At 69.3% G+C, this 195,634-nt stretch carries 196 protein-coding genes, 1 tRNA gene and 2 pseudogenes; 82 read left to right on the plus strand and 117 right to left on the minus strand.

The window, feature by feature from the left end; all coding sequences use genetic code 11:
• On the minus strand, window positions 1-300 hold a 300-nt coding region (locus BI335_RS19095; protein ID WP_144009076.1), incomplete at its 3' end, for an IS110 family transposase.
• A gap of 335 nt (window positions 301-635) precedes the next feature.
• Here BI335_RS19095 and BI335_RS19100 point away from each other — a divergent pair.
• Entirely contained in the window at window positions 636-1,274 is a 639-nt protein-coding gene (locus BI335_RS19100; RefSeq protein ID WP_172421964.1) for a maleylpyruvate isomerase family mycothiol-dependent enzyme, read from the plus strand.
• A 71-nt stretch (window positions 1,275-1,345) separates the two neighbouring features.
• Here the strand turns inward: BI335_RS19100 and tsf are convergent, their stop codons facing one another.
• A complete protein-coding gene (gene tsf, locus BI335_RS19105) occupies window positions 1,346-2,158 on the minus strand; it encodes a translation elongation factor Ts (protein WP_094432894.1) in 813 nt (270 codons plus the stop codon).
• 48 nt (window positions 2,159-2,206) lie between these two features.
• Window positions 2,207-3,181: a 30S ribosomal protein S2 gene (gene rpsB / locus BI335_RS19110; protein WP_094360763.1), complete on the minus strand. Its 975-nt coding sequence runs from the start codon at window positions 3,179-3,181 to the stop codon at window positions 2,207-2,209.
• Window positions 3,182-3,511: 330 nt separating this feature from the next.
• On the opposite strand from rpsB, the gene BI335_RS19115 reads away from it, so the two are divergent.
• Entirely contained in the window at window positions 3,512-4,531 is a 1,020-nt protein-coding gene (locus BI335_RS19115; RefSeq protein WP_229119707.1) for a M23 family metallopeptidase, read from the plus strand.
• Here BI335_RS19115 and BI335_RS19120 read toward each other — a convergent pair whose 3' ends face one another.
• Window positions 4,532-5,488, minus strand: a complete 957-nt coding sequence (locus BI335_RS19120; protein ID WP_229119697.1) for a tyrosine recombinase XerC — start codon at window positions 5,486-5,488, stop codon at window positions 4,532-4,534.
• A 129-nt stretch (window positions 5,489-5,617) separates the two neighbouring features.
• Between BI335_RS19120 and BI335_RS19125 the strand changes: the two genes are divergently transcribed.
• From BI335_RS19125 to def, 3 genes are read left to right on the plus strand one after another with little or no spacing between them, the layout of a single operon-like run.
• Complete coding sequence (locus tag BI335_RS19125; RefSeq protein ID WP_094403774.1) at window positions 5,618-5,887, plus strand: antitoxin of toxin-antitoxin stability system; 270 nt, start codon at window positions 5,618-5,620, stop codon at window positions 5,885-5,887.
• Window positions 5,887-6,162, plus strand: a complete 276-nt coding sequence (locus BI335_RS22530; RefSeq protein WP_411266765.1) for a type II toxin-antitoxin system RelE/ParE family toxin — start codon at window positions 5,887-5,889, stop codon at window positions 6,160-6,162. The genes BI335_RS19125 and BI335_RS22530 overlap by 1 nt, the downstream gene beginning before the upstream one ends.
• Before the next feature lie 59 nt (window positions 6,163-6,221).
• Window positions 6,222-6,815 carry a peptide deformylase gene (gene def / locus BI335_RS19135; RefSeq protein WP_094360769.1) on the plus strand — a complete coding sequence of 198 codons (594 nt, stop codon included), beginning with the start codon at window positions 6,222-6,224 and terminating at the stop codon, window positions 6,813-6,815.
• 48 nt (window positions 6,816-6,863) lie between these two features.
• On the opposite strand, the gene BI335_RS19140 is transcribed toward def, so the two are convergent.
• The 5 genes from BI335_RS19140 to BI335_RS19160 form a co-directional block, all read right to left on the minus strand.
• Window positions 6,864-9,272, minus strand: a complete 2,409-nt coding sequence (locus BI335_RS19140) for an ABC transporter permease (RefSeq protein WP_094432902.1) — start codon at window positions 9,270-9,272, stop codon at window positions 6,864-6,866.
• Complete coding sequence (locus BI335_RS19145) at window positions 9,272-9,979, minus strand: ABC transporter ATP-binding protein (RefSeq protein ID WP_172421967.1); 708 nt, start codon at window positions 9,977-9,979, stop codon at window positions 9,272-9,274. Before BI335_RS19145 ends, BI335_RS19140 begins: the two co-directional genes overlap by 1 nt.
• 123 nt (window positions 9,980-10,102) lie before the next feature.
• Window positions 10,103-10,783 carry a response regulator transcription factor gene (locus tag BI335_RS19150; RefSeq protein ID WP_094432904.1) on the minus strand — a complete coding sequence of 227 codons (681 nt, stop codon included), beginning with the start codon at window positions 10,781-10,783 and terminating at the stop codon, window positions 10,103-10,105.
• Window positions 10,776-12,014: a sensor histidine kinase gene (locus BI335_RS19155; RefSeq protein WP_094360775.1), complete on the minus strand. Its 1,239-nt coding sequence runs from the start codon at window positions 12,012-12,014 to the stop codon at window positions 10,776-10,778. The genes BI335_RS19150 and BI335_RS19155 overlap by 8 nt, the downstream gene beginning before the upstream one ends.
• A 346-nt stretch (window positions 12,015-12,360) precedes the next feature.
• Complete coding sequence (locus BI335_RS19160) at window positions 12,361-13,209, minus strand: oxidoreductase (RefSeq protein ID WP_094432906.1); 849 nt, start codon at window positions 13,207-13,209, stop codon at window positions 12,361-12,363.
• Between the two features lie 113 nt (window positions 13,210-13,322).
• On the opposite strand from BI335_RS19160, the gene BI335_RS19165 reads away from it, so the two are divergent.
• On the plus strand, window positions 13,323-13,994 hold the full coding sequence (locus BI335_RS19165; RefSeq protein ID WP_094432908.1) for a TetR/AcrR family transcriptional regulator: 672 nt from the start codon (window positions 13,323-13,325) through the stop codon (window positions 13,992-13,994).
• 171 nt (window positions 13,995-14,165) lie between these two features.
• Window positions 14,166-14,243, plus strand: a pseudogene (locus tag BI335_RS22210) (hypothetical protein); the annotation flags it as partial.
• 127 nt (window positions 14,244-14,370) lie between these two features.
• Here BI335_RS22210 and BI335_RS19175 read toward each other — a convergent pair.
• The 6 genes from BI335_RS19175 to BI335_RS19200 are packed head-to-tail and all read right to left on the minus strand — an operon-like array spanning window position 14,371 to window position 17,592.
• Entirely contained in the window at window positions 14,371-14,661 is a 291-nt protein-coding gene (locus BI335_RS19175) for a type II toxin-antitoxin system RelE/ParE family toxin (RefSeq protein ID WP_094432912.1), read from the minus strand.
• A complete protein-coding gene (locus BI335_RS19180) occupies window positions 14,658-14,891 on the minus strand; it encodes a type II toxin-antitoxin system ParD family antitoxin (protein WP_094403785.1) in 234 nt (77 codons plus the stop codon). Before BI335_RS19180 ends, BI335_RS19175 begins: the two co-directional genes overlap by 4 nt.
• Window positions 14,892-14,930: 39 nt before the next feature.
• Window positions 14,931-15,737, minus strand: a complete 807-nt coding sequence (locus BI335_RS19185) for a TrmH family RNA methyltransferase (protein ID WP_229119113.1) — start codon at window positions 15,735-15,737, stop codon at window positions 14,931-14,933.
• Between the two features lie 12 nt (window positions 15,738-15,749).
• Window positions 15,750-16,529, minus strand: coding sequence for a sulfite exporter TauE/SafE family protein (locus BI335_RS19190; protein WP_094360791.1), 780 nt, complete (start codon window positions 16,527-16,529; stop codon window positions 15,750-15,752).
• The gene (locus BI335_RS19195; protein WP_133625773.1) at window positions 16,526-16,798 is read right to left on the minus strand and encodes a hypothetical protein; all 273 of its coding nucleotides are present in this window, start codon (window positions 16,796-16,798) and stop codon (window positions 16,526-16,528) included. Before BI335_RS19195 ends, BI335_RS19190 begins: the two co-directional genes overlap by 4 nt.
• An 11-nt stretch (window positions 16,799-16,809) precedes the next feature.
• The gene (locus tag BI335_RS19200; protein ID WP_094405331.1) at window positions 16,810-17,592 is read right to left on the minus strand and encodes an ABC transporter ATP-binding protein; all 783 of its coding nucleotides are present in this window, start codon (window positions 17,590-17,592) and stop codon (window positions 16,810-16,812) included.
• A gap of 41 nt (window positions 17,593-17,633) precedes the next feature.
• Between BI335_RS19200 and BI335_RS19205 the strand changes: the two genes are divergently transcribed.
• Window positions 17,634-18,344: a hypothetical protein gene (locus BI335_RS19205; protein WP_094360798.1), complete on the plus strand. Its 711-nt coding sequence runs from the start codon at window positions 17,634-17,636 to the stop codon at window positions 18,342-18,344.
• Window positions 18,345-18,368: 24 nt separating this feature from the next.
• Here the strand turns inward: BI335_RS19205 and BI335_RS19210 are convergent, their stop codons facing one another.
• Complete coding sequence (locus BI335_RS19210; RefSeq protein ID WP_094432918.1) at window positions 18,369-18,701, minus strand: ArsR/SmtB family transcription factor; 333 nt, start codon at window positions 18,699-18,701, stop codon at window positions 18,369-18,371.
• Window positions 18,702-18,767: 66 nt separating this feature from the next.
• On the opposite strand from BI335_RS19210, the gene BI335_RS19215 reads away from it, so the two are divergent.
• Together BI335_RS19215 and BI335_RS19220 are read left to right on the plus strand one after the other, a co-directional pair.
• Window positions 18,768-19,931: an MFS transporter gene (locus BI335_RS19215; RefSeq protein WP_094432920.1), complete on the plus strand. Its 1,164-nt coding sequence runs from the start codon at window positions 18,768-18,770 to the stop codon at window positions 19,929-19,931.
• 63 nt (window positions 19,932-19,994) lie between these two features.
• Window positions 19,995-20,186 (plus strand): helix-turn-helix domain-containing protein, encoded by a 192-nt coding sequence (locus BI335_RS19220; protein WP_267489594.1) that lies wholly within the window; start codon window positions 19,995-19,997, stop codon window positions 20,184-20,186.
• Window positions 20,187-20,189: 3 nt separating this feature from the next.
• Here the strand turns inward: BI335_RS19220 and fabI are convergent, their stop codons facing one another.
• Window positions 20,190-20,963 carry an enoyl-ACP reductase FabI gene (gene fabI / locus BI335_RS19225; RefSeq protein WP_094432925.1) on the minus strand — a complete coding sequence of 258 codons (774 nt, stop codon included), beginning with the start codon at window positions 20,961-20,963 and terminating at the stop codon, window positions 20,190-20,192.
• Window positions 20,964-20,998: 35 nt separating this feature from the next.
• Complete coding sequence (gene fabG / locus BI335_RS19230) at window positions 20,999-21,751, minus strand: 3-oxoacyl-[acyl-carrier-protein] reductase (protein WP_094360810.1); 753 nt, start codon at window positions 21,749-21,751, stop codon at window positions 20,999-21,001.
• 62 nt (window positions 21,752-21,813) lie between these two features.
• Here fabG and BI335_RS19235 point away from each other — a divergent pair, with 62 nt between their 5' ends.
• Window positions 21,814-22,191, plus strand: a complete 378-nt coding sequence (locus BI335_RS19235; protein ID WP_094432927.1) for a DUF3099 domain-containing protein — start codon at window positions 21,814-21,816, stop codon at window positions 22,189-22,191.
• A 47-nt stretch (window positions 22,192-22,238) separates the two neighbouring features.
• On the opposite strand, the gene BI335_RS19240 is transcribed toward BI335_RS19235, so the two are convergent.
• Entirely contained in the window at window positions 22,239-23,564 is a 1,326-nt protein-coding gene (locus tag BI335_RS19240) for an ATP-binding protein (RefSeq protein WP_094360814.1), read from the minus strand.
• A gap of 81 nt (window positions 23,565-23,645) precedes the next feature.
• Between BI335_RS19240 and BI335_RS19245 the strand changes: the two genes are divergently transcribed.
• A complete protein-coding gene (locus BI335_RS19245; RefSeq protein WP_094432930.1) occupies window positions 23,646-23,960 on the plus strand; it encodes an antibiotic biosynthesis monooxygenase family protein in 315 nt (104 codons plus the stop codon).
• Here the strand turns inward: BI335_RS19245 and moaA are convergent.
• Window positions 23,947-24,963, minus strand: a complete 1,017-nt coding sequence (gene moaA / locus BI335_RS19250) for a GTP 3',8-cyclase MoaA (RefSeq protein ID WP_094360818.1) — start codon at window positions 24,961-24,963, stop codon at window positions 23,947-23,949. The genes BI335_RS19245 and moaA overlap by 14 nt on opposite strands.
• A 142-nt stretch (window positions 24,964-25,105) precedes the next feature.
• On the opposite strand from moaA, the gene BI335_RS22215 reads away from it, so the two are divergent.
• Genes BI335_RS22215 through BI335_RS19270 form a run of 4 tightly spaced genes read left to right on the plus strand, consistent with a single transcriptional unit; the run spans window position 25,106 to window position 27,827 of the window.
• Complete coding sequence (locus BI335_RS22215; protein WP_094360820.1) at window positions 25,106-25,366, plus strand: DUF6457 domain-containing protein; 261 nt, start codon at window positions 25,106-25,108, stop codon at window positions 25,364-25,366.
• Window positions 25,367-25,399: 33 nt separating this feature from the next.
• The gene (locus BI335_RS19260; RefSeq protein ID WP_094432933.1) at window positions 25,400-26,227 is read left to right on the plus strand and encodes an SURF1 family cytochrome oxidase biogenesis protein; all 828 of its coding nucleotides are present in this window, start codon (window positions 25,400-25,402) and stop codon (window positions 26,225-26,227) included.
• A 23-nt stretch (window positions 26,228-26,250) separates the two neighbouring features.
• Complete coding sequence (locus BI335_RS19265) at window positions 26,251-27,012, plus strand: SDR family oxidoreductase (RefSeq protein WP_094403794.1); 762 nt, start codon at window positions 26,251-26,253, stop codon at window positions 27,010-27,012.
• 2 nt (window positions 27,013-27,014) lie between these two features.
• Window positions 27,015-27,827, plus strand: coding sequence for a putative RNA methyltransferase (locus BI335_RS19270; RefSeq protein ID WP_094432936.1), 813 nt, complete (start codon window positions 27,015-27,017; stop codon window positions 27,825-27,827).
• A gap of 484 nt (window positions 27,828-28,311) precedes the next feature.
• On the opposite strand, the gene BI335_RS19275 is transcribed toward BI335_RS19270, so the two are convergent.
• The 6 genes from BI335_RS19275 to BI335_RS19300 all read right to left on the minus strand — a co-directional run bounded on the left by BI335_RS19275 (window position 28,312) and on the right by BI335_RS19300 (window position 36,006).
• On the minus strand, window positions 28,312-29,475 hold the full coding sequence (locus BI335_RS19275; protein WP_094403796.1) for an MBL fold metallo-hydrolase: 1,164 nt from the start codon (window positions 29,473-29,475) through the stop codon (window positions 28,312-28,314).
• Window positions 29,476-29,636: 161 nt separating this feature from the next.
• Window positions 29,637-31,475 (minus strand): ABC transporter ATP-binding protein, encoded by a 1,839-nt coding sequence (locus tag BI335_RS19280; protein WP_229119698.1) that lies wholly within the window; start codon window positions 31,473-31,475, stop codon window positions 29,637-29,639.
• Between the two features lie 20 nt (window positions 31,476-31,495).
• Window positions 31,496-31,966, minus strand: coding sequence for a helix-turn-helix domain-containing protein (locus tag BI335_RS22220; protein ID WP_229117798.1), 471 nt, complete (start codon window positions 31,964-31,966; stop codon window positions 31,496-31,498).
• Window positions 31,967-32,048: 82 nt separating this feature from the next.
• Window positions 32,049-33,326, minus strand: a complete 1,278-nt coding sequence (locus BI335_RS19290) for a GNAT family N-acetyltransferase (protein WP_094360832.1) — start codon at window positions 33,324-33,326, stop codon at window positions 32,049-32,051.
• A gap of 52 nt (window positions 33,327-33,378) precedes the next feature.
• Window positions 33,379-34,971, minus strand: a complete 1,593-nt coding sequence (locus BI335_RS19295; protein WP_094360834.1) for an ABC-F family ATP-binding cassette domain-containing protein — start codon at window positions 34,969-34,971, stop codon at window positions 33,379-33,381.
• Window positions 34,972-35,037: 66 nt separating this feature from the next.
• Window positions 35,038-36,006, minus strand: a complete 969-nt coding sequence (locus tag BI335_RS19300; protein ID WP_094432941.1) for a helix-turn-helix transcriptional regulator — start codon at window positions 36,004-36,006, stop codon at window positions 35,038-35,040.
• An 88-nt stretch (window positions 36,007-36,094) separates the two neighbouring features.
• On the opposite strand from BI335_RS19300, the gene BI335_RS19305 reads away from it, so the two are divergent.
• Complete coding sequence (locus BI335_RS19305) at window positions 36,095-36,649, plus strand: DinB family protein (protein WP_094432944.1); 555 nt, start codon at window positions 36,095-36,097, stop codon at window positions 36,647-36,649.
• A gap of 27 nt (window positions 36,650-36,676) precedes the next feature.
• A complete protein-coding gene (locus BI335_RS19310) occupies window positions 36,677-37,270 on the plus strand; it encodes a mycothiol transferase (protein WP_094433145.1) in 594 nt (197 codons plus the stop codon).
• Here BI335_RS19310 and BI335_RS19315 read toward each other — a convergent pair.
• Window positions 37,215-38,003, minus strand: a complete 789-nt coding sequence (locus BI335_RS19315; protein WP_094433147.1) for an IclR family transcriptional regulator — start codon at window positions 38,001-38,003, stop codon at window positions 37,215-37,217. The two genes, BI335_RS19310 and BI335_RS19315, sit on opposite strands and share 56 nt — an antisense overlap.
• A 356-nt stretch (window positions 38,004-38,359) precedes the next feature.
• Here BI335_RS19315 and hutH point away from each other — a divergent pair, with 356 nt between their 5' ends.
• The 3 genes from hutH to hutI are packed head-to-tail and all read left to right on the plus strand — an operon-like array spanning window position 38,360 to window position 42,843.
• A complete protein-coding gene (hutH, locus tag BI335_RS19320; RefSeq protein WP_094432946.1) occupies window positions 38,360-39,916 on the plus strand; it encodes a histidine ammonia-lyase in 1,557 nt (518 codons plus the stop codon).
• A 39-nt stretch (window positions 39,917-39,955) separates the two neighbouring features.
• Window positions 39,956-41,641, plus strand: coding sequence for a urocanate hydratase (gene hutU / locus BI335_RS19325; RefSeq protein ID WP_094432948.1), 1,686 nt, complete (start codon window positions 39,956-39,958; stop codon window positions 41,639-41,641).
• Window positions 41,641-42,843 carry an imidazolonepropionase gene (gene hutI, locus BI335_RS19330; protein ID WP_094432950.1) on the plus strand — a complete coding sequence of 401 codons (1,203 nt, stop codon included), beginning with the start codon at window positions 41,641-41,643 and terminating at the stop codon, window positions 42,841-42,843. The genes hutU and hutI overlap by 1 nt, the downstream gene beginning before the upstream one ends.
• Here the strand turns inward: hutI and BI335_RS19335 are convergent.
• Window positions 42,840-43,457 (minus strand): LysE/ArgO family amino acid transporter, encoded by a 618-nt coding sequence (locus BI335_RS19335; RefSeq protein WP_094432953.1) that lies wholly within the window; start codon window positions 43,455-43,457, stop codon window positions 42,840-42,842. The genes hutI and BI335_RS19335 overlap by 4 nt on opposite strands.
• A gap of 71 nt (window positions 43,458-43,528) precedes the next feature.
• Between BI335_RS19335 and BI335_RS19340 the strand changes: the two genes are divergently transcribed.
• The 3 genes from BI335_RS19340 (at window position 43,529) to BI335_RS19350 (ending at window position 45,090) form a co-directional block, all read left to right on the plus strand.
• Window positions 43,529-44,383, plus strand: a complete 855-nt coding sequence (locus BI335_RS19340) for a LysR family transcriptional regulator ArgP (RefSeq protein ID WP_094432954.1) — start codon at window positions 43,529-43,531, stop codon at window positions 44,381-44,383.
• 87 nt (window positions 44,384-44,470) lie between these two features.
• Window positions 44,471-44,656: a hypothetical protein gene (locus tag BI335_RS19345; RefSeq protein ID WP_094432956.1), complete on the plus strand. Its 186-nt coding sequence runs from the start codon at window positions 44,471-44,473 to the stop codon at window positions 44,654-44,656.
• The gene (locus BI335_RS19350; protein WP_094432958.1) at window positions 44,656-45,090 is read left to right on the plus strand and encodes a QcrA and Rieske domain-containing protein; all 435 of its coding nucleotides are present in this window, start codon (window positions 44,656-44,658) and stop codon (window positions 45,088-45,090) included. The genes BI335_RS19345 and BI335_RS19350 overlap by 1 nt, the downstream gene beginning before the upstream one ends.
• Here BI335_RS19350 and BI335_RS19355 read toward each other — a convergent pair.
• The 8 genes from BI335_RS19355 to BI335_RS19390 all read right to left on the minus strand — a co-directional run bounded on the left by BI335_RS19355 (window position 45,080) and on the right by BI335_RS19390 (window position 53,483).
• Window positions 45,080-46,504 carry an MFS transporter gene (locus BI335_RS19355; protein WP_094432960.1) on the minus strand — a complete coding sequence of 475 codons (1,425 nt, stop codon included), beginning with the start codon at window positions 46,502-46,504 and terminating at the stop codon, window positions 45,080-45,082. The two genes, BI335_RS19350 and BI335_RS19355, sit on opposite strands and share 11 nt — an antisense overlap.
• Before the next feature lie 438 nt (window positions 46,505-46,942).
• Complete coding sequence (locus BI335_RS19360; protein WP_094433149.1) at window positions 46,943-47,368, minus strand: metal-sulfur cluster assembly factor; 426 nt, start codon at window positions 47,366-47,368, stop codon at window positions 46,943-46,945.
• A 20-nt stretch (window positions 47,369-47,388) separates the two neighbouring features.
• Entirely contained in the window at window positions 47,389-47,853 is a 465-nt protein-coding gene (gene sufU, locus BI335_RS19365; protein ID WP_094432963.1) for a Fe-S cluster assembly sulfur transfer protein SufU, read from the minus strand.
• Between the two features lie 4 nt (window positions 47,854-47,857).
• A complete protein-coding gene (locus BI335_RS19370) occupies window positions 47,858-49,126 on the minus strand; it encodes a SufS family cysteine desulfurase (RefSeq protein ID WP_094433152.1) in 1,269 nt (422 codons plus the stop codon).
• An 85-nt stretch (window positions 49,127-49,211) separates the two neighbouring features.
• Entirely contained in the window at window positions 49,212-49,973 is a 762-nt protein-coding gene (gene sufC / locus BI335_RS19375) for a Fe-S cluster assembly ATPase SufC (RefSeq protein WP_094403808.1), read from the minus strand.
• Between the two features lies 1 nt (window position 49,974).
• Window positions 49,975-51,195 (minus strand): Fe-S cluster assembly protein SufD, encoded by a 1,221-nt coding sequence (gene sufD / locus BI335_RS19380; protein ID WP_229117801.1) that lies wholly within the window; start codon window positions 51,193-51,195, stop codon window positions 49,975-49,977.
• A gap of 94 nt (window positions 51,196-51,289) precedes the next feature.
• Complete coding sequence (gene sufB, locus BI335_RS19385) at window positions 51,290-52,705, minus strand: Fe-S cluster assembly protein SufB (RefSeq protein ID WP_094432965.1); 1,416 nt, start codon at window positions 52,703-52,705, stop codon at window positions 51,290-51,292.
• Between the two features lies 1 nt (window position 52,706).
• Window positions 52,707-53,483, minus strand: a complete 777-nt coding sequence (locus BI335_RS19390; RefSeq protein WP_324252385.1) for a helix-turn-helix transcriptional regulator — start codon at window positions 53,481-53,483, stop codon at window positions 52,707-52,709.
• A 211-nt stretch (window positions 53,484-53,694) separates the two neighbouring features.
• Between BI335_RS19390 and BI335_RS19395 the strand changes: the two genes are divergently transcribed.
• Genes BI335_RS19395 through BI335_RS19415 form a run of 5 tightly spaced genes read left to right on the plus strand, consistent with a single transcriptional unit; the run spans window position 53,695 to window position 58,900 of the window.
• Window positions 53,695-55,020 carry an ABC transporter substrate-binding protein gene (locus BI335_RS19395; protein ID WP_208109136.1) on the plus strand — a complete coding sequence of 442 codons (1,326 nt, stop codon included), beginning with the start codon at window positions 53,695-53,697 and terminating at the stop codon, window positions 55,018-55,020.
• 28 nt (window positions 55,021-55,048) lie between these two features.
• The gene (locus tag BI335_RS19400) at window positions 55,049-56,020 is read left to right on the plus strand and encodes a carbohydrate ABC transporter permease (RefSeq protein ID WP_208109137.1); all 972 of its coding nucleotides are present in this window, start codon (window positions 55,049-55,051) and stop codon (window positions 56,018-56,020) included.
• A complete protein-coding gene (locus tag BI335_RS19405; protein ID WP_208109138.1) occupies window positions 56,017-56,877 on the plus strand; it encodes a carbohydrate ABC transporter permease in 861 nt (286 codons plus the stop codon). Before BI335_RS19400 ends, BI335_RS19405 begins: the two co-directional genes overlap by 4 nt.
• Before the next feature lie 4 nt (window positions 56,878-56,881).
• The gene (gene dgoD / locus BI335_RS19410; protein WP_094432967.1) at window positions 56,882-58,027 is read left to right on the plus strand and encodes a galactonate dehydratase; all 1,146 of its coding nucleotides are present in this window, start codon (window positions 56,882-56,884) and stop codon (window positions 58,025-58,027) included.
• Between the two features lie 30 nt (window positions 58,028-58,057).
• Window positions 58,058-58,900 carry an alpha/beta fold hydrolase gene (locus tag BI335_RS19415; protein WP_166646703.1) on the plus strand — a complete coding sequence of 281 codons (843 nt, stop codon included), beginning with the start codon at window positions 58,058-58,060 and terminating at the stop codon, window positions 58,898-58,900.
• Window positions 58,901-58,941: 41 nt separating this feature from the next.
• Here the strand turns inward: BI335_RS19415 and BI335_RS19420 are convergent, their stop codons facing one another.
• Both BI335_RS19420 and BI335_RS19425 read right to left on the minus strand, forming a co-directional pair.
• Window positions 58,942-59,925 (minus strand): hypothetical protein, encoded by a 984-nt coding sequence (locus tag BI335_RS19420; RefSeq protein WP_094432971.1) that lies wholly within the window; start codon window positions 59,923-59,925, stop codon window positions 58,942-58,944.
• Window position 59,926: 1 nt separating this feature from the next.
• The gene (locus tag BI335_RS19425) at window positions 59,927-60,487 is read right to left on the minus strand and encodes an RNA polymerase sigma factor (RefSeq protein ID WP_166646704.1); all 561 of its coding nucleotides are present in this window, start codon (window positions 60,485-60,487) and stop codon (window positions 59,927-59,929) included.
• 130 nt (window positions 60,488-60,617) lie between these two features.
• Between BI335_RS19425 and BI335_RS19430 the strand changes: the two genes are divergently transcribed.
• From BI335_RS19430 to BI335_RS19440, 3 genes are read left to right on the plus strand one after another with little or no spacing between them, the layout of a single operon-like run.
• On the plus strand, window positions 60,618-61,331 hold the full coding sequence (locus BI335_RS19430) for an ABC transporter ATP-binding protein (RefSeq protein WP_229119700.1): 714 nt from the start codon (window positions 60,618-60,620) through the stop codon (window positions 61,329-61,331).
• Window positions 61,328-62,092: an ABC transporter permease gene (locus BI335_RS19435; protein WP_094360886.1), complete on the plus strand. Its 765-nt coding sequence runs from the start codon at window positions 61,328-61,330 to the stop codon at window positions 62,090-62,092. The genes BI335_RS19430 and BI335_RS19435 overlap by 4 nt, the downstream gene beginning before the upstream one ends.
• On the plus strand, window positions 62,080-62,973 hold the full coding sequence (locus BI335_RS19440; protein ID WP_094432978.1) for a COX15/CtaA family protein: 894 nt from the start codon (window positions 62,080-62,082) through the stop codon (window positions 62,971-62,973). Before BI335_RS19435 ends, BI335_RS19440 begins: the two co-directional genes overlap by 13 nt.
• A 13-nt stretch (window positions 62,974-62,986) precedes the next feature.
• Here BI335_RS19440 and BI335_RS19445 read toward each other — a convergent pair whose 3' ends face one another.
• From BI335_RS19445 to BI335_RS19460, 4 genes are all read right to left on the minus strand, one after another.
• Window positions 62,987-64,171: an MFS transporter gene (locus BI335_RS19445; protein ID WP_094432981.1), complete on the minus strand. Its 1,185-nt coding sequence runs from the start codon at window positions 64,169-64,171 to the stop codon at window positions 62,987-62,989.
• A complete protein-coding gene (locus BI335_RS19450) occupies window positions 64,171-65,547 on the minus strand; it encodes a hypothetical protein (protein ID WP_094432983.1) in 1,377 nt (458 codons plus the stop codon). Before BI335_RS19450 ends, BI335_RS19445 begins: the two co-directional genes overlap by 1 nt.
• A complete protein-coding gene (locus BI335_RS19455) occupies window positions 65,544-66,239 on the minus strand; it encodes a hypothetical protein (RefSeq protein ID WP_133625779.1) in 696 nt (231 codons plus the stop codon). The genes BI335_RS19450 and BI335_RS19455 overlap by 4 nt, the downstream gene beginning before the upstream one ends.
• 754 nt (window positions 66,240-66,993) lie before the next feature.
• The gene (locus BI335_RS19460) at window positions 66,994-67,953 is read right to left on the minus strand and encodes a heme o synthase (RefSeq protein ID WP_324252386.1); all 960 of its coding nucleotides are present in this window, start codon (window positions 67,951-67,953) and stop codon (window positions 66,994-66,996) included.
• Window positions 67,954-68,238: 285 nt separating this feature from the next.
• On the opposite strand from BI335_RS19460, the gene tkt reads away from it, so the two are divergent.
• From tkt to pgl, 5 genes are read left to right on the plus strand one after another with little or no spacing between them, the layout of a single operon-like run.
• Window positions 68,239-70,446 (plus strand): transketolase, encoded by a 2,208-nt coding sequence (gene tkt / locus BI335_RS19465; RefSeq protein ID WP_229119701.1) that lies wholly within the window; start codon window positions 68,239-68,241, stop codon window positions 70,444-70,446.
• 33 nt (window positions 70,447-70,479) lie between these two features.
• Entirely contained in the window at window positions 70,480-71,589 is a 1,110-nt protein-coding gene (gene tal, locus BI335_RS19470) for a transaldolase (RefSeq protein ID WP_094432987.1), read from the plus strand.
• 48 nt (window positions 71,590-71,637) lie between these two features.
• Window positions 71,638-73,209, plus strand: coding sequence for a glucose-6-phosphate dehydrogenase (gene zwf / locus BI335_RS19475; protein WP_094432989.1), 1,572 nt, complete (start codon window positions 71,638-71,640; stop codon window positions 73,207-73,209).
• 13 nt (window positions 73,210-73,222) lie between these two features.
• Window positions 73,223-74,452, plus strand: a complete 1,230-nt coding sequence (locus tag BI335_RS19480) for a glucose-6-phosphate dehydrogenase assembly protein OpcA (protein WP_094432992.1) — start codon at window positions 73,223-73,225, stop codon at window positions 74,450-74,452.
• A complete protein-coding gene (gene pgl, locus BI335_RS19485; RefSeq protein ID WP_094432994.1) occupies window positions 74,449-75,156 on the plus strand; it encodes a 6-phosphogluconolactonase in 708 nt (235 codons plus the stop codon). Before BI335_RS19480 ends, pgl begins: the two co-directional genes overlap by 4 nt.
• 422 nt (window positions 75,157-75,578) lie before the next feature.
• Here the strand turns inward: pgl and BI335_RS19490 are convergent, their stop codons facing one another.
• The 5 genes from BI335_RS19490 to gap all read right to left on the minus strand — a co-directional run bounded on the left by BI335_RS19490 (window position 75,579) and on the right by gap (window position 79,402).
• Complete coding sequence (locus BI335_RS19490) at window positions 75,579-75,935, minus strand: RNA polymerase-binding protein RbpA (RefSeq protein ID WP_094360908.1); 357 nt, start codon at window positions 75,933-75,935, stop codon at window positions 75,579-75,581.
• Between the two features lie 82 nt (window positions 75,936-76,017).
• The gene (gene secG, locus BI335_RS19495) at window positions 76,018-76,263 is read right to left on the minus strand and encodes a preprotein translocase subunit SecG (protein ID WP_094361187.1); all 246 of its coding nucleotides are present in this window, start codon (window positions 76,261-76,263) and stop codon (window positions 76,018-76,020) included.
• Between the two features lie 121 nt (window positions 76,264-76,384).
• On the minus strand, window positions 76,385-77,179 hold the full coding sequence (tpiA, locus tag BI335_RS19500) for a triose-phosphate isomerase (RefSeq protein ID WP_094403818.1): 795 nt from the start codon (window positions 77,177-77,179) through the stop codon (window positions 76,385-76,387).
• On the minus strand, window positions 77,176-78,384 hold the full coding sequence (locus BI335_RS19505) for a phosphoglycerate kinase (protein ID WP_094403819.1): 1,209 nt from the start codon (window positions 78,382-78,384) through the stop codon (window positions 77,176-77,178). The genes tpiA and BI335_RS19505 overlap by 4 nt, the downstream gene beginning before the upstream one ends.
• A 10-nt stretch (window positions 78,385-78,394) precedes the next feature.
• Complete coding sequence (gene gap, locus BI335_RS19510; RefSeq protein ID WP_094360914.1) at window positions 78,395-79,402, minus strand: type I glyceraldehyde-3-phosphate dehydrogenase; 1,008 nt, start codon at window positions 79,400-79,402, stop codon at window positions 78,395-78,397.
• 158 nt (window positions 79,403-79,560) lie between these two features.
• Between gap and BI335_RS19515 the strand changes: the two genes are divergently transcribed.
• On the plus strand, window positions 79,561-80,262 hold the full coding sequence (locus BI335_RS19515) for a ThuA domain-containing protein (protein WP_094432996.1): 702 nt from the start codon (window positions 79,561-79,563) through the stop codon (window positions 80,260-80,262).
• Here the strand turns inward: BI335_RS19515 and whiA are convergent.
• The 4 genes from whiA to uvrC all read right to left on the minus strand — a co-directional run bounded on the left by whiA (window position 80,237) and on the right by uvrC (window position 85,293).
• A complete protein-coding gene (gene whiA, locus BI335_RS19520; protein WP_094360918.1) occupies window positions 80,237-81,217 on the minus strand; it encodes a DNA-binding protein WhiA in 981 nt (326 codons plus the stop codon). The two genes, BI335_RS19515 and whiA, sit on opposite strands and share 26 nt — an antisense overlap.
• 172 nt (window positions 81,218-81,389) lie before the next feature.
• Window positions 81,390-82,358 (minus strand): gluconeogenesis factor YvcK family protein, encoded by a 969-nt coding sequence (locus BI335_RS19525; protein ID WP_094360920.1) that lies wholly within the window; start codon window positions 82,356-82,358, stop codon window positions 81,390-81,392.
• Window positions 82,355-83,227 carry an RNase adapter RapZ gene (gene rapZ, locus BI335_RS19530; protein WP_094361191.1) on the minus strand — a complete coding sequence of 291 codons (873 nt, stop codon included), beginning with the start codon at window positions 83,225-83,227 and terminating at the stop codon, window positions 82,355-82,357. Before rapZ ends, BI335_RS19525 begins: the two co-directional genes overlap by 4 nt.
• A gap of 65 nt (window positions 83,228-83,292) precedes the next feature.
• Window positions 83,293-85,293 carry an excinuclease ABC subunit UvrC gene (uvrC, locus tag BI335_RS19535; RefSeq protein WP_094361189.1) on the minus strand — a complete coding sequence of 667 codons (2,001 nt, stop codon included), beginning with the start codon at window positions 85,291-85,293 and terminating at the stop codon, window positions 83,293-83,295.
• 174 nt (window positions 85,294-85,467) lie between these two features.
• Between uvrC and BI335_RS19540 the strand changes: the two genes are divergently transcribed.
• From BI335_RS19540 to BI335_RS19560, 5 genes are all read left to right on the plus strand, one after another.
• On the plus strand, window positions 85,468-86,445 hold the full coding sequence (locus tag BI335_RS19540) for a hypothetical protein (protein ID WP_094432998.1): 978 nt from the start codon (window positions 85,468-85,470) through the stop codon (window positions 86,443-86,445).
• Window positions 86,442-86,900 carry a QcrA and Rieske domain-containing protein gene (locus BI335_RS19545; protein WP_094433000.1) on the plus strand — a complete coding sequence of 153 codons (459 nt, stop codon included), beginning with the start codon at window positions 86,442-86,444 and terminating at the stop codon, window positions 86,898-86,900. Before BI335_RS19540 ends, BI335_RS19545 begins: the two co-directional genes overlap by 4 nt.
• 4 nt (window positions 86,901-86,904) lie before the next feature.
• Entirely contained in the window at window positions 86,905-87,951 is a 1,047-nt protein-coding gene (locus BI335_RS19550) for a diacylglycerol/lipid kinase family protein (RefSeq protein WP_172421969.1), read from the plus strand.
• Complete coding sequence (locus BI335_RS19555) at window positions 87,944-88,927, plus strand: phosphatase domain-containing protein (RefSeq protein WP_094360927.1); 984 nt, start codon at window positions 87,944-87,946, stop codon at window positions 88,925-88,927. Before BI335_RS19550 ends, BI335_RS19555 begins: the two co-directional genes overlap by 8 nt.
• A gap of 69 nt (window positions 88,928-88,996) precedes the next feature.
• Window positions 88,997-89,773 carry a TspO/MBR family protein gene (locus BI335_RS19560; RefSeq protein ID WP_094433004.1) on the plus strand — a complete coding sequence of 259 codons (777 nt, stop codon included), beginning with the start codon at window positions 88,997-88,999 and terminating at the stop codon, window positions 89,771-89,773.
• On the opposite strand, the gene BI335_RS19565 is transcribed toward BI335_RS19560, so the two are convergent.
• Entirely contained in the window at window positions 89,765-90,520 is a 756-nt protein-coding gene (locus tag BI335_RS19565) for a CDP-alcohol phosphatidyltransferase family protein (protein ID WP_094433157.1), read from the minus strand. The two genes, BI335_RS19560 and BI335_RS19565, sit on opposite strands and share 9 nt — an antisense overlap.
• A 161-nt stretch (window positions 90,521-90,681) precedes the next feature.
• Window positions 90,682-93,867, minus strand: a complete 3,186-nt coding sequence (gene uvrA, locus BI335_RS19570) for an excinuclease ABC subunit UvrA (RefSeq protein ID WP_172421971.1) — start codon at window positions 93,865-93,867, stop codon at window positions 90,682-90,684.
• A gap of 198 nt (window positions 93,868-94,065) precedes the next feature.
• Here uvrA and BI335_RS19575 point away from each other — a divergent pair, with 198 nt between their 5' ends.
• Both BI335_RS19575 and BI335_RS19580 read left to right on the plus strand, forming a co-directional pair.
• Window positions 94,066-95,010: a hypothetical protein gene (locus BI335_RS19575; protein ID WP_094360935.1), complete on the plus strand. Its 945-nt coding sequence runs from the start codon at window positions 94,066-94,068 to the stop codon at window positions 95,008-95,010.
• A 16-nt stretch (window positions 95,011-95,026) separates the two neighbouring features.
• The gene (locus tag BI335_RS19580; protein ID WP_094360937.1) at window positions 95,027-95,695 is read left to right on the plus strand and encodes an MBL fold metallo-hydrolase; all 669 of its coding nucleotides are present in this window, start codon (window positions 95,027-95,029) and stop codon (window positions 95,693-95,695) included.
• A 467-nt stretch (window positions 95,696-96,162) separates the two neighbouring features.
• Here BI335_RS19580 and BI335_RS19585 read toward each other — a convergent pair whose 3' ends face one another.
• Genes BI335_RS19585 through BI335_RS19595 form a run of 3 tightly spaced genes read right to left on the minus strand, consistent with a single transcriptional unit; the run spans window position 96,163 to window position 97,799 of the window.
• Window positions 96,163-96,576 carry a VOC family protein gene (locus BI335_RS19585; RefSeq protein WP_094433009.1) on the minus strand — a complete coding sequence of 138 codons (414 nt, stop codon included), beginning with the start codon at window positions 96,574-96,576 and terminating at the stop codon, window positions 96,163-96,165.
• 33 nt (window positions 96,577-96,609) lie between these two features.
• Window positions 96,610-97,395, minus strand: a complete 786-nt coding sequence (locus BI335_RS19590; protein ID WP_094433011.1) for a MerR family transcriptional regulator — start codon at window positions 97,393-97,395, stop codon at window positions 96,610-96,612.
• A 53-nt stretch (window positions 97,396-97,448) separates the two neighbouring features.
• On the minus strand, window positions 97,449-97,799 hold the full coding sequence (locus BI335_RS19595) for a nuclear transport factor 2 family protein (RefSeq protein ID WP_094433014.1): 351 nt from the start codon (window positions 97,797-97,799) through the stop codon (window positions 97,449-97,451).
• 125 nt (window positions 97,800-97,924) lie between these two features.
• Here BI335_RS19595 and BI335_RS19600 point away from each other — a divergent pair, with 125 nt between their 5' ends.
• The gene (locus BI335_RS19600; RefSeq protein WP_229119702.1) at window positions 97,925-98,695 is read left to right on the plus strand and encodes a helix-turn-helix domain-containing protein; all 771 of its coding nucleotides are present in this window, start codon (window positions 97,925-97,927) and stop codon (window positions 98,693-98,695) included.
• On the opposite strand, the gene BI335_RS19605 is transcribed toward BI335_RS19600, so the two are convergent.
• A complete protein-coding gene (locus tag BI335_RS19605) occupies window positions 98,692-99,669 on the minus strand; it encodes a TerC family protein (protein ID WP_094433016.1) in 978 nt (325 codons plus the stop codon). The two genes, BI335_RS19600 and BI335_RS19605, sit on opposite strands and share 4 nt — an antisense overlap.
• A gap of 231 nt (window positions 99,670-99,900) precedes the next feature.
• Here BI335_RS19605 and BI335_RS19610 point away from each other — a divergent pair, with 231 nt between their 5' ends.
• Window positions 99,901-100,635, plus strand: coding sequence for a DUF72 domain-containing protein (locus BI335_RS19610; RefSeq protein WP_208109139.1), 735 nt, complete (start codon window positions 99,901-99,903; stop codon window positions 100,633-100,635).
• A 14-nt stretch (window positions 100,636-100,649) separates the two neighbouring features.
• Here BI335_RS19610 and uvrB read toward each other — a convergent pair whose 3' ends face one another.
• From uvrB to BI335_RS19640, 6 genes are all read right to left on the minus strand, one after another.
• Complete coding sequence (uvrB, locus tag BI335_RS19615; protein WP_094433020.1) at window positions 100,650-102,746, minus strand: excinuclease ABC subunit UvrB; 2,097 nt, start codon at window positions 102,744-102,746, stop codon at window positions 100,650-100,652.
• 53 nt (window positions 102,747-102,799) lie between these two features.
• Window positions 102,800-103,762, minus strand: coding sequence for a hypothetical protein (locus BI335_RS22225; RefSeq protein WP_094433022.1), 963 nt, complete (start codon window positions 103,760-103,762; stop codon window positions 102,800-102,802).
• A complete protein-coding gene (locus BI335_RS19625) occupies window positions 103,759-105,018 on the minus strand; it encodes a zinc-ribbon domain-containing protein (protein WP_094405364.1) in 1,260 nt (419 codons plus the stop codon). The genes BI335_RS22225 and BI335_RS19625 overlap by 4 nt, the downstream gene beginning before the upstream one ends.
• Before the next feature lie 129 nt (window positions 105,019-105,147).
• A complete protein-coding gene (gene coaE, locus BI335_RS19630; RefSeq protein ID WP_094360961.1) occupies window positions 105,148-105,756 on the minus strand; it encodes a dephospho-CoA kinase in 609 nt (202 codons plus the stop codon).
• A 14-nt stretch (window positions 105,757-105,770) separates the two neighbouring features.
• Window positions 105,771-106,193: a PaaI family thioesterase gene (locus tag BI335_RS19635; RefSeq protein WP_094433024.1), complete on the minus strand. Its 423-nt coding sequence runs from the start codon at window positions 106,191-106,193 to the stop codon at window positions 105,771-105,773.
• The gene (locus BI335_RS19640; protein WP_094433026.1) at window positions 106,190-107,326 is read right to left on the minus strand and encodes an MFS transporter; all 1,137 of its coding nucleotides are present in this window, start codon (window positions 107,324-107,326) and stop codon (window positions 106,190-106,192) included. Before BI335_RS19640 ends, BI335_RS19635 begins: the two co-directional genes overlap by 4 nt.
• Before the next feature lie 68 nt (window positions 107,327-107,394).
• On the opposite strand from BI335_RS19640, the gene BI335_RS21660 reads away from it, so the two are divergent.
• Entirely contained in the window at window positions 107,395-107,556 is a 162-nt protein-coding gene (locus BI335_RS21660; protein WP_166646706.1) for a hypothetical protein, read from the plus strand.
• Between the two features lie 82 nt (window positions 107,557-107,638).
• Window positions 107,639-108,151: a winged helix-turn-helix transcriptional regulator gene (locus tag BI335_RS19645; protein WP_094405367.1), complete on the plus strand. Its 513-nt coding sequence runs from the start codon at window positions 107,639-107,641 to the stop codon at window positions 108,149-108,151.
• Window positions 108,152-108,254: 103 nt separating this feature from the next.
• Here the strand turns inward: BI335_RS19645 and rpsA are convergent, their stop codons facing one another.
• Window positions 108,255-109,739: a 30S ribosomal protein S1 gene (rpsA, locus tag BI335_RS19650; RefSeq protein ID WP_094360969.1), complete on the minus strand. Its 1,485-nt coding sequence runs from the start codon at window positions 109,737-109,739 to the stop codon at window positions 108,255-108,257.
• Between the two features lie 197 nt (window positions 109,740-109,936).
• On the opposite strand from rpsA, the gene BI335_RS19655 reads away from it, so the two are divergent.
• Window positions 109,937-110,503: a mismatch-specific DNA-glycosylase gene (locus BI335_RS19655; protein ID WP_094433028.1), complete on the plus strand. Its 567-nt coding sequence runs from the start codon at window positions 109,937-109,939 to the stop codon at window positions 110,501-110,503.
• A gap of 8 nt (window positions 110,504-110,511) precedes the next feature.
• Here the strand turns inward: BI335_RS19655 and BI335_RS19660 are convergent, their stop codons facing one another.
• Both BI335_RS19660 and BI335_RS21240 read right to left on the minus strand, forming a co-directional pair.
• A complete protein-coding gene (locus BI335_RS19660; protein ID WP_094433030.1) occupies window positions 110,512-112,455 on the minus strand; it encodes an acyl-CoA dehydrogenase family protein in 1,944 nt (647 codons plus the stop codon).
• Window positions 112,452-113,072: a TetR/AcrR family transcriptional regulator gene (locus BI335_RS21240; protein ID WP_166646707.1), complete on the minus strand. Its 621-nt coding sequence runs from the start codon at window positions 113,070-113,072 to the stop codon at window positions 112,452-112,454. The genes BI335_RS19660 and BI335_RS21240 overlap by 4 nt, the downstream gene beginning before the upstream one ends.
• Window positions 113,073-113,166: 94 nt before the next feature.
• On the opposite strand from BI335_RS21240, the gene BI335_RS19670 reads away from it, so the two are divergent.
• From BI335_RS19670 to BI335_RS19710, 10 genes are all read left to right on the plus strand, one after another.
• Window positions 113,167-114,453, plus strand: coding sequence for an acetyl-CoA C-acetyltransferase (locus BI335_RS19670; RefSeq protein ID WP_094433033.1), 1,287 nt, complete (start codon window positions 113,167-113,169; stop codon window positions 114,451-114,453).
• Between the two features lie 11 nt (window positions 114,454-114,464).
• Complete coding sequence (locus BI335_RS19675) at window positions 114,465-115,853, plus strand: 3-oxoacyl-ACP reductase (protein ID WP_094433035.1); 1,389 nt, start codon at window positions 114,465-114,467, stop codon at window positions 115,851-115,853.
• On the plus strand, window positions 115,850-116,746 hold the full coding sequence (locus BI335_RS19680; RefSeq protein ID WP_094433038.1) for a MaoC/PaaZ C-terminal domain-containing protein: 897 nt from the start codon (window positions 115,850-115,852) through the stop codon (window positions 116,744-116,746). The genes BI335_RS19675 and BI335_RS19680 overlap by 4 nt, the downstream gene beginning before the upstream one ends.
• Before the next feature lie 9 nt (window positions 116,747-116,755).
• Window positions 116,756-117,799 (plus strand): L-glyceraldehyde 3-phosphate reductase, encoded by a 1,044-nt coding sequence (mgrA, locus tag BI335_RS19685; RefSeq protein ID WP_094433040.1) that lies wholly within the window; start codon window positions 116,756-116,758, stop codon window positions 117,797-117,799.
• A gap of 246 nt (window positions 117,800-118,045) precedes the next feature.
• Window positions 118,046-119,374 carry a hypothetical protein gene (locus BI335_RS19690; RefSeq protein ID WP_094433042.1) on the plus strand — a complete coding sequence of 443 codons (1,329 nt, stop codon included), beginning with the start codon at window positions 118,046-118,048 and terminating at the stop codon, window positions 119,372-119,374.
• A gap of 74 nt (window positions 119,375-119,448) precedes the next feature.
• The gene (locus BI335_RS21245) at window positions 119,449-119,664 is read left to right on the plus strand and encodes a hypothetical protein (RefSeq protein ID WP_144009149.1); all 216 of its coding nucleotides are present in this window, start codon (window positions 119,449-119,451) and stop codon (window positions 119,662-119,664) included.
• A 174-nt stretch (window positions 119,665-119,838) separates the two neighbouring features.
• Window positions 119,839-120,549 carry a hypothetical protein gene (locus BI335_RS19695; protein ID WP_094433044.1) on the plus strand — a complete coding sequence of 237 codons (711 nt, stop codon included), beginning with the start codon at window positions 119,839-119,841 and terminating at the stop codon, window positions 120,547-120,549.
• Window positions 120,549-121,250, plus strand: a complete 702-nt coding sequence (locus BI335_RS19700; protein ID WP_094433045.1) for a hypothetical protein — start codon at window positions 120,549-120,551, stop codon at window positions 121,248-121,250. Before BI335_RS19695 ends, BI335_RS19700 begins: the two co-directional genes overlap by 1 nt.
• Before the next feature lie 39 nt (window positions 121,251-121,289).
• The gene (locus BI335_RS21250; RefSeq protein ID WP_133625797.1) at window positions 121,290-121,865 is read left to right on the plus strand and encodes a hypothetical protein; all 576 of its coding nucleotides are present in this window, start codon (window positions 121,290-121,292) and stop codon (window positions 121,863-121,865) included.
• Between the two features lie 26 nt (window positions 121,866-121,891).
• On the plus strand, window positions 121,892-122,464 hold the full coding sequence (locus BI335_RS19710) for a hypothetical protein (RefSeq protein ID WP_094433049.1): 573 nt from the start codon (window positions 121,892-121,894) through the stop codon (window positions 122,462-122,464).
• Here the strand turns inward: BI335_RS19710 and BI335_RS19715 are convergent.
• Genes BI335_RS19715 through BI335_RS19755 form a run of 10 tightly spaced genes read right to left on the minus strand, consistent with a single transcriptional unit; the run spans window position 122,461 to window position 135,007 of the window.
• Entirely contained in the window at window positions 122,461-124,206 is a 1,746-nt protein-coding gene (locus BI335_RS19715) for a pyruvate dehydrogenase (RefSeq protein WP_094433051.1), read from the minus strand. The two genes, BI335_RS19710 and BI335_RS19715, sit on opposite strands and share 4 nt — an antisense overlap.
• 33 nt (window positions 124,207-124,239) lie before the next feature.
• Complete coding sequence (locus BI335_RS19720; protein WP_172421975.1) at window positions 124,240-124,809, minus strand: TIGR03086 family metal-binding protein; 570 nt, start codon at window positions 124,807-124,809, stop codon at window positions 124,240-124,242.
• 10 nt (window positions 124,810-124,819) lie between these two features.
• A complete protein-coding gene (locus BI335_RS21255; RefSeq protein ID WP_133625799.1) occupies window positions 124,820-126,367 on the minus strand; it encodes a hypothetical protein in 1,548 nt (515 codons plus the stop codon).
• 54 nt (window positions 126,368-126,421) lie between these two features.
• The gene (locus tag BI335_RS19725) at window positions 126,422-127,156 is read right to left on the minus strand and encodes an AAA family ATPase (RefSeq protein WP_094433161.1); all 735 of its coding nucleotides are present in this window, start codon (window positions 127,154-127,156) and stop codon (window positions 126,422-126,424) included.
• A 19-nt stretch (window positions 127,157-127,175) separates the two neighbouring features.
• Window positions 127,176-129,929, minus strand: coding sequence for a DNA polymerase I (polA, locus tag BI335_RS19730; RefSeq protein ID WP_094433055.1), 2,754 nt, complete (start codon window positions 129,927-129,929; stop codon window positions 127,176-127,178).
• A gap of 34 nt (window positions 129,930-129,963) precedes the next feature.
• Window positions 129,964-130,719 carry an IclR family transcriptional regulator gene (locus tag BI335_RS19735; RefSeq protein ID WP_094360999.1) on the minus strand — a complete coding sequence of 252 codons (756 nt, stop codon included), beginning with the start codon at window positions 130,717-130,719 and terminating at the stop codon, window positions 129,964-129,966.
• Window positions 130,719-131,774, minus strand: a complete 1,056-nt coding sequence (locus BI335_RS19740; RefSeq protein ID WP_229119703.1) for a D-2-hydroxyacid dehydrogenase — start codon at window positions 131,772-131,774, stop codon at window positions 130,719-130,721. Before BI335_RS19740 ends, BI335_RS19735 begins: the two co-directional genes overlap by 1 nt.
• The gene (locus BI335_RS19745; RefSeq protein WP_094433057.1) at window positions 131,771-132,793 is read right to left on the minus strand and encodes a zinc-binding dehydrogenase; all 1,023 of its coding nucleotides are present in this window, start codon (window positions 132,791-132,793) and stop codon (window positions 131,771-131,773) included. The genes BI335_RS19740 and BI335_RS19745 overlap by 4 nt, the downstream gene beginning before the upstream one ends.
• Window positions 132,794-132,830: 37 nt before the next feature.
• The gene (locus BI335_RS19750) at window positions 132,831-133,595 is read right to left on the minus strand and encodes a glucose 1-dehydrogenase (RefSeq protein WP_094433059.1); all 765 of its coding nucleotides are present in this window, start codon (window positions 133,593-133,595) and stop codon (window positions 132,831-132,833) included.
• 26 nt (window positions 133,596-133,621) lie between these two features.
• Entirely contained in the window at window positions 133,622-135,007 is a 1,386-nt protein-coding gene (locus BI335_RS19755) for an MFS transporter (RefSeq protein ID WP_094433061.1), read from the minus strand.
• Window positions 135,008-135,130: 123 nt separating this feature from the next.
• Here BI335_RS19755 and BI335_RS19760 point away from each other — a divergent pair, with 123 nt between their 5' ends.
• The 3 genes from BI335_RS19760 to BI335_RS19770 are packed head-to-tail and all read left to right on the plus strand — an operon-like array spanning window position 135,131 to window position 137,195.
• Window positions 135,131-136,036 carry an NAD(P)-dependent oxidoreductase gene (locus tag BI335_RS19760; RefSeq protein ID WP_094433064.1) on the plus strand — a complete coding sequence of 302 codons (906 nt, stop codon included), beginning with the start codon at window positions 135,131-135,133 and terminating at the stop codon, window positions 136,034-136,036.
• 9 nt (window positions 136,037-136,045) lie between these two features.
• Entirely contained in the window at window positions 136,046-136,459 is a 414-nt protein-coding gene (locus BI335_RS19765; protein ID WP_229119704.1) for a PaaI family thioesterase, read from the plus strand.
• A gap of 4 nt (window positions 136,460-136,463) precedes the next feature.
• Window positions 136,464-137,195 (plus strand): glutamine amidotransferase, encoded by a 732-nt coding sequence (locus BI335_RS19770; RefSeq protein ID WP_094433067.1) that lies wholly within the window; start codon window positions 136,464-136,466, stop codon window positions 137,193-137,195.
• A gap of 117 nt (window positions 137,196-137,312) precedes the next feature.
• On the opposite strand, the gene BI335_RS19775 is transcribed toward BI335_RS19770, so the two are convergent.
• Both BI335_RS19775 and BI335_RS19785 read right to left on the minus strand, forming a co-directional pair.
• The gene (locus BI335_RS19775; protein ID WP_094433070.1) at window positions 137,313-138,677 is read right to left on the minus strand and encodes a trypsin-like peptidase domain-containing protein; all 1,365 of its coding nucleotides are present in this window, start codon (window positions 138,675-138,677) and stop codon (window positions 137,313-137,315) included.
• Window positions 138,678-139,509: 832 nt separating this feature from the next.
• A complete protein-coding gene (locus BI335_RS19785; RefSeq protein WP_094433074.1) occupies window positions 139,510-139,794 on the minus strand; it encodes a ribbon-helix-helix domain-containing protein in 285 nt (94 codons plus the stop codon).
• Window positions 139,795-139,812: 18 nt separating this feature from the next.
• Between BI335_RS19785 and BI335_RS19790 the strand changes: the two genes are divergently transcribed.
• The 3 genes from BI335_RS19790 to BI335_RS19800 all read left to right on the plus strand — a co-directional run bounded on the left by BI335_RS19790 (window position 139,813) and on the right by BI335_RS19800 (window position 141,285).
• The gene (locus tag BI335_RS19790; RefSeq protein WP_126988901.1) at window positions 139,813-140,226 is read left to right on the plus strand and encodes a hypothetical protein; all 414 of its coding nucleotides are present in this window, start codon (window positions 139,813-139,815) and stop codon (window positions 140,224-140,226) included.
• Window positions 140,227-140,314: 88 nt separating this feature from the next.
• Window positions 140,315-140,539: a hypothetical protein gene (locus BI335_RS19795; RefSeq protein WP_144009152.1), complete on the plus strand. Its 225-nt coding sequence runs from the start codon at window positions 140,315-140,317 to the stop codon at window positions 140,537-140,539.
• A gap of 191 nt (window positions 140,540-140,730) precedes the next feature.
• On the plus strand, window positions 140,731-141,285 hold the full coding sequence (locus tag BI335_RS19800) for a rhodanese-like domain-containing protein (RefSeq protein ID WP_229119705.1): 555 nt from the start codon (window positions 140,731-140,733) through the stop codon (window positions 141,283-141,285).
• Between the two features lie 188 nt (window positions 141,286-141,473).
• Here the strand turns inward: BI335_RS19800 and BI335_RS19805 are convergent, their stop codons facing one another.
• Together BI335_RS19805 and BI335_RS19810 are read right to left on the minus strand one after the other, a co-directional pair.
• A complete protein-coding gene (locus BI335_RS19805; protein WP_094433168.1) occupies window positions 141,474-141,881 on the minus strand; it encodes a DUF302 domain-containing protein in 408 nt (135 codons plus the stop codon).
• A gap of 55 nt (window positions 141,882-141,936) precedes the next feature.
• Window positions 141,937-142,194, minus strand: coding sequence for a metal-sensitive transcriptional regulator (locus BI335_RS19810; RefSeq protein WP_094433082.1), 258 nt, complete (start codon window positions 142,192-142,194; stop codon window positions 141,937-141,939).
• 161 nt (window positions 142,195-142,355) lie between these two features.
• Here BI335_RS19810 and BI335_RS19815 point away from each other — a divergent pair, with 161 nt between their 5' ends.
• The 7 genes from BI335_RS19815 to BI335_RS21665 are packed head-to-tail and all read left to right on the plus strand — an operon-like array spanning window position 142,356 to window position 147,495.
• Window positions 142,356-142,652: a rhodanese-like domain-containing protein gene (locus tag BI335_RS19815; protein WP_094433084.1), complete on the plus strand. Its 297-nt coding sequence runs from the start codon at window positions 142,356-142,358 to the stop codon at window positions 142,650-142,652.
• A gap of 25 nt (window positions 142,653-142,677) precedes the next feature.
• Window positions 142,678-143,547, plus strand: a complete 870-nt coding sequence (locus BI335_RS19820; protein ID WP_094433087.1) for a sulfite exporter TauE/SafE family protein — start codon at window positions 142,678-142,680, stop codon at window positions 143,545-143,547.
• Complete coding sequence (locus BI335_RS19825; protein WP_094433089.1) at window positions 143,544-143,936, plus strand: thioredoxin family protein; 393 nt, start codon at window positions 143,544-143,546, stop codon at window positions 143,934-143,936. The genes BI335_RS19820 and BI335_RS19825 overlap by 4 nt, the downstream gene beginning before the upstream one ends.
• Complete coding sequence (locus tag BI335_RS19830) at window positions 143,933-145,210, plus strand: MFS transporter (protein ID WP_229119706.1); 1,278 nt, start codon at window positions 143,933-143,935, stop codon at window positions 145,208-145,210. Before BI335_RS19825 ends, BI335_RS19830 begins: the two co-directional genes overlap by 4 nt.
• A gap of 53 nt (window positions 145,211-145,263) precedes the next feature.
• Window positions 145,264-146,706, plus strand: a complete 1,443-nt coding sequence (locus BI335_RS19835) for an MBL fold metallo-hydrolase (protein WP_094433091.1) — start codon at window positions 145,264-145,266, stop codon at window positions 146,704-146,706.
• Complete coding sequence (locus tag BI335_RS19840; protein ID WP_094433093.1) at window positions 146,703-147,299, plus strand: rhodanese-like domain-containing protein; 597 nt, start codon at window positions 146,703-146,705, stop codon at window positions 147,297-147,299. Before BI335_RS19835 ends, BI335_RS19840 begins: the two co-directional genes overlap by 4 nt.
• 31 nt (window positions 147,300-147,330) lie before the next feature.
• Window positions 147,331-147,495: a hypothetical protein gene (locus BI335_RS21665; protein ID WP_094433096.1), complete on the plus strand. Its 165-nt coding sequence runs from the start codon at window positions 147,331-147,333 to the stop codon at window positions 147,493-147,495.
• Window positions 147,496-147,764: 269 nt separating this feature from the next.
• Here BI335_RS21665 and BI335_RS19850 read toward each other — a convergent pair whose 3' ends face one another.
• From BI335_RS19850 to BI335_RS19860, 3 genes are all read right to left on the minus strand, one after another.
• Window positions 147,765-148,007, minus strand: a complete 243-nt coding sequence (locus tag BI335_RS19850) for a helix-turn-helix domain-containing protein (RefSeq protein WP_094433098.1) — start codon at window positions 148,005-148,007, stop codon at window positions 147,765-147,767.
• Window positions 148,008-148,172: 165 nt separating this feature from the next.
• Entirely contained in the window at window positions 148,173-148,883 is a 711-nt protein-coding gene (locus tag BI335_RS19855) for a DUF3800 domain-containing protein (RefSeq protein WP_094433100.1), read from the minus strand.
• A gap of 307 nt (window positions 148,884-149,190) precedes the next feature.
• On the minus strand, window positions 149,191-149,961 hold the full coding sequence (locus BI335_RS19860; protein ID WP_324252843.1) for a toll/interleukin-1 receptor domain-containing protein: 771 nt from the start codon (window positions 149,959-149,961) through the stop codon (window positions 149,191-149,193).
• Between the two features lie 150 nt (window positions 149,962-150,111).
• Between BI335_RS19860 and BI335_RS19865 the strand changes: the two genes are divergently transcribed.
• Window positions 150,112-150,486: a hypothetical protein gene (locus tag BI335_RS19865; protein ID WP_094433102.1), complete on the plus strand. Its 375-nt coding sequence runs from the start codon at window positions 150,112-150,114 to the stop codon at window positions 150,484-150,486.
• A gap of 90 nt (window positions 150,487-150,576) precedes the next feature.
• Entirely contained in the window at window positions 150,577-151,506 is a 930-nt protein-coding gene (locus BI335_RS19870; protein ID WP_094433104.1) for a hypothetical protein, read from the plus strand.
• Window positions 151,507-151,560: 54 nt separating this feature from the next.
• Here BI335_RS19870 and BI335_RS19875 read toward each other — a convergent pair whose 3' ends face one another.
• Window positions 151,561-151,800: a type II toxin-antitoxin system HicB family antitoxin gene (locus BI335_RS19875; RefSeq protein ID WP_094433106.1), complete on the minus strand. Its 240-nt coding sequence runs from the start codon at window positions 151,798-151,800 to the stop codon at window positions 151,561-151,563.
• A complete protein-coding gene (locus BI335_RS19880; protein ID WP_164736315.1) occupies window positions 151,793-152,401 on the minus strand; it encodes a ParA family protein in 609 nt (202 codons plus the stop codon). The genes BI335_RS19875 and BI335_RS19880 overlap by 8 nt, the downstream gene beginning before the upstream one ends.
• A gap of 499 nt (window positions 152,402-152,900) precedes the next feature.
• Here BI335_RS19880 and BI335_RS19885 point away from each other — a divergent pair, with 499 nt between their 5' ends.
• Entirely contained in the window at window positions 152,901-153,887 is a 987-nt protein-coding gene (locus BI335_RS19885; protein WP_144009153.1) for a replication initiation protein, read from the plus strand.
• Here the strand turns inward: BI335_RS19885 and BI335_RS19890 are convergent.
• The 7 genes from BI335_RS19890 to BI335_RS19920 all read right to left on the minus strand — a co-directional run bounded on the left by BI335_RS19890 (window position 153,785) and on the right by BI335_RS19920 (window position 161,805).
• Window positions 153,785-154,666, minus strand: coding sequence for a DMT family transporter (locus BI335_RS19890; protein WP_094433112.1), 882 nt, complete (start codon window positions 154,664-154,666; stop codon window positions 153,785-153,787). The genes BI335_RS19885 and BI335_RS19890 overlap by 103 nt on opposite strands.
• 692 nt (window positions 154,667-155,358) lie before the next feature.
• On the minus strand, window positions 155,359-156,066 hold the full coding sequence (locus tag BI335_RS19895; protein WP_094433114.1) for an ABC transporter ATP-binding protein: 708 nt from the start codon (window positions 156,064-156,066) through the stop codon (window positions 155,359-155,361).
• Window positions 156,059-156,994 carry an ABC transporter ATP-binding protein gene (locus BI335_RS19900; protein ID WP_166646708.1) on the minus strand — a complete coding sequence of 312 codons (936 nt, stop codon included), beginning with the start codon at window positions 156,992-156,994 and terminating at the stop codon, window positions 156,059-156,061. Before BI335_RS19900 ends, BI335_RS19895 begins: the two co-directional genes overlap by 8 nt.
• Window positions 156,991-158,712, minus strand: a complete 1,722-nt coding sequence (locus tag BI335_RS19905; RefSeq protein WP_094425955.1) for a branched-chain amino acid ABC transporter permease — start codon at window positions 158,710-158,712, stop codon at window positions 156,991-156,993. Before BI335_RS19905 ends, BI335_RS19900 begins: the two co-directional genes overlap by 4 nt.
• On the minus strand, window positions 158,709-159,650 hold the full coding sequence (locus tag BI335_RS19910) for a branched-chain amino acid ABC transporter permease (protein WP_094361021.1): 942 nt from the start codon (window positions 159,648-159,650) through the stop codon (window positions 158,709-158,711). Before BI335_RS19910 ends, BI335_RS19905 begins: the two co-directional genes overlap by 4 nt.
• A 135-nt stretch (window positions 159,651-159,785) precedes the next feature.
• The gene (locus BI335_RS19915) at window positions 159,786-161,003 is read right to left on the minus strand and encodes a branched-chain amino acid ABC transporter substrate-binding protein (protein WP_208109141.1); all 1,218 of its coding nucleotides are present in this window, start codon (window positions 161,001-161,003) and stop codon (window positions 159,786-159,788) included.
• A gap of 232 nt (window positions 161,004-161,235) precedes the next feature.
• On the minus strand, window positions 161,236-161,805 hold the full coding sequence (locus BI335_RS19920; protein WP_229117837.1) for an ANTAR domain-containing response regulator: 570 nt from the start codon (window positions 161,803-161,805) through the stop codon (window positions 161,236-161,238).
• Between the two features lie 182 nt (window positions 161,806-161,987).
• Here BI335_RS19920 and BI335_RS19925 point away from each other — a divergent pair.
• A tRNA-Leu gene (locus BI335_RS19925) sits at window positions 161,988-162,072 on the plus strand.
• A gap of 57 nt (window positions 162,073-162,129) precedes the next feature.
• Here the strand turns inward: BI335_RS19925 and pyk are convergent.
• The 22 genes from pyk to mraZ form a co-directional block, all read right to left on the minus strand.
• Entirely contained in the window at window positions 162,130-163,581 is a 1,452-nt protein-coding gene (gene pyk, locus BI335_RS19930) for a pyruvate kinase (RefSeq protein ID WP_094433116.1), read from the minus strand.
• 57 nt (window positions 163,582-163,638) lie between these two features.
• Window positions 163,639-164,568 (minus strand): RluA family pseudouridine synthase, encoded by a 930-nt coding sequence (locus BI335_RS19935; RefSeq protein ID WP_094433118.1) that lies wholly within the window; start codon window positions 164,566-164,568, stop codon window positions 163,639-163,641.
• A complete protein-coding gene (lspA, locus tag BI335_RS19940; RefSeq protein ID WP_094433120.1) occupies window positions 164,565-165,185 on the minus strand; it encodes a signal peptidase II in 621 nt (206 codons plus the stop codon). The genes BI335_RS19935 and lspA overlap by 4 nt, the downstream gene beginning before the upstream one ends.
• Window positions 165,182-165,922 carry a TraR/DksA family transcriptional regulator gene (locus BI335_RS22425; protein ID WP_094405390.1) on the minus strand — a complete coding sequence of 247 codons (741 nt, stop codon included), beginning with the start codon at window positions 165,920-165,922 and terminating at the stop codon, window positions 165,182-165,184. The genes lspA and BI335_RS22425 overlap by 4 nt, the downstream gene beginning before the upstream one ends.
• A gap of 108 nt (window positions 165,923-166,030) precedes the next feature.
• Window positions 166,031-167,116 carry a DivIVA domain-containing protein gene (locus tag BI335_RS19950; protein WP_094433122.1) on the minus strand — a complete coding sequence of 362 codons (1,086 nt, stop codon included), beginning with the start codon at window positions 167,114-167,116 and terminating at the stop codon, window positions 166,031-166,033.
• Between the two features lie 213 nt (window positions 167,117-167,329).
• Window positions 167,330-167,623: a YggT family protein gene (locus BI335_RS19955; protein ID WP_094361035.1), complete on the minus strand. Its 294-nt coding sequence runs from the start codon at window positions 167,621-167,623 to the stop codon at window positions 167,330-167,332.
• A gap of 30 nt (window positions 167,624-167,653) precedes the next feature.
• Complete coding sequence (locus tag BI335_RS19960; protein ID WP_094361037.1) at window positions 167,654-168,175, minus strand: cell division protein SepF; 522 nt, start codon at window positions 168,173-168,175, stop codon at window positions 167,654-167,656.
• A 259-nt stretch (window positions 168,176-168,434) separates the two neighbouring features.
• The gene (locus tag BI335_RS19965; protein ID WP_094405391.1) at window positions 168,435-169,205 is read right to left on the minus strand and encodes a polyphenol oxidase family protein; all 771 of its coding nucleotides are present in this window, start codon (window positions 169,203-169,205) and stop codon (window positions 168,435-168,437) included.
• A 4-nt stretch (window positions 169,206-169,209) separates the two neighbouring features.
• Window positions 169,210-170,568: a cell division protein FtsZ gene (ftsZ, locus tag BI335_RS19970; RefSeq protein ID WP_094425950.1), complete on the minus strand. Its 1,359-nt coding sequence runs from the start codon at window positions 170,566-170,568 to the stop codon at window positions 169,210-169,212.
• Window positions 170,569-170,740: 172 nt separating this feature from the next.
• Window positions 170,741-172,057, minus strand: a complete 1,317-nt coding sequence (locus tag BI335_RS19975; protein ID WP_094433124.1) for a cation:proton antiporter — start codon at window positions 172,055-172,057, stop codon at window positions 170,741-170,743.
• Between the two features lie 64 nt (window positions 172,058-172,121).
• Entirely contained in the window at window positions 172,122-172,841 is a 720-nt protein-coding gene (locus BI335_RS19980; RefSeq protein WP_094433126.1) for a cell division protein FtsQ/DivIB, read from the minus strand.
• A complete protein-coding gene (gene murC, locus BI335_RS19985; RefSeq protein ID WP_094405393.1) occupies window positions 172,825-174,246 on the minus strand; it encodes a UDP-N-acetylmuramate--L-alanine ligase in 1,422 nt (473 codons plus the stop codon). Before murC ends, BI335_RS19980 begins: the two co-directional genes overlap by 17 nt.
• Before the next feature lie 12 nt (window positions 174,247-174,258).
• Entirely contained in the window at window positions 174,259-175,359 is a 1,101-nt protein-coding gene (gene murG / locus BI335_RS19990) for an undecaprenyldiphospho-muramoylpentapeptide beta-N-acetylglucosaminyltransferase (RefSeq protein WP_094361049.1), read from the minus strand.
• A 45-nt stretch (window positions 175,360-175,404) separates the two neighbouring features.
• A complete protein-coding gene (gene ftsW, locus BI335_RS19995; RefSeq protein WP_229117810.1) occupies window positions 175,405-176,736 on the minus strand; it encodes a putative lipid II flippase FtsW in 1,332 nt (443 codons plus the stop codon).
• Window positions 176,737-176,747: 11 nt separating this feature from the next.
• On the minus strand, window positions 176,748-178,271 hold the full coding sequence (gene murD, locus BI335_RS20000; protein WP_094433129.1) for a UDP-N-acetylmuramoyl-L-alanine--D-glutamate ligase: 1,524 nt from the start codon (window positions 178,269-178,271) through the stop codon (window positions 176,748-176,750).
• Entirely contained in the window at window positions 178,253-179,323 is a 1,071-nt protein-coding gene (gene mraY / locus BI335_RS20005) for a phospho-N-acetylmuramoyl-pentapeptide-transferase (protein ID WP_094361053.1), read from the minus strand. Before mraY ends, murD begins: the two co-directional genes overlap by 19 nt.
• The gene (locus tag BI335_RS20010; protein ID WP_094433132.1) at window positions 179,320-180,858 is read right to left on the minus strand and encodes a UDP-N-acetylmuramoyl-tripeptide--D-alanyl-D-alanine ligase; all 1,539 of its coding nucleotides are present in this window, start codon (window positions 180,856-180,858) and stop codon (window positions 179,320-179,322) included. The genes mraY and BI335_RS20010 overlap by 4 nt, the downstream gene beginning before the upstream one ends.
• Window positions 180,858-182,528, minus strand: a complete 1,671-nt coding sequence (locus BI335_RS20015; protein WP_094433134.1) for a UDP-N-acetylmuramoyl-L-alanyl-D-glutamate--2,6-diaminopimelate ligase — start codon at window positions 182,526-182,528, stop codon at window positions 180,858-180,860. The genes BI335_RS20010 and BI335_RS20015 overlap by 1 nt, the downstream gene beginning before the upstream one ends.
• A gap of 45 nt (window positions 182,529-182,573) precedes the next feature.
• On the minus strand, window positions 182,574-184,547 hold the full coding sequence (locus BI335_RS20020; protein WP_094433136.1) for a peptidoglycan D,D-transpeptidase FtsI family protein: 1,974 nt from the start codon (window positions 184,545-184,547) through the stop codon (window positions 182,574-182,576).
• Window positions 184,548-185,222: a hypothetical protein gene (locus BI335_RS20025; RefSeq protein ID WP_094403467.1), complete on the minus strand. Its 675-nt coding sequence runs from the start codon at window positions 185,220-185,222 to the stop codon at window positions 184,548-184,550.
• On the minus strand, window positions 185,219-186,184 hold the full coding sequence (gene rsmH, locus BI335_RS20030; RefSeq protein ID WP_094433138.1) for a 16S rRNA (cytosine(1402)-N(4))-methyltransferase RsmH: 966 nt from the start codon (window positions 186,182-186,184) through the stop codon (window positions 185,219-185,221). The genes BI335_RS20025 and rsmH overlap by 4 nt, the downstream gene beginning before the upstream one ends.
• A gap of 209 nt (window positions 186,185-186,393) precedes the next feature.
• Window positions 186,394-186,828: a division/cell wall cluster transcriptional repressor MraZ gene (gene mraZ / locus BI335_RS20035; protein ID WP_094361063.1), complete on the minus strand. Its 435-nt coding sequence runs from the start codon at window positions 186,826-186,828 to the stop codon at window positions 186,394-186,396.
• A gap of 362 nt (window positions 186,829-187,190) precedes the next feature.
• Between mraZ and BI335_RS20040 the strand changes: the two genes are divergently transcribed.
• From BI335_RS20040 to BI335_RS20055, 4 genes are all read left to right on the plus strand, one after another.
• The gene (locus tag BI335_RS20040) at window positions 187,191-187,556 is read left to right on the plus strand and encodes a VOC family protein (RefSeq protein WP_094425987.1); all 366 of its coding nucleotides are present in this window, start codon (window positions 187,191-187,193) and stop codon (window positions 187,554-187,556) included.
• A 206-nt stretch (window positions 187,557-187,762) separates the two neighbouring features.
• Complete coding sequence (locus tag BI335_RS20045) at window positions 187,763-188,761, plus strand: AAA family ATPase (RefSeq protein ID WP_094361209.1); 999 nt, start codon at window positions 187,763-187,765, stop codon at window positions 188,759-188,761.
• Window positions 188,762-188,780: 19 nt separating this feature from the next.
• Window positions 188,781-190,049, plus strand: coding sequence for a DUF58 domain-containing protein (locus BI335_RS20050; protein ID WP_166646709.1), 1,269 nt, complete (start codon window positions 188,781-188,783; stop codon window positions 190,047-190,049).
• Window positions 190,049-192,307 (plus strand): transglutaminase family protein, encoded by a 2,259-nt coding sequence (locus BI335_RS20055; RefSeq protein WP_094425936.1) that lies wholly within the window; start codon window positions 190,049-190,051, stop codon window positions 192,305-192,307. The genes BI335_RS20050 and BI335_RS20055 overlap by 1 nt, the downstream gene beginning before the upstream one ends.
• Window positions 192,308-192,455: 148 nt before the next feature.
• Here BI335_RS20055 and BI335_RS20060 read toward each other — a convergent pair whose 3' ends face one another.
• From BI335_RS20060 to BI335_RS20070, 3 genes are all read right to left on the minus strand, one after another.
• Window positions 192,456-192,839: a DUF3040 domain-containing protein gene (locus BI335_RS20060; RefSeq protein ID WP_094361069.1), complete on the minus strand. Its 384-nt coding sequence runs from the start codon at window positions 192,837-192,839 to the stop codon at window positions 192,456-192,458.
• A gap of 107 nt (window positions 192,840-192,946) precedes the next feature.
• On the minus strand, window positions 192,947-194,149 hold the full coding sequence (gene dinB, locus BI335_RS20065; protein ID WP_094433141.1) for a DNA polymerase IV: 1,203 nt from the start codon (window positions 194,147-194,149) through the stop codon (window positions 192,947-192,949).
• Between the two features lie 19 nt (window positions 194,150-194,168).
• On the minus strand, window positions 194,169-194,906 hold the full coding sequence (locus tag BI335_RS20070; RefSeq protein ID WP_094361073.1) for a methyltransferase domain-containing protein: 738 nt from the start codon (window positions 194,904-194,906) through the stop codon (window positions 194,169-194,171).
• Window positions 194,907-195,021: 115 nt separating this feature from the next.
• Here BI335_RS20070 and BI335_RS20075 point away from each other — a divergent pair.
• Window positions 195,022-195,634, plus strand: a pseudogene (locus BI335_RS20075) (hypothetical protein); the annotation flags it as partial.

A 195,634-nucleotide genomic window follows, 5' to 3' on the forward strand; every position in this document is an offset into this window, starting at 1 on the left:
CCGGGTGGTCTTATCGGGCCGGTTGACCTCGATCACCTCGATCCCGGCCGCCAGCAGATGCACCGTCAACCCGGCCCCATACGAACCGGTCGACTCGACCCCGATCGCGGTGATCGGTCCGTGGCCGACGACCCAGTCCACCAACGCGGCATAACCCGCGCGGGAGACCGGGAACTCCCGATCAGCCAACAACACCCCGGTCTCGGTGAGCACGACCGCGTGATGGGTGCGTTGATGAGTATCGACCCCGGCCACCACCGGGGTCGGGTCTTGAGGCGTGGCATGGTTGGTGGTCATCATGGGTGATGTCTCCCTCTACAACTGGATCGAGGGATGACCTCCCAGGCCGGGCGGACACCACAGTGATGAGACACCGATCAAGGTCCTATCAAGTCACACCCGCCCGGTCTGGCCATCCAAACCGAAAGAGGGGCCCGGCGGGCCGGCCGTCGACAAGTCGCGTTCAAGGCACCCAACCAACAGCGCCAGTGTCGAGATCGGTCAAACGAACAACCCAGACCCCAAAGACATCATCCCCAAGGCCACCGGACCCCCACCACCATCCTCACTGTGTCGAGATGAGCGCACGGGACCCCGTGCAACGATGGGCGTGACGACCGATCGGAGGATGCGCGGTGGACGATGATGCACTCTTCGAGCTCGCCACCCGGAACCGGCTGCTTGCCGCGGACCTGTTCGACGGGCTGTCCGCGGACCAGTGGGCGACTCCCAGCCTGTGCGCGGGCTGGACGGTCCGCGAGGTGGCGGCCCACCTGGTACCACCGGTGGACGGCATGTCGGTGTGGTCACTGCTCGGCACGGTGGTCCGCTATCGCGGCGACCTGAACCGGATGGTCGATGAGACGACGCGCGAGGAGGCTCGGCGGCCGACCTCCGAACTGGTCCAGAACCTGCGCGACCGCGCCGGCGTACGCCTGAAGCCGCCGGTCACCGGGGCGGCGGGCCCGGCGACGGACACCGTCATCCATCTGCGGGACGCCGCCCGCCCGCTGGGCCTGGCGGCCACCCCGCCCGACGCCGACTGGCAGGCCACGCTTGATTTCCTGGTCTCGAGGCCGGCGCGCCGAGGCTTCCTGCCCAAGGACCGGCTGGTCGGGCTGCGCCTGGTCACCGACGATGGCGCCTGGAGCAGCGGCATGGGCACCCCGATCAGCGGCAGTCCGGAGGCACTGGCGATGGCCATCTCTGGCCGCACTGTCTACCTCACCGAACTCACCGGCCCCGGCGTCGCCATCCTCCGGAATCGCCTGTAGACACAGCAAAGGGGCGCCGCGGGTACCAGACCCACGACGCCCCTCGGCGTACGAACCAGAAACTCAGCCGATCAGGCGCCGGCCTCGAAGCGGACGAAGCGCTTCACGGTGACACCGGCGGCGTCGAGTTGCTGACCGACCGACTTCTTCTCGTCGGTGATCGACGGCTGGTCGACCAGGGTGACGTCCTTGAAGAACGCGTTCACCCGGCCCTCGACGATCTTCGGCAGCGCCTGCTCCGGCTTGCCCTCCTCGCGGGACTTGGCCTCGGCGATGCGGCGCTCGTTGTCCACCACATCGGCCGGTACCTCGTCGCGGCTGACCCACTGCGGACGCATCGAGGCGATCTGCAGGGCGACGCCGTGCAGCAGCTCGGGGTTGTCACCCTCGGCCTCGACGAGTACGCCGACCTGCGGCGGCAGGTCGGAGGCCCGGCGGTGCAGGTAGGTGGTGGTGGTGCCGTCGAAGTAGGCGGCCTCCTTGAGCTCCAGCTTCTCGCCGATCTTGATGGCGAGCTCGCCGATGGCCTCGGCCACGGTCTTGCCGGAGTCCAGCTTGACCTCGTTGGCGGCCTCGACACCGTTGGCCTTGGCGGCCTCGACGGCCTTGGCGACCTGGTCGGCCAGCGCGACGAACTCGTCGTTCTTGGCGACGAAGTCGGTCTCGGCGGCGAGCTGGATCAGGGCATTGCCGGAGCTCGCGACCAGGCCGTTGGAGGCCTCGCGGCCGGCCCGCTTGGCGGCCTTGGCCTGACCGGAGACGCGCAGCACCTCGACGGCCTTGTCGTAGTCGCCGTCGGCCTCGGTGAGGGCCTTCTTGGCGTCCATCATGCCCGCGCCGGTGGCGTCGCGGAGCTTCTTCACATCAGCAGCGGTGATCGCCATGTGATTCCTTTTCTTGTTGCGAAAGGTCGGTATCGAAAGGTGGTCGGGTCACTTGGACTCGTCGGCGACCGGCGCCTCGGCGGCGGCCTCGGAGCCCGGGACCTGCGGCTCGGCCGGGGCGGCGACGTCGACGCTCTCGTCGACGACCGGGCCCTTGTTCATCCCGGAGGCCTGCTCCTCGTCCACCAGCGCCTGGGCGTCCGGGTCGTTGAGGGCCGGGGTCGCGCCGGAGGCGTCGGCGGCCTGCTTGCCGTCGGTGCCGTCGCCGGCGAGCAGCTCGCGCTCCCACTCGGCCATCGGCTCGGCCTCGGACTCGGTGCCGGTGTTGCCACCGGAGCGGCTCATCAGGCCGTCGGCGACGGCGTCGGCGACGACGCGGGTGAGCAGCGCGACGGAGCGGATCGCGTCGTCGTTGCCCGGGATGGCGTAGTCGACCTCGTCGGGGTCGCAGTTGGTGTCCAGGATGCCGACGATCGGGATCCGCAGCTTGCGCGCCTCGTCGACCGCGAGGTGCTCCTTCTTGGTGTCGACGATCCAGACGGCCTGCGGGGTCTTGCCCATCTCGCGGATGCCGCCGAGGTCCTTCTCCAGCTTGTCCTTCTCACGCTTGAGCATGAGGAGTTCCTTCTTGGTCAGCCCGGAACCGGCGACCTTGTCGAAGTCCATGCCCTCCAGCTCCTTGAGCCGGCCGATGCGCTTGGAGATGGTCTGGAAGTTGGTGAGCATGCCGCCCAGCCAACGCTGGTTGACGAAGGGCATGCCGACGCGGGTGGCCTGCTCGGCGATGGCCTCCTGGGCCTGCTTCTTGGTGCCGACGAACAGGATCTGCCCGCCCTTGGCGATGATGTCCTTGATGAACGCGTACGCCTGGTCGATGTAGGTCAGCGACTGCTGCAGGTCGATGATGTAGATGCCGTTGCGCTCGGTGAAGATGAAGCGCTTCATCTTGGGGTTCCAACGACGGGTCTGGTGCCCGAAGTGGACGCCGCTCTCGAGCAGCTGGCGTGCGGTGACGACGGCCATGGCCGTTCCTCCTTGGTGGCGTGCCCGCTGGGGCGTACGCCTGTCGGTTGTTCGGTGCCGGCTCTCGGCACCGCCTGACGCAGTCGCGGTATCGGGCACCACCGTCTGGTGGACCAACGCCCGAGCGCACCCGTGTGGGCATGACTGCATGCGAAGTCAACCCGGATGGCCGGGTTGCGGGTGCCAGTGTATGCCGCGGAGAGCAGTGGTACCAACTCGGTCGGAGCCGGGTTGTCCACAGGCCCGGCGGGTCCGAAGCGTTGTCCACAGGTGGGGCCTTCGGGGTGCCCGATCTGCGCGGTTGATCCCCATCATGCCCGCGTGAGATCGATGCTGTGGCGCACCGCGGGGGTGCTGCTGGTCGCGCTGGTCCTGCTGTCTGGTTCGGTACGCCCGGGCCGGGCGGCCGGGCCGGCGCCACCGGCGGTGCCGTCTGGGCGGAGTCCGTTGGCCGACGCGCCCGCGCCGAGCCGGGATTTCCAGCCGCCCGCGCGGCGCTGGCAGGCCGGGCACCGTGGGGTCGATCTGCCCGGGCGATCGGGTGAGCCGGTGCTGGCGGCCGCGGCCGGGCGGGTCAGCTATGTCGGGGTGTTGGCCGGGCGCGGGGTGGTCGTGGTCGACCACGGCTCGGTGCGCACCACCTATGAACCGGTGACCGCCCGGGTGCGGGTCGGTGATCGGGTGGCGGCGGGCCAGGTGATCGGGGAGCTGGTGGCCGGCCATCCGGGATGTTCGGCCGACACCTGTCTGCACTGGGGACTGAAGGCGGGTGAGGACTATCTGGATCCGATGCTGATGATCCCCACGCCCGATCCGGGGACCACCGGTGAGGCACGGGTACGCCTGCTCGGTGCGGATGCGGTCGCCGAGGCGGAGCGCCGGGCGGCGGAGCGGGGGCGAGCCCAGGCCGCACTGGCTGCCTCGGCCGGTGACGGTGGCCCGGCTCCCCCACCCGGAGCCAGGGGTCTGGTGCCTCCGGTCACCGGCCCGCGCACGTCCGCCTTCGGGATGCGGTTGCACCCGATCCTGCGGGTGTGGAAGCTGCACGACGGCCTCGACTTCGGCACCGGTTGTGGGGCGCCACTGCGTGCGGTGGCCGACGGGGTGGTCTCCGAGGCCTACTTCAACACCGGCTACGGCAACCGGTTGCTGATCGACCACCAGGTCGACGGGCGGCGGATGCGGACGGCGTACAACCATGCGATCCGCTACACCGTCTCCCCCGGCGATCAGGTCCGCGCCGGCCAGGTGATCGGGCTGAGCGGATCGACCGGATATTCGACCGGTTGCCATCTGCACCTGATGCTCTGGGTCGACGGCCAGCTCACCGATCCGGCGAAGTGGCTGTGATCAGGCCCGCGGGTGCGCCTGCCGGAACGCCTGGCGCAGCCGGTCGTTGGTCACATGGGTATAGAGCTGCGTGGTCGCCAGCGAGGCATGCCCGAGCATCTCCTGCACGCTGCGCAGGTCGGCGCCACCCTCCAGCAGATGGGTGGCCATCGCGTGTCGCAGGCCGTGCGGGCCCAGATCGGGCGCACCCTCGGTGGCCAGCAGGGCCCGGTGCACGATCCGGCGAACCACTCGCTGATCGATCCGGCCGCCGCGCTCCCCCAGGAACACCGCATTGCCCGACCGGTCGCCGACCAGCTCACCGCGGACCGCGAGCCAGGCATCGAGCGCCCGCCAGGCCGGGCCGCCCATCGGGACGGTGCGCTGCTTGTTGCCCTTGCCCAGCACCCGCAGCAGCCGCCGATCGGTGTCCAGGTCGGCCAGGTCCAACCCGCACAGCTCGGCCACCCGGATGCCGGTGGCGTAGAGCACCTCGAGCAGCGCCACATCGCGCACCCCGACCGGCCCGGGCTCCTCGGCCGCGCGGGCCACCGCACCGCGCAGCATCTCGTCGGCCTCACCGCGGCCCAGGGTGGGCGGCAGTCGACTCGGCAGTTTCGGTGATTTCAGGGTGGCGGCCGGATCGGTGGCGATCCGGCCGGTGCGATGGCACCAGGCGAAGAAGACCCGGGCCGCGGCGGCCCGGCGCTGCAGGGTGGTCCGTTCGGCACCGCGGCTCTGCTGATTGGCCAGCCAGCTGCGCAGATCGCGTCGGTCCACCCCACCGAGATCGTCGTGCCCGAGCTTCTGCAGATGGGTGAACAACCCGGTCAGATCACCGCGATAGGCGCGCACGGTGTGCTCCGACAGGTGCCGCTCGGCGGCCAGGTGCCGCTCATAGTCGGCCAGTACCCGGGCGTACGCCTCGGAGAGCTCGTCGCCCTCGGGGGGCGGCTGCGCACCCTGTTCCTCGGTCACCGCCCCAGTGTGCGCGGTCGCCGGCGCAGGTTTCCGCACCGACATGCATCAGCCTAGGGCGGCCGAACCTGAGGTAATGACGATGTCTATACTTAGTACTTACTTGGTCATACGGAATGGGGACGGCCGATGGCGAAAGAAGCGGTGTTCACGATAAAGCTCGAGAAGGAGCTTCGTGAGGAGTTCATGGCTGAGGCCGAGGCTGCCCACCGCCCGGCTTCACAGATCGCTCGGGAGTTGATGCGAGAGTTCGTGCGCCGCCAGCGCGAGGAGCGAGAGTACGAGTCGTTCTTGGCGCAGAAGGTGCAGCGCGCACGTGACTCGCTGCGCGCTGGGGACGGCATCTCCAACGACGACGTGGAGGCCGAGTTCGCCCGCCGGCGGGCCGAAACCTTGTGATGGTCAACTGGTCTCCGCAAGCCCATGACGATCGCGCTGCCATCTGGGATCACGTTGTCGCCGAGGACCCACGTGCGGCGAATCGGCTCGACCAACTGTTCAGCCAAGCGGCGGCCGACCTCGCGGAGTTCCCAGCACTTGGACGCCCCGGACTCATCCCCGGGACCCGAGAGCTCTTTCCTGCGACCCACTATCGCCTGGTCTACGAGACGCGTGGGGGCCAGATAGTGATTCTGGCGCTCGTGCACACCGCGCGGCGCTGGCCGACACCGTGATGGCTCCGCGCCGGAGCCACCGATACGATGCGCAGGCAGACGACAGGAGGACACACCCGATGCCAGCGACCCCGCTCGACGAGCTCACCACCGGCGGCACCGTACGCCCGATCACCCGATGGGACACCCCGGTGATGCACGCCCGGACGCGCCCGGTGACCGAGTTCGACGACGAGCTGAAGCAGCTGGTCCGCGACATGTTCGCCACCATGGAGGCCGCCTCCGGCGTCGGACTGGCCGCCACCCAGGTCGGGGTCGATCTGGCCCTGTTCGTCTACGACTGCCCCGACGAGAACGAGGACCGGCACGTCGGCGTCTTCTGCAACCCGGTGGTCACCCTGCCCGAGGGCCGGGAGCGTCGACTGGAGAGCGTCGAGGAGGGCTGCCTGTCGCTGCCCGGGGCGTACCAACCGCTCGCCCGCCCCGACCGCTCGAGCTGCACCGGCCAGGACGTCGACGGCACCGACTACACCCTGGTCGGCACCGGCGTGCTCGCCCGCTGCCTGCAGCACGAGACCGACCACCTCAACGGCATCGTCTTCGGCGACCGGCTCTCCGCCCGGTCCCGCAAGAAGCTGTACGCCCAGCACAACGACCTGGCCGCGCGCTACCTCGACGACTGGCCGGTGAGCCCCAAGCAGCCCGCCTCCTGAGGAGACGGGCTGCCCGGGTCGATTGTTCAGGCGTACGCCTGAATCGCCTTATTCGACGGCCATCGCGGCGGCCGGGGCGACCTTCGCGGCCCGGCGGGCCGGGAGCACCGACGCCAGCCAGGCGGCGACCAGCGCGACCGCGACCATCAGCAGCAGCCGCAGCCAGGGCACGGCCACCTGCACCGGCAGCTGACCGCCGATCAGGGCGTACGAGGCCGCGATGCCGTAGCCGATGCCCAGCGCGGCGCCGAGCACGACCGCGACCAGTCCGAGGCTGAGTGCCTCCAGCCCGAGCATCCCGCGCAGTTGCCCACGGGTCAGGCCGAGGGCCCGCAGCAGGGCCGATTCCCGGGTCCGTTCCAGCACCGACAGGCCGAGGGTGTTGCCGACCCCGACCAGGGCGATGATCACGGCCACCCCGAGCAGTGCGGTGACGATCTGCAGGGCCAGGTCGACGATCTGGGTCATCATCGCCCGGATGCTGGCGATGCCCATCACCTCGACACCGGGCCCGGCGACCTCGGCGATCTGCCGCTCCAGCGCTTCCCCGTCGGTACCGGGGTCGAATCCGACCCAGGCCTGGCTGGCCGCCGGCATCCCCAACCGGTCCCCGGTGGCGTCACTGACCAGCAGCGCGTCGGCCTCCGGGGACAGCACGACGCTCAGCTCGACCTGCCGGCCGGGTTCGCCGAGGCGCACCTTCTCCCCGGCCCGCCAACCGGACTTCTCCCCCGCGACCAGGGTCGTATCGGTGATCGATTCGACCAGCTGCGGGCGGTTCACCACCGAGCGGGCCTCGGCCGGTACGGCGACGACACCCCGGTTCTGGGCCTGCCCGTTCGCACCGGTGATCGGCTGTGCGGCGGTGCGCATCGTGACCACCCCGCGCACCCCGTCGACCCGGCGTACCGCGTCGAGCTGCTGGGCGGTGAACGGCTCGGCCGAGTTCAGCTGGGCATCCACCGGGAACTGCCGGTCGATGGCGATCTGGGTGGAGCGCTGGGCGGTCGCCGCACCGGTCACCATCATCGCGATCAGCGCGACGCCGACGAGCAGCGCCGAGGCGGTGGCCGCGGCCCGGGCCGGGTTGCGGCGGGCGTTCGCGACCGCCATCGTCCCGGTCGGCCCGGCGACCCGCAGGAGCGGACCGAGCGCCCCGACCAGTGCGGGCACCAGCATCCGGGCGAGCAGCAGGACGCCGACGAAGTTGAGGACGCCGCCGGCGATCCCGACACCCACCGAGTGCGAGGTCGCACCGACGACCAGTCCGGCCGCACCGGCAAGGAACAGCAGCACCCCGAGCACGGCGGCGACGACGCCGGAGCGACGGCCCTCGGTGACCCCGATCGGACGCAGCGCGGCCAGCGGCGCGACCCGGGTGGCGGCCCGCGCCGGCCGGATCGCGGAGAGCACCGTGATCAGCACACCCAGCACGATCGGGACCAGCAGCGCCCACCACGCCAGGGCGACACCGGTGAGCGACATCATGCCCTCGGCCAGGCGTACCCCGATCGTGGTCAGCCCGATGCCGATCAGCACCCCGACGACCGAGGCGACCACGCCCAGACCGGCGGCCTCGCCGAGCACCCGGCGGAACACCTGTTGCCGGGTCGCGCCGACGCAGCGCAACAACCCGAGCTCGCGGGTGCGCTGCACGACCAGGATCGAGAAGGTGTTGGCGATCACCAGGGCGGCGACGAACATCGACACCGCGCCGAAGGCGAGCAGGAAGGTGGCCAGCGCTTCGGTGCCCTTGGAGTAGCTGGCGACGCGGGCGGCGATCTCCTGCTCCCCGGTACGCACGGTGAGCTTGCTGCCGGCGACACCCGGCAGCTCGGCGATCCGGGTGCGCAGCTCCTCCGGATCGGTCCCGCTGATGTAGACGTCGTCGTACCCGGTCATGCCGCGGAGCTCGAAGAGCAACGGGTCGGCGGCGAACAGCAGCGAATCGTGCTGCCCGGAGACCACGTTCGCACCGGGTGAGAGCACACCGCTGACCTGCAGGGTCCGCGGGCCCTCCTCGGTCTGCACGACGAGCTTGCCATCGGCCTGGGTCTTGAACTCGGCCGCGGCCTGCTGGTCGATCAGCACCTCCTCCGGACCGCCGGGCAGCCGACCGGAGGTGAGCCGGGTCTGCTCGTCGAGCGCGGGCAGTGTCTGGGCCTGCACCGCCGAGGGGTACGCCCCGTTGCCGGCGAGCAGCGTGGTCTTCACGACCGGGCGTACGCCGGTGACACCGGGCACCCGCTGGATCGCGCGCACCTGGTCGGCGGAGACCAGCACCGGTTCGGCGCCGGAGGTGCCGCCGACGACGACCGCCGAACCCTCGACCGGGCTGGCTGCGGCGTCGGCCACGGACTTGTTGGCCGAGGCGGTGAACAGCAAGGTGGTGGCGACGAAGGCCACCCCGAGCGCGATCGCCAACCCGGTGGAGAGCAGTTGCCGGACCCGGCGCATCAGCGCACCCCGCTCTCGTCCGCGACGACCCGGCCGTCGCTGAGGCGCAGGATCCGGTCGCAGTAACCGGCCGCCCTCGGGTCGTGGGTGACCATCACCACCGACTGGCCCAGCCGGTCCACCGACTCGCGCAGGAAGCCGAGCAGTTCGGTGGAGCTGCGCGAATCGAGCGCACCGGTCGGTTCGTCGGCGAAGATCACCTTCGGCTTGGTGACCAGGGCGCGGGCGACGGCGACCCGCTGCTGCTGGCCGCCGGAGAGTTCGCCGGGGCGATGGCTCAACCGGTTGGCGATGCCGAGCACACCGACGATCTCGTCGAACCAGGCCTGGTCGGGCCGGCGCCCGGCGAGCTGCAGCGGCAGCAGCACGTTCTCGCGAGCGTTCAGGGTGGGCAGCAGGTTGAAGGCCTGGAAGATGAAGCCGACCCGGTCGCGGCGCAGCTCGGTGAGCTTCTTGTCCGACAGCCCGGTGATCTCGGTGGTACCGATCCAGGCCCGGCCGGCGGTGGCGGAGTCCAATCCGGCGGCGCAGTGCATCAGCGTCGACTTGCCGGAACCCGAGGGACCCATGATCGCGGTGAACTCGCCGTTGGCGATGTCGATGGTGACCCGGTCCAGTGCGGTGACCGCGGCCTCTCCCTCGCCGTAGCGGCGGGTCAGCCCCTCGGTGCGTACGGCGGCTGCGGTGGGCGGGGCGATCACAGACATCGGTCTCCTCAACGGGGCGTGGCTGGGCCGGGGTGCGGCCCGATTTCCCTGCCAACGTTAGGTTTCCGGCGTACGCCACACATCGCCCGTGCGGCGGAAAACCGTCTCCACCCCAGGGTGGAGTCAACCCCGAGGGACCACCAGTCCGGCGTCATAGGCGGCGATCACCAGATGCACCCGGTCCCGCACGCCGAGCTTGGCGAGCAGATTGCCGATATGGGTCTTGATGGTGGCCTCGGCGACGAACAGCTTCTCGGCGATCTCGGTGTTGCTGAAACCCTGACCGACCGCGATCAGCACCTCGCGCTCGCGTGCGGTCAGTGGTGCCGGCCGGTCCTCGGCCCGGTGCCGTTCCTCCGACCCGGACGGCAACCCCGGCAGCACCCGCTCGATCAGCCGTCTGGTCGGCGCCGGTGCGACCACCGCGTCCCCGGCATGGACCGCGCGGATCGCGGCCAGCAGATCGTGCGGGCCGGCGTCCTTGAGCAGGAAACCGGATGCCCCGGCACGCAGGGCGGCATAGACGTATTCGTCCAGATCGAAGGTGGTCAGCACCAGCACCCGGATGTCGGGGTTGGCGGCCACGATCCGTTCGGTGGCGGCGATTCCGTCCATCCGGGGCATCCGGATGTCCATCAGCACCACATCCGGTGGCGGGGTGGCGCGGCAGGCGGCCACCGCCTCGACACCGTCGCCGACCTCGCCGAGCACCTCCATATCGGGCTGGGCGTCCAGCACCAGTCGGAACCCGGCCCGGACCATCTGCTGGTCATCGGCCAGCAACAACCGGATCTGATCAGCCATCGTCTCGTCCCACCTTTCTGCGCGGCAGCTCGATCCGCGCCCACACCCGGTAACCACCCTCCGGCCGGTTGCCGGTTTCCAGCTCACCGTCGAAGGCCGCGACCCGTTCCCGCATGCCTACCAGACCGTTGCCGCCGATGGCCGGTTTCTCTGCCTGGGTGGGCGTACTGCCGGTTCCGTCGTCCAGGATCTCCACCTCCAGCGCGTTCTTCAGATGGCTGAGGCGCACCTCGGCGCGGGCCGGGCCGGCATGGCGCAGCACATTGGTGAGTGCCTCCTGGACGATCCGGTACGCCGCCAGCTCGGCCGCCTCGTCGCGCTGATCCGCGGCCGGCGGTTCACCGGTGATGGTGAGTTCGACCGGAAGGCCGGCGGTGCGGACGGAGGCGATCAGGTCGGGCAGTTCGTCCAGCCGGGCCCCGGGTTCCAGTTCCGCACGGCCGGGTTCGCGGAGTACGCCGACCAGCCGCCGGGTGTCGTTGAGTGCGGTTCGGGCGGTGTCGCCGATCACGGTGAGCGCGCGTTCGGCGGCGGCCAGCCGGGTCTGCGGATCGGCATCGGAGGTGACCAGGTAGTGGGCACCGTCGGTCTGCACCACGACCACCGAGAGCGAGTGCGCGACGAGGTCGTGCATCTCGCGAGCGATCCGGCTGCGTTCCTCGCTGGCGGCGAGCCGGATTCCCTGCTCCCGTTCACGTTCCAGCGCCTCGGTGCGTTCCCGCAGCGCCTGGTGGGACCGGATCTGTGCGCGCGCCAGCAACCCGGCGAACCAGCCCACCAGGGCGAGTGCGGCGGCGCTGCCGAAGATGACCGCCCGCACGATCCAGGCCTCGGCACCGGGGATCCCGCGGGACCAGTCCACGGCCGCCGCGACCGCACCGAGCAGGGCGACCGCGAGCCACACCCGTGCCCACCGGAGCGTTGACCGGGCGGCGACCGAGTGCAGCACGATCGGTACGACCGCGTTGCCGAACTGGGGTTCGTTGCTGATGATCAGCTGGATGACGTGCGGCACGACCGCCAGCCCGGCGGCCAGGTCCGGCCGGATGCGGCGGAACACGATCGGCAGCGCGAACAGCAACCCCCACAGCGCATACCAGATCCCGGGGGTCGGGCCGCGGTCGATCGCGATCGCCGAGACCAGGAAGACGGGCGCGGCCAGCAGCGCCCACCCGAGGTCCACGACCCACCGATGGCGCACGCCCCAGTCATGGATGGCACTGATCGACACCCCGCAACCCTAGGGGCTCGCTCGGCGCCGTTCATCAGTCCAGGGGTGGATTTCCCCACGTTCATCGAGTAGCCGCCATGCGCAGCGAAGCGGAGCAATGGCAGCGCTCCCCACGCTCATCGAGTAGCCGCCATGCGCAGCGATGCGGAGCAATGGCAGCGCTTGCCACGTTCATCGAGTAGCCGCCATGCGCAGCGAAGCGGAGCAATGGCAGCGCTCCCCACGTTCATCGAGTAGCCGCCATGCGCAGCGAAGCGGGAGCAATGGCGGCGCTCCCCACGTTCATCGATTAGCCGCCATGCGCAGCGAAGCGGAGCAATGGCGGCGTGTCGAGATGAACTCCCCGTCAGCCCGCAACCCCGGTGACCCGCTTGATCAAGGCGTCGAAGACCCGATCCGGCAGGAACCGGGCCAGGGTGATCATCGGCTTCGCACCGCGGCCGACCGCATACCGGGTCCGCGGCCGACGAGCGGTCGCCGCCTTCACCACCGCGGCCGCGACGACCTCTGCCTCCGAGCCGAACCGGTACCCCGGCTGGGAGGTGGCGTCCAGATTCCTGGCGGTCGCCTCGGCCGCTGCGGCGTACGGGCCACCGCCGGAGAACTCGCGCACCTTCGCCGCCGCGATCGTGCCCCACTCGGAGCGGATCGAACCGGGTTCGATGACCACTACGTCGATGCCGAACCGGTCGAGCTCGAGCCGCAGCGCGTCACTGAGGCCCTCCACCGCGTACTTGCTGGCGTGATACCAGGAGCCGAGCGGGGTGGCGAAGTGGCCGCCCATCGAACTGACGTTGATGATCGTCCCACTGCGCTGCGATCGCATCGCCGGCAGCACCAGTTGGATCAGCCGGGCCAGGCCGAGCACGTTGACATCGAGCTGGGCCTGCGCCTCGGTCAGCGGGACATCCTCGAGCGCACCGTAGGAGCCGTAACCGGCGTTGTTGACGAGCACGTCGATCCGGCCCTGTTCGGCGAGCACCGTGTCGATGGCGGCGCTCGAGGAGGCCTCGTCGGTCACGTCGAGGGCGATCGTGCGCACCCCGGCCCGGTTCAGCCCGGCCATCCGCTCGGTCCGCCGGGCCGCGGCGTACACGATGAAACCGGCCTGCTGCAGTTGCAGTGCCGCGATCTCGCCGATGCCGGAGGAGGCACCGGTGACGAGGGCGACCTTGGCGGTTGTGCTGGTGTCCATCTGCTGGGGTCCTCTGCTGTCGGGAACGGCCCGTCAGGTAACGAACCGATGGTTCCTAATTTAGAAGACCGCAGGTCTGTTTTCAAGAGACCGGGGGTCTGTAGACTGCCGGCATGACCACCTTCCAGCGCGCCCGCAGCGACGAGCAGCGGGGGATCCGGCGCCGGGCGATCCTCGAGACCGCCGCCTCGATGCTGGCCGAGATGCCGGTCTCCGAGGTCAGCCTGAACGAGCTGAGCCGCCGGGTCGGCCTGGCGAAATCCAATGTGCTGCGCTATTTCGAGTCCCGCGAGGCGGTCCTGCTGGAACTGCAGCTGAGCCTCGCCCGCGACTTCTTCGCCGAGACCGCCGAGCAGTTGTCGACCGCCGTCGACGCCGACGCCCCCGCCCCGGACCGGGTCGCCGGCATCGCCGCGGCGCTGGCTGCTGCCTTCGCCGCCCAGCCGATGCTGTGCGAGCTGATCAGCTCCCAGGCCGCGGTGCTGGAGCACAACGTGTCCACCGAGACCATCACCAGCTACAAGCTGGCCGGTTACCCGCTGCTGGTCGAGCTGGGCGCAGCGGTCCAGGCACTGCTGCCCGAGCTCAGTGACCAGGCTGTCGGTGAGGCGATCCGGACGATCCTGCTGCTGGTCGGCGCGCTGTGGACGCATTCCCATCCACCGCAGGCGGTCCAGGACGCCTACGCCGCCGACCCGCGGTTGACCTTCCTGCCCGAAGGTTTCACCGGGTCGCTGGAGCGGTCGATCCGGATCGTGCTGCGGGGACTGCTCGCCGGGGCCTGATCGCCGGGGGGCCAGGTTCGATGGTGCCGTCAACGATCACCGGCAGCAGTTCCTCGATGTACGCCCGCACCGGCGCCAGTCCCCCGACCAGTCGGACACCGATGCGCATGGCGTGCCGAACTTCACCCGCCATCACTTCCTCGGCGAAGGGTCGAAGCATTTCTTCGTGGATTGGGAATCCGGGTCGACGGCACCGTCGCGCTGCTGCGCGCCGATGCCGGCCGCGACCCCTATGACAAGACGCTTCGCGAGCTGATCGGCGAGCTGTCCACCGCGAGCCAGGAGTTCAGCGAGTTGGGCAGCATCGGACGCCGACATCCAACTGCCGCCGAGGGCCGATTCCCGCGGCACGAGGGAATGATCCTGCGACTGCCATTCACAGGTGCCGATTCGGGTCAATTCGCTGATGGAGAATGCGAATCACGTCGATCCACTGAGGACTCTCGACGTAGAAGATCTGATGGCTGCCGATCGCGTACCGTCGATAACCCGCCCGAATCTCGTCGCATGCGCGCCCCCGTCTCGGATCTTCTGCAGAACGCTCAATGGCCGCCCTGATCTCCGTCACGTAGGTCTCCGCCTGGTCGAGGCCCCAGCGCTCCTGCGTGTAGTCCCAGATTGAGGACAGGTCTCGCTGGGCAGCCGGCGTGAGCCGGTAGCGGCTCACGACTTCTTCGCAGCGATGAACGCGTCGAAGTCGAACTCCTCCGGCTCGCCACTGTCCTCACCAGCGACAAGGGCAGCGCGAAGCGCGGACATCTGAGCCTCCTGGTCCTCCAGCAGCCGCAGACCCGCGCGCACGACCTCACTGGCCGATCGATAACGGCCCGTTGCGACCTCGCGCGCGAGGAACTCCGTGAAGTGATCATCCAAGCTGATCGACGTGTTGGCACCCATGGAGCCATGTTACCAACTCTTGGTACTTACTTCTTCGCGTCACCGCGTCACATAGAACGCCACCGCGGAACTCGCGGCGACGTTCAGCGAGTCGACGCCGCCGGCCATCGGGATCCGCACCCGGGCATCCAGCTGGCGGTCCGTACCCGGGGTCATCCCGTGGCCCTCGGTACCGAACACCAGCGCCAACCGTTGGTGGTCCTGGGCAACCAACTCGTCGAGGGTGATCGCACCATCCCCCAGCGTCATCCCGGCGACCACGAAACCGGCGTCCTTGAGCAGCCCGATCCCCCGCGGCCAGGGATCGATCCGCGCCCACGGCACCTGGAAGACCGTGCCCATCGACACCTTGATCGACCGCCGGTACAGCGGATCGGCACACCGCGGCGTCACCAGCACCGCATCGACCCCGAGCGCCGCGGCGCTCCGAAAAACCGCGCCCACATTGGCGTGGTCGACCAGGTCTTCCAGCACGGCGATCCGCGACCGACCATCCGCGGCACGCCCCAACAGGTCCGGCACCGTCCACCGCGTCGCCCGGTGCAGCGACGCCAGCGCCCCACGATGCACATGAAAACCGGTCACCTGCTCGGCCAGCTCCTCGGTAACCAGATAGACCGGTACCTCCGGGTGGCGGTCGAGCACATCCGCCAACCCGGCCAGCCAGCGCTCGGCCAGCAGGAACGAGCGCGGCTGGTACCCGGCCTCCACGGCCCGCCGGATCACCTTCTCGCCCTCGGCGATGAACAACCCCTGTTCGCTCTCCAGGTGGCGCCGCAGCGAGGTCTCGCGGAGGCGTACATAGTCGGCGAGCCGGTCGTCGGCGGGGTCGGTGATCGGAATCAGCACCACGGGAGGTTACTTCACCAGCTGGTTGATGATGGCGATCACGCCGATCACCACGATGATCACCCGGTACGCCACCGCGGGCAGTCTGCGTCCCACCCGGGCGCCCAGCTGTCCGCCGATCACCGATCCGACGGCGAGCGCGCCGACGTAGGGCCAGGACACCGGTGCCACCAGGATGAACACGATCGCGGCGGTGAAGTTGATGATGCTCGCCAGCGCGTTCTTCAGCGCGTTCAGCCGCGGCCAGGACTCATCTGGCATCGCCAGCGACAGGATCGCCATGTGCAACAGGCCCTGCGCGGCGCCGAAATAGCCGCCATAGGTCGAGCTGAGCGCGATCGCCGGCAGCGGCCACCACGGTTTCCGGGACGACGGCGGCCGGCCCTCGGCGGCCAACCGCCCGGCGCGGGCGGCCATCTTCTGGGTCAGCCAGGGCTGCAGCACGACCAGGATGCAGCCGATAGCGATCAGGATCGGCACGATGGTGTCGAAGGCCGAGGACGGCAGCCAGAGCAGCAGCAACGCCCCGGCCAGCCCGCCGAGCAGCGCGAGCGGACCGAGCCGGATCAGCTCGTGCTTCAGCGCCTTCACCTCGGGCAGCATGCCGACGGTGCCGGAGATGCTGCCCGGCACCAGGCCGATGTTGTTGGTGGTGTTCGCCATCACCGGCGGCAGGCCGAGCGCCAGCAGGGTGGGGAAGGTGACCAGGCTGCCGGAGCCGACGACGGTGTTGATCATGCCCGCCCAGACGCCCGCGATGGCGGCCAGCAGCAGATCGACCCAGGTCATTGCCGCCGCCGGGCCGGCGCGGCGGGCCCGGCCGGCAGGCGGGACACCACCAGCACGCCGGTCAGCGCCGCGGCGGCACCGAATCCGGCCTGGTACCAGAACTGTGTCGGCGCCACCCAGGCGATCACCGCGGCCACCCCGGCACCCATCGCGCAGGCGGCGGCGTACCAGCGGCGCTCCAGCAGTTCCACCGCGAGACAGAGCAGCACCAGCGTCAGCCACCAGGACCAGGGATGGGCTCCCAGCCAGTCGGTGAGGTTCTTGTCCACGATCGCTCCGGTCAGCGGGCCCGGGCGGCCCACCGCCCATCGGTGTGGCTGATCGTCAGCGGCAGGTCGAAGGTGCTGCTCATCGACTCATCGGTGAGGGTCTCGGCGATCGGCCCGGCGGCGACGATCCGGCCCTGCTTGAGCAGCAGCGCGTGGGTCATCCCGGCGGGGATCTCCTCGACGTGATGGGTGACCAGCACACTCGCCGGGGCGTACTCATCGGTGGCCAGCTCACCCAGGGTCCGAACCAGGGATTCGCGGCCGGCGACATCGAGGCCGGCCGCGGGCTCGTCGAGCAGCAACAATTCCGGGTCGGTCATCAGCGCCCGGGCGATCTGCACCCGCTTGCGCTCCCCCTCCGACAAGGTGCCGAAGGTCCGGTCGGCGAGCTGATCGACCCGCAGCTGTTCCATCAGTTCGGCGGCGCGGGCGTGGTCCATCTCGTCGTACTCCTCGCGCCACCGTCCCATCACCGCATAGCTGGCCGAGACGACCACATCGCGAACCGCCTCGCCGCGCGGGATCCGGTCGGCGAGCGCGGCAGAGGTGACACCGATCCGCGGCCGGAGCTCGAACACATCGACCGCGCCGAGCACCTCACCGAGCAGGCCGACCACGCCGGTGGTCGGATGCAGCTGGGCCGCGAGCACCTGCAGCAGGGTGGTCTTGCCGGCGCCGTTCGGGCCGATCACCACCCACCGGTCGGTCTCGTCGATCTGCCAATCGATATCGGTGAGCAGGGTGGCGCCACCCCGGACGATGCTGACATCGGCAAGTTCAACGACAGGGGCCATGCGGGCAAACCTATCAACGCCGGCCACGTATCTTTGTCGGGATGGACACCCTTGCCGCGGTACGCCTGACCGCTCACCTGAACGCCCTGCGGCACACCCCGCTGAGCGCGGAGGTGGCGGCGCGCGCCGTGGTGGACGATGACGCGGCCCATCACGTCACCGACCCCGAGGGCCTGCTCGGGCTGGATCCCTTCCGGGCCAGCGAGCTGGACGAGGCGCTGCGGGCGGCGCTGCTGCTGGTGGACGCCGACTGGGTGCTGGTGCTGCCGCGGCCCGGAGCCACCGGCGCGCTGACCGGCCCGCCCGCGCTGAACGCGGCCGCAATCGAGGCCGGTGCGGTGGTGCTCTCGGCAACCGGTTCACATGCCTGGCTGCCCTATCGGGTCGGCCCGGCGATCCAGTGGCGGATCGCCGCGGCCCGCCCGCCGCGACTCACGCTGACCGCGGCGGAGGCCGACCGGGCGCTGCGGGAGGTGGTGCTCGGCGCCGGCCGGGAGCTGGAGGAACTGGAGCTCGCACCCAGCGAACGCCCGGAGGTGACCGGGTTGAGTCTGCCCGCCGGCTATGGCTCGCGGTCGCAGCAGGCGGCCGCCCGGGCCTGGTTGCTGGTGCAGGCCACCGAGGCTGCCCTGGACGACGACGGCGGGGTGCTGCACTCCCATGCCGTGCAGGCGCGGGCCCGGACCCTGACCGAGGTGCGCCGGGCCGCGATCGATTCGCTGTGTGCGGCGGTGAGCTGGACCGGCCGCTGAGGCGCCGGCCGGCCGAACAGGGCGTCAGCCCTTGACGCCGACCTCGGTCGCTCCGTGCGCCTCGACGTCGAGAACGCTGTCGAGCAGTCCCGGAAACCGATCGGTGAGCTCGTCGGCGCGCAGGCGGAGGAAGCAACGCGTGCCCTCCATCCGAGTGCGAGTGACACCGGCGGAGCGCAGCACCTTCAGGTGATGACTGAGCGTGGAGTTGGAGACCGGTGCGTCCAGCTCCCCCCACTGCCGCTCGGCACCGTCGGCGAGCAACCGCACGATGCCCATCCGCAGGGGGTCCGACAGCGCCGACAACACGGTGATCAGCGGAACCTCGGCGAGATCCGGGTGCTCAGCGTTGGCCATGACCCCATCTTTCCACTAACGTCCTTATTCGATGTTCGACGAACAACGAACAAAGGATTCGAAATCATGCGCCACCCCACCTGGACCCTCGGCCTGTTCCTGGCCACCCTCGCCCTCGGCACCGATGAGTACGTGATCGCCGGCGTGCTGCCACAGATCAGCACCGACCTCGGCGTACCGGTCGGCGCCACCGGCCAACTCGTCACCGCCTTCGCCCTGGCGTTCGCCCTCGGGGCGCCCGTCCTGGGCGTTCTTTTCGACCCACTGCCTCGCCGCCGCGTCCTGTTCGGCGGGCTCGCCGTCTTCGTGCTCGCCAATGCACTGGCCGCGGTCGCACCGGGTTACGGAACGCTGATGGCGTTGCGGATACTGGCCGGTCTCGCAGCCGCCGTCGTCTCCTCGACCGCGTTCGCGGCGGCGGCCCAGGGCGCACCCGAGGGCCAGGCGGGTCGTTATCTGTCGATGGTCACGGCGGGACTGACCACCGCACTCTTCACCGGGGTACCGGCCGGGGCCTGGGCCGGTGGTCACTGGGGCTGGCGCGCGACCTTCGTGCTGGTGGCGATCGTTGGCGCAGCGGCGGGATGCCTGCTGGCGCTCACCATGCCGCGGCTGCCGGGGTCGCCTCGGCTGGGGCTGGCGGCGCGACTCGCGCCGCTGCGCCGCCCTGCGGTGGTACGCCTGGTGCTGGCGGTATTCCTCTGCGGTGCGGGCGGGCTGATGTTCTACACCTATCTGGCACCGCTGCTGCTGCGCGCCGGGGCAGACGAGTCCGCGATTCCCTGGGTGCTCCTCGAGGTCGGCCTGGTCGGGGTACCGTCGGCGTTCTTCGGCGGCTGGCTGGCCGACCGATTCGGCGGCCGCTCAGCACGACTCGCAGTGATCGGCGGGCACGCCGTGGTCCTGGCCGGAATCGCTGTCCTGGTTGGGATCGCGAGCCCGCTGCCGGCCCTGCTCGTCGGGATCGGACTCTGGTCGGTGTTCGCCTGGGCGCTGAATCCACCCCTGCAGGCCAGCACGATGGAAGCCGCCCCGGACGCGCCGATGACCGCGGTCTCGTTGAACATCAGCGGCCTCTATCTCGGCACCGCCGCGGCCGCCGCCCTCGGCGGTCTGCTCGCCGACGGACCGGGGGTCGGCTGGATCCCAGCAGCAGCCGCGGGCCTGCTCCTGCTGGCCTTCCTCAGCGCGAGCTTCCGTCCCGCACGGATGCATGCTGTGCGGCGGTGAGCTGGACCGGTCCTGAGATCTCGGCCGACCGAACAGCTGATCTGCACACTCGACCCGGATGCTCTGCGCGCGGTGGTCGCCGTCGCCTCCTTCGGCGGGGTCCGCCGCGCCGCCCAGGCCCTCGGCCTGTCCCAGCCGGCCGTCGCCGGTCAGTTGCGGCGCCTCGAACAGGAGCTGGGATTTCCGATCGTTGCCAGACAGCGGATCGGCGCACCGGTCACGCGACGGCTCGCCGCCGCCCTGGCCGCGGCCTGAGGCTCAGGCACCCATCGCGTGCAGGCCGCCGTCGACGTGCACGATCTCCCCGGTGGTGGCCGGGAACCAGTCGCTGAGCAGGGCGACCACGGCGCGGGCGGTCGGCTCGTTGCTCTTGGGATCCCAGCCGAGCGGGGCCCGCTCACCCCAGATGTCGTTGAACTCGTTCGCCCCCGGGATCGCCTTCTTGGCAAGGGTTTCCAGCGGCCCGGCCGCGACCAGGTTGGAGCGTACGCCCTCCGCCCCCAGGTAGCGGGCGAGGTAGCGGTTGGTGGATTCCAGCGCGGCCTTGGCCACCCCCATCCAGTCGTACGCCGGCCAGGAGACGGTGGCGTCGAAGGTCAACCCGACCACCGAGGCCTGCTCGCCGTAGAGAGGCTTGCAGGCCATCGCGAGCGACATCAGCGAGTACGCCGACACCTCGACCGCGGCGGCGACGTCGGCGGCCGGGGTGCTCAGGAACTTGCCCCCCAGGGCGGTCTCCGGGTTGGCGAAGGCGATCGAGTGCACCACACCGTCGAGCCGCTCGAATCCCTCTGCGCGCAGGGATCCCGGCAGCCGCTTCAGGTGCTCCTCGTCGGTGACGTCGAGCTCGAGCAGCGCCGGTACCGGGTCGAGCTTCTGGATCACCCGACGGGTCAGGCTCATCGCCCTGCCGAAGTTGGAGACCGCGACCGTCGCCCCCTCGGCCTGCGCGATCCGTGCGACCTCGTAACCGATCGAGGTGTTGTGGGTGACGCCCGCCACCAGAATGTTCTTGCCCTCGAGAATTCCCATGTCTGCTTGCCTTTCTGCCGATCCGCCGGTGGTCCTCAGTGCCCCATGCCGAGGCCGCCGTCGACGGGGATCACCGCACCGGTGATGTAACCCGCGGAGTCGGAGGCCAGGAACTCGATGGTGGCGGCGATGTCGTCGACCTGGCCGAGCCGACCGAGCGGGATCTGCTGCTGGTAGGCCTTGACCTGGTCCTCGGACAGCGCCGCGGTCATGTCGGTCTCGATGAAGCCGGGGGCGATCACATTCGCGGTGATGTTGCGGGAGCCGAGCTCGCGGGCGATCGAGCGGGCCATCCCGACCAGCCCGGCCTTGGAGGCGGCGTAGTTGACCTGGCCCGCGGAGCCGAGCAGTCCGACCACCGAGGAGATGAAGATGATCCGGCCGAACCGGTTCCGGGTCATCGGCCGCGCCGCCCGCCGCGCGACCCGGAAGCTGCCGCCGAGGTTGGTGTCGATGACCTTGTCCCAGTCCTCGTCCTTGATGCGCATCATCAGGTTGTCGGCGGTCACCCCGGCGTTCGCGACCAGCACCTCGACGGGCCCGTTGGTCTCCTCGACCTGCTTGAACGCCGCCTCGACCTGCTCGGGGTCGGTGACATCGCACTGCACACCGAGCACCCCGTCGGGGACCTCACCGCTGCGATAGGTGGCGGCGACCTTGTGGCCGGCAGCCGCCAGTCGTTCGGCGATCGCCCGGCCGATGCCCTTGTTGCCGCCGGTCACCAGCACCGAACGCGAAGGCGCCTGGGGGCGTACGGATTCCGAGGCGGATTCTGGCTGCGCAGTCATGCGCCCAACCCTGCCACAGATCGGAATGCGCGCGGCGGAAGGCCCCAGCGTATGCTGGCGCGATGGCAACTGCAGGAGCCGGCAACGGCGCGACGCGAGTGGGCCCGCACGGCGGTCGGTCCCGGGGCGCCCAGGCGGTGATCACCAGCGTGCGTCCGGGCCGGTCCTCGGATCTGTCGGCCCGGGAGCGTCGCTACCTGCTCACCATGGGAATCCGCGTCGCCTGCTTCATCGGGATGATCTTCATCGGCGGTGTGGGGCGCTGGGTGCTGCTGGTCGGGGCGGCGTTCCTGCCCGCGATCGCGGTGATGCTGGCCAACGTCATCGACAAGCGCGGTGAGGGCAGTCGCGCAGCCCCGCTGCCGGACACCGATCGTCCCGCGCTGCCCGAACGCTCCACCGAGGTCGTACCGGGCGAAGTGGTGGACGACGACCGCTGACCCTTCGACTCGTCGCTGCGCTCCTCGCTCAGGGAACGTGCCGGGGGTCATTCGTCGCGGCGCAGCAGTTCCGGCGGAAACTCCTCGGGGACCTCGCCACGCTTCTCGGCCCGCTCGGCCAGCCACTGCGTGCGGTTGGCGACCATCACCTTCGGCGCGACCAGGTCGACCTCGGCCCGGGTACGGGCCTGCGGATAGTGCCGCAGCGCGAACTCCCGCATCGCCGGCATGGTCAGCTCGACGGTGCCGTACGCCGGGTCGAAGATCTCACCGCGGGTCATCAGCGCCTCACGGAAGGAGCTCACCTCCCCCACCCGACGCCCCAGCACCGCGGCCACCTCACCGGAACCGGCGCGCCCCTCGCAGACCGCGAGTGCGGTGAGGTATTCCCGCTGCCGGTCGCTGAGCCGATTCCAGCGCGGCGCCAGGTACTGCTCGGCGATGAACAGTTCCGCGTCCCCGGTGGCGTCGGCGACATCGGTACCGGTGACCGGTGCGGTGCCGGCGCCGCGCTGCCAGGCCAGGTCGGCGTACGCCTGCAGATGCGCGGGATAGCGCATCGTCCGTTTCAGCACGAGCTCCACCGCCTCGGGTTCCCAGCCGGACCCGATCCGCAGTGCGGGTTTGATCAGCGCGTCCCGCGCGGCGTCCGCGTCGAGATGCGCCGGCAGGTGGTGGAAGCGGAAGAGCCGTTCGGGATTGGTGATCAGCGGATGGTCCGCATCCGGGCCGACCATCCGGTCCCGCAGGTTCGGCAGCCCGGCGCCGACGAACAGGATCGGCGCCTGATCGAGATGCTGATTGAGGTGGTTGAGTACGCCGCCGAGGGTGCGCAGGTCGTCGGGCCGCGACATCTGCAGTTCGTCGACCATCAGCACCAGGCCACCACCGGCGTGGTCACGCAGTGCGGTCGCCAGGTCGGCCAGCACCTCGGCGACGGCCGCCGGGTGCACCTGATCCGGATCGGGCGGCGTACGCCCGGCGAAGTCGACCTGGGCCTTGATCCCGACCGGCCCCTGGGCGGAGACCGCGGTGATCCGGCCGAGTGCCTTGGCGGCCCGACCCCAGGCCCCGATCCCCTTCTCCGCGCGGGTGCTGGCGCTCACCTGGATCGCCCGGACCAGCGCCGAGGACTGGTCGCCCTGCAGTGCCAGCACCTCGAAGTGGTGGGCGCGCGCGTCGTCGGCCATCCGGCGCAGCAGCACCGACTTGCCGACCCCGCGCAGCCCGGTCCAGACGCGGTCCCCGCCGGCGAACCTCCCGACCACCCGGGCATCGTTGAGGGCGAGCCGCCAGCCGCGCAGCTCGTCATCGCGGCCGGCCAGTTCGGGCGGCATCAGCCCCGCCCCGGAGCGATACAGCTGGGTTCGCATCACACCACCAATCGCCTTATAACTCTGCCCAAGTTATAACTCATTCGGTGGGGTTGTCACCCATCTCGATAGCGTGCCGCCATGACCACCCCGCGGACCGACTGCCTGGAATCGGTGATCCTGCCGGTACGCCCCGGACGGGAGACCGAGTTCGAGCGGGCGTTCGCCGAGGCGGTGCCGATCATCGAACGCCAGCGGGGTTTCCGGACGCTGCGCCTGTCGCGCTGCGTCGAGCGGCCGAACGAGTATCTGCTGCAGGTCGAGTGGGATCGGCTCACCGATCACACGGTCGGCTTCCGGGAGTCCGCGGACTACCAGCTCTGGCGCGCGGCACTGCACCACTTCTACGATCCGGTGCCCGCCGTCGACCACTTCACCGAACTCATCCGCCGATAGCGCTCATCGGGCGATCCGGCTGCAGGAAGCTCGGATCGTCGATGCCATGGCCGGGCAGCTTGCCGAGCACCGCGATCCGCCAGCGCTCGGCGATCTCGGCGTCCTCGGCTCCGGAGCGCAGCGCGGCCCGCAGATCGGATTCGGTGCGGGCGAACAGGCAGTTGCGGATCTGCCCGTCGGCGGTCAACCGGACCCGGTCGCAGTTGCCGCAGAAGGGCCGGGTGACCGCAGCGATGAAGCCGACCTGATGCGGCGTACCGACGACGCGGAACAACTCCGCCGGGGCCGAACCGCGCGCCGCCGCGACCTCCGCGTCCTCGGCCAGCTCGAAGCGCTCGGCGACCAGTTCCATCGCCTCGGCCGCGGTGACCATCTCGCTGCGATCCCAACCATGCTGGGCATCCAGCGGCATCTGCTCGATGAATCGGAGCTGCACGCCCTCCTTCATCGCCCAGGCGACCAGGTCCGCCGCCTCGGTGTGATTCACCCCACGCATCAGCACGGTGTTGATCTTCACCGGGTCCAGCCCGACCAGCCGTGCGGCGGCGACCCCGGCCAGCACGTCGCCGAGCCGGTTGCGCCGACTGAGCTGGCGGAACACCTCCGGCTGCAGGGTGTCCAGGGAGATGTTCACCCGGTTCAGTCCCGCGGCGGCCAGCCCCTCCGCACGGCGGGCCAGGCCGATGCCGTTGCTGGTCAGGGCGATCCCGGGGCGCGGTTCGAGGGCCGCGATGCCGGCGACCAGATCCTCCAGGTCGGGGCGCAGCAGCGGCTCACCTCCGGTCAGCCGCACGGTGGTGATGCCGAGCCGCTCGACGCCGATCCGGATCAATCGCAGCAGTTCGTCGTTGCTCAGGATCTCGTCCTTGGGCAACCAGGGCAGGCCTTCGGCGGGCATGCAGTAGGTGCAACGCAGGTTGCACCGGTCGGTCAACGAGACCCGCAGGTCGGTCGCGACTCGACCGTGGCGATCCGCCAGCGGCAACAGGGTGCGTTCAGCCATGGGTCGATTCTACGGGCGGGCACCTCGGGGCCTCGGCGGCGGGGCCGCCGACGGCCCGCCGGATGGCCCATGTCATGATCGCTGGGACCTTGAACGGCGCGACCACGGCGCCGAACCGGCGAGAAGACAGCGGAGGAGAGCGATGGGCGAGGACTCCGTCGGCCTGCAGGAATGGTTGGACGCGCTCAGCGACCAGTTGGACAACGGCTACCGGATCGATGAGGAGTCGATGCACATCCTGCTCGATCTGGCCCGCGACGCGGCGCACGAGATCACCCGGCCCGCCGCTCCACTGACCGCCTTCCTGGTCGGCGTCTCCGTCGGCCGCGGGGAGAGCCTGGGCGCCGCCGCCGCGAAGGCCACCGAGTTGGCCCAGTCGATGGGTGAACCGGGCGACGACTGAGTACGCCGCAGTGCCAGCGAGTAGGGTGGCCGGGTGAAGAGGTTGTGGCTGCGGTGGGTCGCCCTGCTGCTGTTCGCCACCGTGATGGCGGTGACCTTCGTCAATCTCGGTGAGTGGCAGTTGCGTCGGCTCGAGGAACGACGCGAACAGAACCGCATCGTGGTCACCAACGATGCCGCCCCGGTCCGGGATTTCGAGCAGGTCTTCACCAAGCGGATCACCGACGCCGACCAGTGGCAGCGGGTCCGCGTCCGTGGCACCTTCGACACCTCGCAGCAGTTCCAGGTGCGCTATCGGGCCAACAATTCCGAGCCCGGGTACGAGATCGTGACCCCCCTGCGCACCGAGAGCGGTCAGGTGCTGCTGGTCGACCGCGGCTTCATCCCGGTGCCCCGGGGGCAACGGATCCCCGACACCCTCCCGCCCGCGCCGACGGGTCCGGTCGAGGTGGTCGGCCACGTCCGTCGCGACGAGCAGGGCAAGTCCACCGCGATCGATCCGGTGAACAACCAGGTCCGGTTGATCAACTCCGGCGCGATCGCCAAGGCGCTCCCCTATCCGGTGGTGAACGGATACCTGTCGGCGATCACCGTGCAACCCGAACAGACCGGCGGCCTGCAGCCGCTGTCGCTGCCCGACCTCGGCGAGGGCCCGCACCTGTCCTATGCGATCCAGTGGTTCCTGTTCACCGTGATCGGTGTCGTCGGCCTGGTCGTGCTGATCCGCGGTGACATCCGGGACCGCCGCAAGCTGCGCGCCGCGCGGGAGCGGGCCGCCGCCGACCCGGACCCCGATACCGATCCGCGACCGGATGAGGACCCGGATTCGCTACGCCAGCAGGAGAACGCCAGCAGCCGCTGACCCCCGAAAGGACGATCGAACCCATGGACCTCGGACTCACCGACCGCGTCTTCGTGGTCACCGCCGCCAGCTCCGGCCTCGGCTTCGCCACCGCCGAACAACTCGTCGCCGAGGGTGCCCGCGTGGTGCTGGTGGCGCGCCGCGAGGAGCTGTTGGCCGAGCGCCGGGCGCAGCTCGGTGAGGATCGGGCGGTCACGCTGACCGCTGACCTGGCCGAGCCCGGGGTCCCGGAGCAGGCCTGCCGGTTGGCCCTGGACACCTTCGGCCGGCTCGACGGTGCGATGATCTCGGTCGGTGGTCCGCCGGGTGGGAAATCGTTGGAGAACAGCGACGACCAGTGGCGGGCCGCGTTCGAGTCGGTCTTCCTGGCCGCGATCCGCACCATCGATGCGGTGGTCGAGCTCGGTACCGCCGATGACCTCGCGATCGGCCTGGTGCTGTCCACCTCGGTGAAGGTCTGGCTGCCGGGATTGACGATCTCGAACGGGTTGCGGCCCGGTCTGGCGAATCTGGTCAGCCAGTACGCCGCCGAGCTCGGCCCGCGCGGTGTGCGGCTCTTCGGGTTGATGCCGGGGTCGATCGCCACCGAACGGTTGCAATGGTCGATGGAGCAGGCAGACGATCCGGACCGGCAGCGGCAGCAGACCGCGGCCCGGATCCCGCTGGGCCGGATCGGCGACCCTGCCGAGTTCGGCCGGGTCGCGTGTTTCCTGCTCTCCCCCGCCGCCGGATACGTCAGCGGGACGACGATCCCCGTCGACGGCGGCGTCCTGGCAACCCCCTGACCGTGCTCGCCGAGGTCACCGACCTGCTCCGCTGCCCGCTCTGCCGGGACCAGGTGCGGGTCACCGAACGGGTGCTGGAGTGCACCGGCGGGCATCGTTTCGATCTGGCCAGGCAGGGTTATGTGAATCTGCTCGGCCACGCGGCCCCCGCGCACGCCGATACCGCCGAGATGGTCGCCGCGCGCGCAGATTTCCTTGCCGGTGGGCCTTTCCGGCCACTGGTGGAGCTGCTCGCCGACGCGGCCGTCGGGTCGCGGGTGGTGGAGGCGGGCGCCGGCACCGGTCACTACCTGGCCGGGGTGTTGGCTGCGCTCGGGTCCGACGCGCGCGGCGTCGCGGCCGACCTGTCGGCGTACGCCTGCCGGCGCGCCGCCCGGGTGCCGCGGGCCGGGGCGATCGTCGCGGACACCTGGGCCGGCCTCCCGGTCGCCGACGGCGTCGCGGACACCCTGCTCTGCGTCTTCGCGCCCCGCAATCCCACCGACTTCGCGCGGATGCTGGCACCCGAGGGGCGGTTGCTGGTGCTCACCCCCACCGAGCGGCACCTGGCCGAACTGCGCACCGAGCTGGGCCTGCTGGAGGTCGAAGCCGGCAAACAGGAGCGGTTGCTGCGCAGCATGACCCCGGAACTCGCTCTGCTCGACACCCGGCCCCTGGAGTTCGAGGTCACCCTGGCTGCGGAGGATCTGCGTCGGTTGGTGCTGTTGGGCCCGAATGCCTTCCACCACAGCGATCCCGCCGTCCCCGACCGCGCCACCGTGACCGTCTCGGTACGCCTCTCGATCTTCGGCCACACCCCCACGCCCATCGAGTAGCTCGCGCAGCGACACTCCACCACGCTCATCGAGCAGCTCGCGCAGCGACACCCACCACGCTCATCGAGCAGCTCGCGCAGCGAGCGTGTCGAGATGGGCCCCGGCCGAGCTCCAGATCGGACCCCAGGAGCCGCGCACCGGACCACCATCCGATTACGGCGAACACCCCGCGAACACGAGCTCCCGCCGCTCGGCCCCACCGAAATCTGCGGCTCGATTTCCAATCGGTGCCAGATCGGTCGATTCGGCGATCGAGCCGCAAATTTCGCAGGCCACGCTGGAGGTGGGACGGTCCCGGACACCAGTGCCGGTGGTCGTGAAGCCGTCGCGAACCGGATCACCCGGCGCGCTACCCGAGGTGACGATCCAGCGAACCGTGCGTGCATCCAGCTCACCCCGCAGGGCTAGGGAGTTGCACGGACGGTTCGCTGGATCGCGTGGTGGGGGTGGGTACGGGTGCAGCGCGAGACCGGGCCGGCGCGGATCAGCGCCTGATCGCGAACCGGTCCAGATCGCGACCGACGGTGACCTTGCCGCTGTAGCCCTTGCGGCCGAGCCGGGTCCACTCACCGATGTTCACCGGTTTGCCCCACTCGACGAGGTGCGAGAACACCAGGTGCGGCACATCGGCCTGATGCGCGATCGGGCCGCACTCGTCCACCAGGACGTGTGACTGCAGCATGTGCTCCAGCGCCTCGTCCGACATGCCGAACTTCCGCGGGTCACCGATGGCCTCGTGCACCAGGATGTCGCTGCCCCGGGCCAACTCGATCAGGTTCTCGCTGCGCCGGGTGTCGCCGGAGAAGGTGATCGAGCCGTAGTCGGTGTCGAACCGGAAGGCGTACGCCGGGAAGATCGGCCCGTGCGGCACCAGGGTCGCAGTCACCCGGATCCGGTCGTCCTCCATCACCGTGAACGGCCGCATCCTGGGCGCGGTGTCACCGAGCGCGGACGCACCCGCCGAGGCCGGCGGCATGATCTCGGTGATGCGCCGCAGTTCCCGGATGTCGCGGAATGCGTTGTCACGCATGAAAACATTGGTGCTGTAGGCGAAGGCCTGGTCGAGATATTCGGTGAGGGCACGCGTCCCCGGGGTCGGGTTCTCCGGATTGACCGTGCCGACCTCGCCACCGCCGTAGGCAGGTGGCAGACCGCCCGCCGGACCCGGTCCGTAGACCGGGATCTGGGAGCGGATCATGTCGTTCTTCTGACTCGACGGCAGTCCGCCCAGCACCAGGAAGTTGTAGTAGTCGGCCAGGTGGTCCATGTGCAGATGGGTCAGGAAGATCGCCTCGAGCGAGTCGAACGACAGCCCGGACTTCTTGTACTGGGTGACCGATGCCCGTCCGCAGTCGATCACATAACTGCGTCCATCGACGACCAGGACGCTCGAGATGCCGGCCCGGTCGGGTTCGGGCGGCGGGCCGCCCTGGGTGCCGAGCAGCAGCAGTTCGAACTTCCCGAACGGCCGGTTGGGTCCGGTGCCCGGTTCCGCTGCGAACGCCGAGGCGCTGCCGAGCACACCGACCCCGGCGACCAGGCCGCCGATCGATGCGGTGCGCAGGAAGGTGCGCCGCCCCCACCCCGACAGCAGGGGTCGATCGGGCTCGGGATCGGGCAGCGATGTGTGCTGAACGTCGTTGTCCATCGGGTTCCTCTCGTCTCCCTGCCGCAGCGGGGATTCCGGTGATCTGGGTCCAGTCACCGAAGCAGGAGCGGCCCGAGGGCAATATCCACTTTCAACCCTGTCTCACCGCTCGGAACGCATTGTGGACAGTTGATGCTCGGCCGCCGAAACCGCTCGGGGCGTCACTCGGCGAACTGCGTCCGATACAACTCGGCGTAGAGCCCCTCGGCGGCCAGCAGGTCGGGGTGCCGGCCACGCTCGACGATCCGGCCCTGCCGCAGCACCAGGATCTCGTCGGCGTCGCGGACGGTGGACAACCGGTGTGCGATCACCAGCGAGGTACGCCCGGTCATCGCGGTGTCCAGTGCCCGCTGCACGGCCGCCTCGGATTCGGAGTCCAGATGGGCCGTGGCTTCGTCGAGGATCACGATCGGCGGCGCCTTGAGCAGCAGCCGGGCGATCGCGAGTCGCTGCCGTTCACCACCGGAGAGCCGATAGCCGCGCTCCCCGACCACCGTGTCCAGACCGTCGGCGAGCTCGTGCACCAGTCCATCGATCTGGGCCGCCCGCAGTGCCTGCCAGAGCTGCTCATCGGTGGCCTCCGGCCGCGCATAGCGGAGGTTGGCCGCGATGGTGTCGTGGAACATGTGCGCGTCCTGGGTGACGTATCCGACCGACTGCTGCAACGACTGCAGGGTCAGCTCGCGCACATCGTCGCCACCGACCTCGACCGCACCGGCGGTGACGTCGTAGAGCCGGGCCACCAGATGGGTCAGCGTCGTCTTGCCGGCACCGGATGGGCCGACCAGGGCGACGGTGTGCCCGGGCTCGGCGGTGAAGTCGATGCCGGTGAGCACCTGCTGGCCCTCGCTGCTCGCCGGCCGGGCCGTGGATTCCAATGAGGACAGCGAAACCTCGTCCGCGTCCGGGTAGTGGAAGCCGACGCCGCGGAAGCGTACGCTCGCCCGTCCGGAGAAGTCGCGGGCATCGGCGGCGTCGGCGATCGAGGGTTTGAGATCGAGGATCTCGAAGACCCGCTCGAAGCTGACCAGCGCGCTCATCACATCGACGCGCAGGTTGGTCAGCTGGGTCAGCGGCCCGTAGAGCCGGGCCAGCAACCCGGCCAGCGCGGTGAGCGTACCGACCGAGAGGGACCCGCCGATCGCCAGCCAGCCGCCGACGCCGTAGACGAGCGCGGTCGCCAACGCGGCCACCATCGTCATCGCGACCATGAAGAAGCGGGTGTTCATCGCGATCCGTACCGAGACCTGGCGGATCGCTGTGGCCCGCTCGGCGAAGGCGTCGTGCTCGGCGGCGCTGCGGCCGAAGAGCTTCACCAGCAATGCCCCGGAGACGCTGAACCGCTCGGTCATGGTCGCCGACAGGTCGGCGTTGTAGGTCATCTGTTCCCGGGTCAGCCCGGCCAACCGCGCGCCCATGATCCGTGCCGGGATCAGGAAGATCGGCAGCAGCACCAGCGCAGCCAGGGTGAGCTGCCAGGACAGCACCAGCATCGCGATCAGGGTGAGGGTGAGCGAGATGATGTTGGACACCGAGGTGGACAGGATCGAGGTGAACGCCTGCTGAGCGCCGATCACATCGGTGTTCAGCCGGGAGACCAGCTTGCCGGTCTGGGTGCGGGTGAAGAAGGCGATCGGCATCGACTGGACATGGTCGAACACCTGGGTGCGCAGGTCGAGGATCAGTCCCTCACCGATCCGGGCCGAGCACCAGCGCTGCACCAGGGACAGCACCCCGTCGAGCACCGCGATCAGCGCGACCAGCAGGGGCAGCCGGACCACCACCGCCGCGTTGCCGCCGAGCACGCCGACGTCGATGATCTGCTTGAACAGCAGCGGCGGCAGCACCCCCAGCACGGCGGCGGCGATGATCAGCAGCAGGAAGACGACGATCAGCCGGGTGTACGGCCTGGCATAACCGAGCACCCGGCGAACCACACCCTGACCCAGCTCGTGGTGCACCACCGCGCGGTCACGACGCATCCCGCCGAGTGGTCCCATGGGTCCACCACCGGGACTGCTCATCCAGACTTCTTGTCCTTCTTGTCCTTCTTGGACTTCGCGGACTTGTCCTTCTTGCCGGGCTTCTTGTCCTTCTTCCCGGATTTCTCTTTCTTGCCGGGCTTTGCGGACTTGTCGCCCTTGAGCTTCTTCGTCTTCACCGGCTCCGGTCCGGCGGCATCAGGGGCATCGATCGTGGCGGTCGGTACGCCGTCGCCGAGCTCGGCGCGGACCTGCTCCACCTGTTGCTGGACCGCCTCGCGGCGGGCGATCGCCTCGGCTCCGCGGGTGGCCCCGCCCCGCGAGCGCAGCACGATGCCCTGCTCCTTCAGCAGGGCCTGCACGAACCCGTAGGAGCGGCCCACATCGGCGGCCATCGATCGGATCGACTCCCCGGCCACGTACCGACGGCAGAGGGCGGCGGAGAGATCGGTGCGCGCGGCACCGACGATTCGCGCTCCTTTGCCGTAGGGCGGCGGGGTCGCTGCCATCGTTACCTCCTGTCAGCGTGCCGTCTCCCCGGGTACGCCGGGAACTCTATCGGATGCTCCGAAACGCCGGGGTGGGTGGAGCTCAGAACATGGTGTTGGTCCAGGGGCTGCCGAAGCCGGCGAACAGCGAACGCAACCGGCCGATCGCCTCCTCATCGCCGCGCACCCGGCCGGCGACCGCGAGCGCCCCCGGATCCACCCCGCCGAGGTAGAGCGAGGCCAGTTCCTCGGCGCCGAGCTGGACGTCGGGCTCGGCGTCGGTCGCGGTGACCGTGGCCTCACCGCCGCTGACGCTCACCTGGAAGCGCCCGTCGGCCAGGCCCATCCGGTCATCGATCTGCATCGTCAACCCGAGGTCACCACAGGCGTACGCCCGGCCCTGCAGCGCGCCGATCGGGTCGAGGACCCGCAGCCAGAGCCGGTCCGACATCGACTCCTCGTGGTAGCCGCGCTGGTTCACCAGCGCCCACTTCAGCGAGTGGTCGACCGGTGCCTCGCGCCAGGTGACCTGCTGCACCAGGTCGATCGCGCCGAGGAATTCCCACAGCGCCAGTTCGGCCTGGCCGCCGACCGCGCAGAGGTCGAGCACGTTGATGGTGATCTTGCCGCTCTCGGTGTCGTTCACGCTGTAGCTGACGAAGCCGTCGGGGCGGCCCTGCTCGTCGAAGTGCAGGGAGTTGCGGACCTTGCGGTTGCGCTTCTCCTCGTTGTGGTCGAAGAGCCCGGCCCGCTCCTCGGCGTACAGATGCTTGCGGCCGATCGATCCGTAGACCCGCTCGTGGAAGCGGGCGTAGATCTCCGGCGCGACCCGGCCCATCGTCTCCTGATCGGTCAGCTCGACGCGGCCGGTGGTCGAATGGCGCAGCTGGAAGTCCTGACCGGTGTCGACCCGGATCCGCTGCAGATAGGTCGCCGGCCCGAAGCCGAAGCGGCCGTAGATGGTCGCCTCGGTGGCGGTCAGCGCGGCCAGGGAGTGGCCGGCGTCCCGGGCGCCGGTGAGGTCCTCGGTCATCATCGTGCGGAGAATCCCGCGGCGACGATGGGTCGGCCGGACGGTGACCTCGGAGATCAGGTGGATCGGCAGCAGCTTGCCGGCGCCGACGTTGAGGGTCTTCTCGAAGCTGACGAAGGTGCCGATCGGTACGTCGCCGGAGAGCGCCTCGGCGGGCAGGTCGGTGTCGTAGACCCCGCGCAGCTGCCAGTTGTCGGCGACGCTCTGCCGCAGCGTCCACTCGATCGTCTCGTTCTGGGCAAGCCCCTGATGGAATCCCAGATGGACGGCCTGCCACCAGTCACGGAATTCGGGGTTGTCCTCGATCTGGTCCGAGGTGGTGCGGAAAGTGCGGTGCTCGAGCTCCATTCCGGACAGCCTACCGGCCGAGGGTGGAGCGCACGAACGCGCCGAACGGGCCTCAGGCCAGCTCGATCAACTCCGCGTATTCAGCGTTCCAGTGATCCTCCACCCCGTCGGGCAGCAGCAGCACGCGGTCGGGTTCGAGGGCCTCGGCGGCGCCGTCGTCGTGGGTGACCAGCACGACCGCGCCCTGGTAGGTGCGGATCGCCTCCAGCACCTCGTTGCGGGAGGCCGGGTCGAGGTTGTTGGTCGGCTCGTCGAGCAGCAGCACGTTGGCACCGGAGACCACCAGCATCGCCAGCGACAGTCGGGTCTTCTCACCACCGGAGAGCACCCGCGCCGGCTTGTCCACGTCGTCACCGGTGAACAGGAAGGAACCGAGGATCTTGCGCACCTCGGTCTCGTTCAGGTCGGGCGAGGAGGAGACCATGTTCTCCAGCACGGTACGCGAGGTGTCGATGGTGTCGTGTTCCTGCGCGAAGTAACCGATCCGCAGCCCGTGACCGGGTACCACTCCCCCGGTGTCCGGTGCCTCGACACCGGCCAGAATCCTCAGCAGGGTTGTCTTTCCGGCACCGTTGAGGCCGATCACCACGACCTTGTTGCCGCGGTCGATGGCCAGATCGACGGCGGTGAAGACCTCCAGCGAACCGTAGGACTTGGACAGTCCCTCGGCCATCAGCGGGGTCTTGCCGCAGGAGGCCGGTTCGGGGAAGCGGATCCGGGCCACCCGGTCCTGCACCCGCTCGCCCTCGATCCCGGAGAGCAGCTTCTCCGCGCGTCGGGCCATGTTCTGTGCCGCGACGGCCTTGGTCGCCTTGGCGCCCATCTTGGCGGCCTGGGTGAGCAGCTGGTCGGCCTTGCGCTCCGCATTCAGCCGTTCCCGACGGCGGCGCTTCTCGTCGGTCTCGCGCTGCTGCAGGTAGCGCTTCCAGTTCATCGAATAGATGTCCAGCTCGGCGCGATTCGCGTCCAGGTGGAAAACCTTGGTGACCGTCGCATCGAGCAGGCCGGTGTCGTGGGAGATCATCAGCACCGAACCGGGATAGCCCTGCAGGAACCCGCGCAGCCAGGTGATCGAGTCGGCGTCGAGGTGGTTGGTCGGTTCGTCCAGCAGCAGCGAATCCGCGTCGGAGAAGAGGATCCGGGCGAGTTCGACCCGGCGCCGCTGGCCGCCGGAGAGGGTGTGCAGCGGCTGGGTCAACACCCGGTCGGGCAGGCCGAGGTTCGCCGAGATCCGGGCCGCCTCGGCCTCTGCGGCGTACCCGCCGGCCGCGGTGAGCTCGGCCTCGGCGCGGGTGTAGGAGGCCATCGCCTTGTCATGGGTCTCCGGATCGCCCATCTGCTCGGAGTAGGACTCCAGCCGGCGCAGGATGCCGTCCAGTCCGCGCGCGGACAGGATCCGGTCCCGGGCCAGGACATCGAGATCACCGGTCTTCGGGTCCTGCGGCAGATAACCGATCTTGCCGGTGCGCGAGACCTGTCCGGCAGCGGGCTGGGCCTCACCGGCAAGGATCTTGGTCATCGTGGTCTTGCCGGCGCCGTTGCGGCCGACGAGGCCGATCTTGTCACCGGGGGTCACCTGGAACGACACCGGGGAGAGCAACAACCGCGCCCCGGCGCGGACCTCCAGATCCCTGACACTCAACATTTCTGCAATGATCCCGTACCGGGCGGGCGGGTCCAAATCGATTTCACCGACGGCGGACCTGGCGGGTCACCGACCCGCGTACCCAGCGACCTGGTCGGCGAGCCGACGGAGCTCCACGCGCAGCTCCGCTGGTTCGATGACCTCGAGCTCGGCATCGAGGTCGATCGCGGCCCAGGCGAGGTGCATCGCGAGCTGCTCGAGCTCGTCGGCACCGGCCACCACCTGCGTCCGGCCGTCGGGGATGGTCGCGCAGTCGGCGTACCGGGCCGGGATCCGTGCGGTCACCGCGTCCAGCGGAGCGTCGTAGACGACCGTCACGGTGTACGCCCAGGCGGGACGGTTGGCGAAGGCGCGCCGGACGTGCGCGACCGGGTCCGGGCTGGGCCGAGGCCGGAAGCGGAAGGTGGTGACGTGCAGGTCGGTGATCCGGTCCAGCCGGAAGGTGCGCCAGTCCTGTCGGTCCAGATCGAAGCAGAACAGGTACCAGAGCCGCCCGGTGGTCACCAGTCGATAGGGCTCGACGTGCCGCTCGCTGCTCTCACCGCTGCGCGCGGTGTAGCCGAGCCGGGCCCGCACGCGCTGCTGGCAGCCGTGCGCGAGCCGGGTCAGCATCCCGGTGTCCACCCGGGGGCCGGCGCCGCTGGGCAGGGCCGCGGTCGCGTCGTCGATGGCATGCACCTTGGCGCTCAGCCGCGCAGGCAGCACCTGGTCGAGCTTGGTGAGGGCCCGCAGCGCCTGCTCCTCGACCCCGAGCAGGACCCCGGCGGCCCCGGCGCGCAGGCAGAGGGCGACCGCGACGGCCTCGTCGTCGTCCAGCACCAGCGGTGGCAACCGTCGGCCGCGGCCGAGCCGGTAGCCGCCCTCGGTGCCCTGTTCACCGTGCACCGGATAGCCCAGTTCCCGGAGCCGCTCCACATCCCGCCGGATGGTCCGGGTGGTCACGCCGAGCTCCGCGGCCAGCTCCGGGCCCGACCAGGTGGCCCGGGACTCGAGCAGGCTGAGCAGGGTGAGGACCCGCCAGGTTGTTTCCGCCATGCACCGAGCTTCTCACCGATAGCGGACAGAATCTGTCCTGTACACCCGCGAGGCTGGTCCCACAGGCCAACCACAACGAGGAGGCGCCATGCAGACCCCGCCGCTGCCCGCGATCATCGAGCAGATCGACTGGCACTGGACCAACCAGCTCCGCCCCCGGTTCGAGGGACTCACCGACGAGGAATACCGCTGGGAACCGGTGCCCGGGAGCTGGACCATCCACCCCAGGGGCACCGGACACACCCCGATGGCCGCCGGTGGCGGTGAGGTGGAGATCGACTTCGCCTACCCCGAACCCGATCCCGCCCCGGTGACCACCATCGCCTGGCGGCTGGGGCACGTCATCGTCGGCGTACTCGCGGTCCGGAACGCGAGCCACTTCGGCGGCCCACCGGCCGACTACGTCGGCTGGCAGTACGCCTGGACCGCCGACGGGGCGTTGCAACAGCTCGATGAGCAGTACGCCACCTGGCTCGCCGGGGTGCGCGACCTGACCGAGGACGACCTCAGCCGCCCCGTCGGTGCGGCCGAGGGTCCGTGGGCCGAACGGCCGATGATCGACCTGCTGCTGCACATCAACCGTGAACTCATCCACCACGGAGCCGAGATCGCCCTGCTCCGCGACCTCTACGCACATCGCTGAATCCACACCCACACAGGAGAAATGACCATGCGCCCAGCCATCCTAGACGAATCCCATACCTTCGTCGGCTACATCGACGAAATGCTCTCCGGCATCCGCAACGCCGCTCACGGGCTGACCGACGAGCAGGCCCGCTCCCGCCCGCTGCGCTCGCAGCTCTCCATCGCCGGGATCATCAAACACGCGACCTGGGTGATGCGCCAGCAGTTGCCGGGATACACACCGCCGGCCGATTTCCGGGCCGCTGCCGGGGAGTTCACCGGCAGTTTCACCGCGACCGAGGAGGAGACCCTCGACGGGCTGCTGGCCGCCTTCGATGAGACCAGAATCGGTTACCTGCAGGCGATCGGCGAACTCGATCCGGGCGCCGAGGTGACGGTCGGGCCCAAGCCCTGGGACGACCAGCCCGAACCGGCTCGGGCGAGCCAGCGGCTGCTGCTCGCCCACCACATCGACGAGTTCGCCCGGCACGCCGGTCACGCCGACATCATCCGCGAGGAGCTCGACGGGGCACAGGCGATGTCCCTGCTGTTCGCCGTCGAGGGACGACCCGGCAACGACTTCATCAAGCCGTGGCGTCCGGAGCACCGGGACGCAACCGCCCAGCCAGCCGCTCGCTGAGCGCCCGCGCCGCCCGGTCGGTGGCGCTCACCAACCTGGCCAGTTCGCCGGCTGCGACACCGTCCCGATCGTGGGTGATGGCGAAGGAGGCGACCGGCATACCGGTGTGGTCGGTGGCCGCCACCGCGACCGAAGAGAACTCCGGGGTGACGGTGCCGATCTCGATCGCGTGGCCGCGCTGGCGGATGTCGGCCAACTCGGCCCGCAATGCGGTCAACGTGGTCACCCCGCCACCGTGCCGACGGACCAGGGCGGCGGCCGAGGGATAGAGCGCGCGGACCTGCCGGCGTGGTAGCGCGGCCAGCAGGGCCAGGCCGCTGGCCGTCAGGTGCGCGGGCAGGCGCACCCCGACGTCGGTGACCAGCGACGGCCGGCCGGGGTGCCGTTCCTCGATCAGATAGAGCACGTCGATGCCGTGCAGCACCGCCAGATGGGCGTTCTGCCCGGTCTGCTGGACCAGGGCGGCGATGATCGGGCGGGCCAGGCGTTGCAGCGGCGCCTGGCGGGTGTACGCCTGACCGAGCTCGTGCGCGGCCACGCCGAGCCCGAACCGGCGCTCCTCCGCGAGATGCACCACATAACCGTGCTCCTGCAACGCCTCCAGCAGCCGATAGGTGGTGGAGCGCGGAATCCCCAGCCTGGTGGCGATCGCGGACGCCGGCAGCGGTTCACCGTGCCGCGACAGCAACGTCAGCACGGCGAGCACCTGATCGGCGGCGGGCGCGGCAACCATGGGACCGATCATGCCAGCCGATACCGCCCACGCTCATCGAGTAGCCGACCATGCGCAGCGAAGCGGAGCAATGGTCGGCGTGTCGAGATGAGCGGACAGCGGGCTCCTCTCGACACGGTCGCTGCGCGACCTGCTCGAGGAGCGGGAGCACCCGGTCGCTGCCCCCACGCTCATCGAGTAGCCGACCATGCGCAGCGAAGCGGAGCAATGGTCGGCGTGTCGAGATGAGCGGACAGTGGGCTCCTCTCGACACGGTCGCTGCGCGACCTGCTCGAGGAGGTGGGGTGTCTCGGATATGAGACAGAGACCGGTCTCCGGTGGTCGCCGCGGGGGTCCGCACGGGGTTCGATGGGAGCATGCAGCAGACGCAGATCTCCCCCGTCGAACTCGGCACCGGGCCGCTGACCGAGACCGAGGTGGTGGCCATCGCGCGCGAGGGTGCCGAGGTCCGCCTCAGCGAGAGCGCCCGCACCGCGATCGCCGAGACCCGTGCGGTGATCGAGCGGCTGGCCGACAACCCGATTCCGCACTACGGCATCTCGACCGGGTTCGGGGCGCTCGCCACCCGGCACATCCCGCTGGACCAGCGCACCCAGTTGCAGCGTTCGCTGATCCGCAGCCACGCCGCCGGTTCCGGGCCGGAGGTGGAGACCGAGGTCGTCCGTGCGCTGATGCTGCTGCGCCTGGCGACCCTGGCCACCGGGCGGACCGGCGTACGCCTGGAGACCGCGGAAACCCTCGCTGCACTGCTGAATGCGGGCATCACCCCGGTCGTGCACGAATACGGATCGCTGGGTTGCTCCGGGGATCTCGCCCCGCTCGCCCACTGTGCCCTGGCGCTGATGGGCGAGGGACCGGTACGCGACCGGGACGGCAACCGGCGCCCGGCCGCCGAGGCCATGGCCGCAGCCGGCATCACCCCGGTCACCCTGGCCGAGAAGGAGGGGCTGGCACTGATCAACGGCACCGACGGAATGCTCGGCATGCTGGTGCTGGCGCTGCACGATCTGCGCCGGCTGGCCCGCACCGCCGACCTGGCCGCGGCGATGAGCGTCGAGGGCCTGCTCGGCACCGACGATGTCTTCGCCGCCGACCTGCAGGCACTCCGCCCCCACCCCGGCCAGGCCACCTCGGCCGCCAATCTCCGGGCCCTGCTCGCCAACTCCGAGATCCGTGAGTCGCATCGCGATCCGGCCGCCTGCACGCGGGTCCAGGACGCCTACTCGCTGCGCTGCTCCCCACAGGTCGCCGGTGCGGTGCGGGACACCATCGAGCACGCCAGCGCAGTCGCGGGCCGGGAGCTGGCCGCCGCGATCGACAACCCGGTCGTCACTCCGGACGGCCGGGTGGAATCCAACGGCAACTTCCACGGCGCCCCGGTGGGTTACGTGCTCGACTTCCTGGCGATCGCGGTCGCCGATCTGGCCAGCATCTCCGAACGGCGCACCGACCGTTTCCTGGACCGGGCCCGCAACAACGGCCTGAATCCCTTCCTGGCCGTCGATCCCGGCGTCGACTCCGGCCAGATGATCGCCCAGTACACCCAGGCAGCGATGGTCTCGGAGGCGAAGCGGTTGGCCACCCCGGCCAGCGTTGATTCGATCCCGAGCAGCGCGATGCAGGAGGATCACGTGTCGATGGGCTGGTCGGCCGCCCGTAAGCTGCGCCGCAGCATCGACCTGCTGACCCGGGTGCTGGCCGTGGAAGTGCTCACGGCAGCCCGCGGCATCGACCTGCGCGCCCCGCTGCGGCCCTCCCCCGCCACCGCCGCCGCGATCGGCGTACTCCGTGAACAGGTCGCCGGGCCCGGTCCCGACGTCTTCCTCGCCCCGCAGCTCGAGGCCACCGTGGCGCTGGTCCGCGACGGTTCGCTGCTGACCGCAGCCGAGACCGTCACCGGCCCACTGCTCTGATCACCCGAACCCGCGATCCCCATCGAACAAGGAGAAATCATGGAAGGCGCCCGCCCGGTCCGCGCTCCCCGCGGCACCACCCTGACCGCCCGATCCTGGACGACCGAGGCCCCGTTGCGGATGCTGCAGAACAACCTCGACCCCGAGGTCGCCGAGCGCCCCGACGACCTGGTCGTCTACGGCGGCACGGGTCGCGCGGCGCGGGACTGGAAGTCCTTCGACGCGATGGTGCGCACATTGACCACACTCGCCCCGGACGAGACGATGCTGGTCCAGTCGGGCCGGCCGGTCGGGGTGTTCCGCACCCACGAGTGGGCGCCCAGGGTGCTGATCGCCAACTCCAACCTGGTACCGGATTGGGCGACCTGGCCGGAATTCCGGCGGCTCGAGCAGCTCGGCCTGACCATGTATGGGCAGATGACCGCCGGATCCTGGATCTACATCGGCACCCAGGGGATCGTGCAGGGCACCTACGAGACCTTCGCGGCAGTGGCCGAGAAACGCTTCGGCGGTACGCTCGCCGGCACCCTGACACTGACCGCGGGTTGCGGCGGGATGGGCGGCGCCCAACCGCTGGCGGTCACCCTGAACGACGGCGCCTGCCTGATCGTCGACGTCGACCCGGCCCGGCTGCAGCGCCGCGTCGAGCACCGCTACCTCGATGAGGTCGCCGACGATCTGGACCAGGCGATCGAGAAAGCCCTTGCCGCCAAGGCGGAGCGGCGCGGCTGGTCGGTCGGCGTCGTCGGCAATGCCGCCGAGGTGTTCCCCGAACTGCTCCGCCGCGGCGTACCGATCGACATCGTCACCGATCAGACCTCCGCACACGACCCGTTGAGCTACCTGCCGGTCGGGATCGAACTGGACCAGTGGGCCGAGTACGCCGAGAAGAAGCCCGAGGAGTTCACCGATCGGGCCCGTGAATCGATGGCTGCGCACGTCCGGGCGATGGTCGAGTTCGCCGACGCCGGCGCCGAGGTCTTCGACTACGGCAACTCGATCCGTGACGAGGCCCGGCAGGGTGGTTACGAGCGGGCGTTCGACTTCCCCGGTTTCGTGCCCGCCTACATCCGGCCGCTGTTCTGCGAGGGCAAGGGCCCATTCCGCTGGGCCGCGCTCTCCGGCGACCCACAGGACATCGCCGCCACCGACCGCGCCGTGCTGGATCTCTTCCCAGACAATGACCGGCTGCACAAGTGGATCCGCGGCGCCCAGGAGCGGATCGCCTTCCAGGGATTGCCGGCACGGATCTGCTGGCTCGGGCAGGGTGAGCGGGACAAGGCGGGGTTGGCCTTCAACGACCTGGTCGCCAGCGGCGAGGTCAGCGCACCGATCGTGATCGGCCGCGACCACCTGGACTGCGGGTCGGTGGCCTCGCCCTATCGGGAGACCGAGGCGATGAGCGACGGCTCCGACGCGATCGCCGACTGGCCGCTGCTGAACGCCCTGGTGAACACCTCCTCGGGTGCCTCCTGGGTGTCCATCCACCACGGTGGGGGCGTCGGCATCGGCCGCTCGATCCACGCCGGTCAGGTGTCCCTCGCCGACGGAACCCCCTTGGCTGCTGAGAAACTGGCCCGCGTGTTGAGCAACGATCCCGGCATGGGCGTGATCCGGCATGTGGACGCCGGGTACCCCCGGGCCGCCGAGGTGGCCGCCGAGCAGGGCGTCCGCGTGCCGATGTCTTCTGCTCTGCAAGCAACCGCGGCGACGAGCGAGCGCTGATGTGCGCGGTCCTGCACACCGGCCTCACCGAGCTGGTCACCTGCACCGGCGAGGGTCCGGACCCGGTGGAGCGGCTCGGCATCCTGCCCGATGCCGCCCTGGTGGTACGTGAGGGTGTGGTGGACTGGATCGGCCCGGTTGCCGAGGCGCCGGCCGCCGACGAGCGGGTCGATCACGGCGGCCGCAGCATGATCCCGGCCTTCGTCGACTCGCACTCGCACCTCGTCTTCGCCGGTGACCGATCGGCGGAGTTCACCGCGCGGATGGCCGGGATTCCCTATGACGGTGGCGGAATCGCCACCACGATGACCGCGACCAGGGCCGCCTCCGAAGACGAGTTGCGCGCCCTGCTGGCTGCCCGGGTGGCCGAGCTGCGTGGCCAGGGCAGCGACCTGGTCGAGATCAAGACCGGTTACGGGTTGGATGTCGCGACCGAGACCCGGGCGGCCCGGCTGGCGGCCGAGGTGACCGACGAGGTCACCTTCCTCGGCGCCCATGTGGTACCGCCGGAATACCGCGATCACCGCACCGATTACGTCGAGCTGGTCACCGGACCGATGCTCGACGCCGTTGCCCCGTACGCCCGCTGGATCGACGTCTTCTGCGAGCCGAACAGCCCGCATTCCTTCACCGGCGAGGAATCCCGCGAGGTGCTGGAGGCCGGCCGGCGCGCGGGGCTGGGGCTGCGGGTGCACGGCAATCAGCTCGGCCCGGGTCCGGGCGTACGCCTGGCGGTCGAGCTGGGCGCGGCGAGCGTGGACCACTGCACCTTTCTCGACGAGGCCGATGTCGATGCCCTGGCGGGCGCGGACACGATCGCCACGCTGCTGCCCGGGGTGGAGTTCAGCACCCGCTCCCCCTACCCGGATGCGCGCCGGTTGCTTGATGCCGGGGTGCGGGTGGCGCTGGCCACCGACTGCAACCCGGGCACCTGCTACAGCTCCTCGATGCCGCTGATGATCGCGCTCGCGGTGCGGGAGATGGGCATGCATCCGGCCGAGGCGCTCTATGCGACGACCGCCACCGCGGCGGATTCCCTGCACCGCACGGATGCCGGCCGGATCCGGGTCGGTGACCCGGCCCGGTTGACCGTGCTCGACGCCCCCTCCTGGGAGCATCTCGCCTACCGCCCGGGCGTACCCCTGTCCCGGCCGGTCACCGGTGCGGATTCCCCATGGCCCAGCAGTCGGCGATCTGCCTAACCGCCGAAGAGCAGCCGCAGACCGAGCACCAGCATGATCACCGCGATCGCGCCATCGAGGATCCGCCAGGCGATGGGTCTGGCGAAGACCCGGCCGAGCAGGCGCGCGCCATAACCCAGCGCGGTGAACCAGATGATGCTGCCCAGGCAGGCGCCGACGGCGAACGCCCATTGGTAGGGCCGGTGTGAACTGGCCACGGCGCCGAGCAGCACCACGGTGTCGAGATAGACGTGCGGGTTCAGCCAGGTCAGCGCGGCGGCGGTCGCCACGGCCTGCCACAGTGAGGTCGGCCCACCGGCGGTCTCGGCCCGCAATCGTTCGGTCCGCACCGCGCGCCGGGCCGCCAGCACGGCATAGGCGATCAGGAAGGCCGCCCCGCCGAAGCGGATCACCCAGACCAGCAGCGGCACCCGCTGCACGATCGCTCCCATTCCGGCGACGCCGGCCACGATCAGCACCAGGTCGGAGATCGCGCAGAGCGCGACGATCGGCCCGACGTGTTCGCGGCGCAGGCCCTGACGCAGCACGTAGGCGTTCTGGGCGCCGATCGCGATGATCAGCGACAGCCCGAATCCCAGTCCGGCAAGGGCAGCAGGCACGGTCGCGGGGTCCATGCGAACAACGGTACGGACCTCGTCACGCATTAGTCCAACTATGTTTTCTTCACTTGCCTTAGCATTGCTTCATGGATTCGGAGCAACTGCGTACCCTGCTGGCGGTCGTCGACGAGGGCTCGTTCGAGGATGCGGCGTACGCCCTGGGCATCACCCCGTCGGCGGTCAGCCAGCGGATCAAGGCGCTGGAGACCCAGCTCGGCCGCACCGTGCTCGTCCGGGCCCGCCCCGTCACCGCCACCGAGTCGGGCACCGTGCTGCTCCGACTGGCCCGCCAGCAGGCCCTGCTGCAGGCCGACGCGCTTGCCGAGCTCGGCGCCGCCGAGGGCACTCGCGCGACGCTCTCGGTGGTGGTCAACGCGGACTCGCTCGCCACCTGGGCGCTCGCCCCGCTGGCCGATGTCGCAGCATCCCAACCGGTACGCCTGGAGGTGCGTCGGGAGGACCAGGACCACTCGACCCGCTGGCTGCGTACCGGTGCCGCGATGGCCGCGGTCACCTCGGTCGCCGACCCGGTTCCGGGCTGCACCGTACGCCGGCTCGGCGCGATGACCTACCGCCCGATGTGCTCCCCGGCGTACCGGGACCGCTGGTTCCCCGAAGGGGCGAGCACGGCGGCACTGGCCGAGGCCCCGCTGGTGGTGTTCGATCGCTCCGACGACCTGCAGCACCGCTGGCTCCGCCGCCGGAGCCGGCGCCTCGATCCGCCGCGGCACTACATCCCCGAATCCACCAGCTACGCGCAGGCGGTCCGGTTGGGGCTCGGGTGGGGCATGATCCCCGACCTGCAACGCACCCCCGACCTGGTGGACCTGGAACCCGGCGGTGCGGTCACGGTGCCGCTGTTCTGGCAGCAGTGGAAGCTGCGCTCCCCCGTCCTGGATGCGCTCGCCGAGGCGCTGGCGGAGGCGGCACCAAACGCCTGAGGCTCGCCGCCCTGTTGTCGCCGCGGACCGCGCGGGCATACTGGGTGACCCGATCCGCAACTCGGTGGATTCGAGAGGAGTCTCCCGATGACCGAACCGCACACCGACCAGTTCGTTCCCGACGAGGACCGCGCAGTGGAGCTGACCGAGGACGAGGTGATCCTCCCCGACGACGCCCCGGTCGACGACGAGGACCGGCACGTGCAACCGCTCGACCCCGACCTCGACGGCCCGATGGATCGCGACGCGCCCGCCCGGCCCGAGGACCAGTGATGACCAGCCGACGTGCCCTGCTGGGGGCCGCCGGTGGGCTGTCGGCGCTCGCCGTCGGCGCCCTGACCGGTTGTTCCAGCGGCGCCGGATCCCGGGATTCCCGCAGCTCGGCGCCACCCGCCGGAGACGCGAGCGCCCCGCCGGCGCCCCCGGGCGCGGTGGCGAGCACCGCGGAGATCCCGGTCGGCAGCGGCAAGATCCTCCCCGCTGCCCAGTTGGTGGTCACCCAGCCGACCGCCGGCGAGTTCGTCGGCCTCTCGGCCTTCTGCACCCATCAGGGCTGCATCGTCTCCCAGCTCCGCGGCAGCACCATCGTCTGCGGCTGCCACGGCTCCCAGTTCGGCCTGGACGGTTCGGTGCAGAAGGGTCCGGCCAACAAACCCCTGGAGAAGATCCCGGTACGCGTCCAGGGCGACGGCATCGTCAAGGGCTGACGGTTTCCGCGGTGGTGTCGTCCTGATAGTTGGTGTCCCGGGTCTCCTGAGCCAGGAACAACCCGATCATGGTGAGCACCGCGGCACCGAGGACGTAGAATCCGACATAGACGATCTTGCCGCCGTTGGCCTGCCAGAGAGCGACCAGCGCGAACGGCGCGGGCCCGGCGCCGATCACCGAGGCAAGGTTGTAGGAGACCGCCGAGCCGGTGTAGCGGACGTTGGCGGGGAACAGTTCCGGCAGGTACGCCGCCATCGGCCCGTAGGTGAGACCCATCAGGATGAACCCGACGATCAGCCCGAGCAGGGCACCGTATCGGCCGGCGTTGAACAGCGGATGCAGCACCAGGCCGTAGACGCCGATCAGCACGGTCACCCCCATCAGCATCCGCCGCCGGCCGAGGCGTTCGGCGAGCGGGCCGGAGACGACGGTGAAGATGCCGAAGAAGACCACCGCGATGATCAGATAGGTGAGGAACTCGGTGCGCGCGAAACCCAGCCCGGGAGTGAAACCGGCGGGGTTGAACGGCTTGCCCGCCTTGGCCGCCGCAGCGGCAGCCGCCTCGACGGTGGCGGCGGTGGTGCCGTAGGTGAGTGTGAACGCGGTCATCATGTAGAAGATCACGTAGGTGGCGATCATGATCACCGTGCCCAGGATCAACGGCTTCCAGGACTTCTTCAGCACGCTGGCGAGCGGGACGCGGACGACCTCACCGCGATCCAGCACCTTCTGGAACGACGGGGTCTCGATCAGCTGGAAGCGGACATAGAGACCGACGACGACCAGCAGGGCCGAGACCAGGAACGGGATCCGCCAACCCCACGAGTTGAACGCCTGCGGGCTCAGATAGGTGTTCAGCAGCAGGAACAGCAGGTTCGAGGTCAGGAAGCCGATCGGGGCACCGAGCTGCGGGAAGGTGCCATAGATGGCCCGCTTGCCGGCCGGCGCGTTCTCGGTCGCCAGCAGCGCGGCACCCGACCACTCCCCACCGAGACCGATGCCCTGGGTGAATCGCAGCACCACAAGGAAAAGCGGCGCCAGGATGGACCAGCCGGGGGTGAGTGCGGTGGGCAGGCACCCGATCAGGAAGGTGCCGATGCCCATCACCAGCAGGCTGGCCACCAGGGTCTTCTTCCGGCCGATCCGGTCGCCGAAGTGACCGAAGATCAGCGAACCCAGTGGGCGCGCCAGGAACGCCACCCCGAACACCGCGAAGGAGGCGAGCAGTTCGGTGGTGGGGTTCTTGGACGGGAAGAACAGGCTCGGGAAGACCAGCGAGGCGGCCGTCCCATAGGCATAGAAATCGAAGAACTCGATCGTGGTGCCGACCAGGCTGGCGGTCAGTACGCGGCCCCGGGTGTTCGGGTTCGCGCCCGATGGCTGCTTCGTCGCATCCTCGGCGGTGTCGGTCATGGGTCCCCTTCGTTCGGTGAGCGGGGCAACCCTAGGACCGATTTCGGGACTCGCGCCGGCGTTCCACGATCTGTCCGTTCAGCGAACAGCCCGCCATGCGCCGCGAAGCGGCAGTGGCCTCTTAGGTTCATCGAGTAGCCAGCCATGCGGAGCGCAGCGGAGCAATGGCTGGCGTGTCGAGATGAACGGGCTCATCTCGATGCTCTTCTGCCACCTACCCGGGAGCGGGCTGATCGGCGACCGGCCTGATCGGGGCTCGCGCCGACTTCGCGGCCCAACTCTCACTCCGCGGCCTGTATGCGGTCCGCGGAGTGAGAGTTGAGCCGCACAGTGGAGAACGCCTGTCAAGGAGAACGCCTGTTTCGGCTGGGCCATGCGGAATGCAGGCGGTGAGGCGGGTCGCTGCGCGAGCTGCTCGAGGGCCGTGGGGCGTACGGCTCAGACGTTGAAGCCGAGCATCCGGAGCTGGTCGCGTCCGTCGTCGCTGATCTTCTCCGGGGTCCACGGCGGCATCCAGACCCAGTTGATCGCGGTCCGGGTGGCCAGGTCCTTCAGCGCGGTGTCGGTCTGGTCCTCGATCACGTCGGTCAGCGGGCAGGCCGCCGAGGTCAGCGTCATGTCGACCGTCACCGAGGAGTCGTCGTCGACGTGCAGCCCGTAGACCAGCCCGAGGTCGACGACGTTGATCCCCAGTTCGGGGTCAACGACGTCCTTCAGCGCCTCGAGGAGCTCCTCCTCGTTGGGCTTGCCGTCGACGACCTCACCGGTCGCCGGATCGGTGACCTCGGGGGTCTGGTCGGGCAGGGTGTCGCGGACCCGGTCCGAGGGCCGGACCTGCTCGGTTTCGGTGCTCTGCTCGGTCATCGTCGTGTCCTTTCGGTCGGTCACGGTTCCACTGTATGCGCCGCCGGCGCCTTCGCTCCGGCCTGCAGGGCCGCATCCCGGAAGGCCTCCCAGCCGAGCAGGGCGCACTTGATCCGGGCGGGGAACTTGGCGACGCCGACGAACGCGATCGCGTCCTCGAAGACGTCCTCGTCGGGCTCGTAGTTGCCGCGGGAGTCCATCATCGTCTTGAACTCCTCGTGCAGCTCGAACGCCTCCGAGACCGGCTTGCCGATCACCAGGTCGGTCATCACCGAGGTGGACGCCTGGGAGATCGAACACCCCTCGGCGTCATAGGAAATGTCGGCGACCTTGTCGCCGTCCAGGTGCACCCGCAGCGTCAGCTCGTCACCGCAGGACGGGTTGACGTGGTGCACCTCGGCCTCGTGCGGATCGCGGAGACCGCTGTGGTGCTTGGCCTTGTAGTGATCCAGGATGATCTGCTGGTACAGCTCCTCGACGTTCATGCACTCACCCCTTGAAGAAGTTGATCGTGTACGCCAGCGCGTCGACGAGCGCATTGATCTCGCCACGGGTGGTGTAGAGGTAGGACGAGGCCCGGGTGGAGGACTGGATGCCCAGCCGCTCGTGCAACGGCCGGGCGCAGTGGTGCCCGCCGCGGACGGCGACCAGCCGGCTGTCCAGCAGCTGCGAGACGTCGTGGGGGTGGATCCCGTCCAGCGTGAAGGAGATCGCTCCGCCCCGCTCGACCATCTCGGTGGGACCGAGGATTCGCAACCCGGGCAGGGTTTTCAGGCCCTCCAGGGCGTACGCGGTGATCTCGGCCTCGTGCCGGGCGATGGCCGGCATGCCGACACCGGTGAGGTAGTCGACCGCGGCGCCCAAGCCGGCGGCCTGCGCGATCGGCGGCGTACCGGCCTCGAAGCGGTGCGGCGGCGGCGCCCAGGTGGAACCGGTCATCCGGACCACCTCGATCATCTCTCCCCCGCCAAGGAACGGCGGCAGCGAGGCGAGCAGATCGTAGCGGCCCCAGAGCACACCGATCCCGGTCGGCCCGACCATCTTGTGGCCGGTGAACGCGACCAGGTCGGCACCCAGCTCACTCACCGAGGTCGGCAGCTGCGGTACGCCCTGGGAGGCGTCGACGACCACGACCGCGCCGACCGCGTGCGCCTGGTCGGCGAGCTGGCGGATCGGGTTGATGGTGCCGAGCACATTGGACACCCAGGTCAGGGAGACGACCTTGGTGCGCTCATTGATCAGACCTTCGCGTTCGGCCTTCTCCAGATCCAGCCGGCCCTCGTCGGTGATGTCGAACCAGCGCAGCGTGGCACCGGTCCGCTCGGCGAGCAGCTGCCAGGGCACGATGTTGGAGTGGTGCTCCATCACCGAGACCACGATCTCGTCACCGGGGCCGAGGGCGAGGTGCTGACCGAGGGTGTGCGCGCACAGGTTCAGCGCCTCGGAGGCGTTCTTGGTGAACACCACCTCCTCGCTGCGCGCGGCGCCGATGAAGGTCCCGACCTTGGCCCGGCCGCCCTCGAACGCCTCGGTCGCCTCGGCACCGAGGACGTGCATCGCGCGGGCGACGTTCGCGTTGTGCAGCCGGTAGTGCTCGGCGATCGTCTCGATCACCGACTCCGGCTTCTGCGAGGTGTTCGCCGAGTCGAGATAGACCAGCGGCTTGCCGTCGATCGTCCGTTCCAGGACGGGAAAATCGCGGCGGATCGCCTCGACGTCGAACGGCGCGGACGCATCCGGCTGCGGTTCGACCGGCAGCGGCGCGGTGTCCGGGATCTCCTCGTTGGTGTGGGTCACCCCGCACCTCCTGTTCTGATCAATGGCCCTGTTCTGCCTGGATCGCTCAGGCGCGGGCGGCGCGCAGATACTTGTCGTAACCCTCGGCCTCCAGCTGGGCGGCCAGCTCGGGGCCACCCTGCTCGGCGAAGCGGCCGTCGACGAAGACGTGCACGAAGTCCGGCTTGATGTAGTTCAGGATCCGCGTGTAGTGGGTGATCAGCAGCACACCGCGATCACCCTGGGCGGCGTACCGGTTGACCCCCTCGGAGGCGATCCGCAGCGCATCGATGTCCAGACCGGAGTCGGTCTCGTCGAGGACCGCGAACTTCGGGTTCAGCAACTCCAGCTGGGCGATCTCGGCGCGCTTCTTCTCACCGCCGGAGAAGCCCTCGTTCACCGAGCGCTGCGCGAACGACTTGTCCAGGTTCACGTTCTCCAGGGATTCGTTGATCTCCTTGACGAACTTGCGGATGTTCGGCGCCTGGCCGTCGATGGCGGTCTTCGCGGTCCGCAGGAAGTTCGACACCGAGACACCGGGCACCTCGACCGGGTACTGCATGGCCAGGAAGAGGCCGGCGCGGGCGCGCTCGTCGACGGTGAGATCCAGGATCTCCTCGCCGTCCAGCTTCACCGAGCCCGAGGTGACCTGATACTTCGGGTGGCCGGCGATGGCGTACGCCAGGGTGGACTTGCCGGAACCGTTCGGGCCCATGATCGCGTGCACCTCGCCCGAGTTCACGGTGAGGTTCACGCCCTTGAGGATCTCCTTGGCACCGGATTCGGTGTCCACGTTGACGTGCAGGTCGTTGATCTCCAGCTTCGACATCTCAGGCTTCCTCGTTGCTCTCGGTGTTCTCGTTGCTCTCGGGGGTCTCGGTCAGGGCGGGGGTGCCCACGGTCAGGGCGAGCTCGGTCTCGATGGCGGCGAGCAGGTGCTGCTCGACCTCCGGTACGCCGATCCGGCGGATGATGTCGGCGAAGAAGCCGTGCACCACCAGGCGGCGGGCCTCGGTCTCGTCGATGCCGCGGCTGCGCAGATAGAACAGCTGCTGGTCGTCGAAGCGGCCGGTGGTTGACGCGTGGCCGGCGCCCTCGATCTCACCGGTCTCGATCTCCAGGTTCGGCACCGAGTCGGCCTTGCACCCGTCGGTGAGCAGCAGGTTCTTGTTCGACTCGTAGGTCTCGATGCCCTCGGCGACCTTGCGGATCAGCACGTCGCCGATCCACACGCTGTGCGCGCGCTTGCCCTGCAGGGCACCGCGATAGTCAACGTTGGAACGGGTTTTCGGGGCATTGTGGTCGACGAACAGCCGGTGTTCGATGTGCTGACCGGCGTCGACGAAATAGAGCCCGTACTGGTCGATCGAGCCCCCGGGCCCGGCGTACTCGGCGGTTTCGGCGATCCGGACCAGGTCCCCACCCAGGGACACGGCCACGCTGCGCACCTGCGCGTCGCGGCCGACGGTGATCGAGGTCTGGCCGGTGTGCACCGCGTCATCGGCCCAGTCGGCGACGGCGACGAAGGTGACATCGGCACCGTCCCCGACCAGCACCTGGGTGAGCCCGGCATAGGTCGCCGACCCGTTGTGGCGGACCGCGATGGTGGCCCGGGAGTGGTTGCCGATCCGGAACACCAGATGCCCGTGCACCACCGACTCCACCGAGTCACCGGTCAGCTCGACGACCACCGGCTCGTCGAGTTCGGTGTTCGCCGGCACGTCCACCAGCAGCGCCTCACCGGCGTACGCCGCGGCGACCGCGGCGAGCCGGTCACCCGGGGCGTGCCCGCCCAGCTTGCGGGCCTCGGAACTGGGCAGGTCGGTGACCGTGACGCCCTCGGGGCTGCGCACCTGGCGGCCCAGCTTCGCGCCGGTGCCCTCGGCCTCGAGCAGGCCACGCAACCGCTTCAGCGGCGTGAACCGCCAGACCTCTTCACGGCCCTGCGGCACCGGATGGTCCGCCAGGTCATAGGACGGGCGCGGGTGCAGGTGGGAGGCGATGCTGCTCTCCACCGCCCCGGCGACATTGGGCTTGGTGTCCACGGACAACGTCTGGATTCTCTTTCTGGGTTGGATCTTCGGGCTTGGCTCGGTGGCTTCGACTCGCTCGTTCCTCGCTCGCTCAGCCAGCGAGGGAACGGCGTCAGCCGACGGCGCCTTCCATCTGCAGCTCGATCAGCCGGTTGAGCTCCAGGGCGTACTCCATCGGCAGCTCCTTGGCGATCGGCTCGATGAAACCGCGCACGATCATCGCCATCGCCTCGTCCTCCTCGATGCCGCGCGACATCAGGTAGAACAGCTGGTCGTCGGAGACCTTGGAGACCGTCGCCTCGTGGGCCATCGACACATCGTCCTCGCGGACATCCACATAGGGGTAGGTGTCGGAGCGGGAGATCTGGTCGACCAGCAGCGCGTCGCACTTCACCGAGGAGGCGGAGTGCTCGGCACCGGGCTGCACCTGCACCAGGCCGCGGTAGCTGGACCGGCCACCGGCCCGCGCGACCGACTTGGAGACGATCGAGCTGGAGGTGTTGGGTGCGCAGTGCACCATCTTGGAGCCGGCGTCCTGGTGCTGGCCCTCGCCGGCGAAGGCGATGGACAGGGTCTCACCGCGGGCGTGCTCGCCCATCAGGTAGACCGCCGGGTACTTCATCGTCACCTTGGAACCGAGGTTGCCGTCGATCCACTCCATGGTGGCACCCTCGGCGCAGGTGGCGCGCTTGGTGACCAGGTTGTAGACGTTGGTGGACCAGTTCTGGATGGTCGTGTAGCGCACCCGGGCGTTCTTCTTCACCACGATCTCGACGACCGCGGAGTGCAGCGAGTCGGACTTGTAGATCGGCGCGGTGCAACCCTCGACGTAGTGCACGTAGGAGCCCTCGTCGGCGATGATCAGGGTCCGCTCGAACTGGCCCATGTTCTCGGTGTTGATCCGGAAGTACGCCTGCAGCGGGATCTCCACGTGCACACCCTTCGGCACGTAGATGAACGAGCCGCCGGACCAGACCGCTGTGTTCAGCGCGGAGAACTTGTTGTCACCGGCGGGGATGACGGTGGCGAAGTACTCCTGGAACAGCTCCGGGTGCTCCTTCAGCGCGGTGTCGGTGTCCATGAAGATGACACCCTGCCGCTCCAGCTCCTCGTTGATCTTGTGGTAGACCACCTCGGACTCGTACTGGGCGGCCACACCGGCGACCAGGCGGGCCTTCTCCGCCTCCGGGATGCCGAGCTTGTCGTAGGTGTTCTTGATGTCCTCGGGCAGGTCTTCCCAGCTCTGCGCCTGCTTCTCGGTGGAGCGGACGAAGTACTTGATGTTGTCGAAGTCGATGGCGTCGAGGTCGGCGCCCCAGGTCGGCATCGGCTTGCGGTCGAACAGCCGCAGGCCCTTGAGCCGCAGGTTGGTCATCCACTCCGGCTCGTCCTTCAACTGCGAGATGTCGCGCACGACGGCCTCGTTCAGGCCGCGGCGGGCCGAGGCACCGGCGACGTCGGGATCGTGCCAGCCCCACTCGTAGTTGCCGAGGGCGTCGAGCTGTTGGTTCTGGTCGAGCTCGGTCATGTCAGTCCTCCTGGTTCGAGGTCGAGCGGTTCTGGGGTCGGGCGGCGGCGCTGCCGTCCCTGGTGCGGGTCGAGATGTGGGTGGTGCAGACACCGTCGCCGTGGGCGATGGTGGCGAGTCGTTGCACGGGTACGCCGAGCAGTTGGCCGAAGAGCTGGGTCTCGGCCTCGCACAGCTGCGGGAACTGCTCGGCGACGTGCGCCACCGGGCAGTGGTGCTGGCAGAGCTGCTCACCGGCCAGTGCCGGGCGGGTCGAGGCCACGTAACCGTCGGCGGACAGCGCCCGGGCCAACGCCTCGACCGGATTGCCGTCGGGTTCGGTGGCCCGCAGCTCACGATAGCGCTGCTCGACGGTGGCGACGCGGGCCCGGGCCAGCTCCTCCAGGGCACCGTCACCGGCGGCCTCGACGAGCTGGGCCAGCGCGGCGACCGCGAGATCGTCATAGGCCTGGTGGAAGGACTGGCGTCCGGTGTCGGTGAGCGCGAACACCTTCGCCGGCCGGCCGCGGCCGCGGGCACCGTAGACCCGCTGCTCGCGGGAGACCAGATGGCCGCGGTCGAGCAGCACCTGCAGGTGGCGCCGGATCGCGGCCGGGGTCAGCTCCAACCGCTCGGCCAGCTCGACCGCGGTCGAGGGGCCGTGCTGCATGATCGACTGCTGCACCCGCTGGCGCGTGGAGGCATCGTCAACGGGGCCCTCCGCCCCGGCCGCCTGGTCCTCGGCGGTCTCGGCGAGGGCGACTCCGGGCGTACCCCTGTCGTCTCGCACGTTTTTCACAACGCCATTCTTGCGTTATTTCTTCCCCACGCAAGCAAGGGCACCCTAAGCCGCCGGCCCGATGGGGTCCAGGCCACCGCCACCGCGATCGTGAGGACATCGTGATCCCAATCGCCGCCAGACGATTGAATGATCATACTTAATGTGTCTAGGGTGATTCCCACGGAGCGGGTCGCAACGATGCCCCGCCGCGAGACGGGAGACGATACCCATGAGGAATCACCGCCCCAGCAAGAATCTTCGGCCCGCGACGCAGTCCCGGATGGTCCGCGGAACCGCGGCCCTGGCGACCGTCCTGGCCGGCTCCCTGCTGCTGTCCGCCTGCGGCGGCGGGGACAAGCCCGCATCGGAGACCAAGGAGATCAAGGTCACGATGGCGAACCATGTGTGGACCACCGAGATCCAGAAGGTGATCCCCGAGTTCGAGCGACAGTCCGGCATCAAGGTCAACGTGACCACCCTCGGCGAGAGCCAGCTCTCCGATCAGTACAACGTCAAGCTGAACGCCGGTACCAACGAGATCGACGTGATGATGTACCGGCCGCTGCAGGAGGGCCGCCAGTTCGCCAAGAACAAGTGGGTCGCCGACCTGACCCAGAACACCTCCGAGGCCGACTACGACTGGGGCGACTTCCAGGAGGCCGCGAAGGCGTCCACCACGATCGACGGCAAGGTCGTCGGCGTACCGCTGATCACCGAACGCCAGGTCGTCTACTACAACAAGGACATCCTCGCCCAGGCCGGCGTACAGCCGCCGAAGACGCTGGATGAACTGGAGACCGCGGCGAAGACGATCAAGGAGAAGGTGCCCGACACCTACGGCATCTCGATGCGCGGCCAGCGCGCCGCGGCGGTCACCCAGTTCTCCTCCTTCCTCTATTCCGAGGGCGGCGACTGGTCGGCCGACGGCAAGGCCACGGTCAACACTCCCGAGGCGGTCCGGGCCTACACCCGCTACGGCTCGCTGCTGAAGAACTACGGCCCGCCCGGGGCGACCAACATGAACTGGCCGGATGCGTTCGCGATCTACCAGCAGGGCAAGGCGGGCTTCCTGATCGACGCCGATTCGCTCTACAAGAACGCGATCGACCCGGCGAAGTCGAAGGCCACCAACTCCACCGGTTACCTCGCCTTCCCGGCCGGCAGCGCCGGCTCCAAGCCCTACAACGTGACCTCCTGGGCGCTGGGGGTCAACAACGACTCCGAGGCCAAGGAGGCCTCCTGGCAGTTCATCAAGTGGGCGACCAGCAAGGACCTCACCCTGCGGATGCAGCAGGCCGGTACGCCGGGTGCGCGGGCCTCGGTGTGGGCCGATCCGCAGGGCACCACGAGCTTCCCGGCCGAGCTCGCCCAGGTGATCCAGGAACAGTCCAAGGTCGGCATCGGCCATGACCGTCCCGAGGTGGTCCAGGTGGGCAAGGCCCGCGACATCGTCGGTGGGCCGATCGTCGCCTCGATCGGCGGTCAGGACGTCGCCGGCTCGGCCGGTACCGCCCAGCAGGAGTTCCAGAGCTTCCTGGACGGCGAGAAGCGATAGCCCAACCAACGATCGGCGGGAGGCGACCATGTCCACCACCACCTCGGACACCCGGGGGCCAACCACCCCCGGGGTGACCAACCCGGGCGCGGGCCCGGGCGTGCGGCCGACCAGCGGGTTCGCCGGTTGGGCCAATCGGCACCGCAAATGGGTCTTCGCCGGACCGGCGATGGTCTTCGTGGTGGCCATGGTCGCCTTCCCGATCATCTACACGATCGTCCTGTCGCTCACCGACGCGTCGGGATCGGTGCGCGCGGACTTCGAGTTCATCGGCTTCGAGAACTACGCCACCGTGCTCACCGACACCCGTCGCTTCTGGCCGGCGGTCGGGCGTACCGTCTTCTTCACCGTCGTGGCGGTGGTCGTCGAGGTGGTGCTCGGCATGTGCATCGCCCTGCTGCTGCGCAAACCCTTCAAGGGCCAGGGTCTGGTCCGGGTGGTGATCCTGCTGCCGCTGGTCGCCACCCCGGTCGCGGTGGGCATGATGTGGCTGCTGATCTTCGAGCCGACCACCGGTGCGGCCAACCAGTTGATGCGCGTCCTCGGCCTGCCGGCGCAGGGCTGGATCTCCGATCCCAAGCAGGCCCTTGCCACATTGGCTTTCGTCGACATCTGGCAGTGGACGCCGATGGTGGTGCTGATCCTGCTCGCCGGGCTCACCTCGCTGCCCGAGGAACCCGACGAGGCGGCCCGGGTGGACGGTGCGAACGCCTGGCAGCGGTTCTGGTTCATCACCGTGCCGATCCTGATGCCGACGATCATCGCCGCGGTCCTGCTGCGCTCCATCGACGCACTGAAGACCTTCGACATCCTCTACGCCACCAAGGGCAAGGGTGGCGGTTCCTCGAACGAGGCCGAGACGCTGAATGTCTACGCCTACGGGCTTTCCTTCGACTACAACGACTACGGCCTCTCCTCCACGGTGCTCGTGCTCTTCTTCGTGATGATCATGATCATCGTCTCGATCCTGGTGATCCGCCGGAACAGGAGCGCGCAGTGAGCAGCACCGTCTCCCCCAGTGTGCCGACCCGTCGACCCCGGTCCACGGCGCAGACCGCGACCAGCCTCGCCCGGGTCCTCGCCCTGGTGCTGGTGATCGCCGGTTTCCTGCTGCCGTTGCTGTGGATGGTGCTGGCCTCGCTGAAGACCAACCTGGACATCACCGATCCGAGCAAGACGCTGGTCTTCGGACCGACACTGGACAACTACCGCACCGTGTTCGGTCAGGAGAACTTCCTGCCGTTCATCTGGAACAGCTTCGTGATCGGCTTCGCCTCCACCGGCCTGTCGCTGATCCTCGGCGTACCGGCGGCGTACGCGATGAGCCGCTTCGACATGCGGCGGTCCTCCGCGCTGGTGCTGATGGCCCGGATCATCCCCGGCGTCTCGCTGCTGGTGCCGTGGTACTACGTGTTCTCCAACCTGCGGCTGGTCGGCAACTATTCGGCGCTGATCCTCTCGCACATGTTCGTCGCGCTGCCGCTGATCGTGTGGATCATGATGTCCTACTTCGACCAGATGCCGACCGAGCTCGAGGAATCGGCGCAGGTCGACGGACTCACCCCGATCGGCGCCTTCCTGCGGATCTCATTGCCCCTGTCGATGCCCGGCATCGCGACCGCGAGCATCCTGGCGTTCATCTTCTCCTGGAACAACTTCATGTTCGCGCTGGTGCTGTCCGGGGAGAACACCCGCACCCTGCCGGTGGCGATCTTCAACTTCATCGCCTACGCCAACATCGACTGGGGTGGCCTGATGGCGGCCGCCACGGTGATCACCGTTCCGATCATGGTGCTCGCCCTGTTCATGCAGCGCTACATCGTCGCCGGCATGACCGCCGGCGCCACCAAGGGGTGAACGGGTGAGGATCACCGCGGTCGAGACCTTCCTGGTGCCGCCACGCTGGCTGTTCGTCAAGATCTCCACCGACGAAGGGATCGCGGGCTGGGGCGAGGCGGTCGTCGAGGGCCGCGCGGACACCGTGCGGGCCGCCGTCGGTGAACTCGCCGAGCTGCTCATCGGTCAGCCGGCGATGCGGATCGAGGACCACTGGCAGGTGATGACCAAGTCCTCCTTCTATCGCTTCGGGGCTGTCTTCTCCAGCGCGGTGGCCGGCCTGGACCAGGCCCTGTGGGACATCCAGGGCAAGGCCCTCGGCGTACCGGTGCACGTGCTGCTCGGTGGACCGGTACGCGACCGGATCCGGGTCTACTGCTGGGTCGGCGGGGATGAACCGAGCGAGGTCGCCGAGCAGATCCGCGCCCAGGTCGAGGCCGGGTTCACCGCGGTGAAGATGAACGCCAGCGGCCGGATGTCGCGGATCGCCACGGTCGCCGAGATCGACGGGGTCGTGCAGCGGGTGGCCGCCGCCCGCGAGGTGCTCGGCGCCGACCGCGACGTGGCGGTCGACTTCCACGGCCGGGCCAGCGTCGGCAACGTACGCCGCATCGCTCCCCTGCTGGAACCGCTGCAGCCGCTGTTCATCGAGGAACCGACGCTGCCGGAGAACTCCCACCTGCTGCGTGAGGTGACCACCGCGACCACCATCCCGGTGGCCACCGGCGAGCGGCTGTTCAACCGGCAGGAGTTCCTGCCGGCACTGCAGGCCGGGATCGCGGTCGCCCAACCCGACCTGTCGCATGCCGGTGGGATCTCCGAGGTACGCCGGATCGCCAGCCTGGCCGAGACCTTCGACGTCCAGCTCGCCCCGCACTGCCCCCTCGGCCCGCTGACCCTGGCCGCCTCGCTGCAGGTCGGGTTCGCCAGCCCGAACCATGTGATCCAGGAGCAGTCGATCGGCATCCACTACAACCAGGGCGCCGAGGTGCTCGACCACGTACTGAACCGGGAGGTGTTCCGCTTCGTCGACGGTTACGTGGAACGCCCGCTCGGCCCGGGACTGGGGGTCGAGATCGACGAGGCCTCGGTGCGCCGGGCCGATCAGATCGGGCACCGCTGGCGCACCCCGTGGTGGCGTTACCCGGACGGTTCCTTCGCGGAGTGGTGAGGGTTGCCGCGGTGGGCCACAATGTCGGTCGTGCCGACCGATCCCACCGCCCAGACACTGCGCCTGCCCGACGGCAGGTCGTTGGGTTTCGCCGACTACGGCACCCCGACCGGGGTGCCGATGCTGTTCCTGCACGGCCAGCCCGGGTCGCGGCTGATCGGCGCCCTGATGGACGGTGCGGCGCGCGAGGTGGGTGTCCGCCTGATCGCGGTCGACCGGCCCGGTATCGGATTGTCGGACTCGGTCGGCGAACGCACCCATTCCCAGTTCGCCGGTGACCTGTCCGGCGCCCTGGAGGTGCTCGGGCTGGGCCCGACACCGATCGTCGCCTGGTCGGCCGGCGGGGCGTACGCCCTGGCCTGGGCGGCGGCCCGGCCCGAGCTGGTCCCGGCGGTCGGCGTACTCGGCGGGGTCGGACCGGGTGGCGCGCTGGATGGTGCCTGGTCCGCGCTGAAGAACCGCCTCGGCGTACCTACCGGGGTGTTGAAGATGCCCGCCGAGGCCTGGAGCGTCACCCTCTCCCGGACCTGGCTGAAGACCCGCAGCGCGGCCGGTGAGCGGGTCGAACTGGCCACCGATGTCGCCCCGATCCTGGCCCGCGGCTTCCGCGAGGGCGTCCGTCAGGGCACCGCCGCGGCCCGGTTGGAGACCCGGTTGCTGGGCGGTGACTGGGACTTCGACCCGGCCACCGTGCGGGTGCCGGTGTGGCTCTGGCACGGCAAGGACGACGCCCTGGTCCCCTGGTCCCAGACCCGGGAACTGGCCGCCCGGATCCCCGACGCGCGCAGCACCCTGATCCCCGGTGAGGGCCATGTGTCGCTGCTGGTCAACCACGGTGCGGAGATCCTCACCACGATGCTGCGGACCGGCTGACTCGGTCCTGGACGGCGGTGACGAGAGAACGCCGCGCGGACTCAGCCCCTGGTGACCATCTGTTCGCGGCGCTCGGTGCCGACCGCGTCGATGACATCGGCGGGCAGCGCGTTGACCGTTTCGCGCCGGTAGCTGGTCTGCAGGGCCCGATCCCGGCCGCCGCTTTCTGCCACCACTTCCGAGCTCCGGGCGTCAAAGGTCAGTGAGGCACTGATTGCCGGTTGCGATCGGTCGGTGAACTGCGCGACCAGCACCGCCTTGCCAGCGAGTTCGGCGCGTTCGACGGTCACCAGTGGGGTCGTCATTCCGGGGTCCTTCGGCCGCGGCAGGGACTGACCGGATTCATCGGCAAGCGACGACAACACCTGGATCGCAGCCGCACGGACGGCGGGCGGAGTGGTCTCCTGACGGACCAGCTCACCAATCTCCTTGAACATCGCCTGGGTGGTGGACTCGGTGCCCGTGGCCCGCTCGCTCAGCCACCGCTGCAACGCGGCGGGATCGCTGGGGGCAACCTCCGATGTCGGTCGCAGCACCGAGTAGAAGGTCGAGCTGCCCGGACGAGTGTCCTTGCGCCAGGTCCAGCCATCACCGGCTGTGTAGGTGTTGATGGTGAGACCGTCCCCCTGGCTTCGCACGACCAGCCGGTACGCCCCAGCGGGCACGTCCACGCTCGTTCTCGCCCGCTCCGCGAGATCGCCGAGTGTGGCGGCAGCCGCGACTGGCGGGGCGAGCACCCCACCAACAGGACCGGGCTGCTGCTGTTCGGCCGGCGGCTCGTTGGGCGCCAGTTGCACCCCGATCGCAATCCCGGTGACGACCAGCACCCCAGCCGCAACAGCGATGATGCGGAATCGGGATGACGGGCGCGGGCCCGTAGTGGCGGGTGCATCGATCACCGGTTCATCCGAGCGGGCGGACAGCAACCCGTCGAGCAATTCCTGGCGCCGAGCGGTGGGAAACTCCGCCGCCAGTTCATCGTCGGTGGGACGGGCGGCCCGCAACTGCAGATCGATGTTCGTCATCTCAATACCTCGGTTCGTTGGCGGTGACGGTCGCCTGGCTGGGACCATCGGGTCGGTCATCGAGTTCGGTGAGGGCAGCCTCCAACCTCCGGCGAGCGCGGGAAATCCTTGCGGCAAACGCATTGCGACTGATGCCGAGAACCTGAGCCGCCTGCGGTTGGGTGAGCCCGTCCCAGGCAACGAGCAGGAGCGCCTCGCGGTCCCGAGGGGACAAGGAGCGCAACGCGGCGCGCATCTCCTCCCGAGCCAAGACCTCGCTCTCTGGTCCTGCCGATGACTGGGCCAGCAACTGAAACGCCGCTTCATCGACCAGCTCCCGCCGTCGTCGCTCACCACGCCAGTGAGTTTCCAGGCAGTTTCTGGCCGTGATCAGCAACCAGGGCAACAGGGGTTCCGGCAACTCGTCCCAACGCCGCCAGGCAGCGAGGAAGGTGTCCGAGACGACCTGCTCAGCGGTCTCCGGATCGCTGTGCCGCCGGGCGAATGCATAGACGCGGCCGGCGAAAGAGGCGTACACACCCCGAAAGCCCGCCTCGGCCTCGGCCGGCCCGGTCTCTCTCATCTGGTTCACACCCAGTCTGTTGCCGGCTCCGGGCTCATCGTGACACATCGCAGGCATGGCCGCTGCGGGTGTGACGAAGGACCCGCTCGCCGGCGCGGGTCCCGCGGGTCATCGGCCGTACAATGAGGCGGTGCCCGCAACCGCCCTCGACCTCGCCGACGTCCGGCTGTCGCGTGGTGGTCGGACGATCCTCGACGGGCTGTCGCTGACCGCCCCGGCGGGTGAGATCACCGCACTGCTCGGCCCCAACGGCGCCGGCAAGACCAGCACCATCCGCTGCTGCACCGGCCTCTACGGGCCGGGTGAGTTCACCGGCACGATCGAGGTCTGCGGGACCACTCCGGCCGCGGCCGCCGCCGCCGGGTTGATCGGGGTGATGCCGCAATCGGTGGGCGCCTGGTCCGGGATCAAGCCGCTCGAGCTGCTGCACCATCTCGCCGGGTTGTACGCCCACCCGCTGCCGGTCGCCGCGCTGGCCGGCGAACTCGGCATCGATCGCTTCGCCCAGACCACCTATCGCCGGCTCTCCGGCGGCCAGCAGCAGCTGGTCAATCTGGCCGGAGCGCTGATCGGGCGCCCCCAACTGGTCTTCCTCGACGAGCCCACCGCCGGCCTCGATCCGCACGTTCGCCGGCAGATCTGGCAGCTGCTGGCGAGCCTGCGGGCCGCCGGGGTCTCGGTGCTGCTGACCACCCACGCGATGGACGAGGCGCAGACACTCGCCGACGGCGTACACATCATCGATGCCGGCCGAGTGGTGCTCGCCGGATCGGTCGCCGAGCTGACCGCCGAACGCTCGATGGAGGAGCTGTTCCTGGCCGCCACCCGACCGGAGGCACGATGACCACCCTCGACCTCTCCCCCGCCCCCGGTGCCGCACCGGCCGGTACCCGGGTCTGGCGACAGGCCCGTACCGAGGCGATGCTGCTGGTCCGCAACGGCGAGCAATTGCTGCTGGCACTGGTGATTCCGATCGGTGCACTGGTGCTGGGCCGGTTGCTCGGCGACCGGTTCGGACTGGACTTCGCGCTGCTGGTGCCCTCGGTGCTGGCGCTGGCGATCTGGTCCTCGGCGTTCACCTCGCTGGCGATCGCGACCGGGTTCGAGCGGCGTTACGGGGTGCTGGAACGGCTCGCGAGTACGCCGCTGACACGGACGGGATTGCTGCTGGGCAAGGCGATCTCGCTGCTGCTGGTCACCGCCGGGCAACTGGTGCTGCTGATGCTCGCCGCGTTCGCACTCGGCTGGCGACCGGTGCTGCAGCCACTCCCGGTGCTGATCGGGGTGCTGGCGACGGTGCTCGCCGGGGTCGCCTTCGCCGCCCTGGCGCTGCTGCTGGCCGGTACGCTGCGCGCCGAACTGACGCTGGGTCTGGCGAACCTGATCTATCTGCTGCTGGCGGTCGCCGGTGGCGTCCTGCTGCCGCTCTCCGGATATCCGGAGGCGATCCGACCGGTCGTGGCGGCGCTGCCGACCGCGGCCCTGGCCGAGGCACTGCGTGGCGCCGGGACCGGGCAGGCGATCTGGTGGTCGCTCCCGGTGCTGCTGGTCTGGGCGGTAGCGGCCAGTCTGCTGACCAGAAAGGTGTTCCGATGGATGTCCTGACCGCCGAGCCCACCCAGACGGCTGCCGAGGAACGCCGGTGGCGGACCTTGCGTGGCTGGGCGATCGGTTCGCTCGCCGGCAACATGGGCCTGATCCTCACCGGTGCGCTGGTCCGGTTGACCAAGTCCGGGCTCGGTTGCCCGACCTGGCCGAAGTGCACCAACCAGTCGCTGATCCCGGACAGCTTCGGGCTGCACCCGGCGATCGAGTTCGGCAACCGGCTGCTCACCTTCGCCCTGATCGCGCTGGCGATCGGAACCTTCTGGGCGGCGATGCGGGTCCGCGACAACGGCCGGCCGCGCCGCGACCTGCGCCGGATCGCGTTCTGGGCGGCGCTCGGAATCCCTGCTCAGGCAGTGATCGGCGGGATCACCGTGCTCACCCAGCTCAACCCCTATGTGGTCGCCGGGCACCTGCTGGTCTCGGTGGCGCTGGTCGTGGTGCTGGTGCTGCTCGTCCGCCGCGCGAAGCGACTCGAACCACAACCCGTCTCGGCGGCCGGCCAGTTGTGGGCCCGGATCACCTTCTGGCTGGTGATGCTCTCGGTGGTGCTCGGCACCCTGGTCACCGGCTCCGCCCCGCACGGTGGCGATGACGAGGCCGCCCGGACCGGCTTCACCCTGGAGGTCGTCGCCAAGGCACACGCCTGGAGCGTCTGGGCAGTGATCATCGCGCTGGCGATCGCCTGGTGGCTGACCCGCTCCCGCGCCGCGGCCTGGCTGGCGCTGGCGGTGGTGGCCCAGGGCCTGGTCGGCTACCTGCAGTACTTCAACGGCCTGCCGATCTGGATCGTGGCACTGCACATGATCGGGGTGTCGGTGGTCTCGGCGCTGGCGGCGAATCTCCTCTGGGGCGTACGCCGGGAGGTCACGACCCGCTGACGAAACCCTCCTGTCAGGAGGGTGTCTCTGGCTGGCTCGGGGCTGCGTTCGGCAATCGTCGGATCAGTCGCCAGACCAGATAGAGCACTCCCCCGAAAAGGACCGCAAGCATCGCCCAGATCACGAATGCGAACTGCGCCGACCAACGCTCAGCGACCAGCACCATTCCTGGCCGAGTGCCGATCATCACCACCCCGCTCAGAAAGCTCGCTGCTGAGACGGCCGTGGACCTTGCATGCGGTGGCGCCTTGATCCCGATCCACGCTTCGGTGGTCACCCAGACCAGATTGAACCCAGCACCGATGACCGGGACCCACAGCACTGGCCCGAGATCGGGCCACAAGCCCACAGCAGCGGTCGACCCGATCATCAGCACGGCGCCGAGCCCGACTGCCCAAGGCGCGAATCGCTCGGGGAGGGTCGACAACAACGCACTCGCCAACACGCCTGAGACCGCATAGAGCACATACATCAGCGCCGACCCTTCGGCACCGATTCCCAACTCCGTCGCCAGAGGTTGATAGAGGATGACCAGCGTCCAGGCGACAGTCAGCACCCAGATGCCCAGCAGCATCGCACCACCGGCCGGCAGCAGACTTCGCGGATCGGGGGTCCGCCACGGTGATCGACTGGTGACTCTGTGCCGCGGCATCGCTGGCAGCAGCAGGAGCAGCGGCAGAATCAGGCCTCCCGCCAGAGCTGTCAGCAAGAACGGGAGCCGGATGTCTGTCTGATAGAGCAACCCCGCGAAGGCCAGACTCGCCGCACCAGTCGCGGTACTGACCGCGCGCACCCGGCTCCACGCGCGATGCAATCCAACCGCCAGCCTGCCCGTGCTGGCCAACTCCGCCAGAACGGCGCTCCCCAAGCCGGAGGCGGCCGCCCACTGGATGCCCCACAGGAACCAGATGACCATCACCTGCCAGGTCGACTGGACGAAGGCAGCCCCAACGAAGGTGAACAGGGTCAGCAGCGCCAACCACAGGTACGCAATACGTTGCCCGAATCGATCTGCCAGCACTCCCATCGGAAGCTCGGAAATCACCACCGCTACTCGGAAGCAGCCGTCGGCGAGAGCGATCGTGGTGAGACTGAAACCCTGATCCAGCAGGAAGATCATCCACACGGGGAACCAGAACTGAACTGCCAGCAACCCCTCGATGGCAGTGAGGGCGATCAAATTCCGACGAGCAGTCATCAACGGTTGCTGAGCCGCCGGAAGTAGAGATAGAGGACCGTGAGAATCAGACAGGCCGCAATGGATGCCAACAGGAGCCCGTCGGCGGACTGAGCGGCGAACCAGGCGACGAGGCGGCTCCCGCCGCCGTCATAACTCGCCATCCCCGGATCACTGTTCATCGTTCGTCCGAACTCGGTCAGCGCGAGCGTTGTGCTCACCACGGAGGTGATTCCAATGGCCAGCAGGATGACATCGGTGAACAACGAGGCACGCGATGATCGAGTCTCGGAGAGCTCTGAGAGTCTCTTGTCCGCTGCATCGACCTTCTCCCTGGCGGGCTGCACGACGATCTCGTCGAACTTCCAGGATTCCAACAGTCCGTCGAACTCCCGCAACCGAGCCCGACGCAGGAACTTCCTTATCTCGGAACGCTCCATCTCGATGAACGCCACGCGGCGGGAGCCCTGCTCAAGCTCTCGGCGGAGTTCGGCCATCGGCCATGGCGGATCCTTGGCCAGGGACAGCGCCAGGATTCCCTTCAGGCGGATCTCCTCCTGTTCGGTAGCCCCGTAGAAGTACTGGGCGTATCGGAGGGCGAACATCATGTCCGGGAAGGTCTGCGGAAGGGGTTGGCGGAGCTCGTCCTCGGTCATCAGGAAGACATGGTGGAACCATCTGGCGAACTGTCGGAGGCCACTGCCGGGATCGATCAGCCGCTGCGCCACACCAGGTTCGACGGCCTCGACATCCCGCAACCACTCGTTGACGAGATCGGCAAGCGCGGGATCATTCTCCTGGATGCACAGGGATCTCGTGATCCACAACGGACGACCCAGGCAGCCATCTCGACCGGGAAGCGTACGCGCTGCTGGCTCGACGAACTCCGCACGTGGGTCGACATCACGGATACTGGTGACGATCTGCACCAGGAACCGGTCGTGCAGGAACTTGATGAACCTGGGGATCCACTCGGTGAATGCTTCGTCGATGTCATCAAGGCGGGGAGCCAGGGGTGAATCCGGACCTTCCGCCACGCTGCATTCCAGTTCGACCGAGAAGACGCCATGGTTGTACAACCGGCAGGTGATGGCGTCCTCGATGTCAATCAATTCAAGGGGTTCCGGTGGAGTCAAGGGAAACAGCTCGGGATTGAAGCGCAGCGAAAGCACTTCGACCGGTCGGTCCAGATCGTCGTCGACGATGCTGCCCCAACCCTTGTTGTCCCGACGTGCACGAGCAACGGTCATGGTGTTGGCGTCGAAGACGCTGTCCTCGAGCAACCTGCGCTCGACTGCCTGCCAGAACTCCTCATAAGCGGCGGGATTGCGCTCGGCGGCACCCAGTGTCTCGCGGAAGTCGATCGACGAGGGGACCAGTGCGCACAACTTGATCATCCGGGCTCCTTGATCAATCGCAGGGCGGCCGGGTCCACCTCGAGAATTCGTCCAGCGAGAGGACCGTCGATGACCTTCACCTCGGCACGTTCGGTCCGCGGGGCCGGCCCTGGGGTTGCATAACTTGTCGGCCAGCGGCGGACATGGACCTTTGCACCCGGCGCGGAGAGCACCACCTGCTGATCCTGGACGGTGAACAGTTCGACCGGTCCCGCACCGACCAGCTCTGCGGCCTCTTGGTTGGGCGAGGTGATCGGGGCCACAGCTCGGCGATAGTTCTCGGTCAGCTTGTACGCAGCGAGTTCCCGATTGAAGCCCGCCATGATCTCCTCACCCTGGACAGATCTCTTGATCAGGAAATGGAGGGTCTCCTTGGAACCCAGCAAGGGGTTGCCGCTGGGGTCCACTGATTCGAATGCTGCGGCATCGCCGCTGAATCGGGGATCGGTCAGGACGGCGGCTCCGGACTCAAGGCTCTCCGGAACGAGGTCGACATCACCGCGATTGAGGGCTTCGAAGGCCTCGAGACTCGAATCGAAGGTGACCTTGCCGGCAGGTGCCTGCATGAGTGAGGCCCAGTAGTCGTATCCGGGAACCACACCGATCTTCAACCCGCGCAGATCCTCCGGAATCTTGATCTGCCTGGCCCGCTCGTTGTCCCTGCGGGTGAAAAGAACGTACTCGAACTCCATCAGGGGATCCGAGGCCACGAAATCCCGGAGTCGGTCCTTGCCCGCCGTGAACACCCTGTTCCTGTGACTGCTTGGTGGCCAATGACCACGATGTGTATCGGACCGTGGGGTCGTAACCCTGTCGCTCGAGTACCTCGGTGACAATCTGTGCGGTCGGCCCACCCTGTGGCATTCCCTCACCCACGTATGGCGCCCACTCCCCGGAGGTGACGATCACTGGCTTGGAAGGACGGACCGGTTCGGGCGCGAAAACCGAGACCAGCAGGCCAGCCGCCACGACGCAGACGGCGGCCACCACGATGATCGGCAGGTAACTTCTGATCCGTTCACGAAATCGCATAGGCGCGGCGCTCTCCTACATCCCGGGGGTGGGATCGTGAGCGTATCGGCCATGGCGGTCATCCGCCGGAAGTTCGACAAATCGGAGAAATCATCCGCGCCGCTGGCGTACGCAGGGACATGCAGTAGGGCAACTATTCGCGATCGAAAACCCAGTCTCACTGGGTTTGATCATGGATTTCGCGTACTACTGCATGTCCTGGCGTTCGCCAGGTCACCCTCAGGCCTTACTGCAAGCGCAGAACTCCGCTGGCTCGGCCGTCGCGCGCGATGCCGGGTCGGTCGGGCCACGCACCGCCATCCATCGAACCCTCGGCGTACCCGTCGATTGCTGCAGGAATGGACCTTTGCACACACGATTCGATGGATCGCGATGTGGCGCGCGGGGTGATGGCGCGCTGACGCGAGCCGGGAACTAGTGGAAGATCAGCGGGTCGATCGCGGCGGCGAGGAAGATCAGCGCCAGGTAGCTGTTCGACCAGTGGAAGAGCCGCATGGGCTTCAGCGCGGCGTCCAGGGCGCCGGCGTTGGCGCGGCGCAGCAGGCCGATGGCCTCGATCAGGAAGACCGCACCGCCGAGGATGGCGACGGCCGGGTAGAGCCAGCCGGTGTCGGCGATCGGCCAGAGCGAGATGGAGGTCGCGACCATCAGGATGGAGTAGATCAGGATCCGCTTGGCGACCCGCGGCGCGGACATCACCACCGGCAGCATCGGCACCTCGGCCGCGGCGTAGTCGGCGCGGTAGCGGAAGGCCAGCGCCCAGGTGTGCGGCGGGGTCCAGAAGAAGACGATCGCGAACAGCACGAACGGCGCCAGCGCGACCGAGTTGGTCACCGCGGTCCAGCCGATCAGCGGCGGGAAGCAACCGGCGATCCCGCCCCAGACGATGTTCTGCGACATCGACCGCTTCAGCCACATCGTGTAGACGAGCACATAGAACGCGTTCGCCACCAGCGCCAGCACCGCGGACAGCCAGTTCACGAAGAAGCCGAAGAGCAGCGTGGCCGCCACCCCCAGCACGATGCCGAAGATGGTGCCGGCGCGCGGCGACACCTGATGCCGGGGCATCGGGCGGCGGCGGGTGCGGCGCATCTTCTCGTCGATGTCGCGGTCCAGCACACAGTTGAAGGTGTTCGCACTGGCCGCGGCCAGGCCGCCGGCGATCAGCGTCCAGAAGACCAGCGCCAGGTGCGGTACGCCGCGGGCGGCCAGGAACATCGCGGGCGCGGTGGTGACCAGCAGCAACTCGACGATCCGGGGCTTGGTCAGCGCGACATAGGCCTTGACCACGTCCCGCCAGGTGGCCGCCGGGACCGAACCACTCTCAACCGAACCAGCCGTGGAGACGACCGGGTGGGCATCGGTGTGGGTCACTGAACCTTCTTCTGGTCGGTGGAGGCGGCCGGGGTACGCCCGCGGGGTCCCATGCAGTCTACGACCATCGGGCAGCGGGTAGAAACCGACGTGGGCCGAAGAGACCGCGACTTGAATCACACCGACACCGACGGCGTCCGCAGGGGCTGCTGCCATGCCTTCGGAACCACGCAGTAGGGTCGGTTGTGACCGTTCCGTGACGTGCGCCGTGCCATCATGTGGCGGCCGGCCTGCGGACACCACTGCCCTGCTGGTGCTGAACCAACGCGTGAAAGGACCCCCTCCGTGACAGACGCCTCCCACCTTCCCGAAGGCTGGACCGAACTCGACTCCCGAGCGGTCGACACCGCTCGGGTACTCGCCGCGGATGCGGTGCAGAAGGTCGGCAACGGTCACCCGGGAACCGCGATGAGCCTCGCCCCCGCGGCGTACCTGCTGTTCCAGAAGAAGATGCGGCACAACCCCGCCGACACCCATTGGCCGGGCCGCGACCGGTTCGTGCTGTCCGCCGGTCACTCCTCGCTGACCCTCTACACCCAGCTCTACCTGGGCGGTTTCGGGCTGGAACTGGATGACCTGAAAGCCTTGCGCACCTGGGGTTCGGAGACCCCGGGCCACCCCGAGTACGGTCACACCGACGGTGTGGAGACCACCACCGGGCCGCTCGGCACCGGTGTCGGCAACGCCGTCGGGATGGCGATGGCGGCGCGCCGCGAGCGCGGCATGTTCGACCCGGACGCCGCGCCCGGTGAGTCGATCTTCGACCACCAGATCTACTGCCTGGCCTCCGACGGCGACATGCAGGAGGGGGTCGCCTCCGAGGCGTCCTCGCTCGCCGGCACCCAACGGTTGGGCAACCTGACGGTGATCTGGGACGACAACCGGATCTCCATCGAGGACGACACCAAGATCGCCTTCACCGAGGACGTCGCCGAGCGCTACCGGGCGTACGGCTGGCACGTGCAGACCGTCGACTGGGTCCGCGACCGCGACGAGGAGACCTCCCCCGACGGCGGCGGTGCCTACGTCGAGGACCTGAAGGCGCTCGACGCGGCGCTCGACGAGGCCCGCAAGGTCACCGACCGGCCCTCGTTCATCCAGCTGCGCACGATCATCGCCTGGCCGGCACCGAAACTGCAGGGCACCGGCAAGTCGCACGGCTCCGCCCTCGGCGAGGAGGAGGTCGCCGCGACCAAGAAGATCCTCGGCTTCGACGTGGAACAGACCTTCGAGGTCGCCGATGAGGTGATCGAGCACTCCCGCAAGGGCCTGGGTGAGCGCGGCAAGCAGGAGCAGGCGGAGTGGACCGAGAAGTTCGACGCGTGGAAGGCCGCCAACCCCGAGCGCGCCGCCCTCTACGAACGGCTCGAGACCCGTTCGCTGCCCGAGGGGTGGGACGCCGACCTGCCGGTCTTCGAGGCCGATGAGAAGGGCAAGGCCACCCGCGCCGCCTCGGGCGACTTCCTGACCGCCGCGGCCAAGACGCTGCCGGAACTGTGGGGCGGTTCGGCCGACCTGGCCGGGTCGAACAACACCACTCCGAAGGACCAGCCGAGCTTCCTGCCCGCGGACCGGCAGTCGGAGATGTTCACCGGCAACGAGTACGGCCGGGTGATGCACTTCGGCATCCGCGAGCACGCCATGGGCGCGATCCTGAACGGCATCACCCAGCACGGCCGGACCCGCGTCTACGGCGGCACCTTCCTGGTGTTCTCCGACTACATGCGCCCGCCGGTCCGGCTGGCGGCGCTGATGGGGCTGCCGGTCACCTTCGTCTGGACCCACGACTCGGTGGGCCTGGGTGAGGACGGCCCGACCCACCAGCCGGTCGAGCAGCTGGCCGCACTCCGGTCGATCCCGGGGCTGGACGTGGTCCGCCCGGCCGATGCCAACGAGACCGTCGCCGCCTGGCAGGCGATCCTCAACCACACCGACCGGCCCGCCGGGCTGATCCTGACCCGGCAGAACGTGCCGACCTTCCCTCGCGACACCGACGGTTTCGCCGGTCTGGAAGGGGTCGCCAGGGGCGGTTACGTGCTCAAGGACTTCGGCGACGCGGACGCGGACCAGCACGTGGTGCTGATCGCGACCGGTTCGGAGGTGCAGTACGCCGTCGGCGCGGCCGAGCAGTTGGCCAGCGAGGGCATCGCGGCCCGGGTGGTGTCGATGCCCTGCCGGGAGTGGTTCGACGAGCAGGATGACGACTACCGCAACTCGGTGATCCCGCCGCAGACGAAGGCCCGGGTGTCGGTCGAGGCCGCGGTGTCGATGTCCTGGCAGGACCTGATCGGCGACACCGGCCGCGCGGTCAGCCTGGAGCACTACGGCGCCTCCGCCTCCGGCGAGCTGCTGTTCGAGAAGCTCGGCTTCACCGCCGAGCACGTCGTCGAGGCCGCCAAGGAGAGCCTGGCGACGGTCAAGAACCCCGGGGACGCACTCCCCCGCCGGGCGCATGGCCGGGTCCGTACCGCGGACATCGCCACCGCCAAGTAACACCGAACTCACTGATTCCCAAGAGGAGCAGCCATGTCTGAACGACTGAAGAAGCTTGCCGACGCCGGAGTGTCCATCTGGCTCGACGACCTGTCCCGCGAGCGGATCGCCACCGGCGATCTGGCCAAGCTGGTCGCCGAGTCCTCGGTCGTCGGCGTCACCACCAACCCGACGATCTTCGCCACCGCACTGTCCAACGGTGAGGCGTACGAGGCGCAGCTGCAGATCCTGCGCGACCGCGGTACCAGTGTCGACGAGGCCATCCAGGCCCTGACCACCGACGACGTCCGCGCGGCCTGCGACGTCTTCTCGGCCACCAACCGGGCCTCCGACAAGGTCGACGGCCGGGTCTCGATCGAGGTCGAGCCGGGGCTGGCCCGCGACACCGCCGGCACCATCGCCCAGGCCAAGCAGCTGGCCGAGGTGGTCGGCCGGGACAACGTGCTGATCAAGATCCCGGCCACCGAGGAGGGGCTGCCGGCGATCACTGCGACGATCGCCGAGGGGATCTCGGTCAACGTCACGCTGATCTTCTCGCTGGAGCGCTACCAGGGCGTGATGGACGCCTACCTGGCCGGCCTGGAGCAGGCCGCCGAGCAGGGCCGGGAGCTGGCCCGGCTGCACTCGGTGGCGTCCTTCTTCGTCTCCCGGGTGGATTCGGAGGTCGACAAGCGCCTCGACGCGATCGGCACCGAGGAGGCCACCGCGCTCAAGGGCAAGGCCGCCGTGGCGAACGCCCGGCTCGCCTACGAGCTCTACCAGCAGGTCTTCGAGTCCGGCGAGCGGTTCGCCGCGCTGAAGGCGAAGGGGGCCACCGTGCAGCGCCCCCTGTGGGCGTCCACCGGGGTCAAGGATCCGGCCTACCCGGACACCCTCTACGTCGCCGAGCTGATCGCTCCGGGCACGGTGAACACCATGCCGGAGAAGACCATGCAGGCCTTCGCCGACCACGGCGAGGTGCAGCCGGACACCATCACCGGCAACCTCGGCGACGCCCGCGCCACGATGGCGGCGCTGGAGCAGGTCGGCGTCGACATGGACGACGTGGTCAAGGTGCTCGAGGACGAGGGTGTGGAGAAGTTCGACAAGTCCTGGGCCGAACTGGTGCAGACCGTCACCGACCAGCTCAAGCAGAGCAGCTGAGGCCGTACCCGGTCAGGAATCGTTCCAGGCAAGGAAAAGGAGCAGAGCGTGGCTGAAGCGACAGCGCAGGCCCCGATCGACCTGGCGCGGGCGCTGGGCAAGTCCAATCCGCTGCGCGACGCGCAGGATCGCCGGCTGCCGCAGATCGCGGGGCCGTGCGTCCTGGTGATCTTCGGCGTCACCGGCGACCTGTCCCGCAAGAAGCTGATGCCGGCGGTCTACGACCTGGCGAACCGGGGGCTGCTGCCGCCCGGTTTCGGGCTGGTCGGCTTCGCCCGCCGGGACTGGGAGAACCAGGACTTCGAGAAGATCGTCCACGACTCGGTCAAGCAGTACGCCCGGACGCCCTTCCGCGAGGAGGTCTGGCAGCAGCTGGTCGAGGGGATCCGCTTCGTCCCCGGTGAGCTCACCGACGACAACGCGTTCATCACGCTGAAGAACACCATCACCGAGCTGGACCAGGTCCGCGGCACCGGCGGCAACCACGCCTTCTATCTGTCGCTCCCGCCGGGCCTGTTCGACACGGTGGTCGGCAAGCTGCGCAAGTTCGGGCTGGCCGAGTCGCACAGCGGCTCCTGGTCCCGGGTGGTGATCGAGAAACCGTTCGGCCACGACCTGGAGTCGGCGCGCGAGCTGGAGCGTACGGTCTCCTCGGTCTTCCCGCCCTCCTCGGTCTTCCGGATCGATCACTATCTGGGCAAGGAAACCGTGCAGAACATGCTGGCGCTGCGGTTCGCCAACCAGCTGTTCGAGCCGGTCTGGAACAACAACTACATCGACCACGTGCAGATCACGATGGCCGAGGACATCGGCATCGGCGGCCGGGCCGGTTACTACGACGGCATCGGCGCGGCCCGCGACGTGATCCAGAACCACCTGTTGCAGCTGCTCGCGCTGACCGCGATGGAGGAGCCGAACTCCTTCGACGCGGCCCAGCTGCGGGTGGAGAAGCAGAAGGTGCTGGCCGCCACCCGGCCGCCGGTCGACATGGCCGCGCACACCGCCCGGGGCCGGTATTCCGCCGGTTGGCAGGGCGGGGAGAAGGTGAAGGGCTACATCCAGGAGGAGGGCATCGACCCGAAGTCCACCACCGAGACCTTCGCCGCGATCCGGGTCGACATCGACAACCGCCGCTGGGCCGGAGTGCCGTTCTACCTGCGGACCGGCAAGCGGCTCCCCCGCCGGGTCACCGAGGTCGCGCTGGGCTTCAAGCGGGCCCCGCACCTGCCGTTCACCGATACCGACACCGAGGAGCTCGGCAACAACGCCCTGGTGATGCGGATCCAGCCCGATGAGGGCGTCACGCTGCAGTTCGGTGCGAAGGTCCCCGGCACCCAGATGGAGATCCGGCAGGTGAACATGGACTTCGCCTACGGCGGATCGTTCACCGAGAACAGCCCCGAGGCGTACGAGCGACTGATCCTGGACGTGCTGCTCGGCGAACCGCCGCTGTTCCCGCAGCGCGAGGAGGTCGAACTGTCCTGGATGATCCTCGATCCGATCCTCGACTACTGGGCCAGTCTCGGTACGCCGCCCGAGGACTACCCGGCGGGCACCTGGGGCCCCGCCAGCGCCCACGAGATGCTCGCCCGCGACGGCCGCAGCTGGCGCCGGCCCTGATCGGAGAGACGCGATGATCATCGAGCTGAACGACACCACCTCGGCCAAGATCGCCTCGGCGATCGTCAAGGGCCGCCGCAGCATCGGTTCCCCCACCTCGGGGATGGTGCTGACCCTGATCGTGCCGACCGACGAGAAGAACTCCGAGGCCGCGCTGGAGGCCTGCCTGGCCGCCGGCCGCGAGCACCCCTCCCGGATCCTGCTGGTGGTCCACGGCAAGGGTCGCCGGCACCGACTGGACGCCGAGGTACGCATCGGCGAAGAGCCCGGCGAGATCATCGTGCTGCGGGTCGCCGGGGACGTCGCCGCGCACGCCGACTCGGTGGTGCTGCCGCTGCTGCTGCCGGACTCCCCGGTGGTGGTCTGGTGGCCGGGTGCGGCCCCCGACGATCCGGTGAAGGACCAGCTGGGCGCCCTGGCGGACCGGCGGATCACCGACGCCATGGGGTCGGCGCGGCCGCTGCAGGCGCTGGAGGCGCGGGCGAAGAACCACGCCCGCGGCGACACCGACCTGACCTGGACCCGGCTCACCCCGTGGCGGGTGCTGCTCGCGGCCTCCCTGGACCAGTACCCGGCGCCGATCCTGCGCGCCAGCGTTGAGGCCTCGCGGGACAACGCGCCGGCCGACCTGCTGGCGTCCTGGCTGGAGGCCCGGCTGAAGGTGGACGTGCAGCGGCTCAACTCCCGCGGCCCGGGGATCACCGCGGTCCGGATGACCACGCCGGCCGGTGACATCGCGATCACCCGCGCCGACGGGCTGCTGGCCTCCTACGTGGTACCGGGCCAGCCGCATCGGCTGGTCGCGCTGCGCCGGCGGGACACCAACCAGCTGCTCGCCGAGGAGCTGCGCCGGATGGACGCCGACGACATCTTCGAGCAGGCCGCGCGGATGCTGGTCAAGCGACTGGAGCGTACCGACGCGGACGCCGGCCGCCGCCGCACCCTGAAGGGCGCGGCCCGGCGTACCCCCGAGGCGAAGGCCGCCCAGGCCGCGGTCCGCGGGAAGGCGCCGGCGAAGAAGACCGCTGCCAAGAAGACGACCGCCACGAAGGCTGCCGCCAAGAAGACGACGGCCGCGGCGAAGAAAACCACCCCGGCGAAGAAGACGACGGCGAAGAAGTCCGCCGCGAAGCAGGCGCCGGCGAAGAAGACGACCACGAAGAAGGCCGCCGCCAAGAAGACGGCGGCCGGCAGAAGCGCACCCAGAACCGCCCCCCGGACCGGAGGAAGGACGACTGGATGACCGTGATCACCTGTGGCGATGCCGACGAGCTCGCCGAATCGGTGGCGCATCAGCTCCGCCGATCCATCAGTGAACTGCAGGCCGATCCCGACCGGGTGGTCCAGCTCTGCCTGACCGGCGGACGGATCGCCAACCGGATGTACCGCCAGCTCGCCGACGGCCAGGGCGACAACACCGTCGACTGGAAGCGGGTCGAGTTCTGGTGGGGCGACGAGCGCTTCGTGGCCACCGAGAGCCCGGACCGCAATGCCGGCCAGACGCTGGCCCTGCTCGCCGCGACCATCCCGCTCGACCCGGCCCGGGTGCACCCGATGCCGGCCGAGGGCGGTCAGGCCGACCTCAACCAGGCGGCGATGCAGTACGCCGCCGAGCTCGGCGACATCCGCTTCGACATCTGCCTGCTCGGCATGGGCCCGGACGGCCACGTGGCCTCGATCTTCCCCGATCACCCGTCCTTTGAGCAGGACACCTCGTTCACGGTGGTCGGGGTGACCGACTCCCCCAAGCCGCCGCCGGAGCGGATCAGCCTCACCATCCCGGTGATCAACCAGTCCGCCGAGGTCTGGCTGATCGTCGCGGGCGCGGAGAAGGCCGACGCCGCCGCCCGCGCCATCGACGGGGATGAGAACCTGCCCGCGGGCGCGGTACACGGCCGCCTGCGTACCGTCTGGTTCCTCGACGAGGACGCCGCCGCCGATCGGTGAGGCAGGCCGCCACCGGCCTGCTGCCGGGGGTCGCGGGCCGGCTCGCCGGGCCGAATTCTGCCTGTCCCAGACCCCGGTGAATCGGTTCCCCTTTGATGCCCAGGTGGCATCAAGGAATTGTCTGATGCCCCTCAGTCATCAAAGAAATCTTTGATGCCACACGGGCATCAACAAATGGTTTGATACCGCACGGGCATCAGCAAATGGTTTGATACCGCACGGGCATCAGCAGATGGTTTGATACCGCCTGGGCATCAAACACCCATTGGTCAGCGGGTGTTCCCGTTACCAGCGGGGAGCGCGAGGTGCGGAGCCCTCGCCCGCCGAAGGGGCGAAGCCCTTCTTCGGGGCGGAACAGAGGACGTGCGAAGCACCGCTCGTCCGTATCGTTCCGGGGGGTGTGGGGGGCGCCGCCCCCACTGTCAGTAGATGACCTCGCCGGCGGCGCGGCGGGCGCGCAGGGCGGTCAGTGCCTCGTCCAGGATGGCCTCGGCCTCGGAGTCGCTGCGGCGCTCCTTCACGTACGCCAGGTGGGTCTTGTAGGGCGTGGTCTTCGGCGGCGGCGGCGGGTTCTCGGCGTCCATGTTGGCCGGCAGGCCGCAGCGCGGGCAGTCCCATGTCTCCGGCACCTGTGCGTCGGCCGCGAAGGCCGGGCGGGTCTCGTGCGAGTTGGCGCAGAAGTAGGACACATACAGCCGCGGAGCGGTGTCCCCGCGCTCCGCCTCCCCCATCGGCCCGGCACCGACTCGGCTGCCTCGGATGGCGCTCCCACCTACCACGTGTGTGTCTCCTTCTTCGGGGCCTGCGGGCCCATTGGGTCGACCGGCCGCATCCGGCCGGGGGTTCGGGGGTGGTCGGCGATCAGGCCAGGAACCGGTAGAGCGCCAGCAACGCAAGGATGCTGACGAACCAGATCGCGCCGACGATGATGGTGATCCGGTCCAGGTTGCGCTCGGCGATCGAGGTGCCACCCAGCGAGGTGGACATGCCACCGCCGAACAGGTCCGACATGCCGCCGCCACGGCTCTTGTGCAGCAGGACCATCAGCGCCAGGATCACGCTGGTAAGACCCAGCACGATGGTCACGACGAGGATCGGCCACTGCATGGCCAGCGGGAGCAGAATCACGCGCGCAACTCTAATCCCCGTGGGGCCATGGACCAAACGCAGATCCCGGCACCGCTGGTGCGGTACCGGGATCTGCTATCGATGATGCGACGCGACGGTCTCAGCCGACCTTGGGCAGGTCGTAGAAGCGCGCAATGGCGGCGAACTCCTCCGGGTCGAGGCTCGCGCCACCGACCAGGGCACCGTCGATGTCCGGCTTGTCCATGATGTCGGCGCAGTTGCCCGACTTCACCGAACCGCCGTAGAGGATCCGGACCTGATCGGCCAGGTCGATGTGCCGCCGTTCGGCGATGAATCGCCGGATCGCGCCACACACCTCCTGGGCGTCATCGGGGGTCGCCACCTCGCCGGTACCGATGGCCCAGACCGGCTCGTAGGCGATCACCACCTTGGCCAGCGCCTCGTCGCCGATCCCGGCCAGCGAACCCTGCACCTGCTCCAGGGTGTAGGCGACCTGGTCACCGGCCTGGCGGACGTCCAGGCCCTCGCCGACGCAGACGATCGGGATCATGTCCCACTCCAGCACCAACCGGGCCTTGGCGGCGACCACGTCGTCGGTCTCGTCGTGGTACTGCCGGCGCTCGGAGTGCCCGACCACGACATAACCGCAACCGAGCTTGGCGAGCATCCCCGCCGAGATCTCCCCGGTGTAGGCGCCGCTGTCGTGCACCGACACGTCCTGGGCGCCGTAACCGATCTCCAGCCGGTCACCCTCGATCAGCGTCTGCACGGTGCGCAGATCGGTGAACGGGGGCAGCACGACGACCTCGGACTTCGCCGGGTCGTGCCGGTGATCCTTCAGCGTCCAGGCCAGTTTCTGCACCAGCCCGTTGGCCTCGACGTGGTTCAGGTTCATCTTCCAGTTGCCGGCGATCAGCGGCTTGCGATCACTCATCGATCGCCTCCCTCCAGTACGGCCAGACCGGGCAATTCCTTGCCCTCAAGGTATTCCAGCGACGCGCCACCGCCGGTGGAGATGTGCCCGAACTGGTCGTCGGAGAAGCCGAGGTGGCGTACCGCCGAGGCGGAATCGCCACCGCCGACCACCGACAGCCCGTGCACATGGGTGAGCGCCTCGGCGACCTCCCGGGTCCCGCCGGCGAAGGCGTCCATCTCGAACACGCCCATCGGGCCGTTCCAGAACACCGTCCTGGCCGAGCGGATCACGTTGGCGAACGCCAGCGCCGACTCCGGACCGATGTCCAGGCCGAGCTGATCCGCCGGCATCTCATCGGCCGGTACGACGGTCGCCGGGGCGTCCGCCTTGAACTCCGGCGCCACCACGATGTCGGTCGGCAGCACGATCTCCTTGGAGTTCTTGTTGGCGTGGTCGAGGTAGTTGCGGCAGGTCTCGACCTGGTCCTCCTCGAGCAACGACTTGCCGACCTCGTGCCCCTGGGCCTTGAGGAAGGTGAAGACCATCCCGCCACCGATCACCAGGGCATCGGCCTTGGCCAGCAGGTTGTCGATCACCTTCAGCTTGTCGGAGACCTTGGCACCACCGAGCACCACCACATAGGGCTGCTGCGGATCGTCGGTGAGCCGCTTCAGCACCTCGACCTCGTTCTCGACGAGGTCACCGGCCGCGTTCGGCAGCAGCTTGGCCACGTCGTAGACCGAGGCCTGCTTGCGGTGCACCACCCCGAACCCGTCGGAGACGAAGGCCCCCTCGGCACCGGCCAGGGCGGCGTACGCCTGGGCCAGCTGCTGCCGCTCGGCCTCGTCCTTGGACTCCTCGCCCGGTTCGAAGCGGACGTTCTCGCACATCATGATCTCGCCGTCGCCGAGACCCTCGGCCAGGCCCTGGGCGGACTCGCCGACGACATCACCGGCGAGCTGCACGTCCTTGCCGAGCAGCTCGCCGAGCCGCGTCGCGGCCGGGGCGAGGGAGAACTCGGTCTTGACCTGACCCTTCGGCCGACCCAGGTGGGCGAGCACGATCACCCGCGCCCCCGCGTCGAGCAGCTTGGTCAGCGTCGGTACCGAGGCCTTGATCCGCCCGTCGTCGGTGATCCGGTCCCCGTCCAGCGGGACGTTCAGATCGCAGCGGATCAGCACCTTGCGACCGCGCAGGTCGCCCAGGTCCGCGATCGAGTTCATCCGCGGGCCCTCAGAGCTTCTCGCCGACCAGCTTGGTCAGGTCGACCAGCCGGTTGGAGTAGCCCCACTCGTTGTCGTACCAGCCGACGACCTTGACGTTGTTGCCGATCACCTTGGTCAGGCCGGAGTCGAAGATGCAGGACGCTGGGTCGGTGACGATATCGCTGGAGACCAGCGGATCGTCGCTGTAGTTCAGGTACGGCGCCAGCGGACCGGACTCGGCGGCCTTCTTCATGATCTCGTTGACCTCCTCGACCGAGGTCTCCCGGCCGGCCTCGAAGGTGAGGTCGGTGGCGGAACCGGTGATCACCGGGACGCGCAGGGCGTAACCGTCCAGCTTGCCCTTCAGCTCCGGCAGCACCAGGCCGATGGCCTTGGCCGCACCGGTGGAGGTCGGCACGATGTTCTGCGCGGCGGCGCGGGCCCGGCGCGGGTCCTTGTGCGGGCCGTCCTGCAGGTTCTGGTCCTGGGTGTAGGCGTGCACCGTGGTCATCAGACCCTTGTTGATGCCCAGCGCGTCGTTCAGCGCCTTGGCCAGCGGGGCCAGGCAGTTCGTGGTGCAGGACGCGTTGGAGATGATGTTCTGGGTCGCCGGATCGTAGTCCTGGTCGTTGACGCCCATCACCACGGTGATGTCCTCGTTCTTCGCCGGAGCGGAGATGATGACCTTCTTGGCACCGCCGTCGATGTGCGCCTTGGCCTTGGTGGCGTCGGTGAAGATGCCGGTGGACTCGATCACGATGTCGGCGCCGAGTTCGCCCCACGGGATGTTCGCCGGGTCCTTCTCGGAGAAGATCTTGATCAGCTTGCCGTCGACGGTGATGCCCTCGTCGTTGGCGACGATCTCACCGGGGAACCGGCCGAGCACGGTGTCGAACTTGAGCAGGTGGGCGATCGCGGCGTTGTCGGTCAGGTCATTGGCGGCGACGACCTCGATGTCGGCACCGGAGGCCATCAGGGCCCGGAAGTAGTTGCGGCCGATGCGGCCGAAGCCGTTGATTCCAACCTTCACGGTCATTCTTGGGTGCTCCTTCGCATTGCGCGATGCGGGCCATTCGGATGCTGGCGGCTGCTTGATCACCGACCACGCCGGCCCGACTTGTCGGACAGCTCCACCCTATCGGTCCCGCGGGGGTCGCCGTACAGCCGTTGAGCCCCGCGGGCTAGGTTCACCGCGTGAACATCGTCACCCCCCGCGTCCGTGTCCTCACCGGTGACCAGCGGTACGCCGACCCGTGGCATCCGTTCGCCGAGACCGGGGCCGCGCTGCGCGACTGGCTGGCCGAGGCGTACCCGGTGGAGCTGCGCACCGACGAACCCGACGCCCTCGGCGAACTGGCCGGGATCGACCTGCTGGTGGTCAACTGCGGTATCGGCGCCGACCCGGCGAACCCGCCCGCCGCCAACGCCGAATGGGATGCCGCCTTCGCCGCCTGCGAACGTTGGCTGGCCGACGGCGGCCGGGTGCTGGGGGTGCACACCGCGGCGAACACCTTCGCTGACTGGCCGGCCTGGCGGGGCATCCTCGGCGGCCGCTGGATCCGCGGCACCTCGATGCATCCGCCGCGCGGGCCGAGCCGGTTCCGGGTGCTGGCGCCGGATCATCCAACGCTCGCCGGGTTGACCGAGGTCGAGGCCGAGGATGAGCGTTATTCCTTGCTCAGCAGGGATTCCGGCACGGTACCGCTGCTGGACCATGACCTCGACGGTTCGGCTGAGGTGATGGCCTGGGTGAGCGCGGATGGCCGCGCCGTCTATTCCGGGCTGGGTCACGATGCCCGGGCGTACGACTCCCCCACCGCGAAACGGTTCGTCACCAACGCCGCCCGCTGGCTGCTCGGGGACCGCGAGGTCAGTCCTCCAGCATCTCCGGGCTGAGGCTGGCCTCGGTGTTCGGTACGCCGAGGTCGGCGGCCCGCTTGTCGGCCATCGCGAGCAGCCGCCGGATCCGGCCGGCCACCGCGTCCTTGGTCAGCGGCGGGGTGTGCAGCTGACCGAGCTCCTCCAGCGACGCCTGCTTGTTCTCCACCCGCAGCACCCCGGCGGCCTGCAGATGCTCCGGGACATCCTCACCGAGGATCTCCAGGGCCCGCTCGACCCGCGCCCCGGCGGCCACCGCGGCCCGCGCCGAGCGGCGCAGGTTGGCGTCGTCGAAGTTCGCCAGCCGGTTGGCCGAGGCGCGCACCTCGCGGCGCATCCGGCGCTCCTCCCAGACCAGCACGCACTGGTGGGCACCCATCCGGGTCAGCATCGCCGCGATCGCATCGCCGTCGCGGATCACCACCCGGTCGACATTGCGGACCTCCCGGGCCTTGGCGGAGATGTCCAGCCGGCGGGCGGCGCCGACCAGTGCCAGTGCGGCCTCCGGGCCGGGGGCGGTCACCTCCAGCGACATCGAACGGCCGGGTTCGGTCAGCGATCCGTGCGCCAGGAAGGCACCGCGCCAGGCGGCCACACAGTCCCCGGCCCCGCCGGAGACCACCTGCGGCGGCAGCCCGCGGGCGGGCCGGCCGCGGGAGTCGATCAGCCCGGTCTGACGGGCCAGCGCCTCACCGTCCTTGATCACCCGGACCACGTAGCGGGTGCCGCGGCGGATCCCGGAGCCGCTCACCACGACCAGGTCGGAGTCGTGCCCGAACACGTCGCTGATCGCGGTCCGCAGCCGGCGCGCGGCGGCACCGGTGTCCAGTTCGGCCTCGATCACGATCCGGCCACCGGCGAGATGCAGCCCGCCGGCGAACCGCAGCGTGGCCGCGACCTCGGCCCGCCGGGCGCTGGGCCTGGTCACCGAGATGGTCGCCAGCTCGGCCTTCACCTGTTGCGTCAGTGCCACCGGAACCGCTTCCCTCCTGTGCTGGACCTCCGGGCGCACGCCCGGACGGGCGTCCCGGTTCGAGACGCCCGGATGGGCGTACCAGTCCGAAACGCCCGGATGGGCGTACCGGTTCGAGACGCCCGGACGGGAGTCCAGGTCCGAAGCCTCGCGGACAAGAATGACATTGATATCAGACCCCCATCAGTTCAGCGAAGATCGAAGCCAGCCGCAACGGGTCGTGCCGAGGCGTCCCATCGCGCATCGCCAGATCGGCCAGCACCAGTTCGGCACCGAGTGAGGCCGCGTAGTTGGCCAGGTGTTTGTCGTCGCGGGCGAAGGTCTCGTCGGCGACGATGTAGTCCAGCCGGAGCCGGGGCGCGTGGTCGGCGAGGATCTCCAGGTGCTGGCTGGCGGAGTAGCCGTCGGTCTCATCGGCCGGCATCAGGTTCAGGGTGAGCAGCCGGCGGGCCCGGGTCTCGATGATCGCCTCGGCCAGCTCGGGTACGAGCAGGTGCGGGATCACCGAGGTGAACCAGGAACCGGGGCCGAGGACCACGAAGTCGGTGTCGCGGACCACCTCGATGACCTCGGGACGGGCCGGCGGGTTCTCCGGTTCCAGCCGCACGGTGTGCACCTCGCCCTCGGTCTTGGCCACCCGGGCCTGGCCGCTGACCAGGGAGACCTCGTCGGGGCTGAGCGGATCGATGCCGATCACCTCGGCGACGATCTGCAGCGGCACCGAGGACATCGGCAGCACGCGGCCCTTGGCACCGAGCAGCTCCGCGACCATGTCCAACCCGGCCACCGGGTCGCCGAACTTCTCCCACAGGCCGAGGATCAGCAGATTGCCGACCGCGTGCCCGGCGAGCGGCCCGTCGCCGGTGAACCGGGACTGCAGCACATCCGCCCAGGTGCGGCCCCAGTGGTCGTCCCCACAGAGCGCGGCCAGCGCCATCCGCAGATCACCCGGCGGCAGGCAGCCGAACTCCTCCCGGAGCCGGCCCGAGGAACCGCCGTCATCGGCGACGGTGACCACGGCGGTGAGCCGGTCGGTGACCCGACGCAGCGCCGACAGCGAGGCGAACAGCCCGTGCCCGCCGCCGAAGGCGGTCACCGACGGCAGCCGCTCGAAAGGAAGGTCGAAGCGACGTACGCTCATTCGCGCCCCAGATCACGGTGCAGCACCTTGGTCGGCATCCCGACCTCGCGGAGCCGCCGGCCGAGCTCCTCGGCCATCGCGGTGGAGCGGTGCTTGCCGCCGGTGCAGCCGATGCCGACGGTGGCGAATCTCTTGCCCTCATTGAGATAACCGCGGGCGACGGTCATCATCAGTGCCTGCAGCTGCTGCAGGAACGGCCCGGCCGCGGGCTGGCGCAGCACATAGTCGGCGACCGGCTGGCTGAGCCCGGTCTGCGGCCGCAGCTCGGGCACCCAGTGCGGGTTCGGCAGGAAGCGGACATCGATCACCATGTCGGCATCGACCGGGATGCCGTTCTTGAAACCGAAGGACATCAAGGTGACCCGCAGCTTGTCGGTGCCCTCACCCTCATAGGCGTGCACCACCCGCGAGGTCAGCTGGTGCACGTTCATCGCGGAGGTGTCGATCACCAGGTCGGCACCGGCGCGCAGGGTGGCGAGCAGCTCGCGCTCCCGGCGTACCCCGTCGAGCAGGCGACCGTCGCCCTGCAGCGGGTGCGGGCGCCGGGAGGACTCCTGGCGCTGCACGATCACCTCGTCGCTGGCCTCGATGAACAGGATCTCGGGCACCGTACCCGCCGATTCGAGCCGGGCGAACACACCGGGGAGTTCCTCGAACAGGGTGCGCCCACGGACGTCGAGGACCGTGGCGAGCCGGGTGATCCCCTCGGCCCGGGCCAGCTCGTAGAGCTTGGGCAGCATCACCGGCGGCAGGTTGTCGACCACGTACCAGCCGAGATCCTCCAACGCGTGGGCGGCGGTACGCCGACCGGCGCCGGACATCCCGGTGACGATCACCACCCGGATGTCGTCTCCCGATGGGGCGGCCACCTCGACGGTGCTGGGGGCGGGATCCGGGTCGATCGATTGGGTCACCCGCTCATTATCCCCATCGATCAATCCGACAGCACCTCCCCAGTGGTCATGTTGATCGCCTCACCGGCCGGCTTGCCGGCGAGTGCCGCGTGCACCGCCTCGGCGGTGCGTACGCCGAAGCCCGGGACCGCGGCGATCTCCTCGGTGCTCGCGGCACGGAGCTTCTTCAGCGAACCGAAATGGGCGATCAGCGCCTTGCGCCGCACCTCGCCCAGCCCGGGTACGTCGTCGAGCACCGATTCGACCATGGTGCGGCTGCGCCGGCCGCGGTGGTGGCCGATCGCGAAGCGGTGCGCCTCGTCGCGGAGTCGCTGCAGCAGATAGAGCCCCTCGCTGGAGCGCGGCAGGATCACCGGATACTCCTCATCGGGCAGCCACACCTCCTCGAGCCGCTTGGCCAGGCCACAGAGGGCCACCTCGGTGATGCCGAGCTCGGCCAGCGCATCCGCGGCGGCGGCGACCTGCGGCGGACCGCCGTCCACCACGACCAGCGCCGGGGCGTACGCGAACCTGCGCGGCGCACCGGTCGTCGGGTCGACCAGCAGCGCCTGTTCCCCACCGGAACCGTCATCGCGGCCGGCGGCCATCGCCTGCCGATCGTCGAGCAGCCGCTTGAACCGGCGGGTGATCACCTCGTGCATCGAGGCGACGTCGTTCTGGCCCTCGACGCCCCGGATCACGAACCGCCGGTACTCGCTCTTGCGCGGCAGGCCGTCCTCGAAGACGACCATCGAGGCGACCACCTCGCTGCCCTGCAGGTTGGAGATGTCGTAGCACTCGATCCGCAGCGGCGGCTCCGGCAGATCGAGGGCGGTGGCGATCTCCTCCAGCGCCCGGTTCCGGGTGGTCAGGTCGGAGGCCCGCTTGGTCTTGTGCCGGACCAGCGCCTCCCTGGCGTTGCGGGTCACGGTCTCCAGCAGGGTCTTCTTGTCGCCGCGCTGGGGCACGCGGATCTGGACCCGGGCCCCGCGGCGTTCACCGAGCACCTGCTCCAGCGGCCCGACCGAGGGCGGCAGCACCGGGACCAGCACCTCCCGTGGGATCGAGCGGCCGCCCTCCCCCTCGACCGGGGTGGCGCCGGCGAGCACCTCGCCGTAGAGCTGCTGCAGGAAGGTCTCGACCAGCTCGCCGGTGTCGGCGTCGTCGGTGCGATCGGCGACCCAGCCGCGTTCCCCGCGGACCCGGCCACCGCGGACGTGGAAGATCTGCACCGCGACCTCCAGCGGGTCCTCGGCGAGCGCGACCACATCGGCGTCGGTGCCGTCGCCGAGCACGATCGCGTTCTGCTCGGTGGCCCGGTTCAGGGCACCGATGTCGTCGCGGATCTTCGCGGCGAGCTCGTACTCCTGGTCGTCGGAGGCGATCTTCATCCGGGTCTGCAACCGGCGCAGCATGGTGGTCGACTGGCCGCTCATGAACTGGATGAAGTCGGCGACGATCTGGCGATGGTCCTCCGCCGAGATCCGGCCGACGCAGGGCGCGGAGCACTTGTCGATGTAGCCGAGCAGGCAGGGCCGGCCGGCCGCGGCGGCGTTCCGGAAGGTGCCGTCGGAACAGGACCGCATCGGGAACACCCGGAGCAGCAGGTCGACGGTCTCCCGGATCGCCCAGGCGTGCCCGTAGGGGCCGAAATAGCGGTTGCCCTTCCGCTTGGCACCACGGCCCACGAAGACGCGCGGATACTCCTGGGACCAGGTCACCGCCAGCCACGGATAGGACTTGTCGTCGCGGTACTTGATGTTGAAGCGCGGGTCGAACTCCTTGATCCAGGAGTACTCCAGCTGCAGCGCCTCGACCTCGGTCTGCACGACGGTCCACTCCACCTTGGCCGCGGTGGTGACCATCCGGCGGGTGCGGTCCAGCAGGTTCGCCGGGTCGGCGAAGTAGGAGTTGAGCCGGGAGCGCAGGTTCTTGGCCTTGCCGACGTAGATCACCCGGCCGTGCTCGTCGGAGAAGCGATAGACGCCCGGTTGGGTGGGAATGGCCCCGGGCGCGGGGCGGTAGCTGGAGGGATCGGCCATCAGGCCAGCGTAGTCACCACCGCTGACCCCGCTCATCGAGTAGTCGGCCATGCGCAGCGCAGCGGAGCAATGGCCGACGTGTCGAGATGACTCCCCCGACCACGGGAGGACGCGTCCCCCGATTGGGGCCCGACCTGTCCACTTGTGGCACAGGTTCCCCCTAGCATGGGCCGCATGGCGAGCGGGGAGGTACGCACCGCCCTGCGCGAGCTGGTGCAGGGCGGCGATGTGCTGTCGCTGGCGACCGCGCGCGAGTTGCCGATCGACGCCGACGCGCTGATGCGGGCGGCGGGCGTACGCCGGATCTCCGACCTGCGTCCCCGGCACGTCCGCGACCTGCCCGAACTGGGCCGGCTGACCAGCGCACCGCAGGACTTCCTGGCCGGTGATGCCGAGGGACGGCTGGTCGGCGATCTGCTCTCGGACAGCCTGGCCCGCGGCATCCAGCTCTGGATCTTCCACGCCGACACCGAGGGTCTGGAGCGGCTGCAGCAGATCTTCGGCCCCGACCAGGTGCATCTGATCGGCGAGGTGCACCACGGCCAGGAGCCGCTGGCGATCAACCCGCTGCAGCTCGCCGAGGCCTGGTCCGCCGACGACGCCGACCCGCTCCGCCGGGCCTGGCTGGCGGGTTCGCTGAGCGGGATCGACACCCTGCGTACCCCGCCGCGCCTGGTCCGCGCCCTGGAGCGGCTCGAGGTGCCGCATGTCCGGCGCAGCGCGATCGGCCGGTGGCTGCGGGACCCGGCGGTCTTCTTCTATGTGGTGGTGCTGATCTATTCGGCGCTCCGGGCGCTGCCGGTGACCTTCGTCAAGGAGTTCAAGGGCCATCTCGGGATCCTCTGGGCGATCGACATGCTCACCGCGATCCCCTACACCTGGGGGGTGATCGCGATGGTCACCGCCAAGCGACGGCTGGTCCGCGCCCTGGGCACGCTGGTCACCGCGGTCACCTTCGTCGCGCCGTACGTCTATTTCTGGGCGACCGGGGAGAACTATCCGTGGTGGGTGGTGCTCGTCGTGGCCCTGTTGATCCTGTCGGGGTTCCTGATCGAGGGATGGAAGATCTGGACCGACCGCCGGATCACCGCCGAGTTGGCGCGCACCGGGATGGCTGCGGTCCAGACCTCCACCGCGAAGGAGAACCGATGACCGAGCACCGGCCCGGGGCCGACGGACCCGACAGCCCGGCCCGCCCCGATCGGCGTCAGGTGCTGCGCGGCGGTGTGGTGGCCGCCGCCGGTCTCGGTGTCGGCCTGGCGGCCACCGCCTGCGGGGATCAGAGCCAGGCTGTCCCGTCCCCGTCCCCGACCCGGTCCGCCCCACCGGTCCAGGTGCCCAAGGACAAGGTCGCGGTGGGCGGTGGGGTGGTGCTGGAGAAGCGGTTCGTGGTGACCCAGCCGACCGCCGGTGACTTCCGGGCGTTCAGCAACATCTGCCCGCACGGCGGCTGTTCGGTGTCCTACGTCCGGCAGCAGCAGATCGTCTGCGCCTGCCACGGTTCGGAATTCTCGATCGTCGACGGCAGCCGCACCCTCGGGCCCGCGCGCACCGGATTGGCGCAGGCGACGGTCACCGACGACGGTGACAACCTGCGGATCGGCTGACCCGGTGCTGATCGGGCGTCCCTCGTCCACCGCGAAGTTGCCGCTGCTGCGGGCACCGCTGGCCGACCCGGTGCGCCCGACGCGCGTGGTCGGCGTAGTCAACCCGATCCGACCGAAGGCCGAGTGGGCGGTCGGTGAACTGCGGACCGCCTGCGAGCAGGCCGGCTGGCCCGAACCGTCGATCGTCACCACCACGATCGCCGAGGCCGGTGCCGAACAGGCCGAACAGGCCGTCGCCGAGGGGGCCGAACTGGTGGTCGCGCTCGGTGGCGACGGCACGGTGCGCGAGGTGGCGCGCGGGCTCGCGCACTCCGGCGTACCGCTCGGGGTCGTGCCGCTGGGCACCGCGAACCTGTTCGCCCGGAATCTGCTGCTGCCACCGGGCAACCTGCGCCGCGCGATCCGGTTGGCGCTGCACGGCGCCACCGCCCCGGTCGACCTCGGCCGGGTCTCGGTCCGCGCCCACGCGGACACCGGTGACTGGCTGCCCGAGGAGACCTTCCTGGTGCTCGCCGGGATGGGCCACGACGCGCACACGGTGCTGGCCACCTCCGCGCACACCAAGTCCCGGCTGGGCTGGTTCGCCTATCTGGGGGCCGGCGCGCAGCATCTGCATCGCCGTCCCGTGCGGGTCCGGTTGCAGGTCGACGAGCAGGCCGCCGAGGACACCGAGGTGTGGTCGGTGCTGGTCGGCAACTGCGGCCGGATCCCCGGTGGCATCGCGGTCTTCCCGCACGCCCTGCTCGACGACGGCCGGTTGGAGCTGATGGAGGCCCGGGTACGCCACCCGGCCCAGTGGTTGCCGGTCGCCTGGCAGGGGCTGCGGCACCGACCGGTCCCCGGTTCCGGGCTGGTGCTGGGCCGCGCCCGGACCGTCCGCGTGGTACCCGAGCAGCCGCATCCGGTGCAGTTGGACGGTGACGTGCTGCCCTCGGTCGGTGAGGCCGTCTTCTCCGTCGACCCCGGCGCCCTGCTGGTCCGCCTCGATCGCCCGCGCGCCCGGCGTACCGGACGCCCCACCCCCTTCACCACCGGGACCGCCGATGCTTGAACAGAGCCAGACACCCGAACAGCGGCAGACCGACGACCCGGAGCTGGCCCGCCTCGCGCATGCCGCGCACCAGATCCAGGAGCGGCGCCGCGGCCGCGAGCGCGATGCGGCGCTGGCCGAACTGCTGCTCGGGGTGCACGGTCCGCGACTGACCCGCTTGAAGAATCTGATCAACACCCACGAGGCCCGCGATCTGGAGGATCTGGTGTTCACCGATCTGCGGGCCGGTCGGGTGCGCCAGCGGATCCTGGACCACTTCGCCGACGAGGCCGATCGGCTCGACATCGGTGATCCCAAGGTGCTCTCCGACATCGACGACACCGCGCTCTGCGCGCTGAACGATCGCCGCTATCCGCGCGGCACCGTCTATCCGGGACTACTCGCGCTCTACCAGGCTCTCGATCAGGGCCCCAGCGGCCGCCCCTTCGACACCGGTGATCTGACCTTCCTCACCGCCCGCCCGAAGGACGCCTGGGGGCTGATCGAGGGTTACTCCCGCGAGGTGCTGCGCAAGGCCGGCATCTCGAAGATGTCGATGCTCTCCGGGGGCCTGCGGAATCTGTTCAGCCATCGCTCGATGGCGGCCCGCAAGCTGACCAACGTACGCCGGTACCGGCGGCTGTTTCCCGAGTACCGGTTGGTTTTCCTCGGTGATTCGGGCCAGGGCGATGTGATCGTCGGCGAGCAGTTGTACGCCCGGCACGGGCCGGCCGTCCGGCTGGTGCTGATCCACGACGTGGTGGCCACCGACCAGGCCGAGCGGCAGGCGTACGCCGAGCGCGGGATCTGGTTCGTCGACACCTATGTCGGCGCTGCCCTGGTGGCGTGGCGGCACGGGTTGATCAGCGACGGATCGCTGGCCCGGGTGGCGGCCGAGGCGGTCGCCGACTTCGAACGGCTGCGCTGGGATTCGCCGGAGCAGCGGGTGAGGATGCGGGAGCTGTTCGAACGCGACCTGGCCGCCCTGCCCGACTGACCCGCCGCGCGCGGGGCGGCCACTAGTCTGGGTCGCACGACCAGGTTGGTCGCGACGACGGGAGTCACCATGAACGACACCACCCGCAGGATCCTGGTCACGGTCGCCATGGCCGTCTGCCTGGTCGGCACCGCCTTCGGTACGGGGTTGATCGGCACCCGGGTCGAGGAGTCCTCCGGCGGTTCGCTGGCCGCCGATGCGACGCTGCTGGCTCCGGCCGGCCCCGCCTTCACGATCTGGTCGGTGATCTATCTCGGGCTGCTCGCCCATGTGGTGTGGCAGTGGCTGCCGGCGCAGCGGACGAGTGACCGGGCCCGCGCGACCGGCCCGTTGATCGCGGTCTCGATGGTGCTCAACGCCGTCTGGCTCGGCGTCACCCAGGTCGGCTGGATCTGGGTGAGCGTGCTGGTGATCATCGTGCTGCTGGCGGTGCTGTCGATCATCGGCCGCCGGCTCGCCCGCACCAGGCCCACCGGTCCGGTGGAGACCGTGGTCGTCGACGGCACGATGGGGCTCTATCTGGGTTGGGTGACCATCGCGACGGTCGCCAACATCGCGGCCGCGCTGGCCTCCTCCGGGGTGGACTTCGGTGGCGCGAACCCGATCGTGGCGGTGGTCGTGCTGGCCGTCGCCGGGCTGATCGGTCTGGCGCAGGCACGGAGCCTGGGCGGCAAGTGGGGCGTCGGCCTGGCCCTCGGCTGGGGCCTGGCCTGGATCGCGATCGGCCGGCTCACCGATGCCCCGCAGTCGGCACTGGTCGGTGTGGTGGCCGCGCTGGTGGCGCTGCTGGTGCTGGCGGCGACGGCACTGTTCTCCCGGCGTACCCCGGCCGTCGCGTCAGCCTGAGGTGTCGTCGGCGCGGCCGCGGATGGTGCGCAGCAGGCTGACGGCGAAGAACCAGCCGCCACCGAGCCACCAGATCAGCTGCGCCGGCAGCGGGGCGTCCGGGTGGGCCAGCACCAGCCAGATGGTGCCGGCGAGCCAGGCGGCCACCGCGAGGATGTTGACCGCCATCAGCCGGCGTACCCGGAACGGATGCAGGAAATCGATCGGGGCCAGGGTGAGCGCGGAGAGCACGATCGTCGCGATCACGTTGAACACCGGCCCGGTGTCGAGCAGCCACAGATAGACCGCGACGATGTTCCAGGCCGCCGGGAAGCCGACGAAGTAGTAGTCGCTGGATTTCATGCCCTTGTTGCAATAGCAGAACAACGAGGACAGGTTGATCAGCAGCATCATCAGCAGCGGCATCGGCGCCGGGCCGAAGGGGATGTGCAGATAGAGGAACAGAGCCGGGATGAAGGTCCAGGTCAGATAGTCGACCACGGTGTCCAGCGCGGTCCCGTCGAACCACGGGATCCGCTGGCTCACCTCGGCACGGCGGGCGAGCGTGCCGTCCAGCCCGTCGACGACCAGCGCGACCGCGAGCCAGCCCCACATCGCCAGCAGGTCCTGCCGGAGCAGCGCGAGCAGCGCCAGGACGGCCCAGACGATGCCGGACATGGTCAGCGCGTGCACCGCCCAGGCGCCGAGGTGCTGACCGACGGTGTACGCCGACCGGCGGTCGGCGGCGGCGGGGGCTGAGCTGGGCACCCCGCGATTCTGCCTGCCGAGGAGGGCAACCGCGAACTGACCGGTGCTCAGCGGCGTGCGGTTGCGCCCCCTCCGCTGCGATCCATCGAATCGAGGGTCCATCCGTCGCGTGCTGCGGGGCTCGACGGATGCACTCAGGAATCGATGGATCGCATGGTCCATCAGCGGCGCGCGGCGGCCTTCCGCGTACCCGACTTCTTCGCCGGCGCCTTCTTCGCGGCGGCCTTCTTGGCTGCGGCCTTCTTCGCCGGTGCCGCCTTCTTCGCGGTCGCCCTGCCTGCAGCCGCCTTCTTCGTGGGGGTCTGCTTGGCCGGGGCCTTCTTGGCGGGGGGCTGCTTGGCGGGGGGCTGCTTGGCGGGGGTCTGCTTGGCGGTGCTCTGCTTCGCCGACCCGTTGGCCGCGACGGCCCGCGTGCTCGGTGACTGCTTCGCGGCGCGGCGGCCCTTCGCACCCTTCACCGGCTCGGGCGCCTCGAACAGGGGCTCCTCGGGCAGCGCGACCGGCACGTGGTGACCCTCCAGCAGCGGCTTGAGGAACCGACCGGTGTGCGACTCCGGGGTGTCGGCGACGGTCTCCGGCGTACCCTCCACGAGCAGCCGGCCACCACCGGAGCCACCCTCGGGACCCATGTCGATGATCCAGTCCGAGGTCTTGATGACATCGAGGTTGTGCTCGATCACCACCACCGAGTTCCCGGCGTCGACCAGTCGGCCGAGGACACCGAGCAGCTTGCGGATGTCCTCGAAGTGCAGGCCGGTGGTCGGCTCGTCGAGCACATAGAGGGTGCGGCCGGTGGACCGCTTCTGCAGCTCGGCGGCCAGCTTCACCCGCTGTGCCTCGCCACCGGACAGCGTCGGCGCGGGCTGGCCGAGGCGTACATAACCCAGGCCGACATCGTTGAGCGTCTTGAGGTGCCGGGCGATCGCCGGAATGGCGGCGAAGAACTCGGCCGCCTCCTCGATCGGCATGTCCAGCACCTCGGCGATCGTCCGGCCCTTGTAGTGCACCTCGAGGGTCTCGCGGTTGTATCGCGCGCCCTTGCAGACCTCGCAGGGCACGTAGACATCGGGCAGGAAGTTCATCTCGATCTTGATCGTGCCGTCACCGGAGCACGCCTCACAGCGCCCGCCCTTGACGTTGAACGAGAACCGGCCGGGCTGGTAACCGCGCACCTTCGCCTCCGGTGCGGACGCGAACAGCTTGCGGATGTGGTCGAAGACGCCGGTGTAGGTGGCCGGGTTCGACCGCGGCGTCCGCCCGATCGGCGACTGGTCGACGTGGATCACCTTGTCGATGTGTTCGGCACCGGTGATCGACCGGTGCCGGCCGGGCACCTCGCGGGCGTTGTAGATCCGCTTGGCCAGCGCCGTGTAGAGGATCTGGTTGACCAGGGTCGACTTGCCCGAACCCGACACCCCGGTCACCGACACCAGCTGCCCGAGCGGGAAGGAGACGGTGACGTTGTCGAGGTTGTTCTCGGTGGCCTCGTGCACGGTCACCGCCAAGCCCTTGCCGGGCCGGCGATGGGTCGGCATCGGGATGCTGCGGCGCCCCGACAGGTAGGCCCCGGTGAGCGAGTCGGTGCTGGTCAGCAGCTCGTCGACCGGACCGGAGACGACGACATGGCCGCCGTGCTCCCCCGCCCCGGGGCCGATGTCGACGGCCCAGTCGGCGGTGCGGATGGTGTCCTCGTCGTGCTCGACGACGATCAGCGTGTTGCCCAGGTCGCGGAGCCGGACCAGGGTCTCGATCAGCCGGTGGTTGTCGCGCTGGTGCAGCCCGATGCTCGGCTCGTCGAGCACGTAGAGCACGCCGACCAGGCCGGCGCCGATCTGGGTGGCCAGCCGGATCCGCTGCGCCTCACCGCCGGACAGCGACCCCGCGGGCCGGGACAGGGTCAGATAGTCCAGCCCGACATCGAGCAGGAACCGGAGCCGCTCGTGGATCTCCTTGAGCACCCGTTCGGCGATCTGCCGTTCCCGGTGGCTCAGCTCCAACGAACCGAGGAACTCGGCCGCCTCGGCGATCGACAGGTCCGACACCTCGGCGATGTTGCGGCCGCCGACGGTGACCGCCAGCGAGCTCGGCTTGAGCCGGGCGCCGCGGCAGGCGGTGCAGGGCACCTCGCGCATGTAACCGGCGAACCGCTCCCGGGAGGTGTCGGTCTCGGCCTCGGCGTGCCGCCGCTTGATGTAGGGCACCACGCCCTCGTATTTCGCCGAGTAGGACCGCTCCCGCCCGTAGCGGTTGCGGTAACGCACCAGCAGCGGATCGCCGACCCCGTGCAGCACGATCTTCTGGTCGGCGGCGCTCAGCTCGCGCCACGGGGTGTCGGTGTCGAAGCCCTCGGTCCTGGCCAGCGAGCGCAGCAGTTTGCCGAAGTAGTCGGCGACGTGCGCACCGGACCAGGGCGCGATCGCTCCCTCGTCGAGGGTCTTGGAGTCGTCGGGCACGACCAGCTCCGGGTCGACCTCCATCCGGGTGCCGAGGCCGGAGCACTCCGGGCAGGCGCCCCAGGGCGCGTTGAAGGAGAACTGCCGGGGCTCCAACTCCTCGATCGAGATGTCGTGATCGTTGGGGCAGGCCATCTTCTCCGAGTAGCGCCGCTCCCGCTCCGGATCCTTGGGATCCAGATCGACGAAGTCGACCGCGACCACGCCGTTGGCCAGCCGCAGCGCCGTCTCCACCGAGTCGGTGAGCCGCTGCTTCGCCGACGGCTTGATCGCGATCCGGTCGACGACCACGTCGATGTTGTGCTTCTGCTGCTTGTTCAGCGTCGGCGGGCTGGTCAGCTGATGGGTCTCGCCGTCCACCCGGGCACGGGCGAAACCATCGGTGGCGAGCTGGCGGAACAGGTCGACGTATTCACCCTTGCGGCCGCGGATCACCGGTGCCAGCACCTGGAACCGGGTGCCCTCGGGCAGCGCCAGCAGCCGGTCGACGATCTGCTGCGGCGACTGCTTGGAGACCGGCTCACCGCAGATCGGGCAGTGCGGCCGCCCGGCCCGCGCGTACAACAGGCGCAGATAGTCGTGCACCTCGGTGATGGTGCCGACGGTCGAGCGCGGGTTGCGGGAGGTCGACTTCTGGTCGATCGAGACCGCCGGCGAGAGCCCCTCGATGAAATCGACGTCGGGTTTGTCGGCCTGGTCGAGGAACTGCCGGGCGTACGCCGACAGCGATTCGACGTAGCGCCGCTGGCCCTCGGCGAAGATCGTGTCGAAGGCCAGACTGGACTTGCCCGAGCCGGACAGGCCGGTGAACACGATCAGCGAGTCCCGCGGGAGATCCAGCGAGACATTGCGCAGATTGTGTTCCCGGGCACCCCGGACGATCAGCCGTTCCATCACGAGAGTCGAGCCTACGGCGCTGGTCTGACAAACCGAAAGGGACCGGTTCAGCCCTGAGCGAGCAGGCGGATCCGGCCGAACTCCGCCGCCCGTGGCGTGGCGTCGGCCGGGGCGGCGAGCCAGCGATTACGCTGCCAACGTCCGGGTGCCGCCCGCCGTCCGGCTCTTCCCACGTTCGCGGGTGAGGAGGTCGACGTGCGCAAGCGCTCCATCACGGTCGGGGCCCTGCTCGCGGTGCTGGTGATCCCTCTGCTGCTGGCGGGTTGCGCCGCCCGCCCGTCGGGGAGCCTGCTGCAGTCGAAGAGCAGTACCCAGGTGGTCCGTCAGATCGCCGACGCCGCCGACTCGAAACAGGTCCTCTCGGCGAAGTTGAGCAGCTTCGAGGCCAGCGTCCAGGTGATCCGCGACAACCAGGCCGAGACCTGGACGCTGCGGGAGGGTGCGACGGATCCGGTCCGGTCCGCGATCGCACCGCTGGATCCGGCGGCCCGGCCGATGCGGGTCAAGGACGTCGATCTCTCCGGCCCGGCGAACGCGCTGGCCGCCTCCGACATCAGCACCGGCTGCTCCGAGCGGGGCGTACGCCTGGAGGTCGACCTGCAGCTGGGCCGCCCGCTCACCCATCTGATCTGCCTGGACAACTCCCGTCACATCTGGCTCGGCGCCGACCTGCGTCCGATCTCCGATGTCGACCTCCGCTCGGCCGACGGCATCACCACCGCCCTCGGCGAACTCAAGGCCATCACCGGTGGCGGCCCGATCGGGAATCTGGCGTTGATCTATGACGAGAACACCCGGCTCGAACTGGAGCAGCCCGGGCCGTGCGGGAATCTGGTGGACTGCCCGGCGACCGTGGTGTCGCGGGCGGCGCTGTTCGGCGCGCAGCCGCCATTCGCCGCCCGGGTCGGTCCGGCGCGGTTGAACTACGCGGTACCGATCGATCCGGCGACCCTGGATCCGGCGCAGCTGCACGGCAGCATCAAGCAGGTGATGAACGACCGGAAATATAACTGGTGGCGGCAATTCACGGTCACCGTCTATCAGGTCCGGGAGAACTCACCGATGATGGAGTTCAAGGTGGGCGACGAGGTCTTCTACACCGACCTGGCCGGCCGCCCGTTGCCCAACGCCCGGTCCTGACCGACAGGAGTTCCCGATGACCCAGCCCGCGTACCATGTCGAGCCCGGTGGGGATCCGGTGGAGATCCCGGTCTCCGACACCGTCACGCTGACCAAGTTCTCGGTGGGGCCGATGGACAACAACGTCTATCTGCTCACCGACGGTTCGGGCACCGTGCTGGTGGACGCCGCCGACGACGCCGACCGGATCACCGACGTGCTGGCCGGCCGCACCGTGGACACCATCGTCACCACCCATCGCCATCCCGATCACATCCGGGCGCTGGCCTCGCTGGCCGGTTCGACCGGGGCCCGGCTGGTCGCCGGCCGCCCCGACGAGGAGGCGATCGCCGAGCGGACCGGGGTGTCCAGCGACCCGGTCTGGACCGGTGACACCGTGGCGCTGCCCGGCGGCGAACAGTTGGCGGTGATCGGCCTGGTCGGCCACACCCCCGGTGCCATCGCACTCGCCTACCGCCCGCCGGGAGGTGGGCAGATCCAGTTGCTGACCGGTGATTCGTTGTTCCCCGGTGGCCCCGGCAAGACGGGCAACCCGGAGGACTTCACCTCGCTGATGGACGACCTCGAGGAACGGATCTTCGGGGTGTACGACGATGACACCGCGGTGCATCCCGGTCACGGCGACAGCACCACCCTCGGTGCCGAACGCCCGCAGCTGGGTGAGTGGCGCGAGCGCGGCTACTGACGCTCATCGAGTAGCTGACCCGGCGCAGCGAAGCGGAGCCGGGTCAGCGTGTCGAGATGAGCCCTCCCTTGGTTGAGCGAGGAACGAGCCCTCCCACTCCGTTGGTTGAGCGAGCGAGGAACGAGCGAGTCGAAACCATCGGGCCGCCCGGGCCGCCACCCACTCCCACGGCCTATCTCTCACTCTGCGGCCTGCATGCAAGCCGCAGAGTGAAAGTTGGTACGCAGAGTGGAAGTTGGTACGCGGAGTGGGTCCCGCAGGCCGACCGCGCGCGCTCATCGCGGGTCGAGATGAGCGAGCGAGTCGGACCGGGGAGCAGGTGGCCCCGGGCGCCCCGCTCGGCCCGCCGAAATTTGCGGCTCGATTCCCGATCAGTGCCCAGATCGGCCGATTCCGCGATCGAGCCGCAAATTCCGCAGGTCATGCGAACTCAACCGGTGAGTCGGACACCTTCTCGATCCACGCTCTCAGAACGGTGTCTCGTCGACGAGTTCGCCAGCACCGGCGCCACCGCCGGAGCGCGAGGGCCGGCCGATGTCGAAGAGGTTCCCCTCGGGATCGCGCAGCGTCACCCACTCGATCCCGAACTCGTCGAAGGTGCCCACCTGCTCGGCGCCCAGCTCTTTCGCCCGGGCGGCGGCACCCTCCAGATCGGTGTCGTAGAGGTCCAGGTGCACCGGGTTCTTGGCGGGCTCGCGGTCACTACCGACCTTGAGGAAGAGCAGGCCGGGGCTTCCGGTCGGTTCACCGTGGGTGACGCCGATCCCGGCGAAGAACTCACTGGCCCCCGCGTCGATCGGTCGGTCCAGCAGGGCCGACCAGAACCGTGACTGGGTGGCGACGTCCTGGCAGTCGAAGGTGATGGCAGACAGAGCGGGCATGATTTCTCCTCTGGTGGTGGGGATTGCGGGCGGTCAGGGTTCGACGGGCCAGCAGACCTCGGAGCGCCAGCGCTGCGGTTCCGGGGTCTCGGTGGGGCCGATCAGGTAGTGCTCACGCATGTCCCCATCGGGGATCGCGCGGTGCTTCCCGTCGCCGGTGTGCAGTTGCGCGGCGAGCGCGGCATAGGTGGTCTGGAAGTTGTCATAGGAGCCGTCATGGACGGCCACCGCGAAGGTGCCGCCGGGCAGCCGTTCGGCACCCGGGGTCCCGGCGACGACCGGCACGATGGCCTGCACCGGTCCGCGGCCCTCTTCGAAGAAGGCGGTGCCATAGCAGGCGCCGACCGGGCCGACCGGCAGGCCGCCCGCTGCGGCGTACAACCTCGGGAAGATCTCGCCGAACCAGGCCGGGCACTCCTCGCAGGTCAGCTCGGCGCGCGCCGTGCACACCCACTGGTCGGGGATCCGGCGGATCGCCAGCGGCACCTCGGGCAGGCTCTCCAGCAGCAGCGCCGCCTCGTCGACACGGTCCCGGGCGCGTTCCAGTGCCGAGCGGGTACGCCGCAGCGCCTCGATCACCAGGTCGTGTCGGCGCTCCGGTGAGCTGAGGATCTCCCCCACCTCCGGCAGGGGCACCCCGGAGGCCCGCAATCGCTGCAGCAGCACGGCATCGGCGACCTGGTCCGGGTGGTACCAGCGGTAGCCGCTGGCTGGATCGGTCCGTGCCGCGGGTAGCACCCCGATGTCGTGGTAGTGCCGCAACCGCTTCACCGTCAGTCCACTGGCCCGGGCCAACTCGCCGATGCTCAACTCCTGCATGCGATCAGCGTGGCACCTCCCATGATGGGAGGGTCAAGCGCCGCGCCTTTTGCTCATCCGGGCACCTTGTCCAGGAAGCCACGCACGTCGCTGATCAGGCCCTGCGAATCGACGACGAGCACGTCGAAACCGATCACGACGGGTTCGCCATCGGCCGGCCCCAGCGCCCACTGGAACCGCACCTGGTCGTGATGGCCGTCCGGGGTCCCGTGCGGGCGCAGGCTCATCCCGGGGAACTGCTCCTGGACCGCACCGATCACCGCGCCCAGCTGGTCCCGCCCGGTGCTCACCGCCAGCGGATCGGTATAGGTCACGTCCTCGGCGAAGTGCCGCGCCAGCAGGCCGGAACGCTCCTCGCCCTGCGCGTTCCAGGTGGCCAGATAGTCGGTGACGACGGTTTCCATGATGGGTCTCCTTCTGGGTCGATTGCCCGCGGTGCGGGATGGGACGACCCTGACCCGCCATGCACCGGGACACCATGACCTCCGAGGTCATGGGGCCGACGCCGGCCCGCCCTACGCTGTCCCCCATGACCGATGCCGTGGGCGCGCTGTTGCGCGAGTGGCGGGAGAGCCGTGCGCTGAGCCAACAGGCGCTCTCGGACGTGTCCACGGTCTCCACGCGGCACCTGAGTCGGGTGGAGACGGGGCTGGCCAGGCCGACACCGCAGATGATCCTGCACCTCTCGGAACACCTCGCCATCCCGCTGCGGGAGCGCAATCGGCTGCTGCTGGCGGGCGGGTATGCACCCCGTTATCCAGACGGCGCTCCGGATGCGGCCGACAACGCACAGATCTGGGCCGGCCTGCGCACACTGCTCGACGCCCATCTCCCTCATCCGGCCCTGCTCCTGGACGACTACTGGGATGTCATCGACGCGAACACCGCCGTCGATGTGCTCCTCGAAGGCTGCTCGGCCGAGCTGCTGGAACCGCCGATCAACGTGATCCGGCTCTGCGTACACCCCGAGGGTCTCGCACCGCGAATCCGGAACCTGGCCGACTGGTCCGCCCATCTCCACCGGCAGCTCCGCCATCGGGCGGCCCAGACCCGGGACCCACGACACCAGGCCCTGACCGAGGAGGTGGCCGCACTGATCGGCAGCCAGGACCCGCCCGACTCACCCGGCCCGGTCGCCGTGCTCGAACTGACCGTGCGGGCGGAGACCCTGCGCCTGTTCAGCGTGGCGTCCCGGCTCACGATGGCCACCGACGTGCTGCTCGACGGCGTACACCTGGAGACCTTCCTGCCCGGTGACGCATCGACCGCCGCGGCGCTGCGCCTGCTGACAGCGGATTAACCCCCGGTCGCCAGATCCTCGTCGTTCTTGGACTTGATCAGGCTGGCGAAGGTGGTGATCGCCAGGGTGACGATGATGACCAGCAGCGAGACCCAGATCGGGATCTCGAAGTTCAGCCCGAAGGCGGCGTCCACCCCGTATTCGTGCAGGGCGTGCATGACCAGCTTCACACCGATGAAGGCCAGCACCACCGACAGCCCGACCGAGAGATAGACGAGCTTCTTCAGCAGCCCGCCGATCAGGAAGTAGAGCTGCCGCAGCCCCATCAGCGCGAACACGTTGGCGGTGAACACCAGGTAGGGCTCCTGGGTCAGGCCGTAGATCGCCGGGATCGAGTCGAGCGCGAACAACAGGTCGGTCGAGCCGAGGGCGACGATCACGAACAGCATCGGGGTGATCAGCCGCCGGCCGTTCTCGACCTTGGTCAACCGGGTGCCGTGGAACTCGTCGGTGGCCGGGAACCGGCGCTTCACGAAGCGCATCAGCAGGTTCTCCTCGGCGTCCGGATCCTCACCCTGCCGGTATTCGATGACCAGCTTGATCGCGGTGTAGATCAGGAAAGCACCGAAGAGGAAGAACACCCAGCTGAAGCTCTGGATCGCGGCGGCACCGGCGGCGATGAACGCACCACGGAAGACCAGCGCCAGGATGATGCCGACGATCAGCGCGAACTGCTGCAGATGCCGGGGCACCTTCATCTTGGTCATGATGATGATGAAGATGAACAGGTTGTCGACCGACAGTGAATATTCGGTCAGCCAGCCCGCGAAGAACTCCCCCGCGTACTGCGGCCCGGAGATCCCCCAGACCCCGAAGCCGAACACGATCGCGAGCAGCACGTAGAGCGCGATGAAGATCCCGCACTCCTTCATCGATGGTTCGTGTGGGCGGCGGCCGATGATGAGGACGTCGATCGCCAGGACCGTCACCATCACCGCGACGGTGATGATCCAGGCATAGGACGTGACATGCATGGGCGGGGCCTCTCGTTCGGGTACGCGTCGTTCCCGAAGGTCTCTTCCACCGAGGCCCGCCGTGGCGGCTCCCTCGATCGACGACACCGGGGCGCCCGCCGGACGCACCGTGATGACGACATCGCCGTATCAGGAATACTCCCCTTCTCCGCGGATCAGTATGCACCTTCGGCCGCCGGGATCAGCAATCGGACAACGGGTGGGCAGGTCGGGTGTCGTTACCCTTGATCGGTGGATGTGCGGATCGGGACCTCCGGGTGGACCTACCAGCACTGGCGCGGCACCTTCTATCCCGTCGGGCTCCGGGTCGCCGACCAGCTCGACCACTACGCGGCCCGGTTCGACACCGTCGAACTCAACGGTTCGCACTACCGCTGGCCCGCGGACAAGACCGTCACCGGTTGGCGGGATCGGCTGCCGGCCGGTTTCGAGATGGCGGTCAAGGCCTCGCGCTACCTGACGCACTTCCGGAAGCTCAACAATCCCGAGGACTGGGTCGAGCGCATCACGCACACCCACGACCTATTGGGTGCGCACGCCGGGCCGCTGCTGCTGCAATTGCCGGCCGAGCTCGCCCGCGACGACGAGCGGCTGGCGCACTTCCTGGGGCTGCTGCCGGAGCGGATCCGGGTGGCGATCGAACCGCAGCACCCCTCCTGGCTCGATGACGGCGTGTTCGACCTGCTCGACCGGCACGGCGCGGGGTTCGTCGTATCGGTGATCGCCGGGCGGGAGCCGGTGCTGCGCGCCACCGGTCGGCTGGCGTACGTGCGCTTCCACAACAGCGACCCGAACTGGCGCTACGGCGGCTCCTTCGACGATGCCGCGCTGGAGCCGTGGGTGGCTCACCTGCGGGCCCTGACCAGCGGCGGCCGGCCGGCGTACTGCTATTTCAACAACGACAACCACGGGTACGCCGCGTTCAATGCGCTGCGACTCAAGGAGCTGATCGCCGCAGCCGGGTGATCATCGGGCACGCCCTACTTGGTGGCCTCCACCATCTGCCGCAGCTCCTTCTTCAGCTCGGAGATCTCGTCGCGCAGCCGGGCGGCGACCTCGAACTGCAGTTCGCCGGCGGCGGTGTGCATCTGGTCGGTGAGCTCGGTGACCAGCCCGGCCAGCTCGGCGGCCGGGAGGTTCTTCACGTCACGCTCGGACTGCGGCTCGCCCTCGCGCGGGGTCGGCGTCCGCCCACCCTTCTTGTTGTTCAGCCGGGAGTCGGCCATCAGCTCGGCGGTGTCGGCGTCCTCGCGGTTCAGCATGTCGGTGATGTCGGCGATCCGCTTGCGCAGCGGCTTGGGGTCGATGCCGTGCTCGGTGTTGTAGGCGACCTGGATCTCCCGGCGTCGGTTGGTCTCATCGATTGCGTTGGCCATGCTCGGGGTGATCTTGTCGGCGTACATGTGCACCTGGCCGGCGACGTTCCGCGCGGCGCGGCCGATGGTCTGGATCAGGGACCGGTCCGAGCGCAGGAAGCCCTCCTTGTCGGCGTCCAGGATCGCGACCAGCGACACCTCGGGCAGGTCGAGGCCCTCCCGCAGCAGGTTGATGCCGACCAGCACGTCGTATTCGCCGAGCCGCAGCTCGCGGAGCAGCTCGACCCGCTTCAGGGTGTCCACCTCGGAGTGCAGATAGCGGGTCCGCACCCCGTGTTCGAGCAGGTAGTCGGTGAGGTCCTCGGCCATCTTCTTGGTCAGCGTGGTCACCAGCACCCGCTCGTTGCGTTCGGTGCGGGTGCGGATCTCCCCCATCAGGTCGTCGATCTGGCCCTGGGTGGGTTTCACGATCACCTCGGGGTCGACCAGCCCGGTGGGGCGGATGATCTGCTGCACCGTGCCGTCGCTGCGGGCCAGTTCGTACGCCCCAGGGGTGGCGGACAGATAGACCGACTGGCCGATCCGCTCCACGAACTCCTCGAACCGCAGCGGCCGGTTGTCGGTGGCACTGGGCAGCCGGAATCCGTGCTCCACCAGGGTTCTCTTGCGGGACATGTCGCCCTCGTACATCCCGCCGATCTGGGGGACGGTGACGTGCGACTCGTCCAGCACCAGCACGAAATCCTCGGGGAAGTAGTCGAGCAGGCAGTTCGGCGGGCTGCCGGGGGCGCGGCCGTCGATGTGCCGGGAGTAGTTCTCGATGCCGGAGCAGCTGCCGATCTGGCGCATCATCTCCAGGTCGTAGGTGGTCCGCATCCGCAGCCGCTGCGCCTCCAGCAGCTTGTTCTGCCCCTCCAGCTCGGCGAGCCGCTCCTCCAGCTCCAGCTCGATGCCCTTGATCGCCCGCTCCATCCGGTCGGCACCGGCGGCGTAGTGGCTGGCCGGGAAGATGTACATCTCCTGGTCCTCCGAGACCACCTCACCGGTGAGCGGCTGGAGGGTGGACAGCGCCTCGATCTCGTCGCCGAAGAACTCGATCCGCCAGGCCAGCTCCTCATACATCGGGAACACCTCGAGGGTGTCGCCGCGGACCCGGAAGGTGCCCCGCGCACCGGACAGGTCGTTGCGGGCGTACTGGATGTCGACCAGCCGGCGGAGCAGCGAGTCGCGGTCGATCTCCTCACCGACCTTGAGCTTGATCATCTGGTCGACCCACTCGGTCGGCGTGCCCAGACCATAGATCGCGGAGACGGTCGCGACCACGATCACGTCGCGCCGGGTGAGCAGCGAATAGGTGGCGCGGTGCCGCAGCCGCTCGACCTCCTCGTTCAGCGAGGAGTCCTTCTCGATGTAGGTGTCGGTCTGCGGAACGTATGCCTCCGGTTGGTAGTAGTCGTAGTAGGAGACGAAGTATTCGACCGAATTGTCCGGGAAGAACTGTCGCAGCTCGTTGGCGAACTGGGCCGCGAGCGTCTTGTTCGGCTGCATCACCAGCATCGGCCGCTGCACCTGCTCGGCCAGCCAGGCCACCGTCGCGGTCTTGCCGGTGCCGGTCGCGCCGAGCAGCACGACATCCTGCTCGCCGTTGTTCAGGCGCCGGGTCAGCTCCTTGATCGCCGCGGGCTGGTCGCCGGCCGGCTCGAAGTCGGAGTGCACCTTGAACGGCGCCAGCCGGCGCTGCACATCTTCCACGGGTCGCATGCAATGAAGCGTACGCGGACCCTCCGACAGCGCCGGCCGGCGGCCGTTCCGGTTCAGGCCAGGGTCGACTCCACCAGTGATTTCAGGATCTCCGTGGCGTCCTGATCGAGCTGGTTGCCGGGGCTGAAGTCCTTGGCCGGGGCGGCCAGGGTGGCGGAGAAGCCGATGTTGTCGCTCTTGCGGACCGCCATCACCGTGACGGCCCCCAGATTGGCCGAACCGGACCCGTCGGCGAAGGTCCAGGTCACGGTCTGCTTGGCCGTCGACAACCGGGAATCCAGTGCGGGCTCCTCGACCTGGGACTTCTTGATGTTGGTGCCGTCCTGGGTGATGCTGTCGTTCACCTTCTCCACCGAGGCGGTCGGGCTGGTCGACCGCCCGGTCCTGATCAGCATCAACCGCCCCCTGCTGTCGGTGAGGATGGTGGAGGTGTCGGCGGAGCGGCTGGCCACCCGCCAGCCGGACGGGAGCTGCACCGTCAGGCCGTTGCCGACGCTCTCCCCGCTGCCGGACGGCGGGGTGGTGCGCGTACTCGTCGGGGTCCGGGTCGGCCGCGGCGAGCTGGTCGGCGTGCTGGTCGCCGTCGGGCTGCTGGTCGGCGGGGCCGGCGGCGGGGTGACCGGGGTGATGTCGGGGCCGTTGCCCCTGGCCGGGGCGAACATCATGAACAGCAACCCGGCCACCGTCAGCACGGCCACACCGGCGACGACGATGCCGATGATGGTGCCGTTGGACTTCTTCGGTCGCGGCGGCGGTCCACCCGGTGCCGAGCCGAAGCCCTGCCCGTACTGCTGCTGCCCGTATCCGGGTTGCTGCCCGTACCCCTGCTGCCCATAGCCCTGTTGCCCGTAGCCCTGTTGCTGCGGATATCCCTGTCCGTAACCGGGCTGCTGCGGCTGGTTCCACCCGCCCTGCGACGGCTGACCCTGCGGCGGCTGGCCGGGGTTCGGGCCCTGCGGGCCGCCCCAGCCCTGTCCACCGGCCGGATTGTTGCCGGGATTGTTCCAGTCGCTCATTTGCCTTCCTCCTCGTCATAGAAGGCGTTCCGGGCGCGTTCCTCGGGGTCGGTCGCTGGTGGTGCCGGTTGCTGGGCCGCCACCGCGGTCCTGTCCTTGTGGGCCTTGCTCCGGGTCCGTACCGCGGTCCCGCAGGCGGTGCAGAACAGCGACCCCGGGATCAGCGGCATCTCGCAGCGCGGGCAGAAGTCGAGGTCGCCCTGCGCACCGGCACCCGGCAGGCCTCCGACACCCTGGCGGGCGGTCGCCTCCAGGGCGGCCTCCATCAGCCCGTGGTGCAGCACATTGCGTACCCGGATCACCAGCACCGCCAGGATCAGCAGCGCCCAGATCAGCTGCAGCATCACCCGCAGCGTCGGGTTGTCCAGGAAGCCGAGCAGATAGATGCCGCCGGCGTACGCGATGTTCGCCGCGATCGCCTCCAGCAGGCCACGCAGGTAACGCCCGCTGAACCCGTCGTATCCCTCGCCCAGGCCGGAGAACTCGGCGCAGGCGATCCCGGTCGCGGTGCCCATCAGCAGCGGCTTCACGAAGCCCTCGAGGAAGATCAGGGTGGCCCAGGTGCCGGGATCGTTGACGCCGACGAACCCGCCGGTGAGGCTCGACCAGTGCCGGACCAGGGTGTCGGCGGTGGCGAAGGCGACACCGGAGATGATGCCGAAGGTGAGGCCGTCCATCAGGTCGTCGAACTGCGGTCGGCTGGCCAGGACGAGGGGTCCGATCTGGCGGATCAGCTCACCGACGACCGGGATCAGCAGCGCGGCCACCAGGAAGCCGCTGACGGTCGGGCCGACGCTCTGTCCGGTCTGGCCGAGCCCCGAGGTCGACGGCCCGAGCAGGCCGAGGGCGCGGAGCCCGATCAGCAGCCCGGCGCCCAGGACCGCGGTGAGCAGGAAGGCCATCGCGGTCACCGGGACCGGTTCGTCCTCCCACAGGTTCACGTCGTAGAGGTAGACGATGTAGACGATCGGGATGGCGAAGGCGGCGATCAGCACCGCGATCGGCAGTGCGCCGAAGATCGCGGCGATCAGGGCCGCGACGAGCGCGATGGTCAGCGCCAGCCGATAGGTCTGCGGGCGCTCCCCCGCGCCGCGGGGCATGATCGTGGAGACCAGCGCGAACGACGCGACCGGTTCATCGGGTTTGACGGCGAACGACTTGCGGCGAGCCAGATCCGGAGAGCGCATGTCCTGGCCACAGTTGTGGCAGAAGTGTGCGACCTCGGGCAGCTCGGCACGGCAGCGTGGGCATTCCACGGCCAACCTCCTGATCGAGGGGGATCACTCCCCCGGCGGCTGGGTCAGCGACCCGCGCACCAGAATCTCGGATCGATGGATCATCCGCACTGATCTGCGGCTGGAACCTCGATCAAGTTTTGATTTCGATCAGTCGGCGGCGAGCGCGACCCGGCGCCGCAGTTCGTGCCAGACCCGGTCGGCCTCGGCGAGCAGCTGCTCCCGGTCCCCGGAGTTGTCGACGACCAGATCGGCCACGGCGAGCCGTTCGGTGCGCCCGGCCTGGGCCTCGATCCGCGCGCCGGCCTGCTCGGCGCTCGACCCGTCGCGGGCCATCGCCCGACGCAACTGGGTCTCGGTGGGCAGGTCGACCACCACGATCGCGTCGAAACCCTCGGTACGCCCGGTCTCCGCGAGCAGCGGGATCACCTGGACCACGATCGCCTCCGGCGCCGCGGCCTGCTGCAGCTCGGCCGCCCGGGCCCGGATCAGCGGATGCAGGATGCCCTCGAGATCCTTGCGTGCCTGGGAATCCGCGAACACCACCGCACCCAGCGCCTTCCGGTCCAGGCTGCCGTCGGCGGCCAGCACCCGGTCACCGAACCGCTCCCGCACCGCCGCGAGTCCGGGCGTACCGGGCTCGACGACCTCGCGGGCGAGCACATCGGAGTCGATCAGCACCGCCCCGTGCTCGGCCCAGCGTTCGGCGACCGTCGTCTTGCCCGAGGCCAGGCCTCCGGTGAGTGCAACCCGCAGCATGCGGGCGATGTTACTCACAGCCGACCGGCGTCCAGATTCTGCAACCGGACCTGGCCCTGGGCGAGCAGCTTGCCCTGCTGGCTGACGGTGACCCGCCAGAGTTGCTGGGTCCGGCCCTGGTGGATCGGCAGGGCCTCCACCGCGGCGCGGCCACCGGTGACCGAGCGGATCAGGTCGGTGGCGTTGTGCACCCCGACCGCGACCTGGCCGCGGGCGGCGACGGCGGCCGAGCCGCCGATGCTGGCCGCGCTCTCGATGATGCTGCAGTAGACGCCGCCGTGGATCACTCCCCACGGGGTGTGCTGCCGCGGGCCGAGGTCGACCTCACCGGTCACCCGGTCGCGGCTGATGCCGAGGACCCGGAGACCGCTCTCGGCGACGAAGGCACTGGCCTGCGTCAGGTCGAAGTCAGGAAGTGGGACAGCGTCGGTGCTCATCGGTCGCCTTTCGCCAGTGCCGGTTGAGGATCCGCGGCCCGGCTGTGGGCGCGGGAGAGCAGCAGTACGCCGAGGGCGCTGAGCGCGGCGGCCACGCCGGTCACCAGGGTGACCCGCTGCCAGCCGATCCCGAGTGTCGGTGCATGGCCGACCAGGGTGGCGGCCAGCGTCACGCCGAGAGCGGCGCCCAGATAGCGGGCGGTGTTGTTGGCGCCCGATCCCATCGCGGCCCGCTCGGCCGGGACGGTGGCGACCGCCTGCCGGGCCAGCCCGGCGTTCAGCACCCCACTGGCCGCGCCGGCGAGCAGCAGTCCCGGCAGCATCCCGAGCGGACTGGTCGCCGGGATCAGCAGCAGCAGGCCGGCCGCGGTACCGGTGAGGCCGCCGGCCAGTTGGGCCGGGCCGGGCAGGTTCGCGGCCACCCGGGCGACGACCAGGGCCGCGACCGCGCTGGTACCGGACCAGGCCGCGAGCAGACAGGCGGCGGCCAGCGTGGACATCCCCAACCCCAGCACGAAGTGGCTGCAGGCGTACGACATCGCCGCGATCACGCCGAACCCGGTGCCGAAGCCGGCCAGTGTCGCGGCCAGGAAGCCGCGGTGCCGGAACAGCGCGGGGTCGATCAGGGTGCTGCGGCCGCGCCGCTGGCTGACCACCAGGGCGACGGTGAGCAGCAGCGCGGCGACCAGCAGCGCGATCGTGCCCGGGCCGGCACCGGTGCGGAAACCGACGATGGCGGTGACACCGGTGGCGAGCGCCCCGGTGAGCAGCGCGAAACCGAGCAGGTCCAGGCGCCGGCCGCTACGCCGCGGCGCCGCCGGCAGCCGCAGCCGGGCGGCGGCCAGACCGAGCAACGCCCCACCGAGCGCGAGGCCGAGATAGAACAGGTGCCAGCCGTCGATCCGGTCCAGCAACCCGGTACCGATCGGGCCCAGGGCGATTCCGGCCCCCATCGCCACGCTCCACCAGGTCGCGGTGGTGCGGCGGTGGGTGTCGTGTTCGCTGGCCGCGGCGACCAGCCCCAGCCCGGTCGCGATCATCCCGGTGGCACCCGCGCCAGCGACCAGCCGGGCGAGCACGAAGGCGGTCACCGAATCGGTCAGCCCGCAGACCAGATTGGCGGTGGCGAACAAGCAGCGCGCCGCGCACGAACACCCGTCGGTGCCCGATCTCGTCGGCGATCACACCGGCCGCGAGCAGGGTGACCGCCAGCCCGATGCTCATCGAGGCGAGCACCCAGGCCGATCCGGTCGCCGAGGTGCGCAGTGCCCGGGTCAGGGTCACCACGTTTCCGAGCGGACCGGCGTACGCCAGCATCGAGACCCAGGTGCTCAGCCCCACCACGGCCAGCACGGTGGTGTAGGAGGACGGGTTCGGTCTGCTCATGAGATCAGTCTTGTCACAGAACCGGTCCGTTGACAAGACCTGAGCGCTAGAATGTCGGCATGGCACTTGGTACCGGTTATGAGCGGCAGGGCTGCTATCTGGCCCGCGCCCTGGAGGTGGTCGGCGAACGCTGGACGCTGCTGATCCTGCGCGACGCCTTCTACGGGGTGACCCACTTCGGCGACTTCCTCGCCCATCTGGACGTCTCCCGGGCGGTGCTGGCCGACCGGCTCGACACCCTCGTCGGAGCCGGCGTGCTGACCCGCTCCCCGCAGGGCCGCAGCGTCGAATACACCCTCACTGACGCCGGTCGGGAGCTGTGGCCGGTGATCCACCGGTTGAGCCGCTGGGGCGAGGAGCATCTCGACGGCAACCACCCGCCGCGGGTGTTCAGCCATGTCGCCTGCGGCACCGATGTGGACGCCGACGGGGCCTGCCCGACCTGCCGGGTCACCCCGCCGGTCGAGGATCTGGTGGTCCGCCTGGCGCCCGGCCGGAACGCCGCGGAGCGGCACGATCCGGTGGCGGTCGCCCTGAAGCAACCGCACCGGATGCTCACCCCCCTGCCCTGACCCCGCCGCCCCGGCCGAAGCGGGCCCGGAACGACAACGGCCCGGGAACGACAACGGCCCCACTCCCGAAGGAGCGGGGCCGAAGCCTCATGCGTTCAGGCGATCAGTTGCCACCGGTCAGCTTGTCGCGCAGGGCCTGCAGCGCCTCGTCGGAGGCCAGCGAACCCTCGCTGCTCGGAGCCGAGGACGACTCCTGGTCGGCGGGCGCATTGCTGCTGCCACCGGAGCTGTACGAGGTGCCGGCGGCCACCGCAGCGTTCTGGTCGGCCTGCTCGGCCTCCTCGACCTGCTTCTTGTGGGCCTCCCAGCGGGCGTGCGCCTCGGCGTACTGCTGCTCCCAGGCGAGCCGCTGCTCGTCGTAGCCTTCCTTCCACTCCTGGGTCTCCGGATCGAAGCCCTCGGGGTAGAGGTAGTTGCCCTGGTCGTCGTAGGACGCGGTCATGCCGTAGAGGGTCGGGTCGAAATCGTCAGCCGCGACGTCGACACCCTCGTTGGCCTGCTTCAGCGACAGCGAGATCCGGCGCCGGTCGAGGTCGATGTCGATGATCTTGACCATCACATCGTCGTTGACCGAGACGACCTGCTCGGGGATCTCCACGTGGCGCTCGGCCAGCTCGGAGACGTGCACCAGGCCCTCGATGCCCTCCTCGACACGCACGAACGCGCCGAACGGAACCAGCTTGGTGACCTTGCCCGGCACGATCTGGCCGATCTGGTGCAGGCGGGCGAAGGCCTGCCACGGATCCTCCTGGGTGGCCTTCAGCGACAGCGAGACGCGCTCGCGGTCCATCTCCACCGAGAGCACCTCGACGGTGACCTCCTGGCCGACCTCGACGACCTCGCTCGGGTGGTCGATGTGCTTCCAGGACAGCTCGGAGACGTGCACCAGGCCGTCGACGCCACCCAGATCCACGAACGCACCGAAGTTGACGATCGAGGAGACCACACCCTTGCGGATCTGGCCCTTCTGCAGCTGGGTGAGGAAGTTGTGCCGGACCTCGGACTGGGTCTGCTCGAGCCACGCACGGCGGGACAGCACCACGTTGTTGCGGTTCTTGTCCAGCTCGATGATCTTCGCCTCGAGCTCCTGGCCGACGTAGGGCTGCAGGTCGCGCACCCGGCGCATCTCCACCAGCGAGGCGGGCAGGAAGCCGCGCAGGCCGATGTCGATGATCAGACCACCCTTGACGACCTCGATCACCTTGCCGGTGACGACACCGTCCTCTTCCTTGATCTTCTCGATCGTGCCCCAGGCGCGCTCGTACTGGGCGCGCTTCTTGGACAGGATCAGGCGACCTTCCTTGTCCTCCTTCTGCTGGACCAGGGCCTCGATCTCATCGCCGACCTCGACGACCTCGAACGGGTCGACGTCGTGCTTGATGGAGAGTTCCTTGGAAGGAATGACACCTTCGGTCTTGTAACCGATGTCGAGGAGAACCTCGTCCCGGTCGACCTTGACGACGGTTCCGGTGACGATGTCGCCGTCGTTGAAGTACTTGATGGTCTTGTCGATGGCCTCGAGAAAGGCTTCGGGCGAACCGAGGTCGTCGACTGCGACCTGCGGGGTGGCCTCGAGGGAGGACGTCATGTAGTAGGGCTCCGATGGATGGATAGCTTCTGTGCAGCGCCGCGACCCGTCAGGCGTACCCCTGCTCCGTCCGAGGAGCACGCAGGCCGAAGCGCCCCTCCACCCTACCCGCGGGGCCGACGCCTGGTCAACGCCGCCCACCCGGGTCACACTGGGGTGCCCGCCCGTGGAGAGACCGCCTGTTCGGAGTATGCACCATGCCCACCCGAGATGAGCTGCAGCGGGCCCGCGGTGTCGTGATTCCGGACCTGCTCGGGCCCGACCCGCGGCTGCTGTTCGTGGGCATCAACCCCTCCCTCTGGTCGGCGGCGGTGGGTGCCCATTTCGCCCGACCGGGCAACCGGTTCTGGCCAGCGCTGCTCGCCGCCGGGCTGATCGATCGGCCCGTGGACCTGTCCGCGGGGATGAGCGCGGGCGATGAGGCGTACCTGACCGGGCGCGGGATCGCGATCAGCAACCTGGTCCCCCGGGCCACCGCGCGCGCCGACGAGCTCTCCCGGGACGAGCTGCGGATCGGCGCGGTCCGGCTGGCGGGGCTGGTACGCCGCAGCGGCGTCCGGGTGGTCGCGGTGCTCGGGGTGACCGCGTACCGCCAGGGCTTCGGCGTACCGAAAGCCATGGTCGGCCGGCAACCCGAGCCGATCGCCGGGGCCGAGCTCTGGGTGGTACCGAACCCCTCGGGTCTGAATGCGCACGAGACCGTCGACTCGCTGGCGGCGGCGTACGCCGAGGTGGGCCGCGCCGCCGGCCTGCTGCCGGGGTGAAGGTCGAGTCAGACCGCCTCGGCGCCCATCATCTCGGTGGCCAGCCAGCGGTTCGGGATGCCGAACCCCTCGACCAGGGTGCGCGCCTGCGGCCGCAGCTCGGCGCAGAGCTGGTTGACCGTCGCGGTGAGCGCCTTGGACCGGTCGGGGGTGAGCCGGTCGTGCTCCAGATACCAGGCCCGGTGCTTCTCCAGGGTGCTCAGTGCGAACAGGTCGCAGAGCCGTTCCAGCAGGTGCCGGGCGTCGGCGTCGGCGGCGCCCTCGATGCCGGCGATGAAGCTCTCCAGCACATTGCGCTCGACGTGGGCGACGGCGGTCGCGACCAGGTGGTCCTGGGCGGAGTTGGCGATCGCGAAGGCGTCCTCCCCCGGATCGCCTGCGCGCCGCAGCCGCCGGGCCAGGCCCTCCAGCATGTGGGTCTCCCGGTCGGTGAACAGCCGCACCTGTTCGAGCCGGTCGGTGAACGGCAGGGCGTCGGACCAGACGTCGCGGAAGCGCTGCACCAATCCGCGGACCGAGGTCCGCTCGACGACCTGATCGGCGACCGTGCGGGAGCCGAAGCGGACCATCTCGATGGTGTCCATGGCGCCGAAGGAGCGCTGGAAGTTGGTCAGCAGCGACTTGGCGACCAGCTGCAGCAGCACGGTGTTGTCACCCTCGAAGGTGGTGAACACGTCGGTATCGGCGCGCAGCACGACGAGCCGGTTGGCGGTCAGATAACCGGCACCGCCGCAGGCCTCGCGGCAGACCTGGATGGTCTCGGTGGCGAAGTCGGTGGCGTACGCCTTGATCCCGGCGGCCATCGTCTCCAGCTCGCGCTGGGCGGCCTCGTCGAGGCCGGTCGCCGACTGCACGTCGTGCATCATCGAGACCAGGTCGTTCTGGGCGAAGATCAGCGCGTACGCCGTCGCGATGCGCGGCAGCAGCTTGCGCTGGTGGGTGCGGTAGTCGAGCAGGGCGACCTCGGTATCGGTGCCGGGTGCGGTGAACTGGGTCCGCTGCTCGGCGTACTTGGTGGCGATCTCCAGCGCGGACCGGCTGGCGGCGTTCGCACCGCCGGCGACGCTGATCCGGCCGCGGACCAGGGTGCCGAGCATGGTGAAGAAGCGGCGCCCACGGGACTCGATCGGTGAGTGGTAGTTGCCCTGGTCGTCGATGTCGCCGTAGCGGCCGAGCAGATTGGTCCGGGGCACGCGGACCTCGTCGAACATCAGCCGGCCGTTGTCGACACCGGTCAACCCGCCCTTGGCGCCGCAGTCACCGATCATCACCCCGGGCATCGGGTCGCCGTTCTCGTCGCGGATCGGGACCAGCACACAGTGCACGCCCTCGGATTCGTTGTTCACAACGAGTTGCGCGAAGACCGCGGCCATCCGGGCGGACCGCGCGGCACCGCCGATGTAGTCCTTGCGGGCCGCCGGGCTCGGCGAGTGCACGACGAGCTCGTCGGTCGCCGGGTCATAGGTGGCGGTGGTGAGCAGGCTCTGCACATCGGAGCCGTGGCCGGTCTCGGTCATCGCGAAGCAACCGGGCAGTGAGCCGTCGATGATGGCCCGGCCGAGGTGGTGATGCCGTTCGGTACCGAGGTTGGCGACCGCGCCGCCGAACAGCCCCCAGTGCACGCCGGCCTTGACCGTCAGCGACAGATCACCGTGGCCGAGCATCTCGAAACCGGTGACCGCGGCCCCGTAGTCACCGGTGCCGCCCATCTCGGGCGGGAAGCCGAGTGCCGGTACGCCGGTGCCGGCGACCCACTGCATCGCCTCGTCGGTCCAGTCCCGGTACGCCTCGACGCCGAGTGCGGTACGCGGCGGGCGCGGCGCCTCGTCGCCGAGGGCGCGCAGTTTGCTGCGGGTGTTCCCGAACCGCCCGGCGGTGGCGTCGATCAGGGCCTGGGCGAGCCGGGGGTCGGCGGGGTGGTCGCTGGTCACTGCTGCATCGGGTTCGGTCATTGCTCCTCCAGATGGATGGACAGGCCGTCGGTGAGGAAATCGGTGAGCTGCTCGACGAGTTCGGCGCGGGGCATCGGGTCGGGATCCTCCAGCCAGCGGTCGGCGCTGGCCTGCAGCGCACCGACCAGGGCGACGGCCCAGGTGTGCGCGAGGACCGGGCCGAGGCGGGGCGCCAGGAACTCGCCCAGCACCTGGGCGGCGCGGTCGGTGATGCCGCGCACCTGCCGGTCGGCGACGGTGCCCTCGAGCGCGGGCGGGCGGACCACGAAGCGGTAGACCTGTGGATCGGCCTCGGTGAGCGAGAGGTACGCCTCGGCGGCCGCCGCGACGACGGTGCGGACATCACCCTGGGTGCCGAGGGCGCGGTTCAGCCGGCGGCCGATGCGTTCGTCGACCCGCTCGGCGACGGCCCGGTAGAGGCCGGCGCGATCGGTGAAGTGCCGGTAGAGCACCGGTTTCGAGGTCTGGGCGCGGGCGGCGATCTCGTCCATCCCGACCCCGGGGCCCTGCTCGCGGATGGCGTCCAGGGCGACCTCGACCAGCGCGGCGCGGCGGGCCTGGTTGTGTTCGGTCCAGCGGGCGGCGCGTCCGTCCACCTCATTGACGGGTCCTGCCATACCGAGAAAATACCAGATACTTGGGGTTTCGACTACTTGTCGTATCGGATAGATTGGTCGTGTTCGCGTCGACAGTTCGCACACAGGAGTGACCATGACCGCAGCGCCCCGTCGGGCCGCCATCCTCGGCGGCAACCGCACCCCGTTCGCCCGCGCCAACGGCAAGTACGCCACCGCCAGCAACCAGGATCTGCTCACCGCCGCACTGGACGGGCTGATCGCCCGCTTCGGACTGGCCGGCGAGCGGCTCGGCGAGGTCGCGGCCGGTGCGGTGATGAAGCACAGCCGGGACTTCAACCTGACCCGCGAGTCGGTGCTCGGCACCGCCCTCGACCCGCACACCCCGGCGGTCGATCTGCAACAGGCCTGCGTGACCGGCATCCAGGCGGTCAACTACATCGCGATGAAGATCAAGCTGGGCCAGATCGACGCCGGCATCGGCGGCGGCACCGACACCGCCTCGGATGCCCCGATCGCCGTCAGCGAAGGAATGCGGAGCATCCTGCTCGAGCTGAGCCGGGCGAAGACCGCCGGCCAGCGGTTCCGGGCGATCAGCCGCTTCCGGCCGGATTTCCTTGCCCCGTTGGTACCGCAGGCCGCCGAGGTACGCACCGGGCTGAGCATGGGTGAGCACATGGCCACCACCACCCGGGAGTGGGACATCAGCCGCGAGGCCCAGGACGAACTGGCCGCCGCCTCGCATCAGCACCTGGCCAAGGCCTGGGACAACGGCTTCTTCGACGATCTGGTCACCCCCTATCTGGGCCTGACCCGGGACAACAACCTGCGCCCGGATTCCACGGTGGAGAAGCTCGCGAAGCTGAAGACCGTGTTCGGCAAGGACCTCGGTGACGAGGCCACGATGACCGCCGGCAACTCCACCCCGCTCACCGACGGCGCCTCCACGGTGCTGCTGGGCAGCGAGGAGTGGGCGGCCGAGCACCGGATCAAGCCGCTGGCCTGGTTCGTGGACGCCGAGACCGCCGCGGTCGACTTCGTCGGTGGCGGTGAGGGGCTGCTGATGGCACCGGCGTACGCCGTGCCGCGCTTGCTGGAGCGCAATGGCCTGACCCTGCAGGACTTCGACTTCTATGAGATCCACGAGGCCTTCGCCGCGACCCCGCTGGCCACCTTGAAGGCCTGGGAGTCGCTGGAGTTCTGCCGCGACAAGCTCGGCCTGGATGCGCCGTTGGGCAGCATCGACCGGGACAAGCTGAACGTGCTCGGGTCCTCGGTGGCGGCCGGCCATCCGTTCGCCGCGACCGGTGGCCGGATCGTCGCCAGCCTGGCGAAGATGCTGCACCAGAAGGGTTCCGGGCGTGGCCTGATCTCGATCTGCGCCGCCGGTGGCCAGGGCGTCGCCGCGATTCTCGAGGCCTGAGGAGGACACCGATGAGTGACGGTTACGCACAGTTCGCCCGCAGCCCGCTGGGTTCGCAGCTGGTCAAGCAGCTCGGCCTGCCCAACCCGGTTCCGTTGCGTCGTTGGAAAGCCGGCGCCCCGTTGTGTGATTCCCCGGTGCTGGTCTTCGGGGTCACCTCGACCGGGATGGCGACCGCGGACGGCGGGTACGCCGGTGCGGTCCGCGCGATGCTGGAGGGCCAGGAGATCGGCATCGAGGCGCCCGGAGAGGGCCGGGGGGGCACACCGCGACTGGGTGCGGTGGTCGCCGACCTGGCCGCGCTCCGCGATCCCGGTCAGTTGGAGGCCTTCCGCGCCGTCGCCGCCCCGGCGATCAAGCGGCTGGCCCGCAATGCCCGGGTGGTGCTGATCGGCACCGATCCGGATCTGCTCACCGATCCGGTGGAGGTCGCCACCCAGCGCGCCCTGGACGGCATCACCCGCTCGATCGGCAAGGAACTGCGGGCCGGTGCCACCGCCAATCTGGTGTACGCGCCCAGCCCGCTCGCCGCCGACGAGCCGAACCTGCCATCGGTCGCGCACACGGTGCAGTTCCTGCTGTCGGGCCACTCCGCGTTCGTGGACGGCCAGCCGTTCCGGATCGATGAGAACGCTCCCCTGCCCAACCCCGCCGATCCGCAGAAACCCTTGCAGGGCAAGATCGCTGTGGTCACCGGCGCGGCCCGTGGCATCGGCGCGGCGATCGTCGAGGTGCTGGCCCGCGACGGGGCGACCGTTGTCGGCGTCGACGTGCCGGCCGCCGGTGATGCACTGGCCAAGGTGGTCAACAGGGTGCACGGCAGCGCGCTCTCGGTGGACGTGACCGCGGCCGATGCCGGTCAGCGGATCCTGGATCACTGCCGGGAACGGTATGGCCGGTTGGACATCGTGGTGCACAACGCCGGCATCACCCGGGACAAGCTCTTCGTGAACACCGACGCGGATCGGTGGGGGTCGGTGATCGCGGTGAACCTGCAGTCGATCCTGACCATGAACCAGGCCTTCCTGTCCGCCGACGGGCTCGGCGAGGGCGGCCGGATCGTCTGCCTCTCCTCGCAGTCCGGGCTGGCCGGAAACCGTGGCCAGACGAACTATTCCGCGACCAAGGCGGCGATCATCGGCCTGGTCGACGCGCTCGCCGATCAGGTCGCCGATCGCGGGATCACCGTGAACGCGGTGGCGCCCGGGCTGATCGAGACCGAGATGACCGCGAAGATGCCGTTCGCGACCCGCGAGGTGGCGCGCCGGATCAACTCGCTGCAGCAGGGCGGGCTGCCGGTGGATGTCGCCGAGCTGATCGCCTTCCTCGCCCAGCCGGCCAGCCAGGCCATCACCGGGCAGACGATCCGGGTCTGCGGCCAGAACATGGTCGGCGCATGAGCGGACCCGCCGCCCCCGAGGTGGTCGCCGAGAAACCCAATCTGGGCAGGGAGATCCTGCGCGGGGCGCTCACCGCGGGCGGCCGCCCCGGCGGCGCCGGTACCCTGCCGGACCGGGTGCTGGAACTGTCCGGTGCCGAGATCGACCGGGAGAACCTGTACGCCTACCAGCGGCTCTGCGGATATCCGGTGAACGACCGGTTGCCGCACCCCTATCCGCATCTGGTCGGGTTCCCGCTGCAGGCGAAGCTGATGGCCGACCGGAGCTTCCCGCTGCCGCTGCCGGGGCTGGTGCACATCGAGAACGATTCGACCCTGCACCGGCCGCTGTCGGCGGCCGATCGGCTCGATATCGCCGTCCAGGCAGCGAATCTGGCGCCCCACCCGAAGGGCACCACCGTCGATCTGCTGGCGCGGGCCGAGCTGGCCGGTGAGCTGGTCTGGGAGTCACGGAGCCGCTATCTGCACCGCGGGCGTCCGTCCGGTACGACCGAGGCGACCGAGACGACCCCCGATCAACCGCAGGCTCCGGGCGTACCGGATGGACCGGTGTCGGCCCGCTGGCGGCTGCCCGCCGATCTGGGACGTCGCTATGCCGCGGTCTCCGGTGATGTGAACCCGATCCATCTGCATCCGCTGACCGCGAAGGCGATCGGGTTCCCGCGGGCGATCGCGCACGGCATGTGGTCCTCGGCGCGGGTGCTCGCCGCGCTCGGTGTCCGGACCGAGGGCCCGGGTCGGGCCCGGGTCTGGTTCCGCAAGCCGATCCTGCTGCCCGGCACGGTGGCACTGCTGCGCGACCAGGACGGCGACCGGACCGTCGCCGCACTCGTCGGCAGTGGCGTACCGGAGAAGAGGCGGACCCACCTGTTGCTGGAGTGGCGCCCGGTCTAGCCTGTGGCCATGAGCCATCTCGCTGCTGAGGACCGATACGACACCATGCAGTACCGCTTCTGCGGGCGGTCGGGGCTGAAGCTCCCGGCGATCTCGTTGGGGCTGTGGCAGAACTTCGGCGACGACCGGCCGATGGAGACCCAGCGCGCCATCGTCCGCCGGGCCTTCGATCGCGGGGTCACCCATTTCGATCTGGCGAACAACTACGGGCCGCCCTATGGCCAGGCGGAGGTGAACTTCGGCACCCTGTTGCGGCAGGATCTGGCGCCGTATCGCGATGAGCTGCTGCTCTCCACCAAGGCCGGGTGGGACATGTGGCCGGGGCCGTACGGTCAGGGCGGTGGTTCGCGGAAGTATGTGCTGGCCTCCCTGGATCAGTCGCTGCAGCGGATGGGCCTGGACTATGTGGACATCTTCTACAGCCACCGCTTCGACCCGGAGACGCCGATCGAGCAGACGATGATGGCGCTGGATCATGCGGTACGCCAGGGAAAGGCCTTGTACATCGGGATTTCCTCGTATTCGGCGGCGAAGACCAAGGAGGCCGCCGACATCGCGCGTGAGCTGGGTACGCCACTGCTGATCCATCAGCCGTCGTATTCGATGCTGAACCGCTGGATCGAGGGGGATGCCGAGGTGCCGTCGCTGCTCGACGAACTGGAGCGGCAGGGCATGGGGTGCATCGCGTTCACCGCGCTGGCCCAGGGCATGCTCACCGACAAGTATCTGGACGGCATCCCGGAGGGTTCGCGGGCTTCCCGCGACGGTTCGCTGTCGAAGTCGATGATCACCGACGAGACCGTGCAGCATCTCCGCAATCTCAATGAGATCGCGAAAAACCGCGGCCAGTCGCTCGCCCAGCTGGCCCTGGTCTGGGCCCTCCGCGACCCGCGGATGACCTCGCTCGTCGTCGGCGCCTCCAGCGTCCGCCAGCTCGACAACTCCCTCGACGCTCTGAACAACACCGACCTCAGCGACGAGGAACTCAAACAGATCGACCAGGACGCCGTCGACGCCGGCGTCAACCTCTGGGCCAAACAGACCGAGGAGTGACCCCCCACGTTCATCGAGTAGGTCGCGCAGCGACCGTGTCGAGATGAACCCCGGCACGCCCTCACGTTCATCGAGTAGGTCGCGCAGCGAGGACCCGTCACGTTCATCGAGTAGTCGGCCATGCGCAGCGAAGCGGAGCAATGGCCGACGTGTCGAGATGAATCCAGAAACTTTCCCCAAACCTCTTGAGTTATTCGAACATGGTGACTAATGATGGACGTAGCAGATGAGAGGAGGTGACCACAGATGACCACCAACCCACGAGCCGAAGTCTTCGCAGCGATCCGCGCCGAAAGCGAGCAGATCGCCCAGGCCGCAGCCCGCCAGCTCGTCGCGATCGCCGCCGCCTGCGACACCTACTCCGGGTTGAACACCCACACCGACGAACTCACCGCCCGCGTGCTGCACGGTGAACAGCTCGTGTTCCCCGGCGCCGACGGTACGCCCGGCATCACCGAGTTCTTCCACCTCGAGTTGGCGATGTCATTGGGGTGTTCGCCGGAGACCGCTCAGGTCTGGACCGCCGACGTATTGAACCTCCGTCATCGGCATCCGATCCTGTGGCAGGCCACCCTGGACTGCGACATTCCCGTCTGGGTCGCCCGCGACATCACCCGCGCCGCATTGCAGCTGAATTTCACCCAGGCCCGCGAATTCGACTCCCTGTGGGCGTTGCGGCTGGTGCCCCTGACCCCGAAGCGCGCGGTCGCGACGACCGAGGCCCAGGTCGCGTTGATCCTCAACGAGGACAAAGAAGCCGAACGCCAGGCCGCCAAGAAACAGCGCCGTGTCGAGTTCACCCCGAGCAGGACCATCGCTGGCATCACCGATCTGTACGCCAACCCCGACGCCGGTGACGCCGCCCAGTTGAACGGCACCCTGGACCGGCTGGCGGATGTGCTCAAGGCCGGTGGCTCCACTGCCAGTCGTGATGAGCTGCGGGCCGAAGCCCTGGGGCACCTGGCGCATCCCGAGCGGGCCCGGCAACTGCTGCAACCCTCCCTGTTCGACGGCGCGACCGTGACGCCCGCTGGTGATGTGGTCAACAAGCACGGGGAGATCGTCACACCCACCAGTGAGCGCTGCCGGCATGGCGCGGAGCTGATCCTGCACATGAACTCCCGCGACCTGGCCAATGGCCGGGGTGGCGAGGGTGACGCCCTCGGGCCGGTGACCCTGCAGCACTTGAAGGAACTGCTCACCCAGTGCGCTGGCACCGTGAAGGTGCGGCCGGTGATCGACCTGGCCGCACCGGTGATGGTGAACACCTACCGCCCCTCGGACGAGTTGGCGCAGCGGGTGAAGCTGCGCGACCGGTATGTGATGTTTCCCCGATCGAATCGGTCCGCGTTCGGCCGCGGCGTCGACCTCGATCACACCATTCCCGCCCCGGAGGGGCCGACCAGCTCCAGCAATCTGGGGCCGTTGAACCGGGCTCGCACCGGGCACGAACCCACGCCGGATTCCGGGTCGAGCAACTCTCACCCGGGGTGTTCCACTGGAAAACACCGGCAGGGCAGGAGGCCTGGGTCAGCCGCCACGGGACCTGGGACCATCCCCCACCCGATCACCTGATCAACGACCCGGCCGCCTCGCTTTCCCGGACCGAACAACTCCTCCACGACACCCTGCGCAACGGCCGAACCCAGTTGGAGAGGGAACAGGTCGAAGCCGAACAAGCAGCCGACGAAGCCCGCGAACGCGAGCGACTCCGCCGCGCCCGCAAGAACCAACGCCTCCGAGACCTACGCCAGGCAGCCCGCGACCAGGCCACCGCAGCCAAGCAGAAAACGAAGAAGCAGAAGAAGGCGAAGAAGCCGGTTCCGCCGGATACTCAGCCTGCCCTGATTCCCCACCAGGGCTAGCTTTCTGCACGCTCATCGAGTAGCGCGGCATGCGCAGCGAAGCGGAGCAATGCCGAGCGTGTCGAGATGAGCAACCTACCTCGCGGTTCCTCTCGACACGGTCGCTGCGCGACCTACTCGATGAACGCGAGGGACATCGCTTGGCGCACCGGCCACGCACTACGATTCGCCCTGATGAGCGAACCCCAGCCAGGTGAGTGGCCCACCTACTCGGCGTACCGTCAGGACGACGGGTCCGATGAGGTGATCAGCGATCCCCCGCGCCGCAGACCGGTCACCGTGCTGGCGTGGATCCTGCTGTTCCACCTCACGATCATCGGCTGGACCCTCGGTTACCTGGTGGGCACCCCACAGATTCCCCTCTGGGTGGTGCTGATCGGGATGGCGGCGAGCGTGGCCATTGCGGTCTGCAGTTACTCCCTCTGGACACCTCCGACCCCGCGGGCCGGGGAATCCGAGTTGGCCAGGAGCGCCCGGCCACTCGCACCGGCAGCGGCGTTCATCCTGGCCGTCCTCACACCCGCCATGCTGTCGATCGGGATCAGCAACCTGTACGTGCTGACCATGATGCGGCCGACCGAGGCGACCGTGCTGTCGGCGGAACGGGTGCCCTCCGGCCGGCACAGCTCCGTCTGGCAGGCCACCGTCGATCTCGGCGACGGTCGGCCCCAGCAGGTGCGAGCCGGCTCAACGCTCCGGAAGCTGGACGAACGGATCCCCGTGTGGGTCGACCCCACCGGTTTCGCGGCCCCACGGGGCAGCGCCACCCGACCATTCGATGTGGCCGGCCCGCTGATGCTCGGGTTGCCGGGCGCCGGCCTCGGCTACTACGGAGTAATCCGGCACCTCAGGCGTACCCGCACGAGACATTACGATTCGCCCTGATGAGCGAACCCCAGCCAGGTGAGTGGCCCACCTACTCGGCGTACCGTCAGGACGACGGCTCCGATGAGGTGATCAGCGATCCCCCGCGCCGCAGACCGGTCACCGTGCTGGCGTGGATCCTGCTGTTCCACCTGACCATCATCGGCTGGACCGTGGGCTACCTACGAGGCGCACCGGGCATGCCGATCTGGCTGCTGGTGATCGGGCTGATCGCCACCGTCGCCGCCGCACTCTGCCTCGACAGCCTCTGGGTCCCTCGCTCCGGCCGGGTCAGGGGCACGATCAAGAAATCCAAGGGCAGCAAGTCATTCGGCGCGGCCGCGCTGATGGTGATGGTCCTCGCGCCACCGGCGATGCTGTCGATGGGCCTGAGCAGCCTGTACACGCTGACGGTGATGCGGCCCACCGAGGCCACGGTGCTGTCCGCCGAGCGGGTGAAGTCCGGGAAGTACAACTACACCTGGCAGGCGACCGTCGACCTCGGCGACGGCAGACCCCACCAGGTACGCCTCGGCAGCTCGCGGCCGGAGCTGAACGAGCGGGTCACCGTGCGCACCGATCCGGCCGGTTTCGCCGCTCCGCGCGGCAACACGGAGAGGCCGATCGATGTGGCCGGCCCGGCGGTGCTGGGTCTGCCCGGGCTGGCATTCGGCTGGTACGTGGTGATCCGCCATCTCCGTCGCACCGGTCCGCGGGCGTGAGCCAACCCGACTGACCCGCCGGCTGGCTACCGTTTTTCAATGGAAGCACAGCAGAACCAGTGGCAGACCTACCCGAGCAGGCCTCCGGCCGAACAATCTGCATCCGAGCAGTCTGCTGCCGCGCAACTTGCTTCCGAGCAACCTGCCGCCGAACCGAACGATGCATCCCAGGCACTCAGACGCCCTTGGCTGATCCTGTTCTGGATCGTGTCGTTCCACGCCATTGTCGCCGTCTGTGCGCGGCCTCAGGGGGCGAACCTCGAGTCATCCCTTGCCTGGGCATTGCCGCTCCTGCTGCTCGCGCTCCCGGTCTCCGCCCTGTGCCTGCTCGGCCTCTGGGTCCCGCGCATGACCATCAAGCAGCTTGCCACCACGCTCTGGAATCGCGACCGTCACCCCGTTGCAGCGATGAAACCCTCGATCGCCACCGCACTCGCGCTCGGCGGACCCTACATGCTCGGGCTGGGCATCGGGAATCGCGGTACCTTCGACGCCACGACCTTGGCACTGTGCCTGATTCTCGGGCTACCGGGAGTGGTCTTCGGCTGGTACGTGGTGATCCGCCACCTGAGCCGCACCCGCCCGGCTGCCGCTGCCCGACCGGACAACGCCTGACCCGTCCGCTGGTTACCGTTCTGCAGGTGAACGCGCAGAACGGGTGGCCGGTCTATCCCGGCCCCGAACCCGAGGAACCGACCGAGGAACCGGATCTGATCCCGAACCTGGAACCGGAACCAGAGGTCGAGGAGATCGTCGAGCCGCCCCGCCGGCGCCCGATGGCGATCGGGTTGTGGGCGCTGTTCCACCTGCTCGCGGTGCTCCTGATGACCTGGGCACTCCTGCTGGACTCAGAATCCGCACTCATCCTCACGCTGACGAGCATCGCCCTGATGGTCCTGGCGGGTGGCTCCCTGGTCGCCCTCTGGATCCCACGCCTGAGATTCTGGGAGGCGGCCGACGTCCTGCTCACCCGCAACGGGGGCGAACGATTCGGGGCGCGGCCCGCCCGCTACGCCGTCGCTCTCACCATCCTCACCAGCCTGGCGCTGGCCTTCGGCATCGCCGGCAGCACCGGCATCCCCACCGCTGCAGCCCCGGGGTTCCCGCAATCCCTGCTGTGCTTCGCCTTCGCGGTACCTGGCATCATCTATGCCAGGTACATGATCCGCCGCCACCTGCGGCTCACACCTCCCAGTCGGCAAGACGGCGACTAGCGCGGCACGTTCCGCAGGTTCGACCGCGCCATCGACACCGCCTCGCCCGCGCCACCGTTGAGCACGATCTTGCTCATCGCGGTGGCGAAGCCGAACACCTGCGCCGAGGTGATCTTCGGCGGGATCGACAGCGCCATCGGATCGGTCACCACATCCACCAGCGACGGCCCGCGGTGCGCGAATGCCTCGGCGTACGCCTGCTCCAGGTCCCGCGGATCCTCGACCCGCACCGAGTGCCAGCCCATCGCCCGCGCGATGGCCGCATAGTCGACCGGCGGCACGTCCACACCGAAATCCGGCAACTTGTCCACCAGCATCTCCAGCTTCACCATGCCGAGCGTCGAGTTGTTGAACACCACGACGTTCAGCGGCAGCTGGTACATCGCCACGGTCAGCATTTCGCCAAGCAGCATGGACAATCCGCCGTCCCCCGACATCGAGATCACCTGCCGGTCGGGTTCGGCGAACTGCGCCCCGATCGCCTGCGGCAGCGCGTTCGCCATCGACCCGTGCAGGAACGAACCGAGGATCTTCCGCGAACCCAACGGGTTGATGTAGCGGGCGCTCCAAACATTGCACATCCCGGTGTCGGCGGTGAACACCGCATCCTTCGCAGCCACCTTGTCCAGCACCGAGGCGGCGTACTCGGGATGGATCGGCTTGATCTTCTCGACCTTGCGGGTGTACGCCCCCACCGCCTTGTTCATCAGGTCGTCGTGCCGCTTCAGCGTCTTCTCCAGGAAACGCCGGCTCTTCTTCGGTTTCAGCAACGGCAACAGCCCGCGCAGGGTCGGCCCGACGTCACCGTGCACCGGCAGATCCACCGAGGTGCGCCGCCCGATCACGCTGGCGTCGCGGTCCACCTGGGCGGTGGTCACATCGGGCAGGAACTGGTCGTAGGGGAAGTCGGTGCCGAGCATCACCAGCAACTGCGCATCATCCATCCCGGCCGCCGCGGCACCGTAGCCGAGCAACCCGGTCATGCCGACGTCGAAGGGGTTGTCGAACTGGATATGTTCCTTGCCACGCAGGGAATGCCCGATCGGCGCCCCGATGATGTCGGCCAGCGCGACGACGGCATCATGCTCCCCGGCGATCCCGGCGCCGACGAACAGCGCCACCCGGTCCACGGAGTTGATGGCGTCGGCGAGCGCCTGCAGCGCCTCCGGTGGCGGGGTGAGTACACCGGGCTGCACCGCCACATAGGCGGGCGCCTTGGCCGCCACCGGTTCGTCGGCGACGTCACCGGGCAGGGTGACCACCGCGACACCGGGGCCGGCGACCGCGTGCCGGATCGCGGCGGCGACCACCCGCGGCGCCTGGGTCGGGGTGGAGATCAGCTCCGAATAGACCGAGCACTCGGTGAAGATCCGGTCCGGATGGGTCTCCTGGAAGTAGCCCTCACCGATCTGCGAGGTCGGGATGTGGCTGGCGATCGCGACGACCGGTGCCCCGGAGCGGTTCGCGTCGTAGAGCCCGTTGATCAGGTGCAGGTTGCCGGGCCCGCAGGACCCCGCACAGGCGACCAGTTCGCCGGTGAGTTGCGCGTCGGCGCCGGCGGCGAAGGCCGCGCCCTCCTCGTGCCGGACGTGGATCCAGTCGATCCCGCCCTTCTTCGAGCCCCCGGTCCGGCGTACCGCGTCCACCACCGGATTCAGGCTGTCGCCCACGATCCCGTAGATCCGGCGTACCCCGGCCTCGCGGAGCTGGGCCACCAACTGATCTGCCACCTTGTCTGCCATGGTCCCAACTAAACCACGCGGCCGGTGCGCACGTCAGCGGGGCACGGTACGCCCCAGAAAGGCCATGATCCGTTCGGTCTCGTTGGCGTCGGCGGGTGGCGTGGTCTCCGGTCCGAACATGCCCGGTGCCCGCATCCGCTCCGGCGGGATCCGCTCCACCCCGGCTCGCAGGAAGTCCCGCAACTCCTGCGGCAACTCTCGGCGTACCCCCTGAGAGGCGGCCAGATCCCAGACGTGGATCGCCAGATCGCTCGCCGGCAGCAGCAATTGTCGGCCAACCGGTCCGCGACCGTAACTCGTCTCTCGCTCGACGCTCAGATCGGCGTCCGCCAGCGCGTCCCGGACCTGCTGGGCGCGCTCGCCCCAACGCGCCATCATGGTGACCGGGGTGAGCCCGACCTGCTCCGGGTCCGTCGGGCTGTCGCCGACCGCACCGTCGCTGACCAGGGCGACCACCTTGCCCATCGTGCCGACCACGTGCCCGGCGACATCGACCGCACGCCAGCCCTCGCAGGGGCTCGGCGCCTCGGGGTCGGTGACCTGGGCCAGGGTGTCGGTGAACTCGTCCAGGCCGATCAGCAGCATCTCCGCGGGGGCGTCCATGATCCTCACCCTAGGGCTCGAGGGACCCCGCGAGCGGCCGGTCCGCGGCGTCCTGCAACTCGGCGCGTAGTCGCTCGGCGGTCGCCGCCTTACGGCGTGCCTCGTCCCGCGCAGCCTCATCGGTCTCGGCCATCCGCCGCTGCACGTCACCGATCTCCCGCCCCAGCGCCGCGCGCCCGTCCTCGACGGACTGCAACCCCCGACGCCGGGACACCGCGCGCGCCCACGCATAACCGGCCACACCGAGACCGAGCAGGAGCAGCACCAGTCCCGCGGGAGCCGGCCCCACGACGAACAGCACGACCGCCAGAACCAGCACTGCGGCGGCCCCGATCCCGATCGGCACCGCATGGGAGGCGGGCACCCGGTCGACGAGACTCTGGTGCGCCCGGTCCAGCTTGGTGGCATCCGGCCCGGTGGCGCTCACCGGCACCGAGAGACCATGCGTCCTCGCCTCCCGGACCGCCGGTTTGATCTCGGGCACCACGGTGGCCGCCTCGACGAGCTCCAGCAGCGGGCCGCGGGCGAGACGGAGCAGGTCGCGGTCGGCAACGGCGGTGCAGTCGGGATCTCGCAACGCCTGACGGACGGCCTCACCGACCGACACGCTGGCCACCCGGGCAGAATCCGCGGTGCGGGCCAGGGGTGACTCGACGGTCCGCCGCAGTTCGCGGATCCGTGCCACCAGCAACCCCTCCTCCCCCTGACCGCGGCCGATCAGCTCGGTGACCACCGCGGCCACCTCGGTCCGCGCCTGACCGACCGGGTCCGCCTCCGGCTTCCCGGCCTGCACCGGCTCCCCTGCCTGCGCCGGCTTCCCGGCCTGCGTCGGCTCGTCGGTCGGCACCGGTGCCGCACCGTCCCAGAGCCGTGCCAGGCCACGAACCGGGTCGCCATCGCGGCCGGTCAGCCAGTCGCGCCAGGTCTCGGCCGACTCCCGCTCCAGTGCGGGTCGCAACGCCTCCAGTGCGGGTTCGGGCCCGTAACCGCCGAGCATCAGCAACCGGAAGATCTGGAGCTGGGCGGGATTGAAGGTGCCGTCATTGGTCAGCACCCGGTCGAGGCGCCCGGTCGCCTGCTCGCCGTGTCCGAGGGCGCCGAGGGCGCAGACCCAGAAGGTGTCGAACTCGGCGCCGCCCAGCTCCGCGGCCCGCGTTTCGGCAGCGGCGTCGGCCGAACCACCCACCCGGGCGATCAGCGCATTCATTCCATGGGTCAGCCAGTAGTCGCCCTCGCCATGGGACAACGGTTCGGGAACACCGCCGGCGCGCAGCGTGTCGAATGCGCGCAGGGCCCGCACCCGCGCCTGCGAGGTGTCGGGGAAGGCGGCCAGCTGCTCGCGCACATCACCGAGTTCGACATAGGCGTCGAAGGCGCGGCTCAACGCCTCGATGCGCTGTTCGAGGCTGCCCCGGATCTGCGACAACTCGCTGCGCAGCCGCGCATTCCGGGAATGCGCCGCGGCAGCGGACGCGCTTGCCTGGTCCACCTCATCGCGCAGCATCCGGTCGCGACCGTATTCACTGGTCCACAGCCAACCGCTCCAGTCCCCTGCCATGCCGCACAGTATGAACAACGGCGGGGCCAGTGCCTCGGCCGAAGCCCACCACGCCTAGGGATCCAGGTGACGCAGGAAGCGTCGCGGGTCGGCCAGGAACGCCTTCTCGTTGACCACCAGTTCGAGATCGGCCCAGTCTGTCGGCTGCATCCCGTCGTCCCCGAACTCGAGGATGGTGGCACCGGGCAGCGCGGCGAGCACCGGCGAGTGGGTGGCGAGCACCAGTTGCACGCTGTCCTCGGTGAGCAGGTCGAGCAGCAGCGCCAACACCCGCAACGACGAGTCGAAGGAGAGCGCGGATTCCACCTCGTCGAAGAGATACAACCCCGGTTGCGGATTGCTGAGCCGGTCGAAACAGCGTTCCTCGATCACCGACAGGAAGGATTCGCCGTGGCTGCGGTCGTGGTAGTGGGAGCCACCGGCCTGCTGCAGATAGCTGTAGAGGCCGTGCATGGTCTCGGCCCGCAGGAAGAAGCCCTCCCGGCCGGCACCGGCCCCGCGGACCAGCTGCAGCTCGCCGGCCAGCGGGGATTCGGTGACGGTGGTCCGGTGCTGGTGTCCGGTCGACCCGCCTTCGACGTTCAGTCCGTACGCCCCGGCGATCGCTTCCAGCACCGTCGACTTGCCGGTGCCGTTCTCCCCGACCAGCACCGTCGCCTGGTCGAACTCCAGCCCCTCGGTGAGCAGTTGTCGGACCGCCGGGACGGTGTGCGGCCACTGCCGGCCCGGGCGTCGCCCGTCGCGGGCCTCGAGCCGGCGTACCGGTCGGCGCAGCTGCCACCCCTCCATCGTGATCACATCCGAACGCTCAGTGCGCGGCCTCGTGCCAGGAGTGCCCGGTGCCCACCGAGACATCCAGCGGCACGGTCAGCTCGACCGCGTGGCCCATCTTGTCGCGGACCAGCTGATCGACCCGGTCCCGCTCCCCCGGCGCGACCTCCAGCACCAGTTCGTCGTGCACCTGGAGCAGCATCCGCGAAGCCAGCTTCTCCTTGCGCAGTTGGGATTCCACATCGAGCATCGCGACCTTGATGATGTCGGCGGCCGAGCCCTGGATCGGCGCGTTCAGCGCCATCCGCTCGGCCATCTCGCGACGCTGCCGGTTCGAACTCATCAGGTCCGGCAGGTATCGCCGGCGCCCCAGGATGGTCTCGGTGTATTCGGTGCGGCGAGCTTCCTTGACCAGCCCCTGCAGGTAGTCGCGGACCCCGCCGAACTCCTCGAAGTATTCCTCCATCAGCGCCTTCGCATCGGACACCTCGATGCCGAGCTGCTGACTCAGCCCGTAGGCGCTCAGCCCGTAGGCCAGGCCGTAGTTCATCGCCTTGATCTTCGCGCGCTGCTCACCGGTGACCTGATCGGCCGGGGTGTCGAAGACCTTCGACGCGGTGACGGTGTGGAAGTCCTTGCCGGAGCGGAACGCCTCGATCAGCGACTCATCGGCCGAGGCGTGCGCCATGATCCGCATCTCGATCTGCGAGTAGTCGGCGGTGAGCAGGGTCTCGAATCCCTTGCCGACAACGAAAGCCTCCCGGATCCGGCGGCCCTGCTCGGTGCGGATCGGGATGTTCTGCAGGTTCGGCTCGGTGCTGGACAACCGCCCGGTCGCGGCGATCGTCTGCAGATAGGTGGTGTGGATCCGGCCGTCGTCGGCCACCGACTTCAACAGCCCGTCGACGGTCTGCCGCAACCGGATCGCGTCCCGGTGCGCGAGCAGGTGTGCCAGGAACGGGTGCTCGGTCTTGGCGTACAGCCCCTGCAGGGCGTCGGCGTCGGTGGTCCAGCCCGATTTGGTACGCCGGGTCTTCGGCATCTCCAGCTCGTCGAAGAGCACCACCTGGAGCTGTTTCGGCGACCCCAGGTTGATCTGCTTGCCGAGCACCTCGTAGGCCTGGTCGGCGGCCTCGGTGACCTGCGTGTCGAAGTGTGACTCCAGCGCCTCGAGCTGGTCCACATCGACCGCGATGCCGAGCTTCTCCATCGTGGCCAGGGTTTCCTGCAGTGGCAGCTCCACCCCGGTGAGCAGATCGGACTGGTGCCGCTCGGCCAGCTCGTCGTCCAGCGATTCGGCCAGGTCGATCACCGCCCGGGCCCGCACCATCGCCGCCTGCTGTGCCTGATCGTCGGCACCCGGCTCGGCGAACAGTGCGTCCTGTGCGCCGTCATCGATGGCGCCGGTCTGCTCGACCCGCAGCTCCCGCTTGAGGTGCCGGATCGCCAGGTCGCCGAGGTCGAAGGTGCGCTGATCGGGCCGCAGGATGTAGGCGGCCAGCTGGGTGTCACAGTCCAGACCGTTGAACTCCCAGCCCCGCGCCCAGAGCGCCAGCCGCGGGCCCTTGGCGTCGTGCATCGCCTTCAACCGCTGCGGGTCGGCGAGCCACTCGGCCAGCACCCGCTCGTCGTCGGGACCCAGGTCGGCCGCCTCGACCCAGGCCGCGGCCCCGTCGATGGAGGCCAGCGCGATGCCGGCGACATCCCCGGTGCCCGCGGCCCAGTGGCCGACCACGTCGACCCCGGTGCGCTTGCCACCACTCGCGTGCTCGGCCAGCCAGTCGGCCAGCTCACCGGGTCCCAGCGCGACCCCGGTGACCTCGAAGCCACCCTCGGGTTCGGTCTCCTCCGGTGGCAGGGTCTCCAGCAGCCGGTCCCGCAGCACCCGGAACTCCAGCGCATCGAACAGCTCGTGGGTCGCCTCCCGGTTCCAGTCCCGGCGGACCAGGTCGGTGATCGTGACCGGCAGCGGCAGATCGCGGATCAGCGCATTGACCCGACGGTTCATCCGCACCTGCTCCAGATTCTCCCGCAGGTTGTTGCCGGCCACCCCCTTGATCTGCTCGGCGTGCTCCAGCAGGTTGTCCAGCCCCTCCCACTCGCCGAGCCACTTGGCGGCGGTCTTCGGGCCGACCTTGGGCACCCCGGGCAGGTTGTCGGAGGTCTCCCCGACCAGCGCGGCGAGCTCCGGATATCGGGAGGGGGCGACCAGATATTTCTCCAGCACCGCGTCGGGGGTCATCCGGGCCAGATCGGAGACCCCCTTGCGCGGATAGAGCACCGTGACCCGCTCGGTGACCAGCTGCATCGCATCCCGGTCACCGGTGCAGATCAGCACCTCCAACCCCTCCTCGGGGGCGGTGGTGGCCAGGGTGGCGATGATGTCGTCGGCCTCATAACCCTCGACCTGGACGTGCACGATGTTGAGCGCGTCGAGCACCTGCTTGACCAGCTCGACCTGGCCCTTGAACTCGTCGGGCGAGGCCGACCGGTTGGCCTTGTAGTCGGTGAACATCTCGGAGCGGAAGGTCTGCCGGGACACGTCGAAGGCGACCGCGATGTGGGTCGGCTGCTCATCGCGCAGCACATTGATCAGCATCGAGGTGAAACCGAAGACGCCATTGGTGTGCTGGCCGGTCCGGGTGGCGAAGTTCTCCACCGGGAGCGCGAAGAACGCGCGATAGGCCACCGAGTGACCATCGATCAGCAGCAACCGCTGGGGGCGCTCCTCAGCGGTCTGCGGGGCGTCGGCGGCGGTCGCCGCGGGGTCGGTCGTCTTCTTGGTCGGCACGAGGCCGAGCCTACTGGGATCGGCCGACAGTCCGTCAGCCGCGCATCTCCAGGGGCGCCGCGAGGTGGTCCCGCAGTTCGGCGAGCCCCTCCCGGGCGCTGATCAGCTGCTCCTCGGTGAGGGTCGGCAGCATCAGCGAGCAGCCCACCGAGAACGGTTCGTCACCGGCCCGCCGGGCCGGCACCACCATCGCCACCCCGTAGACCTGCGGATGGGTCTCCCGGTCGTCGACGGCGTACCCCCGCTCCCGGGTCGCGTGCAGCTTCTCCAGCAACGCCTCGACACTGGTCGGTGAGCGCTCGGTCCAGATCGCCAGACTGTGCGGTTCGGCGTACAACCGCCGGATCTCGGTGTCGTCGAGCCGGGCCAGCAGCGCGGTCCCGACGGCGGTCACCGAGGCCGGGAAGCGGTCCCCGATGCTCGCCGACAGCGGCAGCGGCGCCCGGCCCTCGTGCCGGGCCAGATAGACGACATCGCGCTGGTGCCGCAGCACCAGCTGCAGCAGCTCGTGGCTCAGCACCGGGTGGCTGGCGGTGAAGTCGTAGAACTCGCGTACCACGTCGAACCCGCGTACGTATGCCCCGCCGAGCTCCACGGTGCGCCGACCGAGCGTCCAGGCACCCTCGGGGGTACGCCGGACCAGCCCGGCCTCCTCGAGGGCGACGCACAGATTGAGCGTGGAGGACTTGGCCAGGCCGTGGACGCGCGCGATCTCGGTGAGCGTCAGCGGACCCTCGTCCGCCAGCGAGCCGAGGATGGCCGCGGCCCGGGTGACCGCCGGCGCACTCATCAGACGAAGGTCTTCGTGTCGATGCGGTTCAACAGCTCCTCGCCGTCCAGCAGGCGGCGCGCGTTCTCGGCGAAGAGTTCGGCGATCAGCCGGTCCTCGTTGCCGTGCAGGGCGGCGGTGTGCGGGGCGATCAGCACGTTTGCCATCCCCCACAGCGGCGAGTCCGCCGGCAGCGGTTCGACCGCGAACACGTCCAGGGCGGCGAACCCGACCCGGCCGTCGGCGAGCGCCGCGACCAGGGCGGGTTCGTCGATCGCGGTGCCGCGGCCGGTGGAGGCCAGCAGCGCGTCCGGACCGAGTGCGTCGAGCACCTCGGCGGAGACGATGCCGGTGGTGCCGTCGGACTGCGGCAGGGTGTTGACCAGCGCATCGGCCTGCGCCGCAGCCTCGGCGATCCGATCGGTCGGGACGACCGCATCGAACCCGTCGACCGGGTGGCCACTGCGGTTCACCCCGATCACCCGGGCGCCCAGGGCGGAGAACAACCGGGCGGTCTCGGCGCCGATGGCGCCGGTGCCGAGCACCAGCACGGTCAGGTCGAACACCGCGCGCATCACCCAGCGGCCCGTCCACTGCCGGGCGTCCTGCTGGGCCCGCAACCGGGGCAGGTCCTTGGCACCGGCCAGGATGCCGAAGAGCGCGAACTCGGCCAGGGTCCGGGCGTGCGGCCCGCTGGAGCGGGTGAACGCGATCCGCTGCAGGTCCTCCTCGGCCAGCCCGGCGGCACGCAGCTGGGCGCCGCCACCGGCGGCCATCGTGTGCACCCAGCGCAGCCCGGGGTTCGCGGCCACGGTCCGGGCCAGCGCGGCCGGGTCGGTGTCCGGGATGCCATAGAGCGCCTCGGCCTGATCGCAGAGCCGGTCGAAGCGGGCCTGCTGTTCGGGGGTGCGGGTGTGGGCCGGGTCGCCGTCGTGGTCACCGACCCAGCGCATCGGTGGCAGCAGCTCCTGCTCTACCACCAGGTCGATCCGCGGCTCCAGCTCGACCAGCAGCTCGCAGTTCTCCGGGGTCAGCGGGGTGGCGATGAACACCCGCAGCCGGTCGCTGGCGCTCACCGCTGCTCACCTCCGCCCAGGCGGACGAGCACCTTGCCGGAGCTGTCGGAGTCCTTGGCGGTGCCGAACCCGGCCAGCGAATCGGCGAGCTCGACCTCGTGGGTGATCACCTGCTCGATCGACGGGTTCGCCGCCAGCATCTCGATCGCGGCGTCGATCTCGTCGGCGAACCGGAAGCAGCCGCGCAGCTGCAACTCCCGGGAGACCACGGTGGCCATCTCTATGGGTACGCCACCGGCGGGCAGCATTCCGATCTGGGCAAGGATTCCACGGCGTTTCAGCGATCCGATCGCGGCGTTCACGGCGGCGGGTACGCCGGCGCATTCGAGCACCACGTCGAAGTGTTCACCGGGCAGTTCGTCCATGCCGGCACGCAGCACACCGTGCACACCGAGCGCGCGGGCCCGCTCCAGCGGTCCGGGCAGCACATCGGAGCAGATCACCTCGGCGGCCCCCTCGGCGAGCGCGGCCGCGGCGGCGAGCAGGCCGATCGGGCCGGCCCCGGAGACCAGCACCGACTTCCCGGCGACGCCACCGGCGACGCGGATCCCGTGCAGCGCGACCCCGAGCGGTTCGGCGAGCGCGGCCCGGCGCAGCGGCAACCCCTCGGGCAGCACCCGGATCATCGAGGCGTCGACCAGCTTCAACTCGCTCATCCCGCCCTGGGTGTGCGGGTTGGTGGAGGCGCTGCCCAGGTAGGCACCGTTCGGCCACAGCTGCGGTTCGTCGTCCAGCCCGGGCACGGGGTCGCCGAAGGTGGCCGGATGGACGGTCACCGGTGTCCCCGGGGCGAGCTTCCCGGACGGGTCGAGGTCGACCACACCGGCGACCTCGTGGCCGGGTACCAGCGGTTCGACCACGGTGAAGGCACCGACCGCACCGTCATAGAAGTAGTGCAGGTCCGAGCCGCAGATGCCCGCGTACGCCATCTTCAGCCGCACCTGACCGGGGCCGGGTTCGGGGTCCGGCAGCTCCTCGATGCGAGCGTCCTGCTTGCCGTGGATGACCAGGGCCTTCACGCGATTCTCCTGTCCTGCTTGGTTTTTCGGCGGTGGTTCACACGACCGAGGTCATGCCACCATCGACGAAGATGTTCTGGCCGGACACGAATGCCGAGGCATCGGAGGCCAGATAGAGCAGCGTACCGATCAGCTCCTCCACCTTGCCCCAGCGCTGGGCGGGGGTGCGTTGCCGCACCCAGGCGTCGAACTCCGGATCCTGCCAGAGTGCGGTGTTCATCTCGGTGGCGAAGTAGCCTGGGGAGATCGCGTTGACCTGGATGTTGGAGCGGGCCAGGTCGGCGGCCAGCCCCTTGGTCAGCATCACCAGCCCGCCCTTGGACGCCGAATAGGGGGCGATCGTCTGGCGGGCCAGCATCGATTGCACCGAGCCGATGTTGATGATCTTGCCCGACCCGCGCTCGGCCATCGCGCGGGCGATCGGTTGGCTGACGTAGAAGGCGCTGTTCAGGTTGGTCGCGATCACCTCGTCCCAGTCGTCGGTGGCGAACTCGGTGATCGGTGCGCGGCGCTGGACGCCGGCATTGTTGACCAGGATGTCCGGTACGCCGTGTTCGGCGATCAGCGATTCGATCCCGGCGCGGACGGCGGTGGCGTCGGTGACGTCGAACTCCACCACCGGCACCGGGGTGCCGGCACGCTCGGCCACCGCGTCCCGGGCCCGGGCCAGTGCCGGCCCGCCACGGCCGTGCAGCACCACCCGGGCACCGGCGTCGGCGAGCCCGGTGGCGAGCGCCAGCCCGAGTCCGCGGGAGGAGCCGGTGACCAGGGCCAGCCGGCCGGTGACGTCGAACAGATTCATCGCAGGCACTCCTGAAGTTTTTCTTGTCAGCGTTGGGTTTCCAGGCCGGCGAAGCGATCCTCACCAGGAAAGGCGTCCTCGTTCCTGGTGACATCGCGGTGCACGGTCTCGGGGGTGATGAAGGTCGAGATCAGGGTGATCACGCAGAGTGCCGCGACATAGGTCGCCACCGGCCACCAGGCGTTGTTGGTGGTGGCGAGCAGCCAGGCGCCGATGAACGGGCCGAGGCCGCCGGCCAGGATCGCGGAGAACTCGCGGGAGACGGCGACGCCGATGTAGCGGTGCCGGGCGCCGAAGAGTTCGGGCAGGTGGGCGCACTGCGGGACGAGCATGCTGTTCACGCCGAAGCCGATCGAGAGCGCGATGATCAGCACCGCCAGGCCGGCATTGCCCTTGCTCAGCAGGTACCAGCCGGGGAAGGCGAGCAGCAGCAGGATGATCGCACCGGCCCGGTAGACGGGTTTGCGGCCGACCCGGTCGGAGATCCAGCCGGTGAGCGGGACGGTGAAGATGCCGATCGCCGAGGCGCAGGCGACCGCCACCGGGCCCCAGGACTTGTTGACCCCCATCAGCACCATGAAGGAGACGGCCAGGTTGGAGTAGATGTAGGAGCCGCCGTTCTCGGCCATCCGCAGACCGATGCCGATCAGCACGTTGCGCTTGGAGGTCTGCAGCAGTTCGCGGATCGGGTGGTCGGCGACCTGTTCGTGCTTCTCCAGCTCGATGTAGGTCGGGGTCTCCTTGAGCCGCGCCCGGATCCAGACGGCGACGGCGATCAGCACGATGGAGATCAGGAACGGCACCCGCCACAGCCAACCCTCGATGACGTCGTTGGGGGCCTGGGTGACCAGCCAGAACACACCGGCGGCCAGCAGCGTACCCGCCTGGATGCCGATGAACGGCAGGGCGGCGAAGAAGCCGCGCTGCTTGCGCGGGGCGTACTCGGACATCAGCACCGTGGAACCGGCCTGCTCCGCGCCGGCGCCGAGGCCCTGGGCGAGCCGCAGGATGACCAGCAGCACCGGGGCGATCCAGCCGGCGCTGCCGAGCTGGTCCGCGGTGGGCAGCAGGCCGATCAGGGTGGAGGCACCACCCATCAGCGCGATGGTGACCATCAGCACCCACTTGCGGCCGATCTTGTCGCCCAGGGAGCCGAAGATCAGGCCACCGATCGGGCGGGCCACGAAGCCGACGCCCAGGGTGGCGAAGGAGGCGATCAGTGCGGCATTGGTGCCGAGCGCGGGGAAGAACAGCTTGCCGAAGATCAGGGCGGCGGCCAGGCCGTAGAGGGCGAAGTCGTAGTACTCCAGCGCGCTGCCGATCGAGCTGGCCAGCGTGGCGCGGCGCAGGTTGTGGGCGTACTCCTCGTCGGTCATCGACCGACCCGCCGCGGTGGAAGCGTCGTTGCTCATGGGTTGTCTCCGAAAGGGTCTGTTCGCGCCCCGGTGCGCGATACGCTGACCGTAACACTATGCTGAACCCAGTTCAACATATCGAACTGCGATTCTTGGACCATCCCACCGTGAGGAGCAACGATGCCCACCACCACTCTCCCCCGGGTCGGCTTCATCGGACTCGGCGTGATGGGTCGGCCGATGGCAGGCCACATCCTGACCGGGCTGGCGGGCCGGGCCCCGCTGACGATCAGCAACCGCAGCCGGGACGGCGCGGACGAACTGATCGACGGCGGCGCGGTCTGGGTGGACACCCCACGGGAAGTGGCAGCCGCCAGCGACGTGGTGCTGGTGATGGTGCCCGACCTGCCGCAGATCGCCGAGCTGGCCGAGGGCCCCGACGGCCTGCTCGCCGGGGTCGACCATCCGATGGTGCTGGTGGTCTGCTCGACCGTGGCCCCGGACGGGGTACGCCGGCTGGACCAGCAGTTCCGGATCGCCACCGACGGGCAGCTCCGGGTGATCGACGCACCGGTCTCCGGCGGCGAGCGCGGCGCGGTGGCCGGCACCCTGTCGATCATGGTCGGCGGGGACGACGAGCCGGTGGCGCGGGCGCTGCCGGTGCTGGAACTGACCGGCCGGCCGGTGCACCTCGGCGGGCTCGGCGCCGGCCAGGTGGCCAAGGCCTGCAACCAGTTGATCTGCGCGGCCAACATCGCCGCGATCGCGGAGGCGTCGGTGGTCGCCGAGCGCGCCGGCCTGGATGTCGGGATGCTGTTCGACCTGCTGCAGGGCGGGTACGCCGGATCGACGATCCTGGCGGACAAGGGACCCCGGTACGCGGCCAAGGACTACTCGGTCTCCGGGGCGGCGTACCTGTGGATCAAGGACCTGAAGGCCTACCTGGACGAGGCCCGGCGGACCGGCACCGCGACCCTGCAGGGCGACCGGTTGCTGGATGCCTTCGACGACCTCACCGAACAGGGTCTCGGCGGTGAGGACACCGCGGTGATCCAGAAGTGGTTGGCGGAGCGGCCCACCACATAGGCTGCCCCGGTGAACACCCTTCCTGACTGGTACCTGCAGCTGCGCAACGCGATGGACGAGCGCGTCGGCCTGGAGGTGCTCGAGATCTCCCCCGACCGCACCGTGGGCCGGATGCCGGTCGAGGGGAACACCCAGCCGATGGGGTTCTGGCACGGCGGCGCCACCTGCGTGCTGGCGGAGTCGCTGGGGTCGCTCGCGGCCACCGCGCACGGCGTCGAGCTGGGCAAGGTCGCCCTGGGGGTCGACATCAGCGCCACCCACCACCGCTCCGCGCGCGAGGGCTGGGTGACCGGGGTGGCGACGCCGCTGTCGCTGGGCCGCCGGGTCACCTCGCACGAGATCGTGCTCACCGACGACGGGGGCCGGCGGATCGCCACCGCGCGCCTGACCTGCCAGCTCGTCGACCCGCCCACCGGCAAGTGACCGGATGAGCCGCCCCTTCCTGTTCCTCGGCACCCGTGCCGAGGACGACATCGCGACCGAGGAATTCGAAGCAGTACGGCGTTTCTGCCAATTGCCGGAGTCCCGGTTGGACTGGCTGCGGGTGGAGCAGGCACCGCTGCCGGCGATCGACCTGGATCGGTATGCCGGCATCATCACCGGTGGCAGCCCGTTCAACTCCTCCGACCCGATCGAGATCAAGTCGGCGGTGCAGCGCCGGGTGGAGGCCGACCTCGGCCGGTTGCTCGATGAGATCGTGGCGCGCGATCTTCCCTTCTTCGGCGCCTGTTACGGCATCGGTACGCTCGGCGCGCACCAGGGTGCGACCATCGATCGCACCTTTGGCGAGCCGCCGGGCGCGAGCCACATCACCCTCACCGAGGAGGGCGCGGCCGACCCGATCTGTGCCGGACTGCCCTTGGAGTTCGACGCCTTCGTCGGGCACAAGGAGGCGGTCCGCACGCTGCCGCCGAACGGCGTGCTGCTGGCGACCTCAGGACCCTGCCCGGTGCAGATGTTCCGGATCCGCACGAACCTCTACGCGACCCAGTTCCACCCCGAGCTGGACGCGGCCGGACTGATCTCCCGGCTGGCGGCGTACCGGAACCACGGCTATTTCGAACCCAACGAGCTGGACAGGTTGGTGAACGAGGCGCAGGCGGCCAACGTCGAGCACGCCCCCACCGTGCTGCGGAACTTCGCGGAGCGGTACGGCTGAGGGTCGGTCCTTCCCCGACGTCGCGATCCATCGAATCCTGTAGGTATTCATCGCGTGCTGGAGGCAGCGACGGGTGCACTCAAGGTTCGATGGATCGCAGCGAGGAGCCAGGCCGGATCACTGCCCTGCGGCCAGGGTGACCGGGACCTCGACGGTGGAGGTGCCGCGGGCGACCTTGAGGGTCACCCGGTCGCCGACGTTGCGCTCCCGGACCTGGGCGATCAGCGCCTCGGAGTTGGGCACGGTGTCCTCATCGATGCCGAGGATCACATCACCGACACGGATTCCGGCCTGGTCGGCCGGCGACCCGGAGACGACCTGGCGTACGCCCGCCCCGGAGAACGAGCTCGCATCGACCTTGGCCGTGGCATCGGTCGAGGAGACCCCGAGATAGGCCTGCTGGACGGTGCCGCCGCTGATCAGCTGGTCGGCGACCGAACGGACCTGGTTGACCGGGATCGCGAACCCGATGCCGATGTTGCCGGAGGTCCCCTGACTGGAACCCAGGCTGGCGATCGACGAGGTGATCCCGATCAGCTTGCCGGAGACATCGACCAGCGCGCCGCCGGAGTTGCCCGGGTTGATCGCGGCATTGGTCTGGATGGCATTGGTCACCGCCTGCTGCGGCGTACCGCCGCTCAGCGGGCTGTTGCCACCGGACTGCTGCTGGGTGATCACCGGACGATCCAGGGCCGACACGATGCCGGTGGTCACGGTCTCGGACAGCCCGAGCGGGTTGCCGAGCGCCATCACCGGTTGACCCACCGTCAGGTTGTTGGCATCCCCGAGCGCGATCGGCTGCAGGTCACCCGGTGGGTTCTGCAGCCTGATCACCGCCAGGTCGGTGGAGGGATCGCTGCCGACCAGGGTGGCCGCATAGACCTGATAGTTGGAGAGCGTGACCTGCAGCTGGGCACCGGCGCCGACCCCGTTCACCACATGGTTGTTGGTGACGATGTTGCCGGAGCGGTCGTAGATCACCCCGGAGCCCTCGGCGCTGCCGGTGCGGCCCTGGACCGCGATCGAGACCACCGACGGAGCGGCGACCTTGGCGGTCTGGGTCCAGTCCGGATTGGCCGGGCTGCCCTGCACCACCGTGTTCACCTGGGTGGTGCCGCCCGCGGCCGGTGAGGAGGTGGCCTGCAGGGCCGCGACGGTGATCCCCGAGGATGCGAGCGCGGCGATCAGCGCCGTCGGCACGATCATCCGCAGCGGGCCACGCTGCCGCTTCTTCTTCGTCGGCACCGGTGCGCTCGCGTACGCGGTGGTGGCACCCGGCCCGGTGGGTCCGGTCGGTCCGGCGGGTCCGGTGCCGGGGTAGGCGTTGGTCGACGGCCCCGGGTCGGGCGCGGTGGCCTGCGGCTGCGGCCAGCCGTACTGCTCCTGCGCCGGTTGCGGCGGGACCGGCATCGACGGCGGGGTGTAATCAGGCCCGTTCCAGTAGCCGTTGTTCTGGGGGTTCTGCTCCGGATGGCTCGTCATGTCATCCAGTTGACCGCCCGTTTCTGTGCGCCCGCTGTGCGACCCACAGGACCGCGCTGAGAAGTTGCCAGCGGCATCGTCACGCTCATCGACTAGCAGGCCCGGCGCCGCGGAGCGGAACCGGGCCAGCGTGCCGAGATGGACCTCCGGGCACCCAATGGTGCGACCGGGCACCCGATTCAGCGTGACTGGATCGGGTGTCCGGTGGCATGGTCGGGTGCCCGGACGGTACCCGCGGATGGGTTGCCGCTCGAACGTCTGCCGCTCGTCCCTGTCAGATCCACCACTGTCCGCGTCCACTGTCCGCAGCCAGCCCTAGCAACCCTCGGACGCCGCGGAGGCCAGCGCGCCGCCGAACGATGGAAAGACCCGGAGAGCGAGTACGCACAGCAACAGCGAGCCAACCTCTCGTCAGCCAACGCCCTTCGCTCCTACAGCACCGACGAGCACAAGGGGCAGCTGCTCGCACTCATCTCCAACTATCGGCGACAAGGCCTGGAAGTCCCGACGACACGAGAGCTCGCTCGAGAGTTGGGCCTCAGCCTTCGCCGCACGCAGGAGCTCCGCAAAGCACTTGGACTCCCCGGTAGACGCGGTCGCCCGCCCCTCTCCACTAAAAGCGCGAAGCCGTAAGCGGTATACGGTTCCCCCGCGCCCTCTCGGGTGCGAACTCCATCTTTGTGACTCCTACACGGGCCCGCAGACTGGACCTTCCTCCTGCTCTGAGCATGTCAGTACCACCCGTAGATGAGTTGCTGGATCAGGCACTCTCGCCGGAAGCAGCCGGCTACGCGGTGACCCCACTCGGACGGAGCCACTTCCTTCGAGCGCGTCAGCGCTCTTCCTGCGTCGGATCATGCAACTGATCCATGAAGCGGCTGTACTTGTCGAGCTCCTGGCTGCGCGATTCGGTGTCGTGGTGCCAGTACCGCTCCTTGAGGACCGGAAGCATCTCCTGCACGGCAGCACGTAGGTAGAACCCACGGGAGCGCCCGGTGTGCTGCGCGAGCCGGTCGAGCTCGGCCACAAGCTCGGAGTCCATACGGACGGAGACGACCTTGTCCCCCAGCCGCTCCAGACCGCGCTTTTCATTGGCAGGCTCGTAGATCTGGCTCATGGTAAACAATGTTTACACATGGCGCTCCAGCTGTCATGCTGGAACCAACATCGAGGACTGGTGGTGATCGCTGTGTTGGGTTGGTCGGGATACCTCAAGGACGCGAGCACGGGGGAGCGCCTGGGCTACCTGGGGGATCTACACGACTACGGCGACCTCGATGCCCGCGCTCTGGCGGGGGAGGTCGAGCAGGAGACCTGGGGTGGGTATCCGACGACGTTCACTGGCCCGGCCGCTGCGTTCGCCAGTTGGATCGAAGCTCTCGAGGAGAGCAATTTCCGCCAACGACTCGTCCGTACCGAGCAGTCCAGCGAACACCCCGGGGGAGTGCGAACCGCGACCGCGCGCGAGGCGAAGAAGATAGCGATGGACATGCTGCGATCTGTCGATCCTGAGCGCCGTATCCGAGTAGATCTGTGGGACCAAAGCTGACCACTCCAAGCCTCGCGCCTCGCCACGACCCTCGAGGCGCAGCAACGGCTAGCAACGCTATGCATGGTCGCAAAGAGAGGGAAGCGCAATGACGCATGAACCGACGAGTGTGCGAGTAGAGGTGCATCGATGGTCCAGTGGATGGGAGCTGCACATCCTCGGCAGCGCGGACTTGATTACGCAGACCGAGTCCGGCTGGGACTCGTTCGACGACGCTGAGCGGCAAACGCGGGACTACCTCGAGACCGTCTTCGACGGCGCCGACTTCTCCCGAGTCCCCTTCGAGTTCGTCGAGAAAAGCGACGCACGCTGATCCGCTCGAGCTACGTCGCGGCAGCGTGGCACGTCGGAAGATCCGGCGCCGGCTGGCCCCACGACCCCTCGTCGGGGTCGTACATCGACGCTGCGCGTCGATAGCCGGGGACCGACCCGGCCGCGCGTCGTCCCTCCTTTGCGGCCGCGACCGGCCCGGTCCCCGGCCCCCTGGACGCCGGGGAGTGGGTGGTGGATCTGCGTCATCGGGTCGCCTACGCCGCTGATCACCTGCATGGCACGGTCAGCTTCGAGTACGGGGACGGCGGGAGCTTCACCACCTTCCTGGGCTGGGTCTTCCCCTACGGCAGCCAGTTGACCCTCGTGGGCAGCCGTGACGGCGTCGAGAAGGCGATCCGGGACCTCTCCCGGATCGGTATCGACTCCCCCGACGCCGCCCTCGGCGAGGATCCCCGAGGCCTGGCACCGTCCGCGCAGATCTCGTCCTATCCGCGGGTCGACTGGCCCTCGCTCCTCGCCGACCGCCCGGAGGGCGAAGCGATCCTGGACGTGCGTCGGATCGAGGAGTTCCAGACATCGCACATCGATGGCGCGGTCAACATCCCGTTGCACGAGCTTCTGGTTCGGCTGGACGAGGTGCCGCCTGGCCGATTGTGGGTCCACTGCGGATCGGGCTATCGTGCCGGCGTGGGCGCGAGCCTCCTCGAGCGCGAAGGTCGCGACGTGGTGCACATCGACGGCAACTTCGACGACGCCGCCGGCGCCGGCCTGCCCATGGTCGGCTGACCACGGGCCGCCGGCATGAATGGCGCTGTGCATGATCGATGCCCGCACGGTCGGACCACCGGAGGAGACCTTCCCCTTCCGGCAGAGGCCAAGGGGGCGTGGTGCAGGCCCTCCAGATTCTCGGCGGGTGAGCTTTGTCCGCGACTGATCCGGTGCTCAGCACGGCTGGCCGGGGAGGGGTCGGGACGTCAGGCGGAGCGGCTCAACGTCGCCAGCGCTGCGCCCAGACGCGTGTCCGCGTCCTCAGCGACAACCCGGACCTGGTCGCTGTCGCTGAGCTGGACCATGACCCTCGGATCCATCGCCTCGACGAGGCTGCCGTCGCCACCGGCCCGGACGATCACATTGCAGGGCAGCAGTGCGCCCAGCTGCGGCTCTGCGGCGAGGGCTTGGCGAGCAAGGCTGGGGTTGCAAGCGCCGAGGATGATGTAGTCGCCGATCTCCTCGGCCGCATCTGCGTCGAGTTTCTTGGCGAACGTGGCGCGCATGTCGATCTCGGTGATGATCCCGAATCCCTGCTCGGACAGCGCTGCGCGCACGCTCTCGACGGCCTGCGCGTACGGCTGGTCGAGGGTGAGGTGATGCGTGTAGGTCATCGTCTTCTCCTTCGGGTCGTCGTGCCGGACCCCGATCATCTCGGGATTCGGGGTCTCAGGCCAGGGTCAAAAACAGCTTCTCGAGCTCCTTGCGGTCCAGATCCTTGTCCGGGCTGGTCATGCACTGCTCCATACCGCTGGCGATGATTGCGAATCCGGCGCGGTCCAGCGCCTTGGAGACGGCCGAGAGCTGGGTGACGACGTCCTTGCAGTCACTCCCCTCCTCGATCATCCGGGTGACAGCGGCGAGCTGTCCCTGAGCCCGCTTGAGGCGATGGATGACGGGAGTCATGTCCGAAGGGTCGAGTTCCATGGCGTTCTCCTGATTGAGGGGCGATGACTCGAGCATATACCCCCAGGGGTGTCTTGCATACCCCCTGGGGTATATGTCATTCTCTGTGGCGCGGGTGCAGCGCACCCGACGGTCGCCAGCCCGGCCACGGGGGCGACCGACTACGTGGAGAGGAAGCAGTCATGCCTGAGATCACCGTTGCCGAGACCGATGTCCGTCGCGTGCGGGACCAGATCGTCGATGTCCGCGAGGACGAGGAGGTCGCCGAGGGGACGATCCCCGGCGCGATCCACATCCCGCTCGGACAGCTCTCCGCGCGAGCGGGAGAGCTGGACCGGGAGCGGCCGGTGATCACGGTGTGCCGCAGCGGGCGGCGCAGCGCCCACGCGGCGGAGCAGCTCGAGGCCGCTGGATTCGATGCCACCACGATGGGTGGCGGGATGCTCGCGTGGCACGCCGCCGGCCTGCCGACCTCCTGATTCCGCAGCCCAGAAGGAGGCCTTCATGACGTTCACCCTCGTCCTCACCCTGTTGCTGGCGGTCCTGATCGGCGTCTCGCTCGGACTGCTCGGCGGCGGCGGCTCCATCCTGACCGTGCCGATCCTGACCTATGTGGCGGGACTCCCGCCCAAAGAGGCGATCGCCGCCTCGCTGTTCGTCGTCGGGACCACCTCGGCAGTCAGCGCCATCAGCCACGCCCGCGCTGGCCGGGTGCGGTGGCGCACCGGGCTGATCTTCGGTGCGGCCGGGATGGTCGGCGCCTTCGGCGGCGGGATCCTCGGCGGCTACATCCCCGGCACCGTGCTGATGATCGCGTTCGCGCTGATGATGGTCGCGACGTCGATCGCGATGATCCGCGGCCGCAAAGGCGCCCGCGCAAAGGATGCCTCCCCGCGCGAGCTGCCCACGGCGAAGATCGTGATCGAAGGGCTCGCGGTCGGACTCGCCACCGGCCTGGTCGGCGCGGGCGGAGGGTTCCTGGTGGTGCCCGCCCTTGCCCTGCTGGGAGGGCTGCCGATGCCTGTGGCCGTGGGCACCTCGCTGGTGGTGATCGCGATGAAGTCCTTCGCGGGACTCGCCGGCTACCTCACCTCCGTCTCACTGGACTGGGCCCTGGTGGGCGCGGTGACCCTCGCCGCGATCCTCGGCTCACTGCTCGGATCCCGCCTGGCCGGGCGGATCCCCGAAAACGTCCTGCGCAAGGGCTTCGGAGTGTTCGTCCTGGTCATGGGAGCCTTCGTCCTGGTCCAGGAGCTGCCAGGGATCGCCGGCACCATCGCCGGCGCGGTAGCGGTCCTGCTCGCCCTCGCCGCCGCCGGATGCTGGTTCCTCCTGCCGAGCTGCCCCCTGCGCGCGACGCGGCGGACCGCATGAGCGCCTCCGCTCCCCACGCACCCGGGCGCGTCCTCGCTCTGACGGAGACCACCTTCGGCTCCGCGATCCGTTCCCATGAGCTGGTCGTGGTGGACTTCTGGGCCTCCTGGTGCGCCCCGTGCCGGCGCTTCTTCCCCATCTTCGCTGCCGTCGCCGCTGAGCACCCGGAGGTGCTGTTCGCCTCCGTCGACACTGAATCGGAGCCCGGACTGGCGGCTGCCGCGAACATCCGGGCCCTGCCCACGCTGATGCTCTTCCGTGACGGGCTGCTGGTGCAGACCCATCAGGGCGGGCTCCGCGCCTCCCGCCTCACCAGGATGCTCGAGGCAGTGCGCGCCCAGGACATGGGTTCCGCGGGCGCGCCGGGCCCGGAGGCTGGTCAAGGGTGACCCATCGCGCCATCACTGCTCCGCTCCGATGGGGGCTGCGTGAGAACCTTCCCCAGTTCCTGCTGCTCGTGGCAGTCAACGCCCTGGTCGGGGCGACCCTCGGGCAGGAGCGGACCGTGCTGCCGCTGCTGGCCACTGAGGAGTTCGGGCTGGACCACTACTCCGGGGCGCTGACGTACATCCTCGCCTTCGGCCTGGCCAAAGCCGGCGCGAACTACCTCGCCGGCACCCTCAGCGACCGCCACGGGCGCAAGCCCGTACTGGTCGCAGGATGGGTGCTCGCCCTGCCGGTCCCGGTTCTGCTGATCCTGGCCCCGACCTGGGGGTGGGTCGTGGCCGCGAACGTCCTGCTGGGTATCAGCCAGGGCCTGACCTGGTCCACCACCGTGGTGATGAAGATGGACCTGGTCGGCCCCCATCGTCGCGGCACCGCCATGGGCTTGAACGAGGCCGCCGGCTACCTGGGGGTCGCCGGGACCGCTATGGCCACCGGATACCTCGCCGAGGTCTATGGATTGCGGCCTGCACCGTTCCTGCTGGGCGCCGCCTTCATCGCCCTGGGCCTGGGACTGTCGGTTCTCCTGGTGCGCGAGACCCGCGATCACGCGCGCCACGAGCCTGGCGGCGCTGAGGCGCCCGATAGGAAGGGCCGCAGCGACCGGGAGGTCTTCGTGCTGACCAGCTTCCGAGATCGGTCACTGTCCTCGATCAGCCAGGCCGGCTTGGTCAACAATCTCAACGACGGCCTGGCCTGGGGGCTCTTCCCCGTCCTATTCGCGACCGCGGGGCTGCCACTGGGGCAGGTCGGCGTGCTCGCGGCGGTCTATCCGGCCGTATGGGGCGCTGCGCAGCTGGTGACCGGGGCGCTGTCTGACCGGTGGGGCCGTAAAGGCCTCATCGTCGCCGGCATGCTCACCCAGGCGCTGGCCCTTGCCCTGATCGCTGCCGGTTCGAGCTTCCCGTCATGGCTCGGGGCGATGGCGCTGCTGGGCCTGGGCACCGCGATGGTCTACCCGACCCTGCTCGCCGGCATCGGCGATGTCGCCCATCCGTTGTGGCGGGCACGCGCGGTGGGCGTCTACCGGTTGTGGCGTGACGGTGGCTTCGCCGTCGGCGCCTTGGTCGCCGGCATCACGGCCGATGCCCTCGGGCTCGAGGTCGCGGTCATCATCGTGGCCGCTCTGACTGCTGCATCCGGAGTTCTCGTCGCGCTGCGCATGCGCCGCAACGACCACCTGCCAACCCCCGCATTGCATACCCCCAGGGGTACCTGATACCCTCGGGGGTATAGCTCGATTGTTATCGCCCACACCGCACAGGAGGAATCGTGCTTCTCGAACGCATCTATGACGAGGACCTGTCCCAGGCCAGCTACTTCATCGGCTGCCAGTCCCAGAGCGTGGCGCTGGTGGTGGATCCGCGGCGCGACATCCAGGTCTACCTGGACCTGGCCGCCCACCACGGGATGACCATCACCGCGGTGACCGAGACCCACATCCATGCCGACTTCCTCTCCGGCACCCGCGAGCTGGCCGCCGCCACCGGCGCCACCGCGTACGTCTCCGGCGAGGGTGGGGAGGACTGGACCTACGGCTTCGAGGCCGAGCTGCTGCACGATCACGACACGATCCAGCTGGGCAACATCACCGTCGCCGCCCGCCACACCCCAGGCCACACCCCCGAGCACCTGTCCTACCTCGTCACCGACGGAGCCTTCACCGACCAGCCCGGCTACTACCTCACCGGTGACTTCGTGTTCTCCGGCGACCTGGGCCGCCCGGACCTGCTGGACGAGGCCGCCGGCATGGAGGACACCCGCTTCGAGGGCGCCAAGCAGCTGTTCGCCTCGCTGAAGAACGCCTTCCTCACCCTGCCCGACCATGTGCAGGTCTTCCCCGGCCACGGCGCCGGCTCGGCCTGCGGCAAGGCGCTCGGCGCTCTGCCCTCGACGACCGTCGGCTATGAGCGGAAGTTCGCCTGGTGGGCCACCTACCTCGAGCGCGACGACGAGCAGGGCTTCATCGACGAGCTGCTCGACGGCCAGCCCGACGCGCACGCCTACTTCGCCCGCATGAAGCGCCAGAACAAGCGGGGTCCCGCGATCCTCGGCGACCGGCCCACGCCGGGAGTGGTCGGCGTCGAAGAGCTCACCCGCGGGCTCGAGGACGGTACCTACGCCCTCATCGACACCCGTCCCGTGGACCAGGTCCACGCCGGGACCGTGCCTGGCGCGCTGAGCATCCCCTCGCTCGGCAAGGCCGCCACCCACATCGCCTGGGCCTTCGACCCCGAGACCGATGACGCCGAGCTCGTCGTCCTCGCCGAGGACGCCGAGACCGCCACCGAGTACGGCGATCACTTCGTGCGCGTGGGAGTGGACTCCCTGACCGGCTACGTCACCTCCCTCGAAGGCCTGCCGACCACGGTCCCCGCGGTCGTCTCCCCGGCCCACCTGGAGGCGCTGCGCGCCGAGGACTCCACCGCCCTGCTGCTGGATGTGCGGAACCGCAGCGAGCACGCGGACGGCACCATCACCGGCGCCGAGCAGCTCTCGGCCGGGAAGGTGCTCTTCCACCAGGACGACCTGCCCGATCCCGGTGCGGGCCGCCTGATCACCTTCTGCCAGTCCGGTCTGCGCAACTCCGTGGCCGCCTCCGCGCTGCGCCGCGCGGGCCACGACGTGGTCGAACTCGACGGCAGCTACGCCGGATGGTCCCACTGGACCGCCCAGCAGCACGACCTCGCGACCACCGGGGAGGATGCCCGATGACGAATCCCCTGCAGATCGCCCCACGCACCGTCTCACCGGCCGAGCTCACCCGACGCCTCTCCGAGGACCCGGAACTCATGGTGGTCGATGTCCGCACTCCAGGCGAGTTCGAGACCACCCATATCCACGGCTCCTACAACGTGCCGCTGGACCTGCTCACCGAGCACACCGCCGACCTCGCCGAACGCATGCACGACCACGTCGTGCTGGTGTGCCAGTCCGGTGCCCGGGCGGGCAAGGCCTGCTCGGCTCTGCATGAGGCCGGCTTCGACGCGGTCGACGTGCTCGAGGGCGGCATCGCCGCCTACCAGGCAGCCGGCGGAACCGTGGTGCGCCGCGGAACCCGCTGGGCGATGGACCGCCAGGTCCGCATGACGGCCGGCTCCCTCGTTCTGCTCGGCACCCTGGCCGGCCAGCTGATCCACCCCCGCCTGGGACTGCTCGCCGGCGCCATCGGCGCGGGCCTGACCTACTCCGCCCTCAGCGACTCCTGCGCCATGGCCTCGGTCCTCTCGAAGATGCCCTGGAACCGCGTCGCACCGGACCCCTCCCTCGCAGCCCTCTTCGAGAAGGCACCCACGCAGGCCGCTTGAACCACCCCGCCATCACCGCTAGGAGAACCCCATGTGCAGAGCCACCACCTGCCGCACCTGCGGCAAGACCACCTGGGCCGGCTGCGGCCAGCACGTCGACCAGGTCATGAAGAACGTCCCCCGCCAGGACCGCTGCCCGGGCCACGCGAAGGAGGAATCCCGCGGAGGATTCTTCGCGCGGCTCCTCGGTCGCTGATCCCACCAAGCGCTCGACCTCAAACCGGGGCCCTCCACGAGCACTGACGCGCCCGTGGAGGGCCCCTCTCGGAGCAGAGCGCGCCGCACAGCATGGCGCGTATCAAACTAGGGCACTCCAGCGGAACAGTTACTGAGCGGTCGTTTACGGTTCCCGATAGGGCCCAAAAGTGCACTTTTGCGACACATCTGTCGCACTAGGTATACCCCAATACGGCACTCCTCGCGGCCCGCGCGGATCTACACCGCGCGGACTCTGGTCACCGGGAGTCAGACGCCGGGGTCGCCGGCATCTGCGACCTCAACTTCGTCGTCGACCCACTCGAACAGGTCACCTGGCTGACACTGGAGCACGCGACACATCGCATCCAGCGTCGACAGACGAACACCCTTGGGGTGACCGTTCTTCAGTACGGCGATGTTGGCCGGCGTGATGCCCACCCGATCGGCGAACTCCCCGACGCTTATCTTCCGGCGCGCGAGCTCCACATCGATCCGACTGACGATGGCCATCGCTCAGACAACCGCCTCCACCTCGACCTTCAGTGCCGTCGCTCGGACGAGCAGGCCTCTGAGGACAACGATCAGTAGACACTTCCCTAGCGCTGCGCTAGACTACGGAGCGCAGACCTCCCCCACACGTGTGGATCAGGGGGGTCTAGCTGTTTATGGCGGCAGTCACATTGCGGTGGGTGCTCGGTTGGTATCGCGCGGCGACAGATACTCCTCGTACCAATCGTGAGCGAACGCGTGTTTTGGGATCTGCGCGATTGCTGCGTTGGCGCACCAGGCAACGTGGTCCGCCATCTGCATGAGTTGGGACGCCTTGGAATCGGTGTAGATCGGATCTTCTATGACGTGGCGCGTAGCGCGAGGGAGCGCGCGATGTGCGTCGCGATAGGTCGTCTCTGAGCCGTCGCCATCCATGAACACCATCGCCAGTGAGGTTGTCCCCTCCATCTCTGACTCGAATCGCGAGAGCAGGCGGCCGTATACGTCGGCGCGTGCTGCCGCTCCGGTCTCACGCGTGGCTTGGTGGTAGACCGCTCCAACCCGCAGTCCCTCGATCGAGCTCATTGTCTCGAGGCTGGCCCTTGCGACCTCGCCCCCGAAGTCCTTCCATAGCTCGACGCCGTCCTCCCGGACGAACTCCGGGGGGACGCTCTGTGAGATTCTGCCGCGACCCAGCGCGTAGTCCGTCATGTGCAGCTCCTCGGGAACCGGCACGGCGTACTGTCGCCACAGTCGCTTCCGGTGTGCCAGCCACTGCCCGAGAACGTTATGCCAGTGGTTCGGGCTGAACTCAATCCACCCATAGACGACAAACCCAGAGGCGGTGTGCCCGGAATCGTCCATATAGATGAGCCGGTCAAGTGTTCTCTGGGGCATGACCCCCAACTCTATGGCCGCCGAGGCGAGCCTGCATGCCCATCCCGTCGCCGGTTGGGCTGCCAGTAGTGTGAACAGCCATTATTGGCAGCCCTTGACTCCTGCGATTGCTGCATGGCGATCCGCTCCACGTCGCTGTGGTCGCGATCGTCGGTGGCGGCTGCGGGCATCGAGCCACACCTGTGGCCTGGGGCTTCGGGTGTGGCTGGCCCTACGTGCTGCGTCTGAGGACTATCGGTCCCGCGAAACTGAATGGTGAGGTGAACCGCGGTCGGTAGGCACGTGAGTCGACCGCTCCTATACGGCGCTACTTAGCGGCCGGCTTGCTGCTGAGTTCGTCTGCTTCTTCATCGGCGAGCGTTCCAACGAGCTCGGCGATCTTCACGACGATGTCCTCCATGGGCTCCTCCGCAGTGCTGAATCCACCACGTGATGCGAGCGTGGGACTTACCTGGTCAAGTTCATCGAACGTCACGCCATGCATGACCGGCACCAGGAGGTTGCGTCGCAGCAGGGCACTGAGTTCGTTGTTCGCGATGCTTCGGTCGGTGCGTAGTTTGTCGAGCATTGCGGGGGTCACCAGGACGAACCCCATGCGCGAACTCACGAGCCCCTTCTCGATGGCCACTCGCATATCGGTGCCAGGCCGAAGCGTCACCTCGCTGAACCATACCGAGACGCCTTCCCCGACGAGTAAGTCGTAGACGTCTTTCGCGTCTGCCTTGCGGTCGGGCCAGGCGTGGCATAGGAACACGTCATGCTCCTGAGTTCGTGCCACGGCCGCCGCACGGACGGGCCCTAGGTCGCGAACCTGCTGCGGCGTGTACGAGGCAGTCGACGCGCTCGGCTGCCAGGCCGGCCGGGTAGTGCGGCGTCCCCCGCCGCTGATGCTCCCGCTCCCGCTTCCACGGGCAGGCGCGGTCGGTGGTGGGTAGGACGGGTACGGCCGCGGCGGCGCGTAGCCGTACCCTCCGCGATGGCCATGAACTGGGCAGTCGGCGCCACCGCCCCTGATATGGCCCCGTACGGGCGCAGTGCACTGAGACATGTGTTCGATGTTACAGGCGACCTCCGACATGGCAACGAGGGTTCTCCCGAGCCCCGGGTTTCTTCGCTGTGGTTGAATCTCGCCTGCCCGCACTGACGTGATCTCGAAGGCCTGCACCCGGAGGTGCCTGTGGAGCCGCTCTCGATAGCTTCCCTCGCTGTAGCCGTTATCGCGGCAGGAGTGGCCATCTGGCAGGGTGTGTCATCCCACCGACAGCTCAACCTGGCGCGTCGCACTGAGGAAGAGACGAAGCGCGCTCTACAGGAGATCCGCGACCTATCGCGAGACAACCGGACGACTGCCACCGAGATCAAGTCCGCGATCGACGAACGAATCACGAAGATCCTTGACCTTCGACTGGAAGCTGAGCGTCAAGGCCTTGACGCTGAACGTCAAGAGATGGAGGCCAAGCGCGCGAACGCGGCTCAGGGTGCCGATTTGGCGAATCAGATGTTTGGCTGGTTAGGCAAGCAGGTTGGGCAGGCGATCGCCGAGCAGGACGCAGAAAAGCGCCGAAACGTCGATGATTCTGACGACGAGCGGCGAGACGAGTGAGTCATACGCCCGTCGCGTGTGGCAATCACTTGGCTCCGCAAACGCGATCGGTCAATCAGGCTGGACGAATCGAGCTAGAGGGGCTGCGACGTGGATGACCTTGCCGAGCACGAAGAGCGAGCCATACGGGACTACGTCAACAGCCAGTCTCCGCCGGACGACCAGGCTGTCTTAGTTCAGCCGGTGCACTCGCGGCGGGTCCTTGGCCAAACGCATGACGTCTTCGATGTGCATTGCACGAAGACGCGGTGGTGGGTGATCACCGGGCCGACGAACCTCTACTTACAGACGGACTTCCCGCAAGCGGAGCAAGCACTCATCTTCCATATCGGACTTGGGGCAGTGCTGGCCGAACGGAGCCGCGGCGAGCTCGGTGACGAGGATCAGCCTGTGTCGCCTACCTGGCGGCGCTACAGGGACGCGCTCAAGGTCATGGACGACGCGTCAGAGGCCGAGGACTTTCAGTCGGTCGGCATCAAGTGCCGAGACGCCCTGATCGCTTTAGGTAAGCAGCACCAGGACGCCGATTGGCTCGGCGAGGTCCAGGAAAGGCCCAAGGTTGCGGACTTCAAGGGGTGGGGGGCGATCTATGCGGAGCGGCTCGCTGACGGGCGACAACGGAGCTACGTCAAAGCCATGGTCGACAAGACATGGGACCTGGCCGTGGGACTGCAACACGATTCGAACGCCACTCCCGCGGACGCCGACTTCGTGCTCGACGCGACCGGGCACCTGATCGGGGCTCTCAGTAACCTTGTGCGACGTCATGACGAGGGCGATCCTGCTCGCTGCCCACAGTGCGAGTCCTACAGGGTCGACCGCGACGTTGCGTACGCCGACAGGGGATTCACAGAGTCGCTCGTCTGCGCAGCATGCGAGTGGCGCTCCGAGCCGACGTTCACCGCGTGGGCGGACCACTTCGAGGCAGACTCCCTCGAGCGCGCTACCGACTACCTGGCCGGGCTGACTACGAGCATCTCCGACGGTCCTCACCACGACGATCCCGTCGAGACCGCATGACTCACGGGGGCGTGGCCCTCGATCTCCCCAAACCCCCATATGGTCATCTGGGGGTTACTTGTTCCGGAGTTCGGGGTAAGCCTTCTGGATCGCGTTCAGCACGAGGTCTCGCTGGCTGATGCCATGCTCAGCTGCCGCGATCTTAAGCCGGCGGTGGAAGTCCTTGTCGAGATCGATCGCAAGACGCACGGTCTCGACGACCGGCTTCTCGGCGAAGCTACTCGCAAATCCCTTGCCGGCACTTCGCGGGTTGCGACCCATGGCTGCCCCCAGCTTGTCGGTGTTCTTAGGCATCGGTTGCTCCCTGGAGGATCGTCAGGATCTCTGCGGCCAACTGGTCGTAGCCATGCAGCTCGGTCGGGCGAGAGATGCCAGCGACTTGGCGCACGGCTTCCCGCTTAGGGATGTAGGCCTCAAGCGCGTGCACGCGCTCCCCTGCCGCTTCGCGAAGCGCTGCCCGCGCAAGACGGAACGTCGTCGACCCAGTCTCAGCTCGGGCCAGGAACAGGGCCGCTCGCGTATCCCCGATCGCTTCGAGCGCAGACCATGCACGAGAAAGCTCGAGACTGGACTGCAGAGTCGGGATCAGAACGAGGTCTGCCACGGCAGTTGCGGCATCCAGGACCTCGGCGACACCCGGAGGGGTGTCGATGACAACGAACTGCGTACGAGGCAGAGCACGGCGGATCGTCGCGGCAGATCCCGGGACGACCTCAAAGGGCAGCGCCACTCCCCCGTCCTGCGCGTTGTACGCCCACTCGGTGGCGGACGCCTGAGGGTCAGCGTCGACGACGGTGACGTCGCCATGTTCAGTGAGGGCCGTCGCGACGAAGATCGAAGTGACCGTCTTGGACACCCCGCCCTTCGGGTTCAGGCACGTGATCACAGTGGTCATGTGGGCCACCATATGACCACTCCCCCAGCTGGGCACAACCCCTTCTCCCCATATGTTGCTACCCCCGGATGGGGGGATGGTGGGATGGCCAGAGCATTGGACGTCAACGCAGGTCAGCGACACGCAGGAGGTGCGGCAAAAGCGCTGCGCACCGGGATCTGGCGTGTAGCGTCGTTGCAACGACAGAAAAAATGAGCGCCCAACCGGTGGCAGCCAGTTGGACGCTCGCTTCACCCCGAAACTGAGACTTCGGGGAGAAAGCCTGGTCATGACCATACCTTCGTCTCCCGACAGTGGGGGAGGGGACACGCCCAGCGTGTCTCCCACAGCACAGGCATCGACCTCCGCGCGCCCGTGGGACGATCTCGAGCCGGGCCCGCGCCCCTCACAGTGGACCGACCCATCCACCGGTCAAGCGATCCACAGCTACAGCCCCGACCTGTTCGCGGCGCCGAGCGCACCGGGGATCCGCTCCTGCGGGTGGGACGACATCCAGGCCATGACCTTCCTGCAGCACCTCGGTAGAGACGCCTTCCAGGCCAGCCGAGACCGTGACTTCTCGAAAGCCTGGAAGAAGAACCCCGAGACAGGGGAGACCAAGCCCCGCATGTTCCCCGTCGGGACGCCAGCGCTCGAACGGTGCCAGTACGCCGTCCTGACCCATCCCCAGTACACGGCAGCGCTCGTCTTGGACATCGACCGGCCCAGCCATGAGAGCGGCGGGCAGGTCACCAATCTTCACTCCAAGGTCCACACCGTCCTGGACCGTCTAGCTGTCGCCGGCTACGGCCCTGCCTGGCTGGGGATCAACCCCCTCAACGGAAAAGCCCAGGCGATTTGGCTGATCGACCCGGTCTACGCGGGGGAGGGACGCTCGAGCCCAAACACCCGTCTCCTGACGATTGCCACGACCGAGCTGAACCAGCTCCTCGGTGGAGACCTCGCCTTCAGCCACCGCTTCTCCAGGTGGCCCCTCCACAAGTCGAGCGACCCCACCGCATACCGTTGGCACTGCCAGCACAACCAGATCGTTCGCCTGACAGACCTGGTGGCGGAGGTTCGCAGAATGACCAACACACAGACCCCCGGACGAGGCGAAGGGGAGAAGCAGTACCCCAGCGGTCGAGACCGCATCGAGGCAGCCCGCAAAGCCACGGCTGAAGCGAAGATGCTGCGGGAGCTTGCCGAGCAGCTGCCAGAGACCGCCCAGATCGCGCCAGCAGCAGCAGGCGTGATCGACGGCGTTCGAGTGATGTGGATCAGCACAGGACGAGCCGCCCGCGACGAGACCGCCTTCCGCCACGCCCTCGCCACAGCACACCGCCTCAAGAAGGCCGGAGAGGCACTCAAGGACGCGAAGCTCATCGACGCCTACGAGCGGGGCTACAACGTCGCCCAAGCCGTCGGAGGCGATGGCCGCGAACCGGACATGCCTCCCATGCGCGACCGTCTCGACTGCAGCACCACCAGCGGTGGGATGACGTAGGTGGAGGCGGCCAGCCGGCCCGCGGGGACGTGCGACAGGGCGTACCCCCAGGTGAGGAAGGCGATCGCGGTCGGGAACACGCCCAGGTAGATGATGCCGAGCCCGGTACCGGCCGGTGCCACGGTGGCCTGGCGGAGCAGCTCGGGTGCGAACGGCAGCGCGATCACCAGGCCGGTGAGGCAGCCCAGCCAGGTCAGGGTGAGCGGGTCGATCCGGGCGAGCAGGCGTTTCTGCGCGGTCGCGCTGGCGGCGTACAGCAGTGCGGCCGCCAACCCGCAGAGCACGCCGAGCAGATCCCCGCCGCCGCGCCAGGTGGTCGCCGCGATCAGCGCCACCCCGGTGAAGGCGACGACCAGGCCGACGATCAACCGGCCGGAAAACCCCTCGCCCAGAAGGAATCCGGCGAGCACCACGATCAGCACCGGCGCCAGATTCACCAGCAGCGCGGTGGTGCCGGCGTCGAGATGTCGCTCGGTGGTGTTCAGCGCCAGGTTGTAGAGCCCGAACCAGGCCGCTCCCCAGCCCAGTACCGCGGTCAGCAGCCGGCCCCGCGGCAGCCTGGGGAATCCGCCGCGACGGGCCGCGCGGGCGATCACGACCGCCGTCAGCGCCAGCGAGCCGACCAGTTGCCGCCCCACGGTGAGCGCACCCGGGGAGAACTCCCGGCCGACCGCGCGGACCGCGACGAAGGCGGACGCCCAGAGCACCGCGGTCCCGGCGGCGGCCAGGATCGGGAGTACGCCGGGCCGCAGCGCCGATCGGGGCAGCGTGCTGGTCATGTCCCCATCCTTGGCGAGGAGGACCATTCAGCACCAGCACGGATAACTTACCGACGATGAAGGCGCACTGAATCAGCCGCGAGCCCGGGGTTCGTGGTCGACCGGGGCATCGCCCTTCGGCCCCTTCGGAACTTGCGGCTCGATCCACAAATCGGCCCTTTTGCCCCTCGTTCGCGAATCGAGCCGCAAATTCCGGCGCTCAGCCAACGTGCGCGGTTCATCTCGACACGGTCGCTTCGCGACCTACTCGATGAACAGACTGCCCGATCAACCGTCGACGATCCGTCCCACCCCGCCGGTGCACCGTTACCAGTAAAAGTGGGGGTGTGTGCCGAGCAGAACCCGACCACGCAGAGACCCGCGCCACCTAGGAAAGGTCGTTCCCGGCGGGGATCGCGTCAGGGCGTGGTCGGGCGTTGCGAGCCGACGCCGAAATCGCGGCAGCACAACCAAACCACCGGCGAAGCTGGGCGAGACGCGATCCCCGCCGGGGACGACCGGACCCAACCACGAGCGGGTTACCACGCAAGGCACTTGGTTTCGACTCGCAAGCTCGCTCAACCGGCGTACGGGCTTGGTTTCGACTCGTCGTTCCTCCTCGCTCAACCAGCGTCCCGACTCGCAAGCTCGCTCAACCGGCGTACGGGCTTGGTTTCGACTCGTCGTTCCTCCTCGCTCAACCGGCGTACCAGTCAGTCGGCGCCGAGGTAGGTGCGCTTCACCCGGTCGTCGGTGAGCAGGGCACGGCCGGTGTCGGAGAACATGATCGACCCCACCTCGAGCACGTAGCCGAAATCGGCCAGGGCCAGCGCCGCCTGGGCGTTCTGCTCCACCAGCAGGATCGTCACGCCCTCGGACTGCAGTTCGGCGATGGTGGTCATGATCGTCTGGGTCATGATCGGCGACAGGCCCATCGACGGTTCGTCCAGCATCAGCAGCCGGGGCCGGCTCATCATCGCCCGGCCGATCGCCAGCATCTGCTGCTCACCACCGGAGAACAGGCCGGCCGGCTGGTTGCGCCGCTGGCCGAGCACCTCGAACAGGTCGTAGACCCGCTGGATGTCCTTGCGCAGATTGGCGGTGTCCTTGCGGGCGAAGGCGCCGAGCATCAGGTTGTCCTCGACGCTCATCCGCGGGAACAGCCGCCGGCCCTCCGGCGACTGCGCGATCCCGCGGGTGACCACCTGATGCGCTGGTACCCCGTCCAGTCGCTTGCCCTCGAACCAGATCTCGCCGGCGACCGGCTTGATCAGCCCGGAGATGGTCCGCAGGGTGGTCGTCTTGCCGGCACCGTTGGTACCGAGCAGGGAGACGATCTGGCCCTCGTCGACGGAGAACGAGATGCCCTTGACCGCCTTCACCCGCCCGTAGGCGACCTCCAGGTCCTTGACCTCAAGCATCCCGCTCCCCTTCCCGGTGCGCGCCCGAATGCCGCTGCTGATCGGTCTCCTCCTGCTGCTGGGGAACCGGATCGTCGGGCGGCACGAGCCCCTCCTCCGCCAGGCTCTCCTCCAGGTTCTCGGCCGAACCGATGTAGGCCTCGATCACCCGCGGATCGGACTGCACCTCGTGCGCGGTCCCCTCCACCAGCACCTCGCCACGGACCAGGCAGCAGACCCGGTCGCAGAGGTTGAAGATGAACCGCATGTCGTGCTCGATCACCAGCACCGCCAGCCCGAGGTCGCGGATCTTGAAGATCAGCTCCTCCGCCTGCCGGGTCTCCTGCGGGTTCATGCCGGCGGTCGGCTCGTCGAGCAACAGCAGCTTGGGATCGGTGGCCAGCGCCCGCGCGATCTCCAGCCGCCGCTGGTCACCGTAGGACAGGTTGCGCGACAGCGAATCGGCGACCTTCCCCAGGCCGACGAACTCGAGCAGTTCGTGTGCCCGCTCCCGGGTCTCCCGCTCCTCCCGCCGGTGCCGCGGCAGCCGCAGGATCGCGTCCATCGCATTGGCCCGGGTCCGCGAGTAGCGGCCCACCATGACGTTCTCCAGCGCGGTCATGTTGTGGAACAGCCGGATGTTCTGGAAGGTACGCGCCATCCCCGCCATCACCACCTTGCGTGGCTTCGGCGGCAGCACCGAACCGTTGAACATCACCCGCCCACTGGTCGGCTGGTAGAGCCCGGTGAGGCAGTTGAAGAAAGTGGTCTTGCCGGCCCCGTTGGGACCGATCAGGCCCATGATCTCGCCGTTGTGCACCTTCAGGTCGACCTTGTTGACCGCGGTCAGACCGCCGAACTGCATGGTCACCTGCTCGGCCGAGAGCAACACCTCGGCATTGCTCAGATCCGGCCGCTCGGGCCGCTCGCTCTGGATGGCGGTGCTCATGCCGACGCTCCCTTCGCAGCCTGTCCGGACCTGTCGTCGTCGTTCACGGTGGCGGCGGCCTCGGCCGCCTCCTCCTCGGCGTCATGGAACTCCAGCTGCCGCCGGCTGTCCGGGACCAGACCCTCGGGCCGGAAGCGCATCATCACGACCAGCAGCAACCCGAAGGCCAGCAACCGGTAATCGCTGACCACACGCAACTTCTCGGGCAGCAGCTTGAGGATGGTGGCACCGGCCAGCACGCCGACGATGGTGCCCATACCGCCCAGCACCACCGCGGCCAGCAGGAACGCCGACTCCAGGAAGATGTACTGGTCGGGGGTGACCGAGACGTCGGCATGTGCCTTCACCGAACCGGCCACGCCGGCCAGGAAGGCGCCGCCGGCGAAGGCCAGCAGCTTCAGCCCGAAGGTGTTCACACCCATCGCCTCGGCGGCCTTCTCGTCCTCGCGGATCGCGACCCAACCGCGCCCGATCCGGGACCGGTTGAGGTTGGCGAACACCAGGATGATCAGTGCCAGCACCAGCAGCATCAGCCAGTAGTAGTTGGCGAAGCGGCCGATCTCCACCCCCAGGATGGTGTGCGGCTCGCCGAAGTCGAAGCCGCCCAGCTGGAGGTCGGGGATGTTGGGGATGCCGTTCGAGCCGTTGATGATGTTCGGCCCGTCGTTGCCGTCCAGGTTGAGCATCGCCAACCGGAAGATCTCACCGAAGGCCAGCGTCACGATCGCCAGATAGTCACCGGAGACGCGCAGGGTCGGCGAACCGATGATCAGACCCAGCACCGCCGAGACACAGCCCGCGATCAGCACCACCACGATGAACGGCGGCTTCCAGGCGAAGAAGGTCGCGAACGCCGACTTCGACAGCACCGCCGCGGTGAACGCGCCGGCACCGAGGAAGGCGATGTAGCCGAGGTCGAGCAGACCGGCCAGACCGACCACGATGTTCAACCCGAGCGCGGTCGCGGCGAAGATCAGCACCTGCTGGGCGACCGACATGTTGGCATCCGAGCCGTCCTGGGTGAACGGCAGCGCGAACGCCACCACGAAGGCCGACAGCACCAGCACCTGCCGGTTCTCCCGGGCGGCCCGGGACAGCCAGCCGGAGATCCCGCTGCGGACCAGCACCATCAGCACCGCGAACACGAAGACGATGAACAGCACGAAGCTGCCGCCGTCGCTGAGGCTCAGGCCGTACGCCGTGCCGGCGAGTCCGGCGGCGAGCAGCAGCACGATCGCCACGATCTGCAACCAGTGCGGACTCTTCAGCCGATCCAGGGTGGCATCGGCGCCCCCGGGCAGCAGCCGGGTGCCGGCGAACGCGATCAGCGCGGCGACCAGCGCCACATAGGCACCGGGCTCCAGGTTGATCAGACCGCCGAGCTCCAGCGCGATCGCCAGGATGGTGACGATCACGAAGACCAGGCCTCCGGTGGCGGCGGCCTTCGCGGCCCGGTACCAGTCGATCCGGGTCAGGGCGGCCACCCGGTTCCGCAGCAGCGAACCGATCAGGCTGACCAGCACGATGACACCGAGGGCCAGGAACAGGAACTGCAGGATCGACGGCCCACCCCAGTAGGTCATGTCGTCCAGCGCGTCCGCACCGTAGGCCCACTTGAGGTAGGGGGCGATGATCATCAGCACGGCACCGACCATGGCGACGATCCGGCCCGTGCCCTGCAGGCGTTCCTGCTGTTCGGGCTTGATGAGCGACTTCATGCGCGATCCACCACCCTTGCACCGAGCAGACCCTGGGGCCGGAAGACGAGCACCAGGATCAGAATGATGAACGCCCAGACGTCCTTCCAGGCCGAGGAACCGAAGGTGCCGGGGATGTAGGTGGTGGCGAAGGTCTCCACCACGCCGAGCACCAGACCACCGACGACGGCGCCGTTGATGTTGCCGATGCCACCGAGGACCGCCGCACAGAACGCCTTCAGACCGGAGATGAAGCCCATCCGGAAGTCGATGTTGGCGTACCGCAGTCCGTGCGCCATGCCGGCGACCGCGGCCAGCGCGGCACCGACGGCGAAGGCGACCATGATCACCTTGTCCACGTTGATGCCCATCAGCCGGGCGGTATCGGGATCCTGGGAGGTGGCCTGCATGGCGCGGCCCATCTTGGTGCGGTTGACGAAGAAGTAGAGGAAGCCGGCGCACACCACCAGGGCGACCAGGGTGAACACCGACGACATCTGCACATCGACGCCGCCGAACTTCACCGAGCGCCCGGAAATCCCTTCAATGGCAGGGAATCGCAGCGCGCTCTTGGCTCCGGGGAAGAACAGGCGTACCGCCTCCTGGAGGGCCACCGAGATGCCGATCGCGGAGATCAGCGGGGCCAACCTGGGGGCATTGCGCAGTGGCCGGTACGCCAGCCGCTCGGTCAGCAGGGCGACCCCGACCGCACAGATGATGCCGCCGACCATCATCAGCGGCATCAGTACGAGCAGGGCCATCGGCGCCGACCAGCTCGTCGGCGAGCCGAGCACCATCCAGGTGGCCAGGCTGCCGAAGGCGCCGATCATGAAGATCTCGCCGTGGGCGAAGTTGATCAGCTGAACGATGCCGTAGACCACGGTGTAGCCGACGGCGATCAGGCCGTACAGCGCACCGAGGGACAACCCGTTGATCAGCTGTTGCAGGAACAGGTCCATGGAGAGCTACTCACTCCTTCCGGCCAGCCGGAAGGGGCGGGGAGGATCACTCCCCGCCCCTTGCACGGTCCGACTCGAGGGCGGTCGGGCTCTGCTCGGCCGCGTTGCCGGCCGAGGGTCAGAGCCCGCTGGCCGTTACTTGAAGTCCTCGGTCTTGTCGGCGGTCCACTCGCCGCCGCTGACCTTGTAGACGGTCAGCACACGGGCGGTGGAATCGCCCCACTGGTCGAAGGCGACCTTGCCGGTCGCACCCTGGAAGTCGACCTTGCCGACGGCGGCGATGGTGTCCTTGCGGGCGGACTTGGCGTCCTGTGCGGAGGCCAGCGAGGTCTTCAGACCTTGGATGATGGCGTTCGCGGCATCGTAGGAGTACGCACCGTAGGCACCGTAGGGATCGGAGTAGCCACCGGCCTTGTAGGCGTCGACGAACTTCTTCGCCGACTCCAGCTTCTCGGTCGGCGCGCCGACCGAGGTGGCCAGGTCACCGTTGGAGTTCGGGCCGGCGAGCTGGATGTACTTCGGGTCGTAGATGCCGTCGCCACCCATCAGCGGCACGTTCAGCCCGGCGCCCTTCATCTGCTGCGACAGCGGCCCGGCCTGCGGGTACTCGCCGCCGTAGTAGACGGCCTTCGGGTTGGAGGCCTTCACCTTGGAGATGACCGCGGAGAAGTCCTTGTCGTCGGGGTTGATCGTCTCGGCGGTGGTGACCTTGCCGCCCCCGGCGGTGAACGCCTCGCTGAAGGCGGAGACCAGGCCCTGGCCGTACGCCTTCTTGTCGTGGATGGTGGCGACTTCCTTGATGCCGGAATCCAGCAGGTACTTGGCCGCGAACGGGCCCTGGATGGCGTCGGTGGTGCAGGTGCGGAAGTAGTTGTCGTAGGTCCGCTTCGGGTTGGCCAGGTCGGCGCCCTTGGTGAGCGTCGGGTTGGTGTTCGCCGGCGAGATCAGGGTGACGTTGGCCGACTGGAAGATCGGCTGCACCGCCTGACCGACCGAGGAGTTCAGCGGGCCGACCGCGCCGACGACCTCGTCGTCGCTGGTCAGCTTGGTGGCGGCGTTCTTGCCGGTGTCCGGCTTGCCCTCGTCGTCCTCGGCGACCAGCTCGAGCTTCCAGCCCGGGATGGTGTTGTTGGCGTTGGCCTCCTTGATCGCGAGGTCCACCGAGTTCCTGATGCCGATGCCCAGCGGGGACAGGTCACCCGAGAGCGGAGCCACCACACCGATCTTGGCGGTCTTGGTGCCACCGCCACCCGACCCGCCGCCGCTGCCGCTCTCGGCGCGGCTGCCGCACGCGGTGACGGCCAGCGAGGCCGCGAGCAGGGATGCCCCTGCGATCATCATCCGACGGTTCACGTCTGTCCTCCTGGATCTCGCACCCCGCGACCGTGCGGGGGCATCTCTGTCGAGCCGTGAGAAACAGTAGGTCCCATTTGCGGCCGTCATGCGAGTGACAGCACCTTGTTGATACGAGTTCGTTACCAACAGGTACTGATTGTCACAAACGGTGACCCAAACCGATGCGGAATCGTGTCCGTGGCGGGCTTGGCTGACGGCCGGAGGCCTAGTAGCCCCCGGCCGTCGACGATCAGCGCTTCTTGTTCTTCTTGGCCAGGTCGATGACGCCCTCGGCGACCTCGCGCATCGACTTGCGCATGTCCATCGCGCTCTTCTGGATCCAGCGGAAGGCCTCGGGTTCGCTCATCTTGAACTGCTGCTGCAGCAGGCCCTTGGCCTGGTCGACCGCCTTGCGGGATTCGAGCCGCTCCTCCAGGTCGGTGACCTCGTCCTCGACCGCCCGGATCTCGGCGTACCGGGCCATCGCGATCTCGATCGCGGGCACCACGTCGGAGGCGTCGAAGGGCTTCACCACATAGGCCATCGCACCGGCCTCGCGGGCCCGCTCGACGAGTTCGCGCTGGCTGAACGCGGTCAGCATCACCACCGGAGCGATCCGCTCCTCGGCGATCGTCGAGGCCGCGGTGATGCCGTCCTGCTTGGGCATCTTGACGTCCATCACGACCAGGTCGGGATCGAGCTCGCGGGCCATCTCGACCGCGGCCTCACCGTCGGCGGCCTCGCCGACGACCTCGTAACCCTGCTCGGTGAGCAGTTCGACGAGGTCGAGCCGGATCAGGGCCTCGTCCTCGGCGACCAGGACCCGGGGCTTCGCCTTCCCGGTGGGCGTGTCACCGGCCTTGGCGTCGGTGGCCTGGCTGGGGGCGTCTGGGGTGCTGGTCTTTTCGGTCACCAGACGATTCTCCCTCGCGGGTTCAAGGTTGCGCAAAATATCCGCGTGTGCGCGCCCCGAGCCGAGCCGCTAGAGTGGATCAGCACCTTGCCGGGGTGGCGGAACGGTATACGCGGACGGCTCAAACCCGTCTGGCCTTGATCGGCCTTAGGGGTTCGAATCCCCTCCTCGGTACGACGAAAGGAACAGGCGTACGCCCAGCTGGGCGTACGCCTGTTGTCGTCCGGTCGCTCAGATCTCCCCGTCCCAGTCGGACCGGGTCGTCTCCGACAGCGGCGGCTGGATCCGGTGCACCCGCAGCGCATTGGTCTTGCCCGGGATGCCGACCGGGGAGCCGGCCACGATCACCACCCGGTCACCGACCGAGATCCGTGCCGACTCGATCAGCGCCTTGTCCACCAGTTGGACCATTTCATCGGTCGTGTCGACCTCGGGGATGTGGAAGGACTGCACGCCCCAGACCAGGGTCAGCACCTGCCGGGTCTTGTCCTCGGGGGTGAACACCAGGATCGGGATCGAGGCGCGCAGCCGGGCCAGCCGACGGGCGGTGTCACCGGACTTGGTGAAGGCGACCAGATATTTCACACCCAGCCGCTCCCCCACCTCGACCGCCGCCTTGGCGATCACACCGCCGGTGGTGTGCGGATCCCAGTCGATGCTGGCGATCCGGTCGGTGCCGGCGGCCTCGGTCTTGGTCACGATCCGTGCCATGGTCTGGACCGCGACGACCGGATAGGTGCCCACCGAGGTCTCCCCCGACAGCATCACCGCATCGGCACCGTCGAGCACCGCATTCGCGACATCGGAGGCCTCGGCGCGGGTCGGCCGCGGCGCGCTGATCATCGACTCCAGCATCTGGGTGGCGACGATCACCGGCTTGGCCATCCGACGGCAGGTGGTGATGATCGTCTTCTGCGCCAGCGGCACATCCTCCAGCGGCAGCTCGACGCCCAGGTCACCGCGGGCCACCATGATCGCGTCGAAGGCATCGACGATCTCGTCGATGGCGGCCACCGCCTGCGGCTTCTCCACCTTGGCGATCACCGGTACCCGGCGGCCCTCCTCGCGCATCACCTGATGCACGATTTTCACGTCCTCGGCCGACCGGACGAACGACAGCGCCACCATGTCGAACTCGTTGCGCAGCGCCCAGCGCAGGTCCTCGATGTCCTTCTCGGTCATCGCCGGCACGTTCACCGCGACCCCGGGCAGGTTGATGCCCTTGTTGTTGCTGACCGGGCCGCCGACGGTGACCCGGGTGATCACATCGGTAGCGGTCACGCTCTCCGCGCGCAGCTGGATCCGGCCGTCGTCGATCAGGATCACATCGCCGGGGCTGACGTCACCGGGCAACCCCTTGAAGGTGGTCGAGCAGCGCGTCGCGTCACCGGGGATGTCGTCGGTGGTGATGGTGAACCGGTCGCCGTAGGTGAGGGTGACCTGGCCCTCGGCGAACCGGCCCAGCCGGATCTTCGGCCCCTGCAGGTCGGCCAGGATGCCGACCGGCCGGCCGACGTGACTGGCCGCCCGGCGCAGGTCGGCCAGATTCCGGGCATGCTCGGAATGGTCGCCGTGGCTCATGTTGAAACGGGCCACGTTCATGCCCGCCTCGACGAGTTCTGTCAGTCGCTCCACGCCCGAAGTGGCCGGGCCGAGCGTGCACACAATTTTCGCTCTCCGCACACCTTCGACCCTATCAACGCGGTGACCTGTCGGTCAGCCCGCCGACAGGCCCTTGGATCAACTCGCGCGCAGCTGTTCCAACGCGTGGGAAAGATCGTCGGGATAGTCCGACTCGAAGCTCACGTACTCCCCGGTGCCGGGATGGATGAAGCCGAGGCGTACCGCATGCAACCACTGCCGTTCCAGCCCGAGCCGGGCCGCCAGCTTCGGGTCACCGCCATAGGTCGGGTCGCCGACGCAGGGATGCTTGATGGCGGCCATGTGCACCCGGATCTGATGGGTACGCCCGGTCTCCAGATGGATCTCCAGCAGGGTCGCCGCGACCATCGCCTCGAGCGTCTCGTAGTGGGTCACCGAGTGTCGGCCGGTGGCGGTGATCGCCATCTTCCAGTCCGCCCCGGGATGCCGCCCGATCGGTGCCTCGATGGTGCCGTCGAAGGGGTCCGGGTGCCCCTGCACGACCGCGTGATAGGTCTTGTCGACGGTGCGGTCCCGGAAGGCCTGTTTGAGCACCGTGTACGCCTGCTCGCTCTTGGCCAGCACCATCAGCCCGGAGGTGCCGACGTCCAGCCGCTGCACCACGCCCTGGCGTTCCGGCGCGCCGGAGGTGGAGATCCGGAACCCGGCCCCGGCCAGGTGCTCGGTGACCGACGGGCCGTCCCAGCCCAGCGAGGGATGCGCGGCGACGCCGACAGGTTTGTCGACCACGACGATGTCGCGGTCGTCGTGCACGATCCGGACGCCCTCGACGACCTCGGGGGTGACCGGTACGCCGGCGGTCACCTCCGGCAGCAGCACCTCCAGCATCGCCCCGGAGCGCACCCGGTCGGACTTGCCGACCGGCGTACCGTCCAGGCTGACCTGGCCCTCGCCGGCCAGCTCGGCGACCCGGCTGCGGGACAGGCCGAGCATCCGGGCCGCGGCCGCGTCGACCCGCTCACCGTCCAGCCCGTCGGGGACCAGCAGGATCCGGGACTGCCCGCTCATCGGACCGGGTCACCCGGCTCGGGATCGGCGCCGGCGGCGCTGGTCTCGGTCTTGTCGGTCTTGTCGGTCTTGCCGCTCTTGTCTTCGCGGCCCGGTTCCGGCGTACCGTCCATGGCGATCCCGCGGACCACCCAGATCAGCATGATCAGGATCGCCCCGGAGACCACGCAGACGTCGGCCAGGTTGAAGATCGGCCAGCGCGGCAGCATCAGCATGTCGACCACGTGACCGCGGCCGAAACCGGGTGGGCGGAAGAGTCGGTCGATCAGGTTGCCGGTGATCCCGGCCACCACCAGACCCAGCCCGATCGCCCAGCCCCGGTGGCGCACCTTCGGCACCACGAACCAGAGCAGACCGACCAGCACCAGGAAGGCGAGCACGGTGAAGACCGGGGTGAAGCCGGCACCGATGGAGAACGCCGCCCCGGGGTTGCGGATCAGATAGAGCTGCAGCACCCACCCCAGCAGCGGTTTCGGATCGGCCGGGGCGAGGTACTGGATCGCCAGGATCTTGGTCACCACATCGGCGGCGATCCCGATCAGGGCCGCGGTGGTGAAGGTGGCCACCGCGGCGCGGCGGCTGATCACCCGGGCGCGCGGGGCGCTGGATCCGCTCATCGCCTCTCGTGCCGCTGCTTGCAGACCACACACATGGTGGCGCGCGGGTAGACCTGCAACCGGCCCTTGCCGATCGGTTCCCCGCAGCTCTCGCACCAGCCGTAGAGCCCCTGGTCGATCAACCGCAGGGCGTGCTCGGTCTGGGTGAGCATCTCCCGGGCGGCCGCGGCCAGCGACATCTCCTGGTCCCGCTCGAAGTTGGCCGAGCCGACATCGGCGGCGTCCCGGCCGGCGCCGTCGGCACCGTCGGCGAGCAGCTCCTGCAGCTCGGCCTCGGCGAGCTCGATCGAGCGGCGGTGCTTGACCACCTCGGCCTCGAGATCGTTGCGGACCTCATCCAGCTCGGCCCGGGTCCACTTGTCCTCACCCTGGCGTACCGGGAACTCCGACGGCTTGCTGGCCGGCTTGCGGTTCGGGTCGAGCCCGCGGGGTGCGGTGTCGGCGGCGGCCTGCTTCGCCGGTGCCTGCTTGGCCGGGGCCTTCTTGGTCGCCGGCTTCTCGTCCGAGGTCGGCTGCTTGGCCGGCGCCTTCTTGGTCGCGGTCTGCTTGGCCGGGGTCGCCTGTTTCGTCGCGCTGGCCTGCTTCGCCGGGGCCGCCTTGCTCGCGGGGGCCTTCTTGGCGGTGGTCTTCTTGGCCGCGGACGACTTCTTGGCCGGGCTCGTCGCCTTCGCCGGGGCCTTCTTGGCCGCCGGCTTCTTGGCCGCGGAGGCCTTCTCGGCCTTCTTGGCAGTGGGCATCAACGGGCTCCTTCTCGGGGCTTCAGGCGCTCAGTGTCCGCTGAAGCGTACACGAAGGGGCCCCGCTCGGCGGGACCCCTTCGAATGATGTGCCTGCGGCAGTTGGAATCAGTTGTTGCGCTGCTGGTTGTTGTCACCCAGCAGGGCGTCCAACCGCGGGGTGCTGCTGGACTGCTGACCCTGACCCTGCTGGCCCTGACCCTGCTGGGACTGGCCCTGCTGGGACTGGCCCTGCTGCTGGGTCTGGCCCTGCGAACCGGTCTGCCCCTGCTGCCCGGTCTGACCGCGCTGCGGCTGGGACTGCTGAGCGGCCTGGCCCTGCTGCCCCTGGCCGGAGCGGTCGTCCTCGGTGTGCCCGCGGCGGGCGGCCTGCTGCGGCGCGTCGGCCTTGTCCAGCCCGGCCGGACGGTCGGCCGGCTCGATGGTGCCGGACTCGATGGTCTGGATCTGCTGGCGCAGCTGCTGGGTGAAGGACTGCCGGTAGCGCTGCTCGAAGTCGCGCAGCTGGCTGACGGCCTGCTGGAGCTGGTTGCGCTCGGTCTCCAGACCGGCGAACAGTTCGGTACGCCGGGCGCCGACCTGACGATCGAGATCGGCGGCCTTGGCCTGCGACTCGTTGGTCATCTTCTCGGCGTTCACCCGGGCCTCGGACTCGACCCGATCGGCGCGGGTCCGCGCGTCGGTGGTCAGCTGGTGCGCCTTCTGGTTGGCGTCGTCGAGCTTCTGCTTCGCCTCCCGCTCGGCCTCGTTGACCAGGTTCTCGGCCTGCTCGGTGGCCATCTGCACCAGCCGGACGACGGCCGGGCTGGCCTCGGCGCTGGTGGTGACGACCATCTTGCCGCCGGTGGCCTGGGCCTGCTGGCCGGAAAGCTGCTGGCCGGTGCCCTGCTGCCCGGTGGTCTGCTGGCCGACGGCCTGCTGGGGCTGGGTCTGCTGCTGGAGCTGCTGGGTCTGCTGCTGCGCCTGCTGCTGGCGGCGGAGTTCCTCGTTGCTCGGCTCGCGGCGGTCCTCGCTGCGCTGCTGCGCCTGCTTGAGCGCCTCGACCTGCTGCTTGAGGGACTGGTTCTCCTCGGCGAGCTGGGCGAACGAGGCCTCGACGCGGTCGACGAAGAGATCGACCTCCGACACCTCGTATCCGGTCCGCCGGGCCATGTGGAACTTTGTCTTGCGGACTTCGTCCAGGGTCAGGGTCATCGTTCACCTCAACAAGATTCGGGAGCAGGGACATGCCGTTGCGCGGGCAGGCACCAGCGGCACACTGGCACCTCGGCCACCGAGCGTAGCACCACGGCCGGGAGACTCCGCCCCCCGGAAGCCCCCCGCACCGCATCTGAGTCCAGTTCTGATCGATCGGCCTGCTTCCGCGGATCGGGCAGTTCTCGAGCTGGAGCCCCCGGCGTACCGGCTCTAGGCGAAGAAGATGCGCGCGTTCACACTGCGCAGCACGATGATCAGCAGCCAGAGGACCATGAACCCCAGGTCCAGCATCACATTGCCCATCCGGACCGGCGGGATCACCCGGCGCAGGGCGCGCAGCGGCGGATCGGTGACGGTGTAGATCGCTTCGGCGACCACCAGCAGCGGGCCCTTGGGGCGCCAGTCCGGCGCGAACAGCGGGACCCAGCTGAGCACCATGCGGGCGAACAGCACGATGATGTAGGCCCACAGGATGAAATCGATGATCTGGCCGATCAGGACCATGAACCGCTCCTGGCTGGGTCGGGCCGGGGGTCAGCTCTGGTTGAAGAACCCGCCGGCGATGCGTTCCTTGTCCTCCGCGGTCACGTTCACGTTCTGCGGGGACAGCAGGAACACCTTGCTGGTGACACGCTCAATGGTGCCACGCAGACCAAAGATCAGCCCGGCCGCGAAGTCGACCAGTCGCTTGGCGTCGGCGTCCTCCATCTCGGAGAGGTTCATGATCACCGGGACACCGTCGCGGAAGTGCTCCCCTATGGTGCGCGCCTCGTTGTAGGTGCGCGGGTGCACGGTGATGATCCGCGAGATGTCCGCCGTCCGCGGGCGCGCCGCCGGGGCGGCGCTGCGCTGCTGCGGCTCGACCACCCGGGTCTGCGCGCTGCGGCGATGCTGCAGGTCGTGCACGCTCGCCGAGTCCTCCACCTCGTCGTCGACATCGGTATCGACGTTCTCGGTGAGCTCGACGTCGGAGTCGTAGTCATACGAGCGGTCGTACCGCTCGGACGTGGTGAGGCCGAGCCACTCGGCTGCGCCCCGCAGTCTACTTCCGGCCATCGATTCCGCCTCCCGCGATCTCGGGGAATTTCCCCGCTCGGACCTACGGAGTCGAGCCTACCCGCGCCGACTTCTCGTGTACGCCCGACACGCGCGTCTTTGTCGGCTCGCGCGCAGCGCACCATCACCCACCCCGTGCCTGAGCCACGTTCCGTGCTCGGGGCATGGGAGTTCGGTTGGGGCATGGCACACCATGCTCGGACCGAAGGACGATGCCCCGACCGGATCAGAATGGTAGGGGTTCTACTCGACGAGGGTATTACCCGAGCCAGATGAGGCCGGCGAGTCGGCCGGCGGCGGCGCCGTCGCGGCGGTGGGAGTGCAGGGAGTCGGTGGTCCGCGTGCAGGGGTCGAGTCGTTGGACGGTGCAGCCCAGGTCGACGAGTTGCTTCTCGGCCGCGCCGCCGAGGTCAAGCCCGGGGGTACCCCAGTCGGTCCGGCAGGCCGCGCCGGGCAGCACCTCGGCCACGCTCGCCTGCAGCTCGACCGGTACCTCGTAGCAGCCGCCGCAGATGTGCGGGCCGATCCAGGCGGTCAACTCCCCCGCCCCCCGCTCGCGCAGCGCGGCGACGGTGGCCGGGAGCACCCCGTCGGCCAGCCCCACCCGGCCGGCATGCGCGGCCCCGACCAGGCCCGCGACGGGATCGGCGAAGAGCACCGGTACGCAGTCGGCGACCCGGATGCAGAGCGCGACCCGGCGCTCGCTGGTCAGCTGGGCGTCGGCGGTCGGCAGCGACGGGCCCCCGGCGGAACTGCCCAGCGGGCTCGCCGGCCCCCAGTCGGCGAGCCGATCGGCGCCCACCTCGTCCACCGCGGTGCCGTGCACCTGGCTGCTGGTGACCACCGCACGCACGCCGAGCGCCCGGCGTACCCGCTCGAAGTTCTCGGTCACGTGATCGACCGCGTCGACATCGGTACGCCCGAGATTCAGCGATCCCATCGGGCCCGGGGTGACCCCGCCGAACCGGTCGGTGAATGCGACACCGACCCCGCCGGTGGCGGGGTCGGCGTGCTGCAGGTGGCTGAACACCCGGTCACTTCAGGAAGTCGGGGACATCCAGGTCGTCGCCGTCGTCCGGCTGGCCGGAGAGCGGTCCGGGCGCGGTGGTGCGCTGGCTGCCGCCGGTGCCCTGACCGGCGCCCGGCTGCGCGCCGTAACCGCCCTGGCCCTGCTGCTGGCCATAGCCACCCTGGGCCGGCTGACCCTGCTGCGGGGACTGACCCTGCTGGGACTGACCCTGCTGGGACTGGCCCTGCTGCGGCTGCGGCGCCGCCGGGGACTGGCCCTGCAGGCCCTGCCCGGCACGGTGGGTCTGGCCCTGGCTGCGGTCGCCCACCCCGAACGGCGAGTGCGAGGCCTGGGGGGCCGGCTGCCGTTCCTGCTGCTGCTCGCGGCCAGCCTGGCCCTGTCGGGAGGAGACCCCGGGCTGGCGGCGCGGCGGCTCGCCACCGGCGAACCCGGCGGCGATCACGGTGACCCGCACCTCGTCGCCGAGGGCGTCGTCGATCACGGTGCCGAAGATGATGTTGGCGTCGTCGTGGGCGGCGGTCTGGATCAGGTTGGCCGCACTGGACACCTCGAACAGGCCCATGTCCGAACCACCGGCGATCGCCAGCAGCACACCCTGGGCGCCGTCGATGGAGGCCTCCAGCAGCGGGCTGGACACCGCCATCTCGGCGGCCGCCCGGGCCCGGTCCTCACCGCGGGCGGAGCCGATACCCATCAGCGCCGACCCGGCGTTCGACATCACCGACTTCACATCGGCGAAGTCGAGGTTGATCAGGCCCGGGGTGGTGATCAGGTCGGTGATGCCGGAGACACCCTGCATCAGCACCTGGTCGGCCTGCTTGAAGGCGTCCAGGATGGCGACCTGGTGGTCGGTCATCTGCAGCAGCTTGTCGTTGGGGATCACGATCAGGGTGTCGACCTCCTCGCGGAGGGCGTTGATCCCGGTATCGGCCTGCACCGAGCGGCGCTTGCCCTCGAAGCCGAACGGCCGGGTGACCACACCGATGGTCAGCGCCCCCAGCGAGCGGGCGATCCGGGCGACGACCGGGGCGCCACCGGTACCGGTGCCACCACCCTCACCGGCGGTGACGAAGACCATGTCGGCGCCCTTGAGCACCTCCTCGATCTCCTCGGAGTGGTCCTCGGCAGCCTGCCGGCCCTTGTCCGGATCGGCGCCGGCGCCCAGCCCGCGGGTCAGGTCACGGCCGATGTCGAGCTTGACGTCGGCATCGCTCATCAGGAGGGCCTGGGCGTCGGTGTTCACCGCGATGAACTCGACCCCGCGCAGGCCGGTCTCGATCATCCGGTTGACGGCGTTGACGCCACCGCCTCCGACACCGACGACCTTGATGACCGCGAGGTAGTTCTGGGATGGATTGACCACGGAGGTTCCGCCTCTTTCTCCTGGGTTCGGACAGGTTGTGCCGAGTCCGTCGACCCGTCGATGATCCAGCGATCACTTCGGGGGATGCCACGGCTCCGACTCCGGCTCCGAGACAGGCTATGTGTCCGCTCAGAGCGGAGGCAACAAATGGGCCGGATGGGGCGTGTTGGTCTCAACTTCTACTTGAGCCTGAGGTGTCGAGCTCGGGTACGCGGGCCTCCCGGAACCGCTCCAGCCGCTTCATCACCGGTGTCGCGAAGATGCCGTGCACGACCACCGAGGTGATGATCGCGAACGCCATCGTCGACCACAGCGCACCCAGCTGCGGGAACAGGGCCTGCCCCTCGGCGTACGCCAGGTAGTAGACCGAGCCCACCCCGCGGACGCCGAAGATCGCGATCGCCCACCGTTCGGGCCCATGGATCGGTTCCCGTCCGGCGAACAGCCGCAGCGCGAGCCAGCCGGCCAGCGGGCGGATCACGAAGACCAGGGCGAGCGCCACCAGCATCCCCTGCCAGCTGAGGTTCGCCAGCAACCCGTTGGTGAGTGCGATACCGAGCAGCAGCAGCACCATCAGGGTGAAGATCTGCTCCAACCGCTCGATCATCGAGTGCATCTGCTCGTGGTAGTGGTGGCTGCGTTCCATCGAGCGCAGCGTCATCGCGGCCGCGAAGACGGCCAGGAAGCCGTAGCCCTGGGCGAGTTCGGCGGCGCCGTAGGAGGCCAGCATCAGCGCCAGTGCCAGCAACGGTTCACCGCGCTGGGCGACCGCAAGCGACTCCCGCCGGGAGCGGAAGGCGATCTTGCCGAGCAGCCAGCCGGCCGCGACACCGATCAGTACGCCGATGACGATCTTGGCGATCACATAGAAGCCGACCCATTTCCAGGCCCACTCGGTGACCGGTCCGGACCCGGCCATCAGGATCGCGGCGTAGACGAACGGGAACGCCAGGCCGTCATTCAGCCCGGCCTCGGAGGTGAGGGCGAACCGGACGTGGTCGGATTCCTCGATCTCCTCGTTGTTCTCCCCCACCGAGGGCCCGCCGACCTGCACGTCGGAGGCGAGCACCGGGTCGGTGGGCGCCAGCGCGGCCCCGAGCAGCAGCGCCGCCGCGGGCGCCAGGCCCATCACCCACCAGCCGAGCAGCGCCACCCCGGCGATGCTCAGCGGCATCGCGATCAGCAGCAACCGCCAGGCCAGCGACCAGCCGCGCCAGGTGCTCGGCCGCAGCAGACTCAGCGGGCGGTCCAGCGCCAACCCGACGCCCATCAGCGCGACGATCACGGTGAGTTCGGTGAGGTGCTCGGTGAAGCCCTGCTGGGAGATCGGGTCGATCCCGTACTTGTCGAACGGCAGCAGGCCGATCACCGCACCGACGACCACCAGGATCAGTGGCGCCGACAGCGCGTACCGGGACAGGGCGAGTGGCAGCACCACCGCCAGCAGCAGGGCGACACCGAGGACCAGATAGACGAAATCAGCCGACACGTCGACTTATTTACCGGATCGCGGGGGGTCAACCGAAATGTGTCCAAGCACACCCCGGTACGCCTCAGCGGGTCGCCGGGTGACCGGGGGCGCTCACATCGATCCACTTCGCCTTCGTCGCCCGGACCAGGGCACCGGCGACCTGGCCCTTCAGCTCGGCGTCCGCGCCGCTGCCGTAGAAGATCTCCCGGCCACCGCGCAGCCCGACCTTGATCGAGTCCGGGCCGGGCACCTCGACCCGTTCCACCTGGCCGGCGAGATCCTCCGGCATCGCACCGGTCACCTGCGCCACCTGCCGCAGCGCCTCCGGCTGGACCAGCTCGGTCCGCACCTCGATCAGCTTCTCCGGGCGTTCGGTCAGGCTGACGAACGCGATCCCCTCCTCATCCACCAGCAGCCAGCGGCCGCCGCGGTTGATGACGAATGCCGGTTGCCGCTCGGTGACCTCGATCTTCAGGCTCGTCGGCCAGGAGCGGACCACCCGCACCTGCTGCACCTGCGGGAGGGTCGCCACCCGGTCGGCGATCGGCTGCTCGGCGACCCGGGCCAGCGGCCGGCCCATCGGCGCGGCGGCGGTCGCGGTCACCTCCTCGGCGGTGAGCAGCGAGGTGCCGCTCACCACGACCTGCTTCAACGCCAGCACCGGGGACAGCAGCACCAGCCAACCGGCGACCAGCAGCAGGAGCACCACCAGCGCCGCGATCCCCGAGACCAGCAGTCGGCGGCGCCGATCCTTCAGGCGCCGCCCCCGGCGCATCCGGTTCAGGTCACCGACGCTGCTCAACTGCGGTCACCACCTCCGGGGCGATACGGGTGACATCACCGGCACCCAGGATCAGCACCACATCGCCGGGGCGGGCCAGCTCGGCCACCGCTCCCGGCACCGCCGCCCGGTCGGTGACCAGGCGTACCGAACCACCGGCGGCGCGGGCGTGCTCGACGAGCAGCTCACTGGTCACCCCGGGAAAGTCCTCGGCCCGCTCGCGGGCCGGATAGATCTCCATCAGCACCGTCTCGTCGGCGAGCGCGAGCGCCCGGCCGAACTCCGCGGCGAAATCCCGGGTCCGGGAGAACAGGTGCGGCTGGAAGCAGGCGATCAGCCGGCCCCCGGTCCCCGCGAGGCCGGCGCGCGCCGCGGACAGGGTGGCGACCAGCTCGGTCGGATGGTGGGCGTAGTCGTCGAAGACCCGGACGCCGCCGGCCTCGCCGACCGGCGAGAACCGCCGATGGGTGCCGCGGAAGTCGCCGAGCACCGCGCAGGCACGGGCCAGATCGAAGCGCTCCCCCAGGGTGGCCCGGACCGACCAGAGTGCGGCCGCGGCATTGTGCACGTTGTGCGCCCCGGGGACCTGCAGCCGCAGCGTGGCACGGTCCTGGCCCAGCGAGATCTCGGCGGTGCTGCCGAAACCGGCGGCCGACACCGACCCGATCCGCAACCCGGCCCCCGGCGCGGCACCGAAGCCGTCGGCCCGGGCACCGAAGATCGCGATCGTACCGGGATCGTCGGCGTTCAACCCGGCCACCCGGGCCCGGCCGACGAACTCGCCGAAACCGTCGGCGTACGCCTGCGGGGTGCCCCAGTTGTCGAGATGGTCGGCCTCGATGTTGGTCACCACCGCGACCTCGGCCGGGTACTGCAGGAAGGATCCGTCGGACTCGTCGGCCTCGACCACGAACGGTGCCCCGGGCGCGCCGAGGGCGGAGGCCGGGCCGTCGGCGAGCGGGGCGCCGACCACGTATCCGGGCTGCTCGCCCAGCCCGTTGAGCAGATGCGCCACCATCGCCGAGGTGGTGGTCTTGCCGTGCGTGCCGCCGACCGCGATCCCCGGCCGGCCGAGCATCAACGCAGCGAGCGCCGCGGAGCGGTGCCAGATCCGCAGCCCGCGCTCCCGGGCGGCCGCCAGTTCCGGATTGTCCGCCGCGATCGCCGAGGAGACCACGACGGTCCCGGCATCACCCAGCTGGTCGGCGGCGTGCCCGACATGCACCCGGACCCCGCGTTCGGCGAGCATCTCCAGCGCCGGCGAGGCGGCCTGGTCCGAGCCGGAGACCGGTACGCCGAGCTCGGCGTACAGGGCCGCGATCCCGGACATCCCCGCACCGCCGATGGCGATGAAGTGCACCGGCCCGAGCCGGTCGGGGGCGACCAGTTCGACCGGTGGCACCAGGGCGCCGAAGACACTGCTCATCCGCGGACCGCCTCAGCCGCGCAGCGACGACACGGCCAGCACCCGGCTGGCGAGCACCTCGGCGGCATTGGCCGGCATCAGGTCGCGCCCGGCCCGGCTCATCCGCGCCAGCGCGTCGGAATCGTTGATCAGCTCCGGCACCACCGACAACAGCCAGTCCGGGGTGAGCGCGGAGTCCTCGAGCAGCTGGGCGGCCCCGGCGGTCACCACGGCCTCGGCGTTGCGGGCCTGTTCACCGTTGCCGTGCGGCAGCGGCACCAGGATGCTCGGCAGCCCGACGACCGCGGTCTCGACGACGGTGCCGGCGCCGGCGCGGCCCAGCATCAGGTCGGCGGCGGCGTAGGCCTGCTCCATGTGCTCGACGTAGGCGACGGGCCGGTACACCGCGCCGGTCTCCTCATCGGTGTGCGACATCATCTCGTCGGTGAAGTTCTTGCGGCCCAGCACGTGCAGCACCTGGATCCCGCGGGCGAGCAGCTTCGGGTACGCCTTCAGCACGGCCTCGTTGAGCGACTTGGCGCCCTGGGATCCACCGCTGACCAGGAACACCGGCTTGCCGGGGTCCAGGTCGAAGTGCTTGGCGGCGGCGTCGTGCTCGCCCGAACGGTCCAGCGAGGTGATCTCGGTGCGCAGCGGCAGCCCGATGAAGGTGCCATCGGCCAGACCGGTCTCCGGGTAGGCGGTGTAGACCTCGCCGGTCAGCTTGGCGGCGATCTTGTTGGCCAGCCCCGGTACCGAGTTCTGCTCGTGCACCACGATCGGCAGCTTGAGCTGCTTGGCGGCCAGGTACGCCGGCATCGCGACATAACCGCCGAAGCCGACCAGCACCTCGGCCCGCCGCCGCACCAGCACCTCCTTGGCCGCCGAGATCGCCTTGGCCAGCCGCGGCGCGACCAGCAGCAGATCGGCCGAGGGCTTGCGCGGCAGCGGCACCGGCGGGATCAGATCCAGCTCCAGCCCGGCGGCCGGCACCACCCGCGACTCCAGGCCCTTGGGCGTACCGATCGCGGACAGCCCGGCATCGGGCGCCGCGGAACGCAGCGCCTCCGCGGTGGCGATCAGCGGGCTGGTGTGGCCGGCGGTACCGCCACCGGCGAGAACGACGTTGACCATCAGGTCCTACTCTCTGCTCGGTCCTGCTCGACTTCTCGGACTGCTTCAGCCGCGGCGGCTGCCGACCACCGTTGTCATCTTCGGCTGAGGTCGCCGCCGGCGGGCCGCCAGCAGCTGTCGCGCCTCGGGCTCGTTGCGGGCACAGTTGATCAGCACCCCCAGCGCCAGCAGGTTGGCCAGCAGCGCAGACCCACCATACGAGAGCATCGGCAGCGGCACACCCAGCACCGGCAGCAGCCGCAGCACCACGCACAGGTTGACCAGGCCCTGGAACAGGAACCAGATCGTCACCCCCGAGGCCGCGATCCGATAGAAGAGGTGGTCGCTGCGCAACGCGATCCGGATCCCGGCATAGCCGAGGATCAGGAACAGCGCGAGCACGGTCAGCGCACCGAACAGCCCCAGCTCCTCGCCGATCACCGCGAAGATGTAGTCGGTGTGCGCCTCGGGCAGCGATCCCCACTTCTGCCGGGAGGCGCCCAGCCCGACCCCCCACCAGCCGCCGGTGGCGAGCGCGTACTGCCCGACCGTGGCCTGCATGTTCACCCCGTCGATGCCGTCGGTGGGGTTGAGGAAGCCGAGGAAGCGGCGCATCCGGCTCGGTTGGGTGATGGTCAGCGCGGCGACCGCGGTCACGACCAGGGCGAACATCAGCCCGAGCAGCCGCATCGGCGTACCGATGATCCACAGGATGCCGCCGATGATGCCCATCATGATCACCGCGGTGCCCATGTCGCCCTGGAAGACGACCAGCAGCACCAGCAGCATCGACGCCGGCAGGAACGGCACCAGCAGGTGCCGGGGCTGGTCCAGCAGCTTCTTCTTGCGGGCCAGCACATCCGCGCCCCACATGATCATCGCCAGCTTCGCGAACTCCGAGGGCTGCAGCTGCAGATAGCTGGAGCCGAGCCGGACCCAGTTCGCGTTGCCGTTCACGGTGACACCGAGGGGGGTGTAGGTGAGGATCAGCAGCACGAAGGCGACCCCCAGCCCGATCCAGGCGAGCAGCCGCAGGGTCCGCAGCCGGGCCCGGGCCAGCACGAAGGCGGCGATCACCCCGGCCACCAGGAAGACCGACTGGCGCTTCACGAAGTAGTAGGAGTCGCCGTTCAGGTTCATGTAGGCGTAGACGCTGGAGGCCGACAGCACCATCATCACCCCGAGCCCGATCAGCAGCCCGGCGGAGACCAGCACCAGATAGAAGCTGGCCAACGGGGTGTTCAACAGACCCTTCACCAGCGAGGAGAACGAGGTGGAGGCGGACCGGGCGCCGCGCGCGGTCGCACCGGCACGGTCCGCACCGCCGCGTTTCGAGGCGTGCTGCTTCGACGCGGTGCTGGGCCAGCGTTCGGATCCCGGGGAAGGAAGGACCGCCACCTGCTGCCTCCTCAGTGCTGGTCGGGCTCGTCGTCTTCGGTGCTGCGGTCGGGGTCGTCGCCGAGGTGGGCCCGGACCGCGTCGGCGAAGGCATCACCACGGGCCCCGTAGGAGCGGAACATGTCCAGGCTGGCGCACCCCGGTGCGAGCAGCACCGTGTCCCCCGGTCCGGCCAGCTCCGCCGCCGCAGCGACCGCCTCCGTCATCGCCCCAGTCTCGGGGTTGTCGATGACGATCACGGGGACATCGGGGGCGTGTCTGGAAAGTGCGTCGCGGACCAGTTCCCGGTCCACCCCGAGCAGCACCGCACCGCGCAACCGATCGGCCACCCGCGGCAGCAGTTCGTCGAAGGAGGTGCCCTTGGCCTGCCCGCCGGCGATCCAGACGATCGGGTCGAAGGCGAGCATCGAGGTGGCGGCGGCGGCCGGGTTGGTGGCCTTGGAGTCGTCGACCCAGGTGACCCCGTCGCCGGTGGCGACGGTCTGGATCCGGTGCCCGCCGAGTTCCAGGGCGCGCAGCCCGTCACGGACGGCGGTGGCCGGTACGCCGAAGCTGCGGGCCAGGGCGGCGGCGGCGAGCGCGTTGGCGATGTTGTGCGGCGCGTTCGGCTGCACCTCGCCGACCTCGGCCAGCTCGAGTGCGGAGGTCTTGCGCTGTTCGATGAAGGCCCGGTCCACCAGCAGGTCGTCGACGACGCCGAGCATCGACATCCCCGGGGTGCCCAGGGTGAAACCGATCGCGCGGGCGCCCTCGGTGACGTCGGCCTCCTCGACCATCCGTTCGGTGACCGGGTCGTCGACGTTGTAGACGCAGGAGTGGGTGACCCGCTGGTAGATGGAGGCCTTGTCCGCGGCGTACTCCTCGAGGGAGGCATGCCATTCGAGGTGGTCGGGCGCCAGGTTCAGCACCGCCGCCGAGTGCAGCTGCAGGCTGTGGCTGTAGTGCAGCTGGAAGCTGGAGAGCTCCACCACGAACACGTCGTAGCGGACGTCGGTGTCGAGCAGCGCCTCCATCACCGGCCGGCCGACGTTGCCGACCAGCGCGACCCGGTTCCCGGCGGCGGTCAGCATCGCCGCACACATCTCGACGGTGGTGGTCTTGCCGTTGGTGCCGGTGACCGCCAGCCAGGGGGTCCGCTCCGGCGCCGGCAGCGGTGCGGCGGAGACCTGCCAGGCGAGTTCGATCTCCGACCAGATCGGTACGCCGGCGGCCTCGGCGGCGGCGAGCAGCGGGGTGCTCGGGCGCAGCCCCGGGGAGGCGACGACCAGCTCGACGCCCTCGGGCAGTTCGGCGGTCGAACCCGCACCGAGGCGCACCTCGGCGCCCAGGGTGCGAAGGATCTGGGCCTTCTCGCGGTTCGCCTCGGTGTCGGAGTCGTCGACGACCAGCACCCGCGCGTCGCACTCCAGCAGCCCGTCGGCCGCGGCCATCCCGGAGCGGCCGAGGCCGGCCACCAGCACCGAGCGGCCGCGGACGGCCTCGGCGTACAGGGTCGGGCGCGGTGCGCCGATGTCGCTCACAGTCCGGCCACCCATTCGGTGTAGAAGATGCCCAGGCCGAGGGTGACGCAGATGCCGCAGACGATCCAGAACCGGACCACGATCGTCGACTCACCCCAGCCCATCAGCTCGAAGTGGTGCTGCAGTGGTGCCATCTTGAACAGCCGTTTTCCCTTGGTCGCCTTGAAATATCCGACCTGCAGGATCACCGAGCAGGTGATGATCACGAACAGGCCGCCGAGGATGGCCAGCAGCAGCTCGGTACGGGTCAGGATCGCCAGCCCGGCCAGCGCACCACCGAGCGAGAGCGAACCGGAGTCGCCCATGAAGATCTTGGCCGGCTTGGTGTTCCACCACAGGAAGCCGAAACAGGCACCGGCCAGGGCGGCGGCGACCACCGCCAGGTCGTGCGGGTCGCGGACCTCGTAGCAGCGCGGGTTCACCGTCGACAGCGAACCGCAGGACTGGTTGTACTGCCACAGGTTGATCAGCGTGTACGCCCCGAAGACCATCGTCGAGGCGCCGGTGGCGAGGCCGTCCAGGCCATCGGTGAGGTTCACCGCGTTGGAGGCGCCGGCGATCAGCAGCAGGATCCAGACGATCGCCAGCGGCAGCACCAGGGTGAGCGGCTGGATGTCGCGCAGGAAGGAGACCGCCGGGCTGGCCGGGGTGACCCCGCGCTCGTTGGGGAACTGGAACGCGAGCAGCGCGAAGGTGCCGGCGACCAGGATCTGCCCGATCAGTTTGGCCTTGGCGTTCAGACCGAGGGAGCGCTGCTTGGAGATCTTGGTCCAGTCGTCGAGGAAGCCGACGACGCCGGTCCCGACGAAGAGATAGAGCAGCAGCACCGCCGACATCGTCGGGGGCCGCCAGGTGATCAGGTGGGCGAGCAGGTACGCCGCCACCACGGCGATGATGATGACGATGCCGCCCATGGTGGGCGTACCGCGCTTGGTGTGGTGACCGGTCGGGCCGTCGTCGCGGATGAACTGGCCGTAGCCGTGCTTGACCAGGATGCCGATCGCGACCCGGGTGCCGAGCAGCGTGAAGACCATGGCGGCGGTCGCCGCCAGCAGGATCGTCTTCACTCGGTCGCTCCCCTCGTGCCCGACTCATCGGTCGGATCGGCCGCGAGCAGCGCCTCGGCGACGCGCTCCAGCGCCATCAGCCGGGAGGCCTTGACCAGCACCAGGTCCCCGGGCTCGGGACGAACCCGCGCGATGGCCTCCCCAGTCTCTCCCGCAACCACGGGATCGGGACAACCCGCCACGCGGGCAGCATCCACCATCGCCTCGGCGTCCGCGCCGAGCGCGACAAGATGATCGATGCCGAGCTGACCGACCGCTCGGCCGACGGCCTCGTGCTCGGCACGGGCGGTGTCACCCAGTTCGAGCATCTCGCCGAGCACCGCCCAGCCGCGCGCCTGCTCGAACCCGGGCCGGTGCCGGCGCCGGCGGACCATCGCGGCCAGCGACTCCAGGGCGGCCATCATCGAATCGGGGTTGGCGTTGTAGGCGTCGTTGAGCACCACCACCCCGTCACCGCGCTCGCTGACCTCCATCCGCCAGCGGGATCGGCTGGTCGCGGCCGACAGGCCGGTCGCCACCTGGGCCGGATCGAGTCCGGCGACGATGGCGGCGGCGGCCGCGGCCACCGCATTGGCGACCTGGTGCCGCCCGACCAGGCGCAGCGCCACCGCATGCCGCTGCGCCTCGGCGCCGGGCTGCTCGACACCGACTGCTCGCTTGCGCTCGACTCCGACTGCTCGCTTGCGCTCGACGACCAGGGTGAACGAATAGCGATCCAGGTCGTCGGCATCCGGTTCGTCGGCCCAGACCAGCAGATCGGCGGGCTGGTCGGGTTGACCGGCGGCGGAGAACAGTGCCACCCGGGCGCTGGTCCGCTCGGCCATCGCGGAGACCCTCGAATCGGTACCGTTCAGCACCGCCCAGCCGTCGCTCGGCAGCGCCTCGACCAGTTCCCCCTTGGCGACCGCGATCGCGTCCCGGCTGCCGAACTCGCCGACATGGGCCTGACCGACGTTGAGCACCACCCCGATGGACGGCGGGGTGAGCTCGCAGAGGTAGCTGATGTGGCCGCGGCCGCGGGCACCCATCTCGCTGATCAGGAAGCGGGTCGAGGCATCGGCGCGGGTGGCGGTCAGCGGTACGCCGATCTCGTTGTTGTAGGAGCCCTCGGGGGCCACCGTCTCGCCCGCGTCGGCGAGCAGCTGGGCCAGCAGGTCCTTGGTGGAGGTCTTGCCGGAGGAACCGGTGATGCCGATCACCGTGAGCTCGGGCAGCGCGTCGATGACCGAGCGGCCGAGCCGGCCGAGGGCGGCGACCGGGTCGTCGACCACGACGCAGGCCGCGGTGATCCGGTCGTCCAGGCCGTCGGGGATCCGCTGCACCAGGTACGCCCCGGCGCCGGCCTCGGCGGCCGCGCCCAGGTAGTCGTGGCCGTCGACGCGCTCACCGGCGAGTGCCACGAACAGCGCACCGGGAGTGACCCGGCGGGAGTCGATGACCACATCGGGCCCGACCTGCCGGTCGTCGGCGGGGTCACCGGCGGCCAGTCGGCCACCGGTGACCTCGGCGAGCCGGGTCAGGGTCAGCGGTTCCATCAGCGTCGTTCCTCCCCGGATGTCATCTGCTCCTGTTGCCCAGTGGCACCGGCCGCCAGCCCTGCCCAGGCCTCGGCCAGCACCGTGGCATCGTCGAAGGGCACCGTGGTGCCGTTGCTCTCCTGGCCCTGTTCGTGGCCCTTGCCGAGCACCGCGACGATGTCGTCGGGGCCGGCCAGCCGCAGGGCCGCGGTGATCGCCTGCCGCCGGTCGCCACCGTCGACGACCTCGGCCCGCTCCCCCGTGGTCCCCGGCTCCACCGCGTTCTCCCCGGCACCGGCGATCACCTCGGCACGGATCGCGGCCGGGTCCTCGGTCCGCGGGTTGTCGTCGGTGACCACCAGCACGTCGGCGGTCGCCGCGGCGATCGCACCCATCGGCCGGCGCTTGCTGGGATCGCGGTCCCCACCGGCGCCGAGCACCGCGATCACCCGGGCACCGGCCCGGCGCTCGGTCGCGAACGCGGAGAGCACCGCGTCGACGGCCTGCGGGGTGTGCGCGAAGTCGACGAAGGCCCGCGGTGCGCCCGCCCCGAGGCGTACCGGCTGCATCCGGCCGGGGACCGCCAACTCGGCGAAGGCCTCGGCGGCGGTGGCCGCGTCCAGCCTGGCGTCGGACGAATCAAGATTGGCCAGGTCGATCATCGCCAGCGCCAGCACCGCGTTGCGGACGTTGAAGTCGCCCGGCAGCGCGCACTCGAAGCGCCACTCGGCGGTCGGCGTACGGACCTCGATCCAGCTGCCGTCGACGTTGGTGACCCGATAGTCGACCGGCGGCCGGCCGCCCGGAACCGGGTGGTTGTCCCAGCTGACGGTGCGGAACGGCACGTCACCGCGCTCGGCCAGCCGGCGGGCCAGGCGTACGCCCCATTCGTCGTCGACGACGATCGCGGCCCGGGCGCAGTGCTCGGGGGTGAACAGCTGGGCCTTGGCCTCGAAGTAGTTGGCCATCGTGTGGTGGAACTCCAGATGGTCCCGACCCAGGTTGGTGAAGCCGGCCACGTCGAAGCGCACCCCGTCGGCGCGGTGCAGGGCCAGCGCGTGCGAGGACACCTCCATCGCGACCGCGTCGGCGCCGCGCTCGACCATCAGGCCGAGCAGGCCCTGCAGGTCGACCGATTCGGGGGTGGTGACGGTGGTCCGGGGCCCGACCAGCGGCTGGTCGTCGAGCCGGAAACCGATGGTGCCGATGGTGCCGACGCTCAGCCCGAGCCGGTGCAGGGCGGCGGCCAGGAAGTGGGTGGTGGTGGTCTTGCCGTTGGTACCGGTCACCGCGAACCCGCGCAACGCCTCGGCGGGGCGGCCGTAGACCTCGGCGGCCAGCGCCGCCATCGCCTGCCGGGGGTCGTCGACGACCAGCACCGGTACGCCCGGGGGCACCGTGGCCCGTTCGGCGCCGGTGGGATCGGTGAGCACCGCGACCGCGCCGGCCGCCACCGCACCGGCGGCGAAATCGGCGCCGTGCACCCGGGCCCCGGGCAGGGCCACATAGAGGTCGCCGGGGGCGACGATCCGCGAATCCAGGGTCACCCCGCTGACCTGCACCTGGTCGAGATCGGGCGCACCCGCGTCGGCGGGGACACCGGACTGGCCCGGCAGCAGCCGGGCCAGCGGGACAGGGTGCGGAGCGGGACGGAGCAGGCCTCGCGCACCACGGCTCTGATCGCTCATCGGGGAGAACCTACCCAAAAGCGCCGGTGAATCGCACAAATCGGCTCAGTCCCAGGTGAGTTGTGACTCGGTCGGCCGCTTGCCGGTGGAGGGCAGCACCCCGTACCGCGGCAGCGCCGTGCGCATCACGTCGTAGGCCACCGGGCCGGCGACGGCGCCGCCGGTGTAGCCCTTGGTCGGGTCGTTGACGACCACATAGGTGAGGATCTGCGGATCCTCGGCCGGGGCCATGCTGGCGAAGGAGGAGATGAACCCCTCGTACTTGCCCTTCTCCGCGTCGTAGACCTCCGAGGTACCGGTCTTGCCACCGATCCGGTACTCATCCATCGCCATCGAGCCGGCGAAACCACCGGGGCCGACGACCGACTCCATCATCGAGGCGATGTTCTTCGAGGTCTGCTCCGAGACCACCCGGCGCGGTTGCTCCCGGGGCGGGGTCGGGACCTGGTTGCCGTTGGCGTCGGTGGCGCCCTTGATGATCGTCGGCGGGTTGTAGACGCCGTTGTTCAGCACCCCGGCGATCGCGGCGGCGTTCTGGATCGCGGTCACCGAAAGACCCTGGCCGAAGGCGATCTGGTCGCGGGTGTAGCCGGGCATGTCGGCCGGCGGGACGTAACCGGCGGCCTCACCGGGCAGCTCGATCCCGGTCGGCTTGCCGAGGCCCAGCCGCAGCAGCGCGTCCCGGTAGGCGGCGGTGTCCATCTTGCGGGTCATCATGATCGTGCCGATGTTGGAGGAGTAGGTGAACGCGCCGCGGGCGGTGACCTGGGCGTACCCGTGCTGCCAGACGTCCTTGACCACCCCGTCGCCGGACTTGATGCTCGGCGGCACCACCAGCCGGGTGTCGGGTTCGACCAACCCGGCGTCCATCAGCGCCGACATGGTGAGGATCTTCTGCACCGAACCGGGTTCGTACGCCTGGGTGACGGCCCGGTTGAACAGGTCCTCGCTGCGTGCCCCGGCGGCGTTGTTGGCGTCGAAGGTGGGCACATTGGCCATCGCCAGCACCTCACCGGTCTTGATGTTCATGGTGATCGCGGTGCCCGACCTGGCCTTGGACTCCTCCACCGTCTGGGCCAGCTTGCGCTCGGCGATCAGCTGCAGCTCGCTGTCCAGGGTGAGCTGGTAGTTGGTGCCGTCGGTGGGCGGGGTGACCACATTGGTGCCCAGCGGGATCCGGTAGCCGCTCGGCGAGGACTCGTACATCTCCTTGCCGGGGGTGCCGGACAGCTCGGCGTTCATCGAGTACTCCAGGCCGCCCTGGCCCTTGGAGTCGCCGCCGACGAAGCCGACGACGGCGGCCGCGGTGCTCTTCTCCGGGTAGCTGCGGATCGGGTCGGACTCGCGGAAGATGCCGTAGATGCTGGCCGAGCTGAGTTCCAGCGCCAGCCGCTGGTACGCCGCAGCGGGCACCTTGCGGGCGACCACCGAATACTTGGTGTCCGGCTTGGTGAGCGCCTTGAGGTAGTCGTCACGGTTGCCGCCGACGTATTTGACCAGCAGATCGGCGACCTGGTTGACCCGGTTGGTCTTCGGGTCGGTGGTGTTGATCAGGGTCGGGTCGGCGGTGATCATCACCGCGGCGGCGGTGTCGGCCAGCACGGCGCCGTTGCGGTCGGTGATGGTGCCGCGGACCGCGGGCATCGCCACCGTGCGGGTCATCTGTGCCGCGGCGGTGGCGGCGTAGGCGTTCGAGTCGAAACCCTGCAGCTGCAGCAGCCGGCCGCCGCAGATCGACACCACGATCGCCAGCACCAGCAGGGCGACGCGCAGCCGCTTGTCGGCAGCGCCCAGCGGCATCCGCAGCGGCGGGCGATGGCCGCGGGGGCGGCGGGTCGCGGGGCGACGGGTGGCCGGGCGACGGGTCGCCGGGCGGCGCTGACCGGAGCGGGCGGCCGCGGACTGCCGGGTGGCGGGGCGCCGGCCACTGCTCGATCGGGCACTGTTCGATCGGGCACTGGTGGACCGCACCCCACCGGAGCGGGTGCTGGTCGGGCGGCGGCGGTTCTGGTCGGCCATCTAGCGGCTCCCCTGGGTCGGCGCGGTCGTCGGCTGCTGGTTCGGCTGGCTCGCCTGGTTCTGAGCCTGGTTCTGGTTCTGCTGGGCCTGGGCGGCCTGCTGCTGGCGGGCCAGCTCGGCCTCCCGGTCGGCCTGCTGCTTGGCCTGGGCCTTCTGGATCCGGGTGCGGTTGTTCTCCAGCACCTTGCGCTCGTCGGCGGCGCGCTGCTGGGCGTCCTGGCGGGCCTTGTCGGCGCGGATCTGGGCCTGCTCCTCGGTGCTGCGGGTCACCGCACTGGGCAGGTACGCCGGGTCGGCGGCCTTCGGATCGCCAACGATCCGGCCGTCGGGCAGCACCAGGAAACCGACGAAGTAGTTGGGCCGCAGGCCCAGGTCGGAGGCCTTGCGGGTCAGCTCGGTGGTCGACCCCGCCTCCACCACGCGCTGGCTGAGCTCGCCCTCGGCGTACGCCATCTCCGCGGCCTGACGCTTCAACTGGCTGGCCTGGAAGGCCTGGTTCTGCAGGCTGGTGTTCAACAGCAGCAGGCCGACCATGCCGACGCCGAGGATCGCGGCCAGCACCACCACGAACGGGACGGTCGCCAGCTGCCGGCCGGTCGAGGGCACCGCACGGAGCCGCGGCCGGGACGGGGTGGACCCGGATTCGCGGGGCGACAGGGTGGTCTGGGCGCTCATCGGGCCTCCTCGATCCGGACGGCGGCGCGCAACCGGGCAGAGGCGGCGCGGGGGTTCTCGGCGATCTCGGTGGCCGAGGGTTTCTCGGCACCGCGGGTGAGCAGCTGCAGTTCCGGGCCCATCCCGGGCGGTACCACCGGCAGGCCGCGGGGGGCGCGGGATTCCGAGGCGGTGCGCAGCGCCTGCTTGACTGCGCGGTCCTCCAGCGAGTGGTACGCCAGCACCGCGATCCGGCCGCCCAGGGCGAGCGCGGCGATGGCCACCGGCAGCATCCCCTCGAGCGCGGTGAGCTCGCGGTTCACCTCGATCCGCAGGGCCTGGAAGGTGCGCTTAGCGGGATGTCCGCCGCCGGCGTGCCGGGCGGCGGCCGGGATGGCACCGGCGATCGTCTCGACCAGCCGGGCCGAGGTGTCGAAGGGTTCCCGGTCACGCTCGCTGACGATGGCGCGGACGATCCGGTCGGCGAACCGTTCCTCGCCGTAGCCGCGCAGGATCCGGACCAGGTCACCGGGGGCGTAGGTGTTCAGCACCACGGCGGCGGTGAGCGGCTGCTGGGCGTCCATCCGCATGTCCAGCGGGGCGTCGGTGGCATAGGCGAAACCGCGTTCGGTGCGGTCGATCTGCAGCGAGGACAGCCCCAGGTCGGCGAGCACCGCCTGGACCTGCGGCGTACCCAGATCGGTGAGCACCTCGGGCAGTTCGTCGTAGACGGCCTCGACGAAGCGGACCCGGTCACCGAACGGGGCGAGCCGCTCGGCGGCGTACGCCAGGGCCTGCGGGTCGCGGTCGAGACCGATCGCACGGGCCTCGGGGCAACGGGTGAGCAGCGCCTCGGTGTGCCCGCCGAGGCCGAGGGTGCAGTCGACGAAGACCGAACCGGGCGCGGCGAGCGCGGGTGTCAGCAGATCGGTGATGCGATCACGCAGGACGGGGACGTGGCGTGCGGCCTGGACCACCTGCATCGTCCTCCCCTCACCTGCGCCTGCGGCGCGGGCTCCGCTCGACCCGGGATTCGTACCGACCGCCCGGGCGGGTGCCCGAACGGCGAACGTGTCGCCAGGTTTCGTCCCGAAAAGCGGTGGGAAAGCTGCCTGGCACCGGGGAAGGTGTGCCAGCCAGCCCGCCTCTCGGGCCGAAGCCTCACGACACGTGCGGCCCCCTCGTCCACCCCTCACTGGGTGAGGCCGGGGAAGACCTCGTCGTTCATCTCGGCAAAGACCGATTCCTGCTCGGTGGAGTAGGTCTCCCATGCCGTCGCGTCCCAGACCTCGACCCGGTCGATGGCGCCGACCACGACGATCTCCTTGTCCAGCCCCGCATATCTGCGCAGCTGGGGCGGGATCGTGACCCGGCCCTGCTTGTCCGGCACCTCGTTGCTGGCCCCGGCCGCCAGCATGCGCTGGAAGTCGCGGACCTGCTTCACGGTCGAGGGACCGGACGCCATCTGGCGGGCGATGCCTGCGAAGACCGCCTCGGGATAGATGGTCAGACAGCGGTCCTGACCACGGCTGATCACCAATCCCTCGGCCAGCTCCTCACGGAACTTCGCCGGCAGAAAGAAGCGGCCCTTTTCGTCGAGCTTCGGTTGGTGCGTCCCCAGAAACATGACTGAGGTCCACCTCCCCTGGCTCCCGAATCGTGCCGATTCGCTCCACTGCGCTCCACAGTACTCCACTTTCCCCCACTGGAGGCAAGTTTTCCCCCACTTTTCTCCCCGGTACGCCCCAGGCCAGGCCGCGGGCCCGCGCGAGTGCGCCCTGACAAGGGGTTTCACCCCGAGCGAGCGGGTCGACCCCGGCGGCGTCCGACGACACAGACCCGGTCCCCGGTAGCAGACGGCTGTGACAGAAGTGGCCTGTGCGACCTGTGAGGCGCCCGAACGGACCCTCTGGGGCGTACCGGTGGAGGGAAGTGGAGTGGATCGCGAATCCGCGGGACAGCCGGCCCGCGACCGAGCAGACTGACGGCATGACCGCACTGAAGATGATCACCCTGGATTGCGCCGAGGTGCCGCCGCTGACGAAGTTCTGGTCCGCCCTGCTCGGCTGGCAGGTGCTCGCCGAGGGCGAGGGGTACGCGATGCTCGGCGACGACTCCGGCCCGGCACTCGGCCTGGGCGCCGTACCCGGTTACCAACCCCCTGGCTGGCCGAACGAGAACGGCAGCAAACAGTTCCATCTCGACCTCGCCAGCGAGGACATCGCCGCCGACGAGCAGCGTGCACTCGCCTTGGGCGCCACCCTGGCCGATCCGCAACCCGGTGACACCTGGCGGGTGCTGCTCGATCCGGCCGGCCACCCCTTCTGCCTGACCGACGCCGCCAACTGGGGCTGACCGCGGCGTACCTCCGTTGCCGAATCGTGATCTATTGCTCGACCGCGTAAGGTGGTCCCCCGGGTGACTGTGGCCGCGTGCGCCGCGCGCTGCCTTCGGGCGGTCTCGCGGAGCTTCCGAATGCCACCGCACCCGGACACAGCAGGTGCGAAGAGCAGACGGAGGAACAGTTGAGCTCCTACTACGACGAGGATCGCGACGGCCCGATGACGGGCTCCAACCCGGTCGTCGGACGCCGTGGTGCGGGCCCCAGCCGCAACTACGGGGTCGATGACGTCCTGACCGTGGTGGGCCGGGTGCGCGAGGCCATCGAGTCGGTGATCGAGGGCAAGCGCGAGCCGATCGACACCGCCCTGGTGGTGCTGCTGGCCGAGGGTCACCTGCTGCTCGAGGACGTGCCCGGGGTCGGCAAGACCATGCTGGCCAAGGCGATCGGCCGCTCCATCGAGGGTTCGGTGCGCCGCATCCAGTTCACCCCCGACCTGCTGCCCTCCGACATCACCGGTGTCTCGGTGTTCAACCAGGAGCGGCGCGAGTTCGAGTTCAAGCCCGGCGGCATCTTCGCCAACATCGTCGTGGGCGACGAGATCAACCGCGCCTCGCCGAAGACCCAGTCGGCGCTGCTGGAGTCGATGGAGGAGCGCCAGGTGTCGGTCGACGGCACCACCTACGAACTGGAGCTGCCGTTCATGGTGGTGGCCACCCAGAACCCGATCGAGATGGAGGGCACCTATCCCCTCCCCGAGGCCCAGCGCGACCGCTTCATGGCCCGGATCCAGATGGGCTACCCGACCACGAAGTCCGAGCTCGACATGCTCGAGCACCACGGCACCCGCGACCCGCTCGATGCCCTGGAGCCGGTCACCGACGCCGCCACCGTGCTCGGCCTGATCGACGCGGTCAAGGACGTCTACGTGGCCCCCGCGGTCAAGGAATACCTGGTCGCCGTCGTCACCGCGACCCGGAACACCCCGGACCTGCGGCTCGGCGCCTCCCCGCGTGCCTCGCTGCAACTGCTCCGCGCCGTCCGGGCGTACGCCGCGATGGCCGGGCGGGACTACGTCTCCCCCGACGACGTGGCCGCGCTCGCCAACTCGGTGCTCTCACACCGGGTGCTGCCCTCCACCGATGCCCAGCTCGCCCGCCGGTCGGTCGGCGACATCATCGACGGCGTGCTGCGCTCGGTCCCGGTCCCCGACAAGTGAGCCGCGGAGCCGACCTACCTTGAAACGCAATCCCTGGAGCCTGCTCACCGCGCGCGGCAAGATGTTTCTGATCGCCGGGCTCGCGGTGGCGATCCTCGCCATCCTGTTCGGCCAGAACGACGTGCTCTGGCTGGCGCTGCTGCTGGTGCTGCTGCCCGCCATCTCGCTGCTGTTCATCGCCCGGACCCGGCTCCGGCTGTCGCTGGAGCGTGGCTTCGACCACGGTGAGATGCCGATCGGTGACACCCTGGAGGCCACCCTGCGGCTGGAGAAGCAGGGCAACCTGCCCGCCGGGTTGCTGCTGTTCGAGGAGAATGTGCCGCCGGCGCTGGGTCGCCGGCCGCGCTTCGGGGTGAACAACGTCTCCGGCAGCTGGCAGCGCGATGTCAGCTATCCGCTGGTCGGCAACCAGCGCGGTCGCTACACCGTCGGCCCGCTGCTGGTGCGCTCCCGGGATGCGTTCAACCTGGTCAAGTTCGATCGTCAGTTCACCGCGACCTCCGAGGTGCTGGTCACCCCGCGGATCCATCCGCTGGCCCCGATGGACAACGTCACCGGCGGCGGGTCCTCCGGTGAGGTGCACCCGCAGCGCCTCGGTGTGATCGGCTCCGACGACGTGCTGATCCGCGAATACCGGCAGGGCGACGACGTGCGCCGGGTGCACTGGCGCTCCACCGCCCGGCGCGGTGAGCTGATGGTGCGCCGCGAGGAGCAGGCCTGGGATCCGAGCGTGACGCTGATCCTCGATTCCCGCGCCCGGGCCCATGGTGGGCCGGGTCGCGAGTCGTCCTTCGAATACGCCGTCTCCTGCGCCGCCTCGATCGCGATGCACTTCGTCGAGCACGGTTTCGCGGTGCACCTCTACGACGCCCAGGGCGACATGCTGCCCCGGGACACCGACCGCACCTTCAACACCACCTCCCAGCACGTGCTGCACTGCTTCACCGATGTGCAGCCGGCTCCGCTGCGGGACCTCTCCGAGGGTCTGCAGTCCTCGCTGCTCGGTCAGCAGGGCCAGCTGATCGTGGCCGTCACCGGCCGGCTCACCCCCTCCGATGCGGAGGCGCTGCTGCGTACCCGCCGGAACCGGGCGCACGGTCTGGCCGTTGTGCTGGACGTGGATTCGTTCGTCTCCCGCAATGAGCGCGCCGACGAGGAGGCCCGTGCCGCGCACGAGCAGGCGGTGCAGATGCTGCGCAATCAGATGTGGCGGGTCGCCGAGGTGAAGCGCACCACCCCGATCACCGATGCCTGGAAGGATCTGGAGCAGTTGGGGGAATACGTCTGATGACGGCACCGACAGCGCCCGCGCGTTCCGCCAGCACGTCCGGCACCCGGACCCCGCGGCTGCAGGTCTCGGACCGCTACGCGGTGGCGATCATGATCGCCTCGATCCTGGCGGCCACCACGTTGATCCCGTTGACCACCGACACCAGTTTCGTGCTGCTGTCGGCGATCGGCGTCATCGCGCTCGGCCTGGTCGGCGCCGTGCTGCGCCGACTGCGGCAGCCCGAAGGACTGGTGCTCGGCATCCAGTCGGTGGTGCTGCTGGGCTATCTCTTCGCGGTCTCGCTCGCGCTCGGCGACGGCGGCAATGTCTTCGGCAACTTCGTCGGCCTGTACGCCCAGGCGACCGAGCACATGCGCACCCAGCCGGCCCCGATGGCGCCGAATCCCGGGGTGACCCTGCTCTTCGTCACCGCCGTCGGGGTGATCGCGCTGCTCACCGATGTGCTGGTGCAGGGCATCGACCGGCCGATGTGGGCGATCGCCCCGCTGGCCGCGCTGTTCCTGGTACCGGCGCTGGCGCTGACCACCCGGGTGCCGATCTGGACCTTCCTGGCCATCGCGGTCGGTTATCTCGGCGTGCTGCTGGCCGAGGGCATCAACACCTCCGAACGCTGGCCCCGAGGGGTACGCCGCAGCGAGCACGACCGCGGGTCGGGCCCGCTCGCCTGGCAGCTGGCCGCCCTGGTCGCGATCCCGGCGATCGTGCTCTCGCTGGCCCTGGGCAGCCTGGCCCCGACCGTGCCGTTCAACGGCTGGGGCGGCAGCCGGCCGCGCGGTGAGGGGCCGCTGCAGATGACCGACCCGACCCTGGATCTGCGCCGCAACCTGAACCAGCCGGAGGACCGGGTGGTGATGACCTATCGCACCGACCAGCCGGGCGGGGTCTATCTGCGGATGGCCTCGCTGCCGATCCTGGACAACTCGGGCTGGCACAACGCCGGCATGCAGCTGACCAACGGCCGGGACCTGCCGCCGGCGCCGGGATACCGCGCCGTGCCCGGCCAGCCGACCCGGACCACCCAGATCCAGATCGCCGACTTCCGCTCGGAATACCTGCCGCTGCCGTTCGCCCCGGACAGCTTCGAGGCACCCGGCAACTGGGCCTACGACCGGGACTCGCTGGTCGTGCTGGCCACCGGGGACAACCGGCTCGAGGCGACCCGCGGGTTGAACTACACGGTGCGCAGCACCGACATCGAGCCGGACGGCCGCGGACTGTCCAACGCCCAGGTCTCCAACCCGCCGGACAGCCCCTATACGGTCCCGGTCCCCCAGGACGTGCCCGATGACATCCTGAACCTGGCGCTGCGGATCACCAACGAGGCGCCCACCCCGGCGCTCAAGGCCGCGGCGATCCAGAAGTTCCTGCGCACCGACGGTGGGTTCACCTATTCGACCGAACCGCAACCGGGTGCGGGCTACCAGGCCCTGCAGAACTTCCTGTTCGTCGACAAGAAGGGCTACTGCGAGCAGTTCGCCGCCTCGATGGGGCTGATGGCCCGCGTGGTCGGCATCCCGTCCCGGATCGGGGTGGGCTTCCTGCCCGGCGAGCGACAGGGCGATGAGTGGCAGGTGTCGATCCGCGACGCGCACGCCTGGCCCGAGCTGTGGTTCGAGGGCTATGGCTGGGTCCGCTTCGAGCCGACCCCGAGCGTCGCGCAGCCGCCGTCGTGGACGGTGCAGTCGACCAACACCAGCAACGAGCAGCAGCCGGGCGCCTCGGCCACCCCGGCCCCGGCCGAGACCCAGGCGCCGGCGCCGGAGCCGACCCCGACCCCCGAGCCCACCCCCGAGGTGGCGGCCCCGGTCGAGGAGAACCAGTTCCCGTGGCGGCGCGTGCTCGGCACCGCCGGTGTGGTGGCGCTGCTCGGCGCCCTGGCCTGTACGCCGATGCTGTTGCGCAACCGGCGCCGCAGCATCCGGCTCTCCGACACCGGCGACCAGTCACAGCAGGTGGAGAACGCCTGGTCCGAGGTCCGGGACTCGGTGGTGGACAGTGGTGCGGACTGGCCGCGCGGTACACCGCGGGTGATCGGTACGCAGTTGGCGCACGATCTGGATCCGACCTCGGCCAAGGCGGTCACCGCACTGGCGCTGACCGTGGAGCGGGAGCGCTACTCCCGGCAGCACGATCTGAATGTCGATCTGCCGGCGGTCACCCATCAGGTGCGCCAGGGGTTGCACAACCGGACCGAGGGCATGGCCAAGTTCCTGGCCGATTGGTGGCCACGGTCGTTGTTCACCCGCCGCCGCTGAGTCGGTACCCGAGTTTGTCAGCGACTATGGCCCGTCCGCGATACGCGGACGGGCCATAGTCGCTGACAAACTCTTCTGCGGGGTCCCACCGGGCACGCAAAAGGCACCCGGGGGATCCCGGGTGCCCTCGTGCTGGGTGGGGGTTCGCTCAGAGGCCGTCGTCCTGGCGGCGGCGCCAGCGCTCCTCCATCTTGTCCATGAAGCTGGAGTCCACCGACTGCGCCTTGGTCGGCGTGCCACCGCCCTTCTTGGCGGTGCTCTGCTCCTGGCGGCGGTAGGCGCTGATGGCGATGATCGTCGAGGCCAGCATCACCACGAAGCCGAGCACCGAGACGAGCCAGTGCAGTCGCATGCCGGCGACCAGCATCCCGCAGCCGATCAGGAACGCGACCCCCGACAGAGCTGCTCGCTTTCGTCGCAGCGTACGAGGCGTTCGCGTGCCGCGCATCGCATGCGCGAGCTTCGGATCCTCGGCCGCCAGGGCAGCCTCCATCTGCTCGAGGAGCTTCTGTTCCTCATCCGACAGAGCCACCGTGTCACCTCCATGTGGGGAACGGTTCCGCGCCACTGTGGAGCGGGTCAAGGCAAAGTCTAGTTCGCGTACAGGGCCAAGGAAACCCACACCTTCAGGGGCATCCCTTACCCGCGCCCGATGTGGCTGGTGTGACTCGTGTGGCGCGTCAGGGCCGCTCGACGGACGGCATCCGGACCGTACCGGGCGACCGCGGCATCCATCGCCCGCTCGGCCTCCCGCCACCCGCGCTCGGGTTCGGCGAGTTCGGGCTGGATGTAGGCCTCCGCGGCCGGTACCAGCCCCTCGACCCGGACACCGACCTTGCGGATCCGGGGACGGGTGAGACCGAGGGACTCCCACAGTGCCGCGGCCCGGGCGTACACCTCACCGGTGCCGTCGGTCGGGGTGCGCAGGGTGCCCGAGCGGGTCAGCTGGCTGTAGTCGGCGAACCGCACCGTGATCACCACCGTCCGCCCGAGCATCCCGGCGGCGCGCATCCGGGCGGTGGTGCGGTCGGCCATCCGCAGCAGCTCCCGGCGGACCAGGGCGTCGTCGTCGGTGTCGCGGCCGAAGGTCTGCTCCGAACCGATGCTGCGCTCGACCGGCCGGGCCAGCACCGACCGGGTGTCCCGGCCCCAGGCCAGCTCGGCCAGCATGCCGCCCAGGTGTGCACCGAGTCCCCGCTGCAGGGTGGCCCGCGGGGTGTGGGCCAGGTCGGCGACGGTCCGCAGGCCGAGCCGGTGCAGCTTTTCCGCGGTGGCCTCCCCCACGCCCCAGATAGCGGTCACCGGCAGCGGGTGCAGGAACTCCACCACCCGATCGGGAACCACCTCGCGCAGCCCGTCGGGTTTGGCCGAGGTGGAGGCGAGCTTGGCGACGAACTTCGAGGGCCCGATCCCGACCGAGCAGGTGATGCCCTGTTCGTCGAAGACCTGGGCGCGGATCAGCTCGCCGATCCGCGCCGGACTCCCGAGCCGGCGTACCGCCCCCGCGATGTCGAGGAAGGCCTCGTCGATCGACATCGGTTCCACCGTCGGGGTGATCGCCTCGAGGATCGCGAAGACCCCGCGCGAGGTCGCGGTGTACGCCTCGAAGTCCGGTGGCAGCACCACCGCCCGCGGGCAGAGCCGGCGCGCCCTGGTCATCGGCATGCCGCCCTCGACGCCGAAGGCGCGGGCCTGGTAACTCGCCGAGAGCACCACCCCGCGGGTCGCGCCGCCGACGAGCACCGGTTGCCCGATCAGCTCCGGCCGGTGCCGCAGCTCCACCGCGACATAGAAGGCGTCCATGTCCACATGCAGCACGGTGGACCGCCGCGGTCCACTCATCGGGGACACCCCTGGGGTGCTACTCCTTGCGGGAAAGCACGTGGAACCGGGTCGCCGTCTCGATGAACTCGGGTCGTTCGGAGGCCGCCGCCTCCAGCTCGAGCAGTTCGTCGGAGCGGCCCTCGGCGACGGTGGTCGGCACCTGGTCGGAGAGTACGCCGATGCCGTGCTCGGCGATCGGCTCCCAGCCGGCCTCGGTGAGCAGCTCCCGCAGCGTCCCCCGATCCAGCAGGCCCTCGTCGCCCAGCAACCGGGACGCCTCGGCGAAGTTGCCGGCCTCGGCCTGCTTGAGCATCCGCGGCAACCGCTGGGTGATCAGCACGCTCAACAGCCCCCCGGAGGCGACCGCGGCGGCGATGCTGCGCAGCGCCTCGGCGGTGTCCTCGGTGCGCTCCAGCACCAGATGGCAGAGCACCACATCCGCCGAACCGTCGGGCACCACCTCGGCCAGGGTGGTGGTGTCGCCCTGCACCGCCCGCAACCGGTCCCCGAGCCCGGCCTCGGTGGTCCGGCGGGCGGTCGCCGCCAACGCGTCCGGGGAGGGGTCGACGACCAGCACCCGGTGCCCGGCCTCCGCCAACGCGGCGGCCAGCCCGCCGGTGCCGCCGCCCAGGTCGACGACCTCCAGCCCCGTGCCGGCCCCGTGGCGATCGAGCTGCTCGGTCAGCAACTGAACCAGCCACCGCTGGGAGATCGACCGTCGCCGCTGGCCGGTGGGGCGCCCCGCACCCCGGCCCGTCTGCTGGTTCTCGCTCATCCTGCCTCCTCGAGGTGGAGGATATCGGCCGGTGCCCGGTGAAGTTGCCGGACCCGGCGTCGCGGCTTAGGTTGAGCGACGAACACCCCTCGACCAGCCGACCCGCAGGAATCCGATGCCCCAGCTCCGCACCGCCCTCCCGGCCGCCGCCTGCGGGTTGCTGCTGCTCGCCGGGTGCAGCGGCAGCCCGAGTGCTGCGCCCACCGCACCGAGCGTCCCCAGCGCGCCGGTCGCCACCACCACCGCCTCGCCCACCCCGACCGTCTCGCCCACCGCGACGCCGACCCACGCGAGCAGCGCCGGCAGCTCGGCCACCCCGGCGCTGAACGACCCCGCCCCGGTCCGGCTCGACGGGCTCGCCGTCGGCCCGGGTGACCGGTTCACCGTCCGGGGCCGCCTGCTCGACCAGGCCGGCCAGCCGATCGTCGGCGCGGTCGGTGAGTTCTATCTGGAGGGCACCGGGCGGAATCTGGTGCAGGGGTACGCGACCGGTGTCGACGGCAGCTTCTCCGCCAGCTTCGGGCCGGCCGAGGCGCCGCCGGAGGCGACCCTGATGATGTACTACCGCGGCGACGACCAGCACGCCGCCACCTCCTTCCTGATCCGTAAGGGAATCCCGCGTCCCACGCCGGCCGCCCCACCGAGCCCGGCCGCGACAACAGCACCCGCACCGGCGCCGGCACCGAGCAGCGCCCCGGCCGCGCCGCGACCCCGACACCCAGGCCTAC

Origin of the sequence: Enemella evansiae (assembly GCF_002250705.1) — a bacterium.
In the GTDB taxonomy this organism is placed as follows: domain Bacteria; phylum Actinomycetota; class Actinomycetes; order Propionibacteriales; family Propionibacteriaceae; genus Enemella; species Enemella evansiae.

Coding starts and splice junctions, on each gene's coding strand:
- BI335_RS19850 (WP_094433098.1), bottom strand. CDS start 148,007: ATGGCCATCGTCAGTCGGATCGATGTGGAGCTCGCGCGCCGGAAGATA.
- BI335_RS19750 (WP_094433059.1), bottom strand. CDS start 133,595: ATGAATCTGTTCGACGTCACCGGCCGGCTGGCCCTGGTCACCGGCTCC.
- BI335_RS21255 (WP_133625799.1), bottom strand. CDS start 126,367: ATGGCAGGGGACTGGAGCGGTTGGCTGTGGACCAGTGAATACGGTCGC.
- BI335_RS19960 (WP_094361037.1), bottom strand. CDS start 168,175: ATGGCCGGAAGTAGACTGCGGGGCGCAGCCGAGTGGCTCGGCCTCACC.
- BI335_RS19450 (WP_094432983.1), bottom strand. CDS start 65,547: ATGATCAAGTTGTGCGCACTGGTCCCCTCGTCGATCGACTTCCGCGAG.
- BI335_RS19905 (WP_094425955.1), bottom strand. CDS start 158,712: ATGAAGTCGCTCATCAAGCCCGAACAGCAGGAACGCCTGCAGGGCACG.
- BI335_RS19820 (WP_094433087.1), top strand. CDS start 142,678: ATGACGTTCACCCTCGTCCTCACCCTGTTGCTGGCGGTCCTGATCGGC.
- BI335_RS19445 (WP_094432981.1), bottom strand. CDS start 64,171: ATGACTGCTCGTCGGAATTTGATCGCCCTCACTGCCATCGAGGGGTTG.
- BI335_RS19680 (WP_094433038.1), top strand. CDS start 115,850: ATGAGCGGACCCGCCGCCCCCGAGGTGGTCGCCGAGAAACCCAATCTG.
- dinB (WP_094433141.1), bottom strand. CDS start 194,149: ATGAGTGGACCGCGGCGGTCCACCGTGCTGCATGTGGACATGGACGCC.
- BI335_RS19200 (WP_094405331.1), bottom strand. CDS start 17,592: ATGGCCCCTGTCGTTGAACTTGCCGATGTCAGCATCGTCCGGGGTGGC.
- BI335_RS19670 (WP_094433033.1), top strand. CDS start 113,167: ATGACCGCAGCGCCCCGTCGGGCCGCCATCCTCGGCGGCAACCGCACC.
- BI335_RS19295 (WP_094360834.1), bottom strand. CDS start 34,971: ATGTTGAGTGTCAGGGATCTGGAGGTCCGCGCCGGGGCGCGGTTGTTG.
- BI335_RS19910 (WP_094361021.1), bottom strand. CDS start 159,650: ATGGACCTGTTCCTGCAACAGCTGATCAACGGGTTGTCCCTCGGTGCG.
- BI335_RS19180 (WP_094403785.1), bottom strand. CDS start 14,891: ATGGGTGCCAACACGTCGATCAGCTTGGATGATCACTTCACGGAGTTC.
- rsmH (WP_094433138.1), bottom strand. CDS start 186,184: ATGCAGGTGGTCCAGGCCGCACGCCACGTCCCCGTCCTGCGTGATCGC.
- BI335_RS19645 (WP_094405367.1), top strand. CDS start 107,639: ATGGCACTTGGTACCGGTTATGAGCGGCAGGGCTGCTATCTGGCCCGC.
- BI335_RS19355 (WP_094432960.1), bottom strand. CDS start 46,504: ATGACCGACACCGCCGAGGATGCGACGAAGCAGCCATCGGGCGCGAAC.
- BI335_RS19360 (WP_094433149.1), bottom strand. CDS start 47,368: ATGACCGAGCAGAGCACCGAAACCGAGCAGGTCCGGCCCTCGGACCGG.
- BI335_RS19140 (WP_094432902.1), bottom strand. CDS start 9,272: ATGCGCCGGGTCCGGCAACTGCTCTCCACCGGGTTGGCGATCGCGCTC.
- BI335_RS19400 (WP_208109137.1), top strand. CDS start 55,049: ATGTCCACCACCACCTCGGACACCCGGGGGCCAACCACCCCCGGGGTG.
- BI335_RS19790 (WP_126988901.1), top strand. CDS start 139,813: ATGGCGCTCCAGCTGTCATGCTGGAACCAACATCGAGGACTGGTGGTG.
- mraZ (WP_094361063.1), bottom strand. CDS start 186,828: ATGTTTCTGGGGACGCACCAACCGAAGCTCGACGAAAAGGGCCGCTTC.
- BI335_RS22225 (WP_094433022.1), bottom strand. CDS start 103,762: ATGAGCGACTGGAACAATCCCGGCAACAATCCGGCCGGTGGACAGGGC.
- BI335_RS19825 (WP_094433089.1), top strand. CDS start 143,544: ATGAGCGCCTCCGCTCCCCACGCACCCGGGCGCGTCCTCGCTCTGACG.
- rpsA (WP_094360969.1), bottom strand. CDS start 109,739: ATGACGTCCTCCCTCGAGGCCACCCCGCAGGTCGCAGTCGACGACCTC.
- BI335_RS19150 (WP_094432904.1), bottom strand. CDS start 10,783: ATGGCTGATCAGATCCGGTTGTTGCTGGCCGATGACCAGCAGATGGTC.
- BI335_RS19595 (WP_094433014.1), bottom strand. CDS start 97,799: ATGGAAACCGTCGTCACCGACTATCTGGCCACCTGGAACGCGCAGGGC.
- BI335_RS20045 (WP_094361209.1), top strand. CDS start 187,763: ATGACGGGCTCCAACCCGGTCGTCGGACGCCGTGGTGCGGGCCCCAGC.
- BI335_RS19300 (WP_094432941.1), bottom strand. CDS start 36,006: ATGGCGGAAACAACCTGGCGGGTCCTCACCCTGCTCAGCCTGCTCGAG.
- BI335_RS19545 (WP_094433000.1), top strand. CDS start 86,442: ATGACCGAGCACCGGCCCGGGGCCGACGGACCCGACAGCCCGGCCCGC.
- BI335_RS19605 (WP_094433016.1), bottom strand. CDS start 99,669: ATGCATGTCACGTCCTATGCCTGGATCATCACCGTCGCGGTGATGGTG.
- BI335_RS19700 (WP_094433045.1), top strand. CDS start 120,549: ATGAGCGAACCCCAGCCAGGTGAGTGGCCCACCTACTCGGCGTACCGT.
- BI335_RS19290 (WP_094360832.1), bottom strand. CDS start 33,326: ATGGAGCTCGAGCACCGCACTTTCCGCACCACCTCGGACCAGATCGAG.
- BI335_RS19540 (WP_094432998.1), top strand. CDS start 85,468: ATGGCGAGCGGGGAGGTACGCACCGCCCTGCGCGAGCTGGTGCAGGGC.
- BI335_RS19785 (WP_094433074.1), bottom strand. CDS start 139,794: ATGAGCCAGATCTACGAGCCTGCCAATGAAAAGCGCGGTCTGGAGCGG.
- lspA (WP_094433120.1), bottom strand. CDS start 165,185: ATGAGCGGATCCAGCGCCCCGCGCGCCCGGGTGATCAGCCGCCGCGCC.
- BI335_RS19585 (WP_094433009.1), bottom strand. CDS start 96,576: ATGCCCGCTCTGTCTGCCATCACCTTCGACTGCCAGGACGTCGCCACC.
- BI335_RS19770 (WP_094433067.1), top strand. CDS start 136,464: ATGAGCCGCCCCTTCCTGTTCCTCGGCACCCGTGCCGAGGACGACATC.
- BI335_RS19210 (WP_094432918.1), bottom strand. CDS start 18,701: ATGGCCAACGCTGAGCACCCGGATCTCGCCGAGGTTCCGCTGATCACC.
- BI335_RS21240 (WP_166646707.1), bottom strand. CDS start 113,072: ATGGCAGGACCCGTCAATGAGGTGGACGGACGCGCCGCCCGCTGGACC.
- pgl (WP_094432994.1), top strand. CDS start 74,449: ATGACCGTGATCACCTGTGGCGATGCCGACGAGCTCGCCGAATCGGTG.
- BI335_RS19675 (WP_094433035.1), top strand. CDS start 114,465: ATGAGTGACGGTTACGCACAGTTCGCCCGCAGCCCGCTGGGTTCGCAG.
- BI335_RS22220 (WP_229117798.1), bottom strand. CDS start 31,966: ATGGCAGCGACCCCGCCGCCCTACGGCAAAGGAGCGCGAATCGTCGGT.
- uvrC (WP_094361189.1), bottom strand. CDS start 85,293: ATGGCCGATCCCTCCAGCTACCGCCCCGCGCCCGGGGCCATTCCCACC.
- BI335_RS19755 (WP_094433061.1), bottom strand. CDS start 135,007: ATGAGCAACGACGCTTCCACCGCGGCGGGTCGGTCGATGACCGACGAG.
- BI335_RS19885 (WP_144009153.1), top strand. CDS start 152,901: ATGACCTTCCTGCAGCACCTCGGTAGAGACGCCTTCCAGGCCAGCCGA.
- hutU (WP_094432948.1), top strand. CDS start 39,956: ATGGAAGGCGCCCGCCCGGTCCGCGCTCCCCGCGGCACCACCCTGACC.
- BI335_RS19190 (WP_094360791.1), bottom strand. CDS start 16,529: ATGACCTGGGTCGATCTGCTGCTGGCCGCCATCGCGGGCGTCTGGGCG.
- BI335_RS19760 (WP_094433064.1), top strand. CDS start 135,131: ATGCCCACCACCACTCTCCCCCGGGTCGGCTTCATCGGACTCGGCGTG.
- BI335_RS21665 (WP_094433096.1), top strand. CDS start 147,331: ATGTGCAGAGCCACCACCTGCCGCACCTGCGGCAAGACCACCTGGGCC.
- BI335_RS19690 (WP_094433042.1), top strand. CDS start 118,046: ATGACCACCAACCCACGAGCCGAAGTCTTCGCAGCGATCCGCGCCGAA.
- BI335_RS19815 (WP_094433084.1), top strand. CDS start 142,356: ATGCCTGAGATCACCGTTGCCGAGACCGATGTCCGTCGCGTGCGGGAC.
- gap (WP_094360914.1), bottom strand. CDS start 79,402: ATGACCGTGAAGGTTGGAATCAACGGCTTCGGCCGCATCGGCCGCAAC.
- BI335_RS19900 (WP_166646708.1), bottom strand. CDS start 156,994: ATGAGCACCGCCATCCAGAGCGAGCGGCCCGAGCGGCCGGATCTGAGC.
- sufC (WP_094403808.1), bottom strand. CDS start 49,973: ATGTCGAAGCTGGAGATCAACGACCTGCACGTCAACGTGGACACCGAA.
- BI335_RS20055 (WP_094425936.1), top strand. CDS start 190,049: ATGACGGCACCGACAGCGCCCGCGCGTTCCGCCAGCACGTCCGGCACC.
- BI335_RS20010 (WP_094433132.1), bottom strand. CDS start 180,858: ATGGAACCGCTGACCCTGACCCGGCTCGCCGAGGTCACCGGTGGCCGA.
- BI335_RS19345 (WP_094432956.1), top strand. CDS start 44,471: ATGACCGAACCGCACACCGACCAGTTCGTTCCCGACGAGGACCGCGCA.
- tpiA (WP_094403818.1), bottom strand. CDS start 77,179: ATGAGTGATCGCAAGCCGCTGATCGCCGGCAACTGGAAGATGAACCTG.
- fabI (WP_094432925.1), bottom strand. CDS start 20,963: ATGGGAATTCTCGAGGGCAAGAACATTCTGGTGGCGGGCGTCACCCAC.
- BI335_RS19455 (WP_133625779.1), bottom strand. CDS start 66,239: ATGGAGTTCGAGTACGTTCTTTTCACCCGCAGGGACAACGAGCGGGCC.
- BI335_RS19560 (WP_094433004.1), top strand. CDS start 88,997: ATGAACGACACCACCCGCAGGATCCTGGTCACGGTCGCCATGGCCGTC.
- BI335_RS19855 (WP_094433100.1), bottom strand. CDS start 148,883: ATGCCCCAGAGAACACTTGACCGGCTCATCTATATGGACGATTCCGGG.
- BI335_RS20040 (WP_094425987.1), top strand. CDS start 187,191: ATGACCGCACTGAAGATGATCACCCTGGATTGCGCCGAGGTGCCGCCG.
- BI335_RS19265 (WP_094403794.1), top strand. CDS start 26,251: ATGGACCTCGGACTCACCGACCGCGTCTTCGTGGTCACCGCCGCCAGC.
- BI335_RS19810 (WP_094433082.1), bottom strand. CDS start 142,194: ATGGAACTCGACCCTTCGGACATGACTCCCGTCATCCATCGCCTCAAG.
- BI335_RS19335 (WP_094432953.1), bottom strand. CDS start 43,457: ATGGACCCCGCGACCGTGCCTGCTGCCCTTGCCGGACTGGGATTCGGG.
- BI335_RS20015 (WP_094433134.1), bottom strand. CDS start 182,528: ATGAGCGATCAGAGCCGTGGTGCGCGAGGCCTGCTCCGTCCCGCTCCG.
- rpsB (WP_094360763.1), bottom strand. CDS start 3,181: ATGGCCGTCGTCACCGCACGCCAGCTGCTCGAGAGCGGCGTCCACTTC.
- BI335_RS19775 (WP_094433070.1), bottom strand. CDS start 138,677: ATGACGAGCCATCCGGAGCAGAACCCCCAGAACAACGGCTACTGGAAC.
- BI335_RS19280 (WP_229119698.1), bottom strand. CDS start 31,475: ATGGGACCACTCGGCGGGATGCGTCGTGACCGCGCGGTGGTGCACCAC.
- uvrB (WP_094433020.1), bottom strand. CDS start 102,746: ATGCGACCCGTGGAAGATGTGCAGCGCCGGCTGGCGCCGTTCAAGGTG.
- hutH (WP_094432946.1), top strand. CDS start 38,360: ATGCAGCAGACGCAGATCTCCCCCGTCGAACTCGGCACCGGGCCGCTG.
- BI335_RS19600 (WP_229119702.1), top strand. CDS start 97,925: ATGACCGATGCCGTGGGCGCGCTGTTGCGCGAGTGGCGGGAGAGCCGT.
- sufU (WP_094432963.1), bottom strand. CDS start 47,853: ATGAACGTCGAGGAGCTGTACCAGCAGATCATCCTGGATCACTACAAG.
- BI335_RS19720 (WP_172421975.1), bottom strand. CDS start 124,809: ATGGACGCCCCCGCGGAGATGCTGCTGATCGGCCTGGACGAGTTCACC.
- BI335_RS19160 (WP_094432906.1), bottom strand. CDS start 13,209: ATGGACACCAGCACAACCGCCAAGGTCGCCCTCGTCACCGGTGCCTCC.
- BI335_RS19125 (WP_094403774.1), top strand. CDS start 5,618: ATGGCGAAAGAAGCGGTGTTCACGATAAAGCTCGAGAAGGAGCTTCGT.
- BI335_RS21250 (WP_133625797.1), top strand. CDS start 121,290: ATGGAAGCACAGCAGAACCAGTGGCAGACCTACCCGAGCAGGCCTCCG.
- BI335_RS19310 (WP_094433145.1), top strand. CDS start 36,677: ATGCGCCCAGCCATCCTAGACGAATCCCATACCTTCGTCGGCTACATC.
- BI335_RS19655 (WP_094433028.1), top strand. CDS start 109,937: ATGCCCACCCGAGATGAGCTGCAGCGGGCCCGCGGTGTCGTGATTCCG.
- BI335_RS19165 (WP_094432908.1), top strand. CDS start 13,323: ATGACCACCTTCCAGCGCGCCCGCAGCGACGAGCAGCGGGGGATCCGG.
- BI335_RS19115 (WP_229119707.1), top strand. CDS start 3,512: ATGCTGTGGCGCACCGCGGGGGTGCTGCTGGTCGCGCTGGTCCTGCTG.
- coaE (WP_094360961.1), bottom strand. CDS start 105,756: ATGCTGCGGGTTGCACTCACCGGAGGCCTGGCCTCGGGCAAGACGACG.
- BI335_RS19715 (WP_094433051.1), bottom strand. CDS start 124,206: ATGGCAGACAAGGTGGCAGATCAGTTGGTGGCCCAGCTCCGCGAGGCC.
- BI335_RS19880 (WP_164736315.1), bottom strand. CDS start 152,401: ATGACCACTGTGATCACGTGCCTGAACCCGAAGGGCGGGGTGTCCAAG.
- BI335_RS19435 (WP_094360886.1), top strand. CDS start 61,328: ATGACCACCCTCGACCTCTCCCCCGCCCCCGGTGCCGCACCGGCCGGT.
- BI335_RS19725 (WP_094433161.1), bottom strand. CDS start 127,156: ATGGAGGGGTGGCAGCTGCGCCGACCGGTACGCCGGCTCGAGGCCCGC.
- def (WP_094360769.1), top strand. CDS start 6,222: ATGCCAGCGACCCCGCTCGACGAGCTCACCACCGGCGGCACCGTACGC.
- murC (WP_094405393.1), bottom strand. CDS start 174,246: ATGAGCAGTGTCTTCGGCGCCCTGGTGCCACCGGTCGAACTGGTCGCC.
- BI335_RS19205 (WP_094360798.1), top strand. CDS start 17,634: ATGGACACCCTTGCCGCGGTACGCCTGACCGCTCACCTGAACGCCCTG.
- mgrA (WP_094433040.1), top strand. CDS start 116,756: ATGAGCCATCTCGCTGCTGAGGACCGATACGACACCATGCAGTACCGC.
- BI335_RS20025 (WP_094403467.1), bottom strand. CDS start 185,222: ATGAGCGCCCAGACCACCCTGTCGCCCCGCGAATCCGGGTCCACCCCG.
- BI335_RS19955 (WP_094361035.1), bottom strand. CDS start 167,623: ATGGTCCTGATCGGCCAGATCATCGATTTCATCCTGTGGGCCTACATC.
- BI335_RS19590 (WP_094433011.1), bottom strand. CDS start 97,395: ATGCAGGAGTTGAGCATCGGCGAGTTGGCCCGGGCCAGTGGACTGACG.
- BI335_RS19315 (WP_094433147.1), bottom strand. CDS start 38,003: ATGGTTGCCGCGCCCGCCGCCGATCAGGTGCTCGCCGTGCTGACGTTG.
- BI335_RS22530 (WP_411266765.1), top strand. CDS start 5,887: ATGGTCAACTGGTCTCCGCAAGCCCATGACGATCGCGCTGCCATCTGG.
- BI335_RS19245 (WP_094432930.1), top strand. CDS start 23,646: ATGACCACCCCGCGGACCGACTGCCTGGAATCGGTGATCCTGCCGGTA.
- hutI (WP_094432950.1), top strand. CDS start 41,641: ATGTGCGCGGTCCTGCACACCGGCCTCACCGAGCTGGTCACCTGCACC.
- BI335_RS19240 (WP_094360814.1), bottom strand. CDS start 23,564: ATGCGAACCCAGCTGTATCGCTCCGGGGCGGGGCTGATGCCGCCCGAA.
- BI335_RS19695 (WP_094433044.1), top strand. CDS start 119,839: ATGAGCGAACCCCAGCCAGGTGAGTGGCCCACCTACTCGGCGTACCGT.
- BI335_RS19480 (WP_094432992.1), top strand. CDS start 73,223: ATGATCATCGAGCTGAACGACACCACCTCGGCCAAGATCGCCTCGGCG.
- moaA (WP_094360818.1), bottom strand. CDS start 24,963: ATGGCTGAACGCACCCTGTTGCCGCTGGCGGATCGCCACGGTCGAGTC.
- BI335_RS19275 (WP_094403796.1), bottom strand. CDS start 29,475: ATGGACAACGACGTTCAGCACACATCGCTGCCCGATCCCGAGCCCGAT.
- BI335_RS22215 (WP_094360820.1), top strand. CDS start 25,106: ATGGGCGAGGACTCCGTCGGCCTGCAGGAATGGTTGGACGCGCTCAGC.
- BI335_RS19235 (WP_094432927.1), top strand. CDS start 21,814: ATGGCAACTGCAGGAGCCGGCAACGGCGCGACGCGAGTGGGCCCGCAC.
- secG (WP_094361187.1), bottom strand. CDS start 76,263: ATGCAGTGGCCGATCCTCGTCGTGACCATCGTGCTGGGTCTTACCAGC.
- BI335_RS19660 (WP_094433030.1), bottom strand. CDS start 112,455: ATGACCGAACCCGATGCAGCAGTGACCAGCGACCACCCCGCCGACCCC.
- tal (WP_094432987.1), top strand. CDS start 70,480: ATGTCTGAACGACTGAAGAAGCTTGCCGACGCCGGAGTGTCCATCTGG.
- murD (WP_094433129.1), bottom strand. CDS start 178,271: ATGGGTGGCCGGACTGTGAGCGACATCGGCGCACCGCGCCCGACCCTG.
- BI335_RS19525 (WP_094360920.1), bottom strand. CDS start 82,358: ATGAGCGTACGTCGCTTCGACCTTCCTTTCGAGCGGCTGCCGTCGGTG.
- BI335_RS19440 (WP_094432978.1), top strand. CDS start 62,080: ATGGATGTCCTGACCGCCGAGCCCACCCAGACGGCTGCCGAGGAACGC.
- fabG (WP_094360810.1), bottom strand. CDS start 21,751: ATGACTGCGCAGCCAGAATCCGCCTCGGAATCCGTACGCCCCCAGGCG.
- murG (WP_094361049.1), bottom strand. CDS start 175,359: ATGGTCAACGTCGTTCTCGCCGGTGGCGGTACCGCCGGCCACACCAGC.
- BI335_RS19875 (WP_094433106.1), bottom strand. CDS start 151,800: ATGCCTAAGAACACCGACAAGCTGGGGGCAGCCATGGGTCGCAACCCG.
- BI335_RS20070 (WP_094361073.1), bottom strand. CDS start 194,906: ATGAGCGAGAACCAGCAGACGGGCCGGGGTGCGGGGCGCCCCACCGGC.
- BI335_RS19935 (WP_094433118.1), bottom strand. CDS start 164,568: ATGAGCGGGCAGTCCCGGATCCTGCTGGTCCCCGACGGGCTGGACGGT.
- BI335_RS19580 (WP_094360937.1), top strand. CDS start 95,027: ATGACCCAGCCCGCGTACCATGTCGAGCCCGGTGGGGATCCGGTGGAG.
- BI335_RS19555 (WP_094360927.1), top strand. CDS start 87,944: ATGCTTGAACAGAGCCAGACACCCGAACAGCGGCAGACCGACGACCCG.
- BI335_RS19795 (WP_144009152.1), top strand. CDS start 140,315: ATGACGCATGAACCGACGAGTGTGCGAGTAGAGGTGCATCGATGGTCC.
- BI335_RS19425 (WP_166646704.1), bottom strand. CDS start 60,487: ATGAGAGAGACCGGGCCGGCCGAGGCCGAGGCGGGCTTTCGGGGTGTG.
- BI335_RS19895 (WP_094433114.1), bottom strand. CDS start 156,066: ATGCTTGAGGTCAAGGACCTGGAGGTCGCCTACGGGCGGGTGAAGGCG.
- BI335_RS19350 (WP_094432958.1), top strand. CDS start 44,656: ATGACCAGCCGACGTGCCCTGCTGGGGGCCGCCGGTGGGCTGTCGGCG.
- BI335_RS20020 (WP_094433136.1), bottom strand. CDS start 184,547: ATGGCCGACCAGAACCGCCGCCGCCCGACCAGCACCCGCTCCGGTGGG.
- BI335_RS19505 (WP_094403819.1), bottom strand. CDS start 78,384: ATGAACTCGATCGCGGACCTGGGCGACCTGCGCGGTCGCAAGGTGCTG.
- BI335_RS19860 (WP_324252843.1), bottom strand. CDS start 149,961: ATGTCGGAGGTCGCCTGTAACATCGAACACATGTCTCAGTGCACTGCG.
- BI335_RS19305 (WP_094432944.1), top strand. CDS start 36,095: ATGCAGACCCCGCCGCTGCCCGCGATCATCGAGCAGATCGACTGGCAC.
- BI335_RS19215 (WP_094432920.1), top strand. CDS start 18,768: ATGCGCCACCCCACCTGGACCCTCGGCCTGTTCCTGGCCACCCTCGCC.
- BI335_RS19635 (WP_094433024.1), bottom strand. CDS start 106,193: ATGAGCACCGACGCTGTCCCACTTCCTGACTTCGACCTGACGCAGGCC.
- BI335_RS19395 (WP_208109136.1), top strand. CDS start 53,695: ATGAGGAATCACCGCCCCAGCAAGAATCTTCGGCCCGCGACGCAGTCC.
- BI335_RS19735 (WP_094360999.1), bottom strand. CDS start 130,719: ATGAGTGCGCCGGCGGTCACCCGGGCCGCGGCCATCCTCGGCTCGCTG.
- uvrA (WP_172421971.1), bottom strand. CDS start 93,867: ATGGAACGGCTGATCGTCCGGGGTGCCCGGGAACACAATCTGCGCAAT.
- BI335_RS19420 (WP_094432971.1), bottom strand. CDS start 59,925: ATGACGAACATCGATCTGCAGTTGCGGGCCGCCCGTCCCACCGACGAT.
- BI335_RS19340 (WP_094432954.1), top strand. CDS start 43,529: ATGGATTCGGAGCAACTGCGTACCCTGCTGGCGGTCGTCGACGAGGGC.
- BI335_RS19805 (WP_094433168.1), bottom strand. CDS start 141,881: ATGACCTACACGCATCACCTCACCCTCGACCAGCCGTACGCGCAGGCC.
- BI335_RS19950 (WP_094433122.1), bottom strand. CDS start 167,116: ATGACCCTGACCCTGGACGAAGTCCGCAAGACAAAGTTCCACATGGCC.
- BI335_RS19145 (WP_172421967.1), bottom strand. CDS start 9,979: ATGTCTGTGATCGCCCCGCCCACCGCAGCCGCCGTACGCACCGAGGGG.
- BI335_RS19840 (WP_094433093.1), top strand. CDS start 146,703: ATGACGAATCCCCTGCAGATCGCCCCACGCACCGTCTCACCGGCCGAG.
- tsf (WP_094432894.1), bottom strand. CDS start 2,158: ATGGCGATCACCGCTGCTGATGTGAAGAAGCTCCGCGACGCCACCGGC.
- sufB (WP_094432965.1), bottom strand. CDS start 52,705: ATGACCGAGCTCGACCAGAACCAACAGCTCGACGCCCTCGGCAACTAC.
- BI335_RS22425 (WP_094405390.1), bottom strand. CDS start 165,922: ATGCCCACTGCCAAGAAGGCCGAGAAGGCCTCCGCGGCCAAGAAGCCG.
- BI335_RS19890 (WP_094433112.1), bottom strand. CDS start 154,666: ATGACCAGCACGCTGCCCCGATCGGCGCTGCGGCCCGGCGTACTCCCG.